At 40.0% G+C, this 230,686-nt stretch carries 218 protein-coding genes, 8 tRNA genes, 3 rRNA genes and 2 pseudogenes (2 of these 231 running past the window's edge); 92 read left to right on the forward strand and 139 right to left on the reverse strand.

The annotated features are described in order from the left end of the window. From A4G16_RS08350 to tyrS, 6 genes are all read left to right on the forward strand, one after another. A protein-coding gene (locus A4G16_RS08350; protein WP_165889488.1) for a DUF5718 family protein crosses the window boundary here: on the forward strand, window positions 1-672 show its 3' portion. The gene continues 159 nt to the left of window position 1, outside the view; the window shows 672 of its 831 coding nt (coding positions 160-831); the start codon falls outside the window, past its left edge; its stop codon occupies window positions 670-672. Between the two features lie 115 nt (window positions 673-787). Continuing rightward, window positions 788-1,603 carry a DNA ligase gene (locus A4G16_RS08355; RefSeq protein WP_165889489.1) on the forward strand — a complete coding sequence of 272 codons (816 nt, stop codon included), beginning with the start codon at window positions 788-790 and terminating at the stop codon, window positions 1,601-1,603. Between the two features lie 179 nt (window positions 1,604-1,782). Continuing rightward, window positions 1,783-2,031, forward strand: coding sequence for an oxaloacetate decarboxylase subunit gamma (locus A4G16_RS08360; RefSeq protein WP_165889490.1), 249 nt, complete (start codon window positions 1,783-1,785; stop codon window positions 2,029-2,031). Window positions 2,032-2,070: 39 nt separating this feature from the next. Continuing rightward, window positions 2,071-3,873: a sodium-extruding oxaloacetate decarboxylase subunit alpha gene (oadA, locus tag A4G16_RS08365; protein WP_165889491.1), complete on the forward strand. Its 1,803-nt coding sequence runs from the start codon at window positions 2,071-2,073 to the stop codon at window positions 3,871-3,873. Window positions 3,874-3,882: 9 nt separating this feature from the next. Continuing rightward, the gene (locus A4G16_RS08370; RefSeq protein ID WP_165889492.1) at window positions 3,883-5,187 is read left to right on the forward strand and encodes a sodium ion-translocating decarboxylase subunit beta; all 1,305 of its coding nucleotides are present in this window, start codon (window positions 3,883-3,885) and stop codon (window positions 5,185-5,187) included. 277 nt (window positions 5,188-5,464) lie between these two features. Further along, the gene (gene tyrS, locus A4G16_RS08375) at window positions 5,465-6,655 is read left to right on the forward strand and encodes a tyrosine--tRNA ligase (protein WP_165889493.1); all 1,191 of its coding nucleotides are present in this window, start codon (window positions 5,465-5,467) and stop codon (window positions 6,653-6,655) included. Between the two features lie 85 nt (window positions 6,656-6,740). Here tyrS and A4G16_RS08380 read toward each other — a convergent pair whose 3' ends face one another. Genes A4G16_RS08380 through A4G16_RS08390 form a run of 3 tightly spaced genes read right to left on the reverse strand, consistent with a single transcriptional unit; the run spans window position 6,741 to window position 8,136 of the window. Then, on the reverse strand, window positions 6,741-7,016 hold the full coding sequence (locus A4G16_RS08380) for a deoxyribose-phosphate aldolase (RefSeq protein ID WP_042802861.1): 276 nt from the start codon (window positions 7,014-7,016) through the stop codon (window positions 6,741-6,743). 29 nt (window positions 7,017-7,045) lie between these two features. After that, the gene (locus tag A4G16_RS08385; RefSeq protein ID WP_027073639.1) at window positions 7,046-7,510 is read right to left on the reverse strand and encodes a glycine zipper 2TM domain-containing protein; all 465 of its coding nucleotides are present in this window, start codon (window positions 7,508-7,510) and stop codon (window positions 7,046-7,048) included. Window positions 7,511-7,536: 26 nt separating this feature from the next. Beyond that, window positions 7,537-8,136 (reverse strand): VOC family protein, encoded by a 600-nt coding sequence (locus tag A4G16_RS08390; RefSeq protein WP_165889494.1) that lies wholly within the window; start codon window positions 8,134-8,136, stop codon window positions 7,537-7,539. A gap of 31 nt (window positions 8,137-8,167) precedes the next feature. On the opposite strand from A4G16_RS08390, the gene argS reads away from it, so the two are divergent. The 5 genes from argS (at window position 8,168) to A4G16_RS08415 (ending at window position 13,660) form a co-directional block, all read left to right on the forward strand. Further along, window positions 8,168-9,895 carry an arginine--tRNA ligase gene (argS, locus tag A4G16_RS08395; protein WP_165889495.1) on the forward strand — a complete coding sequence of 576 codons (1,728 nt, stop codon included), beginning with the start codon at window positions 8,168-8,170 and terminating at the stop codon, window positions 9,893-9,895. A 143-nt stretch (window positions 9,896-10,038) separates the two neighbouring features. Then, window positions 10,039-11,205: an Obg family GTPase CgtA gene (cgtA, locus tag A4G16_RS08400; RefSeq protein WP_165889496.1), complete on the forward strand. Its 1,167-nt coding sequence runs from the start codon at window positions 10,039-10,041 to the stop codon at window positions 11,203-11,205. A gap of 184 nt (window positions 11,206-11,389) precedes the next feature. Beyond that, on the forward strand, window positions 11,390-11,662 hold the full coding sequence (locus tag A4G16_RS08405; protein WP_165889497.1) for a helix-turn-helix domain-containing protein: 273 nt from the start codon (window positions 11,390-11,392) through the stop codon (window positions 11,660-11,662). Continuing rightward, window positions 11,655-12,923 (forward strand): type II toxin-antitoxin system HipA family toxin, encoded by a 1,269-nt coding sequence (locus A4G16_RS08410; protein WP_237052366.1) that lies wholly within the window; start codon window positions 11,655-11,657, stop codon window positions 12,921-12,923. Before A4G16_RS08405 ends, A4G16_RS08410 begins: the two co-directional genes overlap by 8 nt. 119 nt (window positions 12,924-13,042) lie before the next feature. Next, the gene (locus tag A4G16_RS08415; protein WP_165889499.1) at window positions 13,043-13,660 is read left to right on the forward strand and encodes an HI_0552 family protein; all 618 of its coding nucleotides are present in this window, start codon (window positions 13,043-13,045) and stop codon (window positions 13,658-13,660) included. A 50-nt stretch (window positions 13,661-13,710) separates the two neighbouring features. Here A4G16_RS08415 and A4G16_RS08420 read toward each other — a convergent pair whose 3' ends face one another. The 7 genes from A4G16_RS08420 to hda all read right to left on the reverse strand — a co-directional run bounded on the left by A4G16_RS08420 (window position 13,711) and on the right by hda (window position 19,597). Beyond that, window positions 13,711-15,669 (reverse strand): heme lyase CcmF/NrfE family subunit, encoded by a 1,959-nt coding sequence (locus A4G16_RS08420; protein WP_165889500.1) that lies wholly within the window; start codon window positions 15,667-15,669, stop codon window positions 13,711-13,713. After that, window positions 15,666-16,214: a cytochrome c maturation protein CcmE gene (gene ccmE, locus A4G16_RS08425; protein WP_165889501.1), complete on the reverse strand. Its 549-nt coding sequence runs from the start codon at window positions 16,212-16,214 to the stop codon at window positions 15,666-15,668. Before ccmE ends, A4G16_RS08420 begins: the two co-directional genes overlap by 4 nt. A gap of 167 nt (window positions 16,215-16,381) precedes the next feature. Further along, entirely contained in the window at window positions 16,382-16,600 is a 219-nt protein-coding gene (gene ccmD, locus A4G16_RS08430) for a heme exporter protein CcmD (protein ID WP_165889502.1), read from the reverse strand. Between the two features lie 24 nt (window positions 16,601-16,624). Continuing rightward, on the reverse strand, window positions 16,625-17,362 hold the full coding sequence (locus A4G16_RS08435) for a heme ABC transporter permease (protein WP_042802848.1): 738 nt from the start codon (window positions 17,360-17,362) through the stop codon (window positions 16,625-16,627). A gap of 67 nt (window positions 17,363-17,429) precedes the next feature. Beyond that, window positions 17,430-18,092 (reverse strand): heme exporter protein CcmB, encoded by a 663-nt coding sequence (gene ccmB, locus A4G16_RS08440; protein WP_165889503.1) that lies wholly within the window; start codon window positions 18,090-18,092, stop codon window positions 17,430-17,432. After that, window positions 18,089-18,736, reverse strand: coding sequence for a cytochrome c biogenesis heme-transporting ATPase CcmA (ccmA, locus tag A4G16_RS08445; RefSeq protein ID WP_165889929.1), 648 nt, complete (start codon window positions 18,734-18,736; stop codon window positions 18,089-18,091). The genes ccmB and ccmA overlap by 4 nt, the downstream gene beginning before the upstream one ends. Before the next feature lie 150 nt (window positions 18,737-18,886). Then, window positions 18,887-19,597, reverse strand: coding sequence for a DnaA regulatory inactivator Hda (hda, locus tag A4G16_RS08450; protein ID WP_165889504.1), 711 nt, complete (start codon window positions 19,595-19,597; stop codon window positions 18,887-18,889). A gap of 264 nt (window positions 19,598-19,861) precedes the next feature. Between hda and A4G16_RS08455 the strand changes: the two genes are divergently transcribed. From A4G16_RS08455 to A4G16_RS08475, 5 genes are all read left to right on the forward strand, one after another. Continuing rightward, complete coding sequence (locus A4G16_RS08455) at window positions 19,862-21,460, forward strand: ABC transporter substrate-binding protein (RefSeq protein WP_165889505.1); 1,599 nt, start codon at window positions 19,862-19,864, stop codon at window positions 21,458-21,460. 97 nt (window positions 21,461-21,557) lie between these two features. Beyond that, window positions 21,558-22,562: an ABC transporter permease subunit gene (locus tag A4G16_RS08460; protein WP_027073626.1), complete on the forward strand. Its 1,005-nt coding sequence runs from the start codon at window positions 21,558-21,560 to the stop codon at window positions 22,560-22,562. Window positions 22,563-22,664: 102 nt separating this feature from the next. Continuing rightward, window positions 22,665-23,555 (forward strand): ABC transporter permease subunit, encoded by an 891-nt coding sequence (locus A4G16_RS08465; RefSeq protein WP_165889506.1) that lies wholly within the window; start codon window positions 22,665-22,667, stop codon window positions 23,553-23,555. 8 nt (window positions 23,556-23,563) lie between these two features. Then, window positions 23,564-24,565, forward strand: a complete 1,002-nt coding sequence (gene dppD, locus A4G16_RS08470; RefSeq protein ID WP_165889507.1) for a dipeptide ABC transporter ATP-binding protein — start codon at window positions 23,564-23,566, stop codon at window positions 24,563-24,565. A 1-nt stretch (window position 24,566) separates the two neighbouring features. Beyond that, the gene (locus A4G16_RS08475) at window positions 24,567-25,580 is read left to right on the forward strand and encodes a peptide ABC transporter ATP-binding protein (protein WP_165889508.1); all 1,014 of its coding nucleotides are present in this window, start codon (window positions 24,567-24,569) and stop codon (window positions 25,578-25,580) included. A gap of 63 nt (window positions 25,581-25,643) precedes the next feature. On the opposite strand, the gene sohB is transcribed toward A4G16_RS08475, so the two are convergent. The 12 genes from sohB to ptsH form a co-directional block, all read right to left on the reverse strand. Further along, window positions 25,644-26,693 (reverse strand): protease SohB, encoded by a 1,050-nt coding sequence (gene sohB / locus A4G16_RS08480; protein WP_165889509.1) that lies wholly within the window; start codon window positions 26,691-26,693, stop codon window positions 25,644-25,646. Between the two features lie 26 nt (window positions 26,694-26,719). Continuing rightward, window positions 26,720-27,898, reverse strand: a complete 1,179-nt coding sequence (gene lpxB / locus A4G16_RS08485; protein WP_165889510.1) for a lipid-A-disaccharide synthase — start codon at window positions 27,896-27,898, stop codon at window positions 26,720-26,722. Between the two features lie 219 nt (window positions 27,899-28,117). Continuing rightward, on the reverse strand, window positions 28,118-30,232 hold the full coding sequence (spoT, locus tag A4G16_RS08490) for a bifunctional GTP diphosphokinase/guanosine-3',5'-bis pyrophosphate 3'-pyrophosphohydrolase (protein ID WP_165889511.1): 2,115 nt from the start codon (window positions 30,230-30,232) through the stop codon (window positions 28,118-28,120). Window positions 30,233-30,340: 108 nt separating this feature from the next. Then, window positions 30,341-30,619: a DNA-directed RNA polymerase subunit omega gene (gene rpoZ / locus A4G16_RS08495; protein WP_027073619.1), complete on the reverse strand. Its 279-nt coding sequence runs from the start codon at window positions 30,617-30,619 to the stop codon at window positions 30,341-30,343. Window positions 30,620-30,723: 104 nt separating this feature from the next. Further along, the gene (locus A4G16_RS08500; protein ID WP_165889512.1) at window positions 30,724-31,215 is read right to left on the reverse strand and encodes a thioredoxin family protein; all 492 of its coding nucleotides are present in this window, start codon (window positions 31,213-31,215) and stop codon (window positions 30,724-30,726) included. A 9-nt stretch (window positions 31,216-31,224) separates the two neighbouring features. After that, the gene (locus A4G16_RS08505) at window positions 31,225-32,241 is read right to left on the reverse strand and encodes a substrate-binding domain-containing protein (RefSeq protein WP_165889513.1); all 1,017 of its coding nucleotides are present in this window, start codon (window positions 32,239-32,241) and stop codon (window positions 31,225-31,227) included. Window positions 32,242-32,280: 39 nt separating this feature from the next. Further along, window positions 32,281-33,711, reverse strand: coding sequence for a glycoside hydrolase family 32 protein (locus tag A4G16_RS08510; protein ID WP_165889514.1), 1,431 nt, complete (start codon window positions 33,709-33,711; stop codon window positions 32,281-32,283). Between the two features lie 21 nt (window positions 33,712-33,732). Further along, window positions 33,733-34,656 carry an aminoimidazole riboside kinase gene (locus A4G16_RS08515; RefSeq protein ID WP_165889515.1) on the reverse strand — a complete coding sequence of 308 codons (924 nt, stop codon included), beginning with the start codon at window positions 34,654-34,656 and terminating at the stop codon, window positions 33,733-33,735. Window positions 34,657-34,849: 193 nt separating this feature from the next. Further along, complete coding sequence (miaB, locus tag A4G16_RS08520) at window positions 34,850-36,277, reverse strand: tRNA (N6-isopentenyl adenosine(37)-C2)-methylthiotransferase MiaB (RefSeq protein WP_165889516.1); 1,428 nt, start codon at window positions 36,275-36,277, stop codon at window positions 34,850-34,852. A gap of 225 nt (window positions 36,278-36,502) precedes the next feature. Beyond that, the gene (gene crr / locus A4G16_RS08525; RefSeq protein WP_027073613.1) at window positions 36,503-37,003 is read right to left on the reverse strand and encodes a PTS glucose transporter subunit IIA; all 501 of its coding nucleotides are present in this window, start codon (window positions 37,001-37,003) and stop codon (window positions 36,503-36,505) included. Window positions 37,004-37,086: 83 nt separating this feature from the next. After that, window positions 37,087-38,808: a phosphoenolpyruvate-protein phosphotransferase PtsI gene (gene ptsI / locus A4G16_RS08530; RefSeq protein WP_165889517.1), complete on the reverse strand. Its 1,722-nt coding sequence runs from the start codon at window positions 38,806-38,808 to the stop codon at window positions 37,087-37,089. 115 nt (window positions 38,809-38,923) lie between these two features. Continuing rightward, window positions 38,924-39,181, reverse strand: a complete 258-nt coding sequence (gene ptsH, locus A4G16_RS08535) for a phosphocarrier protein Hpr (protein ID WP_165889518.1) — start codon at window positions 39,179-39,181, stop codon at window positions 38,924-38,926. A gap of 267 nt (window positions 39,182-39,448) precedes the next feature. Between ptsH and thiP the strand changes: the two genes are divergently transcribed. Genes thiP through A4G16_RS08550 form a run of 3 tightly spaced genes read left to right on the forward strand, consistent with a single transcriptional unit; the run spans window position 39,449 to window position 43,180 of the window. Next, window positions 39,449-41,023: a thiamine/thiamine pyrophosphate ABC transporter permease ThiP gene (gene thiP, locus A4G16_RS08540; protein ID WP_165889519.1), complete on the forward strand. Its 1,575-nt coding sequence runs from the start codon at window positions 39,449-39,451 to the stop codon at window positions 41,021-41,023. Further along, window positions 41,020-41,709, forward strand: coding sequence for a thiamine ABC transporter ATP-binding protein (thiQ, locus tag A4G16_RS08545; RefSeq protein ID WP_165889520.1), 690 nt, complete (start codon window positions 41,020-41,022; stop codon window positions 41,707-41,709). Before thiP ends, thiQ begins: the two co-directional genes overlap by 4 nt. A gap of 52 nt (window positions 41,710-41,761) precedes the next feature. Further along, window positions 41,762-43,180, forward strand: a complete 1,419-nt coding sequence (locus tag A4G16_RS08550; protein WP_165889521.1) for a sucrose-specific PTS transporter subunit IIBC — start codon at window positions 41,762-41,764, stop codon at window positions 43,178-43,180. Window positions 43,181-43,273: 93 nt separating this feature from the next. Here the strand turns inward: A4G16_RS08550 and map are convergent, their stop codons facing one another. Both map and A4G16_RS08560 read right to left on the reverse strand, forming a co-directional pair. Continuing rightward, window positions 43,274-44,077, reverse strand: coding sequence for a type I methionyl aminopeptidase (map, locus tag A4G16_RS08555; RefSeq protein WP_165889522.1), 804 nt, complete (start codon window positions 44,075-44,077; stop codon window positions 43,274-43,276). Between the two features lie 75 nt (window positions 44,078-44,152). Next, a complete protein-coding gene (locus A4G16_RS08560) occupies window positions 44,153-44,818 on the reverse strand; it encodes a 7-cyano-7-deazaguanine/7-aminomethyl-7-deazaguanine transporter (protein WP_027073606.1) in 666 nt (221 codons plus the stop codon). A gap of 192 nt (window positions 44,819-45,010) precedes the next feature. On the opposite strand from A4G16_RS08560, the gene A4G16_RS08565 reads away from it, so the two are divergent. Beyond that, window positions 45,011-45,700, forward strand: a complete 690-nt coding sequence (locus A4G16_RS08565; protein WP_165889523.1) for a pirin family protein — start codon at window positions 45,011-45,013, stop codon at window positions 45,698-45,700. A gap of 87 nt (window positions 45,701-45,787) precedes the next feature. On the opposite strand, the gene hemB is transcribed toward A4G16_RS08565, so the two are convergent. The 7 genes from hemB to ubiE form a co-directional block, all read right to left on the reverse strand. Beyond that, entirely contained in the window at window positions 45,788-46,807 is a 1,020-nt protein-coding gene (gene hemB / locus A4G16_RS08570) for a porphobilinogen synthase (RefSeq protein ID WP_165889524.1), read from the reverse strand. 58 nt (window positions 46,808-46,865) lie between these two features. Beyond that, window positions 46,866-47,621, reverse strand: a complete 756-nt coding sequence (gene tatC / locus A4G16_RS08575) for a twin-arginine translocase subunit TatC (protein ID WP_027073603.1) — start codon at window positions 47,619-47,621, stop codon at window positions 46,866-46,868. Next, window positions 47,608-48,243: a Sec-independent protein translocase protein TatB gene (gene tatB / locus A4G16_RS08580; protein WP_165889525.1), complete on the reverse strand. Its 636-nt coding sequence runs from the start codon at window positions 48,241-48,243 to the stop codon at window positions 47,608-47,610. Before tatB ends, tatC begins: the two co-directional genes overlap by 14 nt. 3 nt (window positions 48,244-48,246) lie before the next feature. Next, the gene (gene tatA / locus A4G16_RS08585; protein ID WP_165889526.1) at window positions 48,247-48,492 is read right to left on the reverse strand and encodes a Sec-independent protein translocase subunit TatA; all 246 of its coding nucleotides are present in this window, start codon (window positions 48,490-48,492) and stop codon (window positions 48,247-48,249) included. Between the two features lie 104 nt (window positions 48,493-48,596). Beyond that, window positions 48,597-50,234, reverse strand: coding sequence for a ubiquinone biosynthesis regulatory protein kinase UbiB (gene ubiB / locus A4G16_RS08590; protein WP_165889527.1), 1,638 nt, complete (start codon window positions 50,232-50,234; stop codon window positions 48,597-48,599). Window positions 50,235-50,243: 9 nt separating this feature from the next. Continuing rightward, window positions 50,244-50,924, reverse strand: coding sequence for a ubiquinone biosynthesis accessory factor UbiJ (locus A4G16_RS08595; protein WP_165889528.1), 681 nt, complete (start codon window positions 50,922-50,924; stop codon window positions 50,244-50,246). Window positions 50,925-50,941: 17 nt separating this feature from the next. Then, entirely contained in the window at window positions 50,942-51,730 is a 789-nt protein-coding gene (gene ubiE / locus A4G16_RS08600; RefSeq protein WP_027073598.1) for a bifunctional demethylmenaquinone methyltransferase/2-methoxy-6-polyprenyl-1,4-benzoquinol methylase UbiE, read from the reverse strand. Window positions 51,731-52,042: 312 nt separating this feature from the next. On the opposite strand from ubiE, the gene corA reads away from it, so the two are divergent. Then, on the forward strand, window positions 52,043-52,996 hold the full coding sequence (corA, locus tag A4G16_RS08605; protein ID WP_165889529.1) for a magnesium/cobalt transporter CorA: 954 nt from the start codon (window positions 52,043-52,045) through the stop codon (window positions 52,994-52,996). A gap of 165 nt (window positions 52,997-53,161) precedes the next feature. Then, window positions 53,162-54,961, forward strand: coding sequence for a DUF4153 domain-containing protein (locus A4G16_RS08610; RefSeq protein ID WP_165889530.1), 1,800 nt, complete (start codon window positions 53,162-53,164; stop codon window positions 54,959-54,961). A 57-nt stretch (window positions 54,962-55,018) separates the two neighbouring features. On the opposite strand, the gene A4G16_RS08615 is transcribed toward A4G16_RS08610, so the two are convergent. Beyond that, window positions 55,019-56,023 carry an ornithine carbamoyltransferase gene (locus A4G16_RS08615; RefSeq protein WP_165889531.1) on the reverse strand — a complete coding sequence of 335 codons (1,005 nt, stop codon included), beginning with the start codon at window positions 56,021-56,023 and terminating at the stop codon, window positions 55,019-55,021. 73 nt (window positions 56,024-56,096) lie between these two features. Then, window positions 56,097-56,945, reverse strand: a complete 849-nt coding sequence (locus A4G16_RS08620; protein WP_165889532.1) for a PhzF family phenazine biosynthesis protein — start codon at window positions 56,943-56,945, stop codon at window positions 56,097-56,099. 281 nt (window positions 56,946-57,226) lie between these two features. On the opposite strand from A4G16_RS08620, the gene A4G16_RS08625 reads away from it, so the two are divergent. Beyond that, on the forward strand, window positions 57,227-58,561 hold the full coding sequence (locus tag A4G16_RS08625) for an anaerobic C4-dicarboxylate transporter (protein WP_165889533.1): 1,335 nt from the start codon (window positions 57,227-57,229) through the stop codon (window positions 58,559-58,561). Window positions 58,562-58,637: 76 nt separating this feature from the next. Here the strand turns inward: A4G16_RS08625 and A4G16_RS08630 are convergent, their stop codons facing one another. Both A4G16_RS08630 and A4G16_RS08635 read right to left on the reverse strand, forming a co-directional pair. After that, window positions 58,638-59,048: a DoxX family protein gene (locus A4G16_RS08630; RefSeq protein ID WP_165889534.1), complete on the reverse strand. Its 411-nt coding sequence runs from the start codon at window positions 59,046-59,048 to the stop codon at window positions 58,638-58,640. 130 nt (window positions 59,049-59,178) lie between these two features. After that, window positions 59,179-59,856: a phosphoribosyltransferase family protein gene (locus A4G16_RS08635; RefSeq protein WP_165889535.1), complete on the reverse strand. Its 678-nt coding sequence runs from the start codon at window positions 59,854-59,856 to the stop codon at window positions 59,179-59,181. Between the two features lie 117 nt (window positions 59,857-59,973). Here A4G16_RS08635 and A4G16_RS08640 point away from each other — a divergent pair, with 117 nt between their 5' ends. After that, window positions 59,974-60,801: a Cof-type HAD-IIB family hydrolase gene (locus A4G16_RS08640; RefSeq protein WP_165889536.1), complete on the forward strand. Its 828-nt coding sequence runs from the start codon at window positions 59,974-59,976 to the stop codon at window positions 60,799-60,801. Between the two features lie 44 nt (window positions 60,802-60,845). On the opposite strand, the gene A4G16_RS08645 is transcribed toward A4G16_RS08640, so the two are convergent. The 3 genes from A4G16_RS08645 to rplU form a co-directional block, all read right to left on the reverse strand. Next, window positions 60,846-61,769, reverse strand: coding sequence for a DMT family transporter (locus A4G16_RS08645; RefSeq protein ID WP_165889537.1), 924 nt, complete (start codon window positions 61,767-61,769; stop codon window positions 60,846-60,848). An 88-nt stretch (window positions 61,770-61,857) separates the two neighbouring features. Next, window positions 61,858-62,115, reverse strand: coding sequence for a 50S ribosomal protein L27 (rpmA, locus tag A4G16_RS08650; protein ID WP_027073588.1), 258 nt, complete (start codon window positions 62,113-62,115; stop codon window positions 61,858-61,860). A gap of 20 nt (window positions 62,116-62,135) precedes the next feature. After that, window positions 62,136-62,447, reverse strand: a complete 312-nt coding sequence (gene rplU / locus A4G16_RS08655; protein ID WP_027073587.1) for a 50S ribosomal protein L21 — start codon at window positions 62,445-62,447, stop codon at window positions 62,136-62,138. 276 nt (window positions 62,448-62,723) lie between these two features. Here rplU and ispB point away from each other — a divergent pair, with 276 nt between their 5' ends. The 6 genes from ispB to mutM all read left to right on the forward strand — a co-directional run bounded on the left by ispB (window position 62,724) and on the right by mutM (window position 68,855). Further along, on the forward strand, window positions 62,724-63,719 hold the full coding sequence (ispB, locus tag A4G16_RS08660) for an octaprenyl diphosphate synthase (RefSeq protein WP_165889538.1): 996 nt from the start codon (window positions 62,724-62,726) through the stop codon (window positions 63,717-63,719). A gap of 105 nt (window positions 63,720-63,824) precedes the next feature. Next, a complete protein-coding gene (locus A4G16_RS08665; RefSeq protein ID WP_165889539.1) occupies window positions 63,825-64,571 on the forward strand; it encodes an epoxyqueuosine reductase QueH in 747 nt (248 codons plus the stop codon). Between the two features lie 238 nt (window positions 64,572-64,809). Next, the gene (fabD, locus tag A4G16_RS08670) at window positions 64,810-65,745 is read left to right on the forward strand and encodes an ACP S-malonyltransferase (RefSeq protein WP_165889540.1); all 936 of its coding nucleotides are present in this window, start codon (window positions 64,810-64,812) and stop codon (window positions 65,743-65,745) included. 98 nt (window positions 65,746-65,843) lie between these two features. Next, a complete protein-coding gene (gene fabG / locus A4G16_RS08675; protein ID WP_165889541.1) occupies window positions 65,844-66,569 on the forward strand; it encodes a 3-oxoacyl-ACP reductase FabG in 726 nt (241 codons plus the stop codon). A gap of 116 nt (window positions 66,570-66,685) precedes the next feature. Beyond that, the gene (gene brnQ / locus A4G16_RS08680) at window positions 66,686-67,981 is read left to right on the forward strand and encodes a branched-chain amino acid transport system II carrier protein (RefSeq protein ID WP_165889542.1); all 1,296 of its coding nucleotides are present in this window, start codon (window positions 66,686-66,688) and stop codon (window positions 67,979-67,981) included. Between the two features lie 49 nt (window positions 67,982-68,030). After that, entirely contained in the window at window positions 68,031-68,855 is an 825-nt protein-coding gene (gene mutM / locus A4G16_RS08685; RefSeq protein ID WP_165889543.1) for a bifunctional DNA-formamidopyrimidine glycosylase/DNA-(apurinic or apyrimidinic site) lyase, read from the forward strand. Window positions 68,856-68,916: 61 nt separating this feature from the next. Here the strand turns inward: mutM and dtd are convergent, their stop codons facing one another. Genes dtd through proA form a run of 3 tightly spaced genes read right to left on the reverse strand, consistent with a single transcriptional unit; the run spans window position 68,917 to window position 71,408 of the window. Further along, on the reverse strand, window positions 68,917-69,351 hold the full coding sequence (gene dtd, locus A4G16_RS08690) for a D-aminoacyl-tRNA deacylase (RefSeq protein WP_165889544.1): 435 nt from the start codon (window positions 69,349-69,351) through the stop codon (window positions 68,917-68,919). Then, window positions 69,326-70,168 carry a virulence factor BrkB family protein gene (locus A4G16_RS08695; RefSeq protein WP_165889545.1) on the reverse strand — a complete coding sequence of 281 codons (843 nt, stop codon included), beginning with the start codon at window positions 70,166-70,168 and terminating at the stop codon, window positions 69,326-69,328. The genes dtd and A4G16_RS08695 overlap by 26 nt, the downstream gene beginning before the upstream one ends. A 1-nt stretch (window position 70,169) precedes the next feature. After that, complete coding sequence (gene proA / locus A4G16_RS08700; protein ID WP_165889546.1) at window positions 70,170-71,408, reverse strand: glutamate-5-semialdehyde dehydrogenase; 1,239 nt, start codon at window positions 71,406-71,408, stop codon at window positions 70,170-70,172. 201 nt (window positions 71,409-71,609) lie between these two features. Between proA and mutL the strand changes: the two genes are divergently transcribed. After that, window positions 71,610-73,523, forward strand: a complete 1,914-nt coding sequence (gene mutL / locus A4G16_RS08705; RefSeq protein WP_165889547.1) for a DNA mismatch repair endonuclease MutL — start codon at window positions 71,610-71,612, stop codon at window positions 73,521-73,523. A gap of 25 nt (window positions 73,524-73,548) precedes the next feature. Here mutL and A4G16_RS11000 read toward each other — a convergent pair. Together A4G16_RS11000 and A4G16_RS11005 are read right to left on the reverse strand one after the other, a co-directional pair. Next, window positions 73,549-73,813 (reverse strand): annotated as a pseudogene (locus A4G16_RS11000) (type II toxin-antitoxin system YafQ family toxin). A gap of 39 nt (window positions 73,814-73,852) precedes the next feature. Continuing rightward, the gene (locus A4G16_RS11005; protein WP_237052367.1) at window positions 73,853-73,960 is read right to left on the reverse strand and encodes a hypothetical protein; all 108 of its coding nucleotides are present in this window, start codon (window positions 73,958-73,960) and stop codon (window positions 73,853-73,855) included. Between the two features lie 294 nt (window positions 73,961-74,254). Between A4G16_RS11005 and miaA the strand changes: the two genes are divergently transcribed. From miaA to hflX, 3 genes are all read left to right on the forward strand, one after another. Beyond that, window positions 74,255-75,208 (forward strand): tRNA (adenosine(37)-N6)-dimethylallyltransferase MiaA, encoded by a 954-nt coding sequence (gene miaA / locus A4G16_RS08720; protein ID WP_165889548.1) that lies wholly within the window; start codon window positions 74,255-74,257, stop codon window positions 75,206-75,208. A 72-nt stretch (window positions 75,209-75,280) separates the two neighbouring features. Continuing rightward, window positions 75,281-75,556 (forward strand): RNA chaperone Hfq, encoded by a 276-nt coding sequence (hfq, locus tag A4G16_RS08725; protein ID WP_027073572.1) that lies wholly within the window; start codon window positions 75,281-75,283, stop codon window positions 75,554-75,556. A 19-nt stretch (window positions 75,557-75,575) separates the two neighbouring features. Further along, on the forward strand, window positions 75,576-76,961 hold the full coding sequence (gene hflX / locus A4G16_RS08730) for a ribosome rescue GTPase HflX (protein ID WP_165889549.1): 1,386 nt from the start codon (window positions 75,576-75,578) through the stop codon (window positions 76,959-76,961). Window positions 76,962-77,127: 166 nt separating this feature from the next. Here hflX and A4G16_RS08735 read toward each other — a convergent pair whose 3' ends face one another. From A4G16_RS08735 to A4G16_RS08755, 5 genes are all read right to left on the reverse strand, one after another. Next, complete coding sequence (locus tag A4G16_RS08735) at window positions 77,128-88,704, reverse strand: YadA-like family protein (RefSeq protein WP_165888153.1); 11,577 nt, start codon at window positions 88,702-88,704, stop codon at window positions 77,128-77,130. 519 nt (window positions 88,705-89,223) lie between these two features. Then, entirely contained in the window at window positions 89,224-89,460 is a 237-nt protein-coding gene (locus A4G16_RS08740; RefSeq protein ID WP_165889550.1) for a zinc ribbon domain-containing protein, read from the reverse strand. 35 nt (window positions 89,461-89,495) lie between these two features. Next, window positions 89,496-90,218 (reverse strand): hypothetical protein, encoded by a 723-nt coding sequence (locus A4G16_RS08745; protein WP_237052368.1) that lies wholly within the window; start codon window positions 90,216-90,218, stop codon window positions 89,496-89,498. 213 nt (window positions 90,219-90,431) lie between these two features. After that, window positions 90,432-90,770, reverse strand: a complete 339-nt coding sequence (locus tag A4G16_RS08750; RefSeq protein WP_042802753.1) for a P-II family nitrogen regulator — start codon at window positions 90,768-90,770, stop codon at window positions 90,432-90,434. A 101-nt stretch (window positions 90,771-90,871) separates the two neighbouring features. Continuing rightward, the gene (locus A4G16_RS08755) at window positions 90,872-96,868 is read right to left on the reverse strand and encodes an Ig-like domain-containing protein (RefSeq protein WP_165889551.1); all 5,997 of its coding nucleotides are present in this window, start codon (window positions 96,866-96,868) and stop codon (window positions 90,872-90,874) included. Window positions 96,869-97,223: 355 nt separating this feature from the next. Here A4G16_RS08755 and dnaK point away from each other — a divergent pair, with 355 nt between their 5' ends. The 4 genes from dnaK to dnaJ all read left to right on the forward strand — a co-directional run bounded on the left by dnaK (window position 97,224) and on the right by dnaJ (window position 101,402). After that, entirely contained in the window at window positions 97,224-99,122 is a 1,899-nt protein-coding gene (dnaK, locus tag A4G16_RS08760; protein WP_165889552.1) for a molecular chaperone DnaK, read from the forward strand. Between the two features lie 139 nt (window positions 99,123-99,261). Continuing rightward, entirely contained in the window at window positions 99,262-99,687 is a 426-nt protein-coding gene (locus A4G16_RS08765; protein WP_042802747.1) for a virulence-associated protein VapD, read from the forward strand. A gap of 31 nt (window positions 99,688-99,718) precedes the next feature. Then, window positions 99,719-100,021 (forward strand): hypothetical protein, encoded by a 303-nt coding sequence (locus A4G16_RS08770; RefSeq protein ID WP_165889553.1) that lies wholly within the window; start codon window positions 99,719-99,721, stop codon window positions 100,019-100,021. Between the two features lie 244 nt (window positions 100,022-100,265). Next, window positions 100,266-101,402 carry a molecular chaperone DnaJ gene (dnaJ, locus tag A4G16_RS08775; protein WP_165889554.1) on the forward strand — a complete coding sequence of 379 codons (1,137 nt, stop codon included), beginning with the start codon at window positions 100,266-100,268 and terminating at the stop codon, window positions 101,400-101,402. Between the two features lie 67 nt (window positions 101,403-101,469). On the opposite strand, the gene A4G16_RS08780 is transcribed toward dnaJ, so the two are convergent. The 12 genes from A4G16_RS08780 to rluC form a co-directional block, all read right to left on the reverse strand. Next, window positions 101,470-102,177, reverse strand: a complete 708-nt coding sequence (locus tag A4G16_RS08780; RefSeq protein WP_165889555.1) for a tRNA1(Val) (adenine(37)-N6)-methyltransferase — start codon at window positions 102,175-102,177, stop codon at window positions 101,470-101,472. A 63-nt stretch (window positions 102,178-102,240) separates the two neighbouring features. Next, on the reverse strand, window positions 102,241-102,747 hold the full coding sequence (locus A4G16_RS08785; RefSeq protein WP_027073562.1) for a Dps family protein: 507 nt from the start codon (window positions 102,745-102,747) through the stop codon (window positions 102,241-102,243). 169 nt (window positions 102,748-102,916) lie between these two features. Continuing rightward, a complete protein-coding gene (mrcB, locus tag A4G16_RS08790) occupies window positions 102,917-105,319 on the reverse strand; it encodes a penicillin-binding protein 1B (RefSeq protein WP_165889556.1) in 2,403 nt (800 codons plus the stop codon). Window positions 105,320-105,400: 81 nt separating this feature from the next. Further along, window positions 105,401-106,258, reverse strand: coding sequence for a 1,4-dihydroxy-2-naphthoyl-CoA synthase (gene menB / locus A4G16_RS08795; RefSeq protein WP_165889557.1), 858 nt, complete (start codon window positions 106,256-106,258; stop codon window positions 105,401-105,403). Between the two features lie 175 nt (window positions 106,259-106,433). Next, window positions 106,434-108,593, reverse strand: coding sequence for a catalase/peroxidase HPI (gene katG / locus A4G16_RS08800; protein WP_165889558.1), 2,160 nt, complete (start codon window positions 108,591-108,593; stop codon window positions 106,434-106,436). A 247-nt stretch (window positions 108,594-108,840) separates the two neighbouring features. Beyond that, on the reverse strand, window positions 108,841-109,062 hold the full coding sequence (locus A4G16_RS08805; RefSeq protein WP_165889559.1) for a sulfurtransferase TusA family protein: 222 nt from the start codon (window positions 109,060-109,062) through the stop codon (window positions 108,841-108,843). 19 nt (window positions 109,063-109,081) lie between these two features. Then, the gene (locus A4G16_RS08810) at window positions 109,082-110,110 is read right to left on the reverse strand and encodes a YeeE/YedE family protein (protein ID WP_165889560.1); all 1,029 of its coding nucleotides are present in this window, start codon (window positions 110,108-110,110) and stop codon (window positions 109,082-109,084) included. A 95-nt stretch (window positions 110,111-110,205) separates the two neighbouring features. Continuing rightward, window positions 110,206-111,540, reverse strand: a complete 1,335-nt coding sequence (locus tag A4G16_RS08815; RefSeq protein ID WP_165889561.1) for a cation:proton antiporter — start codon at window positions 111,538-111,540, stop codon at window positions 110,206-110,208. A gap of 81 nt (window positions 111,541-111,621) precedes the next feature. Further along, the gene (dapE, locus tag A4G16_RS08820; protein ID WP_165889562.1) at window positions 111,622-112,770 is read right to left on the reverse strand and encodes a succinyl-diaminopimelate desuccinylase; all 1,149 of its coding nucleotides are present in this window, start codon (window positions 112,768-112,770) and stop codon (window positions 111,622-111,624) included. A gap of 48 nt (window positions 112,771-112,818) precedes the next feature. Continuing rightward, a complete protein-coding gene (locus A4G16_RS08825; protein WP_165889563.1) occupies window positions 112,819-113,169 on the reverse strand; it encodes an ArsC family reductase in 351 nt (116 codons plus the stop codon). Window positions 113,170-113,182: 13 nt separating this feature from the next. Continuing rightward, complete coding sequence (folP, locus tag A4G16_RS08830) at window positions 113,183-114,031, reverse strand: dihydropteroate synthase (RefSeq protein WP_042802726.1); 849 nt, start codon at window positions 114,029-114,031, stop codon at window positions 113,183-113,185. Window position 114,032: 1 nt separating this feature from the next. Then, entirely contained in the window at window positions 114,033-114,992 is a 960-nt protein-coding gene (gene rluC / locus A4G16_RS08835) for a 23S rRNA pseudouridine(955/2504/2580) synthase RluC (protein WP_165889564.1), read from the reverse strand. Between the two features lie 383 nt (window positions 114,993-115,375). Here rluC and A4G16_RS08840 point away from each other — a divergent pair, with 383 nt between their 5' ends. From A4G16_RS08840 to rraA, 3 genes are all read left to right on the forward strand, one after another. Next, entirely contained in the window at window positions 115,376-117,694 is a 2,319-nt protein-coding gene (locus A4G16_RS08840; protein WP_237052414.1) for a TonB-dependent receptor plug domain-containing protein, read from the forward strand. Window positions 117,695-117,849: 155 nt separating this feature from the next. Then, complete coding sequence (locus A4G16_RS08845) at window positions 117,850-118,755, forward strand: mechanosensitive ion channel family protein (protein ID WP_165889566.1); 906 nt, start codon at window positions 117,850-117,852, stop codon at window positions 118,753-118,755. Window positions 118,756-118,842: 87 nt separating this feature from the next. After that, window positions 118,843-119,340 carry a ribonuclease E activity regulator RraA gene (rraA, locus tag A4G16_RS08850; protein WP_027073549.1) on the forward strand — a complete coding sequence of 166 codons (498 nt, stop codon included), beginning with the start codon at window positions 118,843-118,845 and terminating at the stop codon, window positions 119,338-119,340. 59 nt (window positions 119,341-119,399) lie between these two features. Here the strand turns inward: rraA and ptrA are convergent, their stop codons facing one another. The 8 genes from ptrA to A4G16_RS08890 form a co-directional block, all read right to left on the reverse strand. Next, the gene (gene ptrA / locus A4G16_RS08855; protein ID WP_165889567.1) at window positions 119,400-122,348 is read right to left on the reverse strand and encodes a pitrilysin; all 2,949 of its coding nucleotides are present in this window, start codon (window positions 122,346-122,348) and stop codon (window positions 119,400-119,402) included. A 181-nt stretch (window positions 122,349-122,529) separates the two neighbouring features. Continuing rightward, the gene (gene recC, locus A4G16_RS08860; protein ID WP_165889568.1) at window positions 122,530-125,814 is read right to left on the reverse strand and encodes an exodeoxyribonuclease V subunit gamma; all 3,285 of its coding nucleotides are present in this window, start codon (window positions 125,812-125,814) and stop codon (window positions 122,530-122,532) included. Window positions 125,815-125,860: 46 nt separating this feature from the next. Continuing rightward, window positions 125,861-126,154, reverse strand: a complete 294-nt coding sequence (locus A4G16_RS08865) for a DUF5374 domain-containing protein (RefSeq protein WP_165889569.1) — start codon at window positions 126,152-126,154, stop codon at window positions 125,861-125,863. Further along, window positions 126,147-126,830 (reverse strand): DUF2572 family protein, encoded by a 684-nt coding sequence (locus A4G16_RS08870; protein ID WP_165889570.1) that lies wholly within the window; start codon window positions 126,828-126,830, stop codon window positions 126,147-126,149. Before A4G16_RS08870 ends, A4G16_RS08865 begins: the two co-directional genes overlap by 8 nt. Before the next feature lie 98 nt (window positions 126,831-126,928). Then, on the reverse strand, window positions 126,929-127,531 hold the full coding sequence (locus A4G16_RS08875) for a hypothetical protein (RefSeq protein WP_336217362.1): 603 nt from the start codon (window positions 127,529-127,531) through the stop codon (window positions 126,929-126,931). After that, window positions 127,491-128,012, reverse strand: a complete 522-nt coding sequence (locus A4G16_RS08880) for a pilus assembly FimT family protein (protein WP_165889571.1) — start codon at window positions 128,010-128,012, stop codon at window positions 127,491-127,493. The genes A4G16_RS08875 and A4G16_RS08880 overlap by 41 nt, the downstream gene beginning before the upstream one ends. 102 nt (window positions 128,013-128,114) lie before the next feature. Beyond that, entirely contained in the window at window positions 128,115-128,645 is a 531-nt protein-coding gene (fabA, locus tag A4G16_RS08885; protein ID WP_165889572.1) for a bifunctional 3-hydroxydecanoyl-ACP dehydratase/trans-2-decenoyl-ACP isomerase, read from the reverse strand. Window positions 128,646-128,757: 112 nt separating this feature from the next. Beyond that, window positions 128,758-130,389 carry an AAA family ATPase gene (locus A4G16_RS08890; protein WP_165889573.1) on the reverse strand — a complete coding sequence of 544 codons (1,632 nt, stop codon included), beginning with the start codon at window positions 130,387-130,389 and terminating at the stop codon, window positions 128,758-128,760. Between the two features lie 92 nt (window positions 130,390-130,481). Here A4G16_RS08890 and matP point away from each other — a divergent pair, with 92 nt between their 5' ends. After that, window positions 130,482-130,928 carry a macrodomain Ter protein MatP gene (gene matP, locus A4G16_RS08895; protein WP_027073541.1) on the forward strand — a complete coding sequence of 149 codons (447 nt, stop codon included), beginning with the start codon at window positions 130,482-130,484 and terminating at the stop codon, window positions 130,926-130,928. 71 nt (window positions 130,929-130,999) lie between these two features. Here the strand turns inward: matP and ompA are convergent, their stop codons facing one another. Next, the gene (gene ompA, locus A4G16_RS08900) at window positions 131,000-132,103 is read right to left on the reverse strand and encodes a porin OmpA (RefSeq protein WP_165889574.1); all 1,104 of its coding nucleotides are present in this window, start codon (window positions 132,101-132,103) and stop codon (window positions 131,000-131,002) included. Window positions 132,104-132,528: 425 nt separating this feature from the next. Here ompA and A4G16_RS08905 point away from each other — a divergent pair, with 425 nt between their 5' ends. From A4G16_RS08905 to yidC, 3 genes are all read left to right on the forward strand, one after another. Then, window positions 132,529-135,621: an FAD-binding and (Fe-S)-binding domain-containing protein gene (locus A4G16_RS08905; protein WP_165889575.1), complete on the forward strand. Its 3,093-nt coding sequence runs from the start codon at window positions 132,529-132,531 to the stop codon at window positions 135,619-135,621. Between the two features lie 336 nt (window positions 135,622-135,957). Continuing rightward, complete coding sequence (locus A4G16_RS08910; RefSeq protein ID WP_051498301.1) at window positions 135,958-136,407, forward strand: hotdog fold thioesterase; 450 nt, start codon at window positions 135,958-135,960, stop codon at window positions 136,405-136,407. 152 nt (window positions 136,408-136,559) lie between these two features. Beyond that, window positions 136,560-138,194 (forward strand): membrane protein insertase YidC, encoded by a 1,635-nt coding sequence (yidC, locus tag A4G16_RS08915; RefSeq protein WP_165889576.1) that lies wholly within the window; start codon window positions 136,560-136,562, stop codon window positions 138,192-138,194. Window positions 138,195-138,279: 85 nt separating this feature from the next. On the opposite strand, the gene tpx is transcribed toward yidC, so the two are convergent. After that, window positions 138,280-138,777 carry a thiol peroxidase gene (gene tpx, locus A4G16_RS08920; protein WP_165889577.1) on the reverse strand — a complete coding sequence of 166 codons (498 nt, stop codon included), beginning with the start codon at window positions 138,775-138,777 and terminating at the stop codon, window positions 138,280-138,282. 149 nt (window positions 138,778-138,926) lie between these two features. On the opposite strand from tpx, the gene A4G16_RS08925 reads away from it, so the two are divergent. The 3 genes from A4G16_RS08925 to accA are packed head-to-tail and all read left to right on the forward strand — an operon-like array spanning window position 138,927 to window position 142,100. Further along, window positions 138,927-139,661 carry a 1-acylglycerol-3-phosphate O-acyltransferase gene (locus A4G16_RS08925; RefSeq protein WP_165889578.1) on the forward strand — a complete coding sequence of 245 codons (735 nt, stop codon included), beginning with the start codon at window positions 138,927-138,929 and terminating at the stop codon, window positions 139,659-139,661. 7 nt (window positions 139,662-139,668) lie between these two features. After that, window positions 139,669-141,093 carry a multicopper oxidase domain-containing protein gene (locus A4G16_RS08930; protein ID WP_165889931.1) on the forward strand — a complete coding sequence of 475 codons (1,425 nt, stop codon included), beginning with the start codon at window positions 139,669-139,671 and terminating at the stop codon, window positions 141,091-141,093. Window positions 141,094-141,146: 53 nt separating this feature from the next. Continuing rightward, a complete protein-coding gene (gene accA, locus A4G16_RS08935) occupies window positions 141,147-142,100 on the forward strand; it encodes an acetyl-CoA carboxylase carboxyl transferase subunit alpha (protein ID WP_165889579.1) in 954 nt (317 codons plus the stop codon). Window positions 142,101-142,193: 93 nt separating this feature from the next. On the opposite strand, the gene A4G16_RS08940 is transcribed toward accA, so the two are convergent. After that, window positions 142,194-142,269: transfer RNA gene (locus A4G16_RS08940), tRNA-Thr, on the reverse strand. Window positions 142,270-142,389: 120 nt separating this feature from the next. Between A4G16_RS08940 and pdxY the strand changes: the two genes are divergently transcribed. Then, window positions 142,390-143,250, forward strand: a complete 861-nt coding sequence (gene pdxY / locus A4G16_RS08945; protein ID WP_165889580.1) for a pyridoxal kinase PdxY — start codon at window positions 142,390-142,392, stop codon at window positions 143,248-143,250. A gap of 191 nt (window positions 143,251-143,441) precedes the next feature. Here pdxY and tuf read toward each other — a convergent pair whose 3' ends face one another. The 5 genes from tuf to A4G16_RS08970 all read right to left on the reverse strand — a co-directional run bounded on the left by tuf (window position 143,442) and on the right by A4G16_RS08970 (window position 145,136). Then, on the reverse strand, window positions 143,442-144,626 hold the full coding sequence (tuf, locus tag A4G16_RS08950) for an elongation factor Tu (RefSeq protein ID WP_027073920.1): 1,185 nt from the start codon (window positions 144,624-144,626) through the stop codon (window positions 143,442-143,444). A gap of 116 nt (window positions 144,627-144,742) precedes the next feature. After that, window positions 144,743-144,818 (reverse strand) — tRNA-Thr (locus A4G16_RS08955). A 4-nt stretch (window positions 144,819-144,822) separates the two neighbouring features. Then, a tRNA-Gly gene (locus A4G16_RS08960) sits at window positions 144,823-144,897 on the reverse strand. A gap of 43 nt (window positions 144,898-144,940) precedes the next feature. After that, a tRNA-Tyr gene (locus A4G16_RS08965) sits at window positions 144,941-145,025 on the reverse strand. Window positions 145,026-145,060: 35 nt separating this feature from the next. Continuing rightward, a tRNA-Thr gene (locus A4G16_RS08970) sits at window positions 145,061-145,136 on the reverse strand. 246 nt (window positions 145,137-145,382) lie between these two features. On the opposite strand from A4G16_RS08970, the gene coaA reads away from it, so the two are divergent. The 14 genes from coaA (at window position 145,383) to A4G16_RS09040 (ending at window position 153,595) form a co-directional block, all read left to right on the forward strand. Continuing rightward, window positions 145,383-146,333, forward strand: a complete 951-nt coding sequence (gene coaA / locus A4G16_RS08975; protein WP_165889581.1) for a type I pantothenate kinase — start codon at window positions 145,383-145,385, stop codon at window positions 146,331-146,333. A 115-nt stretch (window positions 146,334-146,448) separates the two neighbouring features. Further along, window positions 146,449-146,988, forward strand: coding sequence for a DsbE family thiol:disulfide interchange protein (locus A4G16_RS08980; protein WP_165889582.1), 540 nt, complete (start codon window positions 146,449-146,451; stop codon window positions 146,986-146,988). An 8-nt stretch (window positions 146,989-146,996) separates the two neighbouring features. Further along, a complete protein-coding gene (locus A4G16_RS08985; protein WP_165889932.1) occupies window positions 146,997-147,479 on the forward strand; it encodes a cytochrome c-type biogenesis protein in 483 nt (160 codons plus the stop codon). Beyond that, a complete protein-coding gene (gene ccmI / locus A4G16_RS08990) occupies window positions 147,479-148,390 on the forward strand; it encodes a c-type cytochrome biogenesis protein CcmI (protein WP_165889583.1) in 912 nt (303 codons plus the stop codon). Before A4G16_RS08985 ends, ccmI begins: the two co-directional genes overlap by 1 nt. After that, on the forward strand, window positions 148,387-148,992 hold the full coding sequence (mog, locus tag A4G16_RS08995) for a molybdopterin adenylyltransferase (protein WP_165889584.1): 606 nt from the start codon (window positions 148,387-148,389) through the stop codon (window positions 148,990-148,992). The genes ccmI and mog overlap by 4 nt, the downstream gene beginning before the upstream one ends. A gap of 8 nt (window positions 148,993-149,000) precedes the next feature. Continuing rightward, window positions 149,001-149,339: a nitrogen regulatory protein P-II gene (gene glnB, locus A4G16_RS09000; RefSeq protein WP_027073914.1), complete on the forward strand. Its 339-nt coding sequence runs from the start codon at window positions 149,001-149,003 to the stop codon at window positions 149,337-149,339. A 20-nt stretch (window positions 149,340-149,359) separates the two neighbouring features. After that, window positions 149,360-149,851 (forward strand): signal peptidase II, encoded by a 492-nt coding sequence (gene lspA, locus A4G16_RS09005; RefSeq protein WP_165889585.1) that lies wholly within the window; start codon window positions 149,360-149,362, stop codon window positions 149,849-149,851. Continuing rightward, window positions 149,852-150,796 carry a 4-hydroxy-3-methylbut-2-enyl diphosphate reductase gene (gene ispH, locus A4G16_RS09010; RefSeq protein WP_165889586.1) on the forward strand — a complete coding sequence of 315 codons (945 nt, stop codon included), beginning with the start codon at window positions 149,852-149,854 and terminating at the stop codon, window positions 150,794-150,796. Next, complete coding sequence (locus A4G16_RS09015; protein ID WP_165889587.1) at window positions 150,796-151,044, forward strand: succinate dehydrogenase assembly factor 2; 249 nt, start codon at window positions 150,796-150,798, stop codon at window positions 151,042-151,044. Before ispH ends, A4G16_RS09015 begins: the two co-directional genes overlap by 1 nt. A gap of 179 nt (window positions 151,045-151,223) precedes the next feature. After that, complete coding sequence (locus A4G16_RS09020; RefSeq protein ID WP_027073910.1) at window positions 151,224-151,556, forward strand: DUF413 domain-containing protein; 333 nt, start codon at window positions 151,224-151,226, stop codon at window positions 151,554-151,556. A 64-nt stretch (window positions 151,557-151,620) separates the two neighbouring features. Continuing rightward, window positions 151,621-152,712, forward strand: a complete 1,092-nt coding sequence (trmA, locus tag A4G16_RS09025; protein WP_165889588.1) for a tRNA (uridine(54)-C5)-methyltransferase TrmA — start codon at window positions 151,621-151,623, stop codon at window positions 152,710-152,712. Between the two features lie 92 nt (window positions 152,713-152,804). Beyond that, window positions 152,805-152,894, forward strand: a tRNA-Ser gene (locus tag A4G16_RS09030). 77 nt (window positions 152,895-152,971) lie between these two features. Further along, window positions 152,972-153,061 (forward strand) — tRNA-Ser (locus A4G16_RS09035). A 156-nt stretch (window positions 153,062-153,217) separates the two neighbouring features. Next, window positions 153,218-153,595, forward strand: coding sequence for a YbaN family protein (locus A4G16_RS09040; protein WP_165889589.1), 378 nt, complete (start codon window positions 153,218-153,220; stop codon window positions 153,593-153,595). On the opposite strand, the gene xerC is transcribed toward A4G16_RS09040, so the two are convergent. The 3 genes from xerC to A4G16_RS09055 form a co-directional block, all read right to left on the reverse strand. Next, on the reverse strand, window positions 153,592-154,503 hold the full coding sequence (gene xerC / locus A4G16_RS09045; RefSeq protein ID WP_165889590.1) for a tyrosine recombinase XerC: 912 nt from the start codon (window positions 154,501-154,503) through the stop codon (window positions 153,592-153,594). The two genes, A4G16_RS09040 and xerC, sit on opposite strands and share 4 nt — an antisense overlap. Before the next feature lie 74 nt (window positions 154,504-154,577). Beyond that, entirely contained in the window at window positions 154,578-154,961 is a 384-nt protein-coding gene (locus A4G16_RS09050; protein WP_165889591.1) for a lipoprotein, read from the reverse strand. A gap of 33 nt (window positions 154,962-154,994) precedes the next feature. Continuing rightward, window positions 154,995-155,285, reverse strand: a complete 291-nt coding sequence (locus tag A4G16_RS09055) for a DUF5377 family protein (protein ID WP_165889592.1) — start codon at window positions 155,283-155,285, stop codon at window positions 154,995-154,997. 219 nt (window positions 155,286-155,504) lie between these two features. Between A4G16_RS09055 and A4G16_RS09060 the strand changes: the two genes are divergently transcribed. From A4G16_RS09060 to A4G16_RS09070, 3 genes are read left to right on the forward strand one after another with little or no spacing between them, the layout of a single operon-like run. Continuing rightward, the gene (locus A4G16_RS09060) at window positions 155,505-156,173 is read left to right on the forward strand and encodes a helix-turn-helix transcriptional regulator (protein WP_165889593.1); all 669 of its coding nucleotides are present in this window, start codon (window positions 155,505-155,507) and stop codon (window positions 156,171-156,173) included. Window positions 156,174-156,196: 23 nt separating this feature from the next. Continuing rightward, window positions 156,197-157,474 carry an amino acid permease gene (locus tag A4G16_RS09065; RefSeq protein WP_165889594.1) on the forward strand — a complete coding sequence of 426 codons (1,278 nt, stop codon included), beginning with the start codon at window positions 156,197-156,199 and terminating at the stop codon, window positions 157,472-157,474. 13 nt (window positions 157,475-157,487) lie between these two features. Beyond that, window positions 157,488-158,789, forward strand: a complete 1,302-nt coding sequence (locus A4G16_RS09070) for a serine dehydratase subunit alpha family protein (RefSeq protein WP_165889595.1) — start codon at window positions 157,488-157,490, stop codon at window positions 158,787-158,789. 67 nt (window positions 158,790-158,856) lie between these two features. Here the strand turns inward: A4G16_RS09070 and glyS are convergent, their stop codons facing one another. The 9 genes from glyS to mglB form a co-directional block, all read right to left on the reverse strand. After that, window positions 158,857-161,019, reverse strand: coding sequence for a glycine--tRNA ligase subunit beta (gene glyS / locus A4G16_RS09075; protein ID WP_165889596.1), 2,163 nt, complete (start codon window positions 161,017-161,019; stop codon window positions 158,857-158,859). 6 nt (window positions 161,020-161,025) lie between these two features. After that, a complete protein-coding gene (locus A4G16_RS09080; protein ID WP_165889597.1) occupies window positions 161,026-161,658 on the reverse strand; it encodes a hypothetical protein in 633 nt (210 codons plus the stop codon). Between the two features lie 16 nt (window positions 161,659-161,674). Next, the gene (locus tag A4G16_RS09085) at window positions 161,675-162,127 is read right to left on the reverse strand and encodes a hypothetical protein (protein ID WP_165889598.1); all 453 of its coding nucleotides are present in this window, start codon (window positions 162,125-162,127) and stop codon (window positions 161,675-161,677) included. Window positions 162,128-162,253: 126 nt separating this feature from the next. Next, a complete protein-coding gene (locus tag A4G16_RS09090) occupies window positions 162,254-162,517 on the reverse strand; it encodes a hypothetical protein (RefSeq protein ID WP_165889599.1) in 264 nt (87 codons plus the stop codon). Between the two features lie 10 nt (window positions 162,518-162,527). After that, window positions 162,528-163,145: a glutathione S-transferase family protein gene (locus A4G16_RS09095; protein WP_165889600.1), complete on the reverse strand. Its 618-nt coding sequence runs from the start codon at window positions 163,143-163,145 to the stop codon at window positions 162,528-162,530. A 15-nt stretch (window positions 163,146-163,160) separates the two neighbouring features. Beyond that, on the reverse strand, window positions 163,161-164,069 hold the full coding sequence (gene glyQ, locus A4G16_RS09100; RefSeq protein WP_165889601.1) for a glycine--tRNA ligase subunit alpha: 909 nt from the start codon (window positions 164,067-164,069) through the stop codon (window positions 163,161-163,163). Between the two features lie 172 nt (window positions 164,070-164,241). Further along, entirely contained in the window at window positions 164,242-165,252 is a 1,011-nt protein-coding gene (gene mglC / locus A4G16_RS09105) for a galactose/methyl galactoside ABC transporter permease MglC (protein ID WP_165889602.1), read from the reverse strand. A 12-nt stretch (window positions 165,253-165,264) separates the two neighbouring features. Continuing rightward, window positions 165,265-166,764, reverse strand: a complete 1,500-nt coding sequence (gene mglA, locus A4G16_RS09110) for a galactose/methyl galactoside ABC transporter ATP-binding protein MglA (protein WP_165889603.1) — start codon at window positions 166,762-166,764, stop codon at window positions 165,265-165,267. 73 nt (window positions 166,765-166,837) lie between these two features. Further along, window positions 166,838-167,827, reverse strand: coding sequence for a galactose/glucose ABC transporter substrate-binding protein MglB (mglB, locus tag A4G16_RS09115; RefSeq protein WP_165889604.1), 990 nt, complete (start codon window positions 167,825-167,827; stop codon window positions 166,838-166,840). Between the two features lie 340 nt (window positions 167,828-168,167). On the opposite strand from mglB, the gene A4G16_RS09120 reads away from it, so the two are divergent. The 6 genes from A4G16_RS09120 (at window position 168,168) to menH (ending at window position 174,484) form a co-directional block, all read left to right on the forward strand. Beyond that, complete coding sequence (locus tag A4G16_RS09120) at window positions 168,168-168,455, forward strand: YfcZ/YiiS family protein (RefSeq protein ID WP_027073894.1); 288 nt, start codon at window positions 168,168-168,170, stop codon at window positions 168,453-168,455. 197 nt (window positions 168,456-168,652) lie between these two features. Then, window positions 168,653-169,660, forward strand: a complete 1,008-nt coding sequence (locus A4G16_RS09125) for a TRAP transporter substrate-binding protein (RefSeq protein ID WP_165889605.1) — start codon at window positions 168,653-168,655, stop codon at window positions 169,658-169,660. Between the two features lie 198 nt (window positions 169,661-169,858). After that, window positions 169,859-170,482 carry a TRAP transporter small permease gene (locus A4G16_RS09130; protein ID WP_165889606.1) on the forward strand — a complete coding sequence of 208 codons (624 nt, stop codon included), beginning with the start codon at window positions 169,859-169,861 and terminating at the stop codon, window positions 170,480-170,482. Continuing rightward, the gene (dctM, locus tag A4G16_RS09135) at window positions 170,482-171,765 is read left to right on the forward strand and encodes a C4-dicarboxylate TRAP transporter large permease protein DctM (RefSeq protein ID WP_165889607.1); all 1,284 of its coding nucleotides are present in this window, start codon (window positions 170,482-170,484) and stop codon (window positions 171,763-171,765) included. Before A4G16_RS09130 ends, dctM begins: the two co-directional genes overlap by 1 nt. 202 nt (window positions 171,766-171,967) lie before the next feature. Continuing rightward, a complete protein-coding gene (menD, locus tag A4G16_RS09140; protein ID WP_165889608.1) occupies window positions 171,968-173,674 on the forward strand; it encodes a 2-succinyl-5-enolpyruvyl-6-hydroxy-3-cyclohexene-1-carboxylic-acid synthase in 1,707 nt (568 codons plus the stop codon). A 42-nt stretch (window positions 173,675-173,716) separates the two neighbouring features. Beyond that, window positions 173,717-174,484, forward strand: a complete 768-nt coding sequence (gene menH, locus A4G16_RS09145) for a 2-succinyl-6-hydroxy-2,4-cyclohexadiene-1-carboxylate synthase (RefSeq protein ID WP_165889609.1) — start codon at window positions 173,717-173,719, stop codon at window positions 174,482-174,484. Window position 174,485: 1 nt separating this feature from the next. Here the strand turns inward: menH and A4G16_RS09150 are convergent, their stop codons facing one another. Continuing rightward, entirely contained in the window at window positions 174,486-176,018 is a 1,533-nt protein-coding gene (locus A4G16_RS09150; RefSeq protein ID WP_165889610.1) for a YifB family Mg chelatase-like AAA ATPase, read from the reverse strand. 142 nt (window positions 176,019-176,160) lie between these two features. Further along, a complete protein-coding gene (locus A4G16_RS09155) occupies window positions 176,161-176,496 on the reverse strand; it encodes a hypothetical protein (protein WP_165889611.1) in 336 nt (111 codons plus the stop codon). Between the two features lie 105 nt (window positions 176,497-176,601). Between A4G16_RS09155 and A4G16_RS09160 the strand changes: the two genes are divergently transcribed. Together A4G16_RS09160 and A4G16_RS09165 are read left to right on the forward strand one after the other, a co-directional pair. Next, on the forward strand, window positions 176,602-177,783 hold the full coding sequence (locus A4G16_RS09160; RefSeq protein WP_165889612.1) for an FAD-dependent oxidoreductase: 1,182 nt from the start codon (window positions 176,602-176,604) through the stop codon (window positions 177,781-177,783). 163 nt (window positions 177,784-177,946) lie between these two features. Further along, on the forward strand, window positions 177,947-179,473 hold the full coding sequence (locus A4G16_RS09165) for an OmpA family protein (protein ID WP_165889613.1): 1,527 nt from the start codon (window positions 177,947-177,949) through the stop codon (window positions 179,471-179,473). 127 nt (window positions 179,474-179,600) lie between these two features. Here A4G16_RS09165 and ftsN read toward each other — a convergent pair whose 3' ends face one another. The 3 genes from ftsN to A4G16_RS09180 all read right to left on the reverse strand — a co-directional run bounded on the left by ftsN (window position 179,601) and on the right by A4G16_RS09180 (window position 182,035). Then, window positions 179,601-180,473 (reverse strand): cell division protein FtsN, encoded by an 873-nt coding sequence (gene ftsN / locus A4G16_RS09170; RefSeq protein WP_165889614.1) that lies wholly within the window; start codon window positions 180,471-180,473, stop codon window positions 179,601-179,603. 138 nt (window positions 180,474-180,611) lie between these two features. After that, window positions 180,612-181,355 carry a class I SAM-dependent methyltransferase gene (locus tag A4G16_RS09175; RefSeq protein ID WP_165889615.1) on the reverse strand — a complete coding sequence of 248 codons (744 nt, stop codon included), beginning with the start codon at window positions 181,353-181,355 and terminating at the stop codon, window positions 180,612-180,614. After that, window positions 181,352-182,035, reverse strand: a complete 684-nt coding sequence (locus A4G16_RS09180; protein WP_207951362.1) for a M15 family metallopeptidase — start codon at window positions 182,033-182,035, stop codon at window positions 181,352-181,354. The genes A4G16_RS09175 and A4G16_RS09180 overlap by 4 nt, the downstream gene beginning before the upstream one ends. Before the next feature lie 129 nt (window positions 182,036-182,164). On the opposite strand from A4G16_RS09180, the gene dapD reads away from it, so the two are divergent. The 7 genes from dapD (at window position 182,165) to A4G16_RS09215 (ending at window position 188,180) form a co-directional block, all read left to right on the forward strand. After that, window positions 182,165-182,989, forward strand: a complete 825-nt coding sequence (dapD, locus tag A4G16_RS09185; protein WP_165889617.1) for a 2,3,4,5-tetrahydropyridine-2,6-dicarboxylate N-succinyltransferase — start codon at window positions 182,165-182,167, stop codon at window positions 182,987-182,989. A 60-nt stretch (window positions 182,990-183,049) separates the two neighbouring features. After that, on the forward strand, window positions 183,050-183,487 hold the full coding sequence (gene aroQ, locus A4G16_RS09190; protein ID WP_165889618.1) for a type II 3-dehydroquinate dehydratase: 438 nt from the start codon (window positions 183,050-183,052) through the stop codon (window positions 183,485-183,487). Window positions 183,488-183,501: 14 nt separating this feature from the next. Then, on the forward strand, window positions 183,502-184,284 hold the full coding sequence (locus A4G16_RS09195; protein ID WP_165889619.1) for a glycosyltransferase family 32 protein: 783 nt from the start codon (window positions 183,502-183,504) through the stop codon (window positions 184,282-184,284). Between the two features lie 249 nt (window positions 184,285-184,533). Then, window positions 184,534-184,995, forward strand: coding sequence for an acetyl-CoA carboxylase biotin carboxyl carrier protein (accB, locus tag A4G16_RS09200; RefSeq protein ID WP_042802543.1), 462 nt, complete (start codon window positions 184,534-184,536; stop codon window positions 184,993-184,995). A 72-nt stretch (window positions 184,996-185,067) separates the two neighbouring features. Then, complete coding sequence (gene accC, locus A4G16_RS09205) at window positions 185,068-186,411, forward strand: acetyl-CoA carboxylase biotin carboxylase subunit (protein WP_165889620.1); 1,344 nt, start codon at window positions 185,068-185,070, stop codon at window positions 186,409-186,411. A gap of 159 nt (window positions 186,412-186,570) precedes the next feature. Continuing rightward, window positions 186,571-187,767: a cupin domain-containing protein gene (locus A4G16_RS09210; protein WP_165889621.1), complete on the forward strand. Its 1,197-nt coding sequence runs from the start codon at window positions 186,571-186,573 to the stop codon at window positions 187,765-187,767. Window positions 187,768-187,847: 80 nt separating this feature from the next. Then, a complete protein-coding gene (locus A4G16_RS09215) occupies window positions 187,848-188,180 on the forward strand; it encodes a MazG nucleotide pyrophosphohydrolase domain-containing protein (RefSeq protein WP_165889622.1) in 333 nt (110 codons plus the stop codon). A gap of 86 nt (window positions 188,181-188,266) precedes the next feature. Here the strand turns inward: A4G16_RS09215 and rplS are convergent, their stop codons facing one another. From rplS to rpsJ, 33 genes are all read right to left on the reverse strand, one after another. Continuing rightward, on the reverse strand, window positions 188,267-188,617 hold the full coding sequence (gene rplS / locus A4G16_RS09220; RefSeq protein WP_027073869.1) for a 50S ribosomal protein L19: 351 nt from the start codon (window positions 188,615-188,617) through the stop codon (window positions 188,267-188,269). A gap of 25 nt (window positions 188,618-188,642) precedes the next feature. Beyond that, complete coding sequence (gene trmD / locus A4G16_RS09225) at window positions 188,643-189,398, reverse strand: tRNA (guanosine(37)-N1)-methyltransferase TrmD (RefSeq protein ID WP_165889623.1); 756 nt, start codon at window positions 189,396-189,398, stop codon at window positions 188,643-188,645. Between the two features lie 45 nt (window positions 189,399-189,443). After that, window positions 189,444-189,971 carry a ribosome maturation factor RimM gene (rimM, locus tag A4G16_RS09230; protein WP_165889624.1) on the reverse strand — a complete coding sequence of 176 codons (528 nt, stop codon included), beginning with the start codon at window positions 189,969-189,971 and terminating at the stop codon, window positions 189,444-189,446. Window positions 189,972-190,004: 33 nt separating this feature from the next. Then, window positions 190,005-190,253 (reverse strand): 30S ribosomal protein S16, encoded by a 249-nt coding sequence (rpsP, locus tag A4G16_RS09235; RefSeq protein WP_159628721.1) that lies wholly within the window; start codon window positions 190,251-190,253, stop codon window positions 190,005-190,007. 159 nt (window positions 190,254-190,412) lie between these two features. Beyond that, window positions 190,413-191,000: an FMN-dependent NADH-azoreductase gene (locus A4G16_RS09240; protein WP_165889625.1), complete on the reverse strand. Its 588-nt coding sequence runs from the start codon at window positions 190,998-191,000 to the stop codon at window positions 190,413-190,415. 186 nt (window positions 191,001-191,186) lie between these two features. Further along, a complete protein-coding gene (gene rplQ / locus A4G16_RS09245; protein WP_165889626.1) occupies window positions 191,187-191,573 on the reverse strand; it encodes a 50S ribosomal protein L17 in 387 nt (128 codons plus the stop codon). A 33-nt stretch (window positions 191,574-191,606) separates the two neighbouring features. Beyond that, the gene (locus A4G16_RS09250; protein WP_027073864.1) at window positions 191,607-192,596 is read right to left on the reverse strand and encodes a DNA-directed RNA polymerase subunit alpha; all 990 of its coding nucleotides are present in this window, start codon (window positions 192,594-192,596) and stop codon (window positions 191,607-191,609) included. 30 nt (window positions 192,597-192,626) lie between these two features. Then, complete coding sequence (gene rpsD / locus A4G16_RS09255) at window positions 192,627-193,253, reverse strand: 30S ribosomal protein S4 (protein ID WP_006250017.1); 627 nt, start codon at window positions 193,251-193,253, stop codon at window positions 192,627-192,629. Between the two features lie 28 nt (window positions 193,254-193,281). Further along, window positions 193,282-193,671, reverse strand: a complete 390-nt coding sequence (rpsK, locus tag A4G16_RS09260; protein ID WP_005705959.1) for a 30S ribosomal protein S11 — start codon at window positions 193,669-193,671, stop codon at window positions 193,282-193,284. Between the two features lie 16 nt (window positions 193,672-193,687). Further along, on the reverse strand, window positions 193,688-194,044 hold the full coding sequence (gene rpsM, locus A4G16_RS09265) for a 30S ribosomal protein S13 (RefSeq protein WP_005599322.1): 357 nt from the start codon (window positions 194,042-194,044) through the stop codon (window positions 193,688-193,690). A gap of 138 nt (window positions 194,045-194,182) precedes the next feature. Beyond that, on the reverse strand, window positions 194,183-194,296 hold the full coding sequence (gene rpmJ, locus A4G16_RS09270; RefSeq protein WP_006250018.1) for a 50S ribosomal protein L36: 114 nt from the start codon (window positions 194,294-194,296) through the stop codon (window positions 194,183-194,185). Between the two features lie 21 nt (window positions 194,297-194,317). Further along, on the reverse strand, window positions 194,318-195,640 hold the full coding sequence (gene secY, locus A4G16_RS09275) for a preprotein translocase subunit SecY (protein ID WP_027073863.1): 1,323 nt from the start codon (window positions 195,638-195,640) through the stop codon (window positions 194,318-194,320). Window positions 195,641-195,643: 3 nt separating this feature from the next. After that, window positions 195,644-196,078, reverse strand: a complete 435-nt coding sequence (gene rplO, locus A4G16_RS09280; protein WP_027073862.1) for a 50S ribosomal protein L15 — start codon at window positions 196,076-196,078, stop codon at window positions 195,644-195,646. Between the two features lie 4 nt (window positions 196,079-196,082). Next, entirely contained in the window at window positions 196,083-196,259 is a 177-nt protein-coding gene (gene rpmD / locus A4G16_RS09285) for a 50S ribosomal protein L30 (RefSeq protein WP_006250021.1), read from the reverse strand. A gap of 6 nt (window positions 196,260-196,265) precedes the next feature. Beyond that, the gene (gene rpsE, locus A4G16_RS09290; protein WP_005705945.1) at window positions 196,266-196,766 is read right to left on the reverse strand and encodes a 30S ribosomal protein S5; all 501 of its coding nucleotides are present in this window, start codon (window positions 196,764-196,766) and stop codon (window positions 196,266-196,268) included. 14 nt (window positions 196,767-196,780) lie between these two features. Then, on the reverse strand, window positions 196,781-197,134 hold the full coding sequence (gene rplR, locus A4G16_RS09295; protein ID WP_165889627.1) for a 50S ribosomal protein L18: 354 nt from the start codon (window positions 197,132-197,134) through the stop codon (window positions 196,781-196,783). A gap of 14 nt (window positions 197,135-197,148) precedes the next feature. Continuing rightward, complete coding sequence (gene rplF / locus A4G16_RS09300; protein WP_027073861.1) at window positions 197,149-197,682, reverse strand: 50S ribosomal protein L6; 534 nt, start codon at window positions 197,680-197,682, stop codon at window positions 197,149-197,151. 16 nt (window positions 197,683-197,698) lie between these two features. Further along, window positions 197,699-198,091, reverse strand: coding sequence for a 30S ribosomal protein S8 (gene rpsH, locus A4G16_RS09305; RefSeq protein ID WP_025216416.1), 393 nt, complete (start codon window positions 198,089-198,091; stop codon window positions 197,699-197,701). 36 nt (window positions 198,092-198,127) lie between these two features. Further along, window positions 198,128-198,433 (reverse strand): 30S ribosomal protein S14, encoded by a 306-nt coding sequence (gene rpsN / locus A4G16_RS09310; protein ID WP_042802522.1) that lies wholly within the window; start codon window positions 198,431-198,433, stop codon window positions 198,128-198,130. Window positions 198,434-198,444: 11 nt separating this feature from the next. Next, window positions 198,445-198,984 (reverse strand): 50S ribosomal protein L5, encoded by a 540-nt coding sequence (gene rplE / locus A4G16_RS09315; protein WP_047977345.1) that lies wholly within the window; start codon window positions 198,982-198,984, stop codon window positions 198,445-198,447. Window positions 198,985-199,001: 17 nt separating this feature from the next. Then, window positions 199,002-199,313, reverse strand: coding sequence for a 50S ribosomal protein L24 (gene rplX / locus A4G16_RS09320; protein ID WP_027073858.1), 312 nt, complete (start codon window positions 199,311-199,313; stop codon window positions 199,002-199,004). A gap of 12 nt (window positions 199,314-199,325) precedes the next feature. Continuing rightward, complete coding sequence (gene rplN / locus A4G16_RS09325; protein ID WP_005711998.1) at window positions 199,326-199,697, reverse strand: 50S ribosomal protein L14; 372 nt, start codon at window positions 199,695-199,697, stop codon at window positions 199,326-199,328. Between the two features lie 280 nt (window positions 199,698-199,977). Next, window positions 199,978-200,235 (reverse strand): 30S ribosomal protein S17, encoded by a 258-nt coding sequence (rpsQ, locus tag A4G16_RS09330; protein WP_027073857.1) that lies wholly within the window; start codon window positions 200,233-200,235, stop codon window positions 199,978-199,980. Further along, a complete protein-coding gene (gene rpmC / locus A4G16_RS09335) occupies window positions 200,235-200,426 on the reverse strand; it encodes a 50S ribosomal protein L29 (protein WP_005711179.1) in 192 nt (63 codons plus the stop codon). The genes rpsQ and rpmC overlap by 1 nt, the downstream gene beginning before the upstream one ends. Continuing rightward, window positions 200,426-200,836, reverse strand: a complete 411-nt coding sequence (rplP, locus tag A4G16_RS09340; protein WP_006249357.1) for a 50S ribosomal protein L16 — start codon at window positions 200,834-200,836, stop codon at window positions 200,426-200,428. The genes rpmC and rplP overlap by 1 nt, the downstream gene beginning before the upstream one ends. 12 nt (window positions 200,837-200,848) lie before the next feature. Beyond that, the gene (gene rpsC, locus A4G16_RS09345) at window positions 200,849-201,553 is read right to left on the reverse strand and encodes a 30S ribosomal protein S3 (RefSeq protein ID WP_027073856.1); all 705 of its coding nucleotides are present in this window, start codon (window positions 201,551-201,553) and stop codon (window positions 200,849-200,851) included. Window positions 201,554-201,571: 18 nt separating this feature from the next. Continuing rightward, window positions 201,572-201,904 carry a 50S ribosomal protein L22 gene (rplV, locus tag A4G16_RS09350; RefSeq protein ID WP_005599292.1) on the reverse strand — a complete coding sequence of 111 codons (333 nt, stop codon included), beginning with the start codon at window positions 201,902-201,904 and terminating at the stop codon, window positions 201,572-201,574. A 10-nt stretch (window positions 201,905-201,914) separates the two neighbouring features. After that, window positions 201,915-202,190: a 30S ribosomal protein S19 gene (gene rpsS / locus A4G16_RS09355; protein WP_005539416.1), complete on the reverse strand. Its 276-nt coding sequence runs from the start codon at window positions 202,188-202,190 to the stop codon at window positions 201,915-201,917. Between the two features lie 30 nt (window positions 202,191-202,220). Further along, window positions 202,221-203,042 (reverse strand): 50S ribosomal protein L2, encoded by an 822-nt coding sequence (gene rplB, locus A4G16_RS09360; protein ID WP_165889628.1) that lies wholly within the window; start codon window positions 203,040-203,042, stop codon window positions 202,221-202,223. A gap of 22 nt (window positions 203,043-203,064) precedes the next feature. Next, on the reverse strand, window positions 203,065-203,370 hold the full coding sequence (gene rplW, locus A4G16_RS09365; RefSeq protein ID WP_027073854.1) for a 50S ribosomal protein L23: 306 nt from the start codon (window positions 203,368-203,370) through the stop codon (window positions 203,065-203,067). Next, on the reverse strand, window positions 203,367-203,969 hold the full coding sequence (gene rplD, locus A4G16_RS09370; protein WP_027073853.1) for a 50S ribosomal protein L4: 603 nt from the start codon (window positions 203,967-203,969) through the stop codon (window positions 203,367-203,369). The genes rplW and rplD overlap by 4 nt, the downstream gene beginning before the upstream one ends. A 15-nt stretch (window positions 203,970-203,984) precedes the next feature. Further along, window positions 203,985-204,611, reverse strand: coding sequence for a 50S ribosomal protein L3 (rplC, locus tag A4G16_RS09375; protein ID WP_165889629.1), 627 nt, complete (start codon window positions 204,609-204,611; stop codon window positions 203,985-203,987). Window positions 204,612-204,636: 25 nt separating this feature from the next. After that, window positions 204,637-204,948, reverse strand: a complete 312-nt coding sequence (gene rpsJ, locus A4G16_RS09380) for a 30S ribosomal protein S10 (RefSeq protein WP_001181005.1) — start codon at window positions 204,946-204,948, stop codon at window positions 204,637-204,639. 468 nt (window positions 204,949-205,416) lie between these two features. On the opposite strand from rpsJ, the gene A4G16_RS09385 reads away from it, so the two are divergent. From A4G16_RS09385 to prmA, 7 genes are all read left to right on the forward strand, one after another. Beyond that, a complete protein-coding gene (locus tag A4G16_RS09385) occupies window positions 205,417-206,055 on the forward strand; it encodes a TfoX/Sxy family DNA transformation protein (protein ID WP_165889630.1) in 639 nt (212 codons plus the stop codon). Between the two features lie 155 nt (window positions 206,056-206,210). Continuing rightward, a complete protein-coding gene (gene fumC / locus A4G16_RS09390; RefSeq protein ID WP_165889631.1) occupies window positions 206,211-207,605 on the forward strand; it encodes a class II fumarate hydratase in 1,395 nt (464 codons plus the stop codon). 133 nt (window positions 207,606-207,738) lie between these two features. Next, window positions 207,739-207,849, forward strand: a complete 111-nt coding sequence (gene lptM / locus A4G16_RS09395; protein WP_042802508.1) for an LPS translocon maturation chaperone LptM — start codon at window positions 207,739-207,741, stop codon at window positions 207,847-207,849. Between the two features lie 141 nt (window positions 207,850-207,990). Continuing rightward, complete coding sequence (gene lysA, locus A4G16_RS09400; protein WP_165889632.1) at window positions 207,991-209,241, forward strand: diaminopimelate decarboxylase; 1,251 nt, start codon at window positions 207,991-207,993, stop codon at window positions 209,239-209,241. Between the two features lie 21 nt (window positions 209,242-209,262). After that, window positions 209,263-209,892, forward strand: coding sequence for a glutathione S-transferase family protein (locus A4G16_RS09405; RefSeq protein WP_165889633.1), 630 nt, complete (start codon window positions 209,263-209,265; stop codon window positions 209,890-209,892). Window positions 209,893-209,963: 71 nt separating this feature from the next. After that, on the forward strand, window positions 209,964-211,409 hold the full coding sequence (gene tldD, locus A4G16_RS09410; RefSeq protein ID WP_165889634.1) for a metalloprotease TldD: 1,446 nt from the start codon (window positions 209,964-209,966) through the stop codon (window positions 211,407-211,409). Window positions 211,410-211,475: 66 nt separating this feature from the next. Further along, window positions 211,476-212,360: a 50S ribosomal protein L11 methyltransferase gene (gene prmA / locus A4G16_RS09415; RefSeq protein ID WP_165889635.1), complete on the forward strand. Its 885-nt coding sequence runs from the start codon at window positions 211,476-211,478 to the stop codon at window positions 212,358-212,360. A 283-nt stretch (window positions 212,361-212,643) separates the two neighbouring features. Here the strand turns inward: prmA and rrf are convergent. The 8 genes from rrf to frdA form a co-directional block, all read right to left on the reverse strand. Then, window positions 212,644-212,759 (reverse strand): 5S ribosomal RNA (gene rrf, locus A4G16_RS09420). Between the two features lie 191 nt (window positions 212,760-212,950). After that, window positions 212,951-215,851 (reverse strand): 23S ribosomal RNA (locus A4G16_RS09425). 167 nt (window positions 215,852-216,018) lie between these two features. Continuing rightward, window positions 216,019-216,094: transfer RNA gene (locus A4G16_RS09430), tRNA-Glu, on the reverse strand. A 203-nt stretch (window positions 216,095-216,297) separates the two neighbouring features. Next, window positions 216,298-217,837, reverse strand: a 16S ribosomal RNA gene (locus tag A4G16_RS09435). Together the 16S, 23S and 5S rRNA genes with 1 tRNA gene alongside form the textbook arrangement of a ribosomal RNA operon. Before the next feature lie 482 nt (window positions 217,838-218,319). Further along, window positions 218,320-218,667, reverse strand: a complete 348-nt coding sequence (gene frdD / locus A4G16_RS09440; RefSeq protein WP_027073921.1) for a fumarate reductase subunit FrdD — start codon at window positions 218,665-218,667, stop codon at window positions 218,320-218,322. An 11-nt stretch (window positions 218,668-218,678) separates the two neighbouring features. Further along, a complete protein-coding gene (gene frdC / locus A4G16_RS09445; RefSeq protein ID WP_165889636.1) occupies window positions 218,679-219,071 on the reverse strand; it encodes a fumarate reductase subunit FrdC in 393 nt (130 codons plus the stop codon). 9 nt (window positions 219,072-219,080) lie between these two features. Continuing rightward, entirely contained in the window at window positions 219,081-219,812 is a 732-nt protein-coding gene (locus A4G16_RS09450; RefSeq protein ID WP_027073923.1) for a succinate dehydrogenase/fumarate reductase iron-sulfur subunit, read from the reverse strand. Window positions 219,813-219,827: 15 nt separating this feature from the next. After that, the gene (gene frdA / locus A4G16_RS09455) at window positions 219,828-221,630 is read right to left on the reverse strand and encodes a fumarate reductase (quinol) flavoprotein subunit (RefSeq protein ID WP_165889637.1); all 1,803 of its coding nucleotides are present in this window, start codon (window positions 221,628-221,630) and stop codon (window positions 219,828-219,830) included. Between the two features lie 324 nt (window positions 221,631-221,954). Between frdA and epmA the strand changes: the two genes are divergently transcribed. The 3 genes and pseudogenes from epmA (at window position 221,955) to A4G16_RS09470 (ending at window position 226,002) form a co-directional block, all read left to right on the forward strand. Then, the gene (epmA, locus tag A4G16_RS09460; protein WP_165889638.1) at window positions 221,955-222,938 is read left to right on the forward strand and encodes an elongation factor P--(R)-beta-lysine ligase; all 984 of its coding nucleotides are present in this window, start codon (window positions 221,955-221,957) and stop codon (window positions 222,936-222,938) included. Window positions 222,939-222,989: 51 nt separating this feature from the next. Beyond that, on the forward strand, window positions 222,990-223,874 hold the full coding sequence (gene rarD, locus A4G16_RS09465) for an EamA family transporter RarD (RefSeq protein ID WP_165889639.1): 885 nt from the start codon (window positions 222,990-222,992) through the stop codon (window positions 223,872-223,874). Window positions 223,875-223,993: 119 nt separating this feature from the next. After that, window positions 223,994-226,002 (forward strand): annotated as a pseudogene (locus A4G16_RS09470) (BCCT family transporter). 84 nt (window positions 226,003-226,086) lie between these two features. Here the strand turns inward: A4G16_RS09470 and A4G16_RS09475 are convergent. Next, window positions 226,087-226,554, reverse strand: a complete 468-nt coding sequence (locus A4G16_RS09475; RefSeq protein WP_165889640.1) for a methyltransferase family protein — start codon at window positions 226,552-226,554, stop codon at window positions 226,087-226,089. A 2-nt stretch (window positions 226,555-226,556) separates the two neighbouring features. Continuing rightward, window positions 226,557-228,131 carry a murein biosynthesis integral membrane protein MurJ gene (gene murJ, locus A4G16_RS09480; protein WP_165889641.1) on the reverse strand — a complete coding sequence of 525 codons (1,575 nt, stop codon included), beginning with the start codon at window positions 228,129-228,131 and terminating at the stop codon, window positions 226,557-226,559. Window positions 228,132-228,518: 387 nt separating this feature from the next. Here murJ and rpsT point away from each other — a divergent pair, with 387 nt between their 5' ends. After that, window positions 228,519-228,782 (forward strand): 30S ribosomal protein S20, encoded by a 264-nt coding sequence (rpsT, locus tag A4G16_RS09485; RefSeq protein ID WP_025216373.1) that lies wholly within the window; start codon window positions 228,519-228,521, stop codon window positions 228,780-228,782. Window positions 228,783-228,893: 111 nt separating this feature from the next. Here the strand turns inward: rpsT and mscL are convergent, their stop codons facing one another. The 3 genes from mscL to A4G16_RS09500 all read right to left on the reverse strand — a co-directional run. After that, complete coding sequence (mscL, locus tag A4G16_RS09490) at window positions 228,894-229,292, reverse strand: large-conductance mechanosensitive channel protein MscL (protein ID WP_165889642.1); 399 nt, start codon at window positions 229,290-229,292, stop codon at window positions 228,894-228,896. A 136-nt stretch (window positions 229,293-229,428) separates the two neighbouring features. Beyond that, a complete protein-coding gene (gene hemG / locus A4G16_RS09495; protein ID WP_165889643.1) occupies window positions 229,429-229,956 on the reverse strand; it encodes a menaquinone-dependent protoporphyrinogen IX dehydrogenase in 528 nt (175 codons plus the stop codon). Window position 229,957: 1 nt separating this feature from the next. Continuing rightward, window positions 229,958-230,686: the 3' end of a TrkH family potassium uptake protein gene (locus tag A4G16_RS09500; RefSeq protein ID WP_165889644.1), read on the reverse strand. It continues 756 nt past the right edge of the window; 729 of the gene's 1,485 nt are visible here — the last part of the coding sequence; the start codon falls outside the window, past its right edge — the gene reads right to left on this strand; it ends in the stop codon at window positions 229,958-229,960.

Here is a 230,686-nt window from a genome sequence, read left to right on the forward strand (position 1 = left end):
AATTATCAGTTCTTAGCAACTTACCCACTTTCAAGCGATGCAATTAATTTTCCACAAGATGCAGATAATCTGCAAATTGAGCCGGAAATCGCTTTAATTTGCGATATTGAATATCAAGCCAATAAGGTTGTAAGCTTACATCCCACCCATTTTGCTGCCTATAACGATTGCTCAATCCGCCGTCCAAATGCTCATAAAATCTGTGAAAAGAAAAACTGGGGAGCCTCTTCTAAAGGGATTTCTTTAACACACTTACCTTTGGATACTTTTAGTGAGGAAGGCACTTTAGATCACTATAATATCGCTTGCTTCCATAAGCGTAACGGCGTGTTGAATGCTTATGGCATTGATAGCCCGGCGGTGGAATATAGCTATTTTCATCAAAAATTGTTGGATTGGATTGTAGATCGAATGAATAATCAGACTGATGAAGGACCTATGAACAATATCGCTGAAATGCTTAAACAATCGGACTATCCGACTAAGGCGATTATCAGTATTGGAGCAACCCGCTATACGCCTTTTGGCGAGAGCAATTTCTTGCAAGTAGGTGATATTAGTATTGTTGTGGTTTATAACGCTAAAAAATACAGTTACGCACAAATTGAAGAAATGGCAAATTTAGAAGTGTTTAGTGAAGATATTTCTGCTCTGATTCAAAGCGTGCGTTAACCGCTACAAGCGGTCAGTTTTGAAGAAATTTTTGCGATCTGCTTCGAAAATTTTGTGTTAAATTCTGACCGACTTTTTGCTTTCCGTTATAGTGCCTTCAATATTTGGAGGCACTATGAAAAAACTTCTCTTATTACTATTTTGTTTTAGCTCTACTCTTTTCGCAAAATCATTAGACTTAATGTTACTCGGTCAATATAAAGATCAGGATATTGAGGGATGGGTGATGAGCGAAAAACTAGATGGCGTACGAGGCTTTTGGGACGGTAAACAGCTTATTAGCCGCCAGGGTTATCCACTTAATCCGCCCGATTATTTTGTAAAAAATTTCCCGCCCTTTGCAATTGATGGTGAACTCTTTAGCGACCGAGGAAAATTCGAGGAAATTTCAAGTATTGTGCGCTCTACTGAGCCTAAAGGCTGGTATAAGTTAAAATTGCACGTTTTTGATGTACCTAATGCGAGTGGAGATTTATTTGAACGGCTAAATTCATTAAAGCACTATTTGAACCAGCACCCAACTCCATATATTGAAATAATTGAGCAGATTCCAATTCAAGATAAAGCTCATCTTGAGCAATTTTATCAATCTATTTTAACTAAAGGTGGTGAAGGTGCCGTGGTTCGTAATCCTAAAGCTCATTACATTCAGGGGCGTTCTGCCCAAATTCTAAAAATTAAGCCTGTATTAGATGAAGAATGTACCGTTACCGCTCACTATAAAGGAAAAGGTAAATATGCCAACAAGCTCGGGGCCATAAGCTGTGAAAATCATCGAGGACACTTTCGTATCGGCTCCGGTTTTAAAGATAAAGATCGGGAAAATCCTCCCCCCATTGGGTCAATCATCACATACAAATACAGAGGCTTAACAGAATCCGGTAAACCAAGATTCGCTACTTTTTTAAGAAAACGTGAGCCGAGTGAGTAATGATATTTCCAGTTGCAAGTTATCAAGCGGTTAAATTTGGTAAAAAATTTGTAAAATTCAACCGCTTGTAAAAATAATTTGTGATCCAGTCATCATTTATGCACTAAAGCATTTGAAATTCCAGCCAAATTTTTTTATTTTTCATTAAACTTGATAAGTTATTAAATTAAGGAATCGCTATGACAAATGCAGAACTCTTTGGTGAAGGGCTAAATCTTATGTTTGCAGGGATGGGATTTGTAATGCTATTTCTGCTGGTTCTGATTTATGCTATTAGCTTCATATCTACTCTGATTAACCGATATTTTCCCGATCCTATTCCTAATACTCCCCCCAAATTATCTCCACCTGCTGATGATTTAGAAGCATTACGCCCGGTAATTGCAGCGGCTATTGCTCATCATCGCCGAGTGAAAGGACAGAATTAATGCGAAAATTCAAACAAATATATTAGAAGGAATTTCATTATGACAACTCAACCAAAAAAAATTGCTATTACTGATGTCGTCTTACGTGATGCTCACCAATCTTTGTTTGCAACTCGATTACGTTTAGACGATATGTTACCGATTGCCGCAGAACTTGATAAAATCGGCTATTGGTCGTTAGAAGCTTGGGGAGGTGCAACTTTTGATAGTTGCATTCGTTTTTTAGGCGAAGATCCTTGGGTGCGTTTACGAGAGCTAAAAAAAGCAATTCCGAATACACCGCTACAAATGTTATTACGAGGACAAAACCTCTTAGGCTACCGCCATTATGCCGATGATGTAGTAGATAAATTTGTAGAGCGTTGTGTTAAAAACGGTATGGATGTTTTCCGTGTTTTCGATGCCTTAAATGATCCACGTAATATGCAAGCAGCATTACAAGCGGTTAAAAAACATGGCGGACACGCACAAGGTACATTAAGTTACACCACAAGCCCTGTACACACTTTACAAACTTGGTTAGAAGTAACAGAACAATTATTAGAAATCGGCGTAGATTCCTTGGTCATCAAAGATATGTCCGGCATTTTAACCCCAATGGCCGCCTACGAATTAGTGAGCGAAATCAAAAAACGCTACGATGTAGAACTTCATTTACATTGCCACTCAACCACAGGTATGGCGGAAATGGCGTTATTAAAAGCAATTGAAGCCGGTGTAGATGGGGTTGATACGTCCATTTCTTCAATGTCAGGCACTTACGGCCACCCTGCTACCGAATCTATCGTTGCGACATTACAAGGAACACCGTATGACACAGGCTTGAACATTCCGGAATTGGAAAAAATTGCTGCTTACTTCCGTAATGTTCGGAAAAAATATGCGAAATTTGAAGGGCAATTACGTGGCATCGACAGCCGTATTTTAGTCGCACAGGTGCCAGGCGGTATGCTCACCAATCTTGAAAGCCAACTCAAACAACAAAACGCTACCGACAAGCTTGATCTCGTGCTACAAGAAATTCCACGAGTGCGTGAAGATTTAGGCAATATCCCATTAGTGACACCAACTTCTCAAATTGTAGGTACGCAGGCAGTAATGAATGTATTGATGGGCGAACGCTATAAAACAATTGCTAAAGAAACCGCAGGTATTCTAAAAGGAGAATATGGTCGCACGCCTGCTCCAGTAAATGCAGCATTACAAGAAAGAGTGCTTGAGGGAGCGAAGCCAATTACCGACCGCCCAGCAGATCATATTCCACCGGAACTGAATAAATTAGTGGAGGATGTGACTGCTCAAGCAAAAGAAAAAAATATCACGCTCTCTGAAAATACTATTGATGATGTTCTGATTGTGGCACTATTCCAACAAGTTGGTTGGAAATATTTGGAAAACCGCAACAATCCATCTGCTTTTGAACCTGTACCAAGTGCTGATGATGCCAAAGCTACTCCATCAGCAGCACCTAAAGCGCAAGCTCCATCGGGAGCTGCAGTTTATACAGTTGAACTTGAGGGCAAAGCCTTTGTAGTGAAAGTAAGTGAGGGGGGAGATATTACCAATATCACACCAACTACGGCTGCACCGGCTCCACAAGCGGTCAATTCTTCAGAAAAATCTGCAAATGCCGAGCCTGTAAATGCCCCAATGGCAGGGAACATTCTCAAAGTTGAAGTGAAAGAAGGTCAGCAAGTAGCTGAAGGCGATGTTCTACTGATTCTCGAAGCGATGAAAATGGAAACTCAAATTTGTGCTGCAAAATCAGGTACTATCCAAGGCATCAATGTCAAACAAGGCGATGTGGTTGCTGTGAATGATACCTTAATGAGTATTGCATAGGAGTGATATATGGACGGTATTATTGCTCTATTTAAAGGAATGGGAATAGTACATCTTGAGTTTGGGCAAGCTGTAATGATTGCGATAAGCGTGCTTTTGCTCTGGCTTGCTATTGCCCGAAAATTCGAGCCGCTTTTACTTGTACCTATCGGTTTTGGTGGTTTGATGTCCAATATTCCGGAAGCCGGAATGGCAATGACAGCATTAGATAATCTACTGCACAGCGGTCAAGCGGAACAACTTGCGATTATTGCTGCGAAAGTAAATAGCACAAGCCTTGATGTTCACGCTCTCAAAGACGCCATTGCACTTGCTGCCCCATCAGTGCAAAATGAACTTGAAGTAATAGCCGGTGATATGGGTTATACCGCAGGTGTGTTGGCATTATTCTATAAAGTAGCAATTGGCTATGGCGTTGCACCTTTAATCATCTTTATGGGTGTAGGAGCAATGACAGACTTCGGACCTTTATTGGCAAACCCTCGTATGCTACTCCTCGGTGCTGCCGCACAGTTTGGGATTTTTGCTACCGTATTGGGAGCATTAGGATTAAACTGGCTTGGTATTATTGATTTTAGTCTGCCACAAGCAGCAGCAATTGGGATTATTGGAGGGGCTGATGGCCCAACAGCAATTTATCTCGCAAGCAAATTGGCCCCGGAATTATTAGGTGCAATTGCCGTTGCCGCTTATTCTTATATGGCATTAGTTCCTCTTATCCAACCGCCTATTATGAAAGCATTGACAACGGAACAAGAACGTAAAATCAGAATGACACAGCTACGCAATGTCAGCAATCGTGAAAAAATTATCTTCCCGATTGTCTTACTTCTCCTTGTTGCGCTGCTATTACCTGATGCAGCACCGCTACTTGGAATGTTCTGTTTTGGAAACTTGTTACGTACCAGTGGTGTAGTAGAACGCTTAAACGACACCGCCCAAAATGCACTAATTAATATCGTGACGATTTTCCTTGGCTTATCAGTCGGGGCAAAATTAGTAGCAGATAAATTCCTCCAACCACAAACCTTAGGTATTTTAGTACTGGGTGTAATTGCATTTGGAATCGGAACTGCAAGCGGTGTGATTATGGCGAAAATAATGAATCGCTTTAGTAAAAATAAAATCAATCCGCTTATTGGCTCTGCTGGTGTTTCCGCTGTACCAATGGCTGCTCGTGTATCAAATAAAGTTGGTCAAGAATATGACAAGCAGAACTTCTTATTGATGCACGCTATGGGACCAAACGTAGCAGGAGTGATCGGCTCAGCGATTGCTGCAGGCGTAATGTTAAAATATATCGCCAATATGTAGCCATTCGCTAAATAAAATTAGACCTCTGAAAGATATACTTTTGGAGGTTTTTTATTTTGTTGATAATAATTCTCAAAAAGTTGTTGACTTCTTATATGATAATTATTATCATTAGCTCACTTCAAAAAATAATAGGTAATCACTCCAACTCTTTACGCCGTATTCCCCCACAAAATACGGCGTTTTTTTTGCTTATCAGCCCAAACCTCTATCAATTTCAATTCATACCGCTATAATAGAACCATTTTTAAATTTATAGACTAAGAAAGGAAAATAAATGGCTCAATCTATTGAATCTATCATTGCTGAACTTAAACGTGGTGTAGAAAATATTTACTCTGAAGAAGATTTAATCGCAAAATTAAAAGAAGAGCGTCCATTAATCATCAAATTAGGAGCAGATCCAACAGCGCCTGATATTCACTTAGGTCATACCGTTGTTTTAAACAAATTACGCCAATTCCAACAACTTGGTCACCAAGTTGTATTCTTAATCGGCGATTTCACCGGTATGGTAGGGGATCCTTCAGGCAAAAGCTCGACTCGTCCCCCATTAACACGTGAAGATGTACTGCGTAATGCTGAAACCTATAAACAACAAATTTTCAAAATTTTAGATCCTGTAAAAACCCGTATCGTATTCAACTCTGAATGGTTAAGCGAATTAGGTACAGAAGGGATGATCCGCTTAGCATCCAACTATACGGTCGCTCGTATGTTAGAACGTGAAGACTTTAAAAACCGTTTTAACAATCAACAGTCTATTGCAATTCACGAGTTCATCTATCCATTATTACAAGGTCATGATTCTGTGGCATTAAAAGCCGATGTGGAATTAGGCGGAACAGACCAAACTTTCAACTTATTAGTGGGTCGTGAATTACAAAAATCAGCGGGACAAAAACCACAAGTAGCGATGACATTACCGCTTTTAGTAGGCTTAGATGGCGAGAAAAAAATGTCGAAATCACTCGGTAACTACATCGGCGTGACCGAAGCACCAAGCGAAATGTTTGGTAAAGTGATGTCAATTTCAGATGAGCTAATGTGGGATTGGTACAATCTACTCTCGTTCCGTCCATTAGAAGAAATCGCTCAATTAAAAGCAGAGGTTGCTGCAGGTAAAAACCCTCGTGATGTCAAAATTCTGCTAGCTAAGGAAATTATTGCCCGTTTCCATGATGAAGCAGCGGCCAATGCGGCTGAACAAGAATTTATCAATCGCTTCCAAAAAGGTGCTATTCCAGACGAAATGCCGGAATTTACCTTTGAAGGCGAAATCGGCTTAGCTGCATTATTAAAAGAAGCAGGACTTGTGCCATCAACCTCTGAAGCCATCCGTTCAGCTCAGCAAGGCGGTGTAAAAATTGATGGTGAAAAAGTAGAAGATGTGAAACAAAATGCTCAAAAAGGCACCTTTGTTTACCAAGTTGGTAAACGTAAATTCGCCCGAATTACGGTAAAATAATCTTACCTAATAAAACAAGCGGTCATAATTTGAAAATTATTTGCAAATTATGACCGCTTGTATTTTATAGAAACATTAGAGCAAATTATTTAAACTCATAACGTCTAATTGTTTTTAAATCTGAATCTTGATTTTTAATCTCATCAGCAAGGCGAACTCGAGCACCTACGGCAGCATGAGCATCATACTGACGAGTTAAGGTCACAGTTTCACCATTATCTCTTTGCACAGTTAGCTCAACAACATCTGCCGACACAGCTTTGCTTGACAACACAGTTGCATTACCTTTGTCAGAATAAACATCGGCCGTACAAGCTGCTAAGATAAAAGATGCTAATACAGCTAAAGAAAGTTTTTTCATTATAAGAATCCCTCAGGAAGAACTAAAAATTAAAGTAGAGACACATTCAGATCTGAATTAGATCCTACAAGTCTCACACGTTTGCCAGGAACAAAACCGTCTTCTTTCTTTTGAACTACAACGATTTCTTTACCATCGTCTTTACGAATCACCATTTCTAATGAAGAAACCTGACTCGTTTTTTGTTCTACTTGGTTACCAATTACCGCACCGGCAACGGCTCCCACTGCTGTTGCAATCGCTTGACCTGTACCACCACCAATCGCGTTACCGGCAACGCCGCCTAAAACGCCACCACCAACAGTACCAATCACACCTTCACTATTTGCTTGAATTTTAACATCACGTACAGAAACAATAGTTCCATAGCTAATAGAACGAGCTTCTTTTGCTTGACCTGCTGAATATACACTACCACTAAATACATCTGTATTCGCACAACCTACCAAAGCAAAGCTTGACATTAATGCAACGGCTAGACCTAATTTTTTCATTTGTACTCCAAAATAAATACCAAAAATTAAATTTCTGACATAACGATATCGTTTATATCATAAGGGTGCAGCTTTAGACAACAAGTATTACAAAAAGTTACATTTCTCAAGGTGATCGCAATACTTGGATTAGGTAATTGCTCCCCCGACACCTGAGGATGACTTACCTTCACTTTCAATTCCGAATTTTCCAATAACTTAAAATAGGACAAGCTTCGCTCGATCCATTGTTCTACCGTTTCGCCTACTAAAAATGGGAACACAATCTCAATATGCTCCCATCCCTCTTCAGGATAAATCTTATCTTTAGGAAAAGGCAGCTCGACAATCTTTACATTTTGTCTGCAAAATTTAACCGCTTGCTCCAAGGTAAATAATCCAATTGGTCTGCCATTTACAATGCTTTCCTTAAGTAAGGTTGCCTTTTCTAACAACAAGTCTTTCCATTTTTCTGCGGTGTCGATTTGATTCATTCGAACAGCAAGGTGATCGATTTGATAAAAGGATAAATCAATACCGGCTACTTCTGCAATTTGTTGAATTTTTTGCTCAAATTGAGATAAATCACCAAAACAAGCGGTCATTTTCTCGAAAAATTTTGCATTTTCTGCTACAATCCTGTCCATTTTTGTAAATCGAATTTAATAGGTTAAATTAGTGAATATTCAACAAATTTTATCAGATAAAATTAAACAGGCAATGATTGCCGCTGGTGCAGAGGAAAATGTTGAGCCGCTTGTTCGTCAATCAGGCAAACCGGAGTTTGGCGATTATCAAGCCAACGGTGCAATGGGGGCTGCGAAAAAATTGGGAATGAACCCTCGTGAGTTTGCTCAGAAAATTTTAGATAATGCCGATCTTAACGGCATTGCCGATAAATTAGAAATTGCAGGTCCCGGCTTTATCAATATCTTCTTGAACCAAGAATGGTTGGCTCAAAATGCTAACAATGCGTTACAAGCGGTTAATTTTGGCATAAAAACTGCAAATCCGCAGACTATCGTAATCGACTACTCTTCACCAAACGTTGCCAAAGAGATGCACGTTGGGCATTTACGTTCAACTATTATTGGTGATGCGGTAGTCCGCACATTAGAATTTTTAGGCAATAACGTAATTCGTGCCAACCACGTGGGCGACTGGGGCACACAATTCGGTATGCTTATCGCTTACCTTGAAAAAATGGAAAACGAACACGCCAGTGAGATGGAGTTAAGCGATTTAGAAGCCTTCTACCGTGCTGCCAAAGAGCATTATGATTCAGACGAAGTGTTTGCCGAAAAAGCCCGTAACTATGTGGTGAAATTACAAAGTGGCGATGAGTATTGCTTGACGATGTGGAAAAAGTTGGTGGACATCACTATGCACCACAACCAAGAAAACTACGATCGTTTAAATGTAACCTTAACCGAAAAAGATGTGATGGGTGAAAGCCTTTACAACCCGATGTTACCTGAGATTGTGGCTGATCTTAAAGCGAAGAGCTTAGCCGTTGAAGATGACGGTGCCTTGGTGGTGTTCTTAGACGAGTTTAAAAACAAAGACGGCGACCCGATGGGCGTGATCGTGCAGAAAAAAGATGGTGGTTTCTTATATACCACCACCGATATTGCTGCTGCAAAATATCGTTATGAAACCTTAAAAGCCGACCGAGCATTGGTGTTCTCAGATTCCCGCCAAGCACAACATATGCAACAAGCGTGGTTAATTACCCGCAAAGCAGGCTATGTACCGGATTCATTCAGCCTTGAACATCCATTCTTCGGCATGATGTTAGGCAAAGACGGTAAACCGTTTAAAACCCGTAGTGGTGGCACAGTAAAACTGAAAGATCTATTAGACGAAGCAGTAGAACGTGCCGATAAGTTGATTTCAGAGCGTTCTACCGACTTAACCGCCGAAGAAAAAGCGGCAGTGGTAGAAGCGGTGGCAATCGGCTCGGTAAAATATTCAGATCTCTCAAAAAACCGTACCACTGATTATGTGTTCGATTGGGATAATATGCTGACTTTTGAAGGCAATACCGCCCCTTATATGCAATATGCCTACACCCGTATTCGCTCGATTTTCGCTCGTGCCGGTATTAATGCAGACAGCTTAAATGCGGAAATTCAGCTTGGTGAAGATAAAGAACGTGCTTTAGCCGTGAAATTACTGCAATTTGAAGAAGCCTTAAATGGCGTAGCAAAAGACGGTATGCCACATATTCTCTGCCAATACCTATACGAATTAGCTGGCAGTTTCTCAAGTTTCTACGAGGCTTGCCCAATTTTAAATGCAGAAGAAAACGTGAAAAACAGCCGCTTAGCCCTAGCCGCTTTAACCGCCAAAACGTTAAAACAAGGTTTAGATTTACTCGGCATTAAAACGGTTGAGAAGATGTAATTTCCGTTGGGTGAAAAATATTTCGCCCCTACAAGCGGTTATATTTTAGAGAAATTTTACATCTGTAGGGGCAAATTACGATTTGCCCTATTGCAAAGATACAAAGGGGGAAATATCTTTCCCCCTCATCAAAGGATAACAAAATGAAATTTATTGACGAAGCCCTGATTCGTGTTGAAGCAGGCGATGGTGGAAACGGTTGTGTCAGCTTCCGCCGTGAAAAATATATCCCGAAAGGCGGGCCTGATGGTGGCGATGGTGGTGATGGTGGTGATGTTTACTTAATCGCAGACGAAAACCTTAACACCCTAATCGACTACCGCTTTGAAAAACGTTATGCCGCAGGCCGTGGCGAAAACGGTCGCAGTGCCGGTTGTACCGGTCATCGTGGTAACGATATTACCCTGCGAGTGCCGGTAGGAACCCGTGCTATTGATAACGACACCCAAGAAGTAATTGGTGATTTAACCAAACATGGTATGAAAATGTTAGTGGCAAAAGGTGGTTATCACGGTTTAGGCAATACGCGTTTTAAATCATCGGTAAACCGAGCTCCTCGCCAGAAAACCAACGGTACACCGGGCGAAAAACGTGATTTATTGCTAGAGCTTATGTTACTTGCTGATGTGGGCATGTTAGGCTTGCCGAATGCCGGTAAATCCACCTTTATCCGCAGCGTTTCTGCCGCTAAACCGAAAGTAGCCGACTATCCATTCACAACCCTTGTGCCAAGCTTAGGCGTGGCTCGTGTCGGGGCGGATCGCAGCTTTGTGGTTGCCGACATCCCGGGCTTAATTGAAGGTGCAGCAGAAGGAGCAGGCTTGGGTATTCGCTTCTTAAAACACTTGGAGCGTTGCCGTATTCTAATTCACTTAGTGGATATTATGCCGATTGATGAAAGCGATCCGGCTCACAATATTTCTGTGATTGAATCTGAGCTTTACCAATACAGCGAAAAATTGGCAGAAAAACCAATTTGGTTAGTCTTCAATAAAATCGACACCATCGGCGAAGAAGAAGCCGCTGAGCGTGCGAAAGAGATTGCCGAACAAATCGGCTGGGAAGGCGATTACTACTTAATCTCTGCCGCCACAGGTCAAAACGTGCAAGCTCTTACCCGTGACATTATGGATTTCATCGAAGCTAACCCTCGAGAAGTGGAAGAGGAAAACAAAGAAGCGGAAGAAGTGAAATTCAAGTGGGAAGATTACCACAACGAAGCAATGCAAAATGCGGTGGAAGAAGATTGGGACGACGATTGGTCTGAAGAAGACGATGAAGGCGTAGAAATCATCTACGAACGCCGTTAAGCTCAATACAAGCGGTTATTTTTCGGAAAAATTTTGCAAAAAATTGAAGAAAAATAACCTCTTTTTATTTTACTTTTCCATTTCATAAAATATCTACAAACCTCATATAAGCAAGATTGGTTTAGCCTCTAATTTTTGATATAATATTATCAATTTTATAGAAAAATCTCTAATTTTTGATACTATGTTGTACTTTTATGATGATATAGAAACTCGCAAACGTTTCGCTGATTACCTCAAGCAAAAGCGAAAATTCGCTAAGCTCTCCCGAGAACAGCTTGCTGAAAAAGCCCTTGTGCCAGCAAGTACGATTCGCCGTTTTGAAACAACAGGGCATATCTCGTTCAAACAATTTTTAGCCTTGTGGCTTGTATTAGATGATTTAGGACGATTGATCGCTCTCACACAAAATACACCAACAATGCCACAAACGATAGATGAGGTTCTACGTGGTTAAATTACAGAAAACGGTTCACCTAAATGTGCTTAGCACACTGGTAGATGGACGTAAAATCAAAGTTGGGGAATTGGCAGAAAATCGTCAGGGTATTTTCTTTGCTTATGACGATCACTATCGCCAGTATTTTCCACATCTCTCACTTTCGCCATTTAAATTGCGTTTTGAGCCAGATTTACAACTCGCACCTAAAGAACCTCATAATGGCTTGCACGGTGTGTTTGCTGACAGTTTACCCGATGGCTGGGGAATGTTGTTACAAGATCGTTTTTTTGCCGCTAACGGCATTGACTTTTACCGTATTTCGCCACTGGATAGATTAGCCTTTGTGGGAGAAAAAGGGATTGGAGCTCTATCCTTTGAACCTCAAACGGAAAATTCAACGGAGGACGTTAGTCTTACTGAGCTTGGCAAAAATGCTGAGCAGCTATTTGGCGGACAAACTGAAGAAGTATTGAATGCGTTAATTCAGGCAGGAAGCTCAGGGGGAGCGAGACCCAAAGCCCAAATTTTTATACCTCCCCAGCAAACCAATATTTGCCGTACTGTAGCCCAACAAGGAGATGAAGCGTGGATTGTGAAATTCACCTCGAAAAATCTACCGCTACAATTTGAAGAAGGATTATGCGAGGCTGCCTATCTTTCAATGGCAGAAACCGCACAACTACAGCCGGTAGAATGGCAACTACTCAACCAGCAAACTCAACCTTGGTTAGCAGTAAAACGTTTTGATTATTTGGCTGAAACAGGCGGGAGAGTGCATACCCATAGTTTGTGTGGGCTGTTAGATGCGAGTCACCGAATGTCATCAATGGACTACTTTGGATTACTGAAAGCAACTAAACTCTTGTGCCATTCTCGCCGAGCTAGCCAACTGCAATTCCGCCGGGCGATATTTAATCTATTTACCTTAAACCAAGACGATCACACAAAGAACTGGGCATTCGTGCAAGATGAACAGGGAAATTGGCCCCCTTCTCCAGCCTACGACATTACGTTTAGCCCATTGCGTCACGGCGAGCATTCAACGGCTTTTGGGATTTATGGTACAAAGCCACCGCTAAACGTTATTCAAGAGTTGGCTGATGTTGCAGGCTTTAATGACTGGTCAGAAGCCAAAGCCGTGATAGGTGAAATTGTGGCTTCGATTGCAGCATTTAGCAATGCTGCAAAACAGTTAGGCATTCGTCAAACGACTATTTCACAAATCCAAAAAAGCCTTAACCGCGTTTGGCAAGAAAATAGAGGGTTGTTGGAATAGATGAAAGCGGTTACTTTTAGCTGGAAATTTGCAAATTTCCTGAGAAAAACAACCGCTTGTTTGTTATTGCATTACTGCCATATTAAGCTTAGATACCGCTTGTTTTTTAAGGAAAGCTTATGCTCACATCAAAATCTTGCGATTTATTTAATATTCCGTTCTTTCAATTTGCTCAGCTGAAGAAGTATTGTCCTGAGGAAATTCCTCGTATTAAAGCTGATTATAAAGCCCATTGGGAAATTTGGAAAAACTTGCACCTTGAACTCCACCGTCAGTTAGGGCAACCTTTTGGCGAACCGCATATTGAGCGTTGGTGTAACGGCTGGCAAGTGCGGGCGCATTTTTTTGCTTATTATAAATATGAATTTAACAAAAATTCAGCCGCCATTATTTCGGTGATTTTAAATCGCCGCCGTTTGCAAGTGAGCCTTGATTGGCATTGTTATCGGGCAGATCGCTCTCAAATTAATGTTCATCAATATAATCAATGGTGGGAAAATTTAGATCGGGAACGCTTTGCCGATTTTGAGATATGGAACGGAGGTGAGAGTGAATATGCTGATTTCCGTCAAGTGAAAACCTTTTCAGAAAACGAATTTGTATTAAAAGATGAAGACGATTTTTGGTGCATAGGACGGAATTTGGAAAAGGACGATTTAGATAAAACCGATGTAGTGGAGTTTATCTATCAGGCAATTCGGGATCTGCTACCTCTTTATGAAAAGTGTCATCAATAAAGTCACGAATAAAACAAAAGGACTAAGCAATCAGGCTTAGTCCTTTCAATTTATGCAGTTACTGTTTCTTTATTTTGTAGGCGTAAACGGTAGCGTTTATCCATCATACAGAGTAATCCACCGAGTGCCATAAACAGCCCACCAATCCAAATCCAGCGGATAAACGGTTTGTAATACAAACGAACCGCCCAAGAATTATCTTCGAGTTTTTCCCCTAATGCCGCGTAGAGATCACGGGTGAAACCCCAGTCAATTGCGGCTTCGGTCATTCCCATTTTGCTTACGTTATAAAAACGTTTTTCCGCATTGAGCGTGGCTTCATATTTGCCGTTATGAGTAATTTCAAGCTCGGCTGTACCGCCTTGATAGTTTGCACCGTCTGTAATTCGAAGACCTTTAAATTCTACTTGGTAATCTAGAATTTCCGCTTTATCGCCTACATTCATCCGTACATCACGTTCAACACTGAAATTTTGGCTAAATGCGATGCCAAATACCGTCATCGCTACTCCAAGGTGAGCCAATACCATCCCCCAATGTGAACGAGAAAGTTTGAACAGACCGCTAAATAACGAATTACGGTGCGTTGCACGTTGCTGTAGCTCATATACACTTAATAGTACGATAAAGACCGACATCATTGTGCCTAGCACAACGCTTACGGTAATCGTATTACGGAAGAAATACGGCAATGCAAAGCCAAGAATGACCATAACAATCAGGGCAATAACCGTAGGCTTACGAATGGCTGAAATTTGATCTCGACGCCATTTCACCAATGGGCCGATTCCTAATACAAACGCAAACGGTACCATTAAAATCATAAACATTTGGTCGAAGAACGGCGCACCGATGGAAATTGTGCCTAAACCAATTTGCTTGTGAACAAGCGGTAATAATGTGCCTAAAAAGACCACCGATAAAAATGCCATCAACAAAATATTATTGATTAACAGCATGGATTCTCTTGAATAACGCTCATAGTTATCCAAGCTTTTAATTTGTGAGCCTTTAAATGCATATAGCAACAACGAACCGCCTACCACAATAACGAGATAAGCTAAGATATATAAACCTCTTGTTGGGTCAGATGCGAAGGCATGTACTGAAACTAAAATACCTGACCGAACTAAGAATGTCCCAACCAAACAAAGCGAGAAAGCTAAAATCGCCAGTAAAACTGTCCACGCTTTAAACGTTCCCCTTTTTTCGGTAACGGCTAATGAGTGAATTAAGGCGGTACCGGCAATCCAAGGCATTAGAGAAGCATTTTCTACCGGATCCCAGAACCACCAGCCGCCCCAACCGAGTTCGTAATATGCCCACCAAGAACCTAATACGATCCCTAATGTTAAAAATACCCATGCTGCCATTGTCCATGGGCGTGACCATCTTGCCCAAGCGGTATCTAAACGCCCTGTCATAAGTGATGCAATCGCAAAAGCAAAAGCTACCGAGAAGCCCACATAGCCCATATAAAGTAGCGGTGGGTGGAAAATTAAGCCTACATCTTGCAACATCGGGTTTAATTCTCTGCCATCAACCGGGAAATTCGGGAAAGTACGGTCAAACGGGTTGGAGGTAAAAATCACAAACACCAAAAAGCCAATGCTGATCATACCCATTAAGCCTAATACTCTAGCTACCGCATCTTCAGGCATTTTTCGAGTAAAGGCTGCAACACCAACCGACCAAAGAGAAAGTAGCCACACCCATAATAAAAGTGAACCTTCGTGTGCACCCCACACCGCAGACAAGCGATACTGTAAAGGTAAACTACTATTTGAATTATTTACCACATACTGTACAGTAAAGTCGTTTACTGCAAATAGATAGAATAACGAGCCAAAGGAGAGAGTAAGCGATAAAAACATCGCCCAAGTCATTGGTCTGGCTAAGGCAATTAAGGTACTATTTTGTTTTTCAGCACCCCAAATCGGTAAAATTGCTAATAAAACCGAAATTGCCAGTGATAACGCTAATGCATAATTGCCTAATTCTGCAATCATTTAGCTTCCCCTTGCATAGGTGCTTTTTGAGCTTCTTCTTTCATTCTACGATCAGTTTCCGATTCGCCTTTTAAATCTTGTTCTGAAACGCCCACAGCATTGTGCTGAGCTTTCATTTTATCACCTAGCTCTGGCGGCATATAATTTTCATCATGTTTTGCCAATACTTCAGTCGCTTTTAAACGTTTTGGTTCAACCAGCACACCTTGCGCAACGATGCCTTGCCCTTCACGGAATAAATCCGGCAGAATACCTTCATACTCAACGGTAATCGATGGTCCGATATCTTCTAAATCAAATACGACTTTTAAGGTTTTATCGTCACGTTTTACGCTATCTTCCACCACCATTCCGCCCACACGAATACGCTGCCCGACTTCAGGTTTTTTATTCGGATCATCATTTTTACCATTGACTATTTCCGATGGCGTATAAAACAGATCAATATTTTGACTTAATGCATAAAGCGTTAAGCCTGCTGCAACAGAAAGACCAAGCAATACAGAAACCACCACTTTCAATCTTGATTTTCGTCTTGGATTCATAGTAACCACCTTCAAAAAATAAATACTGCAGAAAAACTCAAAAAACAAACCACTATTACTATTAAGCATAACAAAAAGCCATAAAGGATTCTTGCCATTTAGAGGAAGTTTTGCGATTTCTCAAATCAAATACCCATAAAGGAGTACTCAAGTAAAATTGCAAAATTTTACTGTTTTTTAACCGCTTGTGATTCGAAATGCTTGCCGGCTCTTTCCTCTCTCGCCAACTCTTTTTTCGCTTGCGCTAAAATAGCTTTATGTTCTCTACGGCTTAAGCAAATCAGTCCACCCATTGCGATAAAGCTCACGCCATAAGAAAGCCATACATAAAAACCGTAACCACCCATAGCGAAAAAATCGCTGATTGATTCAAATTGGAATATCATTTTTATCTCTCCTACTTTTCTTTTTTATGCTGCTTTTGCTAACTGCTTTACCCAAGGACGGTTACGCTCATCTTTTAATAATGCGATACGATAACGCCAAATGCTAAACCATGCAGTGAAAATAAGGCTGCCAAAAATCGCTAATAGTAATGGAATCAGCATTTCAACCGCCATAGACGGTTTATCAAATTTAGTAATAGTTGCCCCTTGATGTAAGGTGTTCCACCATTCCACCGAGAAGTGGATAATCGGTAAGTTAATCACACCAACTACCGACAACACACCGGCGGCTTTTGCCCCGGTTTGCCTGTCTTGGAAAGCAGAATAAAGTGCCATAACGCCAATATACAGAAAGAATAGCACTAAAGCTGAAGTCAGCCGTGCATCCCACACCCACCAAGTTCCCCACATTGGTTTACCCCAAATCGCCCCTGTTGCAAGGGAAATAAAAGCAAACACCAAACCGATAGGAGCCATTGAAATCATTGCTAAATTTGCTTGGCGAATCTGCCACACTAAGGCAACTAAGCCTGCCACTGCCATTGAGCCATAAACGCCCATCGACCAAATCGCTGCCGGCACGTGAATAAATATAATACGGTAGCTATCTCCTTGTTGGTAATCTTTCGGCGCATAGGCAAGCCCCCACACAAAAGCCACTGCTAACATAATCAAACTTAGCCAGCCTAAAAAGGGCTGAACTTTCCCCAGCAAATGGTACTGTGTTTCAGATTTTGCATAAGGGTGTAACCATTTCCACATAGAAAAACTCCGTAATAAATGAAATGTTTATTTACTTATTTTTTTACAAAAATTACTTCTTACAAATCTAATTCAAACTAATCCTTAATGCCCCGGCAATAGCGAAAGGCGAAAAGGTTAAAGTAATCGCTAAAATAGCCCCAAGAATTGCAAGTTGTCCGCTGTAGCCCATATTCAAAGTTGCTGCTTCAAGCACTGCTGCGGCAAAAATTAATACCGGTAAAAAAAGCGGTAAAATCAAGAGACTTAATAAAGTCCCACCTTTGCGTAAGCCTACTGTTAAGGCAACACCAATCGCACCTAAGCAACTTAAAATCGGGGTACCCAGTAATAACGTAAGCACCAACGCCCACCAAAGGTGAGTTTCAAGTGAAAGCAAAATTGCCGCAATGGGAGAAAGTAAAATTAACGGCAAGCCGGTTAATATCCAGTGAGCAACCACTTTAGCAAGGGCTACTTGCGGTAGGCCAAGCGGTAATAACATAAGCTGTTCGAGTGAGCCATCTAAATAATCATCTCTAAACAAGCGTTCAAAAGAGAGTAAAGCTGAAAGCAAAGCTGCCACCCATGCAATACCACCGGCAATTTTCCCAAGTAACTCTGGGTTCGGTCCCATTAAAATCGGGAATACGGTAATCACCATCAAAAAAAACCAAAGCGGATTTAAAATTTCCGATGGTTTACGAAAGGCGATAGTCAATTCTCGCTGAATAATATTAATTAAAATCATACCTTAAATTGATCTAATGAAATAATCCGCACTTTGCCACTTTCTGCACTTTGATGGCTGGTGAAAATCACCAATCCGCCCTGCTCACAATGTTTTTCAATATGAGCAATCAAATCCGCCACGCCTTTTTTATCAATAGCGGTAAACGGCTCATCTAAAATCCAAAGTTTCGCCTGTGTAAGCCATAATTTAGCCAATGCAACCCGCCGTTGTTGCCCTGCAGACAAATGTGAACAAGGCAGATCTTCACGCTCGATAAGAGATACTTTTTCTAAGGCTGTCCAAATTGCCTCATCATCTTGCGGTAGTTGTTGTATTTTTTGGAAAAAACGTAAGTTTTCCCAAGGCGTTAATTCTGGTTTTACCCCCGAATGATGACCTAAATAAAACAGCTCGGCATAGTATTGTTCACGCTGTTTGCCAATAGCAACATCATTCCAAAACACCTCACCTGCGGCAGGTAACGAAAGTCCGGCTAAAATGCGTAACAAGCTGGTTTTTCCAATGCCGTTATGCCCTTCAATCTGTACCCAATCACCACTATTAACAGTTAAATTACAGCCTTCAAATAAAAGGGTTTCACCACGTTCACAAGCGATATTTTCCAACTTAAGTTGATATTGATATGTAGTAGTCTGACTCATCATAAAGTGGAAGTGTGCGATATAAAAATTTAACCGCAGTGTAACATAAGAGAAAAAATTAACGTAGTTGGCAAACTACTACTTTAGAGGTAACAAGCGGGCAATTTTGAAAAAACTTTTGCAAATTTTGATAAGAATCAAACCGCTTGTTTATAGTGAAAGGACTTCTTTGACAAAAGGAATAGTTAATTTTCGCTGAGCTTGTAAAGAAGCGTGATCTAACTTCTCCAATACTTTTGAAAGCTCCTGTAAATCAGTACCTAATTTTTTCAGCAGAAAATGGGTGATTTCATCGGATAATTCAACTCCCTTTTGATGTGCATTAGACTGCAAAATATGGCATTTTTGCTCATCAGTTAAATCAGGTAATGGATAAACCTCCCCCCAAGTTAAACGCGAGCGTAAATCGGGTAATTTAATGTTTAATTGATGCGGCGGGCAATCAGCACTAATTAACAACAATGTTTTCCCTCCTTCATTAAACAGCCCCTGCTGCTCACGAATTTGATTAAATAAATTAAAAATGGCCAGCTCCCACTCTTCATCACCTGCAATTGCTTGAATATCATCCAGACAAATCACATTTAAGAGTTCTGCATTATCTAATACTAATGGCGAGAAATAATGTGCTTTTTTTAAAGGAATATAACTGGAGGTTTGTTGATTTAGCAGAAAGTGGTTGCTTACCGCTTTTAACAAATGACTTTTCCCACAACTTCTACCACCCCAAATATAGAAAAACGGTTGTTGAACATCCGTAAAATTCCTTTTGAGTGATTCAAGCAGCACTTCACTATTTTCTGCGTAAAAATTATCAAAAGAATCTTCATCAATTTGATGAATCGGTAGAGGTAGTTGCAAAAATCTTCCTTAAATCTAATATATAAAAAAGCCGTTTTAGAATAACGGAAAAGCCCTATTTTTTAAAGCAGAAAATCACACTTTCCGTAATCATGCCGCTTTTTGACCTTGCGGATTTGGATAACGTTCAACCATTTTTTGTTAAAAAAAGATTGCAGTTCCTCTCAAAAATTGTATATTCAAAAACACTGTCTTATATACACTTAAATAAGTCACAGTCAATTGTAATAAAAAATAATTAAAATCCCTCATTAAGGAGTGAAGATGAAACACATCACCAAACTATCGCTAATGACATTAGCATTGGCTTCAACAACCGCACTAGCAGCACCAAAAACCTTTGTTTACTGTATGGAGGCTTCTCCTGCGTTTTTTAACCCTCAATTTGCTACAGACGGTGCAAGCCTTGATGCTTCAGGTCAAGCAATTTTCAATCGTTTAACTGATTTTGAACCGGGTTCAACCAACGTGATCCCAGGCCTTGCGGAAAAATGGGAAGTGTCTGAAGACGGCAAAACGTACACCTTTCATTTACGTAAGGGAGTGAAATTCCACTCAAATAAAGAGTTTAAACCAACTCGCGATTTCAATGCTGATGATGTTTTATTCTCATTTAACCGTCAGTTAGATCCAAATCACCCTTACCACAAAGTATCGGGCGGTAACTATGAATACTTTATCGGGATGGATATGCAAAATATCATTGATAAAGTGGAGAAAGTGGACGACTACACAGTTAAAATCAGCTTAAAAGTGCCAAATGCTCCATTCTTAGCTAACCTTGCGATGGACTTTGCATCTATTTTATCTGCGGAATATGCTGATAAAATGCTAGCGGCCAAAACACCAGAGAAAGTGGATAACGCACCAATCGGCACCGGCCCATTTGAATTTGTCAGCTATCAAAAAGACTCTGCAGTGCGTTATAAAGCCTTCGAACAGTATTGGCAAGGTAAAGCAGCCATTGATCGTTTAGTCTTCTCAATTACTCCTGATGCTTCAGTGCGTATGGCTAAGTTACAGAAAAACGAATGCCAAGCAGCGCCTTATCCAAACCCTGCTGACTTAGAAACCTTGAAGAAAGATGAAAACATTAATTTAATGTCCCAGCCGGGCTTAAACGTGGGTTATTTAAGCTTTAACGTACAAAAAGCACCGCTTGATAACGTAAAAGTTCGCCAAGCATTAAGCCATGCAATTAATAAAGATGCGATTTTAGAATCGGTCTATCAAGGAGCTGGTCAAAAAGCGAAGAACCCGATTCCACCAACAATGTGGAGCTATAATGATGATATTCAGGATTACGACTATAACCCTGAAAAAGCAAAAGCACTATTAGCAGAAGCTGGTTTTGCTAACGGTTTTGAAACAGATATTTGGGCTATGCCGGTATCTCGACCGTATAACCCGAATGCTCGCCGTATGGCTGAATTAATCCAAGAAGACTGGAAAAAAGTCGGTGTTAACGCTAAAATCGTCAGCTACGAATGGGGTGAATACCTAAAACGTATGCGTAATGGCGAACACCAAACCGGTATGATTGGATGGAATGGCGACAACGGAGACCCAGACAACTTCTTAAATACTTTACTAAGTTGTTCTGCGGTTGAGCAAGGTTCAAACTATGCAAAATTCTGCCATCCTGAATTCAACAAATTAATTACTGATGCAATTCAAGTGACAGATAAAGCACAACGTGCTGAGCTTTACAAAAAAGCACAAGTCATCTTTAAAGAGCAAGCACCTTGGGTAACAATTGCTCACTCAACCACTTACTTCCCTGTTCGTAAAGAAGTAAGCGGTTATAAATTAAGCCCATTTAGCTTACATAATTTCTATGGTGTAGATTTAGTAACTAAATAATTTTTAGGTAGGTCGGGCAGCTTTGCCCGACATTTCTTTTTCTACCTAACGACAAGCGGTTACTTTTCCGCAAAAATTTGCAAACTAAAAATTATCTATGTTTCAATTTATTCTTAAACGTTTATTCATGGTTATCCCAACCTTTATTGCGATAACCTTAATTACTTTTGCCCTTGTGCATTTAATCCCCGGAGACCCAATTGAGATCCGTATGGGAGAACGCGGGGTCGATCCTGTCGTTCACGCACAAATGATGGCCCAACTTGGGCTAGACCAGCCATTGCCTCAGCAATATTTTAACTACATTAAAAGCGTATTGCAGGGCGATTTGGGTACTTCATTCCGTAACAACGAGCCAGTACTCAAAGAATTTTTTACCCTGTTCCCAGCTACGGTGGAACTGGCATTTTTTGCCTTACTTTGGTCGTTGATTTTCGGTATCTTTCTCGGTGTAATTGCTGCAGTTAAAAAAGAGTCTTGGATTTCACACACTGTAACTACGCTCTCGCTGACGGGCTATTCAATGCCAATTTTCTGGTGGGGCCTAATTCTGATCATCTATATATCCACCCCTCTGGGGCTACCTGCATCCGGGCGTTTGCCGTCTGAATACTGGATTGAAGCTGAAACAGGTTTTATGCTGATTGACACTTGGAACTCTGACGAACCCGGTGCATTTTTAGCGGCAATTAAATCCCTCATTTTACCTGCTATTGTACTAGGTACAATTCCGCTAGCGGTTATCACCCGTATGACTCGTTCTTCCATGCTGGAAGTTCTGGGCGAAGATTATATCCGCACAGCTAAAGCAAAAGGCTTGAATACCACTCGTATTGTAGTTGTACACGCACTGCGAAATGCCTTAATTCCGGTGGTAACGGTAGTCGGCTTGATTGTCGGACAGCTTTTATCCGGTGCAGTTTTAACCGAGAATATTTTCTCTTGGCCGGGCATCGGCAAATGGATCATCGATGCGATTAACGCTCGTGACTACCCTGTGCTACAAGGCTCTGTCCTTATTATTGCCACCATTATTATTTTAGTGAACTTAGCGGTAGATTTACTCTACGGCATTGTAAACCCAAGAATCCGTCATTCATAACACACTACAAGCGGTTAAATTTAAGCTTAAATTTGCAAAATTTTTCAAAAAACCAACCGCTTGTTCTATGATTTTGAGGATTTTTTTATTTTGGAGTGATAAATGTCTTCAATCACATTATCCGCACCTAAACCAAAAACGCCATTACAGGAGTTTTGGTACTACTTCTGTCGAAATAGAGGTGCATTAATCGGACTCGCTTTTATTGCGATTGTCTTTTTTGCTTGTGTATTCGCCCAATGGGTAGCCCCTTTCGACCCTATTGAGCAAAACCGTAATGCCTTATTGCTTCCTCCCGCTTGGGTAGAAGGTGGCAATGCGGCTCACCTGTTAGGTACAGATGATATCGGGCGTGATATTCTTTCCCGTATTATTTATGGCGCCAGATTATCTGTCTTTATCGGCTTAATTATTGTCGTTATGTCTTGTGTATTAGGTGTGATTTTAGGTCTTCTTGCAGGCTACTATGGCGGTATGCTGGATATTATCATTATGCGATTAGTTGATATTATGCTTGCTATCCCAAGCCTACTATTAACTATCGGTGTAGTTACTATTCTAGGTCCATCACTGATGAATGCTGCTATTGCAATTGCGATAGTGTCAATTCCAAGCTATGTGCGTTTAACTCGTGCATCCGTATTAAGCGAAAAAAATCGCGATTATGTAACCGCTTCTCGTGTTGCGGGTGCCAGTGTGTTCCGCTTAATGTTTGTAGTTATTTTACCAAACTGCTTAGCCCCGCTGATTGTGCAAATGACAATGGGGATCTCAAACGCTATTTTAGAACTGGCGGCACTTGGTTTCTTAGGTATTGGTGCTCAGCCACCAACACCTGAGCTTGGTACCATGCTTGCTGAATCTCGTGGCTTTATGCAGTCAGCAAACTGGCTGGTAACTATTCCGGGGCTAGCAATTTTATCGTTAGTATTAGCCTTTAACTTGATGGGTGATGGCTTGCGTGATGCGCTGGATCCAAAATTGAAACAGTAGGAGAGCAAATGGCATTATTAGAAGTAAATGAACTCTCCGTTCACTTCGGAGATAAACATACCCCCTTTAAGGCTGTTGACCGCGTAAGCTATGAAGTAAATGAAGGTGAAGTATTAGGCATTGTGGGTGAATCAGGTTCTGGAAAATCAGTCAGCTCGCTTGCAATTATGGGGCTAATTAATTTCCCCGGTCGAGTTATGGCGAAGAACCTCAAATTTAACGGCAATGACTTATTGGCATTAAATCCAAAAGAGAAGCAGCAAATTGTCGGTGCTGATGTATCAATGATTTTCCAAGATGCCATGACAAGCCTTAATCCAAGTTATACCGTCGGTTTCCAAATTATGGAAGCGTTGAAAGTGCATCAAGGTGGCTCGAAAACAAGCCGTAGGGCAAGAACAATTGAGCTATTAACCATGGTTGGTATCCCTGATCCGGAATCTCGTTTAGAGGTTTATCCGCACCAACTATCTGGCGGAATGAGCCAACGTGTGATGATAGCAATGGCTATTGCTTGTAACCCGAAACTGCTAATCGCTGATGAACCAACAACAGCATTAGATGTAACGATTCAAGCTCAGATCATCGATCTTCTGCTGGAATTACAACGCAAAGAAAATATGGCTCTTATTCTCATCACTCACGATTTAGCCTTAGTGGCAGAATCAGCACACCGCATTATCGTGATGTATGCCGGACAAGTTGTAGAAGAAGGTAAAGCTGCGGAGATTTTCAATTCTCCACTTCACCCTTATACACAAGCATTATTGAAAGCCTTACCTGAATTTGCAGAAGGGAAATCCCGATTACAATCACTACCTGGTGTAGTCCCAGGTAAATATGACCGCCCTCAAGGCTGTTTGCTTAATCCACGCTGCCCGTATGCCACGGATAAATGCCGAGAAATTGAACCGGAATTACGTAATCTTAATGGCCGTCAAGTGAAGTGCCACTCGCCATTAACATTAGCAGGCACACCACTTGCCTTTGAACAACATCTGAGAGGTTAACATGGGCGATTTGCAAAAAAATGATAAAAACGCACCGCTTCTCGATGCGATCAATTTGAAAAAATACTATCCTGTCAAAAAAGGGATGTTTGCCAAACCTAAAACCGTCAAAGCAGTGGATGGTGTGTCATTCACGCTTGAGCGTGGTAAAACATTAGCTATTGTAGGCGAATCCGGCTGTGGTAAATCAACGCTGGGGCGAATGCTCACAATGATTGAAAGCCCAACTGAAGGGGAGTTGTTCTATAAAGGACAAAATTTCTTGGTAGATGATAAAGAGACTGCACAACTACGTCGTAAAAAAATTCAAATTGTGTTCCAAAATCCGTATAGCTCGCTAAATCCCCGTAAAAAGGTTGGGGCAATTTTAGAAGAGCCACTACTGATTAATACGGATTTATCTGCCAAAGAACGTAAAGCACGTGTGTTGGAAATGATGGCAAAAGTAGGTTTAAAGCCGGAATTTTATGACCGTTATCCACATATGTTCTCCGGTGGGCAACGCCAGCGTATTGCGATTGCTCGTGGCTTAATGCTACAACCTGATATTGTGGTTGCTGATGAGCCTGTTTCCGCGTTAGATGTGTCTGTACGAGCTCAAGTGCTAAATTTAATGATGGATCTCCAAGAGGAAATGGGGCTATCTTATGTCTTTATTTCCCATGATTTATCGGTGGTTGAACATATTGCCGATGAAGTGATGGTGATGTATTTAGGTCGTTGTGTCGAACAAGGAGAGACGAAAACGATTTTTAATAACCCACGCCATCCTTATACGCAAGCGCTGCTTTCAGCCACACCACGCTTAAATCCGGAACAACGCCGTGAACGTATTAAGCTTACCGGTGAGCTACCAAGCCCGTTAAATCCACCAAAAGGCTGTGCCTTCAATGCTCGCTGCCGCTTTGCAACTGATTTATGTCGAGCAAGCCAGCCGGAATTGAAAACCTATAAAGACGGCTCTCGCATTGCTTGTTTTGTGGTGGAAGAAAACCACCATACTGGGCTAGTATAGTTGTAAACACTTCAAAAAATAAAGCAGCTTCTAATTCATTAGAAGCTGCTTTTTTATACCACCTTACATCATAGTTGAGCGGCTTTTATTTAAAATCTTGGTTAATAAATTTTCCGCAGACTGTTCAAGTTGAGAGCCTAAACGCTGAGTCAGATTTTTCTTCTCTTTATATTTCAGCTCAATCACTTCTTTTTCATAAATTGCCTGTAAAATCAGATCATCACTGGTCGAAATTTCATCGACCAAATTCAGCTCAATCGCCTGTTTGCCAAACCAATGCTCTCCGGTTGCTACTTTTTCAATCTCTAATTGCGGACGATTTTGAGCTACAAATTGCTTGAACAGTAAATGCGTTTCTTCTAATTCCTGTTGGAATTTTTGTTTCCCTTTTTCGGTATTTTCGCCCACTAAGGTCACGGTACGTTTATATTCTCCGGCAGTCATCACATCTACATCAATATCGTGTTTTTTCAGGAAACGATGAATATTCGGCACTTGAGCCACCACACCGACAGAACCAATAACGGCAAAAGGAGCAGAAACAATTTTATTTGCCACACATGCCATCATATATCCCCCACTTGCCGCGACTTTATCCACCGCAGCAATTAAGGGAATATTACGATCTCGCAAACGTTGTAATTGTGAAGCCGCTAGTCCGTAACCATGCACAACGCCGCCCGGGCTTTCTAATTTCAGCAACACTTCATCTTTCTGTGGATTTGCAAGACTAATCACCGCATCAATCTCTTGACGTAAAGCATTCACCCCATGAGCCATCATATCACCGTTAAAATTCAGCACAAATAAACGAGGCTTAGCGTCTATACTTTCTCCCTCTTTTAATCGCTGTTTCTCGGCTTTTACTTTCTCTTTTTCCGCTTTCTTCGCTTCTTTTTCTTTATGCTTAAGCTCAGCTTCACTTAAGAAAAAATCAGAGAGGGATTTTTGTTGTTCTTTATATTTTTCAGTTAAATTAGTGATAGCAATCGTGCCGTTTTCAGTCTGTTTTTTAGACTCTAAAATCAGCATAATAACGACCGCAATAATGCCGAAGATTGTTAATAACTCTAATAAAAAAATCCCGTAATTAAGTAAAACTTCTTTCCACATAACATCTCCTATTTGCAAAAAATTCGTTAAAAATGACCGCTTGTTTTATCATTTAACACATCGATTACAGCTTGTGCTGCCTGTTTATCGGCGTTACATTGAAGTTGTTGATGTAACTCACCAAATCGCTGTTTTAAAAAGGCTTTCTGCGTTCGACTTGCTTCATCATCCGCTAAAAAAGGACTTAAATGCAAAGCCAAATTCTCCGGATTACATTCTTCTTGAATTAACTCCGGTACCAATAACTCTTTTGCCAATAAATTCGGTAAAGAGATATAATCGGTCTTGACTAATTTTTTTGCCAGCCAATAAGTGAGTGGCTTCATCTTATATCCCACAACCATTGGGGATTTGCACAACATCGCCTCTAATGCAGCAGTGCCTGAAGCTAACAAAGTACATTCAGCGGCAATCATTGCCTGACGAGCCTTACCTTGAAAAATATGTAACTCTAACTCCGGGGCCACTTGTGCTTTAATAGCTTTAAATTGCTCAATTCGCTTTTCATTGACCATCGGCACTAAAAATTGCAGATCCGAAAAACGCTGTTTTAAAATTTGAGCAGCCTTCAAGAAAGGCTCTGCCAGAAAACCAATTTCACTACCACGGCTTCCGGCTAAAATTGCCATATAGCGCTTGGACTCATCAATATTTAATAATGAACAAGCTTCGGCACGGCTGGGGTTGAGCGGGATAGCATCAGCCATAGTATGTCCGATAAAGCGGCAAGGGACATTAAATTTATCATAAAACGCTTTTTCAAACGGTAAGAACGCCAGTACCAAATGAGTTGCTCTGGCAATTTTAAACACTCGCTTTTGACGCCACGCCCATACCGATGGGCTTACATAATGAATGGTTTTAATACCGTTTGCTTTTAATTTTTCTTCCACTGTTAGATTAAAATCCGGTGCATCAATGCCAATAAAGACATCAGGCTTTAATTTGATCATCTCATCAATCACTTGCTGGCGACGTTTTAGTAAACGGGGAAGATGTTTAACCACTTCAGCCAAACCCATAACGGAAAGCTCTTCCATATCAAATAGCGTTTCACAGCCGGCATTCAACATTTGCGGCCCAGCCACCCCAACAAATCGTGCATTTGGATAATGTAACTTCAAGGCATTAATTAAGCCGGCACCGAGAATATCTCCCGAAATTTCACCAGCAACCAAACCAATAATGGGTGATCTTTCTTTCATCTTTCTCTCTTCTAAAATAACGATTTAAATCCCAATATTATAACTAATTCTATTATATTGCTTCTATTTTCTGCCTTGGCTCAATTTTGGGATTTGCAAAAATTTCCTCAAAATAGACCGCTTGTTATTTCAATATTTTCGGATAAAAAAATCTGCACCTTCATACGCTAGAATTCAGCCTAACTTTTGGGGTGCAGTTTATTTTTTAAGTATCTATTTTTATTTACGGGTCGCTTTCACTACACCGCTTACGCCGCCAAGCTTGCGTAAAATAGCATCGAAATGCGTTTTATCCAGTACGGAAATCTGAATTCTCACCTGATAAACATTGCCATCTCTTGCCTCACTGCTAATACTGCCGATATTGCTGTTCATTTTAGCAAGAGTTGAGGTAATGCCGGCAAGAACCCCAGGCTCATTAATGATATCCAGCACGATTTCCGCCTCAAACTTAATTGCATTCTCTTTTGCCACTTCCCACACAACCGGCAAATACTGACTTTGATTTGTTGCATAATCTTTTACATTTGAGCAATGTGTATTGTGCACAACCAAACCTTTACCTGAACTAACATAGGCGATAATCTCATCACCCGGTACAGGTAAACAACATTTCGCAAAGCTAATTAAGCGATTTTCCACCCCTTCAATTGCCAGTGGTTGATTGTTTTGCGGATCACCGTCGGTATCAATTAACAAAGGTTCGCCTAATAGACGCTGTGCAATGACGTTGCTCATTTGGTTACCTAAACCAATTTCTGCCAATAAATCCTCGAAAGTCGGCAAGCGTAGTTCATCTAATACTGTTTGAATAACCTCTGGTTTTAAATCATCCAAAGAGCGTAAATTCATTGCTCGTATTAACTGGCGGCGACCCAATGCGATGGCTTCATCATGTTGCTGATTCTTCAATGCTTGACGAATCTTAGCTCTTGCCTTACCACTTACGACAAAATTAAGCCAAGAAGCATTTGGGCGTTTACCTTGTTCGGTAATAATCTCAATAGTTTGCCCTGTGCGAAGCGGTTCTGAAAGCGGGTATGGATTACGATCGACAATCGCCGCTACACAGCGATCCCCAATTCCTGAGTGAACCGCATAAGCAAAATCAATTGCAGTAGCATTTGCCGGTAACTCAACAATACGTCCTTTTGGTGTGAATACATAAATATCATCAGAGAATAGATCTGACTTCACACTTTCAATAAACTCTACGGAGTTACCTGCACTATTTTGTAACTCCACAATACTTTGCAACCATTGCTGTGCTTTAACTTGCACGGTAGTGTTATGATGTGCCTCGCCTTCTTTATAACGCCAGTGTGCGGCCACCCCCATATCCGCCATTTTATCCATATCTTCAGTACGAATTTGCACCTCAACAGGTACACCGTGTGGGCCAATCATCGACGTATGCAATGACTGATAGCCGTTCGGTTTCGGTACAGCGATATAATCTTTCACCCGTTTTGGGCGTGGCTTATAAAGGGCGTGCATTTGCCCTAAAACACGGTAGCAGTTATCAATATTCCCTACCACTACTCGGAAAGCATAAATATCTAAAATTGAATGGAAATGCTGATCTTTCTGCCGCATTTTTTGATAAATCGAATAGAGATGCTTTTCACGCCCATAAACACGAGCCTCAATGCTCACGTCTTCTAAACGCTCTTTAATTTCATCGGAAATGCGCTGAATCAATTCTTTACGATGACCTCTGGCATTAGCAATTGCCATTTTTAATACGCGATAACGCTGTGGATGCATTGCCTCAAATCCGAGATCTTCTAATTCATTTTTAATATGTTCAATCCCTAAACGGTGAGCAAGCGGGCTATAAATTTCCAAAGTTTCTTTAGCAATACGGCGGCGTTTATCCGGGCGCAATGCTCCTAAGGTACGCATATTATGTGTACGGTCGGCAAGTTTGATTAATACTACACGAATATCTTTGGTCATCGCCAAAATCATTTTACGAAAGTTAGCAACCTCAGCTTCTTGGCGGGTGCGGAACTTCAATTTATCTAACTTAGAGACTCCTTGCACGATATCTGCCACACTCTGACCAAATTCTGCTGCAAGTTCTTCTTCTGTATAAGGCGTATCTTCAATCACATCATGCAATAATGCGGCAATCACTGCTTCATGATCTAATTTCATCTCAGCAATAATCGACGCTACCGCAACCGGGTGCGTAATATAAGGCTCACCACTTGAGCGTGTTTGTCCTTCATGTGCATCACGGGCAATCACATAAGCTCGTTTTACACGTTCAATTTGCTCAGGCGGTAAGTAGCCCTGAATAATTCGATCTAAAGGTTCAAAAAGATACACGGTATACCTCAATACAGAAACAAAAATGGACAATGAATTTGCAAATTTTTAGGAAAATCCTACCGCTTGCAGACCCAATTGTCCATTCTCTATAAATTAAAAAATCAATTACTCATTCGTCATTTCGGTTAAAAATGAAATCGCTTCTTGCTCAGCGGCTTCTTGCTGAATAGAATCATGATTTTCAAGTTGGTCCATGATAGCAGTTGTAATTAAACCTTCTTCAATCTCACGCAATGCAATCACAGTTGGTTTATCATTTTCTTCAGGCACAAGTGGCTCACGTGTGTGAAGTTGTAATTGTCTTGCACGACGTGCGGCGATTAAGATTAAATCGAAACGGTTGCCAATTTTCTCTGCTGCTTCTTGTACGGTTACACGAGCCATAGTTTACTCCAAAGATATATACGTTTTTTTATTTATAAAAAAGATTGCAGATTATACAGAAATTAAGCAAATTCCGCAATTAAGTTGCGGGGATTTGTGCAAATTTATTTAGTGAATATCGAGAGTAACTCTGCTTCTACCTCTTTTCCAAATTCTCCGCGGCGAAAATCAGCGATCAGTTCTTCAACCAATTCAGGCGCTTCCTTCATTTTTTCTTTTAGAAATTGGGGAAATTCGGAAAGCACTAATTCTGTTTTGCCATCACGAAGATCAAAAATACTTGGAATTTTTTGAACAGAAATGACCGCTTGTTGTTGCCCTTCACTTTCAAAATATTGGCGTTCTTGGCTCTGTTTTTGGGAAATATATTTCACCTTAATATTCGGATTCAGCTTTGCCATTCGTTGAAAATATGCCACCACTTCCACACAATCCGGGCAATGCGGCTCCGCCAGAATCAAGTAATCACCTTGCACTGCCAACGCTTTTAATTTGTCCTCGGTTCGTGGCTCAAGTTTGACATCAACATAAACCTCAAGTTGATTTTCTCGATCCTCATCGCTGTTAAATTCTAAATATTCGTAAAAATGTGCCATAACTTTCCTTTAAATTGATTTTCGCCATAAAATTTCACAATCTACCTTCACACTTTCTACTTTTTTACCGGCTAATTTTTGTTGAATCAATAAAAAGGCATGCTGTGCAATTTTGTCATGATCTTGCTGGATAGAATGAATGTGAAACGGTAGTGCATTTAATAGATGATGATCATCAAAAGTTGCTAAATGTAACTCTTGGGTAATTAATTTATCTATCTGTTTATGTTCGGTTAAATAACGCATCCCCCCTTCTAGTAGAGTAAAAGATGCTGTAAAAACTGCTTCCGGTAATCTGCCTAGTTTTTCAACCATTTGTGCAAACATTTGATAACCAGACTCAGGCTGGTAATCTTTATGCAAAATCCAATTTTCTTCTATCGCCAGATGAGATTGAGCTAATCCCTCAAGAAAACCTTTGAGGCGGTTTTGACTAGGAGAAAGTGATAGTTGCCCACCTAAATAAAAAAACTCTTTAGGTTGATAAGCTCTTACAATATTTTCAACCAACATACTGATACTCTCCGTATCATTGCTGGTAATAGAAGGGATATTAAGCTCCGAGATATAGCGGTCTAAGTGCAACATAGGTGCATATTGCACCACATTGTGGTAGTAAGTCGGGTCGTTATGAGTAGGAGCAGTTAGTAACACATCCACCCGTCTATCCAATAACTGCTCTATCGCTTTTTTCTCTTGCTCCGGATTATCATCCGAGCAAGCAATTACAAGCTGCAGCCCGTTATCACGACATAAACGTTCTAAAGATTTCGCAGTTAAAGCAAAGCCATAGTTGGTAAAATCAGGAATGACCAGCCCGATAACATTGGTCTGCTTCGCTTGTAAAGCTTTGGCATAGACGTTGGCTCGATAGCCGTATTTTTTCGCAATATCCTTGACTTTCTGGCAAGTCTCGGGCTTTATTCTAAAATCATCGCCACGCCCGTTTAAAATCATGCTAGCCGTTGTTTTTGACACTCCGCTTAATTTCGCAATATCGCTTAGCGTTAAGCGTTTTTTATTCACACTTATCTCCTTCTACATCGGATGCAGTTCTGCCTCCTTTTATTTTACGCTAATTGCGGCGATATTTGCTACTTTTGCCCGAACTAAACGTGAAGCTTTGACGATATTTTTACGATTGGCGATAAAAAAGCGTGAAGTAAGCACTTTTTCACCACCATTGAGGAAAATTTCCACAATGGAGCGATCAAAGAAAATCTCAATTGCCTCTAATTTCTTTAACTTACAATGACGAACCGAGCCAAACTTTTCCATTAATTCCGTTTGCTCACTTTGGCTGCGATCTAAACTAAATACGCCGTTTTCAAAACGCATCGTCAGTTTCTGCCCTTTGTCATTGGTAAAGAAATCTAATACAAGCGGTTGATTTTCCACAGAAATTTGCAAATAGGCCGTATCCAAATTCAAACTTGCAAAGTTTTCCGAAATATCGACCGCTTGTAAATCATTTAACTGTACGAGCGGCCGCTGCACTACTTTGCCATTTTTAAGAGATAACTTGCGAGGTAAAGTTAACATAGAATGCCATTGAAAACGGTCAGTCGGATAAGTTAAATCCGGCAAGCCTACCCAGCCAAACATAATGCGATTGCTGTTTTCTACCGTTTGCGGAGCATAGAAATCAAAGCCATAGTCAAGCTCTTCGATATGCTCCGCAACCAAGCTGTTGCCCTCTAATTTACCCAGAGCATAAGTGGCGTGGTAATTATTTTGGAATTGATGACTTTCACGCAATTTCCCCTGAGGTGACCAGACAAACAGATCTTTTTCATCAAGACGGAATAAATCGGGACATTCCCACATAAACACGTGGCTATTATCGAAATCTTGTACCGCCAACTCGCCGATTAAACGTGGCGTATCCTCCAAATTATCCATCTCATAAATCAACGCTGTACCGCTGAGATTGTCACGCTGCGCACCGAGTACAAAACGAATTTTACCATCACAGGTAATGTAAGGTTTCGGATCACGAACGTGTTCGGTATATCCTTGCGGTGGCTGATTAATAATGCAACGTTTTTCCAACAGTTTTCCTGATTTATCAAAAATCGCAATATTTTGGTGTGGAACCCGTGCATTATCAGACTGGCGACGAGTATTGCCTGTGTAAAACGCAACAATCTTATCTTGCCATAAAATCGCCCCACCCGAATAACAGCCGTGCGATTCAAACAGTTCATCGGGAATCAACACTTCACCTTTTTCAAAAGTTTGGAAATCTTTGGTCATAAAATGCTGCCAATGCTTCATACCATGCAATGCGCCGTAAGGGAACCATTGAGCAAAAATATGGTATTTTTCGCCGTCAAAAATTAAACCGTTAGGATCGTTAAACAGCCCGGTTTCAGGAGCGAGGTGATAGGTTGGATAAAAATCAGAATCAGAAAGTACAGTTTGGTGAATAGCGTTTAATTCACCCTCGCTTTGGGCGTGTAGGTTTTTGTATTTACCGTTATTGAAAATGTGCATAGGGGGTTCCTGTATGAAGAGTTACTCGGCTAAAAACGCCTCTAGCTGAGCCTTATTCGGTAATGCTGACATTGCACCTTTCGCTGTCGTAGCCAAAGCACCAGATGCATTGGCTTTGCGAATAACATCAACTAATACCGCCTCATTTTTCCAATCTTGAGCCTGTGCAAGACCGGCTAGCAAGCCACTGACAAAGGCATCTCCGGCACCGGTAGTATCTACAGGTTTCAACGCTTTACCGGCAACATGCTTGCTATTACCGTTTAAGTGATAAATCGCGCCATCCTTACCTAAAGTGATGATAATTAATTTTTCCGGATATTGTTCAGTAATGTTCTGAATCGCTTGCTCAATGGTTGCAGTGTCAGTCAGTAGTGTTAATTCTTCTTCAGAGAATTTCAGAATATCTGCCATTGCGACTACAGAATTGACCACTGTTTTCATCTCATCAGCACTTTTCCAAAGTGATTCACGTAAATTTGGATCGAAGGAAACAAATCCATTAGCATTTTTCACACGACGAATGGCTTCAATAGTGGTAGAGCGTGAGGGATTGTTGAGCAATGCAATGGAGCAACAGTGCAAAAAATCCCCCTGCTGAAATTCAGGTAAATCTTCTACTTGCAAAAATTGGTCGGCACTTGGATTTACCATAAAAGTAAAGCTACGCTCGCCATTATCTAAACCAACAACTACGGTGGATGTACGCTGCTCATTGTCTAAAATCATATTGTCGGTTGAGACCTTTTCCGAAGCTAAAACATCCCGCATAAATTGACCGAGCGGATCGTTTCCTACTCTACCAATAAAGCCTGCCTCAACGCCTAAGCGGGAAACTCCCACTGCTACATTAGCAGGAGCACCACCGGCACATTTTAAATAGTGATTTTCGCCATCCGGAATTAAATCAACAACCGCATCACCGGTTACCCAAATTTTGCTCATAATTTTATCTCTTTTAATTTATTTAACCATTAGCTAAAACGATTTAGCTACAGCCATTATACTAACCGATTCTCCCTCTGAGTGAAATACAGATTATGACAAAAATCATTCATTTTTTTACGGATTAATTCTGCATATTTTCCTAATAAAATGACCGCTTGCATTACACAAGCGGTCATTTTTAGGAAATTTTTTACAAATTCACCACATACTTACCTACACCTAAATCATCTTCTTTACGTGTACGGGCAATAACACTTTCGGCTGATTCGACAACACGTAAGCCCATTTCTGCTTCGGTGCGAATTACCTCACCACGTAGTGAGTTAGTGTAAACATCGGTAATTTTCACATCTACGAATTTACCAATCATATCCGGGGTGCCGACAAAATTCACCACACGATTGGTTTCGGTTCTACCAGTAAGCTCCATTAAATCTTTTTTCGATGGGCCCTCTACCAAAATACGCTGCTCTGTTCCTAACATCGCTCGGCTGAACTGCATAGCTTGATGGTTAATACGTTGCTGTAAACGTGCTAAACGCTCTTTTTTCTCATCATCTGAAACATCATCTGGCAAGTCTGCAGCCGGCGTACCAGGGCGAGCAGAATAAATAAAGCTAAAGCTCATATCAAAGTTAACTTGCTCAATGATTTTCATTGTCTGCTCAAAATCTTCCGCTGTTTCGCCCGGGAAGCCAACGATAAAGTCTGAGCTGATTTGAATTTCAGGTCGAACTTCACGCAATTTACGGATAATCGCTTTATATTCCAGTGCAGTATGGTTACGTTTCATCATGGTTAAAACACGATCCGATCCACTTTGAATCGGTAAATGTAAGAAGCTCACAAGTTCAGGCGTATCACGGTAAACTTCGATAATATCATCAGTAAATTCAATCGGATGGCTGGTGGTGTAACGTAAACGGTCAATGCCATCAATTGCCGCGACTAAACGTAATAATTCCGCAAAGGTGCAAATACCACCATCAAAGGTTTCGCCACGATAAGCATTCACATTTTGACCGAGTAAATTCACTTCACGTACGCCTTGAGCTGCTAATTGGGCAATTTCAAATAATACATCGTCAACCGGACGAGACACTTCTTCACCACGTGTGTAAGGTACAACACAGAATGAGCAATATTTGTTACAGCCTTCCATAATCGACACAAAGGCAGTTGGGCCTTCAGCTTTTGGCTCTGGCAAGCGGTCAAATTTTTCGATTTCCGGGAAAGAAATATCCACGATTGAGCTTTTACCGCCACGAATTTGGTTAATCATCTCAGGCAAACGGTGCAAAGTTTGTGGTCCGAATACAATATCAACATAAGGTGCGCGATCACGAATATGCTCCCCCTCTTGAGAAGCCACACAGCCACCAACACCAATAATCAGATTAGGCTTGGTTTTCTTCCAGTTTTTCCAACGTCCCAGTTGTGAAAACACTTTTTCCTGTGCTTTTTCACGAATCGAGCAGGTGTTTAAAAGTAAAACATCTGCATCTTCCGGATTTTCAGTCAGTTCAAAACCGTGAGTAGAATTGAGGAGATCCGCCATTTTAGACGAGTCATACTCGTTCATTTGACAGCCCCAAGTGGTAATATGTAATTTAGCCATAGTCTTAAAAATAATAAATATATCAATAAATTAGAAAAGAAAAGCGTAAAGCAATTTACTATTTTAAATTAAAACATAAACTCTTTACGCAAAATTGTGAGGTATTTTACATTGTTGCCTATTTTTTATCTAGAAATAATCTTCATAAATCTGATATTACTTAAAAAGGATACAAACAAAAAAGCCACGATATTGAATATCGTGGCTTAACTCTATAGCCTTTTATTACTTAGTCAATGTTAACACAACACTTTCGCCTGCAACAACTTGACCGTTGTTCTTAGCCAGGTTGGTAATTTCATCCATATTAGAAATTACGATTGGTGTTAATACAGATTTTGCTTTACCTTCAAGCAATTCTAAATCAAATTTAATGACCGGGTCACCCACTTTTACTGTTTGACCTTCTTGAGCAACACGAGAGAAGCCTTCACCTTTTAATTCAACTGTATCAATACCGAAGTGTACAAATAATTCTACGCCATCTTCTGATTCAATTGAGAATGCGTGGTTTGTTTCAAAAATCTTACCAATAGTACCATTTACAGGTGCAACAATAGTATCACCTGAAGGACGAATGGCTACACCATCACCTACGATTTTTTCAGAAAAAACCACATCAGGCACATCTTCAATATTTACAATTTCACCGCTTAATGGTGAATAAATTTGAATGTTTTTACCTGCTTTTTGCTTTGAGCCAAATAATTTATCAAATAAACCCATCTTAAAATCTCCTCAGATATTAGATACAGAATCCCCATATATTTTATACGAGAATTCCGCTTTTGTATGCTAAATAATTAAAATTAGTTTAATTTTTGATAAAAATCGTTTACTAAACGCTCAATATCTGCTGAGGTCGGTTGAGCTAACGCCTCGTCGGCTAATGCCTTAGCATCAGCAAAATTAATCGAACGAATCAATTTTTTCACATGAGGGACAGAAATACCGCTCATACTAAACTCGTCTAAACCCATACCAAGTAATAATGCTGTTGCACGCACATCACCTGCTAACTCACCACACATACCAGTCCATTTGCCCTCAGCATGTGAAGCGTCGATAACTTGTTTGATTAAATTTAATACTGATGGGCTTAACGGATTATATAAGTGAGCAATAATTTCATTACCACGATCAACCGCTAAAGTGTACTGAGTTAAATCATTTGTGCCGATACTAAAGAAATCAACCTCTTTTGCTAGATGACGCGCATTCACTGCAGCAGATGGTGTTTCTACCATAATACCGAGTTTCAGATCTTCATCAAAAGCATGGCCTTCAGCACGTAATTGATCTTTTAATTCCGCTACAATTGATTTTAATAAACGAATTTCTTCAACCGAAATAATCATCGGGAACATAACGGCTAAATTACCAAACGCAGAAGCACGTAATACCGCACGCAATTGTGTATCTAGAATTTCACGACGAGTGAAACCGATACGCACCGCACGCCAACCTAAGAACGGGTTCATTTCTTTTGGTAAATCCAAGTATGGTAACTCTTTATCACCACCGATATCCATCGTACGAAGAATCACTAAATTATTACCCATCGCTTCTACAATTTCTTTATAAGCTTGGAACTGTTCTTCTTCGCCGGGTAATTGAGCACGATCCATAAATAGGAATTCGGTACGGTATAAACCAACTGCTTCGCCACCATTACGCAGAACACCCTCAATATCACGGATCGTCCCGATATTACCTGCAACATCCACTTTGTGTCCGTCTAAAGTTTGCGCCGGAAGCTCTTTCAATTTGGCAAGTTCTGCTTTTTCTGCACTCAGTTTCTCTTGTAATACTTTAAATTCAGTAATTTCTGCTTCTGAAGGGTTTAAATGCACTTCATTGTTTACTGCGTCTAAAATAAGCAGATCACCTGTTTTGACTAATGAGGTAACATTATTTGTACCAACAATTGCAGGAAGCTCTAATGAACGAGCCATAATAGAAGTGTGAGAAGTGCGGCCACCAATATCGGTTACAAAACCTAATACTTTATCTAAATTTAATTGTGCCGTTTCGGAAGGAGTTAAATCATAAGCAACTAAAATGACTTCATCTTGAATATCGCCTAAATCAACAATGTGCATATTCAAAATATTACGTACTAAACGATTTCCAATATCACGAATATCGCCCGCACGTTCTTTTAAATATTCATCATCAATTTCAGCCAACATTGACGCTTGCATTTCAATCACTTTACTTGCAGCAACATCAGCGGTGACTAAGTTCTCAGCAAGGTAGCTTAAAATTTCTTCTTCAAGCTCCTCATCTTCTAAGATCATCAAATGACCTTCGAAAATAGCCTCTTTTTCTTCACCCAACGTACGGCGTGCTTTTTCTTTAATGACAGTTAATTGAGTTGCGGCTTTTGTACGCCCTTCAAAGAATTTTGCTTTTTCAGCTTCAATTTCACTTTCGGTAATTTTACGAGTGTTAAGTACAATCGGCTCTTCTTTTAGAACTAAAGCCTTACCAAATACTGCACCTGGGGAGGCTGCGATACCTGTAATCATAATTGTGTCCTTATTTGAGACGGCTTAAAACCATCTGGATGTTGCATAGCAAAAACTTTATCGCGGTAGTAATCCACGATAAAGTTACATAAATCTTAATCCGAGACTAGAAAAATTATTCTAAGGTAGGAATCAAATCTACTAAGAAATCAACTGCTTTTTGCTCATCTTCGCCATCAGCAGAAATTGTGATTGTTGTCCCCTGAGTTAAACCTAATGTTTGCAGTTTGAATAAACTTTTTGCACTGGCACTTTTACCGCCAGAGGTAACCGTAATATCAGAAGTAAAACCTTTAGCTGCCTTCACAAACTCAGCCGCAGGGCGAGTGTGTAAACCATTAGGAGCTGTAATTACAACGTCTTTTGAGTACATAAAATATTCCTCTTAATATTGAAAGTTAAAAAAATTTGGGTTTATCAAACCAATTTAGAATTTAATGTCCGCAACTTTACTACAAATTAAAACTAAAAACATCTTAAAAAGCACAAAAACTTGTCGGTTCAGTATCATCAAAAGAATGTTTTTTAAGCTAAATTAAAAAAAATTTGCCAAATATCAAGATTCTAGCATACAGTCTGAAGTAAATGTTACAATAATTTAAACGATATTCTTTACTTATCTATTCGAATTTGGAGCAATATGCTTAGAACGCTAACCAAAACAACGGCATGGTTTACCTACTTTAGTATTATTGCACTATATTCGTTCAGTTTATGGGCCTTGATACAATATCATCAAAACACCACCTTAATTGATGTTAATGATATTCTTCATATTCTCACCTATAGCGGGCTTCAAGCTGCCCTCTCTGCTATTTTTTCACTCTTTTTGGGCAGCATATTAGCAAGATCATTTTTCTATTTAGAGTTTAAAGGTAAACATTTACTCTACAAAATCATCTCTTTCGTTTGGGCTTTACCCTCACTTGTGATCATTTTTGCCGTAATCGGTATTTTAGGAAATGCCGGCTGGCTGGTACAAATCTGCCACCTACTAGGTATAAACTGGCAATTTAATTTATATGGTTTACAAGGAATCTTAATTGCTCACTGTCTGTTTAATATTCCATTGGTCATGAAATATTATTTCAACGGGTTAGCATTAATTCCAAGTAATCGCTTTCAACTCGCTGCCCAGCTCAATTTAAAAGGCTGGCAATTTATCCGAATTGTCGAGCTACCTGTTATTAAAACACTCTTACCCTATATGTTTATGACTGTATTTTTGGTCTGCTTTACCAGCTTTCCAATCGTATTAATGCTCGGTGGCAGCCCAAAATACAGCACACTGGAAGTGGCTATTTATCAAGCGGTTACTTTTGAGTTTGACTTTGCAAAAGCTGTCATTTTAATCGCTGTACAATTTATTTTAGGTCTATGCTTACAACTCATCATGCATGCGGTTTCTATCAATACATTAAAACAATTAAACCAACAACCAAACCGCATAGATATTTGGAAACCAACTCCAACAGGGCTTAGTAAACTGTGGCTACAAGCGGTCATTTTTTTGCAAAGTTTTGCAATAATTCTACCGCTTGCAGCCGTTTTTTGGTCAGGTATTTCTGTTTCTCATCTTAGTGAGCGTTTGCTTAAGCCGGAATTATGGAAAGCCATTCAATTCTCCTTAGGGCTCAGCTTGATTTCCGCTGTTTTTGCGGTGGGTGTCAGCTATATTATTGCTCTCGAAACTCGACAACAGCTTTATACAAAAGCAACATTTCGCTACAGCATTTTAGGCAGCGTGGCAATTTATCCTCTCTTACTGCCCATATTCTTACTCTCTGTTGGCTTATTTATTTTATTGATGAACAGCGATCTCACTACCCAAGAATTATTTATTCTGGTGGGAATCTGTAATGGCTTAACCTTACTCCCTTTTATCTATCCGGCAATTTTTTCCGCCCTGTGGAATAGCTTAACCTCACATGATAAGTTAGCCCAAAGTTTAGGCCTAACAGGAATTACTCGTTGGTGGATTGTGGAAAAAAATTACCTTATTCAACCGCTTACCGGTGCCTTTGCACTCGCGATGTCATCAAGTTTAGGTAGTTTTGCCGTTATTGCATTTTTTGGTAATCAAGATTTTAGTTCTCTACCTTACCTACTCTACCAACAGCTTGGTAGCTACCGTATCGAAGATGCCGCTGTCACTGCTTTGGTACTCATGTTATTCGCATTACTTCCATTTTTATTTATAAAGGATAAAACATGATCAGACTTGATCTTCACTTTACCTATGAACAAATGAATATGCATTTTCAACTTATGGCAGAAAAGGGGGAAAAAATTGCCATAGTAGGCGAAAGTGGCGCAGGTAAAAGCACCTTGCTTAATTTAATTGCCGGCTTTGAAAAAGCCGAAAAAGGCGAGCTGTTTTTAAATGGAGAAAACCACACCAATACCGAGGTAGCCGCACGCCCAGTTTCTATGCTGTTTCAAGATAACAATGTCTTCCCGCATTTGAGCGTAGAACAAAATATCGGTTTAGCCTTAACTCCTAGCTTATCACTCAATACCATACAAAAAGCTGAGATCAAAAATATTGCAAGCCAAATGGGAATTGCCGACTATTTAAACCGTCGAGCAGACCAACTCTCGGGCGGACAAAAACAACGTGTTGCTCTCGCCCGCACTTTATTAAGAGATAAGCCGATTTTATTATTAGACGAACCCTTCTCTGCCCTTGATCCTAAACGAAGAGAGGAACTACAGCAGATTGTAAAAGAGATTTGCCAAAGTCGTCAGTTAACACTTTTAATGGTAACCCACCAACTAGAAGAGAGCCGATTTCTGTTTGACAGAGTGCTAACGATTTCCTCCGGCAAAATCATTGAAGATAAAAAATGTGATCTAGTTAACAATTTTGAAAATATTTCTCATATTCCTCTTGTTAGCTAAACCGTTTTAGTTAAAATGCAACTGTTCAATTCTGATATTAAAGGTAATTACTATGAATTTTTCAAAAATCGCTGAACAGACGATTGCCAAATTAGGTGGCAAAGACAACATCACAACTCTTGCACATTGTGCAACCAGACTTCGTTTAACTCTTGCAGATGAAAGTAAAGTAGATAAAGAAGGTATTGAAAACATCGAAGGCGTAAAAGGTCAATTCTCAACTTCCGGTCAATACCAAATTATCTTCGGTTCAGGCACAGTAAACAGCGTGCATGCCGAAATGCAAAAACAGATGGGTATTGGCGATATGTCTACTTCTGATGTGGCAGCAGCCGGTGCAGCAAATCAACCATTACTACAACGTTTAGTAAAAGGTTTAGCGGATATTTTCGTGCCAATTATTCCTGCTATCGTGGCGGGCGGTCTTTTAATGGGTATCCACTCGATGCTCACCTCTGTTGGATTTTTCTGGGAAGGAGAATCTGTTGTCAGCCGTTATCCGGCAATTGCGGATTTAGTAGATTTCATTAACACTATTGCCAACGCACCATTCGTATTCTTACCGGTGCTACTGGGTTTCTCTGCAACCCGTAAATTCGGCGGTAATCCGTTCTTAGGTGCAGCACTTGGTATGTTATTAGTTCACCCGGCATTGGCTGATGGCTGGAACTATGCGAAAACCTTAATGGAAGGCAACATTAAATATTGGAATGTGTTAGGTTTAGAAATTGAGAAAGTGGGCTATCAAGGTACGGTCATTCCAACTATTGTCTCTGCTTGGGTGTTGGCAACACTTGAAAAAACTTTCCGCCGTTTCGTGCCAAGCTATTTGGATAACTTGGTTACCCCAATGTTCTCGTTGTTTATCGCAGGTGTGTTAGCGTTCACAATTATCGGCCCAATCGGTCGCCAAGCAGGTGATTTAATCACTCATGGTTTAACTTGGTTGTACGATACTTTAGGCTTTATCGGTGGCGGTGTGTTCGGGACATTCTATGCCCCAATTGTTATCACAGGTATGCACCAAACCTTTATCGCGGTGGAAACCCAATTACTCACCAATATGGCGATTTCAGGCGGTACTTTCATCTTCCCAATCGCGGCAATGTCTAACATTGCACAAGGTGCAGCCTGCTTAGGTGTAGCATTTGCGTTAAAAGATGCCAAAGTGCGTGGTTTAGCGGTGCCTTCCGGTATCTCTGCATTATTAGGCATCACTGAGCCTGCCATGTTTGGGGTGAACTTACGCTACCGCCAAGCCTTTATCGCGGCGATGATAGGCTCGGGCTTATCCAGTGCATTTATCGCTTTCTTTAATGTAAAAGCACAAGCATTAGGTGCCGCAGGCTTCTTAGGGATTCCGTCAATCAAACCGGATAGCCTTGCGATGTATTCTGTCGGTATGGCGATTTCATTCGTAGTGGCATTTACCATTTCTGTAATCTGGGTGAAAAAAGCACACTCAAAATAATGGCTGAATAGACATACAAAAGGGATTAAGCTTTCACTTAATCCCTTTTTGCACCGCCTTACAAGCGGTTATTTTTCGCTAAAAATTTACAAGTTAGCTATTTTTCATAATACGAGAAATACACCCGGACTCAATTTCCTCATCACGAATGGTCAGTACTTCACAGCCTTCTTTAGTGACTACAATTTGATGTTCATATTGTGCCGAATGGCTTCTATCCTTAGTTTTCACCGTCCAGCCATCACCCATTAAGCGAACTTCTTTCTTCCCTGCATTAACCATTGGTTCAATAGTAAAGACCATACCTTCTTTGAGTACCACACCACCATCATCTGCTGCGTAGTGAACTACTTGTGGCTCGCAGTGGAATTCTGAGCCTATTCCATGGCCACAATATTCACGTACCACTGAGAAACCTTCTTTTTCCACATATTTTTGAATCGCTGTGCCAATTTCTTTCAATCGAATGCCGGCTTTTACCGTACGAATACCGATATAAAGAGACTCAAGCGTAACATCCATTAAACGCTGATCTCGTACACTTGGCTCACCTACAACATACATCATTGAGTTATCACCATAGTAGCCGTCTTTAATGACCGTCACATCAATATTTAAAATATCTCCCTTTTTCAGTTTTTTATCATCACTTGGAATACCATGACAAACTACTTCATTTAGAGAAATACAAACCGATTTGGGAAAGCCGTGATAGCCTAAACAGGCTGAAGTTGCTCCATTTTGCAAAATATAATCGTGGCAAATTTTATCTAATTCACCGGTAGTCATTCCTTCTTTTACATAAGGCTTAATCATCACTAATACATCTGAAGCTAATTTACAGGCTTCACGCAGTTTTTGAATTTCTTCTTCATTTCTTAACGGGATATTCTTCATTTTTGCTTCTCTTATAAAAAAATTAGGGGGATTATACTCTTTTTCGGCATAATCCCCAAACATCACTTCACATTTCTATTTCAAATCTAATTTCTTCATAATGAAATTTAACATCACACCATAAAGCGGTAAAAATAGTAGAAGGCTTACAAAGAGTTTAAAAGCATAATCAACAGAGCCAATAGTAAACCAATGCTCTGCCATATATTCATCACTGCTTTCATGAAACGCCACAGCGAAAAAGACGAAAGTATCAATTAAAGTACCAAAAATGGTTGAACACATTGGCGCAAGCCACCAATGCTTGCCTTGCCGTAAGCTATTAAACACAAATACATCCAATAATTGCCCAACCAAATAGGCAGCAAAACTGGCTAATGCAATACGAAAGACAAAGAAATTAAAATCTGCTAATGCGGAAAATCCTTGAAATTGGGTTTCAAAGAATAAGACTGAAATCACATAGCTAATAATCAATGCCGGAAACATCACCACAAAAATAATTTTTCTGGCAAGCACAGCACCAAATACACGCACAGTTAAATCGGTTGCCAAGAAAATAAAAGGAAATGTTAAAGTTCCCCACGTTGTCGGGATCATCAACTCCGTAAACGGCACTTGAACTTCAAAGCTAATTTGCACTAAATAGTTGCTGATTGCGATGATAAAAATGTGAAAAAGTGAAAGTAAAATAAGAGAACGACGTTTGTTCTCATCCGAAAAATAAGTTGTAAGGTTCATATTGTCTCCTTTTTAGTTAAACCAGAACTTGAGGTAAGGGAACTCAAGGGGGCAATATTCTATATATTTTCCCATAAAAATCAAGCCCACATTATTTCAAAAAATGAAATAATCAATCTATTAAAAACCTATTTATCAATTTTAAGTATAAAGTAGAATATCGCTATTCAAACACAAAATAAGGAATAGATTATGTTACAACTTAGAAAAGCAAACGAACGTGGCAATGGATCTTTTGACTGGCTTGAGAGCTACCATACTTTTTCATTTGCAAATTATTACGATCCGAAACACATTCATTTTTCACATTTACGTGTAATCAATGAGGACTTTATAGCTCCCAATCATGGCTTTGGGAAACATCCCCACGATAATATGGAAATTTTAACTTATGTATTAAATGGCCGCGTTGCACATGAAGATAGTATGGGCAATAAAACTGAAGTAAAGGCAGGTGAATTTCAGATTATGTCAGCAGGTACAGGAGTTTTCCATTCAGAAGTCAATCCAGATGCTGAGCAAACCCTACATCTTTATCAAATTTGGATTATTCCAAACCAAAAGGATGTTACGCCTCGCTATAGCCAAGACCAATTCGCGCCTAAAGAAGGAGCGACTTTGATTCTTTCACCAAATGCAGAAGCAGGCTCATTTAAAATTTATCAGGATATGAAATTATGGCGCTACCAATACCCAACGGCTAAAGCCGATAAAATCAGCTTAGATGCAAACCGTAGCTACTGGTTACAAGTAGTAAAAGGAAATTTAATCGTAAACGGGGTGGAACTACACACCAGCGATGCTCTAGGCATTCGCCAAGAAACTGCTCTGGAGATTGCAGCTCAAGGCGATATGGAATTTTTACTGTTTGACTTAGTTTAACCAAAAAGCAAGAGGTCATTTTTCGCTAAAATTTTGCAAAATTTTATGAAAAAACGACCGCTTGTTGTATTTACTTAATAGTTTAATTTACTTAGCTTGAGCATCTTCATACAACCATTTTGCCGCACGCTTAGCGAAGTAGGTTAAGATACCATCCGCCCCTGCTCGTTTAAAACAGAGCAAGCCTTCCATAATACATTCACGCTCTTTTAGCCAACCGTTTTGAATGGCAGCCATGTGCATCGCGTATTCACCAGAAACTTGGTAAGCAAAAGTTGGCACACCGAAGTTTTCTTTCACACGCCATACCATATCCAAATAGGGCATTCCCGGTTTTACCATTACCATATCGGCACCTTCTTGAATATCCATTGCGACTTCGTGTAAACCTTCATTCCCATTGGCAGGATCAACTTGGTAAGTATATTTATTACCGCCTTTTAAGTTACCTGCTGAACCTACCGCATCACGGAAAGGGCCATAATAGTTAGAAGCATATTTAGCTGAATACGCCATAATTTGAGTATTAACAAACCCATTGGCTTCCAACGCTTCACGAATTTCCCCGATTCGCCCATCCATCATATCGCTTGGAGCAACAATATCTGCACCTGCTTGGGCATGAGAAAGTGCTTGTTTAACCAATATTTCTGTCGTCACATCATTCAACACATAGCCTGTTTCATCAATAATGCCATCTTGCCCGTGAGTTGTGAATGGATCTAATGCCACATCGGTAATCACACCCAATTCAGGATAAGCTGATTTTAATGCTCGTACCGCTCGTTGTACCAAGCCTTCCAGATTGTACGCTTCTTCTGCCATTAAGGATTTTTTTTCCTCGCCAACCACAGGAAATAATGCCACTGCAGGCACACCATATTTCACTAATTCTGCTGCCTCAAGTAAAAGTTGATCGATAGTTAATCGCTCCACCCCTGGCATTGAAGGTACTTGCACACGTTGATTTTCGCCTTCAATCACAAAGACAGGATAAATCAAATCATTTGCCGTTAATTGATTTTCCGCTACCAAACGGCGGCTGAAATCATGTTTGCGTAAACGACGCATACGACGTAAAGGGAATTGAGATTGAATCACTTGCATTTTAAATTTCCTAAAATAATAAAGGCACAGCCACAGGTGCTATGCCTTTGTAAAAATATTATTGTGCTGCCTGCTCTGAGTGTTCTTCATCATCTTTTGGCCGATAGAATTTGGCACATAACACACCTACTTCAAACAACAAACACATTGGGATTGCCAATAGAGTCTGAGAGAAAATATCCGGTGGAGTCAGTAGCATACCAATTACAAACGCAGCAACGATAATATACGGACGTTTTTCCTTTAAATCTTCCGGTGTGGTTACACCAGACCAGCAGAGCAAGATAATCGCTACCGGCACCTCAAAACAGATACCGAATGCCATAAAAATAGTTAAAACGAAATCAAGATAACTGCTGATATCCGTTGCCATTGTTACCCCTTCCGGAGCCGTTGAAGTTAGAAAACCAAACACTAATGGGAATACAACGTAATAGGCAAACGCAACACCGCAATAAAATAACAAAGTACTTGAAACTAACAGCGGATAAACCAAACGCTTTTCCTGCTTATAAAGCGCAGGTGCAACAAACGCCCAAATTTGGTACAGAATAAAAGGAACGGACAGAAATACCGACACAACAATCGTTAATTTAATCGGGGTAAAAAACGGTGTGGCAACATTCGTTGCAATCATCGTTGCCCCTTCGGGTAAATTATCGGTTAAAGGTGTGGCTAGTAAAGTATAGATGTCGTTTGCCCAATAGACCAGAGTACAAAAAACGATTAAAACGCATAAAAAGCAACGTAATAATCGATTTCTCAGCTCAATTAAATGGGTGATCAGCGGTTGGGATTCATCAACTTCTGCCATTTTTCCCCTCCGATTTTTGCTCTGCCTCTACCATTGCAAAATCATCATCCGGTGGATAATAAGATTCAAGCTGCAGGAGTGATTCGTCCATCTCCGCATGCTCTGCAATTTCATCGGCAGAAAGTTCGTTTTCTGCTTTATCCACATTTAATTGCGCATCCAAACCATCAGTATCAAGCGGTTGATTTTTTGCATTTTTTTGCAATTCTTGCGCTTCTAATTCTTGGCTTTCCTGCTCAATTTTTTGTTGGATCTCAGCAACTTGCTCATCAGTTAATTTTGCAGCAGTACTGACTTCTGCTGCCTGATTCTCAAAGTCATTTTTGGCAGAATTTAAAGAGTCTTGCAATTGCGTTGCCGACATTTTTAAATCTTCAACAGTTTTGCTTAATTCAGGCGAAAGCGAACCGATGTTCAATTCCTCCGCTTTCTTAATACTCTCTTTTAACTCTTGCAGCTTCAGCTCTTGGGCCAGTTCATTCTGTACATTTGCGGCTAAACCTCGAATTGCACTGATCCAGCCCATTACGGTGCGAATCGCAATCGGCATGCGTTTGGGGCCTAGCACCACTAAGCCCACAATCATAATCAATACTAATTCAGAAAAACCTACATCAAACACGGATTAAACCTGCTCTTTATCTTTTACAACAGTTTGTTGCTCTGTTGAAACTCTTTCTTTTACTTCAACCACTTCAACTTTTTCAACATTCTCAAATCCTGCATCTTTTTTCTCATCAGACATTGCTTTTTTAAAGCCCTTAACTGATTCACCTAAATCAGAACCTAAAGTACGTAATTTTTTTGTTCCGAAAAGTAACACAATGATTGCTACTACAATCAGAAGCTGCCAAATACTAATACCGCCCATAAAAACTCCTTTCATTTTAGTTGGGTGAATAAAACTTTGCTTATTATATGTCACTTTGACATATAAAAAAGCGATTTTGCAAAAAATTCCTAAAAAACGACCGCTTATTTGCGTTGACTCAAAATCGCTGTAAGAGGAAATAAGGTCAATAATGGCACACTCAACCACAGAGGCAAAGACTCAAATTTCCAAAATGTGCCAAGGATCACAGTTACTGAAAGCAAGAGAACAATAAAGCGACTGTTCTTGCTTGCATTTTGTACTTTTAAACTCTCATTAATTTCTGCCAGCCTAAAGTTAATTTGCTTTTGCTGCTGGAGTGCCTTAAATACAGCTTCAGGGAATTCGGCAAAATGCTCCCGATATTGCGGTAAACGCTGCTTAATGTCTCGGATCATCGCCTTTACGCCCACTTGCTCATTTAACCAGTTTTGCAAAAACGGTTTTGCCGTTTGCCATAAATCGAGCTGTGGATAAACTTGTCTACCCAAGCCTTCAATATAAAGTAAGGTTTTTTGCAGTAACACCAATTGCGGCTGCACTTCCATATTAAATTCTCTAGCGACATTAAAGAGATTCAGCAAAACATGCCCAAAAGAAATCTCAGATAAAGGCTTGGCGAAAATCGGCTCACATACCTCACGGAATGCCTGCTCGAATTTATCAATATCGGTATCTGGCGGTGTCCAACCCGATTCCACGTGCATTAGTGCCACACGGCGATAATCTCGGTTAAAAAAGGCAACAAAACTTTCCGCTAAATAGCGTTTATCGTTATGGTTCAAAGTACCAACAATGCCGCAGTCAATACCAATATATTGTGGATTATGCGGATGTTCACGGTTGACGAAAATGTTACCGGCGTGCATATCGGCATGGAAAAAACTGTCACGGAACACTTGGGTAAAAAACACCTGCACACCACGCTCCGCCAGCAATTTCATATTGGTACCATTTGCTTCAAGCTCCGCAATATTCGACACTGGAATGCCGTAAATACGTTCCATTACAATCAGATTCTTACGACAAAACGCTTGATACATTTCCGGCACATACAACATTTCGCTGTTTTCAAAATTGCCACGCAAACGCATTGCATTACTCATCTCTTTGAGCAAATCCAGTTCGTCTAAAATGGTTTTTTCATACTCTCGCACCACCTCAACCGCACGCAGCCGTTTGCCGTCATTGGATAATTTCGGAATCAAACGGGCAAGTTTGTACATTAATGCCAAGTCAGATTTAATTACAGGTTCAATGCCCGGGCGAATTACTTTCAACACCACATCTTTGCCGGCAAGTGGTTGATTTTGATTGAATTTTGCCGTATGAACTTGAGCGATCGAAGCCGATGCCAACGCATTTTCATCAAAATCCTCAAACCAAGTTTCAAGCGAACCGTCCAAGGCTTGTTCCATAATCCGGCGGGCAATTTTGCCATCAAACGGCTCCACTTTATCTTGCAATAAGGCTAGTTGATCGGCAAGCTCTGGGGCGAAAAGATCTCGGCGGGTAGCAAGCATCTGCCCTAATTTAATCCAAACAGGTCCAAGCTCTTGCAACGCCAAACGCAAGCGCACACCATATTCTTTATCCTTATGTTGATTTTTTACCCAAAATAACGCTTTACGCCCCCACTTCACTTTGCGGGTGAAAGGCACGTCCAAAATTACCTCATCAATGCCGTATCGTAAAAAGGTGTGGATAATCTGGTAAAGGCGACGACTATTTTTAAATTGCATTAATGGTTCCTAATTTTGCACAAATGCTTGCGTTTGAGCATCAGCTTGCTGGCTCGAAGAGCGAACGTAGTGAGTAAATTTTTGCTCTAATTTGACCGCTTGTTGTGCCAATTCTTCCACTTGATCGTAAAAATGCACTGCTTGCAAACGGTGAACCAACACCGGTCTTTCTTGCATTAAATTCTCAACTAAATGTTGATTATTTTGCGTAAATTGAGCCTTAGCTTTATGAAATAATTTTTTGGCGAAATCGGTTGAGGTTTGTGCTACTACATCTCCCACAAACGGGGAAAGCAGCTCTGCCGGATTTTTTTCCAACTGTTCCAAAAGTGCAGTAAAATGCTGTAACACCTGAATATCACCGTTTAGCACGAGCGATTTATTATTGATTAAATCGGTGAGCTTTTGTTTATCAGCTAATTTCGGTAGCGTTTCAAAAGCTAGTTCTACCGAACAATCTACCTCATCCTCATACACACCTAACCAATCGGTACGCTCTTCGTTAAACAATACAAAAAATGCAATTTTCGGCGATGTTAACTGAATTTTTAATACTTTTCCCGATAATTTACGCAAATTTGGCTCAACGTGAGGGGAACGTTTGAGTAATGCATTAAAAGCGGTTTCAACTAAACCAAATGCAAATTGGGGTAACATTAGTTGCTGGGTTAAATTCTGTAAATTTGCCATAAATGCACCTAAGCTTCTTAAAATTTGTAACCACGATGCAATGCCACAATACCAGCACTCAAATTGTAGTAATTGACGCTATCAAAGCCGGCATTTTCCATCATTGCTTTCAATTCATCTTGTTTCGGGTGCATACGGATAGATTCCGCCAAATAGCGGTAACTTTCCGCATCGTTTACTACCACTTCGCCTACTTTCGGTAAAATATTAAAGGAGTAGAAATTATAAAGCTGGCTGATTGGGTCAATAATCGGCTTGGAGAATTCCAGCACCAGCAAGCGACCGCCTGGTTTTAACACACGCAACATTGAGCGAAGAGCTTTATCTTTATCAGTCACATTTCGTAGGCCGAAGCTGATCACAATACAATCGAAGGTATTATCGGCAAACGGCAAACATTCAGCGTTCGCCTGTACATAGCTCACATTGCCAACTACGCCTAAATTGCGTAATTTCTCCCGCCCAACTTCGAGCATTGAACTGTTAATATCAGCTAGCACCACTTCGCCGCTTTCCCCCACAATACGAGAAAATTTCGCAGTGAAATCGCCCGTTCCACCGGCCAAATCTAACACTTTTTGACCTTTACGAACGCCACTGCAATCAATGGTAAAACGTTTCCAAACGCGGTGAATACCAAATGAAAGTAAATCGTTCATTAAATCGTATTTTCCTGCCACGCTGTGAAAAACATTTGCCACAAGTTGCTGTTTTTCTTCCTTTGCGACAGTTTTAAAGCCAAAATGAGTGGTCTCCACCTGTGAGCTTAGGCTCTCATTTTTTTCGGATTGTTGCTCATCATTCATAGTCAATTTCTCTTTCTCAAAATTTTGGTGTAACCATAGCAAAAAAGCGGTCGTTTTTCCTTAAAATTTTGCAAAAATTTCTAAGTAAATAACCGCTTGCTTGGCTCTGACTTGACTAGAAAAGCCAAATTCTGTAACATTCGCACACTATTTTTTCTTGAGGATTACACATTTGGACAGTCACAGTCGATACTTACTCGCTATTTAAACCTATCTTGTCTAACCTCAACGTTACCGACAAGGTCGGTAATGCTCGCCTAGTATCTTTTTTGTTCCTTTTTGTCATTACCTCCTAACCACTTGGAGATTACAATGATCCGTGCTTTTGCATTAGACAACGCACGTTTAACCAGCGTTGATGAAACTAACCCAACTTTGCTCAATGATGCGATTTGGATAGATCTTATCGACCCTTCTGATGCAGAAAGAAGCGTGCTAGAGAACCGTTTAGATCAAACCCTTGCAGAAGAACACGAATTAGAAGACTTAGAAGCTTCTGCTCGTTTCTTTGAAGACGAAGACGGCTTACACCTTCACTCTTTTTTCTATTGTTTGGATGATGAAGACTACGCTGATATTGCCACCGTTGCTTTTACCATCCGTGATGGGCGCTTATTTACTCTTCGTGATCGCGATTTGCCCGCATTTCGTTTATATCGTATGCGTTCACGCCGCGAAAAGCTGATCGACAGTAATGCTTATGAGCTTTTACTTGACTTATTTGAAACCAAAATTGAGCAGTTAGCCGATGTAATTGAAGAAGTCTATGCCGATTTGGAAAAGTTAAGCCGTGTGATTTTAGATGGTAAACGTGAGCAGGATAACTTTAACGATGCCCTCTCTCGCTTAACTGAATTTGAAGATGCCAGCTCAAAAGTACGTTTGTGTTTGATGGATACCCAACGTGCCTTAAGTTTCTTACTGCGTAAAACACGGTTGCCGAATAATCAACTTGAACAGGCCCGTGATATTATGCGAGATATTGAATCTCTGCAGCCGCATAATGAATCGTTATTCCAGAAGGTGAACTTTTTAATGCAAGCGGCAATGGGTTATATCAATATTGAGCAGAACCGTATTATGAAATTCTTCTCAGTAGTGTCGGTAATGTTCCTACCGGCGACATTGGTTGCCTCTACTTACGGTATGAACTTTGAGTTTATGCCTGAATTACATTTTAAATATGGCTATCCAATGGCGATTGGTTTAATGATTCTCGCTGCATCTGCACCTTACATTTACTTTAAACGTAAGGGTTGGTTATAAATAAGAAAGCCTATAGTTTAATAAACTATAGGCTTTCTTATTATTCAACACCTGATTATTTAATAAACAATCAATTAAAATAAAGCGAAAAGCTTCACTTTACGCTTTAAAGTAAAATTTGATTTTGTTATACTGCAAAGCATATTCATTAAATAGGAGATATTTATGTTTAGCAAACTACAACGTTTTAGTGTGATGATTAAAAATGCGATCATCAAGCATCCGATTGAAATTTTATTTGTAACCTATGTCACAGTAATATTAATGCCAAATGTTGGTCATTATGATTTATTCAACGCATTTCATAATTTAATTGCTCTTGCCCCGATTTGTTTTATTGTGCTTTATTTGGCTCGTAATACAAAGGCTTACTGGTTCTTAATTCCGTTGCCGATTGCAACCGCACTGTTTTATAGCGATATCAAACTTGAGCTTTTAGAAGATTCCCGCTATTGGGCAGTAGTACTTTGTACTTTCCTCTGTTTGATTAGCCAGCATTGGCATAAAAATAACTATAATTTCGTCAGTCAAATGACCAATAAGTTGGTGAATATCACCTTTGCTTTTGTCCTCGCTACCATTATTTTTGGTGCTCTCAGTTGTATTACTTTTGCCATTACAGAGCTGTTTAATCTTAATAAATACGACTACACTATTTTCAAACAGTTTTGGGTGTTTTCTATCCTTTGGGCGTTCCCCGTTCTTTTTTTAACCCTTGAGAATCAACATTCTGCCAATGATTCCTCCTATTTAAATCGTGTAGGTGAAATGTTGCTGAATTGGATTTTATCACCGGCTTTGATTATCTACACTGCTATTATTTACGCTTATGTGGTCTTTATTGCTTTACAAGGTCAAATGCCAAATGGTGTGGTTGCAAACGTTGCATTCCCTTATTTAACCCTTGGTTTGGCAATACAAGCGGTGCAATTATTGTTACAAAATGCAAAATGGCAATGGTTCTACCGTTACTTCGCTTACTTAGCATTATTGCCGTTAGCCTTAATTTGGTATGCAATTTACATTCGATTAAATCACTATGGCTTAACCGAAGCACGCATTTATTTGGTAATTGGTACTATTACACTCTCTATCTGCTACAGCTTATTAATTTCAAAAAGCTTGGCACAATATCGTTTATTCTCAGTTATCTCAATTGTAGTAATTTTATTTTCAGTCTTTATTCTAGATCCACAAGAAATCGCCCGTGAAGATCAAACCCAACGTTTAGATAGCTATTTAGTAAAACATAAATTATTAGATGCTAATAATAAAATCGACACACAAGCTGTGCTTGAACATAAAAAAGCATTAGGTGAAAACCGTGATGAAATTGAGCATTTAGACTCAATGATTCGCTACATTGCAAAGGAATATACTGTCGAACAATTTAAGCAAAAATATGGCATAGAATCAGGCTATGACCTGATCTATAAAACAAGTGAAAGAAATTATGATTCAGCTACTTTTGAAGCAAGCAATTCCGAATTTATTCGATTAACTAGAGACGATATGAAAAATGCTCAAGAATATATTATTTTCAATTTGAGATACTATCGTCCAAATCGTCTCAATAATCATGCGGCTGATAATAAACAGTGCAAAAAATTAATCAGCCAAGCTTATGATTTCAAAACCTTAAACAAACAAGATAAGTATGAAAATATCAACCAAGAGTGCGATAAAATTCAAGAAACGCCAACTGAGTTTATTATTGAATTTTCAGGTATTGAGCCGAATATCAAATTTAATATTAACGATGCAGTGAAGAAAGTCTTTGATAAGCATAATTTATCAATGAACGAACGCCATAAAACAGATATGTTAGATAAAGTTAAGGCTGATTTACTTAAACTCGATTTGGGTAACGCGGAATTATCACTAAATTATATCGAATTAAGGTTTATTGAAGATACTGGCTATGTAGTTGAAAGCATTAGAACAAACTATTTAATGTTGAAGTAAGACCAAAAACAAAAACGGATTATCTTTTTAGATAATCCGTTTTTTAATCAGCTAAAACTAAGCTAAACTTGCCACCATTACCGCTTTAATCGTGTGCATACGGTTCTCCGCCTGCTCAAATGCCACATTAGCCGGTGATTCAAACACCTCTTCTGTTACCTCAATGCCATTTACTAACTCAGGATATTTTTCTGCAATCTCTTTACCTACTTTGGTCTCGCTATTATGGAAAGCCGGTAAACAATGCATAAATTTCACTTTCGGGTTGCCTGTTGCTTTCATTAGTTCAGGTGTGACACGGTAAGGCATTAATAAATTAATACGCTCCCCCCAGCTATCTAATGGCTCGCCCATCGAAACCCATACATCGGTATGGACAAAATCAACGCCTTTTATTGCTGTATCAATATCTTCAGTAACAGTGATTCGCGCCCCAGATTGCTCAGCAAATTTCCGGCACATTTCAACTAATGAAGCTTCAGGTAATAAAGCTTTAGGTGCGCAAATACGCACATCCATACCCAATTTTGCCCCAATTAATAACAACGAATTTCCCATATTGTTACGAGCATCACCAATATACACATAGCTAATTTGGCTTAACGGTTTCTCACAGTTTTCAATCATTGTTAGAACGTCTGCTAACATTTGGGTTGGGTGGAATTCATCCGTTAAACCGTTAAACACCGGCACGCCGGCATAATCTGCCAACTCTTGTACCACCGATTGTTTAAAACCACGATACTGAATGGCATCATACATTCTGCCAAGCACTCGGGCAGTATCTTTCATAGATTCCTTATGCCCGATTTGTGAGGAAGTTGGATCAATATAGGTTACATGAGCCCCTTGATCGTAAGCTGCTACTTCAAAAGCACAACGTGTGCGAGTCGAGGTTTTCTCAAAAATTAAAGCGATATTTTTGCCTTTTAAAGTTTGTTGCTCTGTGCCTGCATATTTCGCCCGTTTTAAATCACGTGCTAAATCTAACAAAAAGCGGATTTCCCGCTCGGTATGATTTACCAAGCTTAAAAGATGTCTGTTTTTTAAATTAAATGCCATTATGTTCTCCCTGTAAAACCCAATTATATTTATGCTTTATTATTGCATAAAAATTCATTCTATAGAAATAATTTTAAGGTAAATAAAATTCCCCTTTTCCAACTTGAATTACTTTTCCCCCCACAAAAATAGTATTTGTCTCATCTACTTTTAAGGATAAGCGATTTGGCCTGCCCATTTCATCGCCTTGTAAAATCCTTAATTCGAGCGGTGTTAAACTTTGTTTAACATGCCAACCACCTAAATTTGCCGCAGCTGAGCCGGTTCCCGGATCTTCTATCACTGCACCTTGGCTACTAAAAAACAGACGCACTTTTGCCTGCTGAGCCTCTCTAAACCAAACGTACATTTGCGGAATGTTATCTTTAGACACCGCCTTTTCTATAAAGAGATTTGCATTTATTTTGCAATTTTTGACCGCTTGTTCAGAAGATAGCTCAACTAATAATTGTGCGGCACCTGTATTTACCCAGCTAGGAGAAGAAGCAATATCATCGACAGTTAATCCTAAAATTTCAGCACATTCCTCTTTAGTTAAAGGCGCGTCCTCTACTTCCGCACCATGATTAATAGCAAATGTAATGAGCTCGCCTTGATGTTGAATTTCAACTAAACCAGCGTTAGTTTGTAGGAAGTAATCAGCAGGTAAATGTAAGAGAGAATGTAAAACAAATGCCGCTCCCACAGTCGGATGACCGGCAAACGGCATTTCGTAATCAGGTGTAAAAATTTTTAATTTTTTAACCGCTTGCGGCAAGGGAGAAGATTGAACAAACACGACTTCAGATAAATTAAATTGACGAGCAATCAACTGCATTTCAGCATCATTTAATCCATCTGCCTCATAAAAGACAGCGAGTGGATTACCCCCAAAATGGCTCTCGGCAAAAACATTCACCAAAAAATACGCATATTTTCGCATACACACCTCACCATGAATAATTATGCAACAAAGCAGTTATATTTAAATGCTTATCGAATGTAGTTTATCAAAGCCAAGAAATACCATCAAGGCTGTACTTTTTTTGTCTATATAACCTCAATTTTTTCATATTGTACAATATACAATCATATCGCTTAAATTTTTATGACATCTACCCTTATAGAGTTATTTATTTTTGATTTAATTCAAAGTATTCGGAAATGGCTAGGAGTAAACTGCAACCTAGTGATTATTTTTTAATTTTATATTTGAGGTTCTATATGCTATATGCAGAATTTTTGCTTTTATTAGCCTTTTTATATGCCGGTAGCCGCTATGGTGGTATCGGCTTAGGGGTTGTTTCAGGAATAGGTTTATTCGTGGAAGTATTCTTCCTCGGAATGCCACTTTCAGCGCCACCAATTAGTGTAATGCTGGTTATTTTAGCCGTAGTCACCTGTGCTTCTATTTTAGAAGCCGCCGGCGGTTTAAAATTTATGCTACAAATCGCAGAGCGTATTTTACGTAGTAATCCGAAACGTATTACCTTTTTAGGCCCGCTCGTTACCTATATTATGACCTTAATGCTAGGTACTGGTCATTCTGTGTACTCCATTATGCCAATTATCGGTGATATTGCCCTTAAAAATAAAATCCGCCCGGAACGTCCGATGGCAGCAGCTTCTGTCGCTTCCCAGTTAGGGATTACAGGTAGCCCGTTATCTGCAGCAGTTGCCTATTACTTAACAGAAATAACCAAATTACCGGGCTTTGAAGGGGTGACATTATTAAATGTAGTTGGGGTAACTATTATCGCAACATTTTGTGGTGTGATTGCAATGTCTTTATACAGCTTACGTCGTGGTAAAGAGTTGGACGATGATCCTGAATATCAACGCCGTATGAAAGACCCCGAATTACGTAAACAAATTGAGGAAACCAGTGCTACCTCTTTAGATGAGCAGCTCCCGGCAAGTGCGAAAAATTCGGTTTATTTATTCCTAGCGGCAATTGCAACTATTGTTGCGATTGCGATGATGCCATCTATCAAACCAACTGTTGCCTCAACAAGCAAAGTAGCAGGAATGGATCAAATCATTCAAATCGTGATGCTGACTTTCGGTGGCTTAATTTTAGTTTTAACTAAAACCGATCCGAAAAAAGTACCAAATGGTATTGTATTTAAATCCGGTATGGTAGCGGCAATTGCCATTTTCGGTATCGCTTGGATGAGTGATACTTACTTTACCTACGCCATGCCTGCGTTTAAAGAAGGCGTAACTGAAATGGTTAAAGCCCAACCTTGGACATTCGCCTTCGCACTCTTTGCAGTTTCTGTCGTAGTAAATAGCCAAGCAGTTACAGCAAAAATGCTATTACCTGTCGGTATCGCCATGGGCTTACCAGCCCCACTATTAGTTGGTTTAATGCCTGCAACTTATGCTTACTTCTTTATTCCAAACTATCCTTCAGATATCGCAACAGTAAACTTTGACGTAACAGGCACAACTAAAATCGGAAAATACTACTTCAACCACAGTTTTATGGCACCAGGTTTAATCGGTGTTATCACTGCATGTTTAGTCGGTATTGCGCTTGCAAATGTCTTAATTTAATCCATTAAAAAACAAGCGGTCATATTTAGTAAAAATTTTACCAAATATGACCGCTTGTCAGCTTAAATAAGTACGGTTATGCCTTATTGAATAATTTTGCATCTAATGAATATTTACCGCCACCAACAAAAATATAAGTGAGGAATAATACTGAATATACACCTGCCAACTCCCCGCCATTTAATAATGGTAATAAAACATTACCTTGAGCACCATGAATAATAAAAAATGCATACGCCATCATACCCGAAAGGATAAAGGCAGTTTGGCGAGTAAATAGCCCTAAAATAAAGAATGTACCGCCAACAATCTCTAAAATACCGCCGGCACCATAAATTGAGAAAAGTGGTACACTACCGTTTCCATTGGTCATTGACATTGGGAACTCAAAGAATTTTGCTGTACCGTGAAGTAGGAACATATAACCTGCAACAATTCGAGTAATTAAAAGAGCAAGTGGTTGTAATTTGTCTAAAGTTGAATTCATAACGCTTTCCTTAATTGTGAAATTTGTTAAATAAAAGTAAATAAATTTAAGGTGCGAATTCTAATTTAAAATCTTTAAATTGATAATATGATATTTATAAAATAAATTATTTACTATAAGAAAAGAATCATTAAGCTCTAGCTAATGTCCAAACCTGAATTTCCTCAACTCCCGCTTTTAATAATTCTACACAAATCACATTCAGCGTTGAGCCTGTGGTGATGACATCATCAACAATAGCAACTCGTTTATACGCCTTTAAAGGATGATAACCAAATGCTCCACGTAAGTTTTTTCGCCGTTCATGTGCTGTTAGCTCACGCTGAGAAGTTGTTGCACGATTTCGAGTTAAACTTTGCGTATCTAACGGAATTTGTAGCCATTTTGCCAGCCATTGACTTAACAATGTTGCTTGGTTAAATCCCCTTGACCAATTTCGCTGCCAAAATAGTGGTACCGGCATAATCACCTCTGGCAGAACAAGCCCTCTTTCTCGCTGGGCTTCTTTAATCGCAAGCAGTAATTGACGAGAAAGAGCCTGATCTAACCAATATTGAGACTGAAATTTAAGGCGATGAATCCAATGAGAAAGTGGCATATGATACTCTGCAACACGTACTAACTTATGCCATTTCGGCTCATTTCGTAAACAATAACCACAAGACTGTCGATTCTCCCTCAAACTCATTCCACAATGCCCGCAATAAGGCCGGTTTTTAATTAATTTCTGACAACTGGTGCAAAAACCATGGATTCCAATATTTAAAGGTCTATCACAATGAAAACAACGAAAGCCTAATATCCCCACATCCCCTCCTTTTCTTTGCAGATTATCAAAATTACGGCTGTTTTTTCGGACTATTTTTGTGACATTGCTCGAAAAAAGAGTAAAATCTTTCCATTGTTCAAATAAAAGGAAAAGTAGATGAAATCCCTAAAACAACCAATAAAAATTGTCTTTTTCGATATTGATGACACTTTATATGTTAAACATAAAACTTATATTCCGGCATCTATCACAGAACAAGTTCTGCCTCGCTTGAAAGCAAAGGGCATCATTCCTGCTATCGCCACCGGACGGAATCACGGCTGCTTCCCCAAAGCCTTACAACCTTATCTTAATCCGGAAACCGGCTTTGAGCTTTTTGTCACCATTAACGGGCAATATAATTTCTATAAAGACCAGATAATTAGTGATTATTCCTTAAGCTGCGAACAAATTGAGCGAATTATCACGAAAGCGAATGAATTGGGGATTATTTACGCCTTTGTTACACCAATGACGATTGCAGTTTCAGATACTAACCCCATCGTACACGAAGCTGTGTTACCGATTACCCCAAATTATCTAATCGATCCTAACTATCACAAAAAAGATATCCAAGAAAGAGAAGCCATAGTTCAGATGCTTCTGTTCTATCCTGAAGGTCAAAAACAAGCGGTTGAAAATAGCGGACTTTTTGCAAATGATTTAAAAGAGGCTCGCTGGCACCCCTATGCGGTCGATATTTTAAGAAAAGAAAACTCAAAAGCCCGAGGTATAAAAGATGTATTAGAACACCTCAATATTGATATTGAAAGCTCAATGGCATTTGGTGATGGGATTAATGATCTAGAAATGTTACCAACTGTCGGCTTCGGAGTTGCAATGGGAAATGGCGAACCTGAATTAAAAGCAGTGGCGGACTTTGTAACCAAACCAATTGAGGAAGATGGGATCTTATACGCCCTTGAAACCTTAGGAGTGATCTAAACAAAAGCGGTTGTAAATTGTTACTAATTTATAACCGCTTGCAATTAAATACGCCTAAATAGCTTATCGCCCGAAATGGCTAAAATTGCTCCGGTCACCACCACAAAAGCCCCTATATAGCTAATCCAATTCATGTCAGGTTCAATAAAGATATCCGGAAAAAAATAATGACCGATAAGCGAAAAAGTCATAGTAAAAATCGGCAGCATAGTAGTCACAACACTGACTTTAGATGTATCCCAATAATTAAGTGCTTCACTATAAGCTCCATAACCAATTACCGTATTCAAGCAACAAAAAATAAAACACGCCCAGAGAAATCCACCCTCAATGTTGGCGATCTGTAAGGGTGCAGAAAAAGGGAACATTGTGATTGCACAGCCAAAGTAGATAAGCATTAATGCTTGTTGTGCCTTAAATTGAGCCAATAGCAATTTTTGGGCAAGAGCATAAACTACCCATACAAAACTTGCACCTATACTGAATAAAATCCCTAACGTATAAGTACTTAACTGCAAAATCTCGCTGAATTTATCATTAAAAAAAGCAATCAACCCCAGAATTAGTAGACTCGAACCCAATTTCTGAAAAAAACCAAATTTTTCATTAAAAAGAAATACACCAAGTAAAATCATAGTAAAAGGTGCCAATAGCCATAATACTTGGTTAGTTGTCGGAGAAATATAATACAATGCTTGTGCAAATAAAAAGAAATTCGCCGATAATCCTAGCACCCCTAAAATGAGCAATCCGAAATCTTTTTTTCTACAAGCGGCCAAGTTAGGTAATTTTTTTGTAAAAACTAAAATGAATAACAACCCCAATGCAGCAGCTAGAAATCTAAACCAAACAAGTGTTTGCGCATTCATAACTGCCATTACTTGCTGTGTCGCAATAGGTGAAGTTCCCCAAGCGATAGCGGTAATTAAGGCAAAAGCAAAACCTAATAAAGGTCGTTGTTGTTTCATTTTTTTCCTTATATAAAAAATCGAGCACTGATGCTAAACGTAAAAAACCCCGCCAAAAGCGAGGTTTTTATAATTCATGTTGAAATGATTACTCAGCAATAATGCTCACGTATTTACGGCTCTTTTCGCCTTTCACTTCAAATTTAACTTTACCGTCTACAGTTGCAAATAAAGTGTGGTCTTTACCCATACCTACATTTGTACCTGCGTGGAATTTAGTACCACGTTGACGAACAATGATGCTACCTGCTAATACAGATTCACCACCGAAACGTTTAACACCAAGGCGTTTAGCTTCAGAATCACGACCGTTACGAGTTGAACCACCAGCTTTTTTAGTTGCCATCTACTTGATCTCCTCTGAAATTATGCTTGAATCCCAGTGATTTTCACTTCTGTGAACCACTGACGATGACCTTGTTGTTTACGGCTGTGTTTACGACGACGGAATTTAACGATTTTAACTTTATCGCCACGACCTTGTGCTACAACTTCAGCCACTACTTTCGCACCAGCTAATACAGGTGCACCAATTTTAACATCTTCACCGTTAACGACCATTAACACTGAGTCAAACTCAACTTTCTCACCGGTTGCGATTTCAAGTTTTTCTAAACGAACTACTTGACCTTCACTTACTCGGTGTTGTTTGCCGCCACTTTGGAAAACTGCGTACATATTTACTCCGCTACGTGCCAATTGCTTTTGCTTTTAGGCACTCAATTAATTCATAAAAATAGGGCTGCAATTCTACGGAAAAACGAAAAAAAGAGCAAGTGAGATTTTGATAATTTTTTTAAATTAGCAAAATTTTTCGAAAATCAGACTGCTTGCTGTTTTAAAAGATGAAATGACTCGTCCGATTTTATAAGAAAACCGCAATTCTTTTTTGAACAAAGGTTAATTTAAGGTAGAATTGACACAATTTTCATCTTAAAAAAATTAATAGGTTCGATGACAATGCGCTTTTCTTTGGAACAAATCCACGCTCTTGCTAGAGAAGATATGCAAGCAGTGAATGCTGAAATTCTGGCACAACTTAATTCGGAGGTTTTACTGATAAACCAGTTAGGACATTATATTATTGCCGGTGGCGGTAAACGCATTCGCCCTTTAATTGCAGTATTAGCAGCCAGAGCATTGAATTATACAGGTAAAAAACACATTACTGCGGCGGCTTTTATTGAATTTGTACATACTGCCACCCTTCTACATGATGATGTGGTAGACGAATCTAATATGCGTCGTGGCAGACCGACTGCGAATGCCTCTTTTGGCAATGCAGCAAGTGTGTTGGTAGGTGATTATATCTATACACGCTCATTCCAAATGATGACAGATTTAGATTCACTTAGAGTGCTAAAAGTCATGTCTGCGGCTACAAATGCTTTAGCAGAGGGTGAAGTTCAACAATTAATGAATGTAAACGATCCAAACACTACTGAAGCAAATTATATGCGTGTAATATATAATAAAACCGCACGTCTATTTGAAGCAGCTACTCAATGTGTTGCTATTGCAGCAGGAGCAAGTGAAGAAATCGAAAATGCGTTAAAAGCTTATGGTTGCTATTTAGGCACTGCATTCCAATTGATTGATGATATTTTAGATTACTCTGCCCAAAGTGAAAGTTTAGGTAAAAATGTAGGAGATGATTTCGTAGAAGGAAAACCAACCCTACCGTTACTACACGCAATGCACGCTGCCGATAAAGCCGGTAATACAGCTCAAGTCGAACTCATTCGTAAAGCTATTGAAAACGGTGGCGAATTGGAACAAATTCCTGACGTCTTGGCAATTATGGCAGAATATCAATCTTTGGATTACGCCATGCAAAAAGCCCGTGAAGAAGCCCAAAAAGCAGTAGATGCTTTAGCTGTATTGCCAGAAAGTGAATATAAACAGGCACTGATCTCACTGGCGTATTTGTCGGTCGATCGTTCCTATTGATTTGCAAAAAATCAGCTAAATTTAACCGCTTGTAGGGGTGGGTTTTAACCCGCCCACCATATAAATAGAATTTCGGGTGGGTTAAACTCCACCCCCTACGAAAAAATGACAGAACAAAACCAACAGCCCCAAGAACATATTGAAAGCGTCCGTGCCCGTCGCCGTGCGCAAAATCAGAAAAAAGACCCAAACGCCCCGTTTGTGCGTGAAAAGCTGAGTCTTCCGAACGGACATAACAAACTGCTGCTCCACTCCTGCTGTGCGCCTTGCTCGGGCGAAGTGATGGAAGCGATTCATGCCTCCGGTATTGAATTTACCATCTACTTCTACAACCCAAACATCCACCCAATGAAGGAATACCTAATCCGCAAAGAAGAGAATATCCGCTTTGCCGAAAAATGGGGCATTCCGTTTATCGACTTCGATGACGACTACGAAAACGACCGCCGTGAGTGGTTCCAAAAAGCCAAAGGCATGGAGTGGGAGCCGGAGCGTGGCATTCGCTGCACGATGTGCTTTGATATGCGTTTTGAAAAAGCGGCAGAATATGCTCACAACAACGGCTTCCCGGTGTTTACAAGCTGTTTAGGCATTTCTCGCTGGAAAGATATGAACCAGATCAACGACTGTGGCCACCGTGCAGCATCAAAATTTGATGATGTGGTCTATTGGGACTACAACTGGCGTAAAGGTGGCGGCTCGCAACGAATGATCGAGATCAGCAAACGTGAACGTTTCTACCAACAAGAGTATTGCGGCTGCGTCTATTCCTTACGTGATTCCAACAAATGGCGATTAGAAACAGGTCGTGAGCGAATTGAAATCGGGAAACTTTATTATTCGCCGGATTAGACTATGGTGTAGCTGTTAATGCTCCAATGAACAAGCTCCCCTCTTTAGAAAAGAGGGGCAGGGGGAGATTTGACAGAAGTGATAAATGGAGAAAATAGCTGCCGTTAATGTAATGTGCTTTATTGGAACACTATTTTTTCTCTCACTTCGCTAATTGATACTGCCAAATCTCCCCTAACCCCGCTTTGCTAAAGAGGGGAACTGATCACTAAAATTTCAAAAAGAGGATAAAAAAACAATGTCAAAATTTGCTATGGTTTTCCCAGGACAAGGCTCACAAGCTGTTGGTATGCTTGCTGATCTTGCACCACAATTTCCTATCATAGAAAAAACATTTACTGAGGCAAGTGAGGTTTTAGGCTATGATTTATGGGATTTAGTACAAAACGGTACAGCTGAAGATTTAGGTCAAACTCAACGCACACAACCGGCTTTATTGGCAGCATCGGTTGCACTTTACCGTGTATGGCAAGAAAAATTCCCTGAGCAAAAACCGGCTGTAATGGCTGGTCATAGTTTAGGTGAATATTCCGCATTAGTCTGTGCCGGCGTGTTAAATTTCCAAGATGCAATTCAATTAGTCGAATTGCGTGGTAATGCAATGCAACAAGCTGTTCCTGCTGGCAGCGGTGCGATGTTTGCGATTATCGGCTTGGATAATGAGGCGATTATTAAGGCATGTGAGCAAGCAGCAAGCGAGACCGGCGAAATTGTGTCAGCAGTAAACTTCAACAGCCCTGGTCAAGTGGTAATCGCTGGTACGAAAGCCGCAGCGGAAAAAGCAGGCGAATTATGTAAAGCAGCTGGAGCAAAACGTGCTTTACCACTCGCCGTAAGCGTGCCTTCACATTGTGCATTAATGAAACCAGCGGCAGAAAAATTAGAAGCAGCTTTGCAAAATATCACACTAAATCAACCGCTTGTACCGGTTATCAATAACGTGGATGTTGCAGTTGAAACTAATGCAGAAGCAATTCGCAACGCATTAGTGCGCCAGCTGTATAGCCCTGTTCGCTGGACGGAAACGGTCGAGAAAATGGCTCAAGACGGTGTTACCACTTTATACGAAATCGGGCCGGGTAAAGTATTAACAGGCTTAACAAGCCGTATTGTAAAAGAATTAAATGCTAAAGCGGTGAATGATTTAACCTCATTCGAGGCATTGGAATTTTAATCGTAGGGGCGGGTTTTAACCCTCCCATGCAAAATAGACCTATATCGGGCGGGTTAAAACCCGCCCCTACGTCAATATAAGTTCAAAAGGAACAAAACATGCAAAAAAAAATCGCATTAGTCACGGGTGCAACCCGTGGTATCGGTAAAGCGACTGCCGAAGAATTAGTCGCAAAAGGTTATACCGTAATCGGTACCGCGACTTCAGAAAAAGGTGCCGAGTCAATTTCTGCTTACTTAGGCGAAAACGGCAAAGGCTTAGTATTAAATGTTGCTGATGCAGAATCTATTGATTCAGTGTTAAAACAAATCAAAGAGAGCTTTGGTGATATTGATGTGTTAGTAAACAACGCCGGTATTACCCGTGACGGCTTATTAATGCGTATGAAAGATGATGATTGGTTCGATATTATCCAAACCAACCTCACTTCTGTTTACCGCTTATCCAAAGCTGTGTTACGCCCAATGATGAAAAAAGGCGGTCGTATTATCAGTATTGGCTCCGTGGTTGGCTCAATGGGTAACCCGGGTCAAACAAACTACTGTGCAGCAAAAGCCGGCTTAGTAGGCTTTTCAAAATCGTTAGCAAAAGAAGTTGCTAGTCGTGGCATTACAGTAAACGTAGTAGCACCGGGCTTTATCGCAACAGATATGACCGATGAATTAAACGAAGATCAACGTAATGCTATTTTAAGCCAAATCCCTGCAGGTGAACTCGGCTCACCACAGGATATCGCTAAAGCTGTAGCGTTCTTAGCCTCAGATGATGCTCGTTACATCAATGGTGAAACCATTCATGTGAATGGTGGTTTATACATGGGCTAAGCTGTAACAAGCGGTCTTTTTTCAGCCGAACTTTGTAAATATTACAAAGTTCGGTTTTATCGTTTTTTATTTTGTGTTGTTGCCTCCTTTAGCAGGCAAAAAAGTGTAAATGTGTTATGACTAGAAATACCTTAGTGGTCGGCTTTTTGCTGTTTGCCATTTTTTTCGGGGCGGGGAATTTAATCTTTCCGCCAAAATTGGGCTTTGAAAGCGGTGCGGAATTTGCATCTGCTATTTCAGGTTTTGTATTAACAGGTGTTGGTCTTCCGTTATTGGGCATTGTGGTTAGCGCATTCTATAATGGTGGCTATAAATCAGCGCTAGACAAAATCCACCCCTATTTTTCGCTGATTTTCTTAATTTCTATTTATCTGGCAATCGGACCATTTTTTGCCGGACCTCGTACCGCGGCAACTGCATACGAAATGGCCTTAATGCCGTTTTTAGGGGAATCAAGCCAACTTTCCATGCTGATTTTTACCCTGGTTTATTTCGCCCTTACTCTTTGGTTGGCGATTAATCCGACTAAAGTGGTCGATCGCATCGGTGCAGTACTTACCCCAATTTTACTCATCGCTATTATTGCCTTAGTGGTACGGGCAAGCATGATTTTAACCGGTGACAGCCCATTAGCAACGGCTCAGCCGACTGAGCAATCCTACTTCTTTAAAGGCATGGTGGATGGCTACCTTACTATGGATGCGCTTGCTTCATTAGCCTACTCAGTGATTGTACTCCATGCCATTCGAGGCAAAAGTGTTAGCCAAGCCTCACTACAAAGACAAACCGTTGCCGCAGGCTTAGTGGCAGCAGTAGCTCTTGCGGTAATTTATATTGGATTAGGCTGGATTGGGAATAACATTCCTATGAGTGCAGAAACGCTGGCAATGCTTGCTGAGAAAAAATTGGATATGGGAACCTATATTCTCAACACCATTACTACCCAAGCTTTTGGTGAACTCGGACGTGCTGTATTAGGTATTATCGTTTCCCTTGCTTGCTTAACAACTGCTGTAGGCTTAGCGGTATCTGTCAGCGAATATTTTAATGAGATTTTCCCCAAAATCTCATACAAAGTTTATGCGGTACTATTTACCGTTATTAGCTTTATTATCGCAAACCAAGGTTTAAAAGAAGTAATCAGTAAATCTATTCCTGTGCTATTAGTGCTCTATCCGATTGCGATGACTATCATTTTTATGCTGTTAATTAATTTAGTGATTAAGCTGCCTCTTACCGCACAACGCCTATCGCTTTTATTGGTAACAGTCGTTGCGATTGCCTCGGTTGCCGGTGTAGGATTTACTGAGAATTTACCACTGAAAGCCTATTCTATGGAGTGGTTACCTTTTGCCGTTATTGGCTGTGTAGTTGGAGCAGTACTACATCCACTTATCAGCAGAAAAGCATAAATCAAGTCAAGGCAGTGATAATTCACTGCCTACTTTTTAGGAGAAAACAATGCCTGAATTACCCGAAGTTGAAACAAGCGTGAGAGGTGTAGAACCTTATTTGGTGGGGCAAACGATAAAGCAGATTATTGTTCGCCAACCTAAATTGCGTTGGATGGTAAGCCCGGAAATTATCACTATGCAAAATGCAAAAATCCATGCTGTAGAAAGACGAGCTAAATATCTCATTATCCGAACTACTCAAGGCGATATTTTGCTGCATTTGGGCATGTCCGGCTCGCTGGGGATCTTAAAAGAAGTCCAACAAAAAGAAGCCGGAAAGCACGATCACATTGATCTTGTTACTGAAAATGGCACTATCTTGCGTTATTACGATCCACGCAAGTTCGGCTGCTGGCTTTGGACAGAAAAAGCAGAAGAACACGAACTGCTGCGTAAACTAGGGCCGGAGCCACTCTCTGAAGCCTTTACGACAGATTATCTCTTTGCAAAAAGTCGCAAAAAAACGACCGCTTGTAAAACCTTTATTATGACTAATGAAGTGGTAGTTGGCGTGGGCAATATCTATGCTTGCGAAAGTCTGTTTATGGCGGGAATTCACCCCGAATTAGCAGCACAGAATCTGACTCAAAAACAGTGCGAACGCTTAGTAAAAGTTATTAAAGAAGTGCTAACCAAAGCAATTATTCAAGGTGGCACTACACTGAAAGATTTCATTCAACCGGATGGAAAACCGGGCTATTTCGCTCAAGTGCTGCAAGTATATGGACGAAAAGGTGAAAGTTGTAATGATTGTGGTAGCACGATTGAAGCCAAGGTGATCGGGCAGCGTAACAGCTTTTTCTGTCCAAACTGCCAGAAATTGCCGAAATAAATAGCTTATTAGGATTATTTGGGCAGACAGGTCTGCCCAGACTTTTCAAATAAGATATTTTCTAAACCTGTAACCAAAAAGTTACCGGACCGTCATTTTGTAGGCTTACTTGCATATCGGCAGCAAATTGCCCTGTTTGCGTGTGGATTTTTTGCTTGGCTTGTTGATGAAAATAATTGTATAAACGCTCAGCATCCATAGGTTTTGCACCTTTAGAGAAACTTGGGCGTAAACCTTTGTTAGTATCGGCTGCTAGCGTAAATTGTGAAACTACCAACAAACCGCCGCCAGCTTGCTGAACATTGAGGTTCATTTTGCCCTGCTCGTCTGAAAAAACACGGTAATTTAGCACTTTTTCCAGTAGTTTATCTGCTTTCACCTCATCATCATCTTGTTCAACACCAAGTAAGACTAATAAACCATGTTTAATTTCACCCACAATTTGGTTTTCTACTTCTACTCTAGCCCATTTAACTCTCTGAATTAAGCCTATCATCGTATTCCTTATCCTCTTTAATCTCTTTTAAAATAGCAGCAAATTGACCGCCAAGTAACACCACCTGCCAGCTCAAGTGAATCCAAACAATCATAATCGGTAACACTGCTAATGCACCGTAGATAGCTTGGTAAGAAGGGAAAGTAGTGATATACCAAATAAAAGCCTGTTTTCCTAAGGTAAAGAAAATCGCTGCTAATAATGCCCCAAATGCAGCGTGTTTAAATTCTACTTTAGCATTTGGAACAAACTTATAAACCAACGAAAAGAGTAACCAAATCAACAAAAACGGCATACACTCCAACAAATATTGCCCGATAGACAAAGTACCTGTCCCGTTAAAAATAGCCAATGACATCACGTAAGTACTAATTGCAATACTAGCACCAGCAAGTAATGGGCCAAAAAGTAGAATCGCAAAATAGAGCAAAAAAGAAAACCAAATTGGTCTGCTTTTACTATTGTGCCAAATCGTATTCAAGGTTTCGTCAATACTTTTGATCAACATAATAGCTACAACAAATAAACCGATAATACTCACTAGCCCCATTTTTTGGGAATTACTCACAAATAGCTCAATATATTGCGATATCATTTCTCCTGCATTTGGAGCAAAATTGTCATAAATAAAGGCTTTTAACTGCTCATTTGCCTCATTAAAAATAGGAAAAAACGTAAACATTGAAAACAGCACCATAATTAACGGCACAATCGCAAGCATTGTGCTATACGTCAGATAACCTGCTGAAATTGCAATGTTATTTTCCGAGTAACGTTTAGCAAAGAGTTTAATAAATTCAAAAGTCCGCTTTAACATACTATCCTCTAACTAAATAATCACTTTCACACACCCATTTATAGGTAGTTAATGCTTCAAGCCCCATAGGACCTCGAGCATGCAATTTTTGGGTGCTGACCGCTACCTCTGCTCCTAGCCCAAATTCACCGCCGTCAGTAAAACGGGTGCTGGAGTTAATGTAAACTGCGGCAGCATCCACTTGTTGCACAAATTGGCGGGAAAGTTGGTAATCTGAAGTTAAAATCCCCTCTGAATGTTGCGAACCATAGCGGCGAATATGTGCCACTGCTTCCTCTAAACCATCAACCACCACGACATTTAAATCAAGTGAAAGCCATTCTTGGCTTAACTTTTCTACATCAAGCGGTTCAATTCCATCAATTTTTTGCAAATCGTTGCTGTGAATAGTGACCCCTAAACTATCCATTCTTGCGATCAATTTAGGTAAAAACTCAACGGCGATTGCCTTATCTACCAATAAGGTTTCAAGCGTATTGCAGGTACTCGGTCGCTGGGTTTTGGCATTAGCAATAACATCAAGAGATTTTTCTTGATCTGCAGTTTTCTCCACAAATAAATGGCACACACCAATACCACCAACAATCACCGGAATAGTAGAATTTTCTTTACAGAATTGGTGCAAACCTGCTCCGCCACGTGGGATCACCATATCAATATAGCGCTCTAATTTAAGCAATTCTAATAATAAAGCGCGATCAGGATCGGTTACTGCCTGTACCGCTAATTTCGGCAGCCCGGCTTTTTCTAGGGCATCTTGCACCACATCGACTAACACCGCATTGGTGAATTTCGTCTCTTTACCACCACGTAAAATCACCGCATTGCCTGTTTTTAAGCAAAGGGAGGCAACATCAATCGTGACATTCGGACGAGCTTCGTAAATGGTTAAAATCACCCCTAAAGGCACACGTTGACGTTCAATTTTTAACCCGCTATTTAATACGCCACCGTCTATCACTTGCCCCACAGGATCAGCTAATTTCGCTACATTTCGTACATCATTCGCGATACTTTTTAAACGGCTTTCATTTAATAATAAACGGTCAATAATCGCCAAAGATATCCCTTGTGATTGAGCAAATTCAATGTCTTTCGCATTGGCATACAAAATTTCTGTTGCACGTTGTTCAAGATTATCAGCAATAGTAAGTAAGGCTTGATTTTTTTGCAGATTACCGAATTGTGCCAGCTCAAAACTGGCTTGTTTAGCTTGCTTGGCAAGGTCTTTCATTTGCATACTTTAATTCTCTTTTTATTAACATTAGCCATAATCTAACATGTTCTTTTATGTGAAGAAATATGCAAAAGGGGAGAAAATTGGATAAAATGGAGGAATTTTAAAATATGCAGCCCCAAATAGGGCGAGTTATGCTTAACCTAGTACGGCTTGCCATGCTAGACAATACCTATAAGCTCTTATCTCTTTTAGGCATAAAAAATGAGAAATAACACCCCAAAACAACTTATCCATATTCTTCCTCCACAACTGGCAAACCAAATTGCTGCCGGTGAGGTGGTGGAACGCCCTGCGTCTGTGGTAAAAGAGTTGGTAGAAAACAGCTTAGATGCCGGAGCGAATCATATTCAAATCGATATTGAAAAAGGCGGCTCGCAGTTAATCCGTATTCGAGATAACGGCTGTGGCATCGCCAAATTAGACTTGCCGTTAGCTCTCGCCCGCCACGCTACCAGTAAAATCAGTAGCCTAGAAGACCTAGAAGCAATCTTAAGTCTTGGATTTCGTGGAGAAGCCCTTGCCAGTATCAGCTCGGTTTCACGCCTCACGCTAACCTCTCGCACCGCAGAACAAAGCGAGGCATGGCAAGCCTATACTCAGGGGAGAGAAATGGAAGTGGAAATTCAACCTGCTTCTCACCCAATCGGCACAACCATTGAAGTGGCAAACCTGTTTTTCAACACGCCTGCACGCCGTAAATTTCTACGCACCGATAAAACCGAATTTACCCATATTGATGAGGTAGTTCGTCGCATTGCGCTTGCCAAACCGAATATCAGCTTTACGCTAAGCCACAATGGCAAAATCGTCCGTCAATACCGCAAAGTACAAGACAACTCGGTTGAACAGCAACAAAAACGAGTTGCCGCGATTTGTGGAGATGACTTTATTCAACAAGCTACTCATATTGACTGGCAACATGGCGATTTACATTTACACGGCTGGATTGGCTCACCTGTCCTTGCTCGTCCACAAAACGATCTCTGCTATAGCTATGTAAACGGGCGAATGATGAGAGATAAAACCATTAATCACGCTATTCGCCAAGCCTATGGCGAACGCATTGCCACCGGCAATTATCCTGCTTTTGTGGTGTTTTTGGATTTAGATCCGACCATGGTGGATGTGAACGTTCACCCGGCCAAACATGAAGTACGCTTTCATCAAGGAAGACTGGTACACGATTTTATTTTACAAGGAGTTACCAATAGCCTAGAGCAAGGGCAAACAACTCTAGCTCTGCATGATGAACTCAATGAGCCACTACCACCCACTTATGGAAAAGATACTAACCGCCAAGCGGCAGGACAGAATATCTTTGTGGAATCTGTAGAATTCCAGCCAACACAAGCGGTCAAATTTTCCGAAAAAAATGCAAATCACTCAAGCTATACGCCTAAATTTGAGCGAAGCCACAGCGTGAGTTCATCGGCTCAAAAATGGTATAAAGAGCTAATCAGCAACAATGGGCGAAATGATGTTCCACAAACTGAATCCGGCCTCAAAAGCACACTCGAAACACCAAATTTTACATCAAAAGTAGAAATTAAGCAGGATGTTCAAACTAAAACGGCTTCGCAAAAAATCAGCGATATTACACCGCTTGCAAGCCATCATTCACAGACGTTAGCGATTGTAAAAAACCAAGCAATATTAATGAAAGAGAACGAGGATTTTTACCTTATTTCTCTAGCTCAATTATCACAACTTAAATTTGCTTACCAACTAAGCAAAGGGCAATCTCAAGCGTTATTGATTCCACTTAACCTTACTTTAGATGAGCAACAAGCCGAACATTGGCAAAAGTATAAAGAGGAATTAGCCAAGCTCGGTTTTTCCATTACCGAAAAACATTGGCAACAACAAACCCGCTTAACGGTGTTATCAGTGCCACAGCCACTTCGAGAGCAGAACTTACAGCAGCTTTTATTTGCGTTATTTAACCAAATACAAGCGGTTAATTTAACCGAATTTTTTGCAAAAAAATGCGAGATTCCAACCGCTTGCACACTTAGCGATGCGGTAGCACAGCTCTCTGAAATCGAACTTTACCCGAATGGGAAAAAAGAGATTGATAGAATTAGGAAAGAAGTGGATTTTTCAGCATATTTATGAACAACAAAGGGCGCCATACGCCCTTTTAACCAAATAGGTTGGAATGAGTGCCGATTCTCAGTAACTCTAACTTACCCCCATCTTTCGATAAATAAGGACTAAATCAGGCTGAATATGGCAATCTCTAAAACCTTTCCATTCACCTGTTAAAGCATGATCGCAGTATTTTTCAGGTAATGGTTTATCATTAATCAGAAAATATAATGCTTCAATTAATTCGGACGATAAAGAATCAACCGTACATTTTTATAATCCCGTTTAAAAGCATTGCTATACTCAATTTCTCTCATTGAGCTGCTCCATTAAATCCGCAATACTGCTTGCTGAATTTAATTTTCCTCTCTGCTCTTAACTGCTCTTAGCACTTCCGCCGTTTCAAAATTAGGTTGATAATCAAACTGAAAGCGTTTTTCGGTCGCAATTTTAGCTAACGTCATTCGCATTACATCAGAAACCGTCAAGCCCCAGCTAGGACTTCGCTTGCCTGCTCTTTAATTTCAGGATTAATTCTTACACTTACTAATGCACTATTTGCCATAAAAAACCTCTCTGTATATCAATTGATGTACAATCACCATAACATTTCTGGATATTAATGTAATAGTATAGATTTAAAAATGATCTCAACCTTTCAAGCTGATCCTATAATTAGCCTCAAATATGCTATACTCCCAGCCAAATAAACCCAAAAAGCAAACCCAAGTTCGCTTTCTCATTTTAAAAAGATAACAATGACTCAAAAACCTCTTGCGATATTTTTAATGGGCCCGACAGCGTCGGGTAAAACCGATTTAGCGATTGCGTTACGCCAGCAATTGCCGGTTGAGGTGATTAGTGTCGATTCCGCCTTGATTTACAAGGGAATGGATATTGGCACGGCAAAACCGAGTAAAGCGGAATTAGCATTAGCTCCTCATCGTTTAATTGATATTTTAGACCCGGCGGAAAGTTATTCAGCGATGAATTTCCACGCCGATGCCCTACGTGAAATGGCACAGATTACCGCTCAAGGCAAAATTCCGCTACTTGTCGGCGGCACCATGCTTTATTACAAAGCGTTGCTTGAAGGGCTATCTCCATTGCCTTCTGCCGATCCTACCATTCGAGCAGAAATTGAAGCCAAAGCAGAACAATTTGGTTGGGCGAGCTTGCATCAAGAGCTAGCAAAAATCGATCCTGTTGCAGGGGCTAGAATTAACCCAAATGATAGCCAGCGGATCAACCGTGCGTTAGAAGTGTTTTACATCACAGGCAAAACAATGACGGATCTCACTGCTCAACAAGGTGAGGCTTTGCCTTATAACATTCTACAATTTGCGATCTCACCCGAAGATCGTACTGTTTTACACCAACGTATTGAGCAACGTTTTCATAAAATGATTGATTTAGGCTTTGAAGATGAAGTCAAACGGTTATTTTTACGCAAAGATTTACACATTAACTTACCTTCTATTCGTTGTGTAGGTTATCGCCAAATGTGGGAATATCTGCAAGGAGATATTTCACTCGACGAGGCCATATTTAAGGGAATCTGTGCAACCCGGCAGCTGGCTAAACGTCAAATTACATGGCTACGTAGTTGGTCAGGTGAATTAACTTGGCTTGATAGTTTAGCTCCGACCAGTTCTCAAACAAAAATGATTGAAAAGATCGATCATTATTTAAATAATTGTGATAATATCTAACCGCCTTTGGCACTTATATAATTATTCACTGTCTTAATAACACAGTACACAACAATAAAAAGGGAAAACAAAATGGCAAAAGGTCAATCTTTACAAGATCCATATTTGAATGCACTTCGTCGTGAGCGTATTCCTGTTTCAATTTATTTAGTTAACGGCATTAAATTACAAGGTCAAATCGAGTCTTTCGATCAATTTGTGATTTTATTAAAAAATACAGTAAGCCAAATGGTGTATAAACATGCTATTTCAACGGTTGTTCCTGCTCGTGCATTATCACACAACAATAACAACAACCAACACCAGCAAGCCCAGCCTGTAGCTGAAGTTACTGAACAAACGGAATAATTGAATTATTAACACGAAAATGTTAAACGAATCACTGCCAAACTCAGAAGAGGATTCTGCGTTTGGCTTTGCTTTATCTGAAGCAAGCCAAATATCAGCAATCAACACGCAAACCGAACACGAAAAAGACAAAGCCATTCTTGTTCATCTCTATCTTGGTCAACATAAAGATGTGGAAAATCTGCTTGAATTTAAAACCCTTGCCGAATCTGCCGGTGTAGAAGTGCTGGCAACACTGACTACCAGTCGGCAAAGCCCGCATATTAAATACTACGTCGGACAAGGCAAAGCAGAGGAAATTGCAGAAGCTGTTGAGTCACTTGGGGCTACAGTTGTATTGGTAAATCATCAACTTAGCCCGGCACAAGCTCGTAATCTACAATCGCTATGCGGCTGCCGAGTGGTGGATAGAACAGGGTTGATCCTCGATATTTTTGCTCAACGAGCAAGATCGCACGAAGGGAAATTACAAGTAGAGCTGGCACAACTTCGCCATTTATCCACACGTCTTGTCCGCCGTGTCACCAACCAAGATCAGCAAAAAGGTGGATCCGTTGGCTTACGTGGCCCGGGGGAAACGCAGTTAGAAACCGATCGCCGTTTAATTAAAGTACGGATCCAACAACTGTTAAATCGATTAGAAAAGGTCAACAAACAGCGAAACCAAAATCGCAAAACACGTCAAAAAGCGGATATTCCTACCGTCTCATTAGTTGGTTACACTAATGCAGGCAAATCTACCCTTTTTAACGCTATTACTAATGCCGGTGTGTATGCAGCTGATCAACTATTTGCTACGCTAGATCCTACCCTTAGACGTATTCAAGTGAAAGATGTTGGCACAACTATTCTTGCCGACACGGTAGGTTTTATCCGATTTTTACCACATGATTTGGTTTCAGCCTTCAAATCTACACTGCAAGAAACTACAGAAGCAACCCTATTGTTACACGTTATTGATGGTGCAGATGATCGCAAAAATGAAAATATTGGTGCAGTAAACCAAGTGCTAGATGAGATTGGTGCATTAGATATTCCAACACTCTTAGTCTTTAATAAAGTAGATAAACTAAGTGGTATTGAACCGCATATTGAACGTAACAATGAAGGAATACCTACTGCCGTCTATCTCTCTGCTCAAGAGAATCAAGGGATTGAACTACTCTTTCAAGCCATTCAAGAGCGATTACGCCAACAGTTAGTAAATGAGACTCTGCTTTTGCCGGTTACTGCAGGAGCAATTTACACTCAATTTAAAGCGGAAAATTGCATTAAAGCTGAACATTTTAACGATTTCGGCGAGAGAATTGTGCAAATTGAAGTGAACGAAGTGCAATGGAACAAATGGCTAAAGCAGTTCCCCGAATTGACAGAATATGCCGAATTGGCAAAGTGGGATAATTAATTCTTCTTAACTCCACTCCTAAACGACAAGCGGTTATTTTTTACTAAGAAATTGCAATCCATTTGCAAAACAACAGTAAAAAATAACCGCTTGTTTTCTTATCTATACGCAAAAATAAAGCCCTTCTCTTTCGAGAAGGGCTTTGTTATCAGTTAGCTACACGCTATTACCATTGGTAACCTACGCTTGCCGCAGCTCCTGCATGACCACGACTGTTCGAGTTCACGCTGAATTTGATACCCACTTTACCATTATCTGATAAACGAGAGTAACCAACTGCAAGAGCGCCTTGACCACGGTAAGTACCCACACCGGCTGAAACCATAGATTTACCCGGTTGTGTTACGTGGTATAAGTTACCCGCTGCTAATGCACCTGCAACACCTGCACGTAAGTCTTTATCAACATTATTAACATGGTTAGCAACACTTCTTAATTGATTTACATTCACTGCATCAGTGCCTTTCACACCTGGTGCAACGTTAGTAATACGTGTTGCAGAACCGTCTTTACCGGCAACATTGAGTTCATTCACACCATCTTTTGCTACAGTTGAGCTGAGCGTTGTACCACCTACTTTCACTGTATCAAATTCTGGGTTACTTGAAGTTGCAATTTCAACAGTTGAACCTTTACGTGAAACTTCAACGTTTCTGCCAGCTTTAATATTAACTTTACCATTGTTGTTAATACGTTGAGATTCTGCCTCACCATTAACTGTCAGTTCCCAACCTGAGTTTTGAACTGCATTATATAACTGGCTACCGTTCACAGCATCTTTACTTGTTGCAGTTACATCACCATCTTTAACATTAGTGATCTTCGTGCCTTTAGCATCGATACCATCTTTGGTTACACTTGGACCATTTTTAATGGTTAAGCCTTTATTATCAACTTTAGTATCGCCTACAGTGACAGAACCATCTTGGGTTAAATCTACGTTTTTCGCTAATTGAATCTCTAAAGTATCAGAGCCATTTGCTTTAACGTTGATATTACCTGTTGCTGACTTAAAGTTTTCAGAAGCTGCTTTATCAACACCTTCACCTTTAACTTTAACTTCAGTATTCAATTTCTGACGGTTCTTAGTGTCTTCATTGTTACCAGAGAAGATTAAACCATCATTTAAGGTTGCAACTTGTTCTGTTACAGGTTTACCGTCTTTGTCTTTAGTTTCATAAACGATACGAGTCTTACCATTTTCACCCGGTAAGCCATCTTTACCGTTTGTACCATCAACACCTTCAGCACCGTCTTTAACCGCAATATTTGCACTAGCACCCGGCTTGCCGTCAGCACCTTTTGGACCAGTTAAGCCGATTGAACCATCTTTACCGTTTAGTACGGCAGATGCACCATCTTTACCTGTTGCACCAATTTGACCATCAACACCATCTTTACCGTCACGGCCTGCAGTAATTGTACCGTCACCTTTAATGGTTACGCCATCTTTACCGTCTTTGCCTGCAACACCGATTTGACCGTCTTTACCATCTTTACCGCCAATGGTTAAGTCGTTATTTAAACCAAAGGTGACATTATTACCCTCTTTAGTAATAACGATGTTACCGTCTTTGTTGTTCAGATCAACTGTTGCACCTGGTTTAACATTGCCTTTGTCTTTACCATTTGCTGTTAAGTTCCAACCTGCGTTAGCAACTTGTTGCACTTGGTATAGCTGGCTACCATTTACTGCATCTTTGCTGGTTTCAGAAATTTCACCATCTTGAACATTAGTAATTTTCTTATCACCCGCATTGATACCTGCTTTAGTTACACTTGGTCCACCTTTGATTGTTAAACCATCATTATTTACCGTTGTGTCACCAATAGTTACAGAGCCATCTTTAGTTAAATCAATATCTTTCGCTAATTTAACGGTTAAAGTACCGTTGTTATTTACTACACCGATATTATTAGCATCAGATAATTTAGTTGCATCTTTCTCACCACCGGTGATGCTTAAAGTTTCGTTTAGTTTCTTAGTAATTACTTTACCATCGTCACCAACGAATTTTAAGCCATCGTTAAGTGTTGCAACTTCTTCTTTAACAGGGTTACCGTCTTTGTCAACAGTTTCATAAACGATACGAGATTTCGTTTCGCCATCTTTACCATCAACACCCGGTTTACCTTGTGCAAATGTCACTGTGCCATTTGTACCATCTTTACCGTTGATACCGATAGAACCGTCTTTACCGTTTAAGGTTACACCGGTTGCACCATCTGCACCTTTCACACCAATAGAACCATCTTTACCCGGCTGACCATCTTTACCCGGACCACCGATAGTTAGGTTATTATTTAACGCAAAGGTTACATTGTTATCTGTAGTTTCTTTCGTAATGATGATGTTGCCATCTTCATTGTTGAATGAAACTTTACCTTTCGGCCCAACATTTGTAGTGTTTTGACCATTCGCTGCGATATCCCAACCAGAGTTAGCCACATCATAAACCTGTTTTAATTGGTCTTCTGTTGCTGCTTGACCGCTAGTGAAGTTATTCGGATCAAAAGTCTTATTGGTTAAACCACCGATTGTACCTTTGTTGCCGTCAACGGTAATAGGGTTATCACCACCAACAGTTAAGCTATCACCGGTTAATGCTGAATCACCTACACCAATTACATTCTTATCAAGATATGTATCACCGATTGTAATTGAACCTTCATCCGTTAAGTCAATGTTTTTCGCTAATTTAACCATTAACTTACCGTCTTTATTCACAACACCGATATTATCATCAGATAAATCTTCTAAATCTGTATCGCCGCCTGAAATTTGTAAGGTTTCATTCAGTTTCTTATCAATAACTTTACCGTCATCACCAACGAATCTTAAACCATCGTTAAGTGTCGCAACTTCTTCTGTTTTGCCATCTGGTTTCTCATAAACGATACGGGTTTTGCTTTCGCCATTTTTACCGTCGTTTCCGTCAAGACCTTTTGCACCGTCTTTTACAGAGATAGTTGCACCTGCACCATCTTTACCATCAGCTCCACGAGGTCCGGTTAAACCGATAGAACCATCTTTACCGTTTAAAGTTACACCAGCTGTACCATCTGCACCTTTAACACCGATAGAACCATCTTTACCCGTAGCACCATCTTTGCCTGGGCCACCCACGGTTAAATCATTGTTTAATGCAAAGTCAATCACATTATCACTTACAGTTGTAATAATATTTTTATCTTTAGATGTGTACTTAACAGTTTCACCAAGTTTAACATGGTCAGTTTCACCATTATCAGCTGCGATGCTAAAGCCTTTCTCAATAATATCGTTGCTTGCATTTACAACATCATTAATGTTCGCTGCATTAGTACCAACATCTTTTAATTGATCTGGTGTTAAATCATTCACCGAAGTGATTGGCTGACCATCTTTACCATTTTGACCATTTAAGCCGTCAATACCGCTCTTCACGTTAACGATTTGGTTGCCACCATTATTTAGACCATCTTTGGTTAACGATACTACATTACCGTCTTTACCATCTTTTCCGTCTTTAGGGGTGATAGTTACACCATTGTTGTTTACAACCGTTTTCGGTGCTTCAGTATTAACAACGTCATTACCATTTTCGTCTTTCTTATATTCAACGAAAGTAGCATTACCTAAGTCTTTAAGCTCACGGTTTAACTGAATCTCTAATATATCAGTACCATTAGCTTTAACATTAATGTTACCTGATGCAGACTTAAAGTTAGCAGATTGCTCTTTAGAAACACCTTCACCTTGTACTTTCACTAAAGTATTTAGCTTATGACGATTCTTCGTATCTTCATTGTTACCAGTGAAGATTAAACCATCATTAAGTGTTGCCACTTCTTCTTTAACAGGGTTACCTTCACCATCTTTAGTTTCATAAACGATACGTGTTTTACCCGGCTCTCCATCTTTACCTGTACCAGGTAAGCCGTCTTTACCGTTTGTACCATCAACGCCTTGTGCGCCATCAGCTGCCTTAAAGGTTAGACCATTTGCACCATCTTTACCATTCAAGCCGATAGAACCGTCTTTGCCGTTAAGCACAACTGCTGAACCGTCTTTACCATTTACACCGATTGTACCGTCAATACCGTCTTTACCATCTTTACCGTTCTGACCAACCACAACCGTACCATTACCATTGATAGTTACGCCATCTTGACCATCTTTACCTTTAACACCGATAGAACCATCTTTACCTGGTTGACCGTCTTTACCTAAACCACCAATGGTTAAATCATTATTTAAAGCAAAGTCAATTTGGTTATCTGCTAAAGTTGTAATAATGTTCTTATCACTAGATGTATAGTGAACTGTTTCACCTAGTTTCACATTATCAGTATCTGTAGCTAACGAGCTATTATCAGCCTTAATGTTAAAGCCTTTAGTAATAAGTGCATCTGTTGCATTACGTACATCTTTAATGTTCGCAGCATTAGTACCTACTTTTTCTAATTGCTCATCTGTTAGATCATTTACAGATTTAACTGGCTGACCATCTTGGCCGTTTTGACCGTCAATACCGCTCTTCACATTTACAATTTGGTTATTACCATTATCTAAACCATCTTCGGTTAATTTAACAGGATTTTTACCATCTTTGGTTGGAGTGATTGTAATACCATTGTTATTAACAACCGTTTTCGGCTCACCCTCACCTTCTTTTATAAATGTTGCACTGCCTAAATCTTTCAGATCTTTAGCTAGTTTAACAACTAAGCCATCTTTGGAATTGACAACACCAATATTAGCATCAGAGAGTTTAGTTGCATCTTTTTCACCACCTGTAATACTTAAGGTTTCGTTTAGTTTCTTAGCAATTTCATTGCCATCGTCACCAACAAATTTTAGACCATCGTTAAGTGTTGCAACTTCTTCTTTATCGCCGTTTGGTTTTTCATAAACGATACGGGTTTTACTTGTGCCATCTTTACCATCATTGCCTGCAATACCTGGTTGGCCATCTTGAACAACTTTTAATGTCGTTGTTGCACCGTTAGCACCATCTGCACCTTTAGGGCCAGTAAAGCCAATTGAACCATCTTTACCGTTTAACACGACAGATGAGCCATCTTTACCAGCTGCCCCCACTTTACCGTCAACACCAGGATCACCATCTTTACCATCACGACCTGCAATTACGGTACCTTCGCCTTTGATAGATACACCATCTTTTCCATCAGCACCTTTAATGCCGATTTCACCTGGTTTACCATCTTTACCACCAACAGATAATGTTGAATTCAAACCAAATTGGATTTCATTATCTTTAACGGTTGTAACAATATTACTATCCGGATCAGTAAATTTAACTGTTTGACCTAAATCAACATGGTCTGTTTTGCTACCATTATCTAATCCAGAATTATCAGCTTCAATATTGAAACCTTTACTTACAACATCATTAACTGCATTTTTCAAATCACCTACATTAGTTGCATTTTTCAAGACATCACCAGTAGCTTCTTCTAATTTAACTACTGTACCATCTTTATCTTTTAAGCCACTATCTACATTCGTAATTTGGTTTCCACCATTGTTTAAACCATCTTGAGTTAATTTAACATCCGATTTACTTACATCAGCATCTGCTTTCTTAGAAATAGTAACACCTTCGTTATTTATGGTTGTGTTACCGGCTTTCACAGAACCTTTATCTGTTAAATCCAGATCTTTATTTAACTGAATCTCAAGTTGAGCTTTCTCATTAGCAACAACATTGATATTACCTGCTGCTGATTTAAAGTTCTCAGCTGACGCTTTATCATTAATGCCTTGAGCTACTTCACCAACAATGTTCACCACACTGTTTAGCTTATGGCGGTTTAACTTCTCGTTGTTACCAGCAAAAATTAAGCCATCATTTAAGTTAGCAACTTCCTCAGTTTTTTCACCATTTTTATAAACGATACGGGTTTCACCATTGTCACCCGGTAAGCCGTCTTTACCTGTACCATCAACACCTTGTTTGCCATCTTTAACAGCAATATTCGTGCTTGCACCCGGTGTACCATCAACACCACGAGGACCTGTTAATCCGATTGAACCATCTTTACCATTTAATACAACAGATGAACCGTTTTTACCGTTAGCACCGATTGAACCATCTACGCCATTAACACCGTCTTTACCATCACGACCAGCTACGATAGTGCCATTACCGTTAATAATTACGCCATCTTTACCATCAGCACCTTTAACGCCAATAGATCCATCTTTACCGTTTTTACCACCGATAGTTAAATCGTTGTTTAACGCAAACGTAACATTGTTATCCGCTGTTGTTTTGCTGATAACAATATTGCCATCTTCATTATTAAACGATACTTTACCTTTCGGTACTACATTGGTTTCATTATTACCATTTGCAGAAATATTCCAACCTGCATTAGCAGTTTGTTGGACTTGGTATAATTGGCTACCGTTAACTGCATCTTTACTGGTCTCTGTTACATCACCATCGGCAACATTAGTAATCTTATTACCGCCATTGCTTAAACCATCTTCTGTTAATTTAACATCAGATTTAGTTGCATCGTTAGGATCTTTCTTAGTAATAGTGATACCATCTTTGTTAATTACGGTAGAATCGTTATTTTCACCAAATGTAGCGCTATTTAAACCAGCTAGATCTTTAGCTAATGCCACTGTAATAGTATTGCCCGCAATTTGCGTCATTACATTTTTGCCTGCATCAAACTTTGTCCAATCGGTATTCTCTGCTGCACCTTTAACATCCACTTGCGTATTTAATTTCGCACTGTGAACTGCTCCAGCATTTGCACCAAATTTTAAGCCGTCGTTAAGTGTTGCAACTTCTTCCTTTTCACCATTTGGTTTTTCATAAACAATACGGGTTTTGCTTTCGCCATCCTTTCCGTCATTACCATCAAGCCCTTTGGCACCTTTCTCAACTTTGATTGAGGCTGAACCATCTTTGCCATCTATGCCGTTTTTACCATTTACACCATCAATGCCATGGAAGACAATTGCTTCAGGTTTAATAGTTACACCATCTTTGCCATCAGCACCTTTAACTCCAATCTGTCCATCTTTGCCTGGTGTACCGTCTTTACCCGGTTTTCCACCAACAGAGATGTTATCTGCTAAGCCAAAGTCGATTGTATTATTCGTTACAGTCGTAACAACATTATTATCAGTTGAGGTGTATTTAACCGTTTCGCCTAACTGAACATTGTCAGCTTTATCCAAACCTTCACTACGATTATCAGCATCAATATTGAATCCTTCAGCTACTTTATTGCTTAAGTTGGTTACATTTTGGTTAGTTGCATAAAGCTGCGAACCGTTAACCGCATCTTTAGAGGTTTCACTTAAATCACCTTCTTTTACATTAGTAATTTTAACCGGAGCTCCATTTTTATCACCAACTTTAACATTATCACCTTCATTCGTGATTTTCGGACCATTGTTAATGGTAATACCATCATTAGTAATGTTTGTACCACCAATAGTTACAGAACCAGACTCAGTTAAGTTTAGGTTTTTCGCCAATTGAACTGTTAAATTACCTTGACCATCAGCTTTAACATTGATGTTGCCAGTTGCAGATTCAAATGCTTTGGATTGTTCTTTAGTTACACCTTCACCTTTTACGATTACTAAGCTATTAAGCTTGTGTTTGTTTTCGATGTCACCATCATTACCAGTAAAACGTAAACCATCGTTTAAGGTTGCAACTTCTTCTGGACCATCTTTGGTTTCATAAACAATACGTGTTTTAGTTGTACCATCTACACCATCAACACCTGGTTTACCATTTTTAACAGTAATATTTGCATTAGCACCATCTTTACCGTTAATGCCAATTGAACCATCTTTACCATTTAAAGCAACACCGGTTGAACCATCGGCACCTTTAACACCAATAGAACCGTCTTTACCATCAGCACCGTTTTTACCTGGTCCACCAATAGTTAACTCATTATTTAATGCAAATGTTACATTATGAGTATCTTTAGTAATTTGGATGTTGCCATCTTTATTATTTAGATCAACCGTTTCTTTAGGCTTAACATTACTGCTATTCTTACCTTCATTAATAGTTAAATTCCAACCTGCATTTGCAATTTCTTGTACAGTATATAACTGGCTTCCATTAACAGCATCCGTAGAAGTATTGTTTACATCACCTGCTTTTACGTTAGTAATTTTTGTAGGGCTACCATCTTGATTAGCAACACTTACACTACCGTCTTTATTCGTGATTTTAGGACCATTATTAATAGTAATACCATCTTTATTAACAGCTGTACCGCCAATAGTTACAGAACCGTCTTCCGTTAAATTTACATCTTTCGCTAATGCAACAGTAATGTTATTACCATTGATTTGCGTCATAATGTTCTGACCTTGATCGAATTTAGACCATTCTTTATTTTCTTCAGCACCTTTTACATTCACTTGCGTGTTTAACTTCGCTCTGTGAACTGAGCCGTCATTTGCACCGAATTGTAAGCCGTCATTTAAAGTTGCAACCTCTTCCTCACCGTTTGGTGTGTCATAAACAATACGAGTGACATTAGTGCCGTTTTTACCATCTGCACCAGCAGTAGTAACATTTGAAGAACTAGATTTTACTGTGATATTCGAAGTTGAAGACTTACCATCAGCACCTTTAGGACCAGTTAAACCAATAGAACCATCTTTACCATTTAAAACTACAGAAGAACCGTCTTTGCCGATTACACCAACAGAACCATCTTTACCATCAGTACCCACTTTACCAATTGATAACGTACTGTTTAAAGCAAAATCAATTTGGTTGTCAGTTACAGTAGTAATAATGTTTTTGTCAGTAGATGTATAAGTAATCTTTTGACCTAACTGAACATTATCTTCAGTACCATTATCCGCTGTGATATTAAAGCCTTTTTTCACAAACTCATCTAACTTAGTAATGTTATTTGAAACGTTAGTTACGTTCTGATTAGTTTCATGAAGTTGCGAACCATTTACAGCATCTTTGCTATCGGCGCTAATAGTACCATTTGATACGTTAGTGATTTTCTTATCACCTGCATTAATGCCTTCTTTAGTTACAGTAGGACCACCAGTAATAGTTAAACCATTACCATCAACTCTAGTATCGCCAATAGTTACAGAACCACCATTAGTTAAATCTAACGTATTATTTAAGTTGATCTTAACTTCACCATTATCAACAGTTGTATTGATGTTGCTGTTACTACCTACTACTTTGACTTTTTCACCAAGTGCTTTATTAACATTTTTACCATCTTGTGCTTCTAAACCAAAGCCTTTAGCAATATTATCTCTATTATCTTTAATGGTATTCTTAGTTTCATCAGATAGATCAACTTTAATTGTCCTACCATCAACGCTAGTCGTTACATTATCACCGCCAACAATATCAAAACGTTTCTGATCTTTATTTACAGCTACACCATTAGCAGTCGCATTTTTATCTGCACCAACAGTAAACTCAGATAATGCATTATCAATTTTATTCTTAGTGTTCTCAGATAAATCAACTGTATAGGTTCTTGTTTCACCTTCACGTGGTTGTTCATTTTTAGTTACATTTACATAACCTTTACCATCGTCCATGACACCTGTAACAGTATCTTTTTCTAATAACTCTTTGGCTTTCTGAGTTAAGCTAACCTCATAGTTAGTTGTATTAGTTGTTTGATTAAATGTACCATTAACTTCTAACAAACCTTGAGTATTTACATTTGTTGAAGCGCTCACCGTAGTGTTATAAGCATTTACAGTATAAATATCATGACCATCATCGCCGTTAGTTTTAGCGACATTTACGTTACTACCTTGCTTAACTTCAGTCTTAGCAGCCTTAATCGCATCATGAATAGTATCTTTACCTGTACCACCAATATCAGTATAAGTAATAGTACCATTTGGATTAACTGTAGCATTACCACCAAAGTTATCTTTAATTGATGTTGTAACATTGTTAATCATGTCATTGGTTGCATATAACTGCGAACCGTTAATTGCATCAGTGGAAGTCGCAGAAATATTGCCTGGTGCAACAAATTTAATTTGGCGAGCATTAGTAGAATTACCTATACTTACATAATCACCATCAACCACATTTTCATCTCCAGCAAAACCACTATAGGTTAAATTACCTACTTTTGCTGTATCTTCTTTGGTTGCATTTGCTTGCGCAGAGTCTGAACCTAAAACAACAGAACCAACAGAACTTACAGTAACATTAGAACCTAATACAAAAGTGTCGTTACCTGATACATTATTGTTATAACCTAAAGCTGCAGAACGAGTACCAGAAACTGAACTATTTACACCGGCTGCAATTGAGTTTTCACCACTTGCAGTTGAGTTATAAGCAATTGCGGTGGCATAATTAGCTTTCGATTCTGCTTCAAAACCAATTGCTGTACCACCTTCATGCGTAATATTGGCACGAGTACCTATTGCTGTTGCATTCGCATTACTCACAGTTGAGCTGTAACCAATAGCAACTGAGTTATTACCACTTGAACTTGCTGTATCACCAATTGCCATTGCACCATCTTTACTCGCATTAGAATGAGAGCCAATACTGATTACTTTTTCAGCATGAGAGGTTGCATTCCAACCAATACTAATCGCATTATTTTTCCAAGCTTTAGAAGCATTACCAAAAGCAATTGCGCCAGTACCTGTTGTATTAGTATTTACGCCAAAAGCAATAGAACCTTCACCGTTTGCTGTTGCATTTGTTGAAAATGCTACAGAGTCATTAGATTCTGCACGAGAATTTGTTCCTAACGCAAAAGCGTCATTAGCTACTTTTGCATTATCAGGATTCAGCATATCTCCTATTTCCGTAAGAGTAGCGTGCTTCTCTGTTTTAAATCCACCAGACCAAGCATTCGTACCAATAGCAAATGAGCGATTACCATTAGTTTTCGCCTTAGTACCAATAGAGAAAGCATCGGTACCAGCTGCTAAAGTATTGTTCTGCCCATCATAAATAGAACGTTTATTTTCCCAGCCTTGACTACCCTGTACAGTTTGCGGTGTACCGCTACCAATTGCAAAAGAACGTGCTCCTAATGCAGTTGCTGAAGCACCAATTGCAAAGCTGGCTGTTTCATTTGCCCAAGAAGACGAACCAATTGCTGCTGAATAATCGGCAATAGCCGCAGATTGACGCATTGCAGCGAAAGAGTTAAAGCCTTCCGAACGTGCAGAAGTACCTAATGCAATAGAACCAGTATCAGCAGTGCGTGAAAATGGACCGATTGCAATAGATAAAGCACCACCAGCATGCGAATAATCTCCAATTGCTACACCCGATGCCCTTGCTCCATTTTTATCTTCTAAAGCAGTAGCATGCTCCCCAAGGACTATTGCTGAGGTTGTATTAGCTTTATACAATAATCTATTTGTAGCATTAGCTTCGGTTCTTTGATCATAAGATAAACTACCTGGGTTGAAATAGTTATATGGGTTGGTACTAGATGTCGTTGGTACAGAAGAGTTTGTTGTTATAACAAGATTACCATTACTGCCCGTAATACTATTAATAATGACTGCAGCCTCCACAGGAGCAGCAGAAAGTATAAATGCTGCCATTCCACCAATAAAAGTTGCCCCACTTAAAATTCCAACTGCCAAATTAATTCCACCACGCTCATCTGTCGAAGCTGTAGCCTTGCCGTGTGAACGAGCAAGCTCAGACACAACTTCCATTTTTTGCGTTGTTCGGTTAAAAATAACCTTAAATATCTTATTCATAATTTAATACCTTTTAGATATAAAAAAGAGCCTATTTCTATATTAAAATTAATTATAGAAATAAGCTTACTTGTAAAAAATTCAGCAACAACAAACACTGAATAAACACACGATTCGACTGTTCTTTTATAACTGGACAGTCCTCGTGATAATAATAAGTTTTTCACTCCAAAACCTCAATAAGCTTTTAACATCTTTACAAAGCTCTTATATTTCACTCAAAAAATCGACAAAAAACCTTTAGAAATCAAAAAAATGAATGATAAATAAGTTAATTTACAAATCATGCTTGTTATCCAGAGTTATTAACAATCTACCTATTTTTAATTAACAAAAAAGCAACAATACACTCTCTTATTAATAAAGCATCTCTGCAGTTTGCACACTATATTCACGACAAAACTTGTTTATTTTGAAAATTTACTCCATTTTTAGTGAGCAGATCAGTTCAAATCTATCTTTTTATTCCATTAAGATATAAAAAAGAAGCCCGGCAAATACCGAGCTTCTTTACGTAGGTTATCCAAGGTGAGTTATCCAACTTGCTATGCCAATCACCGCAATGAAAACAAGCAGCCAGATCAGCTGTAATTTTACACTTTTACGGTTGATCTCTTGATTATGCAATCTTCGTTGTTCCAGCTTCTGACGGTAAATCTCTAAGTCCGCCTCTTTAAATGAGAAGCCACAATGCAAACAGCTTTCTAGGCTGTCACTAATGCGATTTCTACATTCAGGGCAACGATGTAATGCCATATTTTCCTCGATGTATGATTACAAGCGGTCTTTTTTTAGTCAGATTTTTCAATATAAATATGATAATACTTATGAGTATCTCTATTGAAAAAGATAAAATCCTTATTGTCTCTAGATTTCTTACCCATTATGTAACCATTATCACTATTGGTAGAAAGAATGTAATACTTCTGATTTTCTACTTCCATATAGTCATAAACATTTCTTAAATCTGCCCGCAGGTAACCAATATGGAGTGCCAGCAAGCTAAAATATAGGAAAATGAACAGGTTGAAGAACCAGAAATTTTCTTTCACCACCATTTTTCTGAAATCCAGGTCTAGCTTTGTATCGTTCCATCTCTTTTGAAAGAAGAACACACTAACACCTGTAACCAAAACATAAGTGATAGAAATGTAAATCGGTATAATACCAACAAACAGGTAAAAGCTAAGTATCACTGGTACTGCAAATACTGACACCAACACAATAACTCTCAGCCAACCTAAGTTGCGAAAGTACCGTAGCTTAAACACCTTGTTTATTAAGCAATAACCTAAGGAATAGCAGAAGAATAAAAGCCCTGAAATAGCACATACATAAGTCAGACTTCTTGCCATGCTCGCATTGCTAATTTCAACGTGCCACCAAGGATAACCGTGAAATATAGCTTGTCCCCAGCCATAACAATATGCTGTGGAAAAGCTAATCACTGTTAAAAATGCAATAGAAAATGAAGAATTTAGAATTTTATTAATGTGAGTATTTATCATAAACATATAAAATAATATACTTTTTTCATCAGATTTAATACATTTGGGTTATTATGATATCGTTTTTTAGCTTAGAAAGAAATATTTACCTTGCATTTTTTATATGAAAAATATATATGATAGAAAGAAAAATTATTTGATATTTCCGAAATAGCGCAAACATGTTGCAAAATAAGGGCTTAAGCAGCTTATTTCATCAATAGACAATGTATATAATACTCACACAGCTTCATCATCAGTCTCACCAGTTCGGGTGCGAATAAGTTGCTCAATATTTGATACATAAATTTTTCCATCACCAACCTGTCCCGAATAAGAAGCATTTAAAATGGCATCAATCACCTCATCACTTTGGTAATCAGAAATCAGCACTTCCACTTTAATTTTCGGACGAAAATCAACCGTATTAATTTTGGAAAGCTCCTGTTCCGTATGCCCATATTGGCGCCCAAAACCCTTGACTTCTGTAATGGTCATTCCTTGAATACCGATCTCTGAAAGAGCATCCCTCACCTGCTCCAGTTTTGAGGGTTGAATAATGGTAGTGATTAATTTCATATTGCTTCCTACTTTGCATTTTTCACTCAATAATACCTTAAAAAAATCTGCCTCCGAAAGCGGAGGCAGTATTGACGTAAGGTCCTCTATTTTGCCTCTAATTAAATAATCTCATAGCGTATCAAGTTTGCATCAAGCCCTACACTAAGGGTTGCAAAGTGGATCGCATTGATTGCACCTGCACCATCTGAATCATAGCTTAATTCACCACTTATACTATCGTATAGGATATGGTTTCTGATATTTACATCGCTTAATGCAGTAAAGATACCATCATCAAACAGGAGCTTATCTTCGCTTACCACAAAATTGTCGATTTTATCTACCGAGCCATCAAGCACAGAACTAAAACGGAAAATATCCTCGCCTATACTTCCAATCAGCGTATCGCTGCCTCGCCCCCCGTCTAAGATGTCATTACCACCGTCGCCACGCAATATGTTACTACCGTCATTACCTATCAGTATGTTGTTTCCATCATTACCTGTAGCATCAATATCATTACTTCCGATAAGAGAGAGATTTTCCACATTTTCTGATAAGGTGTAAGTTACGCTGCTGTAAACGCTGTCGCTCTCGCCTGAATTAGCTTTTTCAATTACTTTGTCAGCAATATTATCTACCACATAACGGTCGTTACCTGCACCGCCTTCCATCGTATCGATACCTAAACCGCCGTCTAAGTAGTCGTTACCCTCATCGCCGTAGATCTTATCATCGCCTGCACCGCCGCTGATATTATTATCCGCTTTGTTGCCGATTAAGATATCCGCATATTTCGAGCCGTTGAGGTTTTCAATCTGCGTGCCGTAGCCGATAAATGACTGCCCTTTGGTGTAAACCGTATGGTAGAAATCTGACGTCAAATTGCCGTCCACACTGACATTCGCCAGATTTTGCTCTTTAAAATAGCTGGCGTAGTCATAAGCAGAGACTTTTTCTTTCTCTTTCACAATAAATGCTTGAGAGAATTGTGAGCGGTAGTAGTTCCATGATCCCGGTGTGAGGTTTACAATCACGCCCTCTTTTTCGTAAGAGGCATCGAAGGTATCCACACCGCCGCCGTCCCAAATGTAGGTTGTACCGTCTTTGACCTGTGAAGCATAGTGATTAAAGCCGTAGACATCATTACCGGTACGGGTATTTGAACTCACGCCGAAGTGGTAGTGCATAAAGGCAAGGTCATAAATGGATAAACCAAAAACATTCGGGTGCTTGGTCGCATAGTCAAAACCGTAGGACATAATACTAAACTCAGTCGAATAGTCTTCACCCGCCGCATAGCGTTTACCTTGTGCATTGCGGAAATTATAGAATTTATCATCGGTATGCTGTGCCGAGAGCGTATGATAAATTTCGTGGAATACCGTATATTTATCATACATACTTTCGCCGCCAAAGCCGCTATTCAGAATGAAATCGCCCCCTAATGTGCCAACACCACCTGCACCGGCTAAACGGCTATCTTCCTTATCCCGTTTGCTGAAATCCGCAATCAACAATTTAGTGTGTGCTTCCTCAAGGATATCGGTCTCTTCAAAGCGGATATTGGCAATATCGTTGTACTGCTTGTAGGCTGCACGAACGAGTTCTTTCATTTTGTCAGTATATTCATAGTAAGCCGCACGATTACTAATATCTGAATCACGATAACCCTTATCATAATCCGCATTATTGACGAAGTGATATTTGATCACGGTTGCCTCAGTCGGATTCGCTTTTTTACTGTCATATCCACCAAACGGAATTTTCTTCACATAGCCGGCTTTAAAGTCAGCTGATCTCGCAATGGCGTGGACGAAATATGGAATGTTGTAGCCCTCTTCACCGTGAGTGGTTTTACGATCTTTCTCTAATGGTATTTCTGTATGTGGGTTCACAAACTTGCTACCAACGGTGTCGGTGAGAGCAATCTCCGCCACATCATTCACACGCAGGGTATTGCCGGCTAAATCCTTAGTAATCAAGGTTGCCGTGAGTTTTTGGCTATGGGATTTCGCTAACTCGGCATTATCTACCTCAATGTTAAAGCGTTTATCCTGCCCAACGACACCGACATAAGTTTTCGTGCCGACAACCAGTTCCACCGTATCACCAATTTGTACCGTACCGGAAACCTCACCGCTCACCAGTGTTTGCTGTTTCACTGGCTGTACCATATTGTTGGCAATAGTGTTGCTGTCAAATTCTACACTGATTTTTGCCAGCTCTGATTTTGCCAATCCGCTGGTAGTCGCAAGTTTGTTGAATGTTTTTTGCGTTTCCGTACCGCTTAAATAGTAGATATCTTGGGCATTATTGGTCAGAATTTTGTAGCTGACCGATTTGCCTACTAAGCTATCGTACGCCGATTTTTCCACATCAAAATGAAAAGAGAAATCGTCACGGTTAAAACCTGCGGAGAACTCTTTACCATCAATAGCCACGATCAACGCTTTAATTGCATCACCGTTGTAACCCTGTTTATACACGCTGTCGTTAAAATTAAGCTTACCGCTGATACGCACGCCACCGTAAACTTGGTTTACGCTAATGGAATCATCGCCGACATTAGTAATATGAATATCCGCTGCTGCACGGTCTTGCACTTGATATTGGTGCGATTTGGTTGCCTGAATTTGTAAAGCGCTATCTAGCACCTGTGCATCAATTCGGTAATTCGGATTATCTAATAATGTTTTACCACTGACATTGAGGGTAAAGGATAAATCATTTCCCACTGCGGTCGCATACTGCACGCCGTTAATAGTCAGTAATACGGTTTTGCCTCGTTGAGCATCCTTGCCGGTTAATTGTCCTGAAATCGCAATCTCATCAGCAAAACGTTCTGTGACATTAATCAAGTTATCCGTAGTAACATTTGCAAATTTAATCTGAATATCGACCGCTTGTACTTGGTAATCTTGGCTGGCTTCAGCTTTGCCTACATTACCTGCAATATCGGTACTTTCAATTGAAGCTGAAACGTGGCTGTTTGCACGTAATATATCAGCATTCACCGCTTGGCTAAATGTGCCATCAGTAATAGAGACTTCATAAATTGTCGTGCCTATTTGTAATTTAACTTTATCCGTTGGGCTGTTACCGCTTACTGAGCCACGAATCACTACATCGCGGTCTAATTCACTTGTGGTTAGTACATTATCCTCACCCACTTTATCCAGTTGAATTGTTGGAGTTGGCGGATTTACATCAACTACATAAGTTTGTAAAACACTACTTTCAGCTTTATTACCAACCAAATCCGTTGCTGTAATTTTTGCTGATACTGTGCCATTTGCCGCAACAAGTTCAGAGGTTTTTACATCAACAAACCAAGTATTACCCTTGCGAATCACATTGTACTCTTGGTTATTCACGGTTAAAGTTACGGTCTGATTTGCCTCCGACACATCACCATCCACTTTTACCTTTCCACTCACACGAGTAATCGGATTTTGTGACGCATAAGCTTGGTTGATAGTCGTAATCCCATCAATCGTGATTTCAGGCTGATTAATGTGCGAATCTTGCACCTGATATGACAAAGTTGCCGTTTTAGATTGCCCTGTATTGCCTGCGGTATCATGTACCGTTGCAGTTAAATTCAGAGTTTTATCTTGATCCACAATTAGATCTTTGGTTAGCACTTCGATTTCAAAGTTACCGCTTACACCGTCCATCCTCTTAGTGTAAAGCTTGTCATTCACCTTTAATTGTAAATTGACATACACTCCAACACCGTTAGACGCATACTGGTTTAGATTAACCGAATAATTGCCGCGTACAATCGTCGTTGCTTTTTGTATTTCTTGACTGTCAATTACATTATCCGATGTTACATCCACCAAATTTAGACTATTCCAAGTTGGCGAATGCGGCGAACTCATGTATTTTTGCGTTGCACTCGTAGACACTTGCTCCATTGTAATACGACCATCTTTTAATGCGGGTATGACCGCATTTAATACCGCCGTGACAGTATCATATTTCTCATGCAAATCTTTACCTGAAATGCTATAAGAAAAATTTGGCGTTACTGTTGTGCCTGTTTTCTCAAAAGTCGGACTAACTTCTGCCACTACCTTGCCATCTTTGATAAATTGCAATTTCACATTCGCTTGACGTGGATTTATTTTATCAACAGAGCCGGTGATTTTAATTGTTTGACCATACTCACTACCATTAATGTTATTATCTGTAGCAATTGGGTTAAGTTTGATTGTTGGCTTTTGCTCATAGATTTGCAAATCAACGGTATAATCTTGACTTGCCACCAACTCTTCTGACTTATTACCGGCTTTATCACTGCTGTTTAACACCGCAACAACCGAAGTGTATTTCTTCAATTCTTCAGGAGAAACATCCACACTAAATTGACCATCTTCGGTTAATTTAGCGTTATCCAATACTTTTCGACTGTTTGCACACTGGGTACAACCACATAGCATTAGCACAAGATTTTTATTATCGCTTACTTCTAAATTACCGATATTGCCGGTGATCGTAATATCCTTGTAAGTTGTTTGGGTGCGATCTGCATATTGCTCGCCTAATCCCACTACGTTATCACCCGTTACTTTATCAAGTGTTAAAGTTGGTACAGGCGGATTAATATCCACTTCGTAGGCTTTTTTCGCACTTGCTGTTGCGGTATTACCTGCCTCATCTTCAGTTACTACGCTGGCACTAATGCTACGGTGATTGATTAAAGTTTCACCCGAAACCAGTAGGCTAAATTCGCCATTGCTGCCGATATCAACTTCTTTCAAAATAGAGCCGACACTAATCAAAACCTTATCACCTACTTTCGCATTTGCAACATTTCCTGAAATTTTGACCGCTTGTCGACTTTCTTCAAGGTTAATAATGTCATCTTCAGCAATTTTATTGAAAGTTATCACCGGCTTCTCGATTTGAGTATCAACCTTATAAGTCGTTGCATTTTCAGCGGATACAGCCTGCCCTTTTTCCTCTGCAGCTAATTTGACCGATACGTTTTGCAAGCCTTGATTTTTCGCCAAATCGCTGCCTGCAACTAATAAACGCCAAGATTTGCCATCTTCGCTAATTTGTGCGTCTTGCTCCATCCCGTTAATCGACACAGTGACTGAGCGCGATGTCGCCGAATCTGCAAGAGTAATATCGCCCGAAAGCACAAAGCTACCTTTGCTGTCTGCTTGGTTGATCAAACCATTATTGATCGAGTTTATAGTGATTGCTGGTTTAACCGGTTCATCCTCCTTTGGTGGCTGCTCCGGTTGAGCTGGTTGTTCCGGCTGAGCTGGCTGTTCCGGCTGAGCTGGTTTTTCCGGTTGAGTCGGCTTTTCCGGCTGAGCTGGTTTTTCCGGTTGAGTCGGCTGTTCCAGTTGAGTCGGCTTTTCCGGTTGAGTCGGCTTTTCCGGTTGAGTCGGTTGTTCCGGCTGAGCTGGTTTTTCCGGCTGAGTTGGCTGTTCCGGTTGAGTTGGTTGTTCAGGTTGAGTTGGTTGCTCCGGCTGAGCGGGTTGTTCAGGTTGAATCGGTTGCTCCGGCTGAGTTGGTTGCTCCGGCTGAGCGGGTTGTTCAGGTTGAGTCGGTTGTTCCGGCTGAGTTGGTTGCTCCGGCTGAGTTGGTTGCTCCGGCTGAGTTGGTTGCTCCGGCTGAGCGGGTTGTTCAGGTTGAGTCGGTTGTTCCGGCTGAGTCGGTTGCTCTGGCTGAGTGCTACTATTAGAGGTAGAGGCTTGCTTACCACCCCGACTCACAAGTGCTACACTGCCTAATGCAGCAAGACCTAATGCCGAAAACCCTAATGTGCTTAATAGGGTCATTGAAGGTGTAATTACTTCTGTTGCAGTTGCAATGTTTGCTTCCAACTGCTTTAACGTCGCCGGGTCAGTTACCGGCACGTAATCATGATAGTCTTCTAAAAGTAGAATCGGTGCTTCTTCATTTGGCAAATAAATATAGAGATCATCCCCTACAGTTTTAGTGGTGATTTCTTCAAGCAACTCACCATCTTTGGTGATTTTATAACTTGTATTACTTTTTGCCTCGATTGTAAGGAGATTTTTATCGTCTAAAGGTAAGGTTTCAATTTGATTATTATGTGTGATAATCAACTGATAGGTAGGTGCTGTCATAACTGAGACTATCCTTGTAAAAGGGGGTTAAAGTTGGGCAAATTATCCTTGAATCTGCAATCCAAAAATGTTCATTCAGAGTCATCTTAATTCACACACCAAAATTTCCTTAAAATGAACAAAATTTCCCGATATTTTACTACAGTTGAAATAAGAACGCATAATGATTATGCAGACTTAGGTAAATTTATAGCCAAACTCACACAACAAGCGGTTATTTTTTGCAAAAATTTTACAATTTTTTTTAATTCCCCTCTTGAAGGCTTAAATTTTGCCCCTATTTATGGTTTCGTCTAAGCGGGAATATTATCTCGCTTCTTTTTAAAAATGAATTTATAACTAGAGGAATCATAAAATGGGTAAAATCATTGGTATTGACTTAGGTACAACAAACTCTTGTGTTGCAGTAATGGACGGCGACAAACCACGCGTAATTGAAAACGCAGAAGGTGCACGTACAACTCCGTCAATTATTGCTTATACCGATAAAGAAACATTAGTGGGTCAGCCGGCAAAACGTCAGGCGATCACTAACCCGAAAAATACTTTATTTGCAATTAAACGTTTAATCGGTCGTCGTTTTAGCGATTCAGAAGTACAACGCGATATTGAAATTATGCCGTTTGAAATCAGCAAAGCAGATAATGGTGATGCGTGGGTAACAGTAAAAGGTGAAAAATTAGCACCGCCACAAATCTCTGCTGAAATTTTGAAAAAAATGAAGAAAACCGCAGAAGATTTCTTAGGTGAGCCGGTAACCGAAGCAGTAATCACTGTGCCTGCGTACTTTAACGATGCACAACGTCAAGCCACTAAAGATGCAGGGCGTATTGCAGGTTTAGATGTTAAACGTATCATCAACGAACCAACAGCGGCAGCTCTTGCATACGGTTTAGATTCTAAGAAAGAGAACCAAACTATCGCAGTTTACGATTTAGGTGGTGGTACATTCGATATTTCTATCATCGAAATCGACAACTTTGACGGCGAGCAAACCTTTGAGGTGCGTGCAACCAACGGTGACACTCACTTAGGGGGTGAAGACTTCGATAACCGTGTAATTAACTACTTAGTGGAAGAGTTCCAAAAAGAACAAGGTGTTGATTTACGCAACGACCCAATGGCGATGCAGCGTGTGAAAGAAGCGGCAGAAAAAGCGAAAATCGAGCTTTCTTCTGCACAAGAAACTGAAGTGAATCTTCCATACATCACCGCTGATGCAACAGGCCCGAAACACTTAAACATCAAAGTAACCCGTGCGAAATTAGAAGCACTAGTGGAAGATTTGGTAAACCGTTCATTAGAGCCGTTAAAAACAGCATTAGCAGATGCAGGCTTATCGGTTGGTGAAATCAACGATGTGATCTTAGTGGGCGGTCAAACCCGTATGCCATTAGTACAGAAAAAAGTGGCAGACTTCTTCGGCAAAGAACCACGTAAAGACGTGAACCCGGATGAAGCGGTAGCAATTGGTGCGGCAGTACAAGGTGGTGTATTAAGCGGTTCTGTAACAGACGTATTATTATTAGACGTTACCCCACTTTCATTAGGTATCGAAACAATGGGCGGCGTGATGACAACGCTTATCGAGAAAAACACCACGATCCCAACGAAAAAATCGCAAGTGTTCTCAACAGCGGAAGATAACCAAAGTGCAGTAACAATTCACGTTCTACAAGGTGAGCGTAAACGTGCGACGGACAATAAATCTCTAGGTCAATTCAACCTTGAAGGTATTAACCCTGCACCACGTGGTATGCCACAAATTGAAGTAACTTTTGATATTGATGCTAACGGTATTATCAACGTATCAGCGAAAGATAAAAATACTGGTAAAGAGCAACAAATCAAAATCCAAGCATCTTCAGGCTTAAGCGATGAAGAAGTGGAACAAATGGTACGTGACGCGGAAGCTAACGCAGAAGCAGATAAGAAATTTGAAGAGTTAGTGCAAACCCGTAACCAAGCAGACGGTATCGCACACGCAACCCGCAAACAAATTTCCGAAGCAGGCGATGCGTTAAATGCAGACGATAAAGCTAAAATCGAAGCCGCTGTTGCAGAGTTAGAAACTGCTGCAAAAGGCGAAGACAAAGCTGATATCGAAGCGAAAATCGAAGCATTAATCAAAGCCTCAGAACCGCTAATGCAAGCCGCTCAAGCAAAAGCCCAAGCCGGCGAGCAACCACAACAAGCTCAAAAAGATGATGGCGTGGTAGATGCGGAATTTGAAGAAGTGAAAGATAATAAATAATCTTTCCCAGACCTGTAGGGGCGAAACATCTTTCGCCCCTTTTGCATATAACCTAGCATAATCCGTGCTAGGTTACGCATAGCCCTCCGGCGCTGTGCAAGCGGTGATTTTTTAAGAAAATTTTGCAAAAGGTAACATTATGAGCCGATACCTCATCACTTTCGATATGGACACCAATTGTCTAAAAGAAAACTACCACGGCAATACATTCAATAATGCCTATTACGATATTCGCAACGTATTGAAACAGCACGGCTTTGAAAATTTGCAAGGGAGCGTTTATTTAGGTAATGAAGGCATTAGTGAGGCTCATGGAACCATTGCAATTCAAGAGCTTACCGCAAAATTTAAGTGGTTTTACCCTTGTGTATCGAATATCAAATTTTATCGGATTGAAAGTGATTTAAATGCAGATTTCATCGCCTACAACGTGCATAAAGCACGAGAAAAATTTGAAAAGCAGTTACAGGTTTTAGAACAAACATTAGTTGATACAGGTTTAAGCCGCATTCAAATTGATGAAATTCTGAAAAAGCAGGTGTTTAGTTTAGAAGAACAATCGTAACAAGCGGTGATTTTTTAAGAAAATTTTGCAAATGCTAAAACTCTATCCCACATCCGAAAACGTGCAAGCACCGTTCTATAAAATTTATGATCGGAAAACAACAAAAACGATTATTGCAACGGAAGTAGAAAACGGTCACACACCGATTTTAATAGAGGATTTTATTTGGTTTGAAACAATTCCAACCACAGAAGCCTTGCTGGCAGAAACTTGGGCGAACCTTGAAAACCGTTCTAAACAAGGTTTATTAAAGCGTGCTTATACGCTTGATTTTGAAAAACATCTGCCAGAAGGCAAAGTCGAGATTTATATTGCGGTGAATCCGCATTGTTAAGATAACCGGAGATCTAATCCCCCTCTTTAGAAAAGAGGGTTTAGGGGAGATTTGATTACGATTTCAAAATTTCGTATGAGCGTAAATCACTTCTGCCACAAACGCTTGAGTTTGAACGTTGCTTTAGCAACGGCACATAGTGTGAGCGAAGCGAATAAATCTCCCCCTGCCCCTCTTTGCTAAAGAGGGGAGCAAAAAAACAAGCGGTCAAAAACATAAAAAAATTTACAAACACGGAAAAACTATGGCGAAAAAAGATTATTACGAAGTCCTTGGGCTTGATAAAGGTGCGAGTGAGAAAGACATCAAACGAGCCTATAAACGTTTGGCGGCAAAGCACCACCCGGATAAAAACCAAGGCAGCAAAGAGTCGGAAGAAAAATTTAAAGAGATTACCGAAGCTTATGAAGTCTTAACCGACAGCGAGAAAAAAGCAATGTATGATCAATATGGTCACGCTGCTTTTGAACAAGGCGGTGGCAATGGCGGATTCGGAGGCTTCGGCGGTGGTGGTTTTGGCGGCTTTGAAGATATTTTTAGCGAAATGTTTGGTGGTGGTTTTGGTGGTGGCGGTCGCCGCAGCCGTGTGGTGCGTGGCGATGACTTACGTTACGACATTGAAATCACGCTAGAAGAAGCGGTAAAAGGCTGCAAAAAAGATATTCGTATCCAAACCTTAGCTGAATGTGATACCTGCCACGGTAGCGGGGCAGAAGCCGGTAGCAAGGTAGAAACCTGCTCCCACTGTCATGGCACAGGACGAATTCGGCGCCAGCAGGGCTTCTTTGTCACCGAAGCGGTCTGCCCAAGTTGTCATGGCACAGGTAAACGCATTGAAAAACCTTGTCGCACTTGCCACGGTGATGGTCGTGTACAAAAAGCGAAAAATCTGTCTGTCACCATTCCGGCTGGAGTGGACACCGGCAACCAACTTCGCTTATCCGGCGAAGGGGCTGCAGGCGAAAATGGTGCACCGGCAGGCGATTTATATGTGGTCATTCACGTTAAAGATCACGATATTTTTGAGCGTGACGGCTCAAATCTCTACTGCGAAGTGCCAATCAGCTTTACCCTTGCAGCATTGGGTGGCGAAATTGAAGTACCAACTTTAGACGGCAAGCTCAAACTTAAAATTCCGGCAGAAACCCAAACCGGCAAACTCTTCCGTGTGCGGGGTAAAGGCGTGCCTAGCCCTCGAGGCGGTTATGCAGGTGATTTAATCTGTAAAGTAGTTATTGAAACGCCGGTGAACTTAAATGATGAACAAAAAGCCTTATTACGTCAATTTGAAGAAAGTTTAGGCGGTAAAGGTAAACATCGCCCGAAACACGAAGGTTTTTTTGATGGGGTAAAAAAATTCTTTGATAATTTAGGGAAATAAATTTACCTTGCATTGGGAGGGGAGGGTTAAGCCCTCCCTCTACACATCATAATAGCAATTAGTACGCTTAAAAATTCAGATAGAAATCTTGCGTAAAAGTCTTAAATTCTGCGGTATATTTATTCTCTGCATCGTAAATCACAATTTCTTTTTGCTTACAAGCTAGCGCTTGTAAACTAAAACTCACAATCATCCGCTTGGCAGGCTTACCTACTTTGGTACACACTTTCCATTCCTCAATACAATACAGATTAATTTGGCTACTTTGAGCAATAAGCCTTTGTGCAGCTCCTGTTGGTAAAATTAACGTGATTCTGCCATGTTCAGACAACCAATTTTTCGCTTTTTTTAGCCAATCTAAATAAGTGTGAGACATAACAGCTCTCGCCAAATCCCTTTCTTCGCTTCGGCTCGCCAGGCTATCGGCAAAATAGGGTGGGTTACTCACAATTAAATCAAATTTAACCTCAAAGCTTTGTTGTATTACATCCCCCTGCCTGATCGTAATACGCTTTGCCCATGCAGAATTTCGGGCATTTTCGACCGCTTGCAGATAGGCGTTAGGCTCTAATTCAACGCCGAATATTTGGCAATCAGCCTTGGTGCGTTGTGCTAGCATTATCGCCACTAAGCCGGAGCCTGTGCCTAAATCTAAAATCTGCCGACAGTTTTCAATGCAAGCAATTGCCCCAAGCAAAATTCCGTCTGTATTGACCTTCATCGCACATTTATCGTGCTGAATAAAAAACTGTTTAAATTGGAAACCTTTTGACATCACTTCATTTCAAAAAATAAAACCCCGATAGGAATTATCGGGGTTAATGGCGATTATTGCAAATTAGTTACAAGAGCAACCTTTTGAGTAATCTGAACATTCTGCACAAGCTGCAGTGAACATCCATACTAATTTTTCCTGCTCTTTGATGTAGTCACTCATTTGAGAAGCAGTACCTTCATCATTCGCATCATTTGCAAGGTTAAGAATTTCACGTTGCTGTGCAAGCAAAGTTTTGAAACCGTCTAAAGTACCGCGTAAACACTCTTGAGCGGCTGAAACGCCGATATGTTCTTTAATTTTTGATTGTGTTAAATATTGGCTGAATGCATTGTTTGGTGTATGGCCTAAAGTTAAAATACGTTCTGCAATTTCATCTACTTTAGCGACTAAATCATCATAAATTTCTTCAAACTTTGCGTGTAATTCAAAGAAATTCACGCCACGAACATTCCAGTGATAACCACGTACATTTGTATAAAACACCTGATAAGTTGCTAATAAACCGTTTAACTCATCTGCTAATTTTTTTGCGACTTCTCTATCTAAACCGATATTTGACATTGCCATAATATGTTCCTCTTATCTTATAGTTAAATTGAAATTAAGCCTCTGCTTAATTTGTATTGCTATATTACTGCGCCAAACTTCAAATAGCAAATGATTATAATATATACGCTTGATAATTAAAATCAATTAACTATAAACATTCAAATGATAATAACTATTAAATTTATTCCTATTCTTTTGGTGCAACTTCCTCACTAGGAATATTCTGCTGCCCCTCGGCCTCATCAGCTTTAGGATTTAAGTTATTTTCTTTTTTAAGTGAAAGCGCATCCCATACACTTGGTTTCTCAGAGGCGATCACCGTACCGCTACTGGTACAGTAACGCTGCCCTCTATCACGCCATACCGGAATTTGCCGTCCACTATCGCAGTTCCAGCTACCGTAACTGTTAATACCTACCCATTGAATTGTGTTTAATTTCGGTAATTTATAAGCTTGAGGTAATGCTCTTTCAAGATATTGTTTATACACATATAAAGCACCGCTTGAGCCGGTTAAGTTAGTATCACCATTATTATCTTTACCCAGCCATACAGTAGTAACATGCTCGCCATCAATACCAACAAACCAAGTATCACGGGCATTATTGGTTGTCCCTGTTTTACCTGCTAATTTTAATTTAACAAAATCATTTTGCAGACTACGGGCTGTACCTCGCTCAACCACCTGTTGCATTGCATACATTGTTTGTACCGCTGCTTCAGGTGGAAGCACTTGCTCACTTACTTTTTGAGCATCACGCTGATAGAACATTTCCCCGTTATGCGAAATAATCGCCTCAATGGTGGTTAATGGTGTTTTTAACCCTTCATTGGCAATCACCTGATATGAACGTGTGACATCATAAGGGGAAATAGAATAAGCCCCGAGCAATGTGGATGGATAAGCGGGAATTTCTGCATTGTCCCAGCCCATCTCTTTTTGCTTGGCTATCACTTTTTTCAAGCCCACTTTCATCCCAATATTCACTGTTGGGATATTCAACGAACGCACCAAGGCATCCATAAACATTACCGAACCACTAAAGCTGCGGTCATAGTTTCGCGGTGTCCAGTAGTTTGATCCCACTTTAATCGAAATCTGTTTATTTTGAATCGGCGTATTCAGACGAAATAATTCAGGTTGAGCCAATGCAATCGCGTAAATCGAAGGCTTAACCAAAGAACCGATTTGACGTTTTGACTGAATCGCACGATTAAAGCCGGCAAATTGAGTTAAGCGGTCACCCACAATTGCTCTAACCTTACCGGTACGATACTCTGCCACTACAATGGCTGATTGCAGATCCGTCACTTTTTTATCTTTATTTTCCAGATCTTCTAACCCTGTGATCACCGCTTGTTCAGCGGAACGTTGCTGTTTACGGTCAAGGGTTGTAAAAATCTTTGTACCGGATAATTGTGCAGACTTTACCTCTCCCAGCTCATTTTTCAGATCAAGTGCTAACGCCTGCATAAATGCGGGCTGTTCACGATAAATCGTACCTTTTTCACGCATATTAAGCGGACGCATACTTAAAATATCGTAAATTTCTTGGTTAATCACTTGATGGTCTAGCAATAAACGCAGCACTACATTTCGTCGCTCAATTGCTCCTTGCGGGTTTCGCCATGGATTATAAAGTGATGGACCTTTTACCATTCCCACTAACAACGCAATTTGGTCTAAACTGATCTCTTGAATCGGGCGGCCAAAATAGAACTGACTTGCCAAAGCAAAACCGTGAATTTGGTAACTACCGTTTTGCCCTAAATAAATCTCATTTAAGTAGGTTTCCAAAATGCGGTTTTTATCGTAACGGAAGTCCAAAATCACTGACATCAAGGCTTCGTTGATTTTACGTACCAATGAACGCTCATTGGTTAAAAACAGATTTTTAACCAATTGCTGAGTTAACGTACTACCACCCTGCACCGTTCTACCAGCTTGATAATTGGTAATTAAAGCACGAGCAATACCAATCGGGCTGATACCATCGTGCTGATAAAAACGTCTGTCTTCGGTTAAAATCAACGATTCAATTAACAAACGAGGGTATTCTTGCAAACGTAATGCCTGACGTTCCTCATCGCTATCAGAATGCAACATTGCAAGTAATTTCGGATCTAAACGGAATTCTTCAATTAGCTTGCCTTGTACTAAATCTTCGATATAAGTTAATTTGTCATCTTTAAATGTTAAACGCAGTACACGTTGAGACTCCGGTGTTTCCGGAAAGGGGAAAGCACGGCGTAACAGCACCAAACGATTTTCTTCAATTTTGAAATCCCCTGGTGTTGCCACTTGTGATACTTGGCGATAGCCATTATCCAGCAGCGCCTGCTTAGCTTGCTCAAGTGTTAAGTTATCTTCAATTTTAATGCTTTCGATACGAGCATACACTTCAGCAGGTAATTCCCATACCTGCCCATCCATTTTGCTGCGGATTTTTCCGTCTAAATAAATCCCATAAAAAGCGATACTACAAGCTCCAATCAGCCCAAGCTTTAGTAAAGTAGAGAAAAAATAGCTTCGCTTTTTTGACTTATGCTCTGATTCTTGGCTCTGTTCGTTTAACTCAACGTCTGACATAAAATTAACTTAAATATAGAAAAATAAGCGGTCAGATTTTGCAAAAAATTAGTAAAAATCGACCGCTTGTATTAGCGTAAATTACGGATTACGGCGGAATTTGCTGAAGTCCGGCTCACGTTTTTCATTAAAAGCGTTGCGACCTTCCTGACCTTCTTCCGTCATATAGAACAACATTGTGGCATTCCCTGCTAATTCTTGAAGACCGGCTTGTCCGTCACAATCTGCATTTAATGCAGCTTTTAAGCACCGTAAAGCAATCGGGCTGTTTTGCAGCATTTCACGACACCAACGCACAGTTTCTTTTTCTAAATCCGCATAAGGTACAACAGTATTCACTAACCCCATATCTAAGGCTTCTTGTGCGTTATATTGACGGCATAAGAACCAAATTTCGCGAGCCTTTTTCTGACCAACGATGCGAGCCATATAGCTTGCCCCCCAGCCACCATCAAACGATCCTACTTTCGGGCCGGTTTGACCAAATTTAGCATTATCTGCCGCAATGGTTAAATCACATAACATATGCAGAACATGCCCACCACCGATAGCATAACCAGCCACCATTGCCACCACTGGTTTCGGGCAAGAACGGATATCACGTTGGAAATCCAGCACATTTAAGTGATGCACACCGCTATCATCTTTATAACCGCCGTAGTCGCCTCTCACTTTTTGGTCACCACCAGCACAGAAAGCGTATTCCCCTTCACCGGTTAATACGATTACACCGATTTTTTCATCAAAACGTGCATCAGAAAACGCTTGAATCATCTCTTTTACTGTATGTGGACGAAAAGCATTACGCACTTCCGGGCGATTAATAGTAATTTTAGCAATACCATCTGCCGATTTGTGGTAACGAATATCCGTATAGCCTTCGCTATGATCTGTCCATTCAACCGGCGCATATAAAAACTCTTCACTTGGGTATAGCATGTGCAATTCCTTAAATAAGTAATAAATAAGAGCGATTATAGCGGAATCGGTCACAAAAGAAAAAGGCGAGCAGAATTATTTTCGTGGATTTATAGAGATATATTATTTGATATTTATATAAAAAACAAAACCCTGACGGCTTTTGCCATCAGGGTTTCTTATCTAATCCGTCAGATTATTTTTTCAGATCGTAACGGTCTGCGTTCATCACTTTCACCCACGCATTCACGAAGTCTTTCACGAATTTCTCGTGTGCATCGTCTTGTGCGTAAACTTCTGCGTAAGCACGGAGGATTGAGTTAGAACCGAATACTAAGTCAACGCGTGTCGCAGTGAATTTGGTCTCACCAGATTTGCGATCAACGATGTTATAGCTGTTACGACCTGTTGCTTCCCAACGGTTACTCATATCGACTAAGTTGCGGAAGAAGTCAGTACTTAATACGCCTACACGGTCAGTGAATACGCCGTGTTTGCTGCCACCAAAGTTTGCACCTAATACACGCAAACCACCCACTAATACCGTCATTTCAACTGCAGTTAAGCCCATTAATTGAGCACGGTCTAACAATAACTCTTCCGGTTGTGGTGCGTAGTGACCTTCTTGGAAGTTACGGAAACCATCGTGAACCGGTTTTAAGTATTCGAAGCTTTCTACGTCTGTTTGCTCTTGTAATGCATCGCCACGGCCTGCTGCGAATGGAACAGTGATGTTCACACCTGCTGCTTTCGCTGCTTGTTCAACCGCAGCTGTACCACCAAGTACGATTAAGTCTGCGATAGATACATTGGTTTCAGCAGATAATTTCTCATACACTGCTAATACTTTCGCTAAACGCTCAGGTTCGTTGCCGATCCAGTCTTTTTGTGGAGCAAGACGGATACGTGCACCGTTTGCACCACCACGGTAGTCTGATTGACGGAAGGTACGAGCAGAATCCCATGCAGTTGCGATTAACTCTTGTGAAGTTAAGCCGCTTGCTAAGATTTTTGCTTTTAAGCCTTCGATTTCAGCTTCGTTTGGAACGTGTTTTGGTGCCGGAATCGGATCTTGCCAGATTAAATCTTCACTTGGTACTAATGGACCGATGTAGCGAGATTTTGGCCCCATATCACGGTGAGTTAATTTAAACCACGCACGAGCAAACGCATCATCAAATGCCGCTTGGTCGTCACGGAAACGCTCAGAAATTTTGCGGTACTCTGGGTCTTTAATTAACGCCATATCACCATCGTTCATCGTAATTTTACGTTTGATTGATGGATCGTTTTGGTCGCACGGCATATCTTCCGGATCCATTTCAGTTGGTTCCCACTGTTTTGCACCAGCTGGTGAGCGAACGATTTCAAATTTGTCTTCGTATTTGAAGAGTAATTTGAAGAACTCGTTGTCCCAACGGTTTGGGTTAGTTGTCCACGCACCTTCAATACCAGACGTCATTTTACCCGGAGCGGTGGTTGCCCAACCTAAACCTTGCTCTGTTAAATCTGCTGCTTCTGGCTCTGCACCTACAGTACCTTTGTAGTTACCGTGTTGTTTACCGATAGTGTGGCCACCTGCCACTAATGCAACGGTTTCTTCGTTGTTCATACCCATTGCTTTGAAAGTGATTTTCATATCACGGGCAGTTTTGATTGGATCTGGGTTGCCGTCCACACCTTCTGGGTTGATGTAGATTAAGCCCATCATTACTGCGGCTAATGGGTTTTCTAATTCACGGTCACCTGACCAACGGCTGCCTTCTGAACCGGTTGGTGCTAACCACTCTTTCTCAGAACCCCAGTAAACGTCTTTTTCAGGATGCCAAATGTCTTCACGACCAAAAGAGAAACCGAAGGTTTTTAAACCCGCTGCTTCGTAACCCATCGTACCAGCTAAGATGATTAAGTCAGCCCAAGAGATTTTGTTACCATATTTTAATTTGATTGGTTGTAATAAACGGCGAGCTTTATCTAAGCTTGCGTTATCTGGCCAGCTTGCTAATGGCGCAAAACGGATGTTACCAGTGTTACCACCACCACGACCATCAGCCGCACGGTAAGAACCTGCTGAGTGCCACGCTAAACGAGCCATTAAACCACCGTAGTAACCGTGGTCTGCAGGCCACCAGTCTTGGCTGTCACGTAATACTGCTTCAATATCTTTTTTCAACGCTTCAACGTCTAATTTTTTCAACTCTTCTGCATAGTTGAAGTCTTCACCTAATGGGTTCACTTTTTTATCGTGTTGGTGAAGAATGTCTAAGTTTAAGGCTTTTGGCCACCAAGCCATAGGACCTTGTTGATCGGAGGTTACGCTACCATGGAATGGGCAGCCAGCTGTTTGTTCTTTCATTGAATTGTCCTTTTAAAATATAGGTTTTATCGAAAAGAGAATTATTGTAACTTCAATAGAGGATAGCTATTGTGTCGCTAATTATATGAGGAATTTTTATTTGGCAAAAGTGATTAATATTTATTATTTTAATTGTCAATAACAATTAAAAGGAAGATATCTGAATCAGCAGGGCTAAAAATCATTAACGCCAGCTAGGCTAGTGGCGTTAATGTTGTTAATAATATATTTACTTTACTGAGGATTGTTACTTCACAACTGTAATTTCCCATAATGCATTGCCAATTTGCTGATAATCCGTTACATCATAGCCTTCTTCCTCTGCCCAGTTTGGGATCGCTTCTGTTGCTTGAGTACAGTCAAATTCAATGGTTAAACTATCGCCTTTATTTAACTTAGCCATTGCTGCTTTTGCTTCAACTAATGGAAAAGGGCAAACCAGACCTGATGCAGGTAAGCGAATATTCATAATATACTCCTCTAAAAAATTAACCTTTTAAACGTTGTGGGCGAATAATGGTGAAATAAGCGCCAACAGATGTACCTAAAATCATTATCGGTAATGAGAGCCAACCTTGCCATGAGAAAAAAGCAGTTTCTACTAAACCATTACCAATAGAACAGCCTCCGGCAAGACTCGCACCAATTCCCATTAATGCACCACCTCCCGCACTACGTAACATTGTGGTTGCATCTGGTACTCTGAAACGGAATTCATTTGATAATTTTGCGGCAACAAACGAACCAATCAGAATGCCAAAAACTAAAAATACACCCCAATTAATAAATTTATCATCACCAAAAACAAAATATTGAATAACATTTGCACTTGGTGTGGTGATCCCTAAACCGAAATTTCTACCTGCTAAATTACTAAGCGGCCAAGCCAGTAATGCAATTAAGCCGACTAAAATAGCCGTTACAAACGGATGCCAACGTTTTTCAAACAGAATATGGGCCAATCCTGTTTTACGAGGTTTTAACGCAATAGTTTTACCTTTTGGCTTTTTTAAATGGCGGATTGCCAGAACTAAAGTAACCGCTGTTAAAATAAAAACTAAAACCCAAGGGGAAATTCCTAATGTTTCATGAATAGTACGTTGTTCAATTACATTACTTTTTAAACCTTGATTTAACGGTGCTAATACCCCGGTTCGCATAGAAGCAGAAAATAGTCCATAGATAATTAATGCTACCCAGCTTCCAATTAACCCTTCACCGGCACGATACCAAGTACCTGTTGCACAACCACCAGCATAAACAATTCCTATACCGAATAAAAAAGCACCGATAATTACTGCCAATAGAGGTAAATTTTCTGCCGGTGAAGTAAATGAACCGGCTTCATACAATACCCAAATCCCGATAGACTGAACAGTAATGGCAATTAATAATGCCACAAACATACGGTTATTTTTGGTAACATAAAGATCACGAAATGCCCCTGTAATACAGAATCTGCCTCGCTGCATCACAAAACCAAGCAAGAAACCGCATAAAAGTCCTGTTAATAACATAAAAAATACCTCTCAAATTAATGAAGAGGTATTTAAATATAAAGAGAAGTTAATCACCAATAATCTTTAGTAAAATGATAGTGTATTTAGTTATATCAAATATGTGGGATAAAATCGTCCGGTCCACCCAGTTTATTGAATGCAACTCTTCTTGGGTCAGCTAATTTCGATTTTTTAATCATTGGCTCAACCGTAGAACCTTGTACCAGAATCGAGAATGTAACGACTGAATAGGTCATTAATAAGATTAAATCTCGAACATCAATATTGCCTTCTGAGCTTGAAATCATGACTGACCCCGTAGGTACAGCCAGAGCCATAGCTAAACCTAAGCCGCCACGCAATCCACCCCATGTCATAATTTTCAGAGTATAAGGATTATAAGTACGGAACCGTTTCAATACTTGGAATGGGATCCACAAACTCACATAACGAGATAATAAACAAATTGGAATCGCAGCCAACATAAGCACGCCACCAATCCAAGTAAAATCAACTAATAACGTACTTAGTCCAATTAACAAGAATAAGAGGTAGTTTAACGAGTGGTCTATCATTTCCCAAAAATGGTCAAGATATTTCTGACTTTGTTCTGAAAATCCGGTACGGCGAGTCCAGTTACCAATCATAATTCCTGCTACTACCATGGTTAAAGCCCCTGAAACGTGCAAATAGTTTGCCATTACAAAGCCAACTGTTGGAATAGTCAAAGTAATCAAGATTTCTAAGCTTCCATCATCGGTAGCAGAAATAAATTTATGAGCCACATAGCCTGTAATCAGACCAAACACAATACCGCCAACTGCTTCTTGTAAGAATAACTGGGTAATTCCTCCTACAGTTGGCTCTTGTCCGCCAAAAGCGACGGCAAACACAGTTGTAAAAATTACTAAGCCGATACCATCATTGAATAAAGATTCTCCCTCCACGTGCATAGAAAGGCGTTTCGGGGCTTTCAAGCTTTTGATGATCGCAAGCACCGCAATCGGGTCGGTTGGTGAAATTAATGCTCCGAATAATAAACAATAAACAAAGCCAATCTCCAAACCACACAGCATTGCTAAACCATACACCAAACCACCAATCATAAAGGTTGAGGCTAGAGTGGAAAATAATGCATAAACGGCAATTTCCCTACGTTGCTCTTTCATTAAAGGCAATTTAATGCCAAGTGAACCAGCAAAAAGTAAGAAGCCAAGCATTCCGTTTAATAAGAAGCTTTTAAAATCAAGTTGTTGATAAATTGAGGTGGCGAGTTGTTCAACTTTGAACCAGCCTAGAGAACCAAAAGTGAGAATAAGGAGAGAACCGATAAGGGCGGAGGCAGTAATTGCAATGGTTATTTGAATGTTTTCATTAAGTTTCCTTGTAACAAACGAAATAAACATTGCAAGCCCGAACAGCAAACAAATATAAGAATAGAGTTGCATAAGATTTACCTTTAAATATTAAAATAGAAAACTGGTGATAGTTTAATCCTCGTTTAACAAAATAGCTACAGAAATATAAACCTATTCACCGTTTAATAAATTTTCTAATATTTGGTAATAAATCTCTCCACAGTTAGCCAGATCTTCTACACTTACACACTCATCTACTTTATGAATTGTCGCATTCAAAGGCCCAAACTCTACTACTTCTGCCCCCATTAAGGCGATAAAACGTCCATCTGAAGTACCGCCACCGGTATCTAGTCGAGGCGTAATTTTTGTCACATTTTCGACCGCTTGTACGGCAGCCTCAACCAATTTTCCATCTCCGGCAAGGAAAGGTTTGCCCGATAAATTCCAGCTAATACGATATTTTAAGCCATGTCTTTCTAACATTTCCGTAACCTTAGCTTTAATGCTCTCATCTGTCACTTCAGTGCAATAACGTAAATTAAATTGCACATAAAGCTCGCCCGGAATCACATTATTGCTGCCTGTGCCAGCTTTGATATTCGCCACTTGAAGACTGGTCGGCGGAAAAAATTCATTGCCGTTATCCCATTGGTAGCTCGTGAGTTCTGTTAAAAAGCCTAAAGCCGTATGCACTGGATTTTCCGCAAGGTGTGGATAAGCTACATGACCTTGAATCCCTTCGATATATAAATCAGCCGTAATCGAACCACGGCGACCGTTTTTAAGTATATCGCCCAATACTTTACCGCAAGAAGGCTCCCCCACCACACAGTAATGGATGGTTTCATTACGAGCCATTAAAGTTTCCACCACTTTTACCGTACCGTCTTTAGCAGCCGCCTCTTCATCGGAAGTAATCAACAATGCCACTTTGCCTTTGTGATTTGGGTTATTTTTCACAAAATGCTCTGCCGCTACAACCAAGGCTGCCAGCGAGCCTTTCATATCTGCAGCACCACGTCCGTATAAAACATTATCCACAATGTGAGCAGAAAACGGAGGATAAGTCCATTGGCTCTCCGTCCCCACAGGCACGACATCGGTATGCCCTGCAAAAGCAACACAAGGCTCGGCCTCACCATTTTCTATTCCATGAGTTGCCCATAAATTCAAAGTGTCACCAAAAGGCAACCACTCAAGGGTAAACCCCACTTTTTCCAACCGTTCGGCAATTTCTTGTTGGCAGCCCTTGTCTTGAGGGCTGATAGAATCACGGCGGATCAAATTTTGTGCAAGGGAGATAATTTCGTTTTTCATAAGATTACAAGCGGTTATTTTTGGTTAATTTTTTGCAAATAAGGAAATTTAACGAGCAAAAGCCGCTTGGTATTCCTTCTCATTAAACCCAAGCAAGGCAATTTCATTTTGAATCACAATCGGACGCTTAATCAACGTAGGTTGTTCGGTTATAACCTTTAATGCCGTTTCACGGTTCAAATTATTTTTCAGCTCATCATCTAAATTTCGCCAAGTTGTGCTGCGTTTATTGACTAAATTTTCCCAACCGAACGTAGCCTCCATTTCTACCAACCAATCAGCATTTAAGCCATCTACACGGTAATCGTGCAGTTGAGGTTGTTGGTTATTCTCTTCCAGCCATTTCAAGGCTTTTTTCACCGTATCACAATTTTTAATGCCATAAACTAAAGTTGTCATCTATTTCCTCTCTTTAATTATCTGATTCTAACATTGCCTGCCAAATTTTAAGAGCATCAGCGGTTTCAGCAACATCATGAACCCGTAAGATTTTCGCCCCATTTTGAGCAGCCAATAATGCTCCTGCTACCGAGCCAATCACTCGCTGCTCAACAGGCTTATCCAACACAGAGCCAATCATTGATTTTCGTGAAAGCCCGGCTAGTACAGGGAACCCGGAGTCTACGAAGGCTTTAAGGTGTTTTAATAACTGGTAGTTGTGGCGAACCGTTTTGCCAAAGCCAAAACCGGGGTCTAAGATAATATGCTCTTTGGGAATACCTGCGTTGATACAGGCAAAAATTCGCTGATTTAAAAAATCCGCTACCTCTTCTAATACATCATCATACTCAGGTTTTTGCTGCATAGTTTGCGGATTGCCCTGCATGTGCATTAAACAGACCGGCAACCCTAATTCAACAGCAGTTTCCAATGCATTCGGTTCGGTTAATGAGCGAATATCATTAATGATATCCATCCCCACAAGTGCGGCTTGCTTAAACACTTCCGCCTTAGAACTATCCACCGAAATTAAGCAATCAAAACGGGAACGCACCGCTTCTACCACAGGCACAACCCGCTCTAACTCTTGATCAAGGGTAACAATTTCCGCATTCGGGCGTGTAGATTCCCCACCAATATCAATAATGCTTGCTCCCTCTTTTAGCATTTTTTCCGCTTGAAAGAGGGCTTTATCTAGCGAAAAAAACTGACCCGAATCAGAAAAAGAATCAGGCGTAAAGTTTAAAATCCCCATAATTTGTGGCTGGGTCAAATCTAACAAGCGGTCATTTTTTTGCAGATTTTTGAAATGGATTTTCATCTTACTTCTCCACTCTTAATTTCGCCAACACACTCTTGAGAGTTTTATCAAGTGGTGCAGTAATCACCATTTCTTCCCCATTTTTCGGGTGTTCGAAGCGGATGGAATAGGCATGTAGAAACAGACGGTGTAAGCCGGCTGCTTTCATTTTGCTGTCGAATTCGCTATCACCATATTTATCGTCCAACGCGATAGGGTGGCCGGCGTATTGGGTATGCACACGAATTTGGTGAGTCCGCCCTGTTACCGGAGATGCTTTGACTAAAGTGGCATTTGCATAGCGTTCTTCAATACTAAAACGGGTTTCAGAAGGTTTACCCTCCTCGCTCACTCGCACAATGCGTTCGCCGCTCGCTAACTCATTTTTCAATAGTGGAGCTTTAATCACTTTAGTATGTGCCTGCCATTGCCCTCGCACCAATGCCAAGTAATCTTTTTGTACTACCTTTTCACGTAGTTGTTCGTGTAGGCTACGAAGTGCCGAGCGTTTTTTTGCCACCAATAAAATACCGGAAGTATCGCGGTCAATACGGTGAACCAGCTCTAAAAAACGGGCTTGTGGACGCAACGCTCGTAAAGCCTCAATCACACCAAAGCTTAAGCCACTGCCGCCATGCACCGCAATGCCCGATGGCTTGTTGATCACAAGCAGCACTTCGTCCTCATATAAAATTTGCGCTTCCAACTCCGCGACTTTATTAAGTTTTGTAGAAATTTGTGGCTCATTTTTTTCCGCTACACGTACAGGAGGAACACGTACAATATCTCCCGTCTGTAATTTATATTCCGGCTTGATTCTCCCTTTGTTTACCCGCACTTCGCCTTTACGCACAATACGATAAATCAAACTTTTCGGTACACCTTTAAGCTTGGCTAATAAAAAATTATCTAAACGTTGTCCGGCCTCATCTTCACTTATCGTAAAAAATTGAACACCGGCACTAATTACTTTTTCTGTCATTGTTTTTTACTTTTTTCTTAAAAATTCTATGAATTCTAACACAATACCATTAATTAAAAGACTACAAGCGGTTAAATTCTGTTAGGAATTTACATCTTGAACAAAAATAGTCTATCTTGCAAACAAAACCCCAATAGCCACAAAAAATTTATTGAATTATTTTATCCCTTATCTAAAATACACAGCGAATACCCACAATATAAACAAGGCTTAAAATGAAATTAGTAAAAATTACCCTACCTGTGTTAGCCTGTCTAGTGAGTGCCAAACTCTATGCAGAGATAGAACTTGATACCGTTCATGTTAAAGCAAATATGCCTTTTGCAGGTAAATATCATATCAATCAAAAAAATTTGGCAAATAAGCTGCAAGCTAATTCAAATATTAGCGACGTACTTACATATTTACCATCACTCCGAGTTTCCAATAACAAAAACGGGAATACATTAGGAGAAATTGCCCCACAAAATATCTCATTTCATGGTGAGCGTTATTACAATAATAATTTTATGATAAATGGCTTGGGAATTAATGACAATGTGAATCCTATCGGCTTGGGTGAAGATTCATTATTAGCATCTGATATGACTAAAACGATTGATTCTCAATATATGCCTGCAGGGCATCCTCAAGCATTTTGGTTGAGTACCGATCTAGTTGATACGTTAGAGGTTTATGACCGTAATGTGCCTAGCCAATATGGAAACTTTACCGGCGGGGTAGTGAATGCAAAATTAAAAGAACCTGATTTCAAACGCGCATCCGGTTCTGTATCTTACCGAACAACCCGAGATGCTTGGACTAAATTCCACCTGGAAGGGCAGTATAAAAATGAATTTTATCGTGCTAATTCACCTTTATTACAACCTAAATTTACTAAGCACGAATATAGCATTCAGTTAAATCAACCGCTGACAGATCATTCCGGATTACTTTTCGCTTATAGTCGCCAGCAAAGTTCTGTTCCTCAGCATCAACAATATTTGCACAAATGGACTAATCGCTATCGTCGTAACGAAACGTTATTTGCAAGTTATAAAAATGAATTAAATGAGAATAACCGTTTAACTATTAATGGAATTTACTCTACTCATCAAGCAGATGAATATCTGGAAAACGCAGTAGATGGTCGTTTTAGATTAAGTGGCGGTGGTTTTTTAACTAATATTAAATGGGAGAATTATAACGATCTTGGCTTACTCACTAGCGAGTTAGCTTATCGAAATAACCGAAATCAAACGAAATACGATTCAGATACGCTTTACCGTTATACTAAAACCAAAAGTATTGATTGGATTTCTGATCCAAATACAGGAGAAGCGACAAAAGGTGGTATCGGTAAACGTTATACTCAGCAACAAAGTTTGCAGCTAAAACAAAATCTAGATTTCAATAAATTTGAAATCGGCAGCACTATTCATGAAATGAGTGCCGGTTGGGAATGGCAACAAAATACATCGAGATTAAAGCAACCTAAACTTGCAAAGCAGTACACCGGAGCTGCTGACTATTATGAAGACGAGATGTTCAAGAATGAAAACTGTACATATTGTATTCCCAAAGAACAATATTTCAAATATAGGATTCATTACTTACCGATAGATGGAAAGGTGAAACATAACCGTATAGCATCATATTTACAAGATAAAATAGTGTGGAATAACTTCACTTTTGTGCCGGGCGTACGGTTTGACTACACGCAATTTACCCGTAAGTGGAACATTGCTCCAAGAAGTTATATTGATTATAACCTGTTAGGTAAAGACCAAACTCATCTTATCGCTGGTTTCAATCGCTACTACGCAGGAGATTTAGTTGATTATAAATTACGTTCTTCATTTAATTTTGAAGATACATATAGTAGAAAATCCTACAATAGCCCTTGGGAGCTGGACAAATCCACCTTACATATTGCCTATAAAGGAAGTAAACTTAAAACACCTTATAGCGATGAGATTAATGCCGGAATCAGTCAAAAAATTTCAAATAGCTTATGGACATTCAAATGGGTGCAACGCAACAGCAAAGATCAGTTTATGACCCAAATTGATTCTGATATAAAACCCCAACAACGTTGGCTATCTAATTCAGGACGAAGTAAACATAATACCTTTAGTTTAGAAATAGAAAGTATCGAACCTATCGATTTGTCTTTTATGGCTCTTAAATGGCAATTCGGTGTTGCTTTGAATAAGAGTAAAACTAATCAAACAAATGATTACACCCAGCGAGATTGGAAAGATTACGGCATAACTAAAATGCTTCATAAAGATAAATTACAATCAATTGAATATCTTCCTGCAAGAAACTTCAATACTCCTTGGAAAGGCTATTTACAGTTAGAAAGTTATTTTCCATCACTCAATTTAAACTGGGTACAGCGTATTAATTATGAATCATCTAGTAAAGATTATACCTTTAAAGGTTTTAGATGTACTTCTGAAAAATCGGTATGTAACAACTATGAGGGATTGGTTGCTCGTGTATATGAAACAGCAAAACCAAGCCACACTACGCTTGACTGGTTCTTTAATTGGAAAAAAGAACTAGGGCAACATAAAGCATTTTCAGTTAATGTAAGTGTACTTAATGTGCTTAATCGTAAGTTACTCGCAAATAAGATCACGACAGATGATGAAAATTATTACCAAACATACCGAGCCGGTAGACAATTTTGGCTCGGTGCAAAATATGAGTGGTAATTACCATTCTTGCAAAGTTTTGTAATAAAAGATTTATTTTAGTGCCGTACTAATTATAATTCCATTGTATTAATTCATATTTAATACAATGGAATTATTTCTTTCCAGCCTCAGCTATTACGTTGAGAAAATATCAACTTTTTAAGGAAAATAAAATGTCAGCAGAAAAAGCTACTGAAACTACACCAAATATCAATGTTGTTGCTGAAACAGAAAAAGTGATCAATAAAGTCAGCAATATGGATTTCAACACTATACTCAATGAGTGGATTATCCCTTACGGCACAAAAATCGTCCTTGCGATCGTGATTTTTGCAGTGGGTAAATTCTTAGCACGAATTATCAGTAATTTATTAGGTAAAGCCGCATTAAAATCGACTAAAGATGAGATGCTACAAAGTTTTATTTCATCTATAAGCTATTTCTTACTGCTTTTAATTGTAGTAATTGCCTCACTCTCGCAATTAGGTATTAATACCAGCTCACTTGTCGCATTAATCGGTGCAGCAGGCTTGGCGATCGGTTTATCTCTGCAAAACTCGCTACAAAACTTTGCTGCAGGCGTGATGCTTTTAATTTTCAAACCATTCCGTAAAGGCGATTTAATTGAAACAGGTGGAATGAGTGGTGTGGTAGAACAAATGGGACTTTTAGTGTTAGAACTTCGCACTGGAGATAATAAAACTGTGTTGTTACCGAACAGCAAAGTGTTCTCTGATAGCATTGTGAATTACTCAAATAATCCAACCCGACGAATTGATTTTACCTTTGATATCTCTTATGAATCAAATTTAAAAGAGGCAAAAGAGATTCTGCAACATATCTTAGAAACAAATACTTATGTATTAAAAGATCCTGCTCCGGTAATTGCTGTAGGTGCTTTAGCCCCACATAGCGTACAATTAGTGGCTCGCCCTTGGGTACAAACACCTAATTATTGGCCAGCTTATTGGGAAATTATTGAACAGGTAAAATTAGAATTTAGTAATGCCGGCGTATCCATTCCTTACAACCAAATGGAATTGCATATTAAAAGTGGTGCCCTTGAGACTAAAGATTAAAACAAGCGGTCGTTTTTAGATAAAATTTTGCAAATTCTAAGCGAAGGTTTATACTCTTACAAAACGAGTTGAAAACAGGAGCATATTATGCGTATTGATACCTCTGAACTGTGCGATCTTTATTCTGATCAAGTTGATGTTGTTGAACCGATTTTCTCCAGCTTTGGCGGTGCGTCATCTTTCTTCGGTAAGATCACAACGGTCAAGTGTTTTGAAAGTAACGGCTTAATAGCAGAAGTATTGGAAGAAGACGGCGAAGGGCGAGTGTTATTAGTTGATGGCGGTGGTGCCGTTCGTCGTGCATTAATTGATGCGGAATTGGCTCAGCTTGCTGTTGATAACGGCTGGGAAGGCATTATCGTTTATGGTGCGGTTCGCCAACTGGATATTTTGGAAAAATTAGATATCGGTATTCACGCTCTTGCCCCTATTCCGGTAGGTGCAGATAACACAGATGTGGGCGAGGTCGATACACCGGTCAATTTCGGTGGTGTTACTTTCTTCCCGGAAGATTATATTTATGCAGATTTAACCGGCATTATCTTATCACCAGAATTGCTTGATTTAAGCGACATTAATGAATAATCAGCTTTGACATTAGATAAAAAACCGACCATTGGGTCGGTTTTATTTTTAATATCAATTTAGTAATCTTTGATTTCAAACTCACGTTGTAGTTTTTCAATACTTTCAACCTGCTCGAAATCTTTAAACTTAGCAACATCTTCCGCCTTAGTTTTAGTGCCTACTGCTTGGCTGACAAAAACAAAACCTTGCTGATTAATGACTGCTTTTTGATAGAAATCCAGAATATCCGCTTTGGTTAAGTTTTTAGTAAGGGCAATTACTTTCTGCAAGCGGTCAAATTTCTTATTATTTTGACTAAAATCCAACCCAAATTCTGCAAACTCTTCCGCCAGAGATTCCGGTTTATACTGTAATTGCTCCACCAGACTCTCACGATATTTAGCAAACTCTTCATCAGATAAGTTCTCTAACTTTTCCTTGCTTTGTTTAAAGAAGCGTTCATTATGTGTTAAAACACCTGCCGGTGTAGTATTTGGGCTTTGTACCATAAACTGAATACCCGCAGTTTTGCCAATCATTAAATCCGTTGCATAAACCACATAGCCTAATTGTTTATCTGTACGCAAATCGTCAAAATACCAGCGGGAAATAATACTTCTCAATAATCTGGCTCGCACTAATCCCTCTAATTCTGCATAGCCGTTTGGTAAAAATGCCATTAATAAAGCATTATCTTCATTCGGTACTTTTTTAATGAAATTGAGCTTACGCTGACTCTGATGAATATCTACATATTGCCCTGTCGCATTTGCAGATTTTTTGCTTTTTATCACCGCTTGTACTTGGTCTGACAGCGATAAAACTTGCTCGTTAGAAAGATTACCTACCGATAGTAACTTAAAGCCACTTGCCTCATTTAATAATCGATGACGTAGCTTCTGAATATCACCAAGGGTAATTTGATCAATCGCTTTACGCTGTTTATCCATCTCAAAATAAGGGTAGCCGGCAAAACTTTTTAACGCAGCATTTGCTTGATTCAGGCTGTTCTCTTTCTCACTACGATCTAAGGCTTGGTGTAAATGCTGCTTAGCTTGCATCAACATCTCTTCGCTTAATTCAAATTTACTAAATTGCGTAACGCTATCTACAATTAACTTAGGTAAGTTTTGCGTATAGCCATCAGCAGAAACCACTAAGCCATTAGTACCCGGCTGCACCTTTAAATTCATTCCGGCAACAGACGATTGGAAATTAAGCTCAGTTTGAGCCAACTGATTCATATAATTTAAGATAGAAGCTGAAGCTAATGTTTTTAAATCATCTGCGCGAGGATTAACATTAAATACCATACTAATCTGTGCTTTAGGATCGCTGCCAAAATAGGCACTTGGCATCGAATAAACTAAATCACCTTGTTGTTCTCGAATCAACTTCGGCTTCGTTAAGCCTTTTTCAACCTTATTTAACGAAAAATCTGTAGTGAAATATGGGTTAAGAGCAGGCAACTTAAGCGTTGGATTTTGGTTAAAATCCAACCATCTCTGTTTTTGTGCTTCGCTAATTTTGGCAATTGAATAATCTGCCTCAAAATACTGACTTTTCTTATCGGTAACAGCATCATCACTGACTAATAAAATTCTCGCATTTTCAATATTCATGCCTGCTAATTTTTCATTAATAGCTTGCTTATCTATAGTCTCAGTAAGATAGCTTTCATCAATAACATGTTCTAACGGATAATAAAGCATCTGATCGGAAATAAATTCAACAAAGTCCATATTTTTCTCAGACTGTAAATGTTGGAATTTTTGCTTAAGGCTTTCTTTCACTTCGTTGAAATAACTTTCTTGGATCCCCTGCTGTTTAATTTGTTCAATTTGTTGGAAGACCAATGAAATAACCCGATCTTTTTCCGCTAATCCCTTATCGGTTAGCTCAATATAAATCTGAAAAGCACCACGATCGCGCCCAATATTTGCCGTGTTAACCGCCTCAATCTCCCCATCAGATAAGCCTTGTTTAATTAAATAATCAGACAAAGTCCCCTCTGTATTATTATTTAATACATAGGCAAGATATTCGCCGCTTTTATGTTTGAATTGCTGCTCATCATTTGGAAAATCAAAGCCAATTACCAACATTTTGGTCGATTTTACCGGCTTATATTGAATAAATACGGACTTATCTTCCTCACGATATAGAGGCTCTGAGGTCTGTGGAACAGTCAGATTTTTGTTTTCCATTTTGCCCAAGGTTGATGCAGCAAGTTTTGCCAGCTGATCTATCGACTGATTAGAATAGAGTACAACTTTAAACAAATTCGCCGAATAATGCTGTTTATAGAATTGCTCCAGCTCAGTTTGTAATTTGCTATCCGGCTTATCTGACAAGGTTACATTATTACCGACCGCAAATTTAGTCGCAGGATGAGCCGGATTGGAGGTAGCTAAATTTACACTATGCAACAAATGGCCGTCATGCGATTTTGCTCGCACCATTTCCGCATTTACAGCATTCACTTCTTTTTTTGCATTGCTTTCTAATAAGAGTGGGAAGGCAAGTGTATCTGCCATACGAGCTACAGCTTCAGAAAAAGCATCATTATTGACCTGCAGATAGTAAGCAGTTCGATGGGAAGCGGTTGAGGCATTATTCATGCCGCCATTTTTGGTTAAAAAGGCATCTAAACTGTTGGTTTCAGGGTAATTTTTAGATCCCATTAATATCATATGTTCAAGGTAGTGTGCCAGTCCTTGCTGTGAAATAGGATCGTCCATTGAGCCAATAGGAATAATAGCAGACATCAACGATTTATTCGCATTTTCATCGGAAATAAGCAGTACTGTCATGCCATTATCAAGCTTAATCCCTTGATAGATCGCTTTATCATTCGGGCTTTTATTTATGCTTTCTTTAAGTAGTTGAAAACCTAAAGGCTGTTGAGCTTGTTGACTAGCGGTCGTTTTTTCTGGATTTTTTGCGACTTCGGCAAAGGCATTTGGTATGACTAAGTTTGCCGCTAATACCGCTGCAATCAATTTGGTGGAAAGAGATAATTTCATAACGCTCCTTTTAAACTATCACACACTAAAATATAAATATCTTTTGTAAACTCTGACACTCAACTATGAGGAAAATTCTATACGTGCGGCTGAATAATAAGCAATCACTAAAATAAGCGCTTATCAAAGACAACTAGTCAGCAATTATGCAAAAAAGTCTTTAAAAACAGCCTCTTGTCGATTAATTTTCTAATTTAGTTTTCTCATGCATCAAGCTAAACCAATCTAATGTAGTTTGATGAATTGTGCCATAATCCAGCTGACGGCTTTGCCGCAAAATACGGGTTAAGTAAGCACCATCTCGATCTTCAGCTAAATCTGCTATCGTCTTTTCCGGATCTTGCACCTTGGCATTAAAATAAGTACTCAACTTGCCATAAATCACCAACTGGACTTGTGATAAACCCTGTAAATAAGCATTAAGATAAATTGTGAATTGCTCATCAGCCTCTTCCCGGCTTAGCTCATCAAAATAAAGCAAACCTGCCTGTTCCCCATTACGATAATAAAACTTCACCTTTTTATTGGGCTGATAAATAGTCATCAATAGATGATATATCCAAGCTTGAATTCTATCTTTATCTCGCAGCCCACCTACTCGCCACAGAACAATATCGTCTCCATAAATATTGGCAATATTCGCGGTAAGTAGGATTTCCCTCTTGCTTAAAAAATAGGGCTGGCTAAATGCTAATACTGCACTTTCTCGCACTAAATAATCGGATAAAGCTTGGCGTATTTCCGAAATTTTACTCAAAAGATCTTGTTTTGCCATTTCTGCAAAATTTGATGCCGGCAAGTTACCTTTTAACTTCTCTTTCTCAAAGAAAGTAGCTTGTTCTGTTGTACTCACCGGCAGTAGATCTTCTAACAAATCGTAACGCTCTAAACCTGACATCGCAAAAATTTCTGTTTCCTCTATGCTGTTATCATATTGCTCGAAAGTAACACCAAGCACATGATGGAAAAAGTATTTCACCGGATTTTGCAAAAAGCGAATAAGCAAACCAATCTCTAACGTATGTGGCATACTTTCGATTTGTAACGGCTCATTTAGAAAATCTCGATAATCTAATGTATTGGGAATAATCCACTCTGCGTTATAAGCATAATCGTGTGGCTGTGTGAAGTTTTTCTTGCTAAATACAGTTAACGGCTGTTTTCTCACAAGCATGCTGGAAGCTTTTCCAACTTGTCGCAGCTCTGGCACTAAATACTCATCAATCACATCTAATAGTTGCGAGACTAAAATAGAGGGTAGCATCTCTTTGCCATCTTTTTGCGATTGCCCTACATAACTAATATAAAACACTTTTTGTGCTGAAAGTAAGGCTTCTAAAAAAAGATAGCGATCATCATCACGCTTAGCCCTATCACCTTTTTGCGGTGCATATTGCATCAAATCAAAACTGTTTATCTGCTGCTGACGGGGAAAGTCCGCTTCATTCATACCAAGTAAACAAACTACTTTAAACGGAATAGCTCTCATCGGTAATAGAGTAGCAAAATTGACTCTACCTACTAAAAAATTTAAAGTTTGCGCATGTTGATTAAGCTGCCGATTAAACAGTAATTCAATAATCTCAATCTGCAGATTATCACTAAAGGCGCTAGCTTCCGCTTGTTCAAAAATCTGATCATTTACTGCATTTAACAATAAAATAGAAGCCGTATTCTCTGCATTTTCATGATATATGCTCGCAATCAACTGTCTGATTGCTTGATGCCACTGTATTAATGAATGTGGCTGTTGTAATAACTTCACCCATTCCAATAGATGAGAAATAAAATCAGCAAGCCCACCAACCAGCTCGGCATTTAAACCATAGCTATCACCAAAGGCAAGCGTATTTTCCCAAATGCCATTTTCTTCTTTTAGACTTGAACCCAGTAATAAGCGATTTAAGCCGTTTTCCCATGAGTTATAGTTTTGCCAATGAGGTCGGTTAATATCTAATCCGGCACGAATACCGGCTTTTTTTGCCCAAGTGCGTAAAGTATGGATATGTTCTTGGTTAAAATGGAAACGTTCTGCAATAGCATTAATTTCCAATAAATCAAATAGATCTTCCGCTTTAAAGTCGCTTTCCTTCATCGCCAATAGTTGCAAAAAACTTGCAATAATCGGATCAATTTGAGTAAATGCCTGATCTGATAATGAAAACGGAATATAACGAGGATCTCGATTAGCTCCTGCATAGCGAGAGAATACTGCATCAATATAAGGAGCATATTTGTTGATATCTGGAGACATCACCATAATATCTTTCGGCAGCAATGTTTTGTCTTTCTCAAACAGATTAAGCAACTGGTTATGCAGCACTTCTACTTCTCTCATCGGACTATGGCAGGCATGAATCTGAATCGAATGATCGTTGCTTAATTCAGTAATCGTTGCTTGATTTTCTGAACTGAAGATCTGTTTTTTAATTTTATTGAGATTACAATCATCCTCCGGCTCCACAAATGCATCGATAGTATTCGGCTCAAATTCCATCAGTTGGGCTAAGAAGTCTCTTCCTTGCTTCCCCCAAAGATTTAATAACTTATTGCTTTGTTCAGCCAATAAATTTTCAAGATCTGAAGTAGAAATTTTGTTGGTTAACGCCAGCTTTTGCCAAACCTTATCCTCAATGCTGTCTCCCCAATATTTTTCACTTGGATTAAGGAAAAAAATGTGGATATCACAATGTTCGCTTAATTTCTTAAATACAGCTAATTGCAATGGCGAAAAAGCAGAGATACCAAAAATCGCTATACGTTTTGGTAATCGGGCTTTTTCCTGTGCTGTCAGATTATCTAATTTATCAAAATAATTTTGTTGCAAATACCCACGGTGCGATGTCATAAAAACCGCACTATCGGCATCAGCTTTGAGATCATTAACCAGCTGTTTCCATAATATACTTTGCCATTTCATATCGGCAAAAATAAATGCTTGGTCTTGATGCTTGCCTGCAATTGCAATTTTTAGCTCATTTTCGACCGCTTGTAGATTATCTTCTTCCCAATGTAGCAACCAATGAGGGCGATAAACTAAATATTGGTCAAATAATTCTGCAATTTTATCAGAGAGCTGATAGAGCTTAAGCTGGTATTGCTCTTGATTATTTGGTTCTGCCAAATAATGCTTTAATGACTCAAACTCCGGCTGCGAGAGGCTATTTGGCAGTAAACGCATAATCCGCCAAGCCATAGAAGAGCGTTCAAAAATATTCTCTTTCGGCAGTTCGGGAAACAGCAAACGATATTGCTGCCACAGAAATGTCGTCGGATATAAAAATTCACAGTTACCCATAATGCCACTGAATTCAGCAATTTGCATTTGTAGCCACTGCGCCATCCCCTGACTTTGAATTAAAATCGTCTCCGCCTCAAACGGATCTTCAAGTGGGTTCACTTGCTGAACCTTCACAAGCATTTCAGCTAAAGATGAAATTTTATTGGACTGGTAAAGTGTAAACATAATAACCTCTCTGAAGGAATTATTGTCCACGAAAGCGAGAGGTGATTCAATCATTATTCAGCTCAATTTTTCCAAGCGGAAAACGAACACTTTGCTGATTTGATGAACATTGAATTTGATAATATACGCTATTTTGTGTCAGACTGCTTTCACATTCTAAACGGGCTAATTTTAAAGCGATCTGATTTTCTAAAATTTGTACTGCTTGCTGTTGTTGAAACTGCTTATTCAACAGCCGGTTTTGAACCGACTGCCATTGGCTAAATACCAACACAATAACCGCAAATAAGCTGATTGCAACTAATAATGAAATGGTAGTTTCTGCCTTGTATTTATTCATCAACTACCCCAAGGAAATTTTCCGAATTCGGCAAATAATCCCAATAGGAATATTTCATTTCCAAATTCGCCAGTACTTCTTTTTTAAAGGTTAAATTACGTTCTTCCCGCTCGTTATCATAAGAAGAATAAAGCGTGCCATACATCCTTTTCCCTGTAATATCAAAGAGATAGTCTGTAATCACAATACCATAAAAATTTTGCGGTAAAGTTTCATTAATTTCATTTTGAGCTATCACAATTTTAGGATCATCTATCGTACTTTCAGGCAACTCGGACAGCTTTCGAATAAAATAAATTTCCTCTTTTTTCACATTAGATAAATCAAGATAATCTTCTAATCTTTTGAAATGAATATACTTTTCTTTCGTCGGCTTTTTATCTTTAAATAAGCTATTAAATCGACAAGAAAATTGATAAACCAAAAAATAAGAACTCTTTGATGATATCTCCTTTTGATTAATTACTACTTTCTTTAAATCATGGCAAATTTCACTTTTATCTTTTTGGTAAAGATGGATAAACTGAGAATTATCTAAAAGAGCTTTTTCAGCGTAAAAATGCCCAATTGCACTTTGTTGAATAAATTTATCTTTACTGAGAAATAAAATAGATAAGATAGAAGCAATCAGTATTAATGCCACCAATAAAACACTACCGTTTTGAGCTTTTTTCATTTTTCCTCTAATGATTTAATAAGAAAACATAACTTTTTACAGTATAAAAAACATTCTCTTCTCTTATAGATTCTAATTCCAATTCTACCTGCAATAGACTATTGAATTTTTTTCCAGCTAAATGCTAATTGATTTACTTTAAAGTTATCAACTGAGGTAAATTTACTCCAACTACCCTGACAGCTATTTAATAACTTTTGGCATTCATCCTTAATACAATTATCAAAATTGCCAGAAAAGGTATAAATTTCTTTATTCTCTAATTTAAAGGCAAACACCTCTTTTAAAATATCTTTTGTTTGATTTAAATCCGCTACTCTACAAGCGGTCATTTTTGTTCTACGATTTCCCAAACAGCCGTCTTGATTTAAATCATAAAATGCAATTAAACAACCTTTATGAGGAATATTCACGCTTCGCCCATTTAGCTGAAATAAATCAAAATTACTGTCTTCTCTCTTATCGCCTTGATAACCAATATGTTGAAAATGCTGCCGGAAATAATGCAATAATTGATGAGCTTCCGACTGTAAATAAAGTTGCTCTTTTTGCTTAATTTGCATACGGTAAAAATTACTATAAAGACTTGAAAGTAGCAATAATAAAAAAGCAGCTAAAGCACTTGTAATTAATATTTCTACTAAACTAAATGCAGATTGATTAATCCTTACAGGTGCTACGTTTACCTTTTTCTGCCACATATACACGTCCCAATTGCTCAAATTGCAAAATGTCATTCTCTTGATTTAAACTCATATAGATACATTTAGATTCTAATTGACCACTTACGCCATCAATATTAATAAAGGATTTTGGGAATAAACTTTTATTCTTTAATACAATATTTTTATGGGTTGGAAGATAAAGATGATATTCTTCATTTAAGGAGCAAAATTGTTTATTTAAACAATCACAAATAATCTGTATATTGTTATTTACCGGTTTCCTCACAGCAATCATGCACCATTTTTGGTTATTTTGAGAAAGAGTTAAAGTGTAATTTCGCTTGCTATAACGAGCTTTTGTTTGAATTTGATAAATAAAAGACTGAATATTTTCAATTTCACTATTTAATGCTACTCTATCTTTAAAAGTAAAAATGATTGGTGAGATGAAATAAACAACAATAACCATAATTACCATTGTAATTAATAGTTCAATTAAGGTAATTGCTTTATACATAAAAAATGCCCTCTTTATGAGGGCATCTTATAAATTAAGAGATTTTTGTAAATAAGAGGAAATTAATTTTTCGACACAGATCGCAAAATTAATATTTTTTCATTAAAAAACGGTAGTATCTTGGAATAAACCTACTTTCAGATCTGTTGCAGCGTAGATTACTCTACCATCCACCTCAACTTCACCATCGGCTACACCCATTACCAATTTACGGTTCACAACACGTTTCATATGAATACGGTAAGTTACTTTTTTCGCTGTCGGTAAAATTTGCCCAGTGAATTTTACTTCACCTACCCCTAACGCTCGTCCTTTTCCTTCACCGCCAATCCAGCCAAGGTAGAAACCAACCAATTGCCACATCGCGTCCAAGCCCAAACAACCTGGCATAACAGGATCATTAATAAAGTGACAATTAAAAAACCATAAATCTGGCTTAATATCGAATTCAGCCTCAATATAACCTTTTTCAAAATTACCTTTTTCTGTATTCATTTCAATGATGCGATCCATCATTAGCATTGGTGGGGCAGGTAATTGGGGACCTTTTTCACCGAATAATTCTCCTTTACCTGAAAGTAAAAGCTCTTCATAGGTGTAGCTTGGCTTAATAATGGGTGTACAGCTGTTCATTTTTTTTAAAATCCTATAAATAGAAAAAAGCCTGTTATATCAATGGCTATGAAATATAGCTCATAGTAACAGACTTTTAGTTCAGTGAACAGTTGTAAGCTGTCTTGTCGGATCAGTCAAACTTGAGTTTTTTGTAAATTTTTCTAAAAAATGAACCGCTTGTATCATCATTATGCCGATCGTCTAATTGCTGATGAATCATTGAGAATAAAGAGGTTTTATCACTTTTAACTGCTTTCTCATCATCATAGAAATCTCGCCCAAATAGAATCTCTAACGCATCAAATACATTTTCTACTGTCCAAATTCTAAATTGATTTTGCTCAACAGCCTTAAGAACATCACGTTTTAAACTAAGATGGCTCATACAAGCAGCAGGAATAATCACCCCTTGCTGTCCATTCAATTGACGAGCTTGGCAAATATTAAAGAAACCTTCAATTTTCTGGTTTACGCCACCTACACTCAATACATTACCAAATTGATCAATTGCACCGGTAACAGCAATAGATTGCGGTAGTGCCAGTTTGGATAAAGCACTCACCAACACGCTAAAAATTGCTAGCGATGAACTATCTCCATCAATCTCTCCATAAGATTGCTCAAATGCAATAGAAGCAGAAAACGGTAATTGCGTAGGTAATTCCAATAAATTCGCTAAACAAGATTGAGCAAGAATAATACCTTTAGAGTGGATATTCCCCCCAAGTTCAACCTTGCGCTCAATATCATGAATTTCTCCATCACCATATTGCACATTACAGCTGATACGTAAAGGCTCCCCAAAACTATGTGGAATGCCGTCAAAATCAATGACCGATAAGCCATTGATTTGGCCAATCTCCTCTCCTTCTGTTTCAATATAGAGTTGATTAGTCAAAATATCTGCCACTGTATATTCATTTAATACCGCAGATTGTTGTTCTAAATAAGTAAAGTAATCGGCAACATTATCAATTTCAGCTGAATTCGCATAAAAATTCTGAATACCGAGTAAATGCTTTTTCAAAAGAGCCGGTGAAATAGAAACCAATTCCCGACTTTCACTTTCTCTAATATAAGCCTGCAGAAACTGGTTCATCGCCTGCGAGGACAAACCTTTGTGAATAATCTTTTTTGCATAGGTTTGAATATAATTTGCCCAATCCTCATACTGATTATTTAAAGATAAGTAGGACTTAATCTCAGTATATTGCCCAATTTGATACAAACCGTCATCATAGGCCATTAATGTAGAAATATCATCTCGCTCACCCACTAAAATTAATTTAAAGTTGGTTTTTTCCTTGGCTAATGGGTAAGGCGGATAATTCACCGAATTAGATTCATATTCCGAAAATAAAAGAGCTTGTTTTAATTTATCCCATTGAGTAATATCAAGCAAAAGTGAATTGATATTTAAAATCAAAATGCCATTATCTGCTGCTTGAATCGCCCCTCTTACATATTCGGTTTTATGTTCTCTTTCCAAAAAAATATGATAACCAAATAAATTATGCTTATTAAAATCCATTTTGGTAATCACCGGCTGATTTTTTTGAGCAAGATAATCGGTAATTTCTGCTAAAAACTCCGGAAATAGCTCTGATTTCACCACCAATAAAGAGCCAAAATCTGCTTGCACAAATTGATCTAACGCTTGTTGTGCTTGGAGTTGAAAATCAAAAAAACGAACACGTTTATTTAGATGAGCGAAATCATGTCGTACAGTTAATGCTTGGCTATTGAGTAAAGATATTGTCACAAATTTGCCTCGTTATCGAAAATTTGGTTTATTATACAGAATTCCGCTATACTTGCTAAACATAGCTTATATTTTCTATTAATTTTACGACTATGCGATACCAAAAACTGATCACTCAAGAAACAACTTGGAAATGGAAATACCTACTCAAAAAACATCGAGAAGGCGAAAACATTACCAAATATGAAGAGCAAAGTCTGATCGACTTAAAAGTACAACTGCTTTCCACCTTACAAGACTCACCGGAAGAAGTGGAAAAATGGATCAAATCGGAAATGACCGCCGAACAACGAAAAAAAATGCGACAGTCTGTACGAGCCAAACGCAAACGCTTTTTTAATGCTGAAAAGCAAACGACCAAGAAAAAATCCATAGACTTAGAATATTCCAGTTGGTTGAGATTATCTAAATATGCTAAAAGCCAAAATTTAACGCTTTCTGAAGCAATAATTCAATTAACTGATGAATTGGAAAATAAACAACTCTACTTAGAACAAGTAGCAAAAATGAAATCCAGCTTAAAAGATTTATTAAAATAACATTTAGAGAACAAAAAGCCCGCTAACAAGCGGGCTTTTTTTTCTATTCAATTTTGCAATTGAAGCACTAATTACATAGTTACTTCTTTTGAACCTTGAACTTGGATTTCAACACGACGGTCTGGTGCTAAGCAAGCGATTAATGCTTTACGACCTTTAACTGCGTCACAAGTGTTGCCAGTTACTGGGTTTGCTTCACCGTAACCTACAGCTGTTACGTTAGCTGGGTTAGTACCTTTAGAAACGATGTAGTTAGCTACTGTTTCTGCACGGCGTTGTGAAAGTTTTAAGTTAGCCGCTTCTTTACCGATACGGTCTGTGTAACCGTTAACTTGGATAGCTGGGTTAGCTAAACCTAAGTTACCGATTTCAGTGTGAGCTGCATCTAAAGCTGCTGCAGCTGCAGGTTTTAAGTTTGATTTACCGAAAGCAAATAAAACATCTGAGCTGAATGCGAAGTTTTTAGTTACAACTTCTGGCGCTTCAACTGGTGCAGCACCTTGACCGAAACGGTATGTTAAACCTGCAGATACAGAGTGGATATCTGGGCTGTATTGGAAGTTTGTACCTTCGATACCTGCTGTTTTACGAGCAGCTTTATCTAAGTTACCAACACGGTTTAAGTATTGGTATTCAACACGTGCAGCTAATTCTGGAGTAATTGCATACTCAAGACCAGCACCTAATAATAGAGATGGTTTTAAGTTGTGAGCTTTGATACGTGAATCTTTAGCTACGTTTTGTTGTACATAGTAGTCGTTACGAACTAAAGCAACACCTACTTTACCGTAAACATCTAAGTTAGGAGCAATTTCATAGCTTGGTTTTAAGCTTAAGTGAGCACCGTGAGCTGTGTGTTTAGCAGCACGTTTTTCCACGCCATCAAACTGTGTGTTACCACGTACGCGACCAAAATAGTCATAACCTAACTCAGTTGCTAAACCAAAGTTGTTTTGGTTTAAGATTTGGTAACCACCAAATACACCGTAAGTTACAGAGTTACGGTTGATACCGTAGCCTTGACCTTTGTTGTCTTTAGCATCGAATTGAGTTAAACCGTCGTGGAATGATGCCCAACCTGCTTTAGCACCTGCATAGAAAGTGTTAGCTTGTGGAGCTGCTTGAGCTACCGCTGCTGCAGATAATACAGCTAATGCAACTAATGTTTTTTTCATTTTGATGATCCTCTTAAATATTGTCATCGATTAAAATAAATTCTTAATACCCACAATAAAGTATTAAAACTTTAACTTTATGCTTCAACAATGCAAGAAGCAAGATAGCTAATGTCAGAGCTATTATACAAAAATTATCCTAAAAGAGAAATTTTTTGTATAGAAATTACTCTTTAGTAACATTCTTGTTCTTAAATCATAAGGAGCAAGAATATTTGCATTATCTGATTTCAAATTGTAAAAAGCAATCAGTTTTTCCTAATGAAATGTATAGAAATGTATAATTTGTTCAAAATATACACAAAAAACAAGCTTTTGAACATAATTTAACCAATAGAATGTTCATTCCCAATTATTCGAAATCTTGCTAATATAAGCAAAATTCCGTCTATTTTATAACAATTACACACAAATTAAACACAACTATGATTCCTAGACTTTCTGAAGTACCTCAATTAAATGCCACGACAAAGTCTTATTTAGACGAGCTAGTCAGTCAGCATTTTAGTGGAGATATCACCTCAAGCTATGCAGATCGCTTATCTCTTGCGACTGATAATAGTGTCTATCAACAAATACCCCAAGCGATTTTATTTCCAAAATCAGTTTCTGATGTAGTGATACTTACTAAGCTCGCTCAGAAAGCAGAATATCAAGATTTAACCTTCACTCCTCGTGGTGGAGGTACCGGCACAAACGGGCAATCGCTGAATAATAATGTTATTGTTGACCTATCCCGCTATATGAACCAAATTTTAGAATTAAATGTAGAAGAACGCTGGGTTCGTGTGCAAGCAGGTGTAGTAAAAGATCAACTTAATCAATTTTTAAAACCGCACGGTTTATTCTTTTCACCGGAGCTTTCTACCAGTAATCGTGCAACACTAGGCGGAATGATTAACACCGACGCCTCCGGTCAAGGCTCGCTTCAATACGGCAAAACCTCGGCACATATCCTTGAGATCAAATCTGTCTTAATCAATGGTGAAATTTTAGAAACACAAGCGGTCAAATCTGAGGATTTTTTTGCAAATTTAGAAAAATTAAATCTCTCTACATTAGGTAAAACTCTACACAGTGAAATTTTCTCTCGCTGCAAAGCACTCCGCCCAACAGTCTTAAGCGAATTACCACAACTTAACCGTTTTATTACCGGCTACGATCTGAAAAACGTTTTTAATGAGGATGAAAGCGAATTTAATCTTACCCGAATCTTAACAGGCTCAGAAGGTTCTCTTGCTTTTATTTGTGAAGCGAAACTGAATTTATTACCGATCCCAAAATATCGCACTCTCATTAATATAAAGTATAACTCATTTGACGCAGCACTCCGCTCCGCCCCTTTTATGTTAGAGGCAAAAGCATTGTCGGTAGAGACGGTAGATTCCAAAGTATTGAATCTTGCCAAGCAAGATATTGTTTGGCACTCAGTGTCTGATCTCTTAACCGAAGAGCCAAACAACCCAATTCTCGGCATTAATATTGTGGAGTATGCCTCAAACGACCAATCTCAAATTGAGGCTCAAGTAAACGCCCTGTGTGCAAGCCTCAATCAAAAAATAGCGAATAATGAGGCAGGCATTATTGGCTATCAGCTTACAGATGATGTCAATTCCATTGAAAAAATCTACGCAATGCGGAAAAAAGCGGTTGGCTTACTCGGTAACGCTAAAGGCTGGGCAAAGCCTATCGCCTTTGTGGAAGATACTGCTGTGCCTCCGGAAAATTTAGCTGATTATATTGCTGAATTTCGTGCATTATTAGACAGCTACAATTTGCCTTACGGTATGTTCGGTCATGTGGATGCTGGCGTGCTGCACGTACGTCCTGCATTGGACTTATGCGATAAAACACAAGTGGAAATCTTCAAACAGATTTCCGACCAAGTGGTCGAGCTTACCGCCAAATACGGTGGTTTGATTTGGGGCGAACACGGTAAAGGGATGCGTTCTTATTACGGTGAGCGTTTCTTTGGCGAGACTTTGTGGCAAGAACTTCGTTACATCAAAAAATTATTCGACCCACAAAACCGCTTAAACCCCGGAAAAATCTGCACTCCGTTAGATAGCGAAGCAATCCTCTATCCGATTGACTCACAAATGCGTGCCGATTTTGACCGCCAAATTCCGATTCAAGTACGAGAGGAATTTAAAGGAGCGATGAATTGTAACGGCAACGGCTTATGCTTTAACTTTGATGTTCACAGCACCATGTGCCCGTCAATGAAGGTTTCAGGCAACCGTCTCTATTCACCAAAAGGGCGAGCAACCTTGGTACGGGAATGGCTACGTTTATTAGCAGAGCAAAATGTTAAACCTGATGAGCTGATTTTTAGTCCGCAACAAAAAACGGCAAAACTAACCGATTTTGTAGCAAAAATTCGTCATACGCTAAACAAAAAGAAAGAATACGATTTTTCTCACGAAGTAAAAGCGGCAATGGACACCTGCCTTGCCTGTAAAGCCTGTGCCAGCCAATGCCCAATTAAAATTGATGTGCCTACTTTCAGAACGCAATTTAATGCTCTTTACCACAGCCGCTATTTGCGCCCTTTGAAAGATTATGTAGTCTCGAATCTGGAATTTATCGCCCCAATCATGGCGAAAAAACCGCAGTTTTTTAACTTTTTCAGCACCTCAAACTTAGCAGAAAAAGTGGCAAATAAAACCATTGGCATGACTTATTTACCGGCATTGTCGGTGCCAAATTTGCAGCATCAATTGGTAGAAATCGGCTACCAAGGAGAAAGTTTGGAAAGCCTTGAACAGCGCGCTGCAAGCGGTCAATTTTCCTCTGAAAATTGCAAAATGCTGTTTATCGTGCAAGATCCGTTCACCTCTTATTATGATGCCAAAGTAGTAGCTGATTTTGTCGCCTTAACGCAAAAACTGGGCTTTAAACCGATTTTGTTGCCGTTCAACCCAAGCGGCAAAGCCCTGCACATTAAAGGCTTTTTGGCAAAATTTGCCAAAACTGCCAAAAACCAAGCGGATTTCTTAAATCGTGTGGCAAAACTCGGTTTGCCGATGGTTGCAGTCGATCCGGCTTTGACCTTGATTTATCGCCAAGAGTATAATGATATTCTTAAAGAACAACGTGGCAACTTTAAGGTGATGTTAGCTCATGAATGGCTGAAACAGGCTATTCAAAAAGGCGAATTAGAAAGTTGCAAAAAATCCGCTAATTCCGACCGCTTGCAATGGCATCTATTTGCTCATTGTACAGAATCAACATCACTGCCAAACTCAATGAAGGAATGGCAAGCTATTTTCGCCCACTTCGGTGAAAAATTAGTGGCAGAAAATGTTGGCTGCTGTGGCATGGCAGGCACATTCGGACACGAAACGAAACATTTAGCAATGTCAAAAGCGATTTATGAACAATCTTGGCAAAAGAAAATCAATGGCAAACCGCTTGAACGCTGCTTAGCTACAGGCTACTCTTGCCGTTCACAAGTGAAACGTTTTGAACAACAAGGGATTAAGCACCCGATTCAAGCATTGCTTGAAATTATTTAAGGTTGAAATTCAATCAAAAAGAACTTAGAATAAAAAGTGAGGCAGGTAGTTAGCCTGCCTCAGCCTAGTCACAGGCTATTTATCTGATAACCAAACTAGCACATCAAGTATAGCGAGTACTTTAATGCTAGAGGCTGTCGCTATTATAACTAGCAACGTAACCAGAAAGAAAATTTCCGATTCTCTCACATAAATCACCTCCTTAGTGCTATATGACTAAGGCGACCAGACAGTGTGCTATTGGCGTAGCACACTGTTCATCGCCCATAGCACAGCAAGGATTATACAAAAAAGCTGTCTAAATAGACAGCTTTTTTATTACACAGGAAAAACACAATGACCGCAATTTGGAACCCTCAAGCAACTCGTGGCTTAGCACCCGAGCAAATTATTGAACAAATGAACCTTTTCTGCCAACAGTCAGCAGTGGCTCACTTAGGTATCCGTTTTAGCAAAATCACGGATAACACCTTAGAAGCGACTCTCACTCTCGATCATCGCACACAGCAACCTTGGGGGTTATTACACGGTGGCATTTCGGCGGCCTTGGCTGAAACTTTAGGCTCAGCAGGTTCAGGCTTAATGTGTGATGAAAACCAAGTGGCTGTTGGAACAGAACTGAGCATTTCCCACTTAAAAAGTGTGAAACAAGGTGTGGTAACCGGTGTAGCTAAGCCACTTCATTTAGGCGGCAGTAGCCAAGTGTGGCAAATTGAGATCTTTGATGAAGAAGGTAATTTGTGTGCCATCTCACGCCTAACAAACCGTATTTTAGAAAAACGCTAATCGAATAGTGTTTACAAGCGGTCGAATTTGATCAATGTTTTGCAAAATTCTTAAAAAATCCGACCGCTTGTTCATAAAAGGCGTTTGGAAAACACGCCAACCTATTATAAAATACCCTTCTTTTTATCCGTTACTAACAAGAGAATTTGAAAATGAATAATCGTGGCTTACTGCTCATGGGTTTACTTCTTGTGTCAATGTTGATCTTCTCACAATGGCAACAAGATTTTGACCCTGAAATTCAAGCGCAAAAGCAAGCTCAACAAGCTCAAATGGCAGCTCAGACTCAACAGGCAAGTGATGTTCCAGCTGCTTCGAATGCAAACAATGCGATCGCAGATGCAACCACTCAAGGAAAAACCATCACAGTTGAAAGTGATGTATTACGTTTAACTATTGATACCTTAGGTGGCGATGTAGTAGGTTCGGAATTGTTAAAACACAATGCTGAATTAAACTCAAATACTCCATTTAAACTACTGCAACAAGACGCTCAAAAAACTTATGTAGCTCAAAGTGGCTTGGTGGGTAAAAACGGTATCGATACTAATGCCGGCCGCCCACAATACGCGGTAACTGCGGATAATTTCAAATTGAGCGAAGGTCAAAATGAACTTTCTGTCCCACTCACATTTGAAAAAGATGGCGTAGTTTACACCAAAACTTTCCTCTTAAAACGTGGTAGCTATGATATTGGCGTTAACTTCAATATCAAAAATAATACTGCGGAAACAATTGAAGTTCAGCCTTATGGTCAATTAAAACATACCATTATAGAAAGTTCCGGCAGCTTAACCATGCCGACTTACACAGGCGGCGCTTACTCCTCTTCTGAAACAAACTACAAAAAATATAGTTTTCAAGATATGGAAAAAGCGAACTTAAACACCGATACTAAAGCAGGTTGGATCGCTGTATTACAGCATTACTTTGTATCGGCATGGGTGCCAAACCAAGATGTAGAAAATAATCTCTATTCACGCACCAACAATGGTGTAGCAACTATCGGTTATCGCGGTCCATTAACAACTATCGCACCAAATTCAGAAGTAAATTTAAGTAGCAAACTTTGGACAGGTTCTAAAGACCAAAAAGAGATGGAAGAAGCTGCTAATCACCTAGACTTAACCGTAGATTACGGTTGGGCATGGTTTATTGCAAAACCGTTGTTCTGGTTATTAACCGCAATCCAAAAAATCGTGAGCAACTGGGGTTTAGCAATTATCGGTGTCACCATTGTGGTGAAAACGATTCTTTACCCATTAACAAAAGCACAATACACTTCAATGGCTAAAATGCGAATGTTGCAGCCACGCATTACAGAAATGCGCGAGCGTTTCGGTGATGATCGCCAGCGTATGAGCCAAGAGATGATGAAGCTCTATAGAGAAGAAAAAGTAAACCCAATGGGTGGCTGTTTACCAATCTTGATCCAAATGCCGATTTTCATCGCATTATATTGGACATTTATGGAAGCGGTCGAATTACGCCATGCACCATTCTTCGGTTGGATTCAAGACTTATCGGCGCAAGACCCATACTACATTCTGCCATTATTAATGGGTGGCTCAATGTACTTGTTACAAAAAATGTCACCAACGCCGGTGGCTGATCCTGTGCAACAAAAAGTAATGAACTTTATGCCTGTGATCTTTACCGTATTCTTCTTATGGTTCCCATCAGGCTTGGTACTTTACTGGTTAACGTCAAACTTAATCACAATTGCACAGCAATGGTTAATCTATCGTAACCTAGAGAAAAAAGGCTTACATTCTCGTAAGAAATAGTTCTGGTAACTGAAATAACAAAAGCCCGTTGATTGACTCAGCGGGCTTTTTTGCGCTTTACAAGCGGTCTGATTTTACTCAAAAATTACAATACCGCTAACGCTGCATCGTAATTCGGCTCTTGCTTAATTTCCGGTACTAACTCACTATGTAAAACATGATTGTTTTCATCCAATACAATCACTGCACGTGCAGCTAATGCAGCTAATGGACCTGATGTAATATCAACGCCTAGTGCATTGTGAGTATCACGGCTACGAAATGTTGATAAAACTTTCGCATTTTCAATGCCTTCTGCCCCACAAAAACGTGCTTGAGCGAAAGGTAAATCTGCCGAAATACACAACACTACTGTATTCGCTAAGTTAGCAGCTTTTTGGTTGAACACACGCACTGAGGTGGCACAAATGCCGGTATCAATACTTGGGAAAATATTTAACACTTTGCGTTTACCGGCAAAATCAGAAAGTGAAACATCACCTAAATCTGTATTCACTAAGGTAAAATCAGCAACCACATCCCCTTTTTGTGGAAATGTACCTGCAACATCGATTTGGTTTCCTGCTAAAGTGACTTTACTCATTCTTTTCTCCTCTTGGAATAGTTGTAAGCGGTATCAATATACAGATTTTTTGCGAAATAGGAAACCTTTCAATTTAATTATGATAACCTTTAGAAAATAGCCTGGTTTTGCTATACTCACGAAGATCTCGTTTTTAAGGTTATATTATTATGTTAAAAATTTTACGTATTTTTTTAGTGGCTCTTGCTGCAATATTAATCTCTATTGTCGGTACAATTTACGCCTTAATCCGCTTCCGCCACCCAAGCAGTGTTGGCGTTGTTGCACGCTGGTTTGGCTCATTACATAAATTGGTTGGATTAAAACTAATTACACGTAAAAAACCTGAAATTAACTACTCGGTTATCTACATCGGTAATCATCAAAATAACTACGATATGGTCACTATTTCATCAATGGTGGCAGAAAAAACTGTCAGTATCGGTAAAAAAAGCCTAATTTGGATTCCTTTTTTTGGATTGGTTTATTGGGCAACAGGGAATATTTTCATTCATCGTGAGAAACGTTCAAGTGCGATTGAAACAATGAATAAAGTCGGACAAATTATTAAGGAGCGTCAGGTGTCTATTTGGATGTTCCCGGAAGGCACTCGCAGCCGTGGGCGTGGCTTACTGCCGTTTAAAACAGGGGCGTTCCACTTAGCTATTTCAGCCGGCGTCCCGATTGTGCCGGTCGTTTGTTCCGATTTACATCATAAAGTAGATTTAAACCGTTGGAACAACGGAACGGTAATTTGTGAAATGCTTGATCCGATTGACACCTCAGACTATTCACGTGAAAACGTCAAAGAGTTAATGGAAAAATGCCACAGCATTATGCAGGCTAAATTTGAACAACTTAATCAAGAAGTGGCACAATTATACAATCAATCGAAAAATGGCTGATGCTGATATGAAAAAACAGATAACCCGACGCCAGTTTGTAAAAGGCTCTGCTTTAGCGGGAGCTTTATCTACATTGCCCGCTTCTGCACTAGCGACAGAACGCCCTGCTCTTAAAATTCCACCACTAATGGATATTGGACGCGGTAAACCTGTTCGGCTGGATTTACGCCCAGCTCAAACACAGTTTGATAAAGGAAAATTGGTAGATGTTTGGGGTGTAAACGGGCAATATCTAGCTCCAACGGTTCGAGTGAAGTCGGGCGATTTTGTCAAATTGATCTATCTAAATAACCTGCCGCAAAAAATATCAATCAATATTCAAGGCTTGCAAGCTCCTACCGAGATGATTGGCTCGGTACATCGTAACCTTGAGCCGAAAAGCAGTTGGTCTCCGATTGTCTCTATTAACCAAAAAGCCTGTAGTTGTTGGTATCACGCCGATACAATGCTTAATTCCGCTTTTCAACTTTATCGAGGCTTGGCAGGCTTCTGGTTAATTGAAGACGAGCAAAGTAAAAAGGCTAACTTGCCAAATAAATATGGGGTAAATGATATTCCGCTGATTTTGCAAGATCAGCTACTGAATAAAGAAGGTGTACAAGTTTTAGATAAAAACACCTCTCAGTTTGTAGGTAAACGCTTATTTGTAAACGGGCAGGAATCCCCTCATTTAAATGTGCCTCGTGGCTGGGTAAGATTACGTTTGTTGAATGCTTCACTCTCACGAGCCTATGATTTACGTTTAGATACAGATAAACCCCTATATCTAATTGCGACAGGCTTAGGAATGCTAGCTGAACCTCTGGAAATGGAATCCATCCACCTTGCTCCAAACGAGAGGGTTGAGGTCTTAGTAGATTTAAGTGAAGGCGAAACCACCTCTCTGATAAGCGGTCAAAAAAGAGATATTTTTTACAAAATCGGACAAATTTTTTCTAACAATGATGAATTAATTGATAATGTTATTTTAGAACTTCGCCCCGAAGGAATGGCAGCAGTAGTAAACACCAAACCGAGTTTGCCTGAATTTTCATTAGATGAATTTAATTTAAAAATCAGCCAAGAACGCCGTTTTGTGATTCGCCCTCTTGATAATCTCATTAATCAAAATCGCTTTGACCCCAAACGTATTGATTTCACCGCGACCAAAGGTAGCATAGAACGTTGGTATCTCAATAGCGATCAAGCGGTCGGATTTACGCTACAAGGTGCAAAATTTATTATCGAAACCCAAAATCGACAAGCATTCCCTATCAAACAACTTGCTTGGCGAGATACGCTTTGGTTAGAGGCTAATCAAGAAACGACTATTCTTGTACGTTTCGATAATACTGCCTCCGAACAGCTACCCTTTACCTTCGGTGTTAGCGATTTTATGCTACGTGATAGAGGTACGATGGGTCAATTTAGTGTAATTGAAAATGGACAATAACCCCTTGATAAGCGATAATGCCTACCGATTTTGCCCATAAAAAGGAAAAAATAATGAGCCAAGAATTTTTAGATTTTGAATTGCCAATTGCAGAGCTTGAAGCCAAAATTGAGTCTTTAAGAGCGGTAAGCGAGCAAGATAATAAAATTAATCTTGATGATGAAATCAAGCGTTTACAAAAGAAAAGTGAAGAATTAACCAAGAAAACATTTGCTAACTTAGACTCTTGGCAAATCTCACGTATGGCACGTCACCCAAACCGTCCATACACTTTAGATTATATTGAACAAATCTTCACTGAATTTGATGAGTTAGCTGGTGATCGTGCCTTTGCTGATGATAAAGCGATTGTTGGCGGTATTGCTCGTCTTGACGGACGTCCTGTGATGGTTATCGGTCATCAGAAAGGCCGTACCGTAAAAGAGAAAGTAAAGCGTAACTTTGGTATGCCGGCTCCGGAAGGTTATCGTAAAGCATTACGTTTAATGGAAATGGCAGAACGTTTTAATATGCCGATTATTACGTTTATTGATACTCCGGGAGCATATCCGGGCATTGGTGCAGAAGAGCGTGGTCAATCAGAAGCAATCGCTCGTAACCTACGTGAAATGTCGCAACTATCTGTGCCTGTAATTTGTACTGTTATTGGTGAAGGTGGTTCCGGTGGTGCACTGGCTATTGGGGTTGGCGATAAAGTAAATATGTTGCAATATTCCACTTACTCGGTTATTTCCCCTGAAGGCTGCGCATCAATTCTATGGAAAAGTGCCGATAAAGCCTCAACTGCCGCGGAAGTCATGGGCTTAACCGCACCACGCTTAAAAGAGCTGGAATTAATTGATAATATTATTCCTGAGCCTCTAGGCGGTGCACATCGTAATGTTGAACAAATTGCACAAAATCTAAAACAGCGCATCATAGAAGATTTAGCGGAATTAGATCAACTCAGTAAAGATGATTTACTGGAACGTCGCTACCAACGTTTAATGAGTTACGGCTACGTATAACAATTTTTATAATACAAGCGGTGAGATTTTTGTAGAAATTTGCAGAATCTTGCCGTTTTACATTAAAACTGAAGAAAAATAAGAATTGGAAAGTGGTGCCGACTACCGGAATCGAACTGGTGACCTACTGATTACAAGTCAGTTGCTCTACCTACTGAGCTAAGTCGGCAAATTGAACATTGTGAAAACAACGAGGCGGAATTATAGAGATTTTTCTCTCCACTGCAAGCCATCGCTGACTTAAATGACCAAAAAATAACAATTATTTCTATTTTAAAGGAGTGAATGAATGAAAAATGTGCTATCCATCCAATCTCATGTGGTTTTTGGCTATGCCGGAAATAAAGCAGCTACCTTCCCAATGCAACTACTTGGTGTTGATGTTTGGGCACTAAATACCGTGCAATTTTCCAATCATACCCAATATGGTAAATGGGGCGGAATGGTCATCCCTAAAGAACAAATCGGCGATATCGTTGATGGCATTAATAATATCGGTCAATTATCTCACTGTGATGCGGTATTATCGGGCTACATCGGCTCTGCAGAACAGGTACAAGAAATCGTTAATGCTTTCCAAAAAGTAAAAACTGAAAATCCTAATGCAATTTATGTGTGCGACCCAGTCATGGGACATCCAGATAAAGGCTGCATTGTAGCTGACGGTGTAAAAGAAGGATTAATCAATCTTGCCATGGCACAAGCAGATATTATCACGCCAAACTTAGTCGAACTGCGTGAATTAAGTGGTTTAACCGTAGAAAATTTTGAGCAAGCAATTGAAGCAGTTAAAGCTATCTTAAGTAAAGGTCCGAAAAAAGTATTAGTGAAACATTTAAGCCGTGTCGGCAAAGAGAATAATAAATTTGAAATGCTACTGGCCAACCAAGATGGTATTTGGCATATCAGCCGTCCGCTTTACCATTTTGACAAAGAACCAGTTGGTGTAGGTGATTTAACTGCCGGCTTATTCGTAGCGAATTTATTAAACGGAAAATCAGACCTAGATGCCTTTGAGCATACCGCAAATGCGGTAAATGAAGTCATGGAACAAACTTCAAAATCAGGCTTGTATGAATTACAAATTATTCGCTCACGAGATCTAATTATGAATCCGCAATGTAGTTATAAAGCAGTAAAAATCGCCTAATACCATTTGCAAAATAAAACTAAAATCTGACCGCTTGCATACGCCTACCTCGTTGCAAGCGGTCTTTTTTATTCACTATTTTGCAAATTGAGACTTTGTTCTAGCAATTTCAAGCAATAAAAAAGAGGCATACCTTTCGATACACCTCTCTTTCGCTTGTTCGCTTATCTCAAATATAAACTTTCGCTTAATTATTTGATGATTTTCGCAACAACACCAGCACCTACTGTACGGCCACCTTCACGAATCGCGAAACGTAAACCTTCGTCCATCGCGATTGGGTGAATTAAGCTTACTGTCATCTTGATGTTATCGCCAGGCATAACCATTTCTACGCCTTCTGGTAATTCGATAGTACCAGTTACGTCAGTTGTACGGAAGTAGAACTGTGGACGGTAGCCTTTGAAGAATGGAGTGTGACGACCACCTTCTTCTTTTGATAATACGTAAACTTCTGATTCAAAGTCTGTGTGTGGAGTGATTGAACCTGGTTTCGCTAATACTTGACCACGTTCGATTTCTTCACGTTTAGTACCACGTAATAATGCACCTACGTTCTCACCCGCACGACCTTCGTCTAATAATTTACGGAACATCTCAACACCAGTTACCGTTGTTTTCGTTGTATCTTTGATACCTACGATTTCAACTTCATCACCAGTACGGATGATACCACGCTCAACACGACCTGTTACTACTGTACCACGACCTGAAATTGAGAATACGTCTTCGATTGGTAATAAGAATGGTTTATCAATCGCACGCTCAGGCTCTGGAATGTATGTGTCTAAGTGGTTTGCTAATTCTAAAATTTTCTCTTCCCACTCTGCAACGCCGTTTAATGCTTGTAATGCAGAACCACGTACGATTGGAGTATCGTCACCTGGGAAATCGTATTGTGAAAGAAGTTCACGAACTTCCATCTCAACTAATTCTAATAACTCTTCATCATCTACCATGTCGCATTTGTTTAAGAATACGATGATGTATGGAACACCTACTTGGCGACCTAATAAGATGTGCTCACGAGTTTGTGGCATTGGACCGTCTGTTGCCGCTACTACTAAGATAGCACCGTCCATTTGCGCCGCACCGGTAATCATGTTTTTAACATAGTCCGCGTGTCCCGGGCAGTCAACGTGTGCGTAGTGACGTGTCGCTGTATCGTACTCAACGTGTGAAGTGTTGATGGTGATACCACGTGCTTTCTCTTCCGGCGCGTTATCGATTTGGTCGAATGCACGCGCTGCACCACCAAAGTGTTTCGCTAATACCGTTGTGATTGCAGCTGTTAAAGTTGTTTTACCATGGTCAACGTGGCCGATTGTACCCACATTAACGTGCGGTTTTGTACGTTCAAATTTTTCTTTAGACATTTTCTAAAAGCCTCTTAAACAAAAACGGTTACAATGGAACAAAAGAACCCATTAACCATAATGTAGAAATTAATACCAATAAAAATTTGCGTGAGAAAGATAGAATTTAGATGAAGTGGTGCTGATAGGCGGATTTGAACCGCCGACCTCACCCTTACCAAGGGTGCGCTCTACCAACTGAGCTATATCAGCGTCTTGGAGCGGGCAGCGGGAATCGAACCCGCATCATTAGCTTGGAAGGCTAAGGTAATAGCCATTATACGATGCCCGCTGTTCTAAATTCGTCTGACCTACGCGATTCAAAATATCAGAGATGGTGGAGGGAGAAGGATTCGAACCTTCGAAGGCTGAGCCAACAGATTTACAGTCTGCCCCCTTTGGCCGCTCGGGAACCCCTCCACGATAATTGAATACTTATTTACGCTTTGCGTTAATGGTGCCGACTACCGGAATCGAACTGGTGACCTACTGATTACAAGTCAGTTGCTCTACCTACTGAGCTAAGTCGGCATTGCTGTGTCGTAAGCAATTGATGTGCATTATAGGGAAATTTTAACTGTGTGCAAGCATTTTTTGAAAAAAATCTTAAAAAAACGCTCTTTCGATTTTTAAATATACAAAATGACTATTTTTTGTAAAAAATAATGAATTTTCTCCTAATAAATACGGCAAAAACAACCTTTCTATTGTATAGTGAGCAGCCTGATTTGCTTATAAAGGCATTAATTAATCATCAAAAAATTTGAGATTTTGGCTATGAGCCTTGAAAAAAACCAAAAAATTACTCCTTTTCTCACTTTTGATCGTCAGCAATGGGCAGATTTACGTAAATCTGTTCCACTAAAGCTCACGGAACAAGACTTAAAACCCTTATTAGGCTTTAACGAAGATCTTTCTTTGGAAGAAGTTCGCACTATTTACCTACCCCTTGCCCGTTTAATTCAATACTATATAGAAGAAAACTTAAAACGTCAGACGGTATTACATCGCTTTCTTGGCATTGAAGCCCCTAAAGTACCTTATATTATTAGTATTGCAGGTAGCGTATCAGTCGGGAAAAGTACCTCAGCTCGTATTTTACAAGCATTGCTCTCTCATTATCCTTATCAGCGCAAAGTGGATTTAATCACTACCGATGGTTTTTTGTATCCGCTTGCGACCTTAACCGAAAAAAATCTACTAAAGAAAAAAGGCTTTCCCGAATCTTATGATATTCATAGCCTGATTCGATTTGTTTCAGATATTAAATCTGGCAAACGCAATGTCAAAGCTCCGATTTATTCGCATTTAACCTATGACATTATTCCTGATCAATTTAATATTGTAGATCAACCTGATGTGGTGATTTTAGAAGGGCTAAACGTATTACAAAGTGGCATGAACTACCCTTCTAGCCCACATAATGTGTTTGTGTCTGATTTTGTCGATTTCTCTATTTATGTCGATGCTGAGGAAGAGTTACTGAAAACGTGGTATATCAACCGCTTCTTAAAATTTCGCCGTAGCGCATTTGCAGATCCAAACTCCTACTTCCATCATTATGCGAGTTTATCTGAACAAGAAGCTGTAGATACAGCCTCAACAATTTGGGAAGAAATTAACGGCTTGAATCTACGTAAAAATATTCTGCCAAGCCGAGAGCGAGCCAACCTGATTTTAATCAAAGGGCGAGATCACGCCATTGAAACGGTGAAATTAAGAAAATAATCAAAACGAGGTAAATCCGTTGTTCATGCAACGGATTTTTTATTTAAATCAATGCTTATTAGTCGATTTTTTGGTAAGCTAACTATCAATTATAGTTCTAATTCGGGTATCTAAAATGAATAAGAAATTTCTCCTGCCTTTAGTTGTATTTTTAGCTTTATCTGTGGCATTTATGATTCAACTTGCCCGTAATTCTCAAGGCGATGACCCGAAAAGATTAGAGTCAGCATTAGTCGGAAAAAGTGTGCCTGCATTTAGCCTAGAATCTTTAGTTGATGAAAAACAACAACTGAACGAAAACATTTTAAAAACAGGGACACCCCGCTTACTGAATGTTTGGGCAACGTGGTGCCCGACCTGCTATGCCGAACATGAATATTTAACTATTCTTGCCAAACAAGGGGTAGAGATTATCGGTATTGATTATAAAGATGAACGCCCCAAAGCCATTAAATTCCTTACCAATTATGGCAACCCGTACAAAGCAATCATTTTCGACCCGAAAGGATCTCTAGGGTTAGATCTTGGTGTGTACGGTGCACCGGAAACCTTTATCGTGGATGGTAACGGCATTATCCGCTACCGCTATGCAGGTGATGTAAACGACAAAGTTTGGAACCAAGTGCTTAAACCGATTTATGAGAAATTGAAATAGTGATAACCATGAAAAAAGCCTTACCGTTAATCTTTATGTTTGCCACAGTTGTCGCTACCGCTGCTCCCGTGGAAATACATCAATTCGATAATCCGCAGCAAGAGGCAGACTATCGAGCTTTAATTCAAGAATTACGCTGCCCGCAATGCCAGAACAACAATATTGCGGACTCAAACTCCACCATTTCAACTGATATGCGGGCAAAAACCTTAGCATTACTGAAAGAAGGCAAAAGTAAAAGTGAAGTAGTGGATTATATGGTTGAACGTTACGGCAATTTCGTCACCTACAATCCGCCAATGACCCCTGCAACATTAATGTTATGGATTCTGCCGTTATTGCTTATTTTCCTAGGGCTTGGTATTGTCTGGCGAAGAAAAAAAGCCAAACCACAAGCGGTCAATTCTGATCAAAATTTTGCAAAACAAACACGGAATTTAAATCAAGACGAACAAAATCGTTTAAACCAAATTTTAAATAAGGATGAGTAATGAATTTCTGGCTGGCGATTATCTTAATCACATTAATTGTTTGTATAGTAGCGTTTCATCCTTTGCTCAAAAAGAATAAAACAATTAGCAACACTAAGCGGGATAGCCTTAATAAAGCCTTTTATTTTGACCGCTTAAAAGAAGTGGAAAATGAGGCAAACGAAGGCGTAATTGATGATCCTGAGCAAACCAAGCTAGAGCTACAACAAAACCTACTTGATGATATTCCCGATACAAAACAAAACAGCACACACTCAACGCTCAAATTTGGCAAAGCTTGGCTGGCTTCGCTGATTATACTTGTCGGTGGAGTAAGCTTTGCCGTTTATAGTAGCGTTGGTTCATGGTTCTCAAGCTCAATGCTGGATACTTCTCACCAAAAATTAGCCTATTTTTATGAGCGTCTAAAAACTGAAGATACCAATCCGCTTAGCAGCGAAGAAATGAACCAATTTGCGATGGCATTGCGTGTAGATTTACAAAAAAATCCGGCAGATGATCAAAAATGGTATATGTTGGGTCAAATCGGGATGGCACTAGATGATGGGCAATTAGCCCATGATGCTTTCAGCAAAGCTGCCCAGTTAAAACCGGATAACTTAGATTATCAGTTAAGTCACGCACAACTATTGCTTTTCTCTGAAGCACAAGAAGATAAAAAACAAGGTGAAACATTGCTAAGAGACATTATCCGTAAGGATCATACGAACTTTAATGCTTTAAGCCTACTTGCATTCCATTCTTTTGAAAAAGAAGATTTCAAAATGGCCGCGATGACTTGGGGAATGATGTTAAAGCTCTTACCTGATGAAGATCCTCGTAAAGTTACTGTTGAACGCAGTTTCAATATGGCACTATCAAACTTAAGTGAATCGGATAAAAAAGAGTTGCAAAAAGGCGAGAAAAAATGACCGCTTGTAAATTATTAGACAAAGAAAAATTAAAAATCGGCTTGGTCTCAATTTCTGACCGGGCCTCACAAGGGGTTTACCAAGACCAAGGTATTCCTGAATTAGAGGCTTGGTTGAAATCTGCACTCATCGAACAATTTGAGCTGGAAAAGCGTTTAATTCCTGACGAACAAGCTGTTATTGAGCAAACCTTAATCGAGTTAGTGGATACTCACGCCTGCCATTTAGTCTTAACTACCGGTGGTACAGGGCCTGCCAAACGGGATGTAACCCCCGATGCGACCCTTGCGATTGCCCACAGGGAAATGCCCGGTTTTGGCGAACAGATGCGACAAGTAAGCCTACATTTTGTGCCGACAGCAATTCTCTCCCGCCAAGTGGGCGTAATTCGCCACGAGAGTCTGATTTTAAATCTTCCCGGGCAACCTAAAGCAATTAAAGAAACACTGGAAGGTGTAAAAGATGAAAACGGAAAAGTATTAGTAAAAGGCATTTTTAGTGCCGTGCCATACTGTTTACAACTTTTAAGTGAAATTTATGTCGAAACCAATCCGCAAGTGTGCGAAAGTTTCCGTCCGAAATCAGCTCGTAGAGAGAAATAGGAATAACGATGAAAAAAATTGAAGCAATCATCAAACCGTTTAAATTAGATGATGTACGTGAGGTCTTAACCGATGTCGGTATTACAGGAATGAGTATTACCGAAATCAAAGGCTTTGGCAGACAAAAAGGACATACCGAGCTTTATCGTGGTGCAGAATATGCCATTGATTTTTTACCCAAAGTGAAAATTGAAATTGTTGTGCCTGATGAGCTGGAAGAACAATGTATCGAAGCTATTATGGAGACTGCCCAAACAGGCAAAATCGGCGATGGCAAGATTTTCGTGTATGATGTCAGCCGTGTAATTCGTATTCGCACCGGCGAAGAAAATGAAGATGCAATTTAATATTAAATAGAAAGGATACAATGAAAAAAACAGGTCTTAGTTGGTTATGGCTTAGCCTCGTAACCATTATTTTGGATTTATGGTCAAAATATATTGTAGTTAAAAATTTTGAATTTGGGGAAAGCATTAATATTCTACCGATTTTCAACTTAACTTATGCCCGCAATTACGGGGCTGCTTTTAGTTTTCTAGCCGATCATTCCGGCTGGCAAAAGTATTTCTTTTTAGGGCTGGCAATCGTTATTTCAGCGGCATTAATCTTTGCCCTATTTAAAAATCAAGCGGTCAAAAAATTGGAAAATTCTGCATATGCATTAATTATTGGCGGAGCCATCGGCAATGCCATTGACCGTGCTTATCATGGTTATGTGGTTGATTTTCTTCATTTTTATTGGGATGTGTACCATTATCCTGTATTTAATATCGCAGATATTGCTATTTGTGTGGGTGCCGGCTTACTACTGGTAGAAGCCTTTACAAACAAAAAAGAGAAACAAGGTAAGAGTGATTAGATGAAAATTTTATTAGCAAATCCTCGTGGTTTCTGTGCAGGCGTAGATAGAGCTATTTCGATTGTAGAGCTTGCCTTAGAAATTCACGGAGCGCCCATTTATGTTCGCCATGAAGTAGTACATAACCGCTTTGTGGTGGATGGACTAAAAGCCAAAGGAGCCGTTTTTGTAGAAGAGTTAAATGAAGTGCCGGATGGTGCAATTGTGATTTTCTCTGCTCACGGTGTTTCACAAGCAGTTCGCCAAGAGGCAAAAAATCGTGGCTTAAAAGTCTTTGATGCAACTTGCCCGTTAGTAACTAAAGTACACATGCAAGTTGCTCGTGCCAGTCGAAAAGGGACAAAAGCAATTTTAATCGGTCACGAAGGGCATCCTGAAGTTATCGGAACGATGGGGCAATATGATAATGAAGAAGGTGGTATTTATTTGATTGAGTCGGTCGAAGATATCGCCAAGCTCCCTATTTCCAATAACGACGAACTCACTTTTATGACGCAAACTACCCTCTCAATTGATGATACCATTGGGGTCATTGATGCGTTAAAAGAGAAATATCCCGCAATTCAAGGCCCACGTAAAAACGATATTTGCTATGCTACTACCAACCGCCAGCAGGCAGTAAGAGAGTTAGCCGAGCAATCACAGCTCGTTTTAGTAGTAGGATCAAAAAATTCATCAAACTCCAATCGTTTAGCAGAATTAGCGTCTCGAATGGGGGTAATGGCAAAATTAATTGACGGTCCACAAGATATTGACCCAGCTTGGTTAGACGGCGTAAAGACAATTGGCATTACCGCCGGCGCTTCTGCACCAGAGGTCTTAGTTCAGTCAGTGATTTCTCATCTGAAAACCTTAGGCGTAACAGAAGTAGAAACCTTAGTCGGCAATGAAGAAAATATTGTATTTGAAGTGCCGAAAGAGCTCCGCATTAATGAGGTAAAATAATGGCTGAAATTAATCGTTTTAAATTAGAGTGGGAATGTCGCCGTGGTATGCGTGAGTTAGACAAAATGATTATGCCATTTTATAAAAACCATTTTGATGAACTCAACGAGAGCCAACAACTAGCATTTGTACAAATGTTAAGCTATACCGATCCAGAATTATTTCGTTGGGTCATGCTGCAAGAAAAAGCGCCCACTCAAGAGATTTCAGATCTTATTGACATGATCCGTTTAAAAATTGAACGTTAAATCATACTAATGAAAGATCTTGCTTAATTCTCACACAAAGCAAATTCACAAAATTTGCGAAAAATCGGGGAAATTTAACCGCTTTTTGCATTAAATCATTGATTTATTCTCTATTTTTGTTTTAATGTACGCCCGATTTTTCTTTTCCCAAGTTCCAATAAAAAACAATGAGGCATATTATGGCAGATAGTTTTAGCGTTACACGTCGCTTTTTTGATGATAAAAATTACCCTCGCGGCTTCTCTCGTCACGGTGATTACACCATTCGCGAATCACAAACTTTAGAGCAATTTGGTCAAGCTTGCTTAGCTTTAGAAACCGGTGAACGCAAACCTGCTACAGCAGAAGAAAAACGTTTTGTGGCAGTAATGAAAGGTGAAGAAACGGCAGAAAGCATAATTGAAAAAGCCTGGTTAAAATACCGTTCACTAACAAGTGCAAGCAAACGAATCTACACACTTTCCGGTAATGCCGGTAGTGATGTTGGTGATGATTTTAGTGCAGCTGAATAATCTAATTAAAGAACCACGAAGCAATTCGTGGTTTGTTTTTTCGTTTTCTATATTGTGGTAAAAAATGACACTCCCTATCGAACAATATTCCGATCTCCTTGCAAAAAAAACAGAAAATCTGACCGCTTTACTTGCGCCTTTTAATCCTCCGGCATTAGAAGTTTTTTCTTCTAAGCCCAACCATTTCCGTATGCGAGCGGAATTTCGGGTTTGGCATGATAACGGTGAGATCTACCATATTATGTTCAATCAAGAGACGAAAGAGCGTTATCGTGTAGATAGTTTCCCGATTGCAAGCACACTTATCAATAACATGATGACAGTGCTGTTAGCGGAAATTAAAGGCAATGAGCAGCTTACCCGAAAGCTGTTCCAAATTGATTATTTAAGCACGCTCAGCGGTGAAATTGCGGTGTCATTGCTCTATCATAAAACGCTTACTGATGATTGGATTGAACAGGCAAAAAGCTTAAGAACCCGATTACAAAATCAAGGTTTTAAAGTACAGCTCATTGGGCGGGCAACCAAACAAAAAATTGCCTTAGATTGCGATTATGTGGAAGAAATTTTACCGATTCACGGCAAAAACTATATTTACCGCCAAGTGGAAAACAGTTTCACCCAGCCAAATGCGGAAATGAATATCAAAATGCTGGAATGGGCAAGAACTTGTACTAAAAACAGCCAAGGTGATTTACTGGAACTTTATTGTGGTAACGGCAACTTCTCTATTGCCCTAGCAGAAAATTTCCGCAAAGTGCTGGCAACTGAAATTTCAAAATCTTCAGTGCAGTCAGCTCAATATAATATTGAGCAAAATGGGATTAATAATCTACAGATTATCCGAATGTCGGCAGAAGAATTTACCCAAGCAATGAATGGCGTGCGTGAATTTTATCGCTTAAAAGGCATTGATTTAAAAGCCTATGATTGCAATACCATTTTTGTCGACCCGCCACGGGCAGGCTTGGATCAAGATACGCTTAATATGGTACAAGCTTATGAGCGTATTCTCTATATTTCATGCAATCCTGAAACTTTAGCGGCAAATTTACAGCAATTATGCCAAACCCATCGTATTGAAAAGGCAGCATTATTCGATCAGTTCCCTTACACTCATCACATAGAAAGTGGCATTTGGCTGATAAAAAAATAATTTATGCTGAAAAAAAGAACGAATAATCTGATTTTCAGATTTATTGCTTGACGATTATTCGATAAATCTCTATTATTGCAAGCGTTTTCAACGGAGGAATGGCAGAGCGGTTGAATGCACCGGTCTTGAAAACCGGCGAGGGTTAACGCCCTCCGTGAGTTCGAATCTCACTTCCTCCGCCATCGAATTTAGAGTCTGCTGATTGTTATCAGCAGATTTTCTCTTTTAAGAGAACAACAATTTAATAGACTTTCAACCCGGAGGAATGGCAGAGCGGTTGAATGCACCGGTCTTGAAAACCGGCGAGGGTTAACGCCCTCCGTGAGTTCGAATCTCACTTCCTCCGCCAATATCTAAACCTGTTGAGTATTCAACAGGTTTTTTTATTTCCTATTTGCAAAAATATCTGACAAATAGACCGCTTGCATTCATTGCTATAAACTGTTGAAATCAAAGCAAACTTCCTTTAGGATAATTGCGATTCATTCTCAATAATTTAGCTTTCATGAAATTACTTTATATCATATCCGGTTTTATCTGTATTGGTCTTGGCATTATTGGTGCAATATTGCCGGGTTTACCAACCACTCCTTTTTTACTCTTGGCCTTGTTTTGCTTTACTAAAGGTTCGGAGAGAATTCGTCTATGGTTTATCCAAACCAAGCTTTATAAAAAATATCTGCAGGAATATGATGAAAAACGGGCAATGACAATGAAACAAAAAATCACAATTTTGGCAATTGCGTTTCCGTTTACGCTATTTGCCTTTATCTCATTGCCTCACATAGGTGGAAAAATAGCCTTAGCCGTGCTTGTAGTTATTCAATATTGGTACTTCTTTTGCAAAATGAAAACTCTTGAACCAACGCCCATGAAACCTTAATCTTCTTTCTTTCTTCTCGCCCTTGGGTGTGCTGAGTCATAAATTTTTGCAAGGTGTTGAAAATCCAAATGGGTGTAAATTTGAGTAGTAGAAAGACTGCTATGTCCTAACAACTCTTGTACTGCTCGTAAATCACCGCTCGCTTCCAACATATGGGTAGCAAAAGAATGGCGTAATTTGTGCGGATGCAAATGGCTTTCCAGCCCCTGCCGTTCACCCCACTTCTGCATCACCAGCTGAATTGAACGGTGCGATAAACGCCCTCCTCGTTTATTCAAAAACACTGAATTATCTTGTGGCTTAAACTGCCCCCGCGCCTCAAGCCAACGTTGAAGGGCATTTAACGCTTTAGAGCCAATCGGCACGATTCGTTCTTTACTGCCCTTACCTTGCACCCGAACTTCTTTCGCCGATAAATCCATATCGCCTAAATTCAGACCTTGCAACTCAGATAAACGCAATCCTGAGCTATACATCAGCTCCATCATCGCAATATCACGCAGATCGCTTGGCTCATCACTTTCAATCGTAAGAAGTTGCCCTACTTGCTCTGCATCAATATTCTTTGGTAAATGCTTGCCTACTTTAGGTGACTTCACACCAAGAGTTGGATTAGCATTCATTCGCCCAACCTTAATTAAATAGGCAAACCACTGTCTTAATGCCACCAATCGCAAACCGATACTTTTCGCACTCAAGCCCTGTTTATGGCTTTGGCTTAACATCCAACGTACCGAGCTACTTTCCACTTCTTCCCAACTTTCGATACCAGCCTGTGAAAAAAGCTCGCTCACCGCAGCTAATTGGCGTTGGTAGTTGCTCAAGGTATGCGGACTCACCTGCTTTTCAATTCGCAGAAAATCCCAATAGGGCTGAGTTTGTTGGAAAAGTGGATTATTTGTTTGCATAGAAGGGGGCTACAAGCGGTTGAGTTTTAAGGAAATTTTGCAAATGGGCAGTAAACTGCCCACTGTAGCTGTAATTATTTTATAACGTAATAAGTGCCTTTACCCTCTACAGAGGTAAAGGTAATATTTACTGGAACTTTGTTACCATTTTGACATTTAAATTGCCAAATTTCTTGCCAAGAGAATTCTTGTTTTGAGCCCTTTGGCTCTTGAGATAAATAAGATTTCACATCTACTGCTTTATCACAATTTGATGAAGAAGCAAAAGAATATGCAGGGAATAGTACATCATTCATCAGCTGTTTATTTGCTAAACTACCCTCATATAATGCACCTTTAGGTGCATCTGCATCAATAGCTTTCATCCCAGGAGGAATACTACCCTGTGCTGAATTCTGCACTGAAGAACATCCAGCTAAGACTGCCACTGCCAATAATGGCATTAAATATTTTTTCATATACATTTCTCATGTAAGTTATGAAATCAACTATTACACTAAGCTCAACAGCCCGATGCGAACACCCACATTACCGAGTGCAACAGAGCTTAAATACTCGCCTAAAAACTCAAATAATTCATCAATATCGGTAAAACTGCGGTGAATTTTTACTTCATCTTCCACCTTACGAGTAAATTCATATTGAATATTTTCATCGTTAATATGAGCTTCAAGCGTAATATAAACAGTCTCAAAATAATGGCTAATCGAGCCTTCAAAGCCCGGATCGCTCACTCGTACATTCCAATGATTACTAAACAAAACTTCGGTTTTTACTGACATTGTATTTTCCTTCCTTTATAAGCTCTATATACCATTTTAATCAAGATAACTCAAATTTGCCACTTTTCCGAATGCTAATATTATTTGGTTTGTCCTCTATATTCCTAACTAAAACATGATCATAGTCAAAAAATCATTACTTTTCCCTGTCATTAAAGTTAAATTTAATTGACCCAAATAAACAAATTATTATAATTCACCAAAATAAAAGGGGAAAATATGTTAGATAAATTAGATTACCTTGATGATGCCGATAAAGAAATTATGCTGTCTTACTTTTCATTAAGTGAAGCTATTGCAAGCTTGCTAGGTGAATTCTGCGAAGTAGTTATTCATTCTCTTAATGCATACGAAAAGTCAATTATCAAAATTATCAATGGGCATCATACAAACCGTGAAGTTGGCTCTCCTATTACAGATAAAGGATTACAGTTACTAAAACTTTACCAAAAAGAGAAAAAAAACACTGAGCAAGTTTACTTTTCACGGTTAAATAATGGTAACTTAATTAAATCTACCACTCATATTATTATTGGTCATAAAGGTAAACCTATCGGTTTATTCTGTATTAATTTGAATTTATCTACTCCACTAGATAAAACGATTAGTTCTTTTATGGCTAGTGATCCTATTCCTCCCCATTATAAAAGTGAAAGCTTTATTACGAATCCGAAAGAACTCATTGAAGAAACTTTTCTTAAAGCAATAAATGAGATTGAGCAACATACTGCGAAAAATTCAAAACTCTATAAAAAATCCATTATTTTCTATTTGTTTGAAAATGGAATATTTGAGCTCAAAGAAGCTGTTCCCCTTGTTGCAGAAAAGCTCTCTCTAACCAGTCATGCTATTTATAAACACTTAAGAGAATTTAAAAATAATGCTTAATTTATACTAGCTAAGGAGAATCTATGGATACTCAAAAACTCTCACCTGCTGAATTCAAGCAGGCAACAAAATTTGATTCAACTGATTTTGGCTGGATCATTATGAGTATAGGAATGGCTATCGGGGCAGGAATTGTATTCTTACCCGTTCAAGTAGGACTTATGGGAATGTGGGTTTTCCTGCTTTCCTCTGTGATTGGCTATCCTGCCATGTATCTGTTTCAACGACTTTTTATTAATACTCTAGCAGAATCTCCGGAATGCCGAGATTATCCGACAGTCATTAGCGGTTATTTAGGAAAAAACTGGGGAATATTCTTAGGTATACTCTATTTTATTATGTTAGTAATCTGGGTGTTTGTTTACTCAATAGCAATAACCAACGACAGTGCCTCTTATCTTCTTACGTTTGGAATAACAGATACTCTGCTCTCTGATAACCCATTTTACGGTTTAATACTAATATGTATCCTAGTTGCGCTATCGTCCCGAGGTGAAAAGCTACTCTTTAAAATATCGACCTTTATGGTTCTGACAAAACTTTTAGTTGTCGCAGCTTTAGGAATCGCAATGGTTGGCATGTGGAAACTACATAATATAGGGGCATTACCTCCAACTGGAAAACTAATAAAAGACGCAATTATCACACTACCTTTCACACTCACCTCAATCCTATTTTTACAAACACTCAGCCCAATGGTTATTTCCTACCGTGCTAAAGAACAATCACGAGAAGTTGCCCGTTACAAAGCATTACGTGCCATGAATATTGCGTTTGCCATTCTATTTGTTACCGTTTTCTTTTACGCTGTCTCTTTTACGCTTGCAATGGGTCGAGAAGAAGCACTAAAAGCCTATGAACAAAATGTCTCTGCATTAGCCATTGCCGCACAGTTTTTTCCAGGTAGCTGGGCAACCTATGTGGGTGTCGCATTAAATATCTTTGCAGTCATGACCGCTTTCTTCGGTGTTTATTTAGGATTTAGAGAAGCAACACAGGGCATTGTCATGAATCTATTATTAAGAAAATTTCCTGCCGAAAAAATCAATCCTAATTACGTACAAAAAGGTATTATGGTATTCTCTATCCTACTCGCATGGAGTGCAATAGTCCTAAATGCACCGGTATTAAGCTTTACCTCAATCTGTAGCCCGATTTTCGGCTTAGTTGGCTGTTTAATTCCTGCCTATTTAGTTTACAAAGTGCCTGCATTATTTAAATATAAAGGGTTAGCACTCAATATTATTATCATAACCGGTATTTTATTATGTATTTCACCATTCCTAACATTTTTAGAGTAATAAGGTTCTATCTATGAATATTCGCTGTGAAAAATTAGAACAAGCCATTCTGCGTGCAGTTAACCATGAAGTTGTTCCTGCATTAGGTTGTACAGAGCCTATTTCTCTCGCCTTAGCTTCAGCAATTGCACGCCAATATTTAGGTCATCTGCCGGAGCGAATTGAAGAAAAAGTTTCTCCTAATTTAATGAAAAATGGCATGGGGGTTACCGTACCGGGCACAGCAACCGTTGGACTCCCAATGGCTGCTGCAATAGGGGCTATCGGTGGCGATCCTCATGGCGGTTTAGAAGTGCTGAAAAACATTACGCCTGCTCAAGTTGAGCAAGCCAAAGCAATGCTAAGTGATGATAAAGTGTCGGTATCGATTTTTGAAACAGAACACATTCTATATTCTGAAGCAACATTGTTTTACAAAACTCAACGTGTATGTGTTCGTATTGCAGAACATCATACTAATGTCATCTATATTGAAAAAAACGGTCAAACAATTTTAAGTAAGCCTTGTGCAGTGAATAATGACGATATTACGGAAATATTTACCTCACTTTCGGCAAAAGATATTTTCGATTTTTCGATGAACATTGAGTTAGAAAAAATTCGCTTTATCGAGCAAGCGGCACAATTAAACTCTGCACTATCAAAAGAAGGTTTGCGTACCGATTATGGATTACATATCGGACGTACACTACAAAAACAAATTGGCTTAGGCTTAATCAGCGATGATTTACTTAACCGTATTGTCATTGAGACCACCTCAGCCTCTGATGCCCGAATGGGCGGCGCAAGTTTACCGGCAATGAGTAATTCCGGCTCCGGTAATCAAGGTATTACCGCCACAATGCCTGTTGTAGTTGTTGCCCGCCATTTAAATATCGATGAAGAGAAACGCATTCGCGCTCTTTTTCTCTCTCATTTAATGGCAATTTATATTCACAGTAAATTACCTAAATTATCTGCACTATGCGCTGTTACCACTGCTGCTATGGGAAGCTGTGCCGGGGTTGCATGGTTACTGACAGGGAAATTTGAAAATATTAGTATGGCAATTAGTAGTATGATTGGAGATATCAGCGGAATAATCTGTGATGGCGCATCCAATAGCTGTGCAATGAAAGTATCTACCAGCGTCAGCTCTAGTTACAAATCTATACTCATGTCGATGGACAATAGCCAAGTAACCGGAAATGAAGGCATTGTCGAACACGATATCGATCGCTCTATCAACAACCTATGCAGCATTGCCTCTCGTAGCATGCAATACACCGACAAACAAGTTATTGAAATTATGGTGAATAAACCGAAATTGAAATAATCCTTTGGTAAAATTCTAGACAAAACAGACCGCTTGCAAGCGGTCTGTTTTCAGGAAAATTTTGCAATTATTGCAACAGCGAGATATCCGCCACTTGCAGGAACAAGCCTTGCAGCGTGCTTAAAATCGCTAAACGGTTTTGGCGCAGTTTTTGGTCTTCACTATTTACCATCACGCCGTCAAAGAACGCATCAACCGGCTGGCGGAGGTTCGCCAGTTTATCCAGCACAGCCGTGTAGTCGCCCTGTGCGATTAACGGTTGTACTTCGGATTTCAACGCAATAACTGCTTCCGCCAACGCTTTTTCCGCTGGTTCTACACAAGCTGAAAGATCAATGTCGCCAATCGCAATATCCGCTTTCGCTAAAATGTTGCTGACACGTTTATTTGCCGCAGCAAGAGCTTCTGCGCTTTCAAGCGTACGGAAGTGAGACACCGCACGCACACGGGCATCGAAGTCGGCAGGTTTGGTCGGACGGCGGGCAAGCACAGATTGGATTACATCCACTGCAATGCCTTCGCTTTCATACCATGCACGGAAGCGACCGAGCATAAAGTCTACTACTTCATTTACTAGTCGCTCATGACTTCCGTATTTGCCTTCTTTATTCTTTCCAAACTGCACTAACTCATCAGCTGCTGTCATAACTCTTACAGGTTCCGATTTAGCTTTTCTCTGATCATCTTGGATCTTATATAAGGTAATTGATGAACTTATAATATCAGCTAAATCTAACGGTAGGTTTTTCTCAACAATAATACGCAGAGAACCTAATGCCGCACGGCGTAGAGCGAACGGGTCGGCGCTGCCTTTCGGTGCTTGACCGATACCGAAAATCCCGGTGAGCGTGTCGAATTTATCCGCCAACGCCACCGAGCAAGCCACTAGACTGTTCGGCAAGTTGTCACCTGCAAAACGTGGCATATATTGCTCGTTCAACGCCACCGCCACTTCTTCATCTTCGCCGTCCGCTCGGGCATAGTGCATACCCATTACCCCTTGGGTGTCGGTAAATTCAAACACCATATTGGTCATCAGGTCGCATTTTGAAAGGAGACCAGCACGTTTCGCTTTGGTTTGGTCTGCCCCGATTTGAGCGGCGATTTCGCCAGCAAGCGATTCAATGCGAGCAGTTTTATCACGCAATGTACCGAGCTGTTGTTGGAACAACACGGTTTCAAGGCGTGGTAATTGATCTTCTAATTTCTGTTTTAAGTCGGTTTTGAAGAAGAACTCCGCATCGGTCAAACGTGGGCGGACGACTTTTTCGTTACCTTCGATGATCTTGCTCGGATCGTCCGGATTGATATTGGAAACGAAGATAAAGTGCGGTAACAATTTGCCGTCTTTGTCGTAAATCGGGAAGTATTTTTGGTCGCCTTTCATCGTGTAAACCAAGGCTTCCGCCGGCACGGCAAGGAAACGCTCTTCAAATTTAGCGGTTAGCACGTTCGGGTATTCGACTAATGAAGTCACTTCGTCTAACAAGTCTTCTTCAATATCTGCCACGCCACCCAAAGCGGTCGCTTTTTCTTGGGATTTTGCAAGGATCAATGCTTTACGCTCGTTGAAATCTGCCACCACTGAACCACGATCTTTCAGTAGCTGTGGGTATTGGTCGGCGTTGTCGATGGTAAATTCACGCTCGCCTAGGAAACGGTGTCCACGAATAGTACGACCGCTCGCCACGCCTAAAATATTGCCTTCAATCAGCTCCGCACCGAATAAAAGGGTTACGGTATGTACTGGGCGGACGAACTGCTCGGTTTTATCACCCCAACGCATCGTTTTCGGAATTGGTAGATTTGCCAAGGATTTCGCGATAATATCGACCAGCAGATTTTTAGTCGGCTGACCTTCAATCACGGCACGGTGTACCAACCATTCGCCCTTGTCGGTAGCGATACGCTCGGCTTGCTCAACGGTAATCCCACAGCCTTTCGCCCAGCCTTCTGCGGCTTTGGTCGGCTTGCCTTCGGCATCAAACGCCGCCGACACCGCAGGGCCTCGTTTCTCGATTTCTTTACTCGGTTGAGCGTCCTCCAAACCCAGCACTTTTACTGCCAAACGGCGTGGTGCGGCAAACCATTCGACTTTCTCGAATGATAAACCCGCTTGGTTCAGTTCTTGTTCAACATTCTCCGCAAATGCGGTCGCTAATTTTTTGAGCGCCTTCGGTGGCAGCTCTTCTGTGCCGATCTCGGCGAGGAAGTTTTGTGTTAAATTCATAACGTTCTACAAACCTATTTTATTAAATGAACTACTTTTAATCTGATCTAAAGTTGCTTCTTTTCTATTTGCAAAATTATTAACTATATCTTGTATATTTATATAGTTATTTTCAATGGCCTTTATTTCATGAGTGCTTAAATGGCTTTTTATACTCTCCAAATGCTTAATCATTTTCTGATGAATCTTAGCTCTTACTTCAAGATTAACAAATATAGCTGAGTAATCTTGCATTATTATTATCAAGTTTTGCTTCAAATTACCATATTCTTCTTTTAATTTTTCATATTCTTTTTCTAAGTTAGTGTGATTTTCTTTGAGATCTCTATGAATGCTATCTAATTTATTGTAATTGTCATTAATATTATTAAGTTTTAATAATAATTCATCATGTTTTTCTTTCAGGGAAGAAGATACATTCTCTTTACTATCAGGTTTATTATAAAATCTTTCACTTAACATAATTGTAGATATGTTAAATAAGAAAAACTTAACAACATCAAGAGATATGTTTGATCGTAATATTTCAGTAATAAAGAAAGATAGCTTACCATCTAAGTCCCAAAAATAGGAAATAACACCATACACTATAATTACTAATATATATGTGCCTAGAGAAACCCCAATTTTTTCCCACATAACATATCCTCATTCTTTATTCAAGAATATGCTGAATGGCAAAAAAGGTAATTCTTGCTTTAATTATTATAAGCATATCGAGAGCAGCTTTTATTATACTATCTCTACTATTTTCACTCTCATAATAAGGAATTTGGATTTGAGCATCTAGATTAAAGATGCCATTATCCATATTTAGAGTTACTTTAACTGCAGGAAAATTACTTATTTCATCCTTAAGATTGTTAAATATATTCTCAAGGTTGTTATCCAATGATTCTTTAATTTTATAATTGGTTTGCAGGAAAAGAGTGAATATACCAATTTTAATTTGACCATCCAATACGCTATCAAAAAATCCAAATTTTGAGTCCTCATAACTAAATGTCCCAGCTTTATCATTTTTGTTATCTATGTCAAAAAAAGATAAATCTGATATTCCTTCTATATTTTCTAAACTATTAGAAAAGGAAGCTACATTATTTTCCATAAAATACTCTCTTACTTAATATATTTTAATAGGATAAGAATTTTTTTCTTTTCCTGATGACTTCTTTCAAGCAACGAATACTGTCACTATATAGTTTGCAAAATTTCCGCTAAATTTCACCGCTTGTTAGCCAAAAATCCCTTCCAGTTCAGCTAACTCCAACACCACTTTATCCCCTTCCAACAGCAACGCTGGAATGCCGATATAGCCGTTGGCTTTGGCGTTATCAAAGGCGGGGTGTTGGTCTCTCAGGCGTAAAAACGGTTTGAGGGTTGAACCGCCTTTGGTGATGTCGCACTCGTCAAATTCCACGCCCAAACGTTCCAGTTCTGCAACAAAAGGCTCGGTGTCAGGACACCAGTGGGCGAAGTATAAAATCGGTTTTGTCATGAGGATTCCTTTATACCGTTGGTTTCGTTGCCCTCAGTGCAGGGTATTTCTCGTTCATCATTGCTGCCCAAGCGGTCAGATTTGGGAAATTTTTTGCTAAATCGTAGCCGGTATTCTCCGGGCGGAACTGCCACCAATCAATTAAACAGACGGCGGTTAATGTGCCGATATTGAGTTCATCGCCAAACTCGGCGAGCTTTTCTTCAAGCTGGGCAAAGCTGCGGATGTTACGCTCCATGAGCTGCTGATGACGTGCTTTCCACCACTCATTTTCAGGGCGAAAACGGCGTTCGGTGACAATCGTGGGCGTGGTATTTTCCAAAATCCCTTCCACTAAGGCGTGCAAACTCAGCACACGCCAACGCTGTTCATTTTTTGGGAAAAGCGTTGGCTGCGAGCCCATTTCGTCTAAATACTGACTGATCAAAAAACTGCCGAACAGCCAGTCACCATTTTCCATTTGCAATGCCGGAATACGCCCTAACGGGTTGTCTTGGTTGTGTGGCGAGTCGGGGTCAAATGAATTGGTAATACGCAGCAGTTCGACTTGCTGTTCAAGTTGATGATATTTTAATGTCGCCACCGCTTTGCGGGCGAATGAGCTGGTGGTTGAGTACCAAAGTTTCATTTTCTCCCCCTTACCTTATTTTTTACAACCAGGGAAGCCTAACGCTTCACGGCTGGCATAGTACGCTTCCGCCACGCCTTTGGTTAAGGCACGAATGCGTAAAATGTAGCGTTGGCGTTCGGTCACGGAGATCGCTTTGCGAGCGTCTAACAAGTTAAAGCTGTGTGCCGCTTTTAAAATGCGTTCGTACGCCGGCAGTGGTAACGGTTTTTCCAAGCCAAGCAGGTATTGAGCTTCTTTTTCGTACTGTTCGAAGCATTGGAATAGGAAATCCACATCGGCATATTCGAAGTTGTAGGTCGATTGCTCCACTTCGTTTTGGTGGAACACGTCGCCGTAGGTGGTTTTGCCCAGTTCGCCGTCCGACCACACGAGGTCATAGACGCTATCCACGCCTTGAATGTACATCGCTAAACGCTCTAAACCGTAGGTGATTTCACCCGTTACCGGTTTACATTCCAAGCCGCCAACTTGTTGGAAGTAGGTGAATTGGGTCACTTCCATACCGTTCAGCCACACTTCCCAGCCTAAGCCCCAAGCACCAAGCGTTGGGTTTTCCCAGTTGTCTTCCACGAAACGGATGTCGTTTTGGGTTGGGTCGAAGCCGAGCATTTTCAGGCTCTCTAAATAGAGTTCTTGAATATTGTCCGGCGATGGTTTAATCACTACTTGGAATTGGTAGTAGTGTTGCAAACGATTCGGGTTTTCGCCGTAACGACCGTCAGTCGGGCGGCGGGACGGCTGCACATAGGCAAACGCCATTGGCTCAGGGCCTAACGCACGCAAACAGGTCATCGGGTGTGATGTACCTGCACCCACTTCCATATCAAATGGCTGCACCACCGTGCAGCCTTTGCTTGCCCAGTAATCTTGCAGGGCTAAAATCATTCCTTGGAACGTTTTTACGTTGAATTTTGTTGTCATAACGTTATCTCTACTAATTATTTCAAAAATTGTTGAAAAATACTGGTTATTATAGCCTGTAAGCGGTCTTTTTTTGGGATTTTTTTGCAAATTTTTTAGGAAATTTAACCGCTTGTAGTCCCTAAAAGCAAAAAGCTAACCCGAAGGTTAGCTTTCTTAGTGTTGTGATTATCTATTTTTTCTTCGCGTATTTGAGCGAGTCAATCGCCACCGCTAAGATGATAATGCCACCTTTGATGATATATTGCCAATAAGGGTTTACACCGATGTAGGTTAAGCCGTAGTTGATAACGGTGAAGATTAATACCCCTGTTACCACGCCAATGATTGTGCCCACGCCACCGGCAAAGGATACACCACCTACAACACAGGCTGCGATTGCATCCATTTCGTACATAAAGCCGAGGTTGTTGGTTGCACTGCCGATACGGCCGGCTTCTAACATACCGCCGAAGGCATAGAATACGCCTGAAAGCATATAAATGCACATTAAGTTCAGTGGTACATTTACCCCTGATACACGGGCAGCTTCCGGGTTGCCACCAATGGCAAAGACGTTTTTACCAAAGCGGGTTTTGTTCCATAGTGTCCACATAATGAGGGTGGCAATCGCCGCATAAATAGTGATGTAAGATAACTTGAACTCACCAAAACGGAAAAAACCCTGAGCAAAGCTTGAAAAATCATCACTAAAACCGGCAATTGGTGACGAACCAACCGCATCATAGTAAAGTGAGTTAATACCATAAACGATGATCATCGTTCCCATTGTGGCGATAAAGGGGGTAACATTTAGGTATGCAACAACAAAACCGTTAAACAAGCCAATTACTGCCCCAATCGCACAAACAGTTAAAACCACCACCGGAATTGGAATTTCGCCTAAATTTGGGAAAACTTTATTCATATTTTCCATTGATTGTAACAAAGTTGCTGAAATTACCGCCGCTAACCCTACTTGGCGACCGGCAGATAAATCTGTACCTTGAGTCACAATCAAACCGGCAACACCAAGTGCAATAATTAAGCGAACCGAGGATTGCGATAAAATATTACTAAAGTTGCGTAAACTTAAAAAGCTCGGGTCTTGTACAATAATCACAATTAATAAGATTAATAAGACGAAGTAAATCGCATTTTGTTTAAAAAAATCGAGCGATTTATTTTGTTGTAAAGCGGACATAATTCACTCCTGTTATAAGTATTTTGCTGCGAGTTGCAAGATTTCTTCTTGTGAGGTTTTGGCGGTGTCAACAATACCTGCAACCTTACCATTGCTCATTACTAAAATTCGGTCTGTCACACCCAGTAATTCTGGCATTTCCGATGAAATCATGATGATACCTTTATCTTTATTCGCTAATTCCAAAATAAGCTGATAAATTTCAAACTTAGCACCAATATCAATACCACGGGTTGGTTCATCCAACATCAAAATTTCCGGCTGGGTTAATAGCCAACGTCCAATAATGACTTTTTGTTGATTACCACCAGAGAGTGAGCCGATATGTGTTTGATGTGAAGGGGTCTTCACATTCATTGAATCAATAACCCACTGAGTATCGCTTTTCATTTTTCTCGTGCTAAGCAGACCAAATTTCCCTAGGTAAGCCTTCATATTTGAAATGAGAGAATTGAATTCAATGCTCAAGTTGGCATAAATGCCCGTAGAGCGGCGTTCTTCCGTTACCAAAGCAAAACCATTATTGATAGCATCAAAAGCATTACGGTTATTAATCTCTTTACCGTGTAATTTGACCGTACCACCGGCTTTTTCCCGCACACCGAAAATTGTTTCGACGATATCAGTTCGTTTTGCTCCAACCAAACCGGCAATACCTAAAATTTCCCCTTTCCGTAAGGTAAAATTAACATCTTGAATTGAAGGTTGATTCTTTGCGGTTAAATGCTCAACTTCCAGCACTACCTCTTTCGGTACGTTGGTTTTTTCTGGGAAGCGCTGTGTTAGTTCTCGTCCTACCATCATTGAAACCACTTGTTCCATTGAGGTATCTTTAATGGCAACCGTATTTACCCATTTACCGTCTCGAAGAATAGTAATTTCATCACAAATTTTGAAAATTTCGTCCATTTTATGAGAAATATAGATAATGCCACAGCCCCTGTCTTTCAGTTTTTGAATAATTTTAAATAAGTGTTCTACTTCTTTTTCAGACAGAGAAGAGGTTGGCTCATCCATAATCACAATTTTGGCATTATAAGAGAAGGCTTTAGCAATCTCGATCATCTGCATTTGCGAAACAGATAATTTCGCGACTTTATCACGCGGATCAACATCAATATCTAATTCATCAAAAATAGCTTTGGTATCACGATACATTTTATCGTGATCAACGAAAGGACCTTTTAATGGATAACGACCTAACCATAAATTATCCATTACAGTCACCTGCTTAACGAGGTTCAGCTCTTGATGAACCATTGAAATCCCATTTTCAAGCGCTTCTTTTGAAGTTTTAAAATTTATCGGCTTACCGAGAAATAAAATATCACCCTCATCTTTAGCATAAATTCCAAATAAGCATTTAAGCAAAGTGGATTTGCCCGCCCCATTTTCTCCCATTAAGGCATGAACACTATGAGATTTTACCGTTAAGTTAGCGCGGTCTAAGGCTTTAACCCCCGGGAACGACTTACTAACATTCGTCATTGTGAGTAATACTTCGCCTGTCATATCTCACCCCTGATTACATCGAAAACTCGAAAAAAAGGCACGAGTAACCATTACCCGTGCCATAAAATGTTAATTATTTTAAAAATTCAGCTAAGTTATCTTGATCTACACCAACGTAAGGAATACGTACAACACGGTTTTCTAATTTCCATTGTGTACCAGCAACAGCGTCTTTACCGTCAGCTAAATTTGCTGAAAGTTGAACAACCGCTTTACCTTGGTTTACGCCATCATTTAACACAGTACCTGCAATTTCACCTTTTTTGATTAATTGAAGCACTTCAGGCAGTGCATCTACACCAAAAATCGGTAATTTTTTACCATGTGCCTTAGTCGCCTCTAACGCACCTAATGCCATACCGTCATTATTAGAAATGATCACCTCAATATCCTTTGCTTTACCACTTGATAACCAAGCATCTACTTTATCTTTAGCTTGCGCTGCATCCCATAAAGCCGCATCCATAAAGATTTGCTCACTTTCAATGCCCTTTTCTTTTAAGCTTTCAACTACATATTTGGTACGCGCTTCCGCATCTGGATGACCCGGTTCACCTTTTAACAACGCAAATTGGATTTTACCGTCTTTGTTTAAATCTAACTCAGGATGTGCTTTCCATTGTTTTGCGATTAACTCACCTTGAATCATACCCGACTCTTTTGGCTCAGTACCGACATAATAAGCTTTTGGATAGCTTTCAATCGCTGCAGCACCTGGATCTTTATTGAAGAACACCACAGGTACATCTTCACCTTTTGCTTTTTGGATAATCGTTTTATATGCAGAAGGGTCAACTAAGTTAATTGCTAAGGCTTTCACCCCTTTAGAAAGCAATACATCAACTTGGTCATTTTGAATAGATTGAGTATTTTGCGAGTCATTCATTAACAAATTGACTTTCTGATTTGCTCCCTCTTTTTCGATCTCTTTACGCATTAACGCCATAAAGTTATCGTCATATTTATAGATAGTTACACCGATGCGATTTTCAGCTTGAGCGGTACTGATAGTTGCACTTAATGCAACTGCCACTGCTACTGCACTTAATACTGCTTTCTTCATAGGAGATCACCTCTTGTTAGTATAGATATATATTGATTGTTTATCATAAACAACTTAAGGCGAAGCATAACGAATTTAAAAAAAACAATCCGTGATCATCATCACAGAATTAAGATAAAGTGGAGAATTTTTCAACTTAACCTTCTCACTTTGAATATTCACTCTAGATCAAGCATAACAAGCGGTTAAAAAAACAAGATTTTTTGCAAATATCTCTCACCGGAAAACTCAGCGCTTTAAAATTCTATCTAAATCAAATTATCACTACTTCAAGATTGCACCTCAACACATTTAGTTTTAAAGTAAGCGCACTTTTCAATCAATTTACAAGGATACTTTTATGAAAAACGACAAACCCATTGAATGCAAAGGGTGCAACACCTTTGACGTCGGCTCAATTCTAGACAATAGTGAAACTACTGCTAAGATTCAACGCATCTATGAAAACGAAATCGAAGCCCAAACTGCCCTTGAAAAATTTATCCAAAAAGCTCGAGATATCCAGAGTGAGCCTTGTGAAATCACAAGTGAAATCCGCCCTGTTGCAGAGGGTGTTGAACTCAATGCACATTTCAAATTCAGCTGCCAAGCTGAAGTAGTTATTTTCCAATTAGCTACCCGTTTCTAATATAAAAAGGCTGGTTTATGCCAATATTGAATCAGCCTACTATAATTTCTCATCACTCCCATCCAAGCTGCAAATAAAGTAAAAAAAATGTAAAAATTTTGAGAGGTAGCTCAAATTTTTAGAAATTTTTTATTTACTTTTTCTAAAAGTCAGGCAAATTACGAAATATTATTAACCCCTATTTAACGGAGTGAATTATGTTAAGCAAACATCTTAAAAAAGCTATGGTCGCATTAACTGTGGGTGCGGCACTCTCTTTTTCTTCTCTTACGGCACTGGCAAATAATCCTATCGTCATTAAATTCTCCCACGTGGTTGCCAACGAAACCCCGAAAGGTCAGGGGGCGTTGATGTTCCAAAAATTGGTGGACGAGCGTTTGGCGGGCAAAGTGAAAGTGGAAGTGTATCCGAACTCTTCACTCTATGCAGACGGTAAAGAGATGGAAGCGTTACTGTTAAACAACGTGCAAATGCTTGCGCCTTCTCTGGCGAAATTCGATAAATATACGCCGAAAATTCAGATTTTCGATCTGCCGTTCTTATTTGACGACATCAAAGCCGTTGAGCGTTTTGAGCAGTCTGAAGCGGGTAAATCCTTGCTGAAATCAATGGAAGACAAAGGCATTACCGGTCTTTCTTACTGGAATAACGACTTAAAACAACTTTCTGCCAACAAAGAGTTGCGTGAGCCGAAAGATGCGCGTGGCTTGAAATTCCGTGTGCAAGCGTCTGAAGTGTTAGATGCCCAGTTCAAAGCGATCAAAGCCGTACCACGTAAAATGGCATTCGGTGAGATGTATCAAGGCTTACAAACCGGCGTAGTAAATGGTGCAGAGAACCCGTATTCAAACATCTACTCACAAAAAATCCACGAAGTGCAAAAATTCATCACAGAATCTAACCACGGCTTGCTCTCCTATATGGTTATCGTGAACACCGAATTCTGGAACAAAATTCCGGAAGATATCCGTAGTGAGCTGAGCAAAATCTTAGATGAAGTGTCGGTGGAAGTGAATAAACAGTCGCACGAGCTGAACCAATCAGATAAGAAGAAAATTGTAGATTCAGGCGCCTCACAAATTGTTGAATTGACTGCAGAGCAACGTGAAAAATGGCGTGAAGCGATGCGTCCGGTGTGGAAGCAATTTGAAGATGCCATTGGTGCAGATTTAATCAAAGCTGCCGAAGCGGCGAATAAACAGTAATTTCTGCTGTTCTTTTGAGCGAATGCGGTAGCTTTTCGGGGCTGTCGCATTCTTGTTTTTATTAATAATGTGAAAGTTATGTGTAGGGGCGGTTTTTAACCCGCCCGCAAGCGGTGAATTTATTGAAATTTTCTGCAAATTTGAGTGATTTGGGCAGGCTCCCCCTACGATAAGGTTTTTACATTTTAGGAGTAAAAAATGGCTGCGTTAAAGTGGTTTTGGGAACGGATTGAGGAGTGTGCCATCTCTATTTTGTTGATGGTGATGACCCTCGTGACGTTCTTTTATGTCGTGTTCAACAACCTCTACAATGTCTTTTTTGATTTAGCCGAAGCCGTGCCGTTTACCGCCGGTTTCGCTGAGCCGATTGGCGAATGGATTATGGAAACTGCACAGGAGATGACTTGGAGTGTCGCCTTAACAAAAGCGTGCTTCGGTTGGTTGATCTTCTTCGGAGCATCTTACGGCGTGCGTACTGCAGGGCATATCGGTGTGGATGTATTAGTTAAACGCTTCTCCCGTTCAGGACAGAAAGTGATCGGTTTGGTTGCAGTGGGGGCTTGCTTGGTGTATGCCGCCTTGATTGCCAGTGCCAGCTACGAGTGGATTTCAGCCATGTATGTGGCAGATATTGGGGCAGAAGATCTACACCAGTTCCACCTCAAACAGTGGCATATCGGCTTAATTATGCCGGTTGGGTTTGCCTTAATCGGTATTCGTTTTATTGAAATTTTAGTGCGTATTCTCAAAGGCAAACAGGTCGGCTTAGGCTTGGCAGATGAGAGCGAAGATGCGTTGAAACTGGCACAAGGAGAAGAATAATGACGATTTTAGTGCTGTTTAGCTTACTCTTTATTTTGATGTTCCTTGGTGTGCCGATTGCGATTTCGCTCGGTTTATCAGGAGCTGTTACCATTATGTTTTTCAGCCAAGACTCGGTGAGTTCGTTGGCGATTAAACTATTTGAAACCTCCGAACACTATACGCTACTGGCGATCCCGTTCTTCCTGCTTGCCGGTGCATTTATGACTACAGGTGGTGTGGCAAAACGTTTGATCGACTTTGCCAATGCAACTGTTGGACATATTCGTGGTGGTTTGGCGATTGCTGCCGTGCTTTCCTGTATGCTGTTCGCCGCCCTTTCAGGCTCAAGCCCGGCAACGGTTGCCGCAGTTGGTTCAATTGCGATTGCGGGCATGGTGCGTTCAGGTTATCCGGTTGGTTTTGGCACAGGGATTATCTGTAATGCCGGCACACTTGGGATCTTAATTCCGCCGTCTGTGGTCATGGTGGTTTACGCCGCGTCAACCGAAACCTCCGTTGGTAAACTGTTTATGGCAGGGGTTGTGCCGGGGATTTTACTCGGTGTGGTGTTAATGGTTGCAATCTATATTGTTGCTCGCATTAAAAATCTCCCAGCTCAACCACGTGCGACTGTTAGAGAATGGTTTGCCGCGGCTCGTAAAGCAATTTGGGGCTTGCTGTTAATGGTCATCATCTTAGGTGGTATTTACAGCGGTATCTTCACCCCAACCGAAGCAGCTGCGGTGGCTGCGGTCTATTCGTGGTTTGTGGCAGTCTTTATCTATAAAGACGTGAAGCTGCGTGACTGCCCGAAAGTGTTGTTAGAATCGGCAAAATTAAGTGTGATGTTAATGTTTATCATCGCTAACGCCATGTTATTTGCCCACGTTTTAACGACCGAGCAAATTCCACAGTTAATTACGGAAACCGTTGTAGAATGGAACTTACAGCCGTGGACGTTCCTGCTGGTGGTAAACATTGTGTTGCTGATTGCTGGTGCTTTTATGGAGCCGTCTGCGATTATCTTAATCCTTGCACCAATTTTATTCCCAATTGCAGTGCAATTAGGTATTGACCCAATTCATCTCGGGATCATTATGGTGGTGAATATGGAAATCGGCTTGATTACTCCACCAATTGGGTTGAATCTGTTTGTTGCATCAGCAGTCTCAAAAATGCCGTTGGCTGACGTAGTGAAAGCCGCAATGCCGTGGTTGCTGATTTTGCTTAGCTTCTTGGTGCTGATTACTTATATTCCAGCGATTTCGTTGGCATTGCCGAATTGGATTGGGATTAATTAAGATAGATTAACGCTAATACAAGCGGTTTCTTTTAAGAAATTTTTTACCAATTCTATTAAAACAACCACCCGTTATACTTAAGTTATTTTGGGTGGTTGTTTCATTAAAAACCCAATAATTTTGCTAAAAACTTCCCAAAATAATTTAACTTTTTGCTACAATTTGAGCTATTTATCGGACTTATCAATCAGTAGAGAAGAATATGAATAGAAGTTCTTTTAACCGCACTTGGGCAAAAGTAATTTTAAGTGCGTTAATGCGTTATGGTGTCAAACATTTCTGTATTGCCCCCGGCTCTCGCTCAACCCCTTTAACGCTTGAAGCAGTACAACTTCAACAAACACAATATGCTGAATGTCACACTCACTTTGACGAACGAGGATTAGGCTTTTATGCCCTAGGTATTGCTAAAGCAACCAATAGCCCGGTGGCGATTATCGTTACCTCAGGAACTGCGGTCGCCAATTTATATCCTGCAGTTATTGAAGCCAGCCTTAGTCATCAAAAATTAATTATTCTGTCTGCTGATCGTCCCATGGAATTAATCGGCTGTGGCGTTAACCAAGCTATTTTTCAACAAGGTATTTTTGCCGATTATCCGGTAGCAAGTATCAATTTACCTAAAGCTAACGAGGCTTATAATGCAAGTTGGTTGGTTTCAACGATTGAACAGGCTTGTACTACCCAAACACAACAGGGTGGTGTATTACATATCAATGCCCCGTTTGAAGAACCGCTGTATGAAGCAGACATTAACGAGATTCTTAATACGCCTTGGTTACGTCCGATTCAAGGTTGGTTAAATAATTCACAAACCAAATGGATTGACCAGCAAAGTATCCAAAGTGAAGTTTCTATGCACGAAAATTGGGATTACTGGCGTACAAAACGAGGGGTCATTATTGTTGGCAAACTGCCTCCTGAGCAAGGTACCGGCTTAAAAACTTGGGCGGAGACAATGGGCTGGTGCTTGCTAAGTGACGTGCAATCTTGTATTGAAGCAAGCCTACCTTACGCGGATATTTGGCTTTCAAATGACACAGTCAAACAGCGTTTACTACAAGCGGATATTGTTATTCAATTCGGTACACAGCTTGTCAGTAAACGAGTCAATGAATTTTTAAAAGCCTTCCAAGGTGAATATTGGGTAGTAGATGAATCGCAAAATTACATTAATCCAAATGCTCATCATCAAACACGCTTTATCGCCAAAGCACACCACTTTTTACGAGTGCATCCGCCACTTCGTCAAAAACCATGGTTACTTGAGCCATTAGCATTATCACAATTCTGTGCGACTTTTATTGAACAACAAGTAGGCGGCAGTTTAAGTGAGGCTTCACTGGCACACAATATTCAAGACGTGTTGGCGGTGAATGGTAACTTATTCATCGGCAACAGTTTATTTGTCCGTTTGGTTGATGCGCTATGTAAACTGCCTGAAGGCTATCCGGTTTACACTAACCGTGGTGCCAGCGGTATTGATGGTTTAATTGCGACCATGGCAGGTGTAGCGAAGGGAAGCGATCGACCAACTGTGGGTGTAGTTGGTGATATTTCCGCTCTACATGATCTTAATTCTATTGCTCTTTTAACTAAGATCACTCAACCAACTATCCTATTTGTGGTAAACAATAGCGGTGGAGCCATGTTTGATATGTTACCTGTTGATAACAAGGCAAAAGACCAATATTATCGTCTAGCCCACAACTTTGAGTTTGCACAGGTTGCAACCATGTTTGGCATTGAATATATCCGTCCGTTTACTTGGGCAGATTTAAAAACCAAACTCAAACATGCTTATGCTCGTAAAGGTGTTACCTTAGTTGAAATTAAGGTGAACGAACACGATGGCAGTAATATGTATAAATCGCTGCTAAAACAAATTTCACAGGCAGAAATTGCATAATTATCTATTTAGGGCGTAACTTGCGCCCTTATTTTCAATACTATGCTCTCATTTCAATGGCACGCAGAATTCGGAACTCCTGTAGTATTTTTACACGGCTTACTCGGCTCTCAACAAGACTGGCAAGCCCTACTTTCGCATTTGCAAAATTTTACTGAAATTCGACCGCTTACTATCGACCTCCCTTTTCACGGCTTAAGCGAACAAATAAATTGCACCGATTTTGCCGAGCTACGTACTCAATTGCACACAACGTTTGAAACGGTAATAGGCTCAGAGCCCTTCTATTTAGTTGGCTATTCTTTAGGTGGACGAGCAGCCTTAGATTACATGTTAAACATAGACAATCCAAACTTAGTTGGTACAATTTTAGAAGGGACAAATATCGGCTTAGACTCTGAGGCTAATAGCCAAACTCGTTGGCAAAATGACTGCAGATGGGCGAACCGTTTTCGTCAAGAACCTATAGAAAATGTGCTACAAGATTGGTATCAACAACCTGTTTTTGCTGATTTAACTGAATCGGACCGAGCGACTTATATTGCTAGCCGAAAGCATAATCAAGGTATACAAATTGCCAATATGCTTGAAGCAACCAGCCTTGCGAAACAGCCAAACTACGCCAAGCAGCTAAACCAAACGAACAAAAATATCGTGTTTTTTATTGGAGAAAAAGATCAAAAATTCCGCCAAATGGCTGAAACACACCAGATCCCAACGCAAATTATTTCAAATGTGGGACATAATACACACCGAGCCAACCCACAGGAATTTGTCGAAAAATTGATAGCGTTTATAAATAACCAATAAACTAATTCTCTCCTTGCAACCGCTGCAATAATCTATCCATCGCCCGATAACCTAAGGCTTCTGCCAGATGAATCTGCTGAATCTGCTCCTCACCGGCTAAATCAGCAATGGTACGTGATACTTTTAAAATTCGATGATAAGCCCGTACCGATAAGCCTAATTTTGTCAGAGCCGATTCTAAAAATAGTGCATCTTGTGAGGATAACTTGCAATCTCGCTCAATTTCTCGGGTGGTGAGCTGTGAATTAATTTTTCCTGCTCGCTGAAACTGCATTTTTCTTGCTAAAAACACCCGCTTGCGGACCTGTTCTGTGGTTTCACCCCTATTCTCCGAGCCACTTTGCAACGCCCCTTGAGGTAATAGCGGCACTTCAATCGAGAGGTCGAAGCGATCTAAAAACGGACCTGAAAGGCGATTTAAATATCGTATTACCTGCTGTGGAGAAGTTCGATTATGAGTTCCTTGATAATGCCCTGTAGGGCTTGGATTCATCGCCGCAATAAGTTGAAAGCGAGCCGGAAATTGCACCTTAGCATTGGCTCTGGAAATCACAATTTCACCTGCCTCTAGTGGCTGGCGTAGAGCATCAAGCACTTTGCGTTCAAACTCGGGCAATTCATCTAAAAACAGAATGCCATTGTGGGCAAGTGAAATCTCACCCGGTTTGGGGATCGTTCCTCCACCCACTAACGCAACCATTGAAGCACTATGGTGGGGAGCTCGAAAAGGCCTCTGCTTCCAGTTATGAAAATTTAGCTCATTTTGTACCAGACTGGTGACAGAAGCCGTCTCTATCGCTTCTTCATCCGACATTTCCGGTAATAGATCTGCCAAACGGCTTGCTAACATCGTCTTGCCTGTTCCGGGAGGCCCAAGAAACAATAAATTATGTTGCCCTGCCGCTGCAATGGTTAAGGCTCTTTTGGCATGTTGTTGCCCGATAATATCGGTTAAATCTCGGTTTACAAGCGGTCTATTTTCAGCAGAATTTTGCGAAATTTGCTGACAAATAGGCAATTTATCGCGCTTATTTAACATATTTACTACATCCAGCAATGATCCAGCACAGTAAGTCGTTGCATTTGACACCAGAGCTGCCTCATTCGCATTTTGCTTAGCTAAAATTATTTGGCGCTTTACTTTATCAGCAGAAATAACCGCAGGTATGGTACCGTGAACACCTCGCAAATGCCCGGTTAAAGCGAGCTCGCCTAAAAATTCAAACTGTTTAAGCAAATCTGAATCTATCTGCCCGGAAGCCGCCAAAATACCGATAGCAATCGGCAAATCAAACCTCCCCCCTTCTTTTGGCAAATCAGCAGGCGCAAGGTTAATCGTAATCCTTTGTGGTGGATAGATAAAATTTGCATTGATTAAAGCACTACGAACCCGATCACCGGCTTCTTTAACAGTAGCTTCCGGTAAGCCTACAATAGTTAATCTTGGCTGACCATTACTGATATGCACCTCAATAGTCACAAGAGGGGCTTCTACACCGATAGAAGCACGGCTGTAAACAATAGCTAAAGTCATATAGTTTAAAAAGCAAGAAATAGATAACGGGAGGATAAGAGGAAAGAGAAAATGATGGTAGAAACAATATTTAAATTTTCGATCGAGATCGCAAAAATAATTTTAAAATTGAAAAAGCCGATTAACAATCGGCTTTTTAAGACTATTTTACAATTTCAACCGGACCGTGATCATCGCAGTGATCGCCATGTTGGTGGTGTAAACGACCATTTACAATGTAATCAATATGATCACCATGCGGCACAGCCTCATGTCCGCAGCCTTCACCATGGATATGGTCTCCACAGTCATGAGCATGATTACACACTATCGGGTTCTGTTCATTTACATCTAACACATGTTCATCATAGTGATCACCATGTTTATGGTGTAAATGACCATCATGCAAATAATCTACATGATCGTTATGTCTAATTGCTGTATGACCGCAGCCCTCACCGTGCTCATGCTCGTGGTTTGCATGTGTTTTACAAGCCATAAAATACTCCTTTTATCTGATAAATTCAGATTTATCCTAATCTCAAATTCAATACAATTCAAGCTCTCTCTGTGGTATATTTTACCCTCAACACAGGAGCAAGACATGAAAACTGAATTAGATATGATTGTAATCGGTGGTGGCATGGTAGGGGCTTCCACTGCGTTAGGACTGGCACAGCAGGGCTTTAACTTAGCTTTGATTGAAAAAAATACACTCCCCACTTTCATACCCGATTCAGCTTATGACTTACGTATTTCTGCCATCAGTCAAGGCTCCATTCAACTGTTAGAAAAATTAGGCGTATGGACACAAATTTCGGCACTTAGAAGCTGCCCTTATACCACTTTGGAAACTTGGGAAATTGAGGGTTTTAACGCTGCTTTTTCTGCTTCTGAGCTAGGTTTGGAAAAATTGGGGGATATGGTAGAAAATAACCTCATTCAGCTTGCTTTATGGGAACAACTCAACACATATCCAAACTATCAACAAGCGGTCGAATTTGAACAAATTTTTGCAAAAAGAGAAAATAATCGTTGGCTTGTGACTGTCGATGATAAAATCTTTTCTGCACCGATTATCATTGCCGCAGACGGAGCAAATTCTAAAGTTCGCCAGTGGGCAGGCATTGGACTCACCAGCTGGCAATATCGTCAACACTGCTTACTTGCAACTATTACCAGCGAAAAACATTCTCCTTCTACCACCTGGCAACAATTTTTACCTTCCGGTCCGAGAGCTTTCCTACCACTCTCCAATCAAAACGGCTGCATTGTTTGGTATGATTCACCGCAACAAATTAAGTATTTAAACTCTCTTTCACCGGAAAAACTCACGCTTGAAATTCAGAAGCACTTCCCTAACCGCTTAACTAGCGAGCTTGGGCAGATTAAAGTACAGTCCTCAGGCTCATTTCCTCTCACACGCCAACACGCCCGACATTATGTACAAAATGGCGTAGTATTAGTAGGTGATGCTGCCCACACCATCAATCCACTTGCAGGACAAGGCGTGAATTTAGGCTTTAAGGATGTGAAAACCTTACTCGAAATTTTTGAACAAGCGGTTAAAAAAGGTGAAAATTTTGCAGATGAAGCTGTGTTAAAACGCTACGAAAAAATACGTAAGCCAGATAATCTGTTGATGCAAACAGGGATGGATCTCTTTTATAAAGCATTCAAAACCGAGCTTCTGCCGCTTAAAATAGCCCGTAATTTAAGTTTAGTATTAGCCGAAAAAATCACGCCGATCAAAAAGCTAGCCTTGAAATATGCTATCGGCATTTAGTTCCCAAATTTTATCTTTTTTACATTAGGACCTGATATGTAAAGGTTTTAAAAGTATGAGGGCTCGTTGCTTAAAAGGAAAAAATTAAAGGTATAATCGCCACGCAGAATTTAGCGAAGTTATCTGCATACTTTCCCTTTTAACTCCTAACAAGGAAAACAACATGAATTTCGATTTAAATCAATTACTACAAGGCCCTGTACGTGATTTAGTCCTTAACCAAGTTACTAAACAACTTGGTGTAACAAATGAAGATGGTAGCAGCCTATTAAATAAAGGTTTAGCCATGATATTAGGTGGTATGACACAAAAAGCAAGCAGTACCGAAGGAATCGGTGGCTTATTTGACTTAATCAAAAACACCAATATTCACACTAATCCGTTAGATATGCTAACAGGTGAAGCAGATATCAACGCAGGCAACTTATTAGAGCTAGGGAAAAGTATTTTACCGAACCTATTTGGTGAGCGTACCGATACTGTTGCTAATCATCTTGCAAATAGCACGAATACTTCTCCGATGGCAGCAAAAGGCATCTTAGGTATGTTATTGCCATTAGTATTTTCTTTCTTTAAAGGAAAAATCGCAAATGGTCTAGGTTTAAGTGGTTTCGCAAACTTATTAAGTGAGCAAACCAGATCTCTTTCTCCGTACCTAGATAGCAGTGCATTAGGTGCTTTAGGTTTTGCAAATAAATCATTTGACAACGTATTAAGCCATGTTACCAAATTCGGGACCACGGCAGCAGCAACTGGTGCAGCCGTTAAACATACGGTCTCCGGAAGTACAGAACAAGCCGCAAAATCCTCTACCAATTTAAGCAAATGGTTAATCGGTGGTGGTGTACTTTTAGCAGCATTATTTGGAATTAAAAGCTGCACAGAAAAAGCCAATACAACTTCAACCGCCACACCGGCAGCTCAAACTGCTACTACAACAGCGGGCGAATCAACAAAAGTGTCGGAAGGTTTAGGTGATTTAGCGTGGTTAAAAACCGATAAAGATTTAACTGTATCGGGTACAGTGCAAAATGAAAGCATCAAAACAAATATCTTAGATGCATTCAAAGGATTAGCCGCGGGTTTACCTTTAGTGGATAAATTAGTAGTTGATGCTAAAGCTGATCAATTTAGCTTTACTGATTTTGCCGGCTTAGCAAACTTATTTAAAGATTTCCCGGGTGTAAACGGTGCTTTTGCGGATAAAGTATTTAACTTAATCGGTGAAGTATCAAGCGTGGAGGCTAAAACAAGCTTAGTAGAAAAAGCAAAAGCATTATTAGGTAGCGTATTTGCCGTTAATGCAGATAAAGTTGCAGTAGCAGAACCGGAGGCAGAAGTGATTTCAGATATGTCTTTATCTAAATTAGATTTAGACATTAGCTTTGCAACAGGTTCATCAGAAATTAAACCGCGTTACTTCCGCCGATTAAATGCGTTAGCACAGTACATTATTGAAAACAAACGCACAGGTGAAGTTGCAGGCTATACTGATAATGTAGGTGATGCAGCAGCTAACCAAAAATTATCGGAACAACGTGCAAATGCATTACGTGATTACTTAATCAAGCAAGGCGTTCCTGCAGAAGCATTAATCGCTGTAGGTTACGGCCAAGAAAATCCTATTGCAGATAATAGCACTGAGGAAGGCCGTACTAAAAACCGCCGTATTGAATTTAACGTACGTTAATTGTTAATTAGCAGTGCGATAAATAACAAAGCGAGATAAAATAATATTTATCTCGCTTTATTTTTCGGACAGCTTATCCGGCATCTAAAAATAAAGGAGGGTCAATTATATTAACCCTCCCCTTATCTTACATGGCGACAATCACACACTCTGCTACGCTTCGCGCGTTAGATTGTGCTCTTGATGTTGCAGCTCTGTCGCCCACAGGCCCCACAAAAACACGGTTCCAATCTGCACTAGTTGCAATTCTCGCATGAAATCCTGCCATAGCAAGTCGTGCTTGCATATTTTCAGCTTGAGCCTTATTTTTAAAAGCACCGCATTGTAATCCAAATTTACCCGCCTGATTTGCAGCCTTGTCCGCCGGAGTTGCTGCAGCGGCGACGATTTTAGCTGGTTGCTGCTTCGCTTTTTCTTCCGCTAACTTAGCTTGCTCTGCTTTCTTAGCTTCTTGCTGTTTTTTCAATTCAGCTTGCTTGCGTTTTTCTTCTGCTTGTTTTTGAGCCAGTAATTCTTGCTCCGCCTTTTTCGCAGCTAACTCCTCTTCAGTTAATGCTTCTGTAGTTGGCACTGTTTCCGTGCCGTTTGTCACATTGGTTGAAGCTGCTTCAGTCGTTTGAGCCTGCTGTGCTAAACGAGCCTCTTCCTGCTGGCGTCTTTCTTCAATTTGTTGCTTTTGCTGAGACGTTAATTGAGCCAAACGCTCTTGTGAAGTTTGGCTATTATCCGTAATTACTGTTCTGGTTTCTAAATCACGAATATAGGTCCAAGTTTCTTCCGGACGGCTCGGCAACTCGCTTTTCGATTGCTGAGTGTTCGGCTGAGTTGTCGTAGCCGGCAAAGTAGGCGTTGGTGCATTTGCTTTTAAAAACCATAAGCCGATGCCACATAATAAAATCAAGCCGATAATCAGCATTAAGATTTTTTTCACATTACTCTCTTTTTTTGTTTTTTTGCTCTTTTTCTCATTTGAACGAGCAATATAATCACGTTGTGGCACAATAACCGCCTTCCATCAATTAAAAAATAAACTAATTTGCAAATTTTACTGTAAAAATAACCGCTTGCCTATCTTCTCTATTACTTTAACCCTTAAAGTTTTGTAAAAATCAACCAAAAAGATCCAAATTATTCGCTTTTATATATGAGAAAGATAAACATCAAAACGATGATTTTTCGTTGTGTGTGAGAAATCCGGTTTTTGATCCGCCAAAAACGGAGCATAATCCGGACGTTTTACCACCACTCGTTTTTTTGCCAATGCTTTTGCCGGTAGGAAAAAATCATCGGAATCTAAATCCGCTCCGACTAAATACTGAAACACCCGCATCTCTTTTTTCACCAAAGCACTTTTTTGTTTATGAGGATACATCGGATCCAAATAAACAACATCTGCGGCTTGAATCTTCAGATCAAGCTGCGAGATGTTGCGAACATCCGCCAAAATCATACATTCTTGCATAAAACTGCCAATTTCCGCATCTTGGTAGGCTCGGTTTAAGCCATCTTCCAATAATGCTGCAACCACCGGATTTCGCTCCACCAATAATACTTTACAGCCCACAGCCGCCAGCACAAAAGCATCTCTTCCTAAACCTGCCGTGGCATCAATCACAGTTGGCAGATAATCTCCTTTAATACCAACAGCCTTGGCAACCGCTTCACCTCTCCCTCCACCAAATTTACGGCGGTGAGCCATTGTGCCATCAACAAAATTAACCGCTATCGCCCCTAATTTCGGCTCATCTAACTTGCGTAATTCCAGACGTTCCTCAGTTAATACCAAGGCAAGAGTGCTGTCAGCTTGATGAACAAGTTGCCATTTATCACAAATTTGCTGGAATTTGTCTTGATTATCCGTTTCGTTAATTAATTGGATCATTTTAATAACTCATCAAAATTGGCAAGCAAACATTCTTTTCCTGCTACATCCTCATCTTGCCACGCCACTTTAAGGATTTCATCGGTAAATAACCTTTCATATTCTGCGGAAATCGGGCGATAGCTAATATGCCACGGTTCAAAGCCCACACGTGTGTGTGTGCCGTCAAATGGGAAATAAAAGCCAAATCTTGCCGCATTAGCGTGTAACCACTTGGTCAATTCAGCAAAATAGCCGCCCTCTAAATATTCCCAAGGTTCAAGTAATAACGGAGTATTTTCCGGCAATAAATCCGGGTCAAAAATATCAATTTCTGTTCCCCAGTGATGACGGCTCGCCCCCGGCACCGCAGACCATCGCAACATTGCTTTGCATTTTTCAATGTCTGATAACACCGCTATTTCAATTGCGCTGCCATTATCATCATGGACTTTACGTTCGCCATTAAATTTCGCGTTCCAAATCAGCTTTTGTCGTTCAAAATCCCGGAAAGTACTGGCAGGTTGAAGATTAAAACCAGCCTCTTTTGCTGCCTGTTGCAATGCCAAAAATGCTTCAACTACTTCAGGCTGAAGGCTATGTTTATCTGAAAGGGCATTAGGCAAAGGCACTAAATGCTCACGGGTTTTGCCCGTTAAGATATCTGCAATTTTTTCCACAAAAATGACCGCTTGTATCAGAAAAATGAATGGATTGAATTATAAACTAAATTTCTGCAATATGTTTTTTCTAGTGGAAATAAAAGCCTTTCTATGTTAAAAAGTGAGCCGAATTTATCTTTTAATTTAAGCTATTTAAGGAACACAACAATGTCTTTGCAAACAATTATTGAAGCCGCATTTGAACGTCGTGCGGATATCACACCTAAAACTGTTGACGCAGAAACTAAAACCGCTATTGAGCAAGTTATTGAAGGTTTAGATAACGGTTCTCTGCGTGTTGCCGAGAAAAAAGATGGTGAATGGGTCGTAAACCAGTGGGTGAAAAAAGCGGTATTGCTTTCATTCCGTATCGCAGACAACCAAATCATTGACGGTGCAGAAACCAAATTCTACGACAAAGTGCCAACCAAATACGGCAACTACACTGAAGAGCAGTTCAAAGAGGATGGTATTCGTGCCGTACCGGGTGCCGTGGTGCGTAAAGGTTCACACATCGAGAAAAACGTGGTGTTAATGCCATCATTCGTAAACATCGGTGCATACGTTGGCGAAGGTACGATGGTGGATACGTGGGTAACAGTCGGTTCATGCGCACAAATCGGTAAAAACGTACACTTATCAGGCGGCGTAGGCATTGGTGGCGTGTTAGAGCCACTGCAAGCAAACCCAACGATTATCGGCGATAACTGCTTTATCGGCGCTCGTTCTGAAATCGTAGAAGGCGTGATCGTTGAAGATAACTGCGTGATCTCAATGGGTGTGTTTATCGGTCAATCCACCAAAATCTACGATCGTGAAACCGGCGAAGTTTACTACGGCCGTGTACCGGCAGGCTCGGTGGTGGTTTCAGGTTCTCTACCATCAAAAGACGGTTCACACAACCTTTACTGTGCGGTGATCGTGAAAAAAGTGGATGAAAAAACACTTAGCAAAGTGGGCTTAAACGACTTACTACGCTCTATCGAAGAGTAATAAATCCTCCCTCACTTTGCAAAAGTGAGGGATTTTTTTACCGCTTGTAAGGACATAAAAATGAAAAAAATCCTCCTTCTTAACGGACCTAATTTAAATATGTTAGGTAAACGTGAACCTGAAATTTATGGTTCGCAAACCCTATCCGATATTGAAAACCATCTACAACAACTGGCGACCGCTCAAGGTGTTGAGCTGGCTTGTTTTCAAGCTAACGGTGAAGAACCGTTAATTAACCGTATTCACCAAGCATTTCAAAATACTGATTTTATTATTATCAACCCTGGAGCATTTACTCACACCAGCGTTGCGATTCGTGATGCCTTGTTGTCGGTATCAATTCCATTTATCGAAGTGCATCTTTCCAACGTCCACGCTCGTGAACCTTTCCGCCATCACTCTTATTTAAGTGATGTTGCCAAAGGTGTTATCTGTGGCTTAGGGATTAAAGGCTATGAATATGCCTTGGATTTTGCTATTTCGCAATTAAAAAAATAAAATAAGGTCACAAAATGGCAGTTAAACACGAAAAATTTATCATACTCTGTAATGGTCTTTTCCGATTACTTGGAAATATCGTAAAAATCTCAAGCTACCCATTCCATGCTTTATTCCCTCAAAAGCGATTTACGATTCCTGAGTATAGCCCGGCAAAAATAAAATCAAGCAAACAAACTAAAATTACTAAAACGATTTGGCAAACTAACTATTCAAATAAAGTCACATTACCAATGTATGCTAATTATTTGTTTAATCGTCTGATGTCATTAAGTTATGATTATCGCTATATCAGTACTGAAGCACGCGAAGCTTATATTAAATCAAATGCGGATGAACGCACCTTTAACGCCTACAGCAAACTTACCGATGGCGCAGCACAGGCAGATTTCTGGCGAATTTTCACCTTATTGAAAGAAGGTGGAATTTATATTGATATTGATGGTCATCTTGTTTACCCGCTATCACAAATTATCAATGAACATGACAGCGAAGTATTAATTAAACGCCGTGATAGATATACCAACTTTTTCTTAGCAAGTGAAAAAAACAACTGGATTTTAAGAGATACGCTAGAGCTTATTATCAGTAATATAGAAAACCGTCGTATTGAAGGCGGCGTTTTTGAGATGACAGGCCCAGAAACCCTAAATAAAGCCATCGGCGATAAATCTGTTAATTATCGCAGAGATAAAGTGACCTGTGCCCAAGGAACATTCACCAACGAATATTTCCAATATATCGATAAACCTGGTAGCAAGTGGAATCACAAGAAAAACGAAGAACTACTTAGATAACCTCTACAAGCGGTTATTTTTCGCAAAAATTTTGCCATTTTTAACCGCTTGCTCTTTTCAAATTTATTATGCCATCCAACTGGTACGATGAATGCAAAAATCGTCCATTTTCGCTAAATTTCTCAGATTTTATTCGCAAAATTCGCGAAATTCAGGTATTCTACGCACAGAATTTTTAGCTCTGCATTTCATTATTTAAGATAAAATGCAGGGTTCTATTTTTATTTTAATCACATACGGAATCTTATTATGGATATTCGCAAAATCAAAAAACTTATTGAATTAGTTGAAGAGTCAGGCATTACCGAATTAGAGGTATCTGAAGAAGAAGGCACTGTACGCATTAGCCGTGCTGCGCCTGCAGCTGCACCTGCTGCAATTCAATATGCGGCGGCACCTGTGGTTGCCCCTGCACCTGTTGCTCAAGCTGCTGCACCTGCAGCAACTCCGGCTGCAGAACCGAAAGCTGAAATTAGCGGTCATGCTGTACGTTCTCCAATGGTAGGTACTTTCTATCGTAGCCCAAGCCCGGATGCCAAACCGTTTGTTGAAGTTGGACAAACAGTAAAAATCGGTGATGCATTATGTATCGTTGAAGCGATGAAAATGATGAACCGCATTGAATCAGACAAAGCCGGTGTGGTAAAAGAAATTTTAATTAATGATGGTGAACCGGTAGAGTTTGACCAAAAATTATTCATCATCGAATAATCTCCGCTTTCTGCCCTTATTTATTGAAATAAGGGCAGATATCCAACCAATTCATTTCAAGGGAATCTCCCAATGTTAGAAAAAGTTGTTATTGCAAACCGTGGCGAAATTGCCTTACGAATATTACGTGCCTGTAAAGAATTAGGTATTAAAACGGTTGCCGTCCACTCAACTGCAGACCGTGAATTAAAACATGTGTTACTGGCTGACGAAACGGTATGTATCGGGCCTGCACCATCTGTAAAAAGTTACTTAAATATCCCGATGATTATTGCTGCAGCAGAAGTAACTAATGCCGATGCTATCCACCCTGGCTATGGTTTCTTATCTGAAAATGCTAATTTTGCAGAACAAGTTGAAAAATCAGGCTTTGTTTTTATCGGTCCAACTGCAGATGTTATCCGCTTAATGGGCGATAAAGTGTCTGCAATTAATGCGATGAAAAAAGCCGGTGTACCTTGTGTACCGGGTTCTGATGGCCCTGTCGGCAATGATCCGAAGAAAAATAAAGAAATTGCAAAACGTATCGGCTACCCTGTGATTATTAAAGCCTCAGGAGGCGGTGGCGGTCGTGGTATGCGTGTGGTTCATCAAGAGAAAGATTTAGAAGAATCTATCGCAATGACTAAGGCTGAAGCTAAAGCAGCATTCAATAACGATATGGTTTATATGGAAAAATATTTGGAAAATCCACGTCATATCGAGATCCAAGTGTTAGCCGACACTCACGGCAATGCAGTTTATTTGGCAGAACGTGATTGCTCAATGCAACGCCGCCACCAAAAAGTGGTAGAAGAAGCACCAGCTCCGGGCATCACACCAGAATTGCGTCAGTTTATCGGCGAACGTTGTGCAAACGCTTGTAAAGAAATTGGCTATCGTGGGGCCGGTACCTTTGAGTTCTTATACGAAAACGGCGAGTTCTATTTTATTGAAATGAATACTCGCTTACAAGTAGAGCACCCGGTTACAGAAATGATTACCGGTGTAGATTTAGTAAAAGAACAATTACGTGTAGCTGCAGGTCTACCACTTTCTATCAAGCAAGAAGATATTAAAGTAAAAGGTCATGCAATTGAGTGTCGTATCAATGCGGAAGATCCTAATACATTCTTACCTTCACCGGGTAAAATTACACGTTTACACGTGCCAGGCGGTTTAGGTGTTCGTTGGGATTCACATATTTACTCAGGTTATAGCGTACCACCACACTACGACTCAATGATCGGTAAATTAATCACTTTTGCGGAAGATCGCAACATTGCCATTAGCCGTATGGAAAATGCATTATCTGAAACGATTGTAGACGGAATCAAAACCAATATTCCTTTACACAAACAGATTCTTTCAGATAAAGAATTCCGTAAAGGTGGCACTAATATTCACTATCTTGAGAAGAAACTTGGATTAAAATAATCTATTTCAGACTAAGGCGAACAAAATGTTCGCCTTTTTTATATTTTTTGCCTCAAACATTTGAACTATATTACTAAATTCAAAAAATGTTTACGGCTCCAAGGCATTTCTCAGGTAGAATAGCAAATTAACAAAATAAAACCATCACAAGGAGCATCTATGAACATTCCATTCTGCTTACCTGAAAACATCAGTCCCGAAACATTTTTACGAGAATATTGGCAAAAACGCCCATTACTTATCCGTAATGGTTTACCGCAAATTGTCGGTCTATTTGAGCCGGAAGATATTATGGAACTAGCATTGGAAGAGGAAGTTACTGCTCGCTTAATTCAATGTAAGAATGATAAATGGTCTGTTAAAAGTAGCCCACTTGCAGAGGAAGATCTCCAAAAATTACCGGAACAATGGTCTATTATGGTGCAAAATCTTGAACAATGGTCACCTGAATTAGGCGAATTATGGCAAGCCTTTGGCTTTATTCCGCAATGGCAGCGAGATGATATTATGGTTTCTTGCTCACCATTAGGGGGAACAGTCGGCAAGCATTATGATGAATATGATGTCTTCCTTGTGCAAGGATATGGACAACGCCGTTGGCAGCTAGGCAAATGGTGCGATCCCAGCACAGAATTTAAACCAAACCAGCCTATCCGAATCTTTGATGATATGGGTGAGTTAGTGCTAGATGAAGTCATGAATCCGGGTGATGTACTCTATGTTCCTTCTCGTATGGCTCATTATGGCGTATCAGAAAGCGACCAAGGGCTTACCTTCTCCTTTGGGTTACGTTATCCAAATGCGACAGATTTATTGGAAAATATCTGCAAGACAATTGAGCAACAATCTGAAATTATCAACACTGCAGAGTTTCATCTCCCATTCCGCTTAAGCCCAAATGAGCAACCGAATGCCTTATTAGATCCTAAAATGGTTAAAGAGTTTAAACATCAACTTATTGATTTGCTACAAAACTCTGAGCAGTTTGATGATATATTTACCTATAGCGTCGCAACAGCAGCAAGTACTCGCCGTTATGAACTACTGCAAACTGATAACGAATATTATCCGGACGAAGTCCAGCAAGTACTGGAAGAAGGCGGTTGGTTACAACAAGATGCAAACGTAAAAATTCTCTACACTGAGAATCCACAGCGCCTTTATGTAAATGGCGAATGGATTGATGAACTCAACGAAGCTGAAATGGCATTATTAATTCGTATTGCTAATGGTGATTCAATTTCCTGGAATAAGCTTGCCTCTAAAGTGCTAGATCAGGCAGAATTAGAGCTAATGCTTGATACTATCTGTGATTGGTTAGATAGCGGTTGGATTATTCTCTCTGAAGCGGAATAAAAAAGAGCAGACAACAAGCGGTTATATTTACAAAAAAATTTGCAAATGTAACCGCTTATTCATTTTTAAGGAAACATAAAATGCAAATAGAGCAATATCAACAGTGGGTTCGGCAGTTTTATCAACAACAAGGTTGGTATGAGCGTAATCCCTTTATGCGAATCACCTATCTTACCGAAGAGGTTGGCGAAGTTGCCTGTGCGGTAAGAGCAATAGAAATCGGGCGTGAACGCCCGGATGAAACGGAAGAATCTCAACAACAAAAGCGGGATAATCTGATTGAAGAACTAGGCGATGTAATGGACAATTTATTTGTACTTGCGGATAAATACGGCATCTCAATGAGTGAAGTAATTGAACGCCATCGAACTAAATTTGAAGCGCGCTATTTGCAAAAAAATGTGGAAAAATGACCGCTTACATTAAGTATTCAGTAAGAAAAAAGCCTTGGGAAGACCCAAGGCTTTTATGCATATCATCTAAGCTGCTTTGCAACCAATTAGTTGCCGAGACGCTCTTTGATACGTGCAGATTTACCTGAACGCTCACGTAAGTAGTAAAGTTTAGCTTTACGTACCGCACCTTTACGTTTAACTGTAATAGTGTCGATTACCGGTGAGTGAGTTTGGAATACACGTTCAACGCCTACGCCGTTTGAAACTTTACGTAGTGTGAATGCAGAGTGCAAGCCACGGTTACGAATTGCAATAACCACGCCTTCGAACGCTTGCAAACGTTTTTTACTACCTTCTACTACCCATACCTTAACTTCTAATGTGTCACCCGGACGGAAGCTAGGTAAATTTTGTTTTAACTGTTCTTGTTCAAGTTGTTTGATGATGTTACTCATTTTAAAAACCTTCTAAATCCTAGAATTAACTGATTTTGTGTTGTTTCTTAATTTGACTCAACAACACTCTCTGTTCGTCAGTCAGAGCTAGGCTATCCAATAGCTCAGGGCGTCTTAACCACGTTCTCTCGAGCGATTGTTGTAACCGCCATTTGCGAATTTGTTCGTGATGTCCAGACATCAGTACTTCTGGGACAGGCATACCGTCTAACACTTCAGGGCGGGTATAATGTGGACAATCCAATAATCCCTCAGCAAAAGAATCTTCTAACGCCGAAGCTTGCTTGCCTAATACCCCGGGAACAAACCTTGCAACCGCATCAATTAATGTCATTGCAGGCAGCTCTCCTCCTGTCAACACGTAATCTCCGATTGACCATTCTTCATCAACTTCAGTTTGAATCAATCGCTCATCAACCCCTTCATACCGTCCACAGATTAAAATCAGTTTCTGATTTGAAGCTAACGTTTGCACGCCGGCTTGATCGAGCTTACGTCCTTGTGGTGAAAGGTAAATTACTTTAGCCTCCACACCATCTACTGCTTTGGCAGCCTCTTTAGCTACATGAATTGCATCACGCAAAGGCTGAACCATCATTAACATTCCCGGACCACCACCATAAGGGCGGTCATCTACGGTTTTATGTTTATCGAATGTAAAATCACGAGGATTCCAACACTCAATTTGCAGTAGGTTTTGTTTAACTGCACGTCCTGTTACCCCAAAATCGGTGATTGCTTTAAACATTTCAGGAAACAGTGAAATGATACCAATCCACATAATTAACGCCTCAAATGCTTTTAAAAGCTAACCGCATACCTGAGGTTAGAAACCAGCGTCCCACTCCACCGTAATGGTTTTGGTGGTGAGATCTACTCTTTTAACTACTTGTTCATATAAGAACGGAATTAATCGTTCTTGTTTACCAAAAGCATCTTTGCTGTTTGCACGCACCACTAGCACATCATTTGAACCTGTTTCCATCATTTCGGTCACTGTTCCCATTGTGTAGCCTTCTAAGTTCACAACTGTACAACCGATTAAGTCGTGCCAGTAATAATCACCTTCTTCCAATTCAGGAAACACAGATAAATCTACACCAATTTCGGCATTGGTTAATAACTGTGCGGCTTCACGGTCTTCCGTGCCTTTTAATTTCACAATCAAATCATTGCTGTGATAACGCCAGCTTTCTAGTTCGACCGGTTGCCAGTTGCCTTTAATTTTTAAAAACCACGGCTGATAGTCGAAAATGCTTTCAGATTGTTCTGTTGATGAATAGAGGCGCAACCAGCCACGGATCCCATAGGTTGAACCTAATTTCCCGACAACTTCGATTTTTTGTTCGCTCATACCCACCTACTTATATAATTTTGGCTTAAAAAATTAAGCTGCTTTGCGAGCTTCTTTAACTAAAGAAGCAACACGGTCTGATAAATCAGCACCTTTAGCAATCCAAGCATCCACTTTAGCTACATCTAAACGTAAACGCTCAGCTTGGCCTGCTGCTAATGGGTTGAAGAAACCGATACGCTCGATAAAGCGACCATCACGAGGTGAACGGCTGTCCGCTACCACGATTTGGTAAAATGGGCGTTTTTTAGCTCCGCCACGAGTTAAACGAATGGTTACCATAACCTTTCCTCTAAATGTTGATAGTAAAAAATAAACCCTCGTTCGAGGTGAGGGTAACGAACTTGCCTCTCCAAAGAGAAAACAGGCGGTCAAATTATACAGATTTTTTGCAAAAAAACAAGGGACATAAAGTCCCCTGTTCATTTAAACTGCTTGAAATTAGAATGTTCCAGCAATGCGTTCTAATTCTACTTTTGCAGCAGCAACCGCTTTTTCTGCCACTTCTGGGCCGTAACCGATACCTTCCGCATAAACGAATTCTACATCCGCAATACCAATAAAGTTTAAAACAGTTTGCATATAAGTTTTTGCTAAATCTGCTGGGCCATCTTTGTAAATGCCACCATGTGCTAATACAACAATCGCTTTTTTACCTTTGATTAAGCCTTCAGGACCGTTTGCACCATATTGGAAAGTCACGCCTGCACGGTTTAAATAATCAATATAGGTTTTTAGCTGTGCAGGAATACCTAAATTATACATTGGCACACCGAAAACTAATACATCCGCTGCTTTTACTTCACCAATAAGCTTATCTGATAATGTTAATGCTTGGCGTTGTGCATCATTTTGTGGCTCAGAACGAGTACCTACTGCAGCATTGAGATCATAATATGGTAATGGATTAGCACCGAAATCATATTCAGTGATATTCGCTGAAATTTTGCTTTTAAAATAATCAACTAAGTGATTTGATTGAGAGCTAGCGGCCAAAATACTAGACTTAATAACTAATACATTTTTCATTGGGAATCCTTTTAAGTATCAAAAATTGTGATTAGTTTATATCTAATAATAAAAAGATAAAGAGAAAAAATGTGAATAAATTATTTACTGATAGGAAACAATTACAAGCGGTGATCTTTTAGCAATTTTTTGCAAAATAAAAACCCCGATAGAAATATCGGGGTTTTAGTTCCAAACTTAATTAGATTATTCCGCAGCTGCTTCTGCTGCAACTTCTGGGCGGTCTACTAACTCAATGTATGCCATTGGTGCATTATCGCCTGCACGGAAACCACATTTTAAGATACGGGTGTAACCACCAGCACGATTTGCAAAACGTGGGCCTAATTCATTGAATAATTTAGCAACTGTATCAACGTTGCGTGTACGGGCAAAAGCTAAACGGCGATTTGCAACACTGTCAGCTTTAGCTAAAGTAATTAACGGTTCAATTACACGACGTAACTCTTTTGCTTTTGGTAAAGTTGTCTTGATGATCTCATGTTCAACTAGAGAACTTGCCATATTACGGAACATCGCTTGGCGATGGCTGCTGTTACGGTTTAATTGACGTCCACTCTTACGATGGCGCATAACCTATTCCTTCTTAGAAAATCTATACCGAAACTAGTCTTCTGCAATACTTGCAGGTGGCCAGTTTTCAAGGCGCATACCGAGTGATAAGCCACGAGAAGCAAGAACATCTTTAATCTCTGTAAGAGATTTTTTGCCCAAATTAGGGGTTTTAAGAAGTTCAACTTCTGTACGTTGTACTAAATCACCGATATAGTGAATTGTCTCTGCTTTCAAACAGTTAGCAGAACGAACTGTCAGCTCTAAGTCATCTACTGGACGAAGAAGAATAGGATCAAACTCCGGTTTTTCTTCTTTCACTTCAGGCTGACGAACATCACGCAAATCAACGAATGCAGCAAGTTGTTCTGCTAAAATCGTTGCAGCACGACGGATAGCTTCTTCTGGATCTAATGTACCATTAGTTTCCATCTCAATAACGAGTTTATCTAAGTCTGTACGTTGTTCAACACGAGCAGCTTCAACATTATAAGCAATGCGATCTACTGGGCTGAAACGTGCATCTACCAATAAACGACCAATTGGACGGTCATCGTTTTGAGTATGAAGACGTGCAGATGCAGGCACATAACCACGACCACGTTGAACTCGAATACGCATGTTAATTGACGCATTCTTATCTGTTAAATTACAGATAACATGATCGGGATTTACAATTTCCACATCGCCATCGTGTGTGATGTCGGCTGCAGTTACAGGGCCAATTCCAGATTTATTTAGTGTCAAAATAATATCATCTTTATTTTGCACTTTTACCGCTAGACCTTTAAGGTTTAATAATACCTCAAGAATATCTTCCTGAACGCCTTCTTTGCTGCTGTATTCATGTAATACACCATCAATTTCAACTTCAGTAACTGCACAACCCGGCATAGATGAAAGTAAAATGCGGCGAAGTGCGTTACCTAACGTATGGCCAAAACCACGCTCTAACGGCTCTAATGTCACTTTAGCATGAGTTGAGCTAACTTGCTCAATATTCACTAAGTGTGGCTTTAAAAATTCTGTCACAGAACCCTGCATTTTTTCCTCTCTTTGCGGTTAAGCTAACTATTATTTAGAATAAAGCTCAACAATCAGATGTTCATTAATATCTGCTGATAGATCAGAACGCTCAGGACGACGTTTAAATACGCCTTCCATTTTAGTTGCGTCAACTTCTAACCATGTTGGTTTTTCACGTTGAGTAGCTAATTCTAATGATGCCTTAATACGTGCTTGTTTTTTCGATTTTTCACGAACAGCAACCACATCATCAACAGAAACTTGGAATGAAGGAATGTTTACTACACGACCGTTTACTACGATAGATTTGTGGCTAACAAGTTGGCGTGCTTCAGCACGAGTTGCAGCAAAACCCATACGATAAACTACGTTATCTAAACGACCTTCTAATAATACTAATAAGTTTTCACCTGTATTACCTTTTAAGCGATTTGCTTCTGTATAATAGTTACGGAATTGACGCTCTAAGATACCATAAATACGGCGAACTTTTTGTTTTTCACGTAATTGACTACCGTAGTCAGATAAACGTGGCTTGCGAGCACCATGTTGACCAGGGGCTACATCAAGTCTATTTCTACATTTTGATTCAATCGCACGAACGCCTGATTTTAAGAATAAATCAGTACCTTCACGACGGCTTAGCTTGAGCTTAGGACCCAAATATCTTGCCATTTTCTTTCTCCAATTATTCTAACGTCAATTATACGCGACGTTTTTTCGGTGGACGACAACCGTTATGAGGAATCGGAGTCACATCTGTAATGTTCGTGATACGGAAACCCGCTGCATTTAATGCACGGATTGTAGATTCACGACCCGGACCCGGACCTTTAACCATAACTTCCAAATTCTTTAAACCAAACTCTTTAACCATTTCTGCACAACGCTCTGCAGCAACTTGAGCAGCAAATGGGGTTGATTTACGAGAACCACGGAAACCTGAACCACCTGCAGTTGCCCATGCTAGAGCGTTACCTTGACGGTCAGTAATAGTAACGATTGTGTTATTGAAAGATGCGTGGATATGAGCTACGCCATCTGCAATCTGTTTTTTAACGCGCTTACGTGCGCGAACTGGTGTTTTAGCCATTATTTATCTACTCCGATTATTTTTTGATCGGTTTGCGTGGACCTTTACGGGTACGCGCATTAGTCTTAGTACGTTGACCACGTACCGGTAAACTACGACGATGACGTAAACCACGGTAGCAACCTAGGTCTAAAAGACGTTTGATGCTTAAAGTCACTTCACGACGTAAATCACCTTCGACAGTAAATTTACCAACTTCTTCACGCAGTTTTTCAATCTGCTCTTCAGACAATTCTCTGATCTTTACATCTTCAGCAATACCCGTTGCAGCACAAATTGCTTTAGCACGAGTTTTACCGATACCGTAAATTGCAGTTAATGCGATTACAGTGTGTTTTTGATCAGGAATGTTAATGCCTGCAATACGGGCCACTATGCACTCCTATTATTTAAGTTTATTGATATACTGATCTTGAAAAGCCCGTTTCAGGATACTCAAACAGTATATCAGGACGAATGAGCTGAGCAGTATAACTGCTCAGCAGGTTCTTTGCAAGAAATATGCGTAAAATTAACCTTGACGTTGCTTGTGTTTAGGATCGCTACAAATTACACGAACCACACCTTCACGTTTGATTACTTTACAATTACGGCACATTCTTTTAACTGAAGCACGAACTTTCATTGCTTATCCTTTGTTAAGGGCTTATTGACCTAAGCCTTTTAAGTTAGCTTTCTTCAACACAGAATCATATTGTTGAGACATTAAATGGCTCTGAACCTGTGCGATGAAATCCATAATAACAACCACTACGATTAATAAAGAGGTTCCACCTAATTGGAATGGAACTTTCCATAATGATGTAATGATATAAGGAACCAAACAAACAAAAGTAATATACAACGCACCGATTAAAGTTAAGCGCGTCATTACTTTATCAATATAACGAGATGTTTGTTCGCCTGGTCGATAACCTGGTACAAACGCACCTGATTTCTTAAGATTATCCGCTGTATCACGAGGATTATACTGCATTCCTGTATAAAAGAATGCGAAGAAAATCACTGCCATTGTAAATAATACAATATACAATGGTTGACCTGGCTGTAATAATTGTGAAAGGTTAAATAACCATTCAAAACCTTCACTTTGACCAAACCATTGAGTAATACTTGCAGGGAATAAAATAATACTTGAAGCAAAAATTGCCGGTATTACGCCTGCCATATTAACTTTAAGTGGTAAGTGAGAAGATCTTGCAGGTGCCATCATTCTACCTTGCTGGCGACTTGCATAATTCACAACAATTCTTCTTTGTCCACGTTCAACAAAAACAACAAAATAAGTTACTGCAAATGCAATTATTGCTACTAGTAATAATACAATGAAAGACAGCTCACCTTGGCGAGTTTGCTCAATTGTCTGCCCAATTGTTGCAGGAAGATCTGCAACAATACCTGCAAAAATAATCAATGAGATACCGTTTCCGATACCACGTTCAGTGATTTGCTCACCTAGCCACATTAGGAACATAGTTCCCGTTACTAAGCTAATTACAGAAGTTATATAGAATAACATACTTGGATTAGGAACTAATCCTTGTACCATATTCGGTAGGGCTAATGAAATACCAATAGACTGAATAAATGCTAATAGCAATGTACCATATCGCGTATATTTGCTAATTTTTCTACGACCAGCCTCACCTTCTTTTTTCAATTCAGCTAGAGGGGGATGAATCGCTGTCAATAATTGAATAATAATTGACGCTGAAATATAAGGCATAATACCTAATGCAAATATAGATGCACGGCTTAAAGCACCACCAGAGAACATATTAAACATATCAATGATGGTGCCTTGCTGTTGTCGAATTAATTCGGATAATACAGAAGCATCAATGCCAGGAACAGGTATAAAAGAACCGATACGGAAAACGATTAACGCACCTAAAACAAATAACAATCTTGATTTAAGCTCGCCAGTCCCTTTTTGTGTACTACCTTGGTACCCTGGTTGCTTTGCCATCTATTATTCCTCGATAGAACCGCCAGCAGCTTCGATAGCAGCTTTAGCACCTTTAGTTACACGTAAGCCTTTAACCACAACTGCTTTTTCAATTTTACCTGCTAAAATCACTTTAGCTGATAAAATATCTTTAGTAATGATATTAGCTGCTTTTAACGCATCTAAAGTTACTTCGTTACCATCTACTTTAGCTAAGTCGTTTAAACGAATTTCAGCTACGCGTAACGCTTGTAGTGAAGTAAAACCAAATTTTGGTAAACGACGGTATAAAGGCATTTGACCACCCTCGAAACCACGGCGAACTTTTCCACCTGAACGAGATTTTTGACCTTTATGACCACGACCACCAGTTTTACCTAAACCAGAACCAATACCGCGACCTAAACGTTTTGCACTGTGCTTAGCACCTTCAGCCGGAGAAAGAGAATTTAAACGCATTCTATTATTCCTCCACTTTAACCATATAAGATACTTGATTGATCATACCACGCACTGCTGGTGTATCTTCAAGTTCTACAGTATGACGAATATGACGAAGACCTAAGCCTTTTAACGTTGCTTTATGTTTCGGTAAACGAGCGATAGAGCTACGAGTTTGAGTTACTTTAATTTTTGCCATATCCAATTACCCCAAAATTTCTTCAACTGTTTTGCCACGTTTTGCAGCAACCATTTCAGGTGATTTCATGTTCTCAAGTGCATCAATTGTTGCACGAACAACGTTAATTGGGTTGGTTGAACCGTACGCTTTAGAAAGAACGTTACGAACACCTGCTACTTCTAACACAGCACGCATTGCACCACCAGCGATGATACCAGTACCTTCGCTTGCTGGTTGCATAAATACACGTGAACCAGTGTGTGAACCTTTAACAGGGTGTTGTAATGTCCCTTCGTTTAAAGCTACATTAATCATATTGCGACGAGCTTTTTCCATCGCTTTTTGGATTGCTGCTGGAACTTCACGTGCTTTACCGTAACCAAAACCTACACGACCGTTACCATCGCCCACTACTGTTAAAGCAGTGAAACTCATAATACGACCACCTTTTACGGTTTTAGATACACGGTTAACCGCGATTAGCTTTTCCTGCAGTTCACCAGCTTGTTTTTCGATGTTTGACATCTCAAATTCCTCTATTAGAACTGAAGACCAGCTTCACGAGCAGCATCTGCTAATGATTGTACACGACCGTGGTATTTGAAACCTGAACGATCGAATGCAACCGCTTGAATACCTTTGGCAATCGCACGCTCAGCAACGACTTTACCCACTACTGCTGCGGCTTCTTTATTACCGGTATATTTAACTTGCTCTTTAATTACTTTCTCAACAGTTGAAGCTGCTGCTAAAACTTCTGAGCCGTTTGGTGCGATAACCTGCGCATAGATATGACGCGGGGTACGATGCACGACTAAGCGTGTTGCACCTTGCTCTCTCATTAAGTGACGTGCACGGCTTGCACGACGGATACGAGCTACTTTCTTATCCATAGTGTTACCTTACTTTACTTTTTCTTCGCTTCTTTAGTACGTACTACTTCATCAGAGTAACGTACACCTTTACCTTTATAAGGCTCAGGTTTGCGGTATGCACGAATATCTGCTGCCACTTGACCGATTAACTGTTTGTCAGCACTTTTCAGAATAATTTCTGTTTGTGATGGACATTCACCAGTTACGCCTGCTGGCAACGCGTGTTCTACAGGGTGTGAGAAACCTAAACTTAAAGCAACTGAGTTACCTTTCATTTGAGCTCTGTAACCAACACCCACTAATTGCAATTTCTTAGTAAAGCCTTCAGTAACACCGATAACCATAGCATTAACAAGTGCACGAGCAGTACCTGCTTGCGCATCTGCATTAGCAACACCTTCACGAGGTGCAAAAGTTAATGCGTTAGCGTCATGTTTTACTTCAACTGCATGATGAATTTCGCGAGATAACTCGCCGTTTTTACCTTTAACTGTTAATAGCTGACCGTTAAGTTTTACCTCAACACCGGCAGGAATATTAACAGGTGCTTTTGCAACACGAGACATTTTTCCTACCTCTCTATTATGCTACGTAACAGATAATTTCACCGCCTAAACCTGCTTGACGAGCAGCACGGTCGGTCATTACACCTTTAGATGTAGAAACAACTGCGATACCTAAACCACCCATTACTTTTGGTAACTCGTCTTTACGTTTGTAAATACGAAGACCAGGACGGCTTACACGTTGAATACTTTCCACAACTGGTTTATTTTGGAAATATTTTAAAGTAATTTCCAGTTCAGGTTTTGCACCCTCAACAACTTTAACGCTTTCGATATAACCTTCTTCAGCTAAAACATTTGCAATAGCAACTTTTAACTTAGATGAAGGCATACTGATTGCAACTTTATTCGCAGCTTGACCGTTACGAATACGGGTCAGCATATCTGCGATTGGATCTTGCATGCTCATGTATTTACTCCCATGATTCCAAATTAAAAGAGGTTATTACCAGCTAGCTTTCTTAAGACCCGGGATTTCGCCACGCATTGCAGCTTCACGGACTTTAATACGGCTTAAACCAAACTTACGAAGTACACCATGTGGACGACCAGTTTGACGGCAACGATTACGCTGACGAATCGGGCTAGAATCACGTGGAAGTGTTTGTAATTTTAACACTGCATCCCAACGTTCTTCATCTGAAGAGTTTACATCAGAGATGATTTTCTTTAACTCTTCACGTTTTGCGTAGAATTTATCAGCTAATTTAGCACGTTTTACATCACGTGCGATCATTGATTGTTTTGCCACGATAACCTACCTTATTTACGGAATGGGAAATTGAAAGCCGCTAATAAAGCTTGACCTTCTTCATCGCTTTTCGCTGTTGTGGTAATAGTAATATCTAAACCACGTACACGATCTACTTTATCGTAGTCGATTTCAGGGAAAATGATTTGTTCACGAACACCCATACTGTAATTACCACGACCATCGAATGACTTAGCGTTTAAACCACGGAAGTCACGGATACGTGGAACAGCGATAGTAATCAATCTTTCAAAGAATTCCCACATACGTTCACCACGTAGGGTTACTTTGCATCCGATTGGATATCCCTGACGGATTTTAAAGCCTGCAACAGATTTGCGTGCTTTTGTAATTAAAGGTTTTTGACCGCTGATTGCTGTTAAATCTGCTACTGCGTTATCTAACAGTTTTTTGTCGGTCAATGCTTCACCCACACCCATATTCAGGGTTATCTTTTCGATTCGTGGGACTTGCATGACAGATGAGTAGTTGAATTTCGCTTTTAATTCATTAACTACTGTATCTCTGTAGTAATCATGCAGTTTCGCCATCGCATTACTCCAGTTAATTAAATAATTTCATTATTAGATTTGAAGAAACGTACTTTTTTGCCGTCTTCAATTCTAAAACCTACACGGTCAGCTTTATTTGTTGCCGGGTTAAAGATTGCAACGTTTGATGCATCAATCGCCGCTTCTTTTTTCACTAAACCACCAGCTTTACCTAATGCCGGAACTGGTTTTTCATGTTTAGTGATGATGTTGATCCCTTCAACAACCACTTTACCATTTGGTAACACAGAAGTTACCTTACCACGTTTGCCCTTGTCTTTACCAGCAAGAACAATTACTTCATCGTTTTGACGGATTTTAGCAGCCATTACATTCTCTCCTTACAGTACTTCTGGAGCTAAAGAGATGATTTTCATAAACTTCTCAGAACGAAGTTCACGAGTCACCGGTCCAAAAATACGAGTACCGATTGGTTGCTCTGTGTTATTGTTTAAAATTACACAAGCGTTGCCATCGAAACGAATAACTGCGCCATCTGGGCGACGAACACCCTTCTTGGTGCGCACAACAACTGCTTTTAACACATCACCTTTTTTAACTTTACCGCGTGGAATTGCTTCTTTTACAGTAACTTTAATGATATCGCCAATAGCAGCGTAACGACGGTGCGATCCACCTAGAACCTTGATACACATTACGCTACGAGCCCCTGAGTTATCAGCAACATCCAGCATAGTCTGTTCTTGGATCATATTAGTGCTCCGTTAAATAAAAAAAACACCCTTTCGGGACGAACCTGTTTACACTATATAAACAGGATGCAAAATATACTACAAAATAGAGGAATTAATCAAGTTATTTTTAAGGATTATTTTCTTTCCTGTAGCACCATTCAGATTTATATTTCTAAAGTAAAATATAAATACTCAAAGCTTTAAACAAGCTGTCAAAAAACCCTAATTTTTTGCAAAAGCAATGAGACTAAAATAAAAACCTCGGTAGTAACCGAGGTTTTTATTTGATAATAGTTAATTAAGCAACAATTGCTTTTTCAACTACACGAACTAAAGTCCAAGATTTAGTTTTTGAAACAGGACGACATTCCTTAATTTCAACAACATCACCTAATTTAGCTTCGTTATTTTCATCGTGTACATGAAGTTTAGTTGTACGACGGATAAACTTACCATAAATTGGATGTTTAACTGTACGTTCGATAGCAACTACAAATGATTTATCCATTTTGTCGCTAACCACTTTACCTTGTACTGTACGAATTTTATCAGTCATTATTCACCCGCCTTTTCGGTTAATACAGTTTTAACTTGTGCAATGCTACGACGCACTTGTTTTAACTGGTGGGTTTGTTGAAGCTGACCGGTGGCTGCTTGCATACGCAATTTGAATTGTTCACCTAAAAGGTTCACTAACTCACCATTCAGCTCTTCAACACTTTTATTACGTAGTTCTTGAGCTTTCATTACATCACCGTTTTAGTTACAAATGTGGTTTTGAACGGAAGTTTAGCTGCCGCTAATGCGAATGCGTTACGAGCAACTTCTTCAGATACACCATCCATTTCATAGAGAACTTTACCCGGTTGGATTAAGGCTACCCAGTATTCAACGTTACCTTTACCTTTACCCATACGGACTTCTAATGGTTTTTCAGTGATTGGTTTGTCTGGGAACACACGGATCCAGATTTTACCTTGACGTTTTACTGCACGGCTCATCGCACGACGAGCAGCTTCAATTTGACGAGCAGTTAAACGACCACGACCAATCGCTTTTAAACCGAATGAACCGAAGCTCACTTCTGTACCGCCCGCGATACCACGGTTACGGCCTTTGTGTACTTTACGGAATTTTGTACGTTTTGGTTGTAACATTCAGTGATCTCCTTATTTACGACCTTTGCGAGCTGGCTTTTTAGGCTGTGCCGCTGGTTCTTTTTCAGATTCAATCACTGCAGCCATTCCACCAAGAATCTCACCTTTGAAGATCCACACTTTTACGCCAATTACGCCGTAAGTGGTGTGAGCTTCAGCAGTGTTATAATCGATGTCTGCACGAAGTGTATGTAGAGGCACTCGACCTTCACGATACCACTCTGAGCGAGCAATTTCTGCACCACCTAAACGACCGCTAACTTCAACTTTGATACCTTTAGCACCTAATTTCATTGCGTTCTGAACCGCTTTCTTCATAGCACGGCGGAACATAACACGACGTTCAAGTTGAGAAGCGATGCTATCAGCAACTAATTTTGCATCTAGCTCTGGTTTTTTCACTTCAGCGATATTGATTTGAGCTGGAACACCAGCAATTTTAGCAACTGCGTTGCGTAATTTCTCAACATCTTCGCCTTTTTTACCGATAACGATACCAGGACGGGCTGTGTGAATAGTTACACGAATACTTTTTGCAGGACGCTCAATAGTGATACGTGATACAGAAGCGTTCGCTAACTCTTTGTTTAAAAATTGACGTACTTTGAAATCGCCTTCTAAGTTATCAGCGAAATCTTGTGTATTCGCGAACCAAGTAGAGTTCCAAGGTTTAACAATACCTAGGCGAATACCATTAGGATGTACTTTCTGACCCATTTGTTATTCTCCACTTAATTAACGATCTGACACAACCACAGTGATGTGGCTTGTACGTTTTAAAATACGATCTGCACGACCTTTTGCACGTGGCATTACACGTTTCATGCTTGGACCTTCATCAACGAAGATTTTAGCAACTTTAAGGTCATCGACATCTGCACCGTCATTGTGCTCTGCGTTTGCAATAGCAGACTCTAATACTTTCTTAACTAAAGCAGCTGCTTTTTTGTTAGTGAAAGTTAAGATTTCTAATGCTTGCGCAACTTTTTTACCACGGATTAAGTCAGCAACTAAGCGAGCTTTTTGGGCAGAAGTACGAGCGTAACGATGTTTAGCAATAGTTTCCATCTTTTACCTCTTATTTCTTAGCTTTCTTATCTGCGGCGTGACCGCGGTATGTACGAGTCGGGGCAAATTCACCTAGTTTATGACCGATCATTTCATCGGAAACATAAACAGGAACGTGCTGACGACCATTATGGACTGCGATGGTCAAACCAATCATTGATGGAATGATCATTGAACGACGGGACCAAGTTTTAATTGGCTTTTTATCCCCGCTTTCCACCGCCTTCTCTACCTTCTTCAACAAGTGTAGGTCAAGGAAAGGACCTTTCTTGAGGGAACGTGGCATTGGTGTTTACCTTTTAGTTAATGAATAAAATTATTTGCCACGACGACGTACGATGAATTTATCAGTACGTTTGTTGTGACGAGTTTTCTTACCTTTGGTTTGAACGCCCCAAGGTGTAACAGGATGTTTACCGAAGTTACGACCTTCACCACCACCGTGTGGGTGGTCTACCGGGTTCATTGCAGTACCACGAACTGTTGGACGAATACCTCTCCAACGGTTTGCACCTGCTTTACCAAGTACGCGAAGCATATGCTCTGAGTTACCTACTTCACCGATGGTTGCAGTACACTCAGCTAAAACTTTACGCATTTCGCCTGAACGAAGGCGTAAAGTAACATAGTTACCTTCACGAGCGATAATTTGCACGTAAGCACCTGCAGAACGAGCAATTTGACCACCTTTACCTGGTTTTAATTCAACATTGTGAACTGTAGAACCAACAGGGATATTACGCATAGGTAACGCATTACCTACTTTAATCGGAGCTGAAGCACCTGCTTGAATCGTATCACCAGCAGATAAGCCTTTTGGTGCTAAGATATAACGGCGCTCACCATCTTTATAAAGAACTAATGCAATGTTTGCAGAACGATTTGGATCGTATTCTAAACGCTCAACAACAGCTGGAATGTCTAATTTGTTACGTTTGAAGTCAATTAAACGATAGTGTTGTTTATGACCGCCACCAATGTGACGAGTTGTGATACGACCTAAATTGTTACGACCACCAGTTCTAGATTTAGTATCTAATAATGGTGCATAAGGTTTACCCTTATGTAATTCTGCGTTAACAACTTTAACTACGTGACGACGACCAGCGGAGGTCGGCTTACATTTAACGATAGCCATTGTATTTTATTCCTCCGTTTTATTACTCTGCCGCACCTTCAACGAAGTCAAGTGATTGACCTTCTTGAAGAGTTACATAAGCTTTTTTCCAGTCACTACGACGACCCATTTTAGCACCGCGACGTTTAGTTTTACCTTTAACGATTACAGTACGAACAGAGTCCACTTTCACTTCAAATAGTTGCTCAACTGCATTTGCAATTTCAACTTTGTTAGCATCCAATGCTACTTTGAAAACGATAGTGTTGCCTTTTTCAGCATTATTCGTCGCTTTTTCAGAGATATGTGGTGCTTTTAACACATTTAGCAAACGTTCTTGTTGAATCATGCTAACATCTCCTCAATTTGTTTTACTGCATCAACAGTAACAACCACTTTATCGAAAGCAATTAAGCTAACTGGGTCGATACCTTGAACATCACGCACATCTACTTTATAAAGGTTGCGCGCAGCTAAGAATAGATTTTCATCTAAGCTTGCAGTAATGATAAGAGCGTCAGTTAACGCCATATCTTTTAATTTTTGTGCTAATACTTTAGTTTTTGGTGCATCAATTTCAAATTTTTCAACAACTACTAAACGGTCTTGACGAACCAGTTCAGAAAGAATGCTCTTAATTGCACCACGGTACATTTTTTTGTTCACTTTTTGGCTATGATCTTGTGGTTTCGCAGCAAAAGTGATACCACCTGAACGCCAGATTGGTGATTTGATGTCACCAGAACGTGCACGGCCTGTACCTTTTTGACGCCAAGGTTTTTTACCTGAACCAGACACTTCAGCACGAGTTTTTTGAGCACGAGATCCTTGACGAGCACCTGCTGCATAAGCAACAACTACTTGGTGGATTAATGCTTCATTAAACTCACGTCCGAAGGTAGTTTCAGAAACAGTTAGTGCGTTTGCACCTACAACTTGCAATTCCATCTCTATCTCCTAGACTTATGCTTTAACTGCTGGTTTAACGATAACATCACTATTAGCAGCGCCTGGAACAGCACCTTTAACTAATAATAATTTACGCTCAGCATCTACACGAACAACTTCAAGTGATTGAACAGTTACACGCTCAGCACCTAAGTGTCCAGCCATTTTTTTACCTTTAAACACACGACCTGGAGTTTGGTTTTGACCAATAGAACCAAGTACACGATGTGATAAAGAGTTACCGTGTGTAGCATCTTGAGTACGGAAATTCCAGCGTTTAACACCGCCTTGGAAACCTTTACCTTTTGATGTACCAGTAACATCGACTTTTTTAACATCTGTGAAGATGTCAACATTGATTTCTTGACCTAAAGTGAATTCTTCACCTTCAGTACGAAATTCCCATAAACCGCGACCAGCTTCAACACCTGCTTTCACGAAATGACCTGCTTCTGGTTTAGTTACACGACTTGCTTTTTTAGAGCCAGTAGTAACTTGAATTGCAGAATAGCCATCGTTTTCAAGGGTTTTAACTTGAGTAACACGGTTGGCTTCGATTTCGATAACGGTAACTGGAATAGACACGCCGTCTTCAGTGAAAACGCGGGTCATACCAACTTTACGACCGATTAAACCAATCATTGTAATAACCTCTTAAAATTCCCAATTAACCTAGACTAATCTGAACATCAACGCCAGCAGCTAGATCTAAACGCATTAATGCATCAACAGTTTTTTCTGTTGGTTCAACAATATCAACTAAACGTTTGTGAGTACGGATTTCATATTGATCACGTGCATCTTTGTTCACGTGTGGAGAAATCAATACAGTGAAACGTTCTTTACGAGTTGGTAAAGGAATTGGACCACGAACTTGTGCACCAGTACGTTTAGCTGTTTCTACGATCTCCGCAGTAGATTGATCAATTAAACGATGATCAAATGCTTTTAAGCGGATACGGATTCTTTGGTTCTGCATTAGACCAGAGCTCCAATTAAAAAATTTAGCTAATAAAAAAACCAAACTACCACTTAACCAATAGGATAAGGGAGCTCAGTTAAACCTATATAGTTCCAAAATTAGGAACATTTTTACATTACAAAATCTGCAATGCCATTTGATAAATGATTACATCAAACGTCTCAATTAATGTTGGTTAACCCATACCATAAATAGAGCGCTGCAATTCTACCTATAAATTATCACTTATGCAACTATTTTTGCATTTTTTGTTTCGCACGCAAAGTACAAAACCTATTAAGATACACAATATTTCCCATACAACAATTGAAGTAACTCAAAGAAAGGATATTTTTATCTTTTTTTATCAAAACTTTTCGAGCAACTTCACAATTCTAGAAAATCCTAGTTGAAATTTAGTGCATAACAGTTTATTCATTGACTTGAACAATAATACACATACCACTTTACGCCAGGAGGCTAGACATGAAAGCGACTAATGAAATTAGACAAGAAATTGCCCCTCTATTTTCACCAATTATCGGACAATTTCGACTGAAAACATATTTTTCCTACTATGCTGTTTTCAAAAATGATTTAATGATCGCTCTATACCAGAACAATTCCATATACCTACGTATTGCAACTAAATATTCAGAGCTCATTTTTAATCACCCAGATACAAACCCGTTATGTGATGATAAGATAGGGCTACAAAGTAATAAATTTTATAATCTTCCGGCTGATATTCTTGCCAATAATTCCCTCTTTACTGACTTAGTTATCTCAATTGTAGATGAGCTTAATCAGCTAAAACAAGAATGCCACAAAAAACGTGCAACTCAAATTAGAAATTTACCTAATATGAATATCAAATTAGAAAGAATGCTCAAAAAAATCGGAATTCTTTCTATCCAAGATTTCATAGAGGAAGGATATATTAAAGTATTTATTAAGCTAGTTATACAAGGAATAGATGTGACTGAGGAGCTACTTTTTAAATTAAATGGGGCTTTAAATCATCAATATATCTACACATTCACAGAACAGCAAAAACGAGAATTAATGCAAGAAGCAAATCAAGCCTTATATGAAGCAGGGCTACGTAAACGCTTCGCCTATTAAACAATAATGTGATCCAAATCATAAAACTGCCAAAAACTGGTAGGGAATTGCATTTCACAGTTCATTTCTTTTCCTTTTATGCTAGTATTTCCTTAATACCTCTAAATTATTAGAAGGTGTCAATTTTAAATTTCATTAAAATTTAGGAGTCAAGTATGGAATACCGTATCGAAAAAGACACTATGGGTGAAGTGCAAGTCCCGGCTGATAAATATTGGGCAGCACAAACAGAACGTTCACGCAATAATTTCAAAATTGGTCCTGAAGCATCAATGCCTGCTGAAATTATCGAAGCCTTTGGTTATCTGAAAAAAGCGGCTGCTTACGCGAACCACGATCTAGGCGTACTAGCGGTCGAAAAACGCGATTTAATTGCAAAAGCCTGTGACGAAATTTTAGCCAACAAACTTGATGATCAGTTCCCACTCGTTATTTGGCAAACAGGTTCCGGCACACAGTCAAATATGAATGTGAACGAAGTCATCTCTAACCGTGCACACGTGCTTAATGGTGGCAAACTCGGAGAGAAGTCTATCATTCATCCTAACGATGACGTAAACAAATCCCAATCTTCTAATGACACCTACCCAACCGCAATGCATATTGCGGCATATAAAAAAGTAGTTGAACATACCCTTCCTTGCGTAAAACGCTTGCAAAAAACCTTTGCGGAAAAAGCAGAATCCTTTAAAGATGTAGTAAAAATCGGACGTACACATTTAATGGATGCTACTCCATTAACATTAGGTCAAGAGTTTTCCGCTTATGCTGCTCAATTAGCCTTCGGTATTAAAGCCTTAGAAAATACCCTACCTCACTTATCTGAACTCGCCTTAGGTGGTACAGCTGTAGGCACAGGTTTAAATACACCAAAAGGCTATGATGTAGTAGTTGCGGACTATATCGCTAAATTCACAGGCTTACCTTTTGTAACTGCACAAAATAAATTTGAAGCCCTAGCAACTCATGATGCGATTGTAGAAACCCACGGCGCCTTAAAACAAATCGCAGTTTCTTTATATAAAATTGCTAACGATATCCGCTTATTAGCCTCAGGCCCTCGCTCAGGTATCGGCGAAATCTTAATTCCTGAAAACGAACCGGGTTCGTCCATCATGCCGGGTAAAGTAAATCCAACCCAATGCGAAGCAATGACAATGGTTGCCGCACAAGTGCTAGGTAACGACACCACAATTTCTTTTGCAGGCACTCAAGGCCACTTCCAATTAAATGTATTTAAACCTGTAATGGCTGCAAACTTCTTACAATCTGCTCAATTATTAGGGGATGCTTGCGTGTCATTTGATGAACATTGTGCAGTAGGCATTGAGCCAAACTACCCACGCATTAAACAACAGCTTGATAATTCATTAATGTTAGTTACTGCATTAAATACCCATATAGGCTACGAAAATGCTGCAAAAATTGCCAAAACTGCCCATAAAAACGGCACAACATTAAAAGAAGAGGCGATTAATCTCGGCTTAGTATCCGCTGAAGATTTTGATGCTTGGGTTCGTCCTGAAGATATGGTTGGTAGCTTAAAATAAATTAAGCAAACTGTATTAACCGTTACACCTCAATCCTTGGGTATAACCCACAAAGGCTTGAGGTGTATTTTTTTATAGCGAGGGTTCTGATTTTGTTTTAGAATGGCATCATCTTTTTTAAAAGGAACCACCAATGAAAAAACTACTTTTAGTGGCATTAATCGCCACCTTAGGCTTAAGTGCGTGTGGCGTAAAAGGCCCACTTTACTTCCCTGAGTCAGCACCAAAACACGAACAAAAATAATGCTGACAAGCGGTTAAATTTCACTAAAAATTTGCATAGATACGAGTTTGTAACAGCATCAGCTCATACGTAAAATTTTAGTAAAAATTGACCGCTTGTTATTTTACTTTTCTTATAAAAATCAAAACACAACGGAATTATATGAACCATTTTGAATACAGAAACAATCAACTTTTTGCCGAAGAGGTGGCGATTTCAGAGATTATCAAACAGCACGGCACCCCGGCTTATATCTATTCTCGAGCCACCCTTGAACGCCATTGGCACGCCTTCAACAATGCCTTCGGCTCACACCCACATTTAGTCTGCTTCGCGGTCAAATCTAACTCAAACATTGCCTTATTAAATGTCATGGCTCGCCTCGGTTCAGGCTTTGATATTGTTTCCCAAGGGGAATTAGAACGTGTTTTAGCCGCAGGTGGTGATCCTGCTAAAATCGTTTTCTCCGGCGTGGCAAAATCCCATAGTGAAATCAAACGAGCATTAGAAGTGGGGATCCGTTGTTTCAATATTGAGTCAATTCCAGAATTACACCGTATTAATGAAGTAGCTGCTCAGTTAGGAAAAATTGCCCCAATTTCTCTACGAGTAAACCCAGATGTGGATGCACACACCCACCCTTATATTTCAACGGGTTTGAAAGAAAATAAATTCGGGGTGAGTGTGACCCAAGCTAGAGAAGTTTATCGCTTAGCAAAAACCTTGGATAACGTAAAAATTACCGGAATGGATTGCCATATCGGCTCACAATTAACCGAATTACAACCGTTCCTAGACGCAACAGATCGTTTAATCGTGCTAATGGAACAGCTTAAAGAAGACGGTATAGAACTACATCATTTAGATTTAGGAGGTGGTTTAGGCGTGCCTTATAACGGTGAAGAGCCGCCGCATCCAACAGAATATGTCAAAGCCTTACTTGAAAAATTAAAAGGTTACGAAAATCTAGAAATTATCATTGAGCCAGGGCGGGCTATTACTGCAAATGCGGGTATTTTGGTAACCAAAGTCGAATATATCAAACAGAGTGAAGATCGTAATTTTGCGATTGTCGATACGGGAATGAACGATATGATTCGTCCAGCACTTTATGAAGCTTATATGCAAATTACCGAAGTGGATAAAACCCTCAACCGAGAAAAAACACTCTACGATGTGGTTGGCCCAATTTGCGAAACTTCAGACTTCTTAGGCAAAGCAAGAGAATTAGCGGTTGCAGAAGGCGATTTAATTGCAATGCGTTCTGCCGGAGCTTACGGTGCTGCAATGTCTTCAACCTATAACTCTCGCCCACAAGCAGCAGAAATTATGGTTGATGGTAACCAAGCTCACTTAATTAAAGCCCGTGCAACTTTCGCCGATTTATGGCGTCTGGAAAAATTATTACCTTAATAGTAAAAAGAGGAAATCAGAATGAAATTATATGGTTTAGTTGGAGCTTGTTCCTTTGTGCCACACGTGGCATTAGAGTGGATCAAAGCTCAAACCCAGCAAAATTATGAATTCCAAGCAGTCAGCCGTGAATTTATTAAATCAGCCGAATATTTAGCCCTCAACCCTCGTGGTGCTGTGCCGTTATTGGTAGATGGCGATTTAGCCCTTTCCCAAAATCAGGCAATTTTGCACTATTTGGACGAACTCTACCCAGACGCCAAATTATTCGGTAGCAAAACAGCAAGAGATAAAGCAAAAGCGGCACGCTGGTTATCTTTCTTTAACGCAGATGTACACAAATCTTTCGTGCCATTATTCCGATTACCAAGTTATGCTGAAGGCAATGAAGAGCTTATTAAAGCCATTCGCCAGCAAGCAGCGGAACAAATTCTGGAACAATTAGCAACTGCGAATGAATATTTAGAAAGCCATATTTTCTTCGGTGAAACAATTTCGGTTGCGGACGTGTACCTTTACATTATGCTAAATTGGTGCCGCCGATTAGGCTTAGATTTTTCACATCTCGAGCAGCTATCTAACTTTATGCAACGTGTTGAAGCGGATAAAGGCGTAGATAACACTCTCGACCAAGAAGGCTTAAAAGGCTAATTTACGAGATTAATCATTTAAGACGATAGATTTATGCTAAAATCTATCGTCTTTTATTTTTAGGAATCACAATGTTAAATACCGTTTCAGACAGCCTACTTGCCCCAAGTGGCATTGAATTTTCTCATTTAAGCCAAGTGCTCGATCAATTTTCCGGCAGAAATATTGATTATGCCGATCTCTATTTCCAACTTAGCCAAGATGAAAGCTGGTCACTAGAAGATAGCATTATCAAAGAAGGCGGGTTCTATATCGACCGCGGTTTTGGCGTACGTGCCGTAGCAGGTGAGAAAACCGGATTTGCTTATGCTGACCAAATCACGCTTAAACAATTAGAACAATGTGCGGCCGCAGCACGCTCTATCAGTGCTACAAGCGGTCAATTATCGGTAAAAAATTTCAAAAAAACGACCGCTTGTACACGCTATCCAGCTATCAATCCGCTAGATTCCATCAGCCGTGAACAAAAAGTAGAACTACTGCATTTAGTGGATAAAACCGCTCGAGCAGAAGATCCACGTGTAATTCAAGTAAATGCTAATTTATCTGCTGTTTATGAAGAGATGTTAGTTGCAGCTACAGATGGCACATTGGCTTCCGACATCCGACCTTTAGTGCGATTATCAGTTTCCGTCTTAGTTGAACAAAATGGCAAACGTGAACGAGGCTCATCAGGTGCGGGCGGACGCTTCGGCTTAACTTGGTTCTTAGCACCGAACGAAACCGGTTTTAGCCGTGCCGAATATCTCGCAAAAGAAGCGGTGAGACAAGCACTCGTTAACCTTAATGCTATTCCAGCACCAGCAGGCACATTGCCAATTGTTCTCGGTGCAGGCTGGCCGGGTATTTTATTACACGAAGCGGTCGGACACGGTTTAGAGGGCGACTTCAACCGTAAAGAAAGCTCCCTCTTCACCGGACGAATCGGTGAACTGGTTACCTCACCGCTTTGTACTATTGTCGATGATGGCACGGTGCCGAATATGCGTGGTTCAATTACAGTTGACGATGAGGGCATCCCTTCACAACGCAATGTATTAATTGAGAACGGTATTCTCAAAGGCTATATGCAAGACAAACTCAACGCTCGACTTATGGGAGTTGAACCAACAGGTAACGGCAGACGCGAATCTTACGCCCACTTACCGATGCCACGAATGACAAATACCTACTTAACCGAGGGTAACCACGAATTTGAAGAGATGATCGAATCCGTCGAATACGGCTTATATGCACCGCATTTCAGTGGCGGGCAAGTGGATATTACCTCCGGCAAATTTGTGTTCTCAACCGCAGAAGCCTACTTAATTGAAAAAGGTAAAATCACGAAACCGGTAACAGGAGCAACCTTAATCGGCAGTGGGATTGAAGCAATGCAACAAATCTCTATGGTCGGAAAAAAAATGGAACTCGACCCCGGCATTGGCACCTGCGGCAAAGAAGGGCAATCTGTACCAGTCTGTGTTGGGCAACCGACAGTGAAGTTAGATAAAATTACTGTGGGTGGGAGAGGATAATTCTCTCAACTTTGCAAAAAATTAAGAAAATATGACCGCTTATTAAACAAGAAGAGGGAAAATAATATGGCTTGGATACAAATTCGTTTAAATAGTACAGATAAATACGCAGAAGAAATCAGCGATTTTTTAACAGATATTGGAGCTGTTTCGGTGACCTTTATGGACAGCCAAGACACCCCAATTTTTGAGCCGCTTCCGGGCGAAACACGTCTTTGGGGTAACACCGATGTTGTGGGCTTATTTGATGCCGAAACCGATATGCAAATTATCGTAGAAGCACTAAAAACCAGTAAATTAGTCGAAGAAAATTTTGCTCACAAAATCGAACAAATCGAAGATAAAGATTGGGAACGTGAATGGATGGATAACTTCCACCCAATGCAATTTGGCAAACGCTTATGGATCTGCCCAAGCTGGCGAGAAGTCCCGGATCCTAACGCAGTTAATGTGATGCTAGATCCAGGGTTAGCCTTTGGTACAGGGACTCACCCAACTACTGCGCTCTGCTTACAATGGCTAGATAGCTTAGATCTTGAAGGCAAAACTGTGATTGATTTCGGTTGCGGTTCAGGCATTTTAGCGATTGCTGCATTAAAACTCGGGGCAAAACAGGCTATTGGGATTGACATTGATCCCCAAGCGATTCTTGCCAGTCAAAATAACGCTGAAGCTAATGGGGTCGCTGATCGTTTACAACTATTCTTAGCGAAAGACCAACCAAAAGATTTACAAGCTGATGTTGTAGTCGCCAATATCTTAGCCGGCCCACTAAAAGAGTTGGCACCTAATATTATTACTCTCGTAAAATCTCAAGATAAGCTAGGTTTATCAGGTATTTTAACCACTCAGGCGGAATCTGTTTGTGAGGCCTATTCAACAGATTTCATATTAGATCCTGTCGCAACAAATGACGAATGGTGCCGTATTACCGGCATAAAAAAAGAATAGTTACAGATTTTTCTTAAAAACAGACCGCTTGTATTCGCTTATAACCACAAGCGGTCTACTTTATCTTGCAAAGGATTCGCGATATCATCATCCTTACTTTCTGCTTTCCCCTCACGGCCTCTACACCCTCTTTCCTCTTACTCTTTCTTCTTACCCTCGCTCTTCCCTCTGGCTCGAGCCTCTCTTTTCTCTGCCTCTGCCCATCTCTGCATGCCCTTTCTGCGTACCTACCCCAAAACAAAAACCCCAAGCCTATCGCTAAGCTCGGGGTCCTCTAATTAAGCCCTGATGTTGCCCTACTCTCACATGCGGAATCCACACACTACCATCGGCGTCACTGCGTTTCACTTCTGAGTTCGGAATGGAATCAGGTGGCACCACAGCACTATCGACATCAGGAAAATCTTCGATGATTCAGACTTTCTTCGTCTTTCTTTTTATCTTTGTCTTTCCAAATTGTTCTTTCGTTCTTTACTTTCTTCGGCTTTCGCCTTTCATTCGAAACAAGCTGTTACTGATTCTTAATTTCCGTCTTTTCGTTTTGTTTTGTTAATTTCTCAACCCTTTCACTAAAAACACTTGAGCGTTGTATAGTTAAGCCTCTCGGGCAATTAGTATGTGTTAGCTCAACGTCTCGCAACGCTTACACACCACACCTATCTACGTCGTAGTCTTCAACAACCCTTACCGACTTATAGTCGGGGAGAACTCATCTCTTGGCAAGTTTCGTGCTTAGATGCTTTCAGCACTTATCTCTTCCGCACATAGCTACCCGGCAATGCGTCTGGCGACACAACCGGAACACCAGGGGTGCGTCCACTCCGGTCCTCTCGTACTAGGAGCAGCCCCAATCAATTCTCCAACGCCCACGGCAGATAGGGACCGAACTGTCTCACGACGTTCTAAACCCAGCTCGCGTACCACTTTAAATGGCGAACAGCCATACCCTTGGGACCTACTTCAGCCCCAGGATGTGATGAGCCGACATCGAGGTGCCAAACACCGCCGTCGATATGAACTCTTGGGCGGTATCAGCCTGTTATCCCCGGAGTACCTTTTATCCGTTGAGCGATGGCCCTTCCATTCAGAACCACCGGATCACTATGACCTGCTTTCGCACCTGCTCGACTTGTCTGTCTCGCAGTTAAGCTTGCTTATACCATTGCACTAACCTCACGATGTCCGACCGTGATTAGCAAACCTTCGTGCTCCTCCGTTACTCTTTGGGAGGAGACCGCCCCAGTCAAACTACCCACCAGACACTGTCCGAACACCCGATTAGGGCGCTTCGTTAGAACATCAAACGTTAAAGGGTGGTATTTCAAGGACGCCTCCACACAAACTAGCGTTCATGCTTCAAAGGCTCCCACCTATCCTACACATCAAAATTCAATGTTCAGTGTCAAGCTATAGTAAAGGTTCACGGGGTCTTTCCGTCTAGCCGCGGGTACACCGCATCTTCACGGCGATTTCAATTTCACTGAGTCTCGGGTGGAGACAGCCTGGCCATCATTATGCCATTCGTGCAGGTCGGAACTTACCCGACAAGGAATTTCGCTACCTTAGGACCGTTATAGTTACGGCCGCCGTTTACTGGGGCTTCGATCAGGAGCTTCTCTTTCGATAACACCATCAATTAACCTTCCAGCACCGGGCAGGCATCACACCCTATACGTCCACTTTCGTGTTTGCAGAGTGCTGTGTTTTTAATAAACAGTTGCAGCCAGCTGGTATCTTCGACCGGTTCAACCTTCGTCCGCGAGGGACTACAATCTACGCCGGCGCACCTTCTCCCGAAGTTACGGTGCTATTTTGCCTAGTTCCTTCACCCGAGTTCTCTCAAGCGCCTGAGTATTCTCTACCTGACCACCTGTGTCGGTTTATAGTACGGTTTAGTGTAATCTGAAGCTTAGTGGCTTTTCCTGGAAGCGTGGTATCGGTTACTTCAGCTCCGTAGAGCCTCGTCATCACTTCTCGGTGTTAAAAGCGTCCGGATTTGCCTAAACGCTCCACCTACCGGCTTAAACAGGGATATCCAACACCCTGATAACCTAACCTTCTCCGTCCCCACATCGCAATTACACCAAGTACGGGAATATTAACCCGTTTCCCATCGACTACGCTTTTCAGCCTCGCCTTAGGGGCCGACTCACCCTGCCCCGATTAACGTTGGACAGGAACCCTTGGTCTTCCGGCGAACGAGTTTTTCACTCGTTTTATCGTTACTTATGTCAGCATTCGCACTTCTGATACGTCCAGCAAACCTCTCGATTCACCTTCTTCCGCTTACAGAACGCTCCCCTACCCAACAGACTTTCGTCTGATGCCGCAGCTTCGGTGACTAGTTTTAGCCCCGTTACATCTTCCGCGCAGGCCGACTCGACTAGTGAGCTATTACGCTTTCTTTAAATGATGGCTGCTTCTAAGCCAACATCCTAGCTGTCTAAGCCTTCCCACTTCGTTTCCCACTTAACTAGTACTTGGGGACCTTAGCTGGCGGTCTGGGTTGTTTCCCTCTCCACGATGGACGTTAGCACCCACCGTGTGTCTCCTGAGTATCACTCTTCGGTATTCGCAGTTTGCATCGGGTTGGTAATCCGGGATGGACCCCTAGCCGAAACAGTGCTCTACCCCCGAAGGTGTCCGCTCAAGGCTCTACCTAAATAGATTTCGGGGAGAACCAGCTATCTCCCGGTTTGATTGGCCTTTCACCCCCAGCCACAAGTCATCCGCTAATTTTTCAACATTAGTCGGTTCGGTCCTCCAATTAGTGTTACCCAATCTTCAACCTGCCCATGGCTAGATCACCGGGTTTCGGGTCTATACCTTGCAACTCAAACGCCCAGTTAAGACTCGGTTTCCCTACGGCTCCCTTATTCAGTTAACCTTGCTACAAAATATAAGTCGCTGACCCATTATACAAAAGGTACGCAGTCACAGAACAAGTCTGCTCCCACTGCTTGTACGCACAAGGTTTCAGGTTCTATTTCACTCCCCTCGCCGGGGTTCTTTTCGCCTTTCCTTCACAGTACTGGTTCACTATCGGTCAATCAGGAGTATTTAGCCTTGGAGGATGGTCCCCCCATCTTCAAACAGGATATCACGTGTCCCGCCCTACTTGTTGTTAGCCTAGTACCACAATAATGTTTTCGAGTACGGGACTATCACCCTCTGTGGTTGAGCTTCCCAGCTCATTCCTCTAACAAAACTGCTATCACTAACTGGCTCTTTCGCGTTCGCTCGCCGCTACTAACGAAATCTCGGTTGATTTCTTTTCCTCGGGGTACTTAGATGTTTCAGTTCTCCCGGTTTGCCTCATTTACCTATGTATTCAGTAAATGATAGTAGGTTCTTCACCTACTGGGTTTCCCCATTCGGACATCTTGGATTAAACGCCTCTTATCGACTCATCCAAGCTTTTCGCAGATTAGCACGTCCTTCTTCGCCTCTGATTGCCAAGGCATCCACCTTGTGCGCTTAGTCACTTAACTATACAACCTCAAATGTTTTTTTCTCGGTTGCTAAATTAACAACTTGCTTGAGTGCTTTTGTTCACTCAAGACTTCAACTACTCAGACTTTCTTTCGAAAATCTCTCAGTTTTTCAGCTTGTTTCTCAATTTTTAAAGAACATTAAGACAATAAAAATCATCTTTAAATGGCGTCCCCACGGGGATTCGAACCCCGGTTACCGCCGTGAAAGGGCGATGTCCTAGGCCTCTAGACGATGGGGACAACATTTAAAGATGCTTTCCGCTTTGCCATTTTGGGTTAAACATTCTAGCTACTTTTGCCATATCTTGCAAGATTATGACCGCTTGAATGCCTAACTTTCATTCATCTCTTGTCCTGCGCTTATCTATCAAACAATCTGTGTGAACACTTGCTGTCGTTACAGCTCCACTTCGCTCTCGCTTAGCTTCGCCCTTGATTTTTGGTAAGGAGGTGATCCAACCGCAGGTTCCCCTACGGTTACCTTGTTACGACTTCACCCCAGTCATGAATCATACCGTGGTAAACGCCCCCCTTGCGGTTAAGCTATCTACTTCTGGTACAACCCACTCCCATGGTGTGACGGGCGGTGTGTACAAGGCCCGGGAACGTATTCACCGCAACATTCTGATTTGCGATTACTAGCGATTCCGACTTCATGGAGTCGAGTTGCAGACTCCAATCCGGACTTAGACGTACTTTCTGAGATTCGCTCACCATCGCTGGGTCGCCGCCCTCTGTATACGCCATTGTAGCACGTGTGTAGCCCTACTCGTAAGGGCCATGATGACTTGACGTCATCCCCACCTTCCTCCGGTTTATCACCGGCAGTCTCCTTTGAGTTCCCGACCGAATCGCTGGCAACAAAGGATAAGGGTTGCGCTCGTTGCGGGACTTAACCCAACATTTCACAACACGAGCTGACGACAGCCATGCAGCACCTGTCTCAAAGTTCCCGAAGGCACACTCGCATCTCTGCAAGCTTCTTTGGATGTCAAGAGTAGGTAAGGTTCTTCGCGTTGCATCGAATTAAACCACATGCTCCACCGCTTGTGCGGGCCCCCGTCAATTCATTTGAGTTTTAACCTTGCGGCCGTACTCCCCAGGCGGTCGATTTATCACGTTAGCTACGGGCACCAGAGTTAAACCCCAATCCCCAAATCGACAGCGTTTACGGCGTGGACTACCAGGGTATCTAATCCTGTTTGCTCCCCACGCTTTCGCACATGAGCGTCAGTACATTCCCAAGGGGCTGCCTTCGCCTTCGGTATTCCTCCACATCTCTACGCATTTCACCGCTACACGTGGAATTCTACCCCTCCCTAAAGTACTCTAGACTCCCAGTCTGAAATGCAATTCCCAGGTTAAGCCCGGGGATTTCACACCTCACTTAAAAGTCCGCCTGCGTGCCCTTTACGCCCAGTTATTCCGATTAACGCTCGCACCCCCCGTATTACCGCGGCTGCTGGCACGGAGTTAGCCGGTGCTTCTTCTGTAGTTAACGTCAATTGATTGTTCTATTAAAACAATCACCTTCCTCGCTACCGAAAGAACTTTACAACCCGAAGGCCTTCTTCATTCACGCGGCATGGCTGCATCAGGGTTCCCCCCATTGTGCAATATTCCCCACTGCTGCCTCCCGTAGGAGTCTGGACCGTGTCTCAGTTCCAGTGTGGCTGGTCATCCTCTCAGACCAGCTAGAGATCGCGGGCTTGGTGAGCCTTTACCTCACCAACTACCTAATCCCACTTGGGCTCATCTTATGGCAGGTGGCCAAATGGTCCCACCCTTTAGTCCACAGACATTACGCGGTATTAGCTACCGTTTCCAGTAGTTATCCCCCTCCATAAGCTAGATTCCCAAGCATTACTCACCCGTCCGCCACTCGTCACCCAGGGAGCAAGCTCCCTTGTGCTACCGTTCGACTTGCATGTGTTAAGCCTGCCGCCAGCGTTCAATCTGAGCCATGATCAAACTCTTCAATTCAAAAAGTTCAATCGCTCAATATGTACTGACATAAAAATCGCACTCCAAAATCAACTAAAAAGTTAATTAAAGAGAAAATGAATTTCTAGTTAAGCACCTATTAAGACTTCAAAATTAAAAAAATATTTTTAAATCAAGTCAATCAACAAGTGCCCACACAGATTGTCTGATAAATTTTTAAAGAACAAAATAAAACGACGCACTGCAATCTAAACAAACCGTTCACAACAGCGCGTCGTTGTGTGGTGCGTATTATAGGGAAAAATAAAACGAACGCAAGCAAAAATTGTAAAAAATTTTAAAAAAGATCTTTTTTGCAGATATTTAGTACAAATTGATCATTTTCGACACCAAAAAAGAACGTTTTTTGTGTTTTGCAAATTAACCTTTGAATTAAACCGCTTGTATACACTAAAAATTCAGGGCTATCCTCAGCTATTTAGAATAACCCTAGAAATCTTATCCTTTCCGTGTTTCTTTGATTAAATTTGCACAACAGCAATAATTATCAAGATTGTATATAGGATAGATAAGCCGTAGAAAATTACATTGCCTGCCGGGGTATGTATTTTTAGATCATGTAAGCCATGATGGATGCGGTGCATTCCGGCCCACATTGGGAAAATAGCAAGAACCATAATGACAAGTTTTCCAATACAAGTGTGTGCAAAGGCAATAATGTTATCAGGTGAAACCAAACCAAACGGCAGTAGTAAGCCGATAATAAAGATCACTACAGGGAAAAATATTGCACTTACCATACCGCCGGCACTAAATAGTAACCATACAGGTGGCTCATTAGAACGTTTTGGATTTTGATCAAGACTCATATTATTCCCCTTTAAATATAAACCAAAATTAATGCAATAAGACTGATAACACCTGTTACTGCCCAAAGCACATTTCTGCCTACAGAAACAGGTAAATGCTTACCTTTTACCATAACTGACATCACTTCAGGTGTCATAACAAAGAGTGTTGCTGCATGGTATATCATTGCACCAAGTGAAATAACATTTAAAATTATAACAAATGGATTTTGTAAGAAACCGATAAAATCGGTGGCAAATGTACCTTTACTTAATGCAACAGCCCCGTAAAAAAGAACAATACAGAACCATACTGTTGGAAGGCAAGTTGCTTCACGTAACATATACATTTTATAGAAGTCGAGTTTTTTCCACCAAGTGGCTTTCATTTCGCGCACATAGGGTTTACGTTTTGTCGCTGGCATTTCTTCCTCCTATCTCGGTTTGATCATTGAGATAACATAATCTTTTGCACTTTCAAGTTTACCTTGGTTCACTGCTGATGCCGGACCAACGTGTTTCGGGCAAACTTCTGAGCAATATCCTACGAATGTACAGCTCCACACACCGTTTTTACTGCTTAGTAATTTCATTCGTTCTTCACGACCATTATCACGGTTATCAAGATTATAACGGTGAGCAAGCGTAATCGCTGCTGGTCCGATAAATTCCGGATTTAAACCAAATTGTGGGCAAGCTGCATAGCATAAACCACAGTTGATACACATTGAGAATTGACGATATTTCTCTAATTGTGCAGGTGTTTGCTTCGTACGCTGACCTTCAGGTGCTTTATTATCGATCACATAAGGTTTGATTGCTTCAAGGCTATCAATAAAGTGGCTTAAATCAACCACTAAGTCACGCTCGATAGGGAAGTTAGCCAGCGGCTCAATTCGCATAAAACCACTATAATCGCGTAAGAAAGTTTTACACGCCAATTTTGGCTTGCCGTTTACCATCATTCCACAGGATCCGCAAATCGCCATACGGCAAGACCAGCGGTATGAAAGCTCAGGTTCTAGTTCATCTTTAATAAAACCAAGGGCATCCAATAGTGAAGTTTGGCTATCGTAAGGGACTTCATATCTATCTAAATGTGGCTCGCTATCTGATTCTGGGTTATAGCGTAGCACTTCGATGGTCATTTTTTCTAAATTTGCCATTTTCTTGCTCCTTCTCTACTGTTTTGCCTGAGCTTCGGCTTCTTTTTTTGCTTTTTCTTGTGCTTCTGCTTCTGCACCGTATACACGTTTAGCCGGTTGCGATTTCGTGATCTTCACATCGCTATATTTAATGGTTGGTGTGCCATCTGCATTGTAGTAAGCTTGAGTGTGTTTCAAGTAGTTCACATCATCACGTTCAACATAGTCTAAACGTTGGTGTGCACCACGAGACTCTTTACGCTCCACTGCAGAACACGCAATAGATTGTGCTACATCTAAGATAAAGCCTAATTCAATTTTGTAGAGTAAATCAGTGTTAAACACGCTAGATTTATCTTTTATACTGATATTTTTATAACGTTCTTTTAGTTCTTGAATCTTATTGACCGCACCTTCCATACTTTCTTGAGTACGGTAGATACCACAACCTTCTTCCATTGCATCGCCCATTTGGTTACGAATATCAGACCAAGATTCATTCCCTTCTTGACGAGCTAATGCATGTAAACGAGCCACAACATCTTGCGCTTGAGCATCAATTTGAGCTTGATTGCGGGAAGTCACCTCTAGAGCACGACGAGCAGCATTTTCACCGGCAACTTTACCGAATACGACTAATTCTGCCAATGAATTAGAACCTAAACGGTTAGCGCCATGTAAGCCGGAAGATGCACATTCACCTACAGCAAATAAACCTTTGATTGATGTTTCTGCATCCATATTCACTTCAATACCACCCATAGTATAGTGAACTACAGGACGAACAGGAATTGGTGATTTCGCCGGATCAACACCCTCATAAGCTTTTGCTAATTCACAAATGAACGGTAAACGCTCAAGCAAATATTTTTCGCCCAAGTGACGTAAATCCAAGTTCACCACATCTACACCTTTTGCGGTTTTTAACGTATTCCCTTTACGCCATTCTTGCCAGAACGCTTGAGAAACCTTATCACGCGGGCCTAATTCCATATATTTATTTTCAGGTTTACCGATTGGCGTTTCAGGGCCTAGTCCATAATCTTGTAAGTAGCGATAGCCATCTTTATTCACTAGGATACCGCCTTCACCACGGCAACCTTCGGTCATTAATATACCCGTGTTCGGTAAGCCTGTTGGGTGATATTGTACAAACTCCATATCACGCAGAGCTACACCATGGCGATAAGCCATAGATAAACCGTCACCGGTTACAATACCACCATTGGTATTAAAGCGATAAGTACGGCAACCGCCACCAGTTGCAATCACTACCGCATTAGCGTTGATTTGAACTAACGTTCCTTCCATCATATTCATTGCCACACAACCGCGAGCTTCACCGTTGTCGGTTAGAATATCTAATACAAAATGTTCATCAAAACGCACGATATTTGGATATTTAATCGAAGTTTGGAAAAGCGTATGCAAAATGTGGAAGCCGGTTTTATCTGCTGCAAACCAAGTACGCTCAATTTTCATTCCCCCGAAACGACGAACGTTAACCTCACCGTCTTCACGGCGGCTCCAAGGGCAACCCCAACGTTCTAATTGTGTCATTTCAATTGGAGAATGCTCAACAAAGTACTCCACAATATCTTGCTCACATAGCCAGTCTCCACCGCCTACTGTGTCGTTAAAGTGATTGTCAAAAGAATCTGTATCTTTAATTACTGCTGCTGAGCCACCTTCTGCTGCCACTGTATGGCTACGCATTGGATAAACCTTTGAAATTAAGGCAATTTTAAGATTTGGATTAGCCTCTGCCGCAGCAATAGCAGCACGTAAGCCGCCGCCACCTGCACCAATAATTGCAACATCAAAATTAACACTTTGCATAATGCACTCCGAAAGTTAAATAAACTTATTTCATTAAAAACAAGGATATTGTGCCACTATTTCATTAATGAAATAAGCTATTTTTACAAAGTTGTAACATAAAAAGTGTGATTTTGTGATCTACCTCAAAAAAGGTAATAAAGTCTTGCTATCTATTGAGAATCGCTCTTAATTAAAATCGTAATTTTTTAATCAATAGAATTAGAAAAATTAATTTGTTTCAAAAATGTTAATAAAAAACACCATTTTTTCTTTTTTGAGCTGCTAGGGTTACTCTCTTTTTTACGCTAAAATAGAGGCAACTTTTTCAAGCGGTCAAATTTAATGAATAATTTACAACTCGATACTATTGATTGGAAACCTACAGCCTCTATATCTCATCTTATCCAACGTGCTAAAATTATGGGGGAACTACGCAAGTTCTTTACTGATCGAGGCATTTTAGAGGTGGAAACCCCTATTTTAAGCGAATTTTCGGTAACAGATATTCATCTTTCCACTTTTAATACGCAATTCATGTCTCCTTTTGCAAGCAATGCCAAAACGCTTCATTTAATAACAAGCCCTGAATATCACATGAAGCGTTTATTAGCTGCAGGCAGTGGACCAATCTTTCAGATTTGTAAGGTGTTTCGTAACGAAGAAGCTGGAAAAAAACATAACCCGGAATTTACCATGTTAGAATGGTATCGTCCGCATTTTGATATGTACCGATTAATCAACGAAGTTGATGATCTATTGCAACAAATTTTAGATTGCGAACCAGCGGAATCTTTTAGTTACCAATTCGTCTTCCAAACCTATGTCGGACTGGATCCGCTCTCAGCCTCAAAAGCGCAATTAGTCGAGAAAGCCCGTAAGCATGGCTTGCAATGTGAAGACGATGAAAATCGCGATACCCTATTGCAATTTTTATTTAGCGAAGTTGTTGAAGCTAACATTGGCAAAGAGCGCCCAACGGCCATTTACCACTTCCCTTCCAATCAAGCTGCATTAGCACAAATCAGTTCGGAAGATCACCGTGTTGCTGAGCGGTTCGAGTTTTATTATCAAGGCTTAGAACTGTGTAACGGTTTCCATGAGCTAGATGATGCAGACGAACAAATCCGTCGTTTTGAGCAAGATAATATTCAACGGGAAAAAATCGGGCTGGAGCCTCAACAACTTGATACAAGATTTCTTGCTGCATTAAAAGCCGGTATTCCTAATTGCTCCGGAGTAGCATTAGGCATTGACAGGTTAATGATGATCGCAATGGGCGTAAACAAAATTGAAGATGTGATGGCATTTGGCATAGAGAATGCGTAAAAAAATCACATTTTATAACCGCTTGCTTTACCTTCATGACAGGAACATCAAATGAAAATTGCAGATAAATTAAAAGGCTGGCACTATGCTTTGTTGTGCTATCTCAGTTGGGGAATGTTTCCTATCTACTGGCACCCTATCAATCAGTCAGGTATGCCTGCTGAGCAAATTCTAGCTCAGCGCGTGTTATGGTCTGCCTTATTTGCCATCTGCTTACTGCTATTCTTCCAACAAGGTAGAGCCTTGGTGAACACATTCAAACAGCCAAAAATTTTAGGTGTTTTTTGCTTATCTGCCTTTATGATCGGCGTTAATTGGCTCGTGTATCTCTGGGCAATTGTCAATGAACACATTTTAGATGCCAGTCTTGGTTATTTCATCAACCCAATCTTCAACGTCTTTCTAGGTTGGCTGTTACTAAAAGAACAACTCAATAAAGCTCAATTAGTCTCGCTTATTTTTGCCATTTCAGGGATCCTATGGCTTGCCATACCGGCAGGGCAAGTGCCTTGGGTCGCATTGATTTTAGCGGGTAGTTTTTGCTGCTATGGATTTATCCGAAAATTTGCACCGATGGAACCTTTATCCGGCTTGACCTTGGAAACTTTATTAATGTCACCATTTGCAGCAGCTTACCTCTTTTTCTGCCACACTCAAGGTATGTTGGTTTTTAGTGAACTAAATACCCTGCAAATGACAATATTACTTTGTTCAGGTGCAGCAACCACTATTCCGCTGGTCTGGTTTGCAATAGGAGCAAGGCAAATACCGATGTCATTACTGGGCATGCTGCAATACATTTCCCCTACCTTGCAATTTTTATGTGGCGTATTGATTTTCAATGAAACACTCTCTGCCGAGCGCCTAGTTGGTTACTTTTTAGTGTGGATTGGTGTTCTCGTTTTTCTACTGGGTATGAAAGCAAAAGCGAAATAACTCAATGAGCCGTCAGCAAGCCTCTATCTATGCCATTACTATTTTACCTTAAAATTGCTAACACCATAACTTTTTGATATATTGGAAAAATCGTCTTTCAAAAATTAGGGAGTTTTATATTGAGTTTTTTCAAAAAATTACAAACAGGGACTACTTTTAGAATGCCGGTATTTCTTCCTAGTGTTCTCTTTGTTAGCTTTGTTGCTATTTTCTGTATTGCCTTTCCAAGACAAGCACAAACTTCGCTGGACAACATCAAAAATATTCTTTTCCAAAACTTTAGCTGGTTCTATATTTTTGCAGGCTCAGTCTTTTTCTTATTCCTTATTTTTCTTTCTTTTAGCCGACTAGGTGATATTAAATTAGGGGCTGACACCGATGAGCCAGAATTTGGTTTTGGTTCTTGGATTGCTATGCTATTTGCTGCCGGTATGGGGATTGGATTAATGTACTTTGGCGTAGCAGAACCAATATTACATTATCTAAAACCTGTCCAAGAAAACTTAACTGAATCAGAGCGTATGAAAGAAGCGATGATGACAACCTTTTATCACTGGGGGATTCACGCCTGGGCAATTTATGGTGTCATTGCTTTAGCTCTTGCCTACTTTGGTTTTAGATATAAATTATCTTTAACGATTCGTTCCGGATTTTATCCGTTATTAAAAAACCATATTTCAGGTTTTTGGGGGCATGTAATTGATATTATTGCCCTTTGCAGTACTATTTTTGGTTTAACTACCACGCTAGGCTTTGGCGTAATGCAAGTAAGTGCCGGATTTAATAATCTTGGTTTAATTGAAAATAGCAGTTTTACTATTCTTGCTACCATTGTAGTCATCGCCATGACACTTGCCGTTTTATCCGCTATTTCCGGAGTCGGTAAAGGGGTTAAAATCTTAAGTGAGATCAATTTAACTCTCGCAGGTCTGCTCCTTGTTTTTGTCATTATTACAGGACCAACACTACTGCTTTTTTCAAGCCTTACTGAAAATTTAGGCTACTACTTCAGTTCTCTACTGGAAGTCAGTTTCCGTACTTTTGCTTACGAACCGGAACATCAAGGCTGGCTAAGCGGTTGGACAGTTCTCTACTGGGCCTGGTGGGCTTCTTGGGCGCCCTTTGTCGGTCTATTTATTGCCAAAATATCCAAAGGCAGAACTATCCGTGAATTTATTTTAGGCGTGTTATTTGTACCATCGCTCTTTAATATTTTATGGATGACTAGCTTTGGCGGCTCTGCAATTTGGTTAGATCAACAAACTGCAGGTGCATTAGCTGCAGTGAGTAGCAACACCGAACAGCTACTATTTACCTTTTTTAGCTACTTGCCTTTTGGCTCTATAATCTCCTTTATTGCCATTTTGGTAATTTCAATTTTCTTTATTACATCGGCAGATTCCGGTATTTTTGTACTCAACAATATTGCCTCACAAGGGGAAGAAAATGCACCAAAATGGCAGACTGTCCTTTGGGGAGGGTTATTGCCTTATTGGCCTTATCATTACTCTATTCAGGTGGATTGGCTTCTCTCCAAACAATGACGCTGATTATCGCTCTCCCATTTACTTTCATTATGTTGATACTTTGTATCGGTTTATGGAAAGGCTTGATGGTAGATAATCACTACTTTAATAAAAAATTCTCTCAAGGCAGCCAACATTGGGCAGGAAAAGATTGGAAACAACGCTTGGAAAAAATCATTAATCCAAGCAATAAACAAGATGTTCGTCGCTTCTTTATCCAAGTCGCCAGACCTGCTTTTTTAGAATTAATAGATGAATTTGAAAGCTATGGTTTAACAGCAAAAATGAATTTCACAAACGAGCAAAATCCAAAATTAGAATTTGAAGTGGTGAAAGAAAATTTACGCAATTTCATCTATGGTATTGAAAGCGTACCACGCCAATTATCTGATTTAGTTGTAGAGGATGATAACCTACCAAATATTGAGGCAAATACTATTTATGAGCCTATTACTTACTTCTTAGATGGTAGAGAAGGTTATGACATACAATATATGACTAAAGAAGAGCTTATTGCCGATGTGCTACAACAGTACGAACGCTTTATCAACTTAGCAATGGATAACTCACATAACTTAATGACAGCAGATGTCCAAATCTAGGTTAAGTTAATCCTCAACTATAAACAAGCGGTTAGATTTTAATGAAAATTTGCAAAATTTCTGCTAAATCTAACCGCTTGTATATTAAAACCAACGCCTTACTTGCGTTAAATAATCTGAATAACCTTTCCCAAATTTTTTCAACAAAATCTGTTCTTCCGGTTTAATCTGAAAATAGGTGACCAACCACATAAAGAGCGGCACAATAAACCAGGCGAGTAACGATCCCAATAATAATGCCCAGCTGATTAATCCCAATAATAACGCAAGATACATTGGATTTCGACTTTTGCGGTAAATCCCTACATTCACAAGCCGATTGGTATTTTCAGGCTTAAAAGGACTGTAAGTCGTCTTTGCTCGATGTAAGGCACTTATTGCCAATGTGGCAATAACCCCCGCACTTAAAGCCAGTAATGCCGCTAATATCAATATCATAATATGTTGATAATTAGGTAATGGGCTTGGGAAACAGTAAGCCAATAGCCACATGGCTGCTGCACAGAGCAAAAACCAAAGTGGAGGGGGAATTTTAAGTTTTAGTGCGTTCACTTCTATCCTGCTCTAAGATCCTTTTTACGAATGCCTAATACAAGAACCATCGCAAAATAACTTCCTGCTGCTAAAATTATTAACCAAACCAGCCAATAAATTTTCTGCCATATTGTCATTACGACCCATAGCTCAATACTCGGTGTAAAATAGGCCAGTAATGCCCCCATAATACAAGCAGCAACTAATAACTTTAATACAAAAACAAAGGTTTTCCGGCTCACTTTATAATAGCCGTTTTTTGATAGATGGAAATAAAGTAAGCTCACATTCACTAAAGCAGAACAAGCAGAAGCCAGAGCCAAACCGATATAACCCAAAAACGGCGCGAAAGCCAAGCCAAAACAAATATTACTGATGGCTGCAATAATACCTACCTTAACCGGCATTTTTGTATTTTGGTTAGCATAAAAACCGTTTGCCAACACACTAATCAGCATATAGCTATTTAACCCCAAACACATTACCCATAGCGGATAGGAAGTGGCTAATACATCTTCAAAGCTGAATTGACCTCGCATGAACATTGTCATAATAATCGGTTGTGCCAATACCGCCATTCCAATCATTGCCGGAATGCCGAGAAGCAGCACCATTCTCACTCCCCAATCCATTGTATTTTGGAAATCGGCAGCACGTTGTATTTCAGTAAGCTCTTTATTTTTAGCGATACGGGAAAGACTCGGCAACACCACCGTTGAAATTGCAATGCCAAATAAACCGAGCGGGAATTCAACTAAACGGTCGGCATAATACATCCAACTGATTGAGCCGGTAATTAAAAATGAGGCAATCACTTGGTTTAACAATAAATTAAGCTGGGTAACCGACACACCAAATAAGGCAGGAATCATTAATTTCCGAACTTTAGCAACCCCCTCGTCTTTCCAAGCCCATTTTGGCTTCACCAACAATCCTTCTTTTTTCATAAAAGGAATTTGGAATAAGAATTGTAACAAACCACCGAAGAATACCCCCCAAGCCAAGGCAACATCAGGGGAATCAAAATAATCTCTACCTAATAATGCCACAGCAATAATTGCCACATTCAACAGCACCGGAGAAAACGCCATTACACCAAATTTACCAATAGTATTTAGCACCGCCCCAGATAACGCGACAAAGGTAATAAACCACAAATAAGGGAAGGTAATTTTGAGCAAAAAGGAAGCTTGAGTAAATTTCTCAGCATTTGGACCATCATTGAGCCAATCTAAAAACCAACCTGTACCAAATAAAGCCGCCACAATCGGTGAACCAATCATCGCAAACAAAGTGACAATCGTCACCAATCCACCTAATGTGCCTGAGACTTTAGCAATAAACTCTCGGGTTTTGTTGAGATCATTATCGGCATTATATTCTGCCAACACCGGCACAAAGGCTTTGGAAAATGCCCCTTCGGCAAATAAACGCCGTAAAAAATTGGGAATACGGTTGGCAAATAAGAAAATATCCGCACTCACCCCAGTACCGAGAATAGTTGCGACTACAATGTCGCGAATTAATCCAAGTACCCTTGAAATGAACGTCATTCCGCTTACGATCATGCCTGATCTTAAAAGTTTTTTACTCATAAATTTTCTGTTTAAATATTTAATCTCTGAATTTTATCCCTATCTCTGCCTGCGGACTCCAAATAAACCCTTAGCTTTTTTCTCTTCCGTAAGGGAAAGAAGGAGATATCAACAAGCGGTTAAATTTCTGGAAATTTTTGCAAAAAAGACAAAGAAACAGACCGCTTGTCACTCGATCCTAAAAATCGATCACAATTTTAGCAGTTTGTTATAGGAAAATCAGAAAAAAACTGCTAAAATCTCGCCCTATCGTTTTCTTTTAGAAAAACGGTGTTATTTTCAAGCACGTGTCTCGTTGAAAATGAATTAAAAAAACTATCGATAGGCAATATAAGCAAAAATTTTGTTTATATCTAATTTTTACACAGATATTTTAGGAGTTTGACCTTGGCTAATATCAAGTCAGCAAAAAAACGTGCGGTTCAATCTGAAAAACGCCGCCAACACAACGCAAGCCAACGCTCAATGATGCGTACATTCATCAAAAAAGTATACGCAGCAGTAGCAACAGGCGATAAAGCAGCAGCTCAAGCCGCTTTCGTTGAAATGCAAAAAGTTGTAGACCGTATGGCGTCTAAAAACTTAATCCACGCTAACAAAGCAGCTAACCACAAATCTAAATTAGCAGCTCAAATCAAAAAATTAGCGTAATATCGAACAGATATGAAAAAGCCGACTATGACTTAGTCGGTTTTTTTCATTTTTAGCGTTCAGATAAAAGAAAAGGGCTGTGGTTACAGCCTTTCAATCTTTAAATAAAGATTATTTTTTCAATAAATCACGAATTTCTGTCAATAATTTCTCTTCTGCTGTTGGTTCAGCTGGTGCCTCAGGCTCTTCAACCGGAGCTTTCTTCAATGAGTTAATCACTTTCACCATACCGAATACCGCAATAGCAATAATTAAGAAATCAAATACGTTTTGGATAAACGCACCGTATTTAAGCATAACTGCTTCAGCACCTTCTTTAGCCGGTGCAATTTCGATAGCCAAATCTTTAAAATCAACACCACCGATTAACCAACCGATTGGTGGCATGATAACATCGCTTACTAATGAAGACACGATTTTACCGAATGCACCACCGATGATCACACCGACGGCCATATCAACTACATTGCCTTTTACTGCAAATTCACGAAACTCTTTTAAAATACTCATAGGGCTTTCCTTCGATTCAACTGGATTGTTTAAATATGATCTGCTTTAGATCATGGGTTGGCGATTATAATCAAAATAGGTAAAAATTATAGCAAATTTAACTAAATTTACGTTTATTTGATTTAGATCATTTTTATTATAATCCATTGCTTAATAATTTGCCAAAATTCTCGACTTGTTGCCAATCAGTATATTCGTATTCTTTGCTGGTGTCGGTATCTCCTTTGGTTATCTTCATAATAAAACGAATCATTATGCGATCAAAGGTAGTGTAACGAGGATAAAACAACGCTCCGGCAAAAACTTCAACATAGGTTGGCTGCCATTGAATTTTGGCTAAAAATTTTCGGATATAAGTATTCGTTTGCGCTGTATTACGGTTGGCTTTGCGAGCAGTCAAATTCACCCCATAAAATGCCGTTTTTTTCTGGTTGAGTATGCCGTAATATTGTTCAACAAATTGATATACCAATGGATTAAAATGCCCATAGCGAATAGATGCACCAATCACAATTTGATCTGCATTTGCAATTTTTTCAGCAAAATTGACCGCTTGATCTTTAAGCGAAATCAGCTCAACTTCATGAGTAATCACATTTGCCAATCGCTCGGCTATTTTTAGAGTTTGGCCATCAGTCGTAAAATAGAGAATTAAGGTTTTCATATTAATCTTTCCAAAATACCGGGCTTAAAATTACAAGTAGAGTAAATACTTCCAAACGTCCGCAAACCATTGCAAAGGTCAGCACTAATTTAGCACTATCCGGTACTTGGGTAAAATTACTGCTAACGCTTCCTAATGCAGGCCCTAAGTTATTGAGGGCGGCTATAACTGCATTTAAAGCATCAAAAGTCTCCATTCCACAAGCAATAGAGGCAAGCCAACAGACCACAAAAACAAAGAAGTAAGCAGAAAAAAACGCCCAAATACCATCTACTACTCGCTCCGAAAGCACGTGCTGCCCTAATTTAATCGGCTGAATCACATTCGGGTGAATATAGCGGTGAATCTCTCGCCTACTTTGCAAATAAAGCAAGAGTACACGAATTACTTTCAAGCCCCCACCTGTTGAGCCAGCACATCCACCGATAAAAGAGGATAACACCAATAATGTCGGCAAAAAAGAAGACCATTGGCTAAAATCATGTGTAGTAAATCCGGCCGTCGTAGAAATAGAAACCGATTGAAATAACGCCTTTTCTATTGTAATTGCCGTATTATCAAAATATCCATATACCATTAAAATAAGCGTACAAACTAAGAATAATCCCAACTGGATCATAAAGAAAAACCGGAACTCATAATCTCCCCAATAAAGTCGGCTAAAAATATGCCCTCTCTTTCTGGACTGAGTATCGCGTAGCCTATCGATAACCGCAAAATGCAAAGCAAA

Source organism: Mannheimia granulomatis, assembly GCF_011455695.1.
GTDB classification, from domain to species: Bacteria; Pseudomonadota; Gammaproteobacteria; order Enterobacterales; family Pasteurellaceae; genus Mannheimia; species Mannheimia granulomatis_A.

Coding starts and splice junctions, on each gene's coding strand:
- A4G16_RS08355 (WP_165889489.1), top strand. CDS start 788: ATGAAAAAACTTCTCTTATTACTATTTTGTTTTAGCTCTACTCTTTTC.
- A4G16_RS08360 (WP_165889490.1), top strand. CDS start 1,783: ATGACAAATGCAGAACTCTTTGGTGAAGGGCTAAATCTTATGTTTGCA.
- oadA (WP_165889491.1), top strand. CDS start 2,071: ATGACAACTCAACCAAAAAAAATTGCTATTACTGATGTCGTCTTACGT.
- A4G16_RS08370 (WP_165889492.1), top strand. CDS start 3,883: ATGGACGGTATTATTGCTCTATTTAAAGGAATGGGAATAGTACATCTT.
- tyrS (WP_165889493.1), top strand. CDS start 5,465: ATGGCTCAATCTATTGAATCTATCATTGCTGAACTTAAACGTGGTGTA.
- A4G16_RS08380 (WP_042802861.1), bottom strand. CDS start 7,016: ATGAAAAAACTTTCTTTAGCTGTATTAGCATCTTTTATCTTAGCAGCT.
- A4G16_RS08385 (WP_027073639.1), bottom strand. CDS start 7,510: ATGAAAAAATTAGGTCTAGCCGTTGCATTAATGTCAAGCTTTGCTTTG.
- A4G16_RS08390 (WP_165889494.1), bottom strand. CDS start 8,136: ATGGACAGGATTGTAGCAGAAAATGCAAAATTTTTCGAGAAAATGACC.
- cgtA (WP_165889496.1), top strand. CDS start 10,039: ATGAAATTTATTGACGAAGCCCTGATTCGTGTTGAAGCAGGCGATGGT.
- A4G16_RS08405 (WP_165889497.1), top strand. CDS start 11,390: ATGTTGTACTTTTATGATGATATAGAAACTCGCAAACGTTTCGCTGAT.
- A4G16_RS08415 (WP_165889499.1), top strand. CDS start 13,043: ATGCTCACATCAAAATCTTGCGATTTATTTAATATTCCGTTCTTTCAA.
- A4G16_RS08420 (WP_165889500.1), bottom strand. CDS start 15,669: ATGATTGCAGAATTAGGCAATTATGCATTAGCGTTATCACTGGCAATT.
- ccmE (WP_165889501.1), bottom strand. CDS start 16,214: ATGAATCCAAGACGAAAATCAAGATTGAAAGTGGTGGTTTCTGTATTG.
- ccmD (WP_165889502.1), bottom strand. CDS start 16,600: ATGATATTCCAATTTGAATCAATCAGCGATTTTTTCGCTATGGGTGGT.
- A4G16_RS08435 (WP_042802848.1), bottom strand. CDS start 17,362: ATGTGGAAATGGTTACACCCTTATGCAAAATCTGAAACACAGTACCAT.
- ccmB (WP_165889503.1), bottom strand. CDS start 18,092: ATGATTTTAATTAATATTATTCAGCGAGAATTGACTATCGCCTTTCGT.
- ccmA (WP_165889929.1), bottom strand. CDS start 18,736: ATGAGTCAGACTACTACATATCAATATCAACTTAAGTTGGAAAATATC.
- A4G16_RS08455 (WP_165889505.1), top strand. CDS start 19,862: ATGAAACACATCACCAAACTATCGCTAATGACATTAGCATTGGCTTCA.
- A4G16_RS08460 (WP_027073626.1), top strand. CDS start 21,558: ATGTTTCAATTTATTCTTAAACGTTTATTCATGGTTATCCCAACCTTT.
- A4G16_RS08465 (WP_165889506.1), top strand. CDS start 22,665: ATGTCTTCAATCACATTATCCGCACCTAAACCAAAAACGCCATTACAG.
- dppD (WP_165889507.1), top strand. CDS start 23,564: ATGGCATTATTAGAAGTAAATGAACTCTCCGTTCACTTCGGAGATAAA.
- A4G16_RS08475 (WP_165889508.1), top strand. CDS start 24,567: ATGGGCGATTTGCAAAAAAATGATAAAAACGCACCGCTTCTCGATGCG.
- sohB (WP_165889509.1), bottom strand. CDS start 26,693: ATGTGGAAAGAAGTTTTACTTAATTACGGGATTTTTTTATTAGAGTTA.
- lpxB (WP_165889510.1), bottom strand. CDS start 27,898: ATGAAAGAAAGATCACCCATTATTGGTTTGGTTGCTGGTGAAATTTCG.
- rpoZ (WP_027073619.1), bottom strand. CDS start 30,619: ATGGCTCGTGTAACCGTACAAGAAGCAGCAGAGAAAATTGGCAACCGT.
- A4G16_RS08500 (WP_165889512.1), bottom strand. CDS start 31,215: ATGGCACATTTTTACGAATATTTAGAATTTAACAGCGATGAGGATCGA.
- A4G16_RS08510 (WP_165889514.1), bottom strand. CDS start 33,711: ATGCACATTTTCAATAACGGTAAATACAAAAACCTACACGCCCAAAGC.
- A4G16_RS08515 (WP_165889515.1), bottom strand. CDS start 34,656: ATGAGCAAAATTTGGGTAACCGGTGATGCGGTTGTTGATTTAATTCCG.
- miaB (WP_165889516.1), bottom strand. CDS start 36,277: ATGGCTAAATTACATATTACCACTTGGGGCTGTCAAATGAACGAGTAT.
- crr (WP_027073613.1), bottom strand. CDS start 37,003: ATGGGTTTATTTGATAAATTATTTGGCTCAAAGCAAAAAGCAGGTAAA.
- ptsI (WP_165889517.1), bottom strand. CDS start 38,808: ATGATTACAGGTATCGCAGCCTCCCCAGGTGCAGTATTTGGTAAGGCT.
- ptsH (WP_165889518.1), bottom strand. CDS start 39,181: ATGTACTCAAAAGACGTTGTAATTACAGCTCCTAATGGTTTACACACT.
- thiP (WP_165889519.1), top strand. CDS start 39,449: ATGCTTAGAACGCTAACCAAAACAACGGCATGGTTTACCTACTTTAGT.
- thiQ (WP_165889520.1), top strand. CDS start 41,020: ATGATCAGACTTGATCTTCACTTTACCTATGAACAAATGAATATGCAT.
- A4G16_RS08550 (WP_165889521.1), top strand. CDS start 41,762: ATGAATTTTTCAAAAATCGCTGAACAGACGATTGCCAAATTAGGTGGC.
- map (WP_165889522.1), bottom strand. CDS start 44,077: ATGAAGAATATCCCGTTAAGAAATGAAGAAGAAATTCAAAAACTGCGT.
- A4G16_RS08560 (WP_027073606.1), bottom strand. CDS start 44,818: ATGAACCTTACAACTTATTTTTCGGATGAGAACAAACGTCGTTCTCTT.
- A4G16_RS08565 (WP_165889523.1), top strand. CDS start 45,011: ATGTTACAACTTAGAAAAGCAAACGAACGTGGCAATGGATCTTTTGAC.
- hemB (WP_165889524.1), bottom strand. CDS start 46,807: ATGCAAGTGATTCAATCTCAATTCCCTTTACGTCGTATGCGTCGTTTA.
- tatC (WP_027073603.1), bottom strand. CDS start 47,621: ATGGCAGAAGTTGATGAATCCCAACCGCTGATCACCCATTTAATTGAG.
- tatA (WP_165889526.1), bottom strand. CDS start 48,492: ATGGGCGGTATTAGTATTTGGCAGCTTCTGATTGTAGTAGCAATCATT.
- ubiB (WP_165889527.1), bottom strand. CDS start 50,234: ATGCAATTTAAAAATAGTCGTCGCCTTTACCAGATTATCCACACCTTT.
- A4G16_RS08595 (WP_165889528.1), bottom strand. CDS start 50,924: ATGGCAAATTTACAGAATTTAACCCAGCAACTAATGTTACCCCAATTT.
- ubiE (WP_027073598.1), bottom strand. CDS start 51,730: ATGAATGATGAGCAACAATCCGAAAAAAATGAGAGCCTAAGCTCACAG.
- corA (WP_165889529.1), top strand. CDS start 52,043: ATGATCCGTGCTTTTGCATTAGACAACGCACGTTTAACCAGCGTTGAT.
- A4G16_RS08610 (WP_165889530.1), top strand. CDS start 53,162: ATGTTTAGCAAACTACAACGTTTTAGTGTGATGATTAAAAATGCGATC.
- A4G16_RS08615 (WP_165889531.1), bottom strand. CDS start 56,023: ATGGCATTTAATTTAAAAAACAGACATCTTTTAAGCTTGGTAAATCAT.
- A4G16_RS08620 (WP_165889532.1), bottom strand. CDS start 56,945: ATGCGAAAATATGCGTATTTTTTGGTGAATGTTTTTGCCGAGAGCCAT.
- A4G16_RS08625 (WP_165889533.1), top strand. CDS start 57,227: ATGCTATATGCAGAATTTTTGCTTTTATTAGCCTTTTTATATGCCGGT.
- A4G16_RS08630 (WP_165889534.1), bottom strand. CDS start 59,048: ATGAATTCAACTTTAGACAAATTACAACCACTTGCTCTTTTAATTACT.
- A4G16_RS08640 (WP_165889536.1), top strand. CDS start 59,974: ATGAAATCCCTAAAACAACCAATAAAAATTGTCTTTTTCGATATTGAT.
- A4G16_RS08645 (WP_165889537.1), bottom strand. CDS start 61,769: ATGAAACAACAACGACCTTTATTAGGTTTTGCTTTTGCCTTAATTACC.
- rpmA (WP_027073588.1), bottom strand. CDS start 62,115: ATGGCAACTAAAAAAGCTGGTGGTTCAACTCGTAACGGTCGTGATTCT.
- rplU (WP_027073587.1), bottom strand. CDS start 62,447: ATGTACGCAGTTTTCCAAAGTGGCGGCAAACAACACCGAGTAAGTGAA.
- ispB (WP_165889538.1), top strand. CDS start 62,724: ATGACAATGCGCTTTTCTTTGGAACAAATCCACGCTCTTGCTAGAGAA.
- A4G16_RS08665 (WP_165889539.1), top strand. CDS start 63,825: ATGACAGAACAAAACCAACAGCCCCAAGAACATATTGAAAGCGTCCGT.
- fabD (WP_165889540.1), top strand. CDS start 64,810: ATGTCAAAATTTGCTATGGTTTTCCCAGGACAAGGCTCACAAGCTGTT.
- fabG (WP_165889541.1), top strand. CDS start 65,844: ATGCAAAAAAAAATCGCATTAGTCACGGGTGCAACCCGTGGTATCGGT.
- brnQ (WP_165889542.1), top strand. CDS start 66,686: ATGACTAGAAATACCTTAGTGGTCGGCTTTTTGCTGTTTGCCATTTTT.
- mutM (WP_165889543.1), top strand. CDS start 68,031: ATGCCTGAATTACCCGAAGTTGAAACAAGCGTGAGAGGTGTAGAACCT.
- dtd (WP_165889544.1), bottom strand. CDS start 69,351: ATGATAGGCTTAATTCAGAGAGTTAAATGGGCTAGAGTAGAAGTAGAA.
- A4G16_RS08695 (WP_165889545.1), bottom strand. CDS start 70,168: ATGTTAAAGCGGACTTTTGAATTTATTAAACTCTTTGCTAAACGTTAC.
- proA (WP_165889546.1), bottom strand. CDS start 71,408: ATGCAAATGAAAGACCTTGCCAAGCAAGCTAAACAAGCCAGTTTTGAG.
- mutL (WP_165889547.1), top strand. CDS start 71,610: ATGAGAAATAACACCCCAAAACAACTTATCCATATTCTTCCTCCACAA.
- A4G16_RS11005 (WP_237052367.1), bottom strand. CDS start 73,960: ATGACGTTAGCTAAAATTGCGACCGAAAAACGCTTTCAGTTTGATTAT.
- miaA (WP_165889548.1), top strand. CDS start 74,255: ATGACTCAAAAACCTCTTGCGATATTTTTAATGGGCCCGACAGCGTCG.
- hfq (WP_027073572.1), top strand. CDS start 75,281: ATGGCAAAAGGTCAATCTTTACAAGATCCATATTTGAATGCACTTCGT.
- hflX (WP_165889549.1), top strand. CDS start 75,576: ATGTTAAACGAATCACTGCCAAACTCAGAAGAGGATTCTGCGTTTGGC.
- A4G16_RS08735 (WP_165888153.1), bottom strand. CDS start 88,704: ATGAATAAGATATTTAAGGTTATTTTTAACCGAACAACGCAAAAAATG.
- A4G16_RS08740 (WP_165889550.1), bottom strand. CDS start 89,460: ATGGCATTACATCGTTGCCCTGAATGTAGAAATCGCATTAGTGACAGC.
- A4G16_RS08745 (WP_237052368.1), bottom strand. CDS start 90,218: ATGTTTATGATAAATACTCACATTAATAAAATTCTAAATTCTTCATTT.
- A4G16_RS08750 (WP_042802753.1), bottom strand. CDS start 90,770: ATGAAATTAATCACTACCATTATTCAACCCTCAAAACTGGAGCAGGTG.
- A4G16_RS08755 (WP_165889551.1), bottom strand. CDS start 96,868: ATGACAGCACCTACCTATCAGTTGATTATCACACATAATAATCAAATT.
- dnaK (WP_165889552.1), top strand. CDS start 97,224: ATGGGTAAAATCATTGGTATTGACTTAGGTACAACAAACTCTTGTGTT.
- A4G16_RS08765 (WP_042802747.1), top strand. CDS start 99,262: ATGAGCCGATACCTCATCACTTTCGATATGGACACCAATTGTCTAAAA.
- A4G16_RS08770 (WP_165889553.1), top strand. CDS start 99,719: ATGCTAAAACTCTATCCCACATCCGAAAACGTGCAAGCACCGTTCTAT.
- dnaJ (WP_165889554.1), top strand. CDS start 100,266: ATGGCGAAAAAAGATTATTACGAAGTCCTTGGGCTTGATAAAGGTGCG.
- A4G16_RS08780 (WP_165889555.1), bottom strand. CDS start 102,177: ATGTCAAAAGGTTTCCAATTTAAACAGTTTTTTATTCAGCACGATAAA.
- A4G16_RS08785 (WP_027073562.1), bottom strand. CDS start 102,747: ATGGCAATGTCAAATATCGGTTTAGATAGAGAAGTCGCAAAAAAATTA.
- mrcB (WP_165889556.1), bottom strand. CDS start 105,319: ATGTCAGACGTTGAGTTAAACGAACAGAGCCAAGAATCAGAGCATAAG.
- menB (WP_165889557.1), bottom strand. CDS start 106,258: ATGCTATACCCAAGTGAAGAGTTTTTATATGCGCCGGTTGAATGGACA.
- katG (WP_165889558.1), bottom strand. CDS start 108,593: ATGAAAGAACAAACAGCTGGCTGCCCATTCCATGGTAGCGTAACCTCC.
- A4G16_RS08805 (WP_165889559.1), bottom strand. CDS start 109,062: ATGAATATTCGCTTACCTGCATCAGGTCTGGTTTGCCCTTTTCCATTA.
- A4G16_RS08810 (WP_165889560.1), bottom strand. CDS start 110,110: ATGTTATTAACAGGACTTTTATGCGGTTTCTTGCTTGGTTTTGTGATG.
- A4G16_RS08815 (WP_165889561.1), bottom strand. CDS start 111,540: ATGCAACTCTATTCTTATATTTGTTTGCTGTTCGGGCTTGCAATGTTT.
- dapE (WP_165889562.1), bottom strand. CDS start 112,770: ATGAAAAACGAAATTATCTCCCTTGCACAAAATTTGATCCGCCGTGAT.
- A4G16_RS08825 (WP_165889563.1), bottom strand. CDS start 113,169: ATGACAACTTTAGTTTATGGCATTAAAAATTGTGATACGGTGAAAAAA.
- folP (WP_042802726.1), bottom strand. CDS start 114,031: ATGAAAATCCATTTCAAAAATCTGCAAAAAAATGACCGCTTGTTAGAT.
- rluC (WP_165889564.1), bottom strand. CDS start 114,992: ATGACAGAAAAAGTAATTAGTGCCGGTGTTCAATTTTTTACGATAAGT.
- A4G16_RS08845 (WP_165889566.1), top strand. CDS start 117,850: ATGTCAGCAGAAAAAGCTACTGAAACTACACCAAATATCAATGTTGTT.
- rraA (WP_027073549.1), top strand. CDS start 118,843: ATGCGTATTGATACCTCTGAACTGTGCGATCTTTATTCTGATCAAGTT.
- ptrA (WP_165889567.1), bottom strand. CDS start 122,348: ATGAAATTATCTCTTTCCACCAAATTGATTGCAGCGGTATTAGCGGCA.
- recC (WP_165889568.1), bottom strand. CDS start 125,814: ATGTTTACACTTTACCAGTCCAATAAAATTTCATCTTTAGCTGAAATG.
- A4G16_RS08865 (WP_165889569.1), bottom strand. CDS start 126,154: ATGAATAAATACAAGGCAGAAACTACCATTTCATTATTAGTTGCAATC.
- A4G16_RS08870 (WP_165889570.1), bottom strand. CDS start 126,830: ATGAAAAAAGCTCAAAACGGTAGTGTTTTATTGGTGGCATTAATACTG.
- A4G16_RS08875 (WP_336217362.1), bottom strand. CDS start 127,531: ATGTGGCAGAAAAAGGTAAACGTAGCACCTGTAAGGATTAATCAATCT.
- A4G16_RS08880 (WP_165889571.1), bottom strand. CDS start 128,012: ATGTATAAAGCAATTACCTTAATTGAACTATTAATTACAATGGTAATT.
- fabA (WP_165889572.1), bottom strand. CDS start 128,645: ATGAACAGCTGTACACCCATTATTAAGCCAAGCTACACCTATGAAGAG.
- matP (WP_027073541.1), top strand. CDS start 130,482: ATGCGATACCAAAAACTGATCACTCAAGAAACAACTTGGAAATGGAAA.
- ompA (WP_165889574.1), bottom strand. CDS start 132,103: ATGAAAAAAACATTAGTTGCATTAGCTGTATTATCTGCAGCAGCGGTA.
- A4G16_RS08905 (WP_165889575.1), top strand. CDS start 132,529: ATGATTCCTAGACTTTCTGAAGTACCTCAATTAAATGCCACGACAAAG.
- A4G16_RS08910 (WP_051498301.1), top strand. CDS start 135,958: ATGACCGCAATTTGGAACCCTCAAGCAACTCGTGGCTTAGCACCCGAG.
- yidC (WP_165889576.1), top strand. CDS start 136,560: ATGAATAATCGTGGCTTACTGCTCATGGGTTTACTTCTTGTGTCAATG.
- tpx (WP_165889577.1), bottom strand. CDS start 138,777: ATGAGTAAAGTCACTTTAGCAGGAAACCAAATCGATGTTGCAGGTACA.
- A4G16_RS08925 (WP_165889578.1), top strand. CDS start 138,927: ATGTTAAAAATTTTACGTATTTTTTTAGTGGCTCTTGCTGCAATATTA.
- A4G16_RS08930 (WP_165889931.1), top strand. CDS start 139,669: ATGAAAAAACAGATAACCCGACGCCAGTTTGTAAAAGGCTCTGCTTTA.
- accA (WP_165889579.1), top strand. CDS start 141,147: ATGAGCCAAGAATTTTTAGATTTTGAATTGCCAATTGCAGAGCTTGAA.
- pdxY (WP_165889580.1), top strand. CDS start 142,390: ATGAAAAATGTGCTATCCATCCAATCTCATGTGGTTTTTGGCTATGCC.
- tuf (WP_027073920.1), bottom strand. CDS start 144,626: ATGTCTAAAGAAAAATTTGAACGTACAAAACCGCACGTTAATGTGGGT.
- coaA (WP_165889581.1), top strand. CDS start 145,383: ATGAGCCTTGAAAAAAACCAAAAAATTACTCCTTTTCTCACTTTTGAT.
- A4G16_RS08980 (WP_165889582.1), top strand. CDS start 146,449: ATGAATAAGAAATTTCTCCTGCCTTTAGTTGTATTTTTAGCTTTATCT.
- A4G16_RS08985 (WP_165889932.1), top strand. CDS start 146,997: ATGAAAAAAGCCTTACCGTTAATCTTTATGTTTGCCACAGTTGTCGCT.
- ccmI (WP_165889583.1), top strand. CDS start 147,479: ATGAATTTCTGGCTGGCGATTATCTTAATCACATTAATTGTTTGTATA.
- mog (WP_165889584.1), top strand. CDS start 148,387: ATGACCGCTTGTAAATTATTAGACAAAGAAAAATTAAAAATCGGCTTG.
- glnB (WP_027073914.1), top strand. CDS start 149,001: ATGAAAAAAATTGAAGCAATCATCAAACCGTTTAAATTAGATGATGTA.
- lspA (WP_165889585.1), top strand. CDS start 149,360: ATGAAAAAAACAGGTCTTAGTTGGTTATGGCTTAGCCTCGTAACCATT.
- ispH (WP_165889586.1), top strand. CDS start 149,852: ATGAAAATTTTATTAGCAAATCCTCGTGGTTTCTGTGCAGGCGTAGAT.
- A4G16_RS09015 (WP_165889587.1), top strand. CDS start 150,796: ATGGCTGAAATTAATCGTTTTAAATTAGAGTGGGAATGTCGCCGTGGT.
- A4G16_RS09020 (WP_027073910.1), top strand. CDS start 151,224: ATGGCAGATAGTTTTAGCGTTACACGTCGCTTTTTTGATGATAAAAAT.
- trmA (WP_165889588.1), top strand. CDS start 151,621: ATGACACTCCCTATCGAACAATATTCCGATCTCCTTGCAAAAAAAACA.
- A4G16_RS09040 (WP_165889589.1), top strand. CDS start 153,218: ATGAAATTACTTTATATCATATCCGGTTTTATCTGTATTGGTCTTGGC.
- xerC (WP_165889590.1), bottom strand. CDS start 154,503: ATGCAAACAAATAATCCACTTTTCCAACAAACTCAGCCCTATTGGGAT.
- A4G16_RS09050 (WP_165889591.1), bottom strand. CDS start 154,961: ATGAAAAAATATTTAATGCCATTATTGGCAGTGGCAGTCTTAGCTGGA.
- A4G16_RS09055 (WP_165889592.1), bottom strand. CDS start 155,285: ATGTCAGTAAAAACCGAAGTTTTGTTTAGTAATCATTGGAATGTACGA.
- A4G16_RS09060 (WP_165889593.1), top strand. CDS start 155,505: ATGTTAGATAAATTAGATTACCTTGATGATGCCGATAAAGAAATTATG.
- A4G16_RS09065 (WP_165889594.1), top strand. CDS start 156,197: ATGGATACTCAAAAACTCTCACCTGCTGAATTCAAGCAGGCAACAAAA.
- A4G16_RS09070 (WP_165889595.1), top strand. CDS start 157,488: ATGAATATTCGCTGTGAAAAATTAGAACAAGCCATTCTGCGTGCAGTT.
- glyS (WP_165889596.1), bottom strand. CDS start 161,019: ATGAATTTAACACAAAACTTCCTCGCCGAGATCGGCACAGAAGAGCTG.
- A4G16_RS09080 (WP_165889597.1), bottom strand. CDS start 161,658: ATGTGGGAAAAAATTGGGGTTTCTCTAGGCACATATATATTAGTAATT.
- A4G16_RS09085 (WP_165889598.1), bottom strand. CDS start 162,127: ATGGAAAATAATGTAGCTTCCTTTTCTAATAGTTTAGAAAATATAGAA.
- A4G16_RS09090 (WP_165889599.1), bottom strand. CDS start 162,517: ATGACAAAACCGATTTTATACTTCGCCCACTGGTGTCCTGACACCGAG.
- A4G16_RS09095 (WP_165889600.1), bottom strand. CDS start 163,145: ATGAAACTTTGGTACTCAACCACCAGCTCATTCGCCCGCAAAGCGGTG.
- glyQ (WP_165889601.1), bottom strand. CDS start 164,069: ATGACAACAAAATTCAACGTAAAAACGTTCCAAGGAATGATTTTAGCC.
- mglC (WP_165889602.1), bottom strand. CDS start 165,252: ATGTCCGCTTTACAACAAAATAAATCGCTCGATTTTTTTAAACAAAAT.
- mglA (WP_165889603.1), bottom strand. CDS start 166,764: ATGACAGGCGAAGTATTACTCACAATGACGAATGTTAGTAAGTCGTTC.
- mglB (WP_165889604.1), bottom strand. CDS start 167,827: ATGAAGAAAGCAGTATTAAGTGCAGTAGCAGTGGCAGTTGCATTAAGT.
- A4G16_RS09120 (WP_027073894.1), top strand. CDS start 168,168: ATGAAAAACGACAAACCCATTGAATGCAAAGGGTGCAACACCTTTGAC.
- A4G16_RS09125 (WP_165889605.1), top strand. CDS start 168,653: ATGTTAAGCAAACATCTTAAAAAAGCTATGGTCGCATTAACTGTGGGT.
- A4G16_RS09130 (WP_165889606.1), top strand. CDS start 169,859: ATGGCTGCGTTAAAGTGGTTTTGGGAACGGATTGAGGAGTGTGCCATC.
- dctM (WP_165889607.1), top strand. CDS start 170,482: ATGACGATTTTAGTGCTGTTTAGCTTACTCTTTATTTTGATGTTCCTT.
- menD (WP_165889608.1), top strand. CDS start 171,968: ATGAATAGAAGTTCTTTTAACCGCACTTGGGCAAAAGTAATTTTAAGT.
- menH (WP_165889609.1), top strand. CDS start 173,717: ATGCTCTCATTTCAATGGCACGCAGAATTCGGAACTCCTGTAGTATTT.
- A4G16_RS09150 (WP_165889610.1), bottom strand. CDS start 176,018: ATGACTTTAGCTATTGTTTACAGCCGTGCTTCTATCGGTGTAGAAGCC.
- A4G16_RS09155 (WP_165889611.1), bottom strand. CDS start 176,496: ATGGCTTGTAAAACACATGCAAACCACGAGCATGAGCACGGTGAGGGC.
- A4G16_RS09160 (WP_165889612.1), top strand. CDS start 176,602: ATGAAAACTGAATTAGATATGATTGTAATCGGTGGTGGCATGGTAGGG.
- A4G16_RS09165 (WP_165889613.1), top strand. CDS start 177,947: ATGAATTTCGATTTAAATCAATTACTACAAGGCCCTGTACGTGATTTA.
- A4G16_RS09175 (WP_165889615.1), bottom strand. CDS start 181,355: ATGATCCAATTAATTAACGAAACGGATAATCAAGACAAATTCCAGCAA.
- dapD (WP_165889617.1), top strand. CDS start 182,165: ATGTCTTTGCAAACAATTATTGAAGCCGCATTTGAACGTCGTGCGGAT.
- aroQ (WP_165889618.1), top strand. CDS start 183,050: ATGAAAAAAATCCTCCTTCTTAACGGACCTAATTTAAATATGTTAGGT.
- A4G16_RS09195 (WP_165889619.1), top strand. CDS start 183,502: ATGGCAGTTAAACACGAAAAATTTATCATACTCTGTAATGGTCTTTTC.
- accB (WP_042802543.1), top strand. CDS start 184,534: ATGGATATTCGCAAAATCAAAAAACTTATTGAATTAGTTGAAGAGTCA.
- accC (WP_165889620.1), top strand. CDS start 185,068: ATGTTAGAAAAAGTTGTTATTGCAAACCGTGGCGAAATTGCCTTACGA.
- A4G16_RS09210 (WP_165889621.1), top strand. CDS start 186,571: ATGAACATTCCATTCTGCTTACCTGAAAACATCAGTCCCGAAACATTT.
- A4G16_RS09215 (WP_165889622.1), top strand. CDS start 187,848: ATGCAAATAGAGCAATATCAACAGTGGGTTCGGCAGTTTTATCAACAA.
- rplS (WP_027073869.1), bottom strand. CDS start 188,617: ATGAGTAACATCATCAAACAACTTGAACAAGAACAGTTAAAACAAAAT.
- trmD (WP_165889623.1), bottom strand. CDS start 189,398: ATGTGGATTGGTATCATTTCACTGTTTCCTGAAATGTTTAAAGCAATC.
- rimM (WP_165889624.1), bottom strand. CDS start 189,971: ATGAGCGAACAAAAAATCGAAGTTGTCGGGAAATTAGGTTCAACCTAT.
- rpsP (WP_159628721.1), bottom strand. CDS start 190,253: ATGGTAACCATTCGTTTAACTCGTGGCGGAGCTAAAAAACGCCCATTT.
- A4G16_RS09240 (WP_165889625.1), bottom strand. CDS start 191,000: ATGAAAAATGTATTAGTTATTAAGTCTAGTATTTTGGCCGCTAGCTCT.
- rplQ (WP_165889626.1), bottom strand. CDS start 191,573: ATGCGCCATCGTAAGAGTGGACGTCAATTAAACCGTAACAGCAGCCAT.
- A4G16_RS09250 (WP_027073864.1), bottom strand. CDS start 192,596: ATGCAGGGTTCTGTGACAGAATTTTTAAAGCCACACTTAGTGAATATT.
- rpsD (WP_006250017.1), bottom strand. CDS start 193,253: ATGGCAAGATATTTGGGTCCTAAGCTCAAGCTAAGCCGTCGTGAAGGT.
- rpsK (WP_005705959.1), bottom strand. CDS start 193,671: ATGGCTAAAACACCAGTTCGCGCACGTAAGCGCGTTAAAAAACAGATT.
- rpmJ (WP_006250018.1), bottom strand. CDS start 194,296: ATGAAAGTTCGTGCTTCAGTTAAAAGAATGTGCCGTAATTGTAAAGTA.
- secY (WP_027073863.1), bottom strand. CDS start 195,640: ATGGCAAAGCAACCAGGGTACCAAGGTAGTACACAAAAAGGGACTGGC.
- rplO (WP_027073862.1), bottom strand. CDS start 196,078: ATGCGTTTAAATTCTCTTTCTCCGGCTGAAGGTGCTAAGCACAGTGCA.
- rpmD (WP_006250021.1), bottom strand. CDS start 196,259: ATGGCAAAAATTAAAGTAACTCAAACTCGTAGCTCTATCGCTCGTTTA.
- rpsE (WP_005705945.1), bottom strand. CDS start 196,766: ATGTCAAACATCGAAAAACAAGCTGGTGAACTGCAGGAAAAGCTAATC.
- rplR (WP_165889627.1), bottom strand. CDS start 197,134: ATGGATAAGAAAGTAGCTCGTATCCGTCGTGCAAGCCGTGCACGTCAC.
- rplF (WP_027073861.1), bottom strand. CDS start 197,682: ATGTCTCGTGTTGCAAAAGCACCTGTTAATATTCCTGCCGGTGTTGAG.
- rpsH (WP_025216416.1), bottom strand. CDS start 198,091: ATGAGCATGCAAGATCCAATCGCAGATATGCTGACCCGTATTCGTAAC.
- rplE (WP_047977345.1), bottom strand. CDS start 198,984: ATGGCGAAACTGCATGATTACTACAGAGATACAGTAGTTAATGAATTA.
- rplX (WP_027073858.1), bottom strand. CDS start 199,313: ATGGCTGCTAAAATCCGTCAAAACGATGAAGTAATTGTTCTTGCTGGT.
- rplN (WP_005711998.1), bottom strand. CDS start 199,697: ATGATCCAAGAACAGACTATGCTGGATGTTGCTGATAACTCAGGGGCT.
- rpsQ (WP_027073857.1), bottom strand. CDS start 200,235: ATGACTGATAAAATTCGTACAGTACAAGGTAAAGTGGTTAGCGACAAA.
- rpmC (WP_005711179.1), bottom strand. CDS start 200,426: ATGAAAGCTCAAGAACTACGTAATAAAAGTGTTGAAGAGCTGAATGGT.
- rplP (WP_006249357.1), bottom strand. CDS start 200,836: ATGTTACAACCAAAACGTACAAAATTCCGTAAAGTACACAAAGGCCGT.
- rpsC (WP_027073856.1), bottom strand. CDS start 201,553: ATGGGTCAGAAAGTACATCCTAATGGTATTCGCCTAGGTATTGTTAAA.
- rplV (WP_005599292.1), bottom strand. CDS start 201,904: ATGGAAACTATTGCTAAACATCGTTACGCTCGTACTTCTGCCCAAAAA.
- rpsS (WP_005539416.1), bottom strand. CDS start 202,190: ATGCCACGTTCCCTCAAGAAAGGTCCTTTCCTTGACCTACACTTGTTG.
- rplB (WP_165889628.1), bottom strand. CDS start 203,042: ATGGCTATCGTTAAATGTAAGCCGACCTCCGCTGGTCGTCGTCACGTA.
- rplW (WP_027073854.1), bottom strand. CDS start 203,370: ATGATTCAACAAGAACGTTTGCTAAATGTGTTAAAAGCACCACATATC.
- rplD (WP_027073853.1), bottom strand. CDS start 203,969: ATGGAATTGCAAGTTGTAGGTGCAAACGCACTAACTGTTTCTGAAACT.
- rplC (WP_165889629.1), bottom strand. CDS start 204,611: ATGATTGGTTTAATCGGTCGTAAAGTTGGTATGACCCGCGTTTTCACT.
- rpsJ (WP_001181005.1), bottom strand. CDS start 204,948: ATGCAGAACCAAAGAATCCGTATCCGCTTAAAAGCATTTGATCATCGT.
- A4G16_RS09385 (WP_165889630.1), top strand. CDS start 205,417: ATGAAAGCGACTAATGAAATTAGACAAGAAATTGCCCCTCTATTTTCA.
- fumC (WP_165889631.1), top strand. CDS start 206,211: ATGGAATACCGTATCGAAAAAGACACTATGGGTGAAGTGCAAGTCCCG.
- lptM (WP_042802508.1), top strand. CDS start 207,739: ATGAAAAAACTACTTTTAGTGGCATTAATCGCCACCTTAGGCTTAAGT.
- lysA (WP_165889632.1), top strand. CDS start 207,991: ATGAACCATTTTGAATACAGAAACAATCAACTTTTTGCCGAAGAGGTG.
- A4G16_RS09405 (WP_165889633.1), top strand. CDS start 209,263: ATGAAATTATATGGTTTAGTTGGAGCTTGTTCCTTTGTGCCACACGTG.
- tldD (WP_165889634.1), top strand. CDS start 209,964: ATGTTAAATACCGTTTCAGACAGCCTACTTGCCCCAAGTGGCATTGAA.
- prmA (WP_165889635.1), top strand. CDS start 211,476: ATGGCTTGGATACAAATTCGTTTAAATAGTACAGATAAATACGCAGAA.
- frdD (WP_027073921.1), bottom strand. CDS start 218,667: ATGAGTCTTGATCAAAATCCAAAACGTTCTAATGAGCCACCTGTATGG.
- frdC (WP_165889636.1), bottom strand. CDS start 219,071: ATGCCAGCGACAAAACGTAAACCCTATGTGCGCGAAATGAAAGCCACT.
- A4G16_RS09450 (WP_027073923.1), bottom strand. CDS start 219,812: ATGGCAAATTTAGAAAAAATGACCATCGAAGTGCTACGCTATAACCCA.
- frdA (WP_165889637.1), bottom strand. CDS start 221,630: ATGCAAAGTGTTAATTTTGATGTTGCAATTATTGGTGCAGGTGGCGGC.
- epmA (WP_165889638.1), top strand. CDS start 221,955: ATGAATAATTTACAACTCGATACTATTGATTGGAAACCTACAGCCTCT.
- rarD (WP_165889639.1), top strand. CDS start 222,990: ATGAAAATTGCAGATAAATTAAAAGGCTGGCACTATGCTTTGTTGTGC.
- murJ (WP_165889641.1), bottom strand. CDS start 228,131: ATGAGTAAAAAACTTTTAAGATCAGGCATGATCGTAAGCGGAATGACG.
- mscL (WP_165889642.1), bottom strand. CDS start 229,292: ATGAGTATTTTAAAAGAGTTTCGTGAATTTGCAGTAAAAGGCAATGTA.
- hemG (WP_165889643.1), bottom strand. CDS start 229,956: ATGAAAACCTTAATTCTCTATTTTACGACTGATGGCCAAACTCTAAAA.